This window comes from Sorangium sp. So ce321 (assembly GCF_051530195.1).
Taxonomy (GTDB): Bacteria; Myxococcota_A; Polyangia; order Polyangiales; family Polyangiaceae; genus Sorangium.
This window is the reverse complement of record NZ_CP150329.1, coordinates 2874116-3104801: the sequence shown is the minus strand read 5'-3', so window position 1 is coordinate 3104801 and position 230686 is coordinate 2874116. Positions and strand designations below refer to the sequence as shown.

General features: G+C 72.4%; 170 protein-coding genes and 1 tRNA gene (2 of these 171 cut by a window edge). 63 read left to right on the top strand and 108 right to left on the bottom strand.

What is annotated here, in order from left to right:
* The 3 genes in view from WME89_RS12045 to WME89_RS12035 are tightly spaced (each overlapping or abutting the next) and all read left to right on the top strand, a layout consistent with a single transcriptional unit that may run on beyond the window.
* Window positions 1-40, top strand: partial view of a hypothetical protein gene (locus tag WME89_RS12045; RefSeq protein WP_438009333.1) — the 3' portion only. Its footprint begins 2492 nt before the window's first position; the window shows 40 of its 2532 coding nt (coding positions 2493-2532); its start codon lies beyond the left edge, outside the window; it ends in the stop codon at window positions 38-40.
* Window positions 37-621 (top strand): hypothetical protein, encoded by a 585-nt coding sequence (locus WME89_RS12040; RefSeq protein WP_438009332.1) that lies wholly within the window; start codon window positions 37-39, stop codon window positions 619-621. Before WME89_RS12045 ends, WME89_RS12040 begins: the two co-directional genes overlap by 4 nt.
* Window positions 618-1535: an HTTM domain-containing protein gene (locus WME89_RS12035; RefSeq protein WP_437667432.1), complete on the top strand. Its 918-nt coding sequence runs from the start codon at window positions 618-620 to the stop codon at window positions 1533-1535. Before WME89_RS12040 ends, WME89_RS12035 begins: the two co-directional genes overlap by 4 nt.
* A gap of 129 nt (window positions 1536-1664) precedes the next feature.
* Here WME89_RS12035 and WME89_RS12030 read toward each other — a convergent pair whose 3' ends face one another.
* Both WME89_RS12030 and WME89_RS12025 read right to left on the bottom strand, forming a co-directional pair.
* Window positions 1665-2699, bottom strand: coding sequence for a sialate O-acetylesterase (locus WME89_RS12030; protein WP_438009331.1), 1035 nt, complete (start codon window positions 2697-2699; stop codon window positions 1665-1667).
* 936 nt (window positions 2700-3635) lie between these two features.
* Window positions 3636-3860 carry a hypothetical protein gene (locus tag WME89_RS12025; protein WP_438009330.1) on the bottom strand — a complete coding sequence of 75 codons (225 nt, stop codon included), beginning with the start codon at window positions 3858-3860 and terminating at the stop codon, window positions 3636-3638.
* Window positions 3861-4121: 261 nt separating this feature from the next.
* Between WME89_RS12025 and WME89_RS12020 the strand changes: the two genes are divergently transcribed.
* Entirely contained in the window at window positions 4122-4535 is a 414-nt protein-coding gene (locus tag WME89_RS12020) for a hypothetical protein (protein ID WP_438009329.1), read from the top strand.
* Between the two features lie 210 nt (window positions 4536-4745).
* On the opposite strand, the gene fbaA is transcribed toward WME89_RS12020, so the two are convergent.
* On the bottom strand, window positions 4746-5819 hold the full coding sequence (gene fbaA, locus WME89_RS12015; RefSeq protein WP_437667440.1) for a class II fructose-bisphosphate aldolase: 1074 nt from the start codon (window positions 5817-5819) through the stop codon (window positions 4746-4748).
* A gap of 594 nt (window positions 5820-6413) precedes the next feature.
* Between fbaA and WME89_RS12010 the strand changes: the two genes are divergently transcribed.
* The 3 genes from WME89_RS12010 to WME89_RS12000 are packed head-to-tail and all read left to right on the top strand — an operon-like array spanning window position 6414 to window position 10291.
* Window positions 6414-6647 (top strand): hypothetical protein, encoded by a 234-nt coding sequence (locus WME89_RS12010; RefSeq protein WP_438009328.1) that lies wholly within the window; start codon window positions 6414-6416, stop codon window positions 6645-6647.
* Window positions 6644-9829 (top strand): glycoside hydrolase family 97 catalytic domain-containing protein, encoded by a 3186-nt coding sequence (locus WME89_RS12005; RefSeq protein ID WP_438009327.1) that lies wholly within the window; start codon window positions 6644-6646, stop codon window positions 9827-9829. Before WME89_RS12010 ends, WME89_RS12005 begins: the two co-directional genes overlap by 4 nt.
* Before the next feature lie 51 nt (window positions 9830-9880).
* Window positions 9881-10291 carry a nuclease A inhibitor family protein gene (locus tag WME89_RS12000; protein ID WP_437625284.1) on the top strand — a complete coding sequence of 137 codons (411 nt, stop codon included), beginning with the start codon at window positions 9881-9883 and terminating at the stop codon, window positions 10289-10291.
* Window positions 10292-10310: 19 nt separating this feature from the next.
* Here WME89_RS12000 and WME89_RS11995 read toward each other — a convergent pair whose 3' ends face one another.
* A complete protein-coding gene (locus WME89_RS11995) occupies window positions 10311-11315 on the bottom strand; it encodes a DNA/RNA non-specific endonuclease (protein WP_438009326.1) in 1005 nt (334 codons plus the stop codon).
* Between the two features lie 429 nt (window positions 11316-11744).
* Between WME89_RS11995 and WME89_RS11990 the strand changes: the two genes are divergently transcribed.
* The 4 genes from WME89_RS11990 (at window position 11745) to WME89_RS11975 (ending at window position 17351) form a co-directional block, all read left to right on the top strand.
* The gene (locus tag WME89_RS11990; RefSeq protein WP_438009325.1) at window positions 11745-14054 is read left to right on the top strand and encodes a TonB-dependent receptor plug domain-containing protein; all 2310 of its coding nucleotides are present in this window, start codon (window positions 11745-11747) and stop codon (window positions 14052-14054) included.
* Window positions 14055-14827: 773 nt separating this feature from the next.
* Window positions 14828-15829: an alpha/beta hydrolase gene (locus WME89_RS11985; protein WP_438009324.1), complete on the top strand. Its 1002-nt coding sequence runs from the start codon at window positions 14828-14830 to the stop codon at window positions 15827-15829.
* Between the two features lie 294 nt (window positions 15830-16123).
* Window positions 16124-16420 carry a DUF2288 domain-containing protein gene (locus WME89_RS11980; RefSeq protein WP_437625280.1) on the top strand — a complete coding sequence of 99 codons (297 nt, stop codon included), beginning with the start codon at window positions 16124-16126 and terminating at the stop codon, window positions 16418-16420.
* Between the two features lie 85 nt (window positions 16421-16505).
* Window positions 16506-17351, top strand: coding sequence for a DUF6544 family protein (locus tag WME89_RS11975; protein ID WP_438009323.1), 846 nt, complete (start codon window positions 16506-16508; stop codon window positions 17349-17351).
* 90 nt (window positions 17352-17441) lie between these two features.
* Here WME89_RS11975 and WME89_RS11970 read toward each other — a convergent pair whose 3' ends face one another.
* Complete coding sequence (locus tag WME89_RS11970; protein WP_438009322.1) at window positions 17442-20132, bottom strand: hypothetical protein; 2691 nt, start codon at window positions 20130-20132, stop codon at window positions 17442-17444.
* The gene (locus WME89_RS11965) at window positions 20129-23998 is read right to left on the bottom strand and encodes an RHS repeat-associated core domain-containing protein (protein WP_438009321.1); all 3870 of its coding nucleotides are present in this window, start codon (window positions 23996-23998) and stop codon (window positions 20129-20131) included. Before WME89_RS11965 ends, WME89_RS11970 begins: the two co-directional genes overlap by 4 nt.
* A gap of 125 nt (window positions 23999-24123) precedes the next feature.
* Here WME89_RS11965 and WME89_RS11960 point away from each other — a divergent pair, with 125 nt between their 5' ends.
* The 5 genes from WME89_RS11960 to WME89_RS11940 all read left to right on the top strand — a co-directional run bounded on the left by WME89_RS11960 (window position 24124) and on the right by WME89_RS11940 (window position 38652).
* On the top strand, window positions 24124-25020 hold the full coding sequence (locus WME89_RS11960; RefSeq protein ID WP_438009320.1) for a WGR domain-containing protein: 897 nt from the start codon (window positions 24124-24126) through the stop codon (window positions 25018-25020).
* Window positions 25021-25281: 261 nt separating this feature from the next.
* On the top strand, window positions 25282-28077 hold the full coding sequence (locus tag WME89_RS11955; RefSeq protein ID WP_438009319.1) for a hypothetical protein: 2796 nt from the start codon (window positions 25282-25284) through the stop codon (window positions 28075-28077).
* Window positions 28074-34844 (top strand): HEAT repeat domain-containing protein, encoded by a 6771-nt coding sequence (locus WME89_RS11950; protein ID WP_438009318.1) that lies wholly within the window; start codon window positions 28074-28076, stop codon window positions 34842-34844. The genes WME89_RS11955 and WME89_RS11950 overlap by 4 nt, the downstream gene beginning before the upstream one ends.
* Window positions 34841-36757 (top strand): SWIM zinc finger family protein, encoded by a 1917-nt coding sequence (locus WME89_RS11945; protein ID WP_438009317.1) that lies wholly within the window; start codon window positions 34841-34843, stop codon window positions 36755-36757. Before WME89_RS11950 ends, WME89_RS11945 begins: the two co-directional genes overlap by 4 nt.
* A 404-nt stretch (window positions 36758-37161) precedes the next feature.
* Window positions 37162-38652 carry a reverse transcriptase family protein gene (locus WME89_RS11940; protein ID WP_438009316.1) on the top strand — a complete coding sequence of 497 codons (1491 nt, stop codon included), beginning with the start codon at window positions 37162-37164 and terminating at the stop codon, window positions 38650-38652.
* A gap of 814 nt (window positions 38653-39466) precedes the next feature.
* Here WME89_RS11940 and WME89_RS11935 read toward each other — a convergent pair.
* The 7 genes from WME89_RS11935 to WME89_RS11905 all read right to left on the bottom strand — a co-directional run bounded on the left by WME89_RS11935 (window position 39467) and on the right by WME89_RS11905 (window position 48485).
* A complete protein-coding gene (locus WME89_RS11935; protein ID WP_438009315.1) occupies window positions 39467-40666 on the bottom strand; it encodes a PAS domain-containing protein in 1200 nt (399 codons plus the stop codon).
* A gap of 401 nt (window positions 40667-41067) precedes the next feature.
* A complete protein-coding gene (locus tag WME89_RS11930; RefSeq protein ID WP_438009314.1) occupies window positions 41068-41217 on the bottom strand; it encodes a hypothetical protein in 150 nt (49 codons plus the stop codon).
* Between the two features lie 724 nt (window positions 41218-41941).
* On the bottom strand, window positions 41942-43336 hold the full coding sequence (locus tag WME89_RS11925) for a DUF2252 domain-containing protein (RefSeq protein WP_438009313.1): 1395 nt from the start codon (window positions 43334-43336) through the stop codon (window positions 41942-41944).
* Window positions 43337-43569: 233 nt separating this feature from the next.
* Entirely contained in the window at window positions 43570-44769 is a 1200-nt protein-coding gene (locus tag WME89_RS11920; protein WP_438009312.1) for an ARPP-2 domain-containing protein, read from the bottom strand.
* On the bottom strand, window positions 44769-46388 hold the full coding sequence (locus WME89_RS11915) for a hypothetical protein (protein WP_438009311.1): 1620 nt from the start codon (window positions 46386-46388) through the stop codon (window positions 44769-44771). The genes WME89_RS11920 and WME89_RS11915 overlap by 1 nt, the downstream gene beginning before the upstream one ends.
* Window positions 46389-46694: 306 nt before the next feature.
* Window positions 46695-47306, bottom strand: coding sequence for a hypothetical protein (locus WME89_RS11910; protein ID WP_438009310.1), 612 nt, complete (start codon window positions 47304-47306; stop codon window positions 46695-46697).
* Window positions 47307-47537: 231 nt separating this feature from the next.
* Window positions 47538-48485 carry an SDR family oxidoreductase gene (locus WME89_RS11905; protein WP_438009309.1) on the bottom strand — a complete coding sequence of 316 codons (948 nt, stop codon included), beginning with the start codon at window positions 48483-48485 and terminating at the stop codon, window positions 47538-47540.
* A 393-nt stretch (window positions 48486-48878) separates the two neighbouring features.
* On the opposite strand from WME89_RS11905, the gene WME89_RS11900 reads away from it, so the two are divergent.
* Entirely contained in the window at window positions 48879-49655 is a 777-nt protein-coding gene (locus WME89_RS11900) for a hypothetical protein (protein ID WP_438009308.1), read from the top strand.
* Between the two features lie 297 nt (window positions 49656-49952).
* Here the strand turns inward: WME89_RS11900 and WME89_RS11895 are convergent, their stop codons facing one another.
* The 5 genes from WME89_RS11895 to WME89_RS11875 form a co-directional block, all read right to left on the bottom strand.
* Entirely contained in the window at window positions 49953-50984 is a 1032-nt protein-coding gene (locus tag WME89_RS11895; protein WP_438009307.1) for a TauD/TfdA family dioxygenase, read from the bottom strand.
* Between the two features lie 341 nt (window positions 50985-51325).
* Entirely contained in the window at window positions 51326-52765 is a 1440-nt protein-coding gene (locus tag WME89_RS11890) for a hypothetical protein (RefSeq protein WP_438009306.1), read from the bottom strand.
* A complete protein-coding gene (locus tag WME89_RS11885) occupies window positions 52743-53810 on the bottom strand; it encodes a TIGR04222 domain-containing membrane protein (protein ID WP_438009305.1) in 1068 nt (355 codons plus the stop codon). Before WME89_RS11885 ends, WME89_RS11890 begins: the two co-directional genes overlap by 23 nt.
* Window positions 53807-54553 (bottom strand): nucleotidyltransferase domain-containing protein, encoded by a 747-nt coding sequence (locus tag WME89_RS11880; protein ID WP_438009304.1) that lies wholly within the window; start codon window positions 54551-54553, stop codon window positions 53807-53809. The genes WME89_RS11885 and WME89_RS11880 overlap by 4 nt, the downstream gene beginning before the upstream one ends.
* A gap of 3 nt (window positions 54554-54556) precedes the next feature.
* On the bottom strand, window positions 54557-55957 hold the full coding sequence (locus tag WME89_RS11875; protein WP_438009303.1) for a DUF692 domain-containing protein: 1401 nt from the start codon (window positions 55955-55957) through the stop codon (window positions 54557-54559).
* Between the two features lie 339 nt (window positions 55958-56296).
* Here WME89_RS11875 and WME89_RS11870 point away from each other — a divergent pair, with 339 nt between their 5' ends.
* A complete protein-coding gene (locus WME89_RS11870; protein ID WP_438009302.1) occupies window positions 56297-57505 on the top strand; it encodes a glycosyltransferase in 1209 nt (402 codons plus the stop codon).
* A gap of 3 nt (window positions 57506-57508) precedes the next feature.
* On the opposite strand, the gene WME89_RS11865 is transcribed toward WME89_RS11870, so the two are convergent.
* The 8 genes from WME89_RS11865 to WME89_RS11830 all read right to left on the bottom strand — a co-directional run bounded on the left by WME89_RS11865 (window position 57509) and on the right by WME89_RS11830 (window position 67927).
* Window positions 57509-58225 (bottom strand): NTP transferase domain-containing protein, encoded by a 717-nt coding sequence (locus WME89_RS11865; RefSeq protein WP_438009301.1) that lies wholly within the window; start codon window positions 58223-58225, stop codon window positions 57509-57511.
* Between the two features lie 11 nt (window positions 58226-58236).
* Entirely contained in the window at window positions 58237-59850 is a 1614-nt protein-coding gene (locus WME89_RS11860) for a YcaO-like family protein (RefSeq protein ID WP_438009300.1), read from the bottom strand.
* Between the two features lie 3 nt (window positions 59851-59853).
* A complete protein-coding gene (locus tag WME89_RS11855) occupies window positions 59854-61986 on the bottom strand; it encodes a S8 family serine peptidase (protein ID WP_438009299.1) in 2133 nt (710 codons plus the stop codon).
* Window positions 61964-63517, bottom strand: coding sequence for a radical SAM protein (locus WME89_RS11850; RefSeq protein ID WP_438009298.1), 1554 nt, complete (start codon window positions 63515-63517; stop codon window positions 61964-61966). Before WME89_RS11850 ends, WME89_RS11855 begins: the two co-directional genes overlap by 23 nt.
* Before the next feature lie 7 nt (window positions 63518-63524).
* Window positions 63525-65351, bottom strand: a complete 1827-nt coding sequence (locus WME89_RS11845) for a RiPP maturation radical SAM C-methyltransferase (RefSeq protein WP_438009297.1) — start codon at window positions 65349-65351, stop codon at window positions 63525-63527.
* 189 nt (window positions 65352-65540) lie between these two features.
* Window positions 65541-65849 (bottom strand): hypothetical protein, encoded by a 309-nt coding sequence (locus WME89_RS11840; RefSeq protein WP_438009296.1) that lies wholly within the window; start codon window positions 65847-65849, stop codon window positions 65541-65543.
* Window positions 65850-66591: 742 nt separating this feature from the next.
* On the bottom strand, window positions 66592-67515 hold the full coding sequence (locus WME89_RS11835; protein WP_438009295.1) for a Rieske 2Fe-2S domain-containing protein: 924 nt from the start codon (window positions 67513-67515) through the stop codon (window positions 66592-66594).
* 211 nt (window positions 67516-67726) lie between these two features.
* Window positions 67727-67927, bottom strand: coding sequence for a hypothetical protein (locus tag WME89_RS11830; RefSeq protein WP_438009294.1), 201 nt, complete (start codon window positions 67925-67927; stop codon window positions 67727-67729).
* Window positions 67928-68372: 445 nt separating this feature from the next.
* On the opposite strand from WME89_RS11830, the gene WME89_RS11825 reads away from it, so the two are divergent.
* Entirely contained in the window at window positions 68373-69062 is a 690-nt protein-coding gene (locus WME89_RS11825; protein ID WP_438009293.1) for an SGNH/GDSL hydrolase family protein, read from the top strand.
* Window positions 69063-69145: 83 nt separating this feature from the next.
* Here the strand turns inward: WME89_RS11825 and WME89_RS11820 are convergent, their stop codons facing one another.
* From WME89_RS11820 to WME89_RS11810, 3 genes are all read right to left on the bottom strand, one after another.
* Window positions 69146-70060: an alpha/beta fold hydrolase gene (locus tag WME89_RS11820; protein ID WP_438009292.1), complete on the bottom strand. Its 915-nt coding sequence runs from the start codon at window positions 70058-70060 to the stop codon at window positions 69146-69148.
* A 580-nt stretch (window positions 70061-70640) separates the two neighbouring features.
* On the bottom strand, window positions 70641-71747 hold the full coding sequence (locus WME89_RS11815; RefSeq protein ID WP_438009291.1) for a WD40/YVTN/BNR-like repeat-containing protein: 1107 nt from the start codon (window positions 71745-71747) through the stop codon (window positions 70641-70643).
* 9 nt (window positions 71748-71756) lie between these two features.
* Window positions 71757-72026 carry a MoaD/ThiS family protein gene (locus tag WME89_RS11810; RefSeq protein ID WP_437667474.1) on the bottom strand — a complete coding sequence of 90 codons (270 nt, stop codon included), beginning with the start codon at window positions 72024-72026 and terminating at the stop codon, window positions 71757-71759.
* Between the two features lie 856 nt (window positions 72027-72882).
* Between WME89_RS11810 and WME89_RS11805 the strand changes: the two genes are divergently transcribed.
* The 3 genes from WME89_RS11805 to WME89_RS11795 all read left to right on the top strand — a co-directional run bounded on the left by WME89_RS11805 (window position 72883) and on the right by WME89_RS11795 (window position 76223).
* Complete coding sequence (locus tag WME89_RS11805) at window positions 72883-73875, top strand: hypothetical protein (protein ID WP_438009290.1); 993 nt, start codon at window positions 72883-72885, stop codon at window positions 73873-73875.
* 133 nt (window positions 73876-74008) lie between these two features.
* Complete coding sequence (locus tag WME89_RS11800; RefSeq protein ID WP_438009289.1) at window positions 74009-74854, top strand: GFA family protein; 846 nt, start codon at window positions 74009-74011, stop codon at window positions 74852-74854.
* A 175-nt stretch (window positions 74855-75029) separates the two neighbouring features.
* Window positions 75030-76223: a PAS domain-containing protein gene (locus WME89_RS11795; protein ID WP_438009288.1), complete on the top strand. Its 1194-nt coding sequence runs from the start codon at window positions 75030-75032 to the stop codon at window positions 76221-76223.
* Between the two features lie 91 nt (window positions 76224-76314).
* On the opposite strand, the gene WME89_RS11790 is transcribed toward WME89_RS11795, so the two are convergent.
* A complete protein-coding gene (locus tag WME89_RS11790; RefSeq protein WP_438009287.1) occupies window positions 76315-77727 on the bottom strand; it encodes an L-serine ammonia-lyase in 1413 nt (470 codons plus the stop codon).
* Window positions 77728-78250: 523 nt separating this feature from the next.
* Between WME89_RS11790 and WME89_RS11785 the strand changes: the two genes are divergently transcribed.
* From WME89_RS11785 to WME89_RS11755, 7 genes are all read left to right on the top strand, one after another.
* Window positions 78251-79048: an OmpA family protein gene (locus WME89_RS11785; protein WP_438009286.1), complete on the top strand. Its 798-nt coding sequence runs from the start codon at window positions 78251-78253 to the stop codon at window positions 79046-79048.
* Between the two features lie 15 nt (window positions 79049-79063).
* On the top strand, window positions 79064-80338 hold the full coding sequence (locus WME89_RS11780) for a glycosyltransferase (RefSeq protein WP_438009285.1): 1275 nt from the start codon (window positions 79064-79066) through the stop codon (window positions 80336-80338).
* 217 nt (window positions 80339-80555) lie between these two features.
* Window positions 80556-81959: a cytochrome P450 gene (locus WME89_RS11775; RefSeq protein ID WP_438009284.1), complete on the top strand. Its 1404-nt coding sequence runs from the start codon at window positions 80556-80558 to the stop codon at window positions 81957-81959.
* Between the two features lie 55 nt (window positions 81960-82014).
* Window positions 82015-82557, top strand: a complete 543-nt coding sequence (locus WME89_RS11770) for a 2'-5' RNA ligase family protein (protein ID WP_438009283.1) — start codon at window positions 82015-82017, stop codon at window positions 82555-82557.
* 168 nt (window positions 82558-82725) lie between these two features.
* Complete coding sequence (locus WME89_RS11765; protein WP_438009282.1) at window positions 82726-84321, top strand: serine/threonine-protein kinase; 1596 nt, start codon at window positions 82726-82728, stop codon at window positions 84319-84321.
* A gap of 80 nt (window positions 84322-84401) precedes the next feature.
* On the top strand, window positions 84402-85454 hold the full coding sequence (locus WME89_RS11760) for a hypothetical protein (protein ID WP_438009281.1): 1053 nt from the start codon (window positions 84402-84404) through the stop codon (window positions 85452-85454).
* A complete protein-coding gene (locus WME89_RS11755) occupies window positions 85451-86599 on the top strand; it encodes a hypothetical protein (RefSeq protein WP_438009280.1) in 1149 nt (382 codons plus the stop codon). The genes WME89_RS11760 and WME89_RS11755 overlap by 4 nt, the downstream gene beginning before the upstream one ends.
* 36 nt (window positions 86600-86635) lie before the next feature.
* Here WME89_RS11755 and WME89_RS11750 read toward each other — a convergent pair whose 3' ends face one another.
* The 13 genes from WME89_RS11750 to WME89_RS11690 all read right to left on the bottom strand — a co-directional run bounded on the left by WME89_RS11750 (window position 86636) and on the right by WME89_RS11690 (window position 105359).
* A complete protein-coding gene (locus WME89_RS11750; protein WP_438009279.1) occupies window positions 86636-89995 on the bottom strand; it encodes a HEAT repeat domain-containing protein in 3360 nt (1119 codons plus the stop codon).
* A gap of 154 nt (window positions 89996-90149) precedes the next feature.
* Window positions 90150-92567, bottom strand: a complete 2418-nt coding sequence (locus tag WME89_RS11745; protein WP_438009278.1) for an ATP-binding cassette domain-containing protein — start codon at window positions 92565-92567, stop codon at window positions 90150-90152.
* A 57-nt stretch (window positions 92568-92624) separates the two neighbouring features.
* Window positions 92625-92954: an ArsR/SmtB family transcription factor gene (locus tag WME89_RS11740; protein WP_438009277.1), complete on the bottom strand. Its 330-nt coding sequence runs from the start codon at window positions 92952-92954 to the stop codon at window positions 92625-92627.
* Window positions 92955-93113: 159 nt separating this feature from the next.
* On the bottom strand, window positions 93114-93614 hold the full coding sequence (locus WME89_RS11735) for a hypothetical protein (protein WP_438009276.1): 501 nt from the start codon (window positions 93612-93614) through the stop codon (window positions 93114-93116).
* Window positions 93615-93707: 93 nt separating this feature from the next.
* Entirely contained in the window at window positions 93708-94691 is a 984-nt protein-coding gene (locus tag WME89_RS11730) for a hypothetical protein (protein WP_438009275.1), read from the bottom strand.
* A gap of 151 nt (window positions 94692-94842) precedes the next feature.
* Window positions 94843-95910, bottom strand: coding sequence for a hypothetical protein (locus WME89_RS11725; protein WP_438009274.1), 1068 nt, complete (start codon window positions 95908-95910; stop codon window positions 94843-94845).
* On the bottom strand, window positions 95907-96620 hold the full coding sequence (locus WME89_RS11720; protein ID WP_438009273.1) for a hypothetical protein: 714 nt from the start codon (window positions 96618-96620) through the stop codon (window positions 95907-95909). Before WME89_RS11720 ends, WME89_RS11725 begins: the two co-directional genes overlap by 4 nt.
* Window positions 96621-96825: 205 nt before the next feature.
* On the bottom strand, window positions 96826-98214 hold the full coding sequence (locus tag WME89_RS11715; protein ID WP_438009272.1) for a DUF5050 domain-containing protein: 1389 nt from the start codon (window positions 98212-98214) through the stop codon (window positions 96826-96828).
* Between the two features lie 389 nt (window positions 98215-98603).
* A complete protein-coding gene (purK, locus tag WME89_RS11710) occupies window positions 98604-99800 on the bottom strand; it encodes a 5-(carboxyamino)imidazole ribonucleotide synthase (protein WP_438009271.1) in 1197 nt (398 codons plus the stop codon).
* 10 nt (window positions 99801-99810) lie between these two features.
* Window positions 99811-100272 (bottom strand): 5-(carboxyamino)imidazole ribonucleotide mutase, encoded by a 462-nt coding sequence (gene purE, locus WME89_RS11705; RefSeq protein WP_437627996.1) that lies wholly within the window; start codon window positions 100270-100272, stop codon window positions 99811-99813.
* A 142-nt stretch (window positions 100273-100414) separates the two neighbouring features.
* Window positions 100415-100702 carry a TerB family tellurite resistance protein gene (locus tag WME89_RS11700; protein WP_437309208.1) on the bottom strand — a complete coding sequence of 96 codons (288 nt, stop codon included), beginning with the start codon at window positions 100700-100702 and terminating at the stop codon, window positions 100415-100417.
* Between the two features lie 253 nt (window positions 100703-100955).
* Window positions 100956-102713 (bottom strand): hypothetical protein, encoded by a 1758-nt coding sequence (locus WME89_RS11695; protein WP_438009270.1) that lies wholly within the window; start codon window positions 102711-102713, stop codon window positions 100956-100958.
* A 24-nt stretch (window positions 102714-102737) separates the two neighbouring features.
* Complete coding sequence (locus tag WME89_RS11690) at window positions 102738-105359, bottom strand: HEAT repeat domain-containing protein (RefSeq protein ID WP_438009269.1); 2622 nt, start codon at window positions 105357-105359, stop codon at window positions 102738-102740.
* A 189-nt stretch (window positions 105360-105548) separates the two neighbouring features.
* Here WME89_RS11690 and WME89_RS11685 point away from each other — a divergent pair, with 189 nt between their 5' ends.
* The 3 genes from WME89_RS11685 (at window position 105549) to WME89_RS11675 (ending at window position 108548) form a co-directional block, all read left to right on the top strand.
* Complete coding sequence (locus WME89_RS11685; RefSeq protein WP_438009268.1) at window positions 105549-106550, top strand: LLM class flavin-dependent oxidoreductase; 1002 nt, start codon at window positions 105549-105551, stop codon at window positions 106548-106550.
* A 129-nt stretch (window positions 106551-106679) separates the two neighbouring features.
* Window positions 106680-107570, top strand: a complete 891-nt coding sequence (locus WME89_RS11680; RefSeq protein ID WP_438009267.1) for an AraC family transcriptional regulator — start codon at window positions 106680-106682, stop codon at window positions 107568-107570.
* 54 nt (window positions 107571-107624) lie between these two features.
* Window positions 107625-108548: an alpha/beta hydrolase family protein gene (locus WME89_RS11675; RefSeq protein WP_438009266.1), complete on the top strand. Its 924-nt coding sequence runs from the start codon at window positions 107625-107627 to the stop codon at window positions 108546-108548.
* Window positions 108549-108582: 34 nt separating this feature from the next.
* Here the strand turns inward: WME89_RS11675 and WME89_RS11670 are convergent, their stop codons facing one another.
* Both WME89_RS11670 and WME89_RS11665 read right to left on the bottom strand, forming a co-directional pair.
* Window positions 108583-109371 carry an SDR family NAD(P)-dependent oxidoreductase gene (locus tag WME89_RS11670; RefSeq protein ID WP_438009265.1) on the bottom strand — a complete coding sequence of 263 codons (789 nt, stop codon included), beginning with the start codon at window positions 109369-109371 and terminating at the stop codon, window positions 108583-108585.
* Window positions 109372-109559: 188 nt separating this feature from the next.
* The gene (locus WME89_RS11665) at window positions 109560-110813 is read right to left on the bottom strand and encodes a PQQ-dependent sugar dehydrogenase (RefSeq protein WP_438009264.1); all 1254 of its coding nucleotides are present in this window, start codon (window positions 110811-110813) and stop codon (window positions 109560-109562) included.
* 54 nt (window positions 110814-110867) lie between these two features.
* Between WME89_RS11665 and WME89_RS11660 the strand changes: the two genes are divergently transcribed.
* Entirely contained in the window at window positions 110868-112169 is a 1302-nt protein-coding gene (locus WME89_RS11660) for a hypothetical protein (protein WP_438009263.1), read from the top strand.
* A gap of 348 nt (window positions 112170-112517) precedes the next feature.
* Window positions 112518-113831 (top strand): inositol-3-phosphate synthase, encoded by a 1314-nt coding sequence (locus WME89_RS11655; RefSeq protein ID WP_438009262.1) that lies wholly within the window; start codon window positions 112518-112520, stop codon window positions 113829-113831.
* A 49-nt stretch (window positions 113832-113880) separates the two neighbouring features.
* Here WME89_RS11655 and WME89_RS11650 read toward each other — a convergent pair whose 3' ends face one another.
* The 5 genes from WME89_RS11650 to WME89_RS11630 form a co-directional block, all read right to left on the bottom strand.
* The gene (locus WME89_RS11650) at window positions 113881-114885 is read right to left on the bottom strand and encodes a Na/Pi cotransporter family protein (protein ID WP_438009261.1); all 1005 of its coding nucleotides are present in this window, start codon (window positions 114883-114885) and stop codon (window positions 113881-113883) included.
* A 249-nt stretch (window positions 114886-115134) separates the two neighbouring features.
* Window positions 115135-116994: a DUF4215 domain-containing protein gene (locus WME89_RS11645; protein WP_438009260.1), complete on the bottom strand. Its 1860-nt coding sequence runs from the start codon at window positions 116992-116994 to the stop codon at window positions 115135-115137.
* Window positions 116995-117360: 366 nt separating this feature from the next.
* Entirely contained in the window at window positions 117361-118149 is a 789-nt protein-coding gene (locus WME89_RS11640) for a calcium-binding protein (RefSeq protein WP_438009259.1), read from the bottom strand.
* 247 nt (window positions 118150-118396) lie between these two features.
* The gene (locus WME89_RS11635; RefSeq protein WP_438009258.1) at window positions 118397-120853 is read right to left on the bottom strand and encodes a vWA domain-containing protein; all 2457 of its coding nucleotides are present in this window, start codon (window positions 120851-120853) and stop codon (window positions 118397-118399) included.
* Between the two features lie 95 nt (window positions 120854-120948).
* Entirely contained in the window at window positions 120949-121950 is a 1002-nt protein-coding gene (locus WME89_RS11630) for a diacylglycerol/lipid kinase family protein (RefSeq protein WP_438009257.1), read from the bottom strand.
* Window positions 121951-122556: 606 nt separating this feature from the next.
* On the opposite strand from WME89_RS11630, the gene WME89_RS11625 reads away from it, so the two are divergent.
* Window positions 122557-123243 (top strand): hypothetical protein, encoded by a 687-nt coding sequence (locus WME89_RS11625; protein ID WP_437309194.1) that lies wholly within the window; start codon window positions 122557-122559, stop codon window positions 123241-123243.
* Between the two features lie 37 nt (window positions 123244-123280).
* On the opposite strand, the gene WME89_RS11620 is transcribed toward WME89_RS11625, so the two are convergent.
* The gene (locus WME89_RS11620) at window positions 123281-124795 is read right to left on the bottom strand and encodes an ATP-binding protein (RefSeq protein WP_438009256.1); all 1515 of its coding nucleotides are present in this window, start codon (window positions 124793-124795) and stop codon (window positions 123281-123283) included.
* Between the two features lie 99 nt (window positions 124796-124894).
* Here WME89_RS11620 and obgE point away from each other — a divergent pair, with 99 nt between their 5' ends.
* Window positions 124895-125917 (top strand): GTPase ObgE, encoded by a 1023-nt coding sequence (gene obgE / locus WME89_RS11615; protein WP_438009255.1) that lies wholly within the window; start codon window positions 124895-124897, stop codon window positions 125915-125917.
* A gap of 401 nt (window positions 125918-126318) precedes the next feature.
* Complete coding sequence (locus WME89_RS11610; protein ID WP_438009254.1) at window positions 126319-128004, top strand: hypothetical protein; 1686 nt, start codon at window positions 126319-126321, stop codon at window positions 128002-128004.
* Here WME89_RS11610 and WME89_RS11605 read toward each other — a convergent pair.
* On the bottom strand, window positions 127996-130050 hold the full coding sequence (locus WME89_RS11605) for a CotH kinase family protein (protein ID WP_438009253.1): 2055 nt from the start codon (window positions 130048-130050) through the stop codon (window positions 127996-127998). The genes WME89_RS11610 and WME89_RS11605 overlap by 9 nt on opposite strands.
* Before the next feature lie 193 nt (window positions 130051-130243).
* Between WME89_RS11605 and WME89_RS11600 the strand changes: the two genes are divergently transcribed.
* Complete coding sequence (locus WME89_RS11600; RefSeq protein WP_438009252.1) at window positions 130244-130657, top strand: hypothetical protein; 414 nt, start codon at window positions 130244-130246, stop codon at window positions 130655-130657.
* Between the two features lie 42 nt (window positions 130658-130699).
* Here WME89_RS11600 and WME89_RS11595 read toward each other — a convergent pair whose 3' ends face one another.
* Together WME89_RS11595 and WME89_RS11590 are read right to left on the bottom strand one after the other, a co-directional pair.
* Window positions 130700-131386, bottom strand: coding sequence for a MerR family transcriptional regulator (locus tag WME89_RS11595; RefSeq protein ID WP_438009251.1), 687 nt, complete (start codon window positions 131384-131386; stop codon window positions 130700-130702).
* A 94-nt stretch (window positions 131387-131480) separates the two neighbouring features.
* Window positions 131481-132362, bottom strand: coding sequence for an NAD-dependent epimerase/dehydratase family protein (locus tag WME89_RS11590; protein ID WP_438009250.1), 882 nt, complete (start codon window positions 132360-132362; stop codon window positions 131481-131483).
* A gap of 260 nt (window positions 132363-132622) precedes the next feature.
* On the opposite strand from WME89_RS11590, the gene WME89_RS11585 reads away from it, so the two are divergent.
* Both WME89_RS11585 and WME89_RS11580 read left to right on the top strand, forming a co-directional pair.
* Window positions 132623-133321, top strand: coding sequence for a hypothetical protein (locus WME89_RS11585; protein ID WP_438009249.1), 699 nt, complete (start codon window positions 132623-132625; stop codon window positions 133319-133321).
* Between the two features lie 157 nt (window positions 133322-133478).
* On the top strand, window positions 133479-135251 hold the full coding sequence (locus WME89_RS11580; RefSeq protein WP_438009248.1) for a serine/threonine-protein kinase: 1773 nt from the start codon (window positions 133479-133481) through the stop codon (window positions 135249-135251).
* Here the strand turns inward: WME89_RS11580 and WME89_RS11575 are convergent.
* Both WME89_RS11575 and WME89_RS11570 read right to left on the bottom strand, forming a co-directional pair.
* Window positions 135133-136641: a phenylacetate--CoA ligase family protein gene (locus tag WME89_RS11575; protein ID WP_438009247.1), complete on the bottom strand. Its 1509-nt coding sequence runs from the start codon at window positions 136639-136641 to the stop codon at window positions 135133-135135. The genes WME89_RS11580 and WME89_RS11575 overlap by 119 nt on opposite strands.
* Before the next feature lie 94 nt (window positions 136642-136735).
* Window positions 136736-137779 carry an NAD-dependent epimerase/dehydratase family protein gene (locus WME89_RS11570; protein ID WP_438009246.1) on the bottom strand — a complete coding sequence of 348 codons (1044 nt, stop codon included), beginning with the start codon at window positions 137777-137779 and terminating at the stop codon, window positions 136736-136738.
* A gap of 134 nt (window positions 137780-137913) precedes the next feature.
* Here WME89_RS11570 and WME89_RS11565 point away from each other — a divergent pair, with 134 nt between their 5' ends.
* Window positions 137914-138909: an ATP-binding protein gene (locus tag WME89_RS11565; RefSeq protein ID WP_438009245.1), complete on the top strand. Its 996-nt coding sequence runs from the start codon at window positions 137914-137916 to the stop codon at window positions 138907-138909.
* Window positions 138910-139023: 114 nt separating this feature from the next.
* On the opposite strand, the gene WME89_RS11560 is transcribed toward WME89_RS11565, so the two are convergent.
* Window positions 139024-139626 carry a hypothetical protein gene (locus WME89_RS11560; RefSeq protein WP_438009244.1) on the bottom strand — a complete coding sequence of 201 codons (603 nt, stop codon included), beginning with the start codon at window positions 139624-139626 and terminating at the stop codon, window positions 139024-139026.
* Window positions 139623-140339 (bottom strand): thiamine phosphate synthase, encoded by a 717-nt coding sequence (locus WME89_RS11555; RefSeq protein ID WP_438009243.1) that lies wholly within the window; start codon window positions 140337-140339, stop codon window positions 139623-139625. The genes WME89_RS11560 and WME89_RS11555 overlap by 4 nt, the downstream gene beginning before the upstream one ends.
* Before the next feature lie 122 nt (window positions 140340-140461).
* On the opposite strand from WME89_RS11555, the gene WME89_RS11550 reads away from it, so the two are divergent.
* Window positions 140462-142015 (top strand): hypothetical protein, encoded by a 1554-nt coding sequence (locus WME89_RS11550; RefSeq protein ID WP_438009242.1) that lies wholly within the window; start codon window positions 140462-140464, stop codon window positions 142013-142015.
* 120 nt (window positions 142016-142135) lie between these two features.
* On the opposite strand, the gene WME89_RS11545 is transcribed toward WME89_RS11550, so the two are convergent.
* The 15 genes from WME89_RS11545 to WME89_RS11475 form a co-directional block, all read right to left on the bottom strand.
* Complete coding sequence (locus WME89_RS11545; protein WP_438011921.1) at window positions 142136-143698, bottom strand: acyl-CoA carboxylase subunit beta; 1563 nt, start codon at window positions 143696-143698, stop codon at window positions 142136-142138.
* A 158-nt stretch (window positions 143699-143856) separates the two neighbouring features.
* Window positions 143857-144645 (bottom strand): enoyl-CoA hydratase/isomerase family protein, encoded by a 789-nt coding sequence (locus WME89_RS11540; protein WP_438009241.1) that lies wholly within the window; start codon window positions 144643-144645, stop codon window positions 143857-143859.
* The gene (locus tag WME89_RS11535) at window positions 144642-145580 is read right to left on the bottom strand and encodes a 3-keto-5-aminohexanoate cleavage protein (RefSeq protein ID WP_438009240.1); all 939 of its coding nucleotides are present in this window, start codon (window positions 145578-145580) and stop codon (window positions 144642-144644) included. Before WME89_RS11535 ends, WME89_RS11540 begins: the two co-directional genes overlap by 4 nt.
* A gap of 17 nt (window positions 145581-145597) precedes the next feature.
* Entirely contained in the window at window positions 145598-146092 is a 495-nt protein-coding gene (locus WME89_RS11530) for a MarR family winged helix-turn-helix transcriptional regulator (RefSeq protein ID WP_437625194.1), read from the bottom strand.
* A 387-nt stretch (window positions 146093-146479) separates the two neighbouring features.
* A complete protein-coding gene (locus tag WME89_RS11525) occupies window positions 146480-147850 on the bottom strand; it encodes an STAS domain-containing protein (protein ID WP_438009239.1) in 1371 nt (456 codons plus the stop codon).
* 33 nt (window positions 147851-147883) lie between these two features.
* Entirely contained in the window at window positions 147884-148294 is a 411-nt protein-coding gene (locus WME89_RS11520) for a hypothetical protein (RefSeq protein WP_020734190.1), read from the bottom strand.
* A 34-nt stretch (window positions 148295-148328) separates the two neighbouring features.
* Window positions 148329-148820, bottom strand: coding sequence for an ATP-binding protein (locus tag WME89_RS11515; protein ID WP_233561296.1), 492 nt, complete (start codon window positions 148818-148820; stop codon window positions 148329-148331).
* Window positions 148820-149809 (bottom strand): PP2C family protein-serine/threonine phosphatase, encoded by a 990-nt coding sequence (locus WME89_RS11510; protein ID WP_438009238.1) that lies wholly within the window; start codon window positions 149807-149809, stop codon window positions 148820-148822. Before WME89_RS11510 ends, WME89_RS11515 begins: the two co-directional genes overlap by 1 nt.
* A 48-nt stretch (window positions 149810-149857) precedes the next feature.
* On the bottom strand, window positions 149858-150724 hold the full coding sequence (locus WME89_RS11505; protein WP_437679591.1) for a slr1658 superfamily regulator: 867 nt from the start codon (window positions 150722-150724) through the stop codon (window positions 149858-149860).
* Window positions 150725-150799: 75 nt separating this feature from the next.
* The gene (locus WME89_RS11500) at window positions 150800-153196 is read right to left on the bottom strand and encodes a SpoIIE family protein phosphatase (RefSeq protein WP_438009237.1); all 2397 of its coding nucleotides are present in this window, start codon (window positions 153194-153196) and stop codon (window positions 150800-150802) included.
* Window positions 153193-154479 carry a methyltransferase domain-containing protein gene (locus tag WME89_RS11495; protein WP_438009236.1) on the bottom strand — a complete coding sequence of 429 codons (1287 nt, stop codon included), beginning with the start codon at window positions 154477-154479 and terminating at the stop codon, window positions 153193-153195. Before WME89_RS11495 ends, WME89_RS11500 begins: the two co-directional genes overlap by 4 nt.
* A gap of 17 nt (window positions 154480-154496) precedes the next feature.
* Window positions 154497-155063, bottom strand: a complete 567-nt coding sequence (locus WME89_RS11490) for a hypothetical protein (protein WP_437511874.1) — start codon at window positions 155061-155063, stop codon at window positions 154497-154499.
* Between the two features lie 1350 nt (window positions 155064-156413).
* Window positions 156414-157613, bottom strand: a complete 1200-nt coding sequence (locus tag WME89_RS11485) for a tetratricopeptide repeat protein (RefSeq protein ID WP_438009235.1) — start codon at window positions 157611-157613, stop codon at window positions 156414-156416.
* A complete protein-coding gene (locus WME89_RS11480; protein WP_437652180.1) occupies window positions 157610-159172 on the bottom strand; it encodes a SpoVR family protein in 1563 nt (520 codons plus the stop codon). The genes WME89_RS11485 and WME89_RS11480 overlap by 4 nt, the downstream gene beginning before the upstream one ends.
* A 6-nt stretch (window positions 159173-159178) precedes the next feature.
* Window positions 159179-160288, bottom strand: a complete 1110-nt coding sequence (locus WME89_RS11475; RefSeq protein ID WP_437625185.1) for a DUF444 family protein — start codon at window positions 160286-160288, stop codon at window positions 159179-159181.
* 130 nt (window positions 160289-160418) lie between these two features.
* Between WME89_RS11475 and WME89_RS11470 the strand changes: the two genes are divergently transcribed.
* The 3 genes from WME89_RS11470 to WME89_RS11460 all read left to right on the top strand — a co-directional run bounded on the left by WME89_RS11470 (window position 160419) and on the right by WME89_RS11460 (window position 163501).
* Window positions 160419-161678, top strand: coding sequence for a hypothetical protein (locus tag WME89_RS11470; protein ID WP_438009234.1), 1260 nt, complete (start codon window positions 160419-160421; stop codon window positions 161676-161678).
* 32 nt (window positions 161679-161710) lie between these two features.
* Window positions 161711-162694: a hypothetical protein gene (locus tag WME89_RS11465; RefSeq protein ID WP_438009233.1), complete on the top strand. Its 984-nt coding sequence runs from the start codon at window positions 161711-161713 to the stop codon at window positions 162692-162694.
* 198 nt (window positions 162695-162892) lie between these two features.
* Window positions 162893-163501 carry a hypothetical protein gene (locus tag WME89_RS11460; RefSeq protein ID WP_438009232.1) on the top strand — a complete coding sequence of 203 codons (609 nt, stop codon included), beginning with the start codon at window positions 162893-162895 and terminating at the stop codon, window positions 163499-163501.
* 424 nt (window positions 163502-163925) lie between these two features.
* On the opposite strand, the gene WME89_RS11455 is transcribed toward WME89_RS11460, so the two are convergent.
* The 4 genes from WME89_RS11455 to glnE form a co-directional block, all read right to left on the bottom strand.
* Window positions 163926-164189, bottom strand: coding sequence for a hypothetical protein (locus WME89_RS11455; RefSeq protein ID WP_438009231.1), 264 nt, complete (start codon window positions 164187-164189; stop codon window positions 163926-163928).
* Window positions 164190-164850: 661 nt separating this feature from the next.
* Window positions 164851-166305, bottom strand: a complete 1455-nt coding sequence (locus tag WME89_RS11450) for a carboxypeptidase-like regulatory domain-containing protein (protein ID WP_438009230.1) — start codon at window positions 166303-166305, stop codon at window positions 164851-164853.
* A gap of 421 nt (window positions 166306-166726) precedes the next feature.
* Window positions 166727-167266 carry a hypothetical protein gene (locus WME89_RS11445; protein WP_438009229.1) on the bottom strand — a complete coding sequence of 180 codons (540 nt, stop codon included), beginning with the start codon at window positions 167264-167266 and terminating at the stop codon, window positions 166727-166729.
* A 102-nt stretch (window positions 167267-167368) separates the two neighbouring features.
* On the bottom strand, window positions 167369-170533 hold the full coding sequence (glnE, locus tag WME89_RS11440) for a bifunctional [glutamate--ammonia ligase]-adenylyl-L-tyrosine phosphorylase/[glutamate--ammonia-ligase] adenylyltransferase (RefSeq protein WP_438009228.1): 3165 nt from the start codon (window positions 170531-170533) through the stop codon (window positions 167369-167371).
* 125 nt (window positions 170534-170658) lie between these two features.
* On the opposite strand from glnE, the gene WME89_RS11435 reads away from it, so the two are divergent.
* A complete protein-coding gene (locus WME89_RS11435) occupies window positions 170659-171444 on the top strand; it encodes a metallophosphoesterase family protein (protein ID WP_438009227.1) in 786 nt (261 codons plus the stop codon).
* Between the two features lie 159 nt (window positions 171445-171603).
* Window positions 171604-172536, top strand: coding sequence for a diguanylate cyclase (locus WME89_RS11430; RefSeq protein ID WP_438009226.1), 933 nt, complete (start codon window positions 171604-171606; stop codon window positions 172534-172536).
* A 133-nt stretch (window positions 172537-172669) separates the two neighbouring features.
* Here WME89_RS11430 and WME89_RS11425 read toward each other — a convergent pair whose 3' ends face one another.
* The 3 genes from WME89_RS11425 to fni form a co-directional block, all read right to left on the bottom strand.
* Window positions 172670-173047: a response regulator gene (locus WME89_RS11425; RefSeq protein WP_438009225.1), complete on the bottom strand. Its 378-nt coding sequence runs from the start codon at window positions 173045-173047 to the stop codon at window positions 172670-172672.
* 2 nt (window positions 173048-173049) lie between these two features.
* Complete coding sequence (locus WME89_RS11420) at window positions 173050-173895, bottom strand: GAF domain-containing protein (RefSeq protein WP_438009224.1); 846 nt, start codon at window positions 173893-173895, stop codon at window positions 173050-173052.
* Window positions 173896-174124: 229 nt separating this feature from the next.
* Window positions 174125-175204, bottom strand: coding sequence for a type 2 isopentenyl-diphosphate Delta-isomerase (fni, locus tag WME89_RS11415; RefSeq protein WP_438009223.1), 1080 nt, complete (start codon window positions 175202-175204; stop codon window positions 174125-174127).
* Window positions 175205-175389: 185 nt separating this feature from the next.
* On the opposite strand from fni, the gene WME89_RS11410 reads away from it, so the two are divergent.
* Window positions 175390-176349: a hypothetical protein gene (locus tag WME89_RS11410; protein WP_438009222.1), complete on the top strand. Its 960-nt coding sequence runs from the start codon at window positions 175390-175392 to the stop codon at window positions 176347-176349.
* 18 nt (window positions 176350-176367) lie between these two features.
* Window positions 176368-177660 carry an argininosuccinate lyase gene (gene argH / locus WME89_RS11405; protein WP_438009221.1) on the top strand — a complete coding sequence of 431 codons (1293 nt, stop codon included), beginning with the start codon at window positions 176368-176370 and terminating at the stop codon, window positions 177658-177660.
* An 84-nt stretch (window positions 177661-177744) separates the two neighbouring features.
* On the opposite strand, the gene rpiA is transcribed toward argH, so the two are convergent.
* From rpiA to WME89_RS11370, 7 genes are all read right to left on the bottom strand, one after another.
* Complete coding sequence (rpiA, locus tag WME89_RS11400) at window positions 177745-178443, bottom strand: ribose-5-phosphate isomerase RpiA (protein WP_438009220.1); 699 nt, start codon at window positions 178441-178443, stop codon at window positions 177745-177747.
* Between the two features lie 7 nt (window positions 178444-178450).
* On the bottom strand, window positions 178451-179110 hold the full coding sequence (locus WME89_RS11395) for a phospholipase D family protein (protein WP_438009219.1): 660 nt from the start codon (window positions 179108-179110) through the stop codon (window positions 178451-178453).
* The gene (locus tag WME89_RS11390; RefSeq protein ID WP_438009218.1) at window positions 179107-179550 is read right to left on the bottom strand and encodes an acyl-CoA thioesterase; all 444 of its coding nucleotides are present in this window, start codon (window positions 179548-179550) and stop codon (window positions 179107-179109) included. Before WME89_RS11390 ends, WME89_RS11395 begins: the two co-directional genes overlap by 4 nt.
* 5 nt (window positions 179551-179555) lie before the next feature.
* Window positions 179556-180131, bottom strand: coding sequence for a DUF3501 family protein (locus WME89_RS11385; RefSeq protein ID WP_437652196.1), 576 nt, complete (start codon window positions 180129-180131; stop codon window positions 179556-179558).
* Between the two features lie 29 nt (window positions 180132-180160).
* Window positions 180161-181537 (bottom strand): hypothetical protein, encoded by a 1377-nt coding sequence (locus tag WME89_RS11380; protein WP_438009217.1) that lies wholly within the window; start codon window positions 181535-181537, stop codon window positions 180161-180163.
* A gap of 177 nt (window positions 181538-181714) precedes the next feature.
* The gene (locus WME89_RS11375) at window positions 181715-182143 is read right to left on the bottom strand and encodes a rubrerythrin family protein (RefSeq protein WP_436626570.1); all 429 of its coding nucleotides are present in this window, start codon (window positions 182141-182143) and stop codon (window positions 181715-181717) included.
* Window positions 182144-182225: 82 nt separating this feature from the next.
* Complete coding sequence (locus tag WME89_RS11370; protein ID WP_438009216.1) at window positions 182226-182903, bottom strand: Fur family transcriptional regulator; 678 nt, start codon at window positions 182901-182903, stop codon at window positions 182226-182228.
* Between the two features lie 404 nt (window positions 182904-183307).
* On the opposite strand from WME89_RS11370, the gene rpsU reads away from it, so the two are divergent.
* The 3 genes from rpsU to WME89_RS11355 all read left to right on the top strand — a co-directional run bounded on the left by rpsU (window position 183308) and on the right by WME89_RS11355 (window position 185113).
* The gene (gene rpsU / locus WME89_RS11365; RefSeq protein WP_012234386.1) at window positions 183308-183532 is read left to right on the top strand and encodes a 30S ribosomal protein S21; all 225 of its coding nucleotides are present in this window, start codon (window positions 183308-183310) and stop codon (window positions 183530-183532) included.
* 194 nt (window positions 183533-183726) lie between these two features.
* Window positions 183727-184848 carry a glycosyltransferase family 4 protein gene (locus WME89_RS11360; RefSeq protein WP_438009215.1) on the top strand — a complete coding sequence of 374 codons (1122 nt, stop codon included), beginning with the start codon at window positions 183727-183729 and terminating at the stop codon, window positions 184846-184848.
* Window positions 184849-185038: 190 nt separating this feature from the next.
* Window positions 185039-185113, top strand: a tRNA-Pro gene (locus WME89_RS11355).
* Window positions 185114-185281: 168 nt separating this feature from the next.
* Here the strand turns inward: WME89_RS11355 and WME89_RS11350 are convergent.
* Window positions 185282-186874: an amidase family protein gene (locus tag WME89_RS11350; protein WP_438009214.1), complete on the bottom strand. Its 1593-nt coding sequence runs from the start codon at window positions 186872-186874 to the stop codon at window positions 185282-185284.
* Window positions 186875-186961: 87 nt separating this feature from the next.
* On the opposite strand from WME89_RS11350, the gene WME89_RS11345 reads away from it, so the two are divergent.
* Complete coding sequence (locus WME89_RS11345) at window positions 186962-189685, top strand: ATP-dependent RNA helicase (protein WP_438009213.1); 2724 nt, start codon at window positions 186962-186964, stop codon at window positions 189683-189685.
* 1 nt (window position 189686) lies between these two features.
* Here the strand turns inward: WME89_RS11345 and WME89_RS11340 are convergent, their stop codons facing one another.
* From WME89_RS11340 to WME89_RS11330, 3 genes are all read right to left on the bottom strand, one after another.
* Window positions 189687-190724: a hypothetical protein gene (locus WME89_RS11340; protein WP_438009212.1), complete on the bottom strand. Its 1038-nt coding sequence runs from the start codon at window positions 190722-190724 to the stop codon at window positions 189687-189689.
* On the bottom strand, window positions 190724-191818 hold the full coding sequence (locus WME89_RS11335; RefSeq protein WP_438009211.1) for a bifunctional chorismate mutase/prephenate dehydratase: 1095 nt from the start codon (window positions 191816-191818) through the stop codon (window positions 190724-190726). Before WME89_RS11335 ends, WME89_RS11340 begins: the two co-directional genes overlap by 1 nt.
* Window positions 191819-191962: 144 nt before the next feature.
* A complete protein-coding gene (locus tag WME89_RS11330) occupies window positions 191963-192301 on the bottom strand; it encodes an FmdB family zinc ribbon protein (RefSeq protein WP_438009210.1) in 339 nt (112 codons plus the stop codon).
* Between the two features lie 275 nt (window positions 192302-192576).
* Between WME89_RS11330 and smc the strand changes: the two genes are divergently transcribed.
* The 3 genes from smc to WME89_RS11315 all read left to right on the top strand — a co-directional run bounded on the left by smc (window position 192577) and on the right by WME89_RS11315 (window position 198558).
* Window positions 192577-196182 carry a chromosome segregation protein SMC gene (smc, locus tag WME89_RS11325; protein WP_438009209.1) on the top strand — a complete coding sequence of 1202 codons (3606 nt, stop codon included), beginning with the start codon at window positions 192577-192579 and terminating at the stop codon, window positions 196180-196182.
* Entirely contained in the window at window positions 196179-196751 is a 573-nt protein-coding gene (locus WME89_RS11320; RefSeq protein ID WP_438009208.1) for a hypothetical protein, read from the top strand. The genes smc and WME89_RS11320 overlap by 4 nt, the downstream gene beginning before the upstream one ends.
* A 157-nt stretch (window positions 196752-196908) precedes the next feature.
* Window positions 196909-198558, top strand: coding sequence for an ATP-binding protein (locus WME89_RS11315; protein ID WP_438009207.1), 1650 nt, complete (start codon window positions 196909-196911; stop codon window positions 198556-198558).
* A gap of 64 nt (window positions 198559-198622) precedes the next feature.
* On the opposite strand, the gene dnaE is transcribed toward WME89_RS11315, so the two are convergent.
* From dnaE to WME89_RS11295, 4 genes are all read right to left on the bottom strand, one after another.
* Window positions 198623-201982, bottom strand: coding sequence for a DNA polymerase III subunit alpha (gene dnaE / locus WME89_RS11310; RefSeq protein ID WP_438009206.1), 3360 nt, complete (start codon window positions 201980-201982; stop codon window positions 198623-198625).
* Complete coding sequence (locus WME89_RS11305; RefSeq protein ID WP_438009205.1) at window positions 201979-203859, bottom strand: DinB/UmuC family translesion DNA polymerase; 1881 nt, start codon at window positions 203857-203859, stop codon at window positions 201979-201981. Before WME89_RS11305 ends, dnaE begins: the two co-directional genes overlap by 4 nt.
* 13 nt (window positions 203860-203872) lie before the next feature.
* A complete protein-coding gene (locus tag WME89_RS11300) occupies window positions 203873-204670 on the bottom strand; it encodes a recombinase A (RefSeq protein ID WP_438009204.1) in 798 nt (265 codons plus the stop codon).
* Between the two features lie 354 nt (window positions 204671-205024).
* A complete protein-coding gene (locus WME89_RS11295; RefSeq protein WP_438011920.1) occupies window positions 205025-206221 on the bottom strand; it encodes a citrate synthase in 1197 nt (398 codons plus the stop codon).
* Window positions 206222-206503: 282 nt separating this feature from the next.
* Between WME89_RS11295 and WME89_RS11290 the strand changes: the two genes are divergently transcribed.
* Window positions 206504-207793, top strand: coding sequence for a citrate synthase family protein (locus WME89_RS11290; RefSeq protein WP_437625156.1), 1290 nt, complete (start codon window positions 206504-206506; stop codon window positions 207791-207793).
* An 18-nt stretch (window positions 207794-207811) separates the two neighbouring features.
* Here WME89_RS11290 and WME89_RS11285 read toward each other — a convergent pair whose 3' ends face one another.
* The gene (locus tag WME89_RS11285; protein WP_438009203.1) at window positions 207812-209749 is read right to left on the bottom strand and encodes a potassium transporter Kup; all 1938 of its coding nucleotides are present in this window, start codon (window positions 209747-209749) and stop codon (window positions 207812-207814) included.
* A 68-nt stretch (window positions 209750-209817) separates the two neighbouring features.
* Window positions 209818-210606 carry a UdgX family uracil-DNA binding protein gene (locus tag WME89_RS11280; protein ID WP_438009202.1) on the bottom strand — a complete coding sequence of 263 codons (789 nt, stop codon included), beginning with the start codon at window positions 210604-210606 and terminating at the stop codon, window positions 209818-209820.
* 38 nt (window positions 210607-210644) lie between these two features.
* On the opposite strand from WME89_RS11280, the gene WME89_RS11275 reads away from it, so the two are divergent.
* The 4 genes from WME89_RS11275 to WME89_RS11260 all read left to right on the top strand — a co-directional run bounded on the left by WME89_RS11275 (window position 210645) and on the right by WME89_RS11260 (window position 216307).
* A complete protein-coding gene (locus WME89_RS11275; protein ID WP_438009201.1) occupies window positions 210645-211370 on the top strand; it encodes a TetR/AcrR family transcriptional regulator in 726 nt (241 codons plus the stop codon).
* Window positions 211371-211766: 396 nt separating this feature from the next.
* The gene (locus tag WME89_RS11270) at window positions 211767-212150 is read left to right on the top strand and encodes a hypothetical protein (protein WP_438009200.1); all 384 of its coding nucleotides are present in this window, start codon (window positions 211767-211769) and stop codon (window positions 212148-212150) included.
* Between the two features lie 181 nt (window positions 212151-212331).
* Entirely contained in the window at window positions 212332-213006 is a 675-nt protein-coding gene (locus WME89_RS11265) for a hypothetical protein (protein WP_438009199.1), read from the top strand.
* Window positions 213007-213232: 226 nt separating this feature from the next.
* A complete protein-coding gene (locus WME89_RS11260) occupies window positions 213233-216307 on the top strand; it encodes a CheR family methyltransferase (RefSeq protein ID WP_438009198.1) in 3075 nt (1024 codons plus the stop codon).
* Window positions 216308-216312: 5 nt separating this feature from the next.
* Here WME89_RS11260 and WME89_RS11255 read toward each other — a convergent pair whose 3' ends face one another.
* From WME89_RS11255 to WME89_RS11245, 3 genes are all read right to left on the bottom strand, one after another.
* Window positions 216313-216666 carry a gamma-glutamylcyclotransferase family protein gene (locus tag WME89_RS11255; protein ID WP_437625149.1) on the bottom strand — a complete coding sequence of 118 codons (354 nt, stop codon included), beginning with the start codon at window positions 216664-216666 and terminating at the stop codon, window positions 216313-216315.
* 6 nt (window positions 216667-216672) lie between these two features.
* Complete coding sequence (locus WME89_RS11250; protein ID WP_438009197.1) at window positions 216673-217029, bottom strand: response regulator; 357 nt, start codon at window positions 217027-217029, stop codon at window positions 216673-216675.
* Window positions 217030-217563: 534 nt separating this feature from the next.
* Window positions 217564-217950, bottom strand: a complete 387-nt coding sequence (locus tag WME89_RS11245) for a response regulator (RefSeq protein WP_437625147.1) — start codon at window positions 217948-217950, stop codon at window positions 217564-217566.
* Between the two features lie 529 nt (window positions 217951-218479).
* Here WME89_RS11245 and WME89_RS11240 point away from each other — a divergent pair.
* The gene (locus WME89_RS11240; RefSeq protein ID WP_438009196.1) at window positions 218480-220132 is read left to right on the top strand and encodes a B12-binding domain-containing radical SAM protein; all 1653 of its coding nucleotides are present in this window, start codon (window positions 218480-218482) and stop codon (window positions 220130-220132) included.
* A 186-nt stretch (window positions 220133-220318) separates the two neighbouring features.
* On the opposite strand, the gene WME89_RS11235 is transcribed toward WME89_RS11240, so the two are convergent.
* The 4 genes from WME89_RS11235 to WME89_RS11220 all read right to left on the bottom strand — a co-directional run bounded on the left by WME89_RS11235 (window position 220319) and on the right by WME89_RS11220 (window position 225212).
* Window positions 220319-221758 carry an adenylate/guanylate cyclase domain-containing protein gene (locus tag WME89_RS11235; protein ID WP_437652218.1) on the bottom strand — a complete coding sequence of 480 codons (1440 nt, stop codon included), beginning with the start codon at window positions 221756-221758 and terminating at the stop codon, window positions 220319-220321.
* On the bottom strand, window positions 221755-223764 hold the full coding sequence (locus WME89_RS11230; protein WP_438009195.1) for a hypothetical protein: 2010 nt from the start codon (window positions 223762-223764) through the stop codon (window positions 221755-221757). The genes WME89_RS11235 and WME89_RS11230 overlap by 4 nt, the downstream gene beginning before the upstream one ends.
* Window positions 223761-223982 carry a Franean1_4349 family RiPP gene (locus WME89_RS11225; protein ID WP_437625143.1) on the bottom strand — a complete coding sequence of 74 codons (222 nt, stop codon included), beginning with the start codon at window positions 223980-223982 and terminating at the stop codon, window positions 223761-223763. Before WME89_RS11225 ends, WME89_RS11230 begins: the two co-directional genes overlap by 4 nt.
* A gap of 120 nt (window positions 223983-224102) precedes the next feature.
* Window positions 224103-225212, bottom strand: a complete 1110-nt coding sequence (locus WME89_RS11220; protein WP_438009194.1) for a geranylgeranyl pyrophosphate synthase — start codon at window positions 225210-225212, stop codon at window positions 224103-224105.
* A 144-nt stretch (window positions 225213-225356) separates the two neighbouring features.
* Here WME89_RS11220 and WME89_RS11215 point away from each other — a divergent pair, with 144 nt between their 5' ends.
* The gene (locus WME89_RS11215) at window positions 225357-227360 is read left to right on the top strand and encodes a C1 family peptidase (protein ID WP_438009193.1); all 2004 of its coding nucleotides are present in this window, start codon (window positions 225357-225359) and stop codon (window positions 227358-227360) included.
* A 10-nt stretch (window positions 227361-227370) separates the two neighbouring features.
* Here WME89_RS11215 and WME89_RS11210 read toward each other — a convergent pair whose 3' ends face one another.
* The 4 genes from WME89_RS11210 to WME89_RS11195 all read right to left on the bottom strand — a co-directional run.
* Window positions 227371-228165, bottom strand: coding sequence for a TetR/AcrR family transcriptional regulator (locus WME89_RS11210; RefSeq protein ID WP_438009192.1), 795 nt, complete (start codon window positions 228163-228165; stop codon window positions 227371-227373).
* 152 nt (window positions 228166-228317) lie between these two features.
* Window positions 228318-228614, bottom strand: a complete 297-nt coding sequence (locus WME89_RS11205) for a hypothetical protein (protein WP_438009191.1) — start codon at window positions 228612-228614, stop codon at window positions 228318-228320.
* Window positions 228615-228789: 175 nt separating this feature from the next.
* Window positions 228790-229236: an NUDIX hydrolase gene (locus WME89_RS11200; protein WP_438009190.1), complete on the bottom strand. Its 447-nt coding sequence runs from the start codon at window positions 229234-229236 to the stop codon at window positions 228790-228792.
* Window positions 229233-230686 carry the 3' portion of a transglutaminase-like domain-containing protein gene (locus tag WME89_RS11195; RefSeq protein ID WP_438009189.1) on the bottom strand. It continues 157 nt past the right edge of the window, so 1454 of the gene's 1611 nt are visible here — the last part of the coding sequence; its start codon lies beyond the right edge, outside the window — the gene reads right to left on this strand; the stop codon is at window positions 229233-229235. The genes WME89_RS11200 and WME89_RS11195 overlap by 4 nt, the downstream gene beginning before the upstream one ends.

The window sequence follows — 230686 nt, the reverse complement described above, 5'->3', positions numbered from 1 at the left end:
CCTGCCCGGGCGGAGCGCCCCGCAGGCGGGGCCGCTGTGAGCGCGGGCGCAGGCGGCGAGGCGAGCCGGAGCGCGGGCGCAGGCGCAGGCGACAGGACGACGCCGGGTGCGAGCGGCGCGGTGAGCGCGGGCGCGGGCGGCGGCCCGGGACGGGGCGCGGGCGCTCGCTGGGCCGACCGCAGGGCGTACGCGTACGGCGTGACCGCGGGGCTCTTGCTCCTGATGCTCGCCCCGCTGTTCCGCCGTCCTCCCGTGGACAGCTTCCCGCTGTCGACCTACCCGATGTTCTCGTGGGGTCGCCACGACGCCCGCACCGCGGTGGAGCGCGCCGTCGGCGTGGACTCCCGGGGCGGCCGGCGGCCGATCCCGCCGCGGCTCGTCGGCAGCGAGGAGGTGCTGCAGGCCAAGGCCACGCTGGCGCAGAGCATCCGGCAGGGCGCCCGCGCGACGCGCGCGCTCTGCCGCGGCATCGCCGCGCGCGTCGCGGAGCAGTCCGGCCAGGCGGATCTCGTCTCGGTGGAGATCCGGACCGACACGTTCGACGCGGTGGCGTTCTTCGAGGGGCAGGAGGCCCCGATCGACTCGAAGCTCCACGCGACATGCAAGGTGGGCGCGCGATGAGGCGGCTGCTCGATCGCCTCGACCGCGCCTTCTTCGCCGAGGCGCCCGCCGAGCGGCTCGCGATCGTGCGCCTCCTGGTCGGCGGCTTCGCGCTCGTCTACCTCTGCGTCCGCGCGGTGCACCTCCAGCGGGTGGGCCACCTGCCCCCGGAGAGCTTCAGGCCGGTCGGCGTGATCTCGGTGCTCTCCGCGCCGCTCCCCCTCTGGGCGGTGCGCGGCCTCCTCGGCGCTGCGATCGCGGCCGGCGCGGCCTTCGTGGCCGGCTACAGGTTCCGCGTCGCCGGGCCGCTCTTCGGCGCGCTCCTGCTCTGGGTGCTGAGCTACCGCAACTCCTGGGGCATGGTGTTCCACACCGAGAACCTCCTCGTGCTCCACGTCATCGCGCTCAGCCTCGGCGCCGCGGCCGACGCGTACTCGCTCGACGCGCGCCGCGCGCGCCACGCCGGCGCCCTGTCGCCGCCGGCGCCGGACGGCCGCTACGGCTGGCCGCTCCGGCTGCTCTGCGCGATCACGGTGACCTCGTATTTCATCGCCGGGATCACCAAGCTCCGGAACAGCGGCCTCGACTGGGCGATGAGCGACATCCTCCGCAACTACGTCGCTTACGACAACGTGCGCAAGATCGCCCTCGGCGACACGCACTCTCCGCTCGGCGGCGCGCTCGTCCGGTATCGTTTCCTGTTCCCGCCGCTCGCGCTCGCCAGCCTGGCGATGGAGCTCGGCGCGCCGCTCGCCCTGTTCAGCCGGCGCGTCGCCGTCGTCTTCTGCAGCGCCGCCTGGCTCTTCCACCTCGGCGTGCTGCTGACGATGGCGATCCTGTTCCCCTACCCGCTGCTCGGCATCGCCTTCGCGGGGTTCTTCGAGCTGGAGAAGATGCGCGACCTGAGGCGCCCGCGCCGCGCGGAGCCTGCCTGAGGCGCCCGCGCCGCGCGGAGCCTGCCTGAGGCGCCCGCGCCGCGCGGGCCTACTTCGAGGGCTGGATGTCGTGAGAGGCTCTCGCCAGGGCGAGAGCCTCGCGGGGACGTCGCGTTCGTCCGGCCACGCTCAGTCGCCGAGCGCCTCGACCATCTTGTCGCCGTAGCGCTTCCCGAGCGTGCGCTGACCCGCAAGATCGAAGTGGTACTGATCCATGGCCGCGAGCCCGCTCGCGGAGATCACGAAGGAGTTGGGGATCCGGCCCGGGAGCTGGCTCACGACCGTGTTGTGGCCGCTGCAGCAGCCGCTGTAGAGGAGCTCTCCCGCGAGGAACGGAACCTCCCCCAGCCCGAGATCCGCGCGCAGGTCGGACACCATCCCGGCCACCTTGTCGAGCCACACCGCCTGGCCGCTGTCGGACTCGCCCTGGTGGAAGATGATGCCGCGGATGGTCCCCTTCTCCTGCCCGAGGTGAGCGCGCTCGATCACCCATTCGTAGGCGCCGTTCCAGTGGTTGTCGGGCGGGATGCGGAACTCGCCGCGCCGGCTCGAGCGGACGCCCTTCCGGAAGAAGTCGATGTCGACCCCGCTGATGGCGTTGGGCACGAGCCAGATGGTCGCGGTGGGGTATGCCTCCGCCAGCGTCTTGGCGAAGTAGTCGCCGGGGCCTACCCCCGCGTTGCAGCCGTGGAGCGGCGGAGACGCCGTGTACCACTCGTTGTACGTCCGCCCGAGCCCCGAGCAGTTGTCGTAAGCGAGCACCTTGACCCGGGGGTTCTCGGTCTTGTCCTGGGCCTCGGGCTTCGGCACGCCCTCCATGTTGGACTGGCCGATGAGGAGGAAGACCATGTTGTTGTCCTCGGCCGGGCCGCCGCCCGTCCCGCCGCCGCCGGTGCCCGTCGCTGCGCTGGAGCTGGTGGTGCTGCCCGCGCCGCTGCTGCTGCTGCTGACGGCGTCGCTGCCCCCCGTGCCAGTCGCGCTGCCGCTGCCGCTCGCCGACGTGGTGCTGCCCGTGGTGCTGCCCGTCGAGCCCGCGCCGCCGCTCCCCACGCTCGTCGTCGCCCCTCCCCCGCCCGTCGACGCAGACGCGTCGCCGTCGTCATCGGAGCAGCCCGAAGCGCAGAGGAACGCCGAGAGGACGAGGCCAAGATAAACAGACTTCATGCTGATGTACTCCGATGGAAGATTTGATGCCCTGATCCCCGCGGAGCGGGGCCCTGATGATCGCGGGCCCCCGTTGCCAGATCAAGCGCGCCCGCCGCGCGCTCGCGCTTCGCGCCCTCGAGCCGGGCCGAGTGTTACCGATCGTAGCGCGACATCACCGAGGTGTTACGAATCGTAGCGTGACGCGGCTGGACGAGGCCGCCCGCGCGCCGCCCGGCACCGACGGCGGGAAGCGCTGCCCTCCAGCGGGTCTCTCAGGGAGTCTCTTTGGTCGATCCCGAGTCCGATCCATGCAGCAACGAGCCGGACGCGCTCGCAGCCCCGCTCTCGCGCGGCCACGGCGCGCGTCGAGACCGTGTCATGCCCCGTCCGCCTGGCTCCGGGCGTCCGACCTGGTCTCGCTTGTGAAACATCCCGCCGAGAGATTCCGGGCGAGGAGCAGGCGGTCGGCACAAAGCTCAGCGGTTTCGGCACCTTACGGCCGTTTCGCCGCCGAGGGCGGCTCCGGTGTGGCCCAACTTCATGCCGGTCTGCCGCGGCGCGCCGCGCTGCCGGCAGCAGCGGCTTGTTGGGCGGGAGACAGAGAAAGAGAGAATACACAGGGAGGCGGGGAGGCGGGGAGACGAGAGAGAGCACGAACAAGGGTGGGAGGCGAGAGATGGGGACCATCGTTCGAGCTCGTTCGCATCGACGCAACCCGAAACAGCCGGCGCTGAGACTGCTGGTTCGAACGACTGATCCGGCTCTCGCCTCCCCGCCTCCCCGCCTCCCTGTGAATCTCTCCCTCTTTATCTTCCTCTCCGCTCAACGATCAGTCGACTGGTCAACCGAAGCCGCCGGACCAGGTCTGTCGAGGACGTCGCATTGTGACCTCCCAGCGGCGCAGAAGCCCGCGCCAACCACGTCCGGACTTCCGGCGGGCGGCCCCTCGAGTCGCTACACCGCCTCGTCCGCCGTGTCGGCGAACGGCTCGCACACGACATAGAACTTCTTCCCGCTCGGATGGATCGCCAGCGTCCCGAAGCGCTTGCAGGCAAAGCACTCGCGCGCGTCCGTCATGTCATCTTCTCTCCGCGGACAGCGCACCTTCCCCGGCGTGGCCCCATCGCCCTCGACCTCGAGCCACGACAACCTCTCCGGTGCATCCAGACGACGACACATGGCGCCCTCCTCCCGCGGCCTTCGGCCGATGACGGGCCTCATTGCAAGCCACGAGCCGGGCGAGGGCGCTCCGCGGCTCAGGCGCCGCCGGGGAGCGCCGCGCGAGCCCGCGCCACGGCGCTTCTCGGGAGAGCTGAAGGCGCACAGGCGCAGGACGCGCAAGGTGTGCGCCTCCGCGCAATCTGCGCATCTCACGGCGGGCCCGGCGGCCCCTCTCCGGGGAGCAGCGATGGCACATGGCATGCTCCCGTCCTCGACACCATGGCTTCTCCTGCCCAGAAGATGACCGCCCGCTCCTCTGGCAATCTGCCCATCGCGCTCGTCCTCCTCGGGAGCGGCGCCCTGCTCTGGCTCCGCGCCGCGCAGCGCCCCCCGGGCGCGCTGGCGCTGCTCCCGGCCGTCGACGGCTGCCTGGTCGTCGGGGTCGTCGGCGTGCTGCTCGCGCTGCTGCACGGCGTCCCCTACCGGACAGCGCTCCTGTCGGTCGCGGCCCCGATCGCCGGCGTGCAGCTCCTCGCCAGCGAGCTCGCGGGGTTCTCCTTCCTGCCCGTGCTCGGCATCGAGCTCACCGCCTTTGGTCTGCTCGGCCTGCCGCTCTCCCGCTTGCCCCGTCGCCGCCGCGCGGCGACTCACCCGGTCCGCTCGCTTCACACGGCGCACTCGTCGCCTTCATGAGCCACCGCGGCGGACGGCAAGGCTGCTCGCACAGTTGCCTCCCGCCCGGGAGCGGCGCGCGGATCGGGATCGACCGCGACGAGGACGGCACCCGGGACGGCGACGAGTGAGCGGCCGGCGCTCCCCGGCGCTCGGCTCCGCGTGAGCCCGCGTGAGATCGGGCCGCTCCGGCCGCGCGCAGGGGGGCGCGGCCGGAGCCGACGGCGCGGATCAGAACTCGAACTTGTCGAACGAGTTCAGGTCCTTGCACGCCTCGACGAGGCGCGCGGCCACGCCCTTCTCGCCGAGGTGGAGCCAGCCGCGCGGGTCGATGTACTTCTTGTTGGGCTTGTCCTCGCCCTCGGGGTTGCCGAGCTGCGACTTCAGGTACGCGCCCTTGTCGTCCATGTACTTCTTGATGGGCTGCGTGAAGGCCCACTGCGTGTCCGTGTCGATGTTCATCTTGATGACGCCGTAGGAGACCGCCTCGCGGATCTCCTCGCGCGACGAGCCGGAGCCGCCGTGGAACACGAAGTCGACCGGCTTCGCGCCCGTCTTGCGCTCCTTCTGGATCGCGTCCTGGGAGTTCTTCAGGATGGGCGGGCGGAGCTGCACGTTGCCCGGCTTGTAGACGCCGTGCGTGTTGCCGAACGACGCGGCGACCGTGAAGTTGCCGATCGGCTTGAGCGCGTCGTAGGCCGCGAGGACCTCCGACGGCTGGGTGTACAGCTTGGAGTTGTCGATGCCGCTGTTGTCGACGCCGTCCTCCTCGCCGCCGGTGACGCCGAGCTCGATCTCGAGCGTCATCTTGAGGGCCGCCATCTGCCGCAGGTACTTCTGGCAGATCTCGAGGTTCTCGTGGAGCGGCTCCTCGGACAGGTCGAGCATGTGGGAGGAGAACAGGGGCTCTCCGTTCTTCTCGAAGAACTGCTTGCCGTACGCCAGCAGGCCGTCGATCCACGGCAAGAGCTTCTTCGCCGCGTGGTCCGTGTGCAGGACGACCGGCACGCCGTAGGCCTCGGCCAGGTTCCGCACGTAGTGCGCGCCCGCGATCGCGCCCGCGATGGCGGCCTTCTCACCCTTGTTGTCCAGGAACTTGCCGGCGAAGAAGTGGGCGCCGCCGTTCGAGAACTGGATGATGATGGGGCTCTTGGCCTCTCTGGCCGCCTGGAGGGCGGCGGTCGTGCTGTGCGAGCCGATCACGTTCACCGCCGGCAGCGCGCACTCCACGCTCTTCATGTACTCGAACAGTTCCTGAAGAGCGGAACCAGTGATCACGCCGGGCTTGAGCTTCATCTTGGACATGGCTGGTTGAATCCTTGTTCGTTGCGCTGGTGTCCGCCGAGCATGCAACGCGGCAACGGAAAGCGGAAGGGTGGATCGGACCCCAGGGGCGGGCGCGTCCCGGTACCATCGCCCAAGCTCCGGGAGCAAGCGGATTCTCCCGTTCGGCACCAGCGCGGTTGAAGCGTCGCGTCACCGCCGCTGATGAGCAGCAGAAGAAGCAGCCCCGAAACGTCCCTGAGATGTCAAGCGCAACCTGTGCGGCGAGGCGACGTCAGCACAAAACATTCATGAATTCAACAGGTTAACATCACCTGGGCGGGCGGCTGGCGATTGACGCCGCCCGGGAGGTACGCCATGTCGCAGGACACCCCATGACCATCGAATCCGCAACGATCGCGAAAAGGGTTCGCTCTCGGGTCGCCTGGCTCGGCCTGCTTGCGTCGCTCCTCCCTCTGGCAGCCGGCTGCGGTGACGACGAGCCCAGTTCTCCCGGCGGCACCGGGAGTGGTCAGAGCGCCAGCGGAGGCGGCCTCGGCGGCGAAGGTGGCCTTGGCGGCGCAGGTGGCGCAGGCGGCCTTGGCGGCGCAGGCGGACTTGGCGGCGCAGGCGGACTTGGCGGCACAGGCGGCCAGGGCGGCGCAGGCGGCCAGGGCGGCGCAGGCGGCCAGGGCGGCGAAGGTGGGCCAGGTGGCGCAGGCGGCCTGGGTGGCGCAGGCGGCCTTGGCGGCGAAGGTGGGCCAGGTGGCGCAGGCGGCCTGGGCGGCGAAGGCGGCCTGGGCGGCGCAGGCGGCGGGGAGCCGGGCGAGGAGCAGCGGGTCACGTCTCCTGGCGGCGAGATCGTCGTGACGTTCGACGTTCAGGACGGCGTCCCTTCCTACTCGGTCGAGCGAGCGGGGAGAGCCATCCTTGCCGACTCGGCGCTCGGCCTCGACCTTGGCGACCTCGGGCCGCTCGGCCGCGGCGCGCGCGTCGCCGGCGCCGACCGGCGGACCGTGGACTCGACCTGGAACCCGGTCTGGGGCGCCGCCTCCACGATTCGTGAGCATTACAACGAGCTCACGGTCCACCTGGCGTCGGACGCCCCGGCGAGGCGCCTCGACGTCGTCTTCCGCGTCTTCGACGACGGCCTGGGCCTGCGGTACGTCATCCCCGAACAAGACGGCCTGAGCGAGCTCACGGTCACCTCCGAGGACACCGAGTTTCGCTTCGCCTCGGACGGCACCGCCTGGTGGACGCGCGCCGATTTCGAGGGCGACGAGTCGCTGTACAACCGGGGCGCGCTCAGCACCGTCGCGAACGCGAACACGCCCATGACGGTCCGGCTCGCCGACGACCTCTACGTGGCGCTGCACGAGGCCGATCTCGACGACTATGCCGCCATGACCCTCGAGGCGCTGCCGGGCGCGCCGCACGCGTTCCGGAGCGCCCTCGTGCCGGCGCAGAGCGGCCCGGAGAGCACCGCCGTCAAGGCGCGGGTCACCGTGCCGTTCGAGACGCCGTGGCGCACCCTCACCATCGGCACCCGCGCAGGGAGCCTCATGGAGTCGCACCTGATCCTCAACCTCAACGACCCATGCGCCATCTGCGATGGCGACCTGGCCTGGCTGCGGCCGGGCAAGTACATGGGCGTCTGGTGGGAGATCCACAAGGGCCTGTCGACCTGGGAGCCGGGCGAGCACGTCGGCGCCACGACCGAGAACACGCAGCGCTACATGGACTTCGCCGGCGAGCACGGCATCCCGTTCGTCCTCGCCGAGGGCTGGAACCAGGGCTGGGACGGCAGCTGGACCGACATGGATTACACCGCGTCGAACGACCGCTTCGACCTCGAGGAGGTCGTCGCGTACGGGGCGGCGCGCGGGGTCGGCTTCGTCGCCCACATGGAGACAGGCGCCAACGTCGATGGCTTCGAGGCCCAGCTGGACGAGGCGTTCGCGCTGTACGAGTCGCTCGGCATCCACGCCATCAAGACGGGGTATGTAGGGAACATCCCGGGTCATCACCATTACAGCCAGCGCATGGTGAACCATTACGCCGACGTGGCGAGGAGGGCCGCGGAGCACCAGATCATGGTCGACGCGCACGAGCCCATCAAGCCGACCGGCGAGGAGCGCACGTATCCCAACTTCATGAGCCGCGAGGGGCTGCGCGGCATGGAGTACGAGGCATGGAGCGACGGCAACCCCGCCTCGCACACGCTGACATTGCCGTTCACCCGCATGCTCGGGGGCCCGGTCGACTACAACCCGGGTATCTTCGAGGTCCTCTGGGCGCCAGAGAAGATCCCCGAGAGCCCCTTTGCCGGGAACCCGCCCGCGCGGGTGCACACGACGCGCGCCCACCAGCTCGCGCTCTACGTCATCCTGCTCAGCGGGCTCCAGATGGTGACCGACGTCCCCGAGCACTACGAGGGGCGCCCCGAGTTCGCCTTCATCGAGCAGGTGCCGGCGACATGGGACGAGACCCGCGTGCTCGACGCCGCGATCGGCGAGCACATGACCGTGGCGCGCCGGAGCGGGGACGCGTGGTACCTCGGGAGCGGCACGGACGGCACCGCCCGCGCGCTCCAGATCCCGCTCGACTTCCTCGGCGGCGGGACCTTCGTCGCCGAGACGTACACGGACGACGCCGAGGCCGACTACGACGCGCGCCCGGAGCTCGTCGCCCGCAGCCGGTTCCTCGTCACGGCCGGCGACACGCTCGTCGCGGCCATGGAGTCGAGCGGCGGCCAGGCTGTCCGCATCCGCCCGGCGACGGCCGAGGACACGGCGAGCCTCGAGGCCTACCGGCAGCCGAGCTACGCCGTGGAGAGCATCACGGTGCCGGAGGAGGTCGTGCAGGGTGACTTCGTCCTGGTGACGGCCGAGGTGACCAACACCGGGAACCTCGTCGGCGGCGAGACGATCGGCATCTCCGTGGACGGCGCCCTCGCCGACGCGCGCGTCGTCCGGATCAACGCCGACGCGACGGTGACGGTCGCCTTCGAGATCCAGATCTCGCAGCTCGGCGCGGTCAGCGTGGCCGTCGGCGACGCGGCGCCCGAGCTCGTGACGGTCGTCCCGCCGGACGCCGCGCCCGCCCCGCCGGACGACCTGCGCGTCACGGGCACGAGCGCCGACACGATCGCGCTGGCGTGGGAGCCCGCGCCGGAGGCGGTCGCCTACCGCGTCTACCGGCACCTCCCCGGCGGGCTGTACGGCGACGCCGCGCACGCGGAGGTGGACGGCGCCGTCACGACGTTCACGGACACCGGGCTGACCGCCCACCAGGCCTATTCCTACATCGTGCGGGCCGTCCACGCGGACGGCACCGAGTCGCCGGCGTCGAACGAGATCGTCCAGGCGGCGACCCCCCGCACGGTGGCCGTGACCTTCCGCGTCCAGGCGCCGCTGGAGACGCCGGCCCTGTCGGCGATCTACGTGCCCGGCAGCGTCGACGCGCTCGGCCCGTGGAACCCGGGGCTGGTCGCGATGACGCACACGGGCGGCGGGCTCTGGCAGACCACGGTCGACATCCCCGAGGGGACCGAGCTCCAGTACAAGTACGCCCGCGGCACCTGGGAGCGCGTGGAGTGGTGGGGCGGCATCACCGGCACGAACAACCGCGCCGTCTCGATCCCGATCGGCAGCAGCGGGCAGGTCGTCGACAACACCTCCACGGCGTGGGACGACGGCTCGGTCCCCGACACGCAGAAGGGGATCCGGTACTGGCGGGATCCGCTGGTGGCCGGCACCGCCCCGGCCGACGGGGCCGTCGTCCTGGCGGCGCCCGCGATCGAGATCGGCTTCTCGCGCGACGTCGATCCGCCCGACGCCGGCGGCTACGAGGGCGCGGTGCAGGTGGCGCGCGACGGCGAGCCGGTCGCGGGCGCCGTGGACGAGGCCGCGCCCGGCAGCCTGATCTTCACGCCGGCGGAGCCGCTCGCGCCGGGCGACTACGAGGTGACGGTCTCGAGCGTGAAGAGCGTGCTCGGCGTGGACGGCGTGCCCATGCAGACGCCGTATACCTTCGGCTTCACGGTGGAATGACCCCCCCACGGTAGACTCGGGCTCGTCCGCGCAGCCCGCCCGGAGATCCGCATGCAGGCCCAACCCGCGTCGCCTGAAGAGCTCCTCGCCTCCCTGGAGGAGGCCTCGCAGGACCTGCTGTTCCCCAGCGAGTCCGATCACCCGCTGCGCCCATCGCGGTGGGACGTCGACGCTTCCTCGCCGGCCGCGCTGCTCGCGGCAGAGGGCCTCGCCGCGGACACGGCGGTCGAGGTCACGACCGCGGGCGACTTCTTCGCGCCCGTGCTCGAGCCGCCCGAGGAGGCCGGCGAGGCGGCGCAGGCCGAGGCGGGGCGGTACCGGCGGCTCGTGGAGCTGCTGGAGCGCCACGTGACCGAGCTCCGCGTCTACCGCGTGGGGCGCGTCGCGATCGATGTCTACGTCCTCGGCCGCCACCCGTCGGGCGCGTGGATCGGCCTGAAGACGAAGGTCGTCGAGACGTGATCGACGGAGGGCGCGCCGCTCAGCGGCCGCGGGCGGGCCCGTCGTCGGTGCGCGCCTCGAGCGCCCGCTGCACCGCCTCGGGGACGGCGGTCAGGACGTCGTAGCCCGCGCGCCGCTCGATCTCGTCGACCGTCGTCCGGTACTGCCCCCAGCCCTCGTCCAGGATCCCCGTCTCGTTCGGCATCACCGCCGCGATGACCCGCGTCGACGGGCCGATGTCCTCCGGCCCCTGGCCCGGCTCGAGGACCACGGCGACCTTGAAGAACGCGCCCGGCACGGCGACGTCCTTGCCGATGGTGGGCGGGCGCCCGCGCTCGTCGAAGAGGCCGCCGGCGATCAGGAACAGCACCCGCCTCTCCTTCTGCGCGAGCTCCTGGCACGCCTCCTCGAGCCGGAGCCACGGACCGGCGTTGAGGTCGTGCCGCTGCGGCAGGATGTTGGTGAGGAGGAAGGTCGCCTTGTTGTCGTCGGGGGTCCGCGTCCGCTCCTCGGAGCGGACCATGTGGCCCCGATCGAAGCCGGAGCCGGTGTAGTCGTCGTGCTGCACGCGGTACCACCCGTCCGGCAGCGCGCTGTCGGCGAGGAACTTGCCGCGATGGCGGGGCGCGTCGCCGAACGACGCGGCGTCGAGCCGCCAGCTGACCCAGTTCGCGACGTTCCTGGACCGGTTGTACGAGAGGGCGTACTGGGGCTTGATCATCAGGTGATCGTCGGTCGCGGGCTCGGCGCGGGCGGCGCGGGCTCCGGTGCGGACCGGCACGCCGAGCTCGAGGTGGGGGCTGAGCGCAGGCGCGCGCGCGGTGGGCGCGCCCCTCGGCGGAGCGCCGTTTGGCGGCGAGGAGCTGCTGGGTCGGCCGGGCGAGGGAGACGGCCTCGAGGGGCGGTCCTCGCCTCGATCCAGGCCGAGCTCCTCGAGCCCGCGCTCGAGGCCGCACTTGACCCCCGCCGCGCTGAGCCCGGTCACGACGAGCGCGATGAGCGCCCGGGAACCCCAGGACTTCGGTTTTCGCCTCTTCGAGCCCACGTCAGCGCTTCCAGCCATCTACCTACGGCAGCGGCGGCACGAACGTCCAGCGCCACGCGCAGAGCGCCCCACGCGAGGAGCGCCGCGCGCCGCGCGGGCGACACGTTTCGCTTGAGCATGCAGCCGCGACTCTCCATGGTTTCAGGGAGCCTGATGGAGAAGCCGGTGGACAGGGCTCTGCGACGCCGGAGCGCATCGAGCGCCACGCCCACGGCGGCACCGCGCGCCCTCGCCGCGGCCGTGGTCGTCGGCGCGCGCCTCACCCTCGCCCCCGCGGAAGCCACGGCAGAGCCCGCTGCGGCCCAGGTACCCGCCGCTGCGCCTCAGCCACCCGCCGCTGCGCCTCAGCCACCCGCCGCTGCGCCTCAGTCACCCGCCGCTGCGCCTCAGCCACCCGCCGCTGCGGCCCAGGCCGCCCCGCAGATCACGATGCCATCGCCGCTAGGCCCCACGGACCCGCCCTACCCGCCCGGCGGCGTCGGCGATGCGACCGTGGTCCTCCGCATCACGGTGCACGCCGATGGAACGGTGAGCGTCGTCGAGGCCGAAGGCGAGGAGCCGTTCGTCAGCGCCGCGGTGGGCGCGGCGCCGTCCTGGCGCTTCGAGCCCGCCCGTCGCGACGGGCGCCCCATCAACGCGCGCATCCTCTTCCGCGTGGCGTTCCGCGCTCCTCCACCCGTCACGCCCGTCGCGCTCGCGGCGCCGGCCGAGCCCCCGGCCGCTGCGGCGGGCCCGGCGCCTCCCGGGCAGAGCGCCGCGCCGGCGCCGCCCTCGCGACAGGCGCCGCCGGAGGCCATCGACGTCGTGGTGGTGGGCGAGCGCGCGGCGCCGATGACGACCTCGATGACGCGCGAGGAGGTGCGCCAGATGCCCGGCGCCTTCGGCGACCCGTTCCGCGCGATCGAGGCCCTGCCGGGCGTCACGCCCATCGCCTCCGGCGTGCCGTACTTCTTCGTGCGCGGCGCCCCGCCGGGCAACGTCGGCTACTTCGTCGACGGCGTGCGCGTCCCGCTGCTCTACCACGTGGCGCTCGGCCCGAGCGTGATCCACCCGGCGCTCGTGGAGCGGGTCGACCTCTACTCCGGCGGCTTCCCGGCGCGCTTCGGGCGCTACATCGGCGGCGTCATCGCCGGCGAGACGAGGGAGCCGGCGCGCCTGTTCCACGGCGAGGGCAACATCCGCCTGTTCGACGCGGGCGCCCTGGTCGAGGCGCCGTGGGCCGATGGCCGCGGCACCGCGCTGGTGGGCGGGCGCTACGCGTACCCGGGCGCGCTCCTCTCGCTGTTCTCGCCCGGCGTCGAGCTCGGATACTGGGACTACCAGGCCCGCGCCACGTACGACCTCTCGCCGTACGACAGGGTCGGGCTCTTCGCCTTCGGGTCGCACGACTACCTCGCCCAGATCGAGGACGACGGGGAGACCGACGTCGTGCTCGCCGGCGACTTCCACCGGCTCGACCTCCGTTACGACAGGTTCTTCGCGAGGGGCGGTCGCCTCAGGCACGCGGTGACGCTCGGCTACGAGGAGAGCTCGAACCAGGACGGGGAGCGGGCCGGGCGCACGCGCCTCGTCGGCACGCGCACCGAGCTGTCCGCGCCCGTCTCGGAGCGGCTGACGGTGCGCGCCGGCGCCGACGCGCAGCTGGAGCGGTACGACATCGACATCCGCGAGAACGACGGCGACTTCCCGAGCCGGAACGACAGGGCGCTCGCGCGCCTGTTCACGAGCCGGGAGGACCTCGCCGCGGGGCTCTGGGCCGACATCGTCGTGCGCGCCACGCCCGCGCTCGAGGTCGTCCCGGGCCTGCGCGGCGACCTCGTCGCTTCCGAGGGCGCCGCCGACGCGACGGTGGATCCGCGGCTCGCGACGCGGCTGCAGGCGACGCCGAGCGTCGCCCTGCTGAGCGCCTTCGGCGTGACCCACCAGCCGCCGAGCTTCCTCGGGGCGGTGCCCGGCCTGCAGGTCGGCGGCCTGCGCGGGGGCACGCAGACGGGGCTGCTCGCGAGCGCCGGCGTCGAGCTCCGCCTGCCCGAGGGGTTCAGGGCGACGGTCACCGCGTTCCGGAGCGGCTTCTTCGACCTGAGCGACGCGCTCGGCAACCGGCCGCCGGGCACCGACGTCGGGCTCGCGCAGCGGGCAGAGCTGCGCGCTACGGGCAGCACCCACGGGCTGGAGATCCACGCGCACCGCAGCCTGTCGAAGCGGGTCGGAGGGTTCGTGTCCTACACCCTGTCGCGCTCGGTCCGCCACGTCGGCCGGGAGAGCTTCGACTCGGCCTTCGATCGCCGCCACGTGCTCAACGCGGCCGCCGCGGTCGACCTGGGCCGCGGGTGGAAGCTCGGCGGCAGGGGGGTGTTCTACAGCGGCATCCCGATGACGCTCGACTACGACATCTGGGGGGGCGACGGGAGCGGGCAGCGGCCCGATAACGACGACGAGGATCTCCCGGACACCGAAGAGGACATCCGGCGGCGGGAGCAGCTGCGCGAGCAGATCGCCCAGTACGTACGACGGCTGAGCCTGCCAGAGCGGCTGCCGGCGTTCTTCCGGCTCGACCTGCGGCTCGAGAAGCGGTGGGTCCTCCGGGAGGGCCGTTTGGTGTCGCTCACGGTCGAGGTGCTCAACGCGACGGCCGGGAAAGAGACGCTGCAATACGAATGCTCGATCCTGCGCGGGTGTGAGCCGGAGGAGCTCGGGCCCATCGTGATCCCGAGCCTCGGCGTCGAAGCGAGCTTCTGAGCGGCATCGCGCTTGCCTGGCCGTGAGAGGCGAGCGCGATGCCGCTGGCGAGCCGAGCAGTGCGCCGGCGGCGCGGTGGCGCTCGGCGCGCTCCGCTGCTGGGCCGCGCCGGTGCGTGGGCTCATGAAATGCAGCGTGACCACCAAAATCGCATACCATCACATGGGTCCGCGTCAGGGCGACGATGAAGGCTCCTGGCCATGATGGCGGCGAAGAGCCGTGAAGCACGGCGACAAATTATCACCGGCACAGCAATCGCGCCGAGGACGTTTGCTCCGGCATCTGCACGGAAACCCCGGCCCATACAGGCCTTCATCTACGCAAATCATTGCGGCACAACGCAATGATTCGCGGGGCGTTCACGCCACGCAACGGCCCGCGCGGATCCGGTGTTCACACGGAGGGCGGCCGGACAGCAGCGGACGGCAGCGGACCGCAACGGACCGCAACGGACCGCAACGGACCGCAACGGACCGCAACGGACGGCAGCGAACGGCAGCGAACGGCAGCGAACGGCACCGGACAGCAACGGACAGCAACGGACAGCAACGGACAGTAAGCGGGCAGCAAATCGACGGCTCAGGGCATTGTTAAATGTTGTTGAGCGGCAGCGCACAAGACGATCGTGCGCTACGTTAAGTGGTGCAGCTGCTTGCTGGTCCGATGTTTGCGAGCACTGCGAGGCGGTGATGGAGCGAAGACGCCACGGACATCGCACCGCGAGAGACGTTGCCTCACCTCCAAGCACCTACCGCAACCATGAGGGTCAAGTGATGAATTTGTATTCCCGCGCACTTAGCACGGTTCTCTTCTCGGCGACGCTCGCGGCCACCGCTCTCCCGGCGAACAAGGCCGAGGCGTCGTCGTCGAGCCAGGCCACCAAGGTCGAGCGGCTGGTCTTTCCGGTGACCCTCTCCGACGGCAACACGTACGAAGTCGTCGGCTACCTCTACTATCGCGGCCACACCAAGTACCGTCCCCTCCAGGTGCTTATCCACGGCCTCACCTACACCCACGAGTACTGGGACATCCCGTCGATCGGCGGACGCAAGTACTCTTATGCCGAGCACATGGCCAAGGAGGGGTATGCCGTCCTGGCGCTCGACATGCTCGGCGCCGGCGAGAGCAGCCGGCCGGACGGCGACTTCCTCGACCTCGCCGAGACCGCCGAGAGCGTGCATCAGGTCCTCACGGAGATGCGCACCAGCGGCGGGGTCTTCAAGACGCCTTTCCGGCGGATCGCCCTGGTCGGCCACTCGAACGGCGCCATCATCAGCACGTTCGTTCAGAGCACCTACAATGACGCGGACGTCCTCGTCAACACCGGCTTCGCCTTCACGCCCCACCCGATCCCGGTGCCCAACGAGGCGATCTCGGCGATGCTGCAGAGCCCCTACATCGCGATCCCGACGGAGATCCGCACCGACGTCTTCTACGACGCCGCGAACGCGGATCCCGCGGTCATCGACTTCGACAACGCGAACATCGCGGACACGTACACGCGCGGCCAGTTCCTGAGCCTGCTGGCCGTCTCGGGGAACCCGCTGCTCGCAGGCATCGACGGCGTGACGAGCCCGGTGCTCATCCAGTTCGGGGAGGCCGACGAGCTGCAGCCGGCGTCGTACGTGGACTCCGACGCGGCGCTCTATACCAGCGCCGAGCGCGTCACGACGGCGATCGTGCCGGACTCAGGCCACATCCTGAACGGCCATTTCGGCACGCCGGCCGGCTGGGAGCAGATCGACTGCTGGATTCACCACAACATGGGCTGGTAGCGCTCGAGCTGCTCCTCCGGCCGATCCCGAGCGTCCCGCGCTGCGCGCCTCGGGGGCGCGGCGCGTCACCCGCCAATCGACAACAAGATCTGCTCGGTAGCTCGGCGCGCGACAGGCACCTTCGACGCGGTGACGTGCTCTGGGCAGGATGGCCCGTCGTCCTGGCGAGATGGGCTCGGTCATGTGGCGCTCGACGACCGCCGGGACCGCCGAGGCCGGGCAGCCGCTGCCCTCGCCCGCTCGATCGGCACCTCGCCGTCTTGGCGTCCGCCGCCCGGGATCTATGCTGCTCGCATGCGCGAACGGCTCGCCAACACGCTCGGGGAGGTCTTCTGGACCGACCTCCGCGCCCACGCAGCGCGCGACGCGGTCATCCTCGTCGCCGCCGACCTCGACCTCCTGGACGTCGGCGAGGCCGTGGCCTCGAACGACGCGGCCGCGGTCCAGGCCTGGATCGCGTCCGGCAAGCTGACCAAGCCCACGGCCGAGGACCTCGCGCGCTGGCCGCTCCAGGCCGAGCTGCGGTTCCTGTCGCTCGTCGTCGCGCCGTTCGTGCTGGTGCGCCGGCCGCCCTCGCCGCCGCTCTCCTGAGGCCCGCAGAGCCCGCCGGGGGGCACCGCGCGGGCGGGCGGCTCGGCACGCGCGCTGCTCTGGCGTCGCCCCGATGAGGCGCTCCATGGATAACGACGGCACTTCGAGCATCCCTCCCGGCGCAGGGCTTGCGCCCTCGCGCAGCATGCGCGCCAGGTTCCTCCGCGAGGTCGCCGAGGCGGGCCTCCCGAGCGACCCCGGGCCGCTCGAGCCGGTCACCGAGGCCGACCTCGCGGAGCTCCCCGCGACGGCGCAGCGCTACCTGCGCTTCATGCGGGTCGTCGGCCGGCCGCGCGTGTGGTCCTTCCGCGCGCGCTGGACGGGCGTGTTCCGCCGGGGGCCCGACCAGCCCTGGAAGCCGTGCGAGGCGTGGCAGTACGACTCGCGCCTCGGGATCGCGCGCATCTTCCACATGCGGCTCCGCTACGGGTTCGTGATGCTGCTCGTGCGCGACACGTACGTGCGCGGGCAGGGGCGGATGCTCGGGCGGATGCTCGATACCTTCAGCGTGGTCGACGAGGCCAACGCCAAGATCGACACCGGCGAGCTCGTCACGTACCTGAACGACGCCATCCTGTTCGCGCCGTCGATGGTGCTCGGGCCGGAGACGACGTGGACAGCGGTCGATGAAGGAGCGTTCGACGTGGCGCTCACGGACCACGGAAGGACCGTCACGGCGCGCGTCTTCGTCGACGAGCGCGGCGGCGTCACCGACTTCAGCACGACGGACCGCTATGTCCAGGATCCCGGGAACCCGAAGGAGATGGTGCAGGCGCGCTGGTCGACGCCCGTCAAGGGGTTGAAGGTCGTCGACGGAAGGCCGGTGGCGTGCGGCGGGAAGGCCGTGTGGCACCTCCCGGGCGGGGACTTCGCGTATGCCGCCTTCACGCTGGCCGACGGAGGTATCGAGTTCGACGTCGCGCCCGGATGACGACCGCTGCGGCCCGGAGGGTCGCGGCGGTGGATGTCGAGGGCGCGCGGCGACGAAGGTGCAATGACGATCTCGGGCGCTGCCATCGCCTCAGCTGACGGCGGCCCGCACCTCGCCTGCGGCGGCGAGCAACGCCCCGTCGCCCCCCGCGCGCGCGAGGAGCGGCGCGAGCTGCGCGAGGCCGCCCCAGCCGCAGAGGACGCTGCTCAGGGTGCTCCGCGGCGCGACGTCTCCCAGGGTGGTGGCGACCATCCAGGCCGCTTCCGCGGGCGCCAGCCACGGGGCGAGGAGTACCATGTGCGCGAGCGCATCGCTGTCCGGATCGCCCCGGTAGAGCGCCGCGGCCCGTCGAGCCGCCTCGGGGCGCAGCGACTCCGGGAGGTGCGGTGCCACCGCCGCGAGCGCCGCGAGCGCCGCGTGAGCGCCGAACTCGTCGACGCCGGCGGCTGCGGACGCGACGGTCTCCTCGGCGCCGAGCACGGCCGCCGCTGCAGCCGGCTGCTCCCGTACCATCGCCGCCCGCTGATTGCCTGACAGCGCGCCGACGAGCGCCAGGAGCTCCGCCCGCAGGACGGGGCGCTTGCCCGGGGACGCCGCCGCGGCCACCCGCAGGAGCGCCGGCGCGCCGTAGGCAGGCGACTCCAGCCACTGCATGACCAGCGCCCGTGCTTGCTCGGTGTGGCCAAGCGTGGCGAGCCTCGCCGCGAGCGCCCCCGCAGGCCAGAGCGGCACGTCCTCCAGGAGCGCCAGGACCGCCGGCTCCGGCAGCCATGAGGTGAAGGCGTCCTGCGACGTGGGGTCGAGCGGCGGCGGCGCCCCCTCCGCGTCCGCCATCCACCGCTTCCAGCACGCGATCACCTCGGCGATGGCGGGCTCCCGCTCCTGCGCAGGGAGCCATGGAACCAGCCGCGCCATCAGGCCACAGCGCTCCTCGGGCGCGGCAGCGCCCAGGCTGCGGCGCAGCGTCAGCGCGATGTCCGGCGCCAGCCCCTCGTCGCCGACCAGCCGCGCGAGCGCGCTCGCCGGCTGATCTCCGCGCCGGGCCCGAGCCACGACCTCCTCGACCCATCCAGGCGCCCCCGAGCTCGGCAGCGCGGAGCCGAGCAGGGCCAGCTGGTCGCGGCGCAGCAGATCGGCATCGTCGCGCTGGGCAACGAGCTCTTGCCGGCGGAGCACCTCCAGCGTGGCGCGCGCGAGCTCCGGTCGCTCGCGGGCGGCGGCCTCCCGCGCGACCGGGACCAGCTCGCGCGCGGCGGCCGCCGGGCTCAAGGGCTGAGCCGCGCATACAACGCCGGCCGCGAGATCGAGCGCCTCCACGATGAGCCTGTCGCTCACCTCGGCGGAAGCGCGCTGCGCCAGGCAGCAGAGCGCCGCGGCGCGTGCCGCGTCGAAGCCCGCCAGCGCCCCGTCGTCCGTGAACAGCGGAGCCGGCGCCCAGCGCGCCTCCGCGACGCGCTCTTCCGTGGCCGCCATGGCCAGCGCGCAATGTGCGATCGCCCCGAGCGCCCTCGCCGTCCGGTCCGATGCTCCGTCCACGTCCCCGGGGTGCTCCACAGCGAGCTCCAGCGCCCGCCGCGCGCGGCGCAGATCCGCGAGCACCTCCGCTGCGCGCGACGCCGACGTCACGCTCGTCCACGCGGGATCGGCGAAGCGCCTCAGGTCTTCCGCGCCGGCGCCGGCGCGCGTCATGTGCGCGGCCGCGTGCTCGCGCAGGTAAGCTGGGGCGCCAGCTCCATCCTCGAGCGCCGCGCGCGAGAGATGGAGGAGGCGCGCCTCGATGAACGCCCCCTCCGCCGCCGTCTGCCGCTCCCACGCCGCCCGCAGCGCCTCCTGAGCGAACGTCGCGCGCCGCTCCGTCGAGATCCACCGCACCATGCCAGCGAGGTCTTCCCGCGCTGCGTGGAGCGCCCGGACGGCCCCCTCGCCGGCGACCTCGTCGAGCACCTCGGCCTCGGCGGGCCCGAGCAGCCGCGCGAGCGCCGCGAGCGCCGCCTCGACGCGCGCACCGTCGGGTCGGCGTCGCAGCGCGCTTCGCACCGCGGCGACGCGCGCCTCCGGCCCGCCCTCGTCCGCGGCCGCCCAGCGGGCTGCCAGCGCCACGCCCAGCGCCTCCGCCTCCGCGAGGGTCCACGCCTCGACCTCGACGAACTCGGTCTCCGCGGCCCTCCCCCCGAGCCGCGCGCACCACGACCGCGCGTCGTCGAGCCCGCCTGTCGCGGAGACCAGGACGCGCGTCCGCTCGCCCACGTGCTGCAGCACGTCGATGTCGGGCTCACCGGACGTGAGGACCACCTGGTCGAGCCCGTCGAGCACCACCAGCCAGGGCGGCTCGTCCTCGTCGCGCCCGCTCGCGAGCTCCTGCGCAACGGACTGGCGCAGGCGCGCCGTGTCGGCGGGCGCCGGCGGGCCCTCTTCTCCACGCATCAAGGCGTCGAGCAGCGCGAGCACCGGGTGGCTCAACCCGAGCCCCTGGGCGCGCCCGGCGGGCACGAACACCGGCGCATGCGCTTGCTGGCGCGCCTCGGCCGCGAGCGCGGCGCAGAGCAGCGTCTTGCCGGCGCCGGACGGGCCGTAGAGCACGCAGGGCCGCGCGTCCTCGTCGACCAGCCACGCCGCGAGCGACCGCCGCGCCCGCGCCTGGCCTGAGGACCACTGGACCGGCCAGGCGAGGGCGCTCAGAAGAGCGGCGAGCGCAGGCATGGGGGCGCCGAGCGCTGTCTCCGCGGCCTCCAGCAGCGCGGCGCAGGGGGCCATGGCGCTGGCGTCGCGCGCCGGGGTCATCTCCCCCTCTTCTTGCTGTACACGCCGTACTGCCCGCGCTTGCCCTTGGCGCCGACGACGGAGCCCGTGATGCCGAGCGCCTCGAACATCTTACCGCACCGCTCGCAGGGATCGACCCGCCCCTGGTTCCTGTCCGCGTCGTATTTGCTCTCGAACGTCTCGATGCTCAGCCCTTCGTCGTTGAATCTCTTCTTTATGCGCGCGTTGACCTCTTGATCGACCTGTTGAGGATTCATCCGCTCCTTCATGGGCGTCTTCTTCTGCTCGGCCGCCACCTCCGCCCGGATGGCGCTGGACATCTGCGTGAGCGCCTGCGCCTCGGCGCAGGGCTTGTCGCTGATGTGCCCGGGCGGGCTCACGTTGCCGCCCTCGCCCGGGTTGCGCCCGTCGTAGAGGACCTTGCCGCTCCCGTCGACGATCCGCGAATAGATGAGCCCCTCGGGATCGACCAGCGAGGTGGGCCGGTTCAACGCGTACCGGAACGGGTTGAGCCCGCCCTGGAGCTCGATCGGATCGGGCGAGATGTACCGTCCCGCATCCGGGTCGTAATAGCGATGCCAGTTGTAGTGGAGCCCCGTTTCCTCGTCCGCGTACTGGCCGAGGAGACGCAGCGGTGTCGTCGCCTCCAGAGAGGGCGCGGGCGTGGCCTGCCCCCATGGCGTCCGGCGGAGCGTCGCGGCCAGCCGGCCATCCCCCTGAACGAGGCGCTCGGGCGAGCCGGTGAGGTCGTTCAGGTAATGCATCCATGCGCCGGCGCGCGCTCCGTCCGAGCGCAGGTGCACGTCGCGGTGCGCGAGCGGTGCCCCCTCCCCGTCGAACACATAGGTCCGCTGGGATACTGCCGCGCCAACCTGCCGGATCTCGTGCACCAGCGCGGTGCCATCCCAGACGAAGTGGGTCGCCTCGGCGACCGATTGTCGCCCGTCCGGAGCCTGTAGCCACAGGGCCTTCTGGATCCGCCGGCTGAGTGGATCGTACGCAAAGCGCACCGCGGCCCCGTCAGGTCGGCGTACTTCCATGAGGAGGCCTCGCGGCGACCACGCGTAATAGGTGACCCGCTCACCACCTCCGGGCCCGGGCTCGCGCTTCTCCGCGAGGCGGCCTTGCTCGTCGTAGCGGTAACGCGCCCCCCCGCGCGCGATCAGCCGGTCGCCTTCGTACCGGCGCGCAGGGGCTTCCTCGCCCGCCTCGTACAGGTTACCTGTCTCGTCATAACCGAAGAGCGCCTGGCGGGCATGCTCCGGCACGGCCGCGAGGAGCTGGCCCAGCGCGTCGTACGCGAAGCTCGTGGCGCCGATCTCGGCATCCCACGCCGTCGCGAGCTCACCCGCGGGGGTGTACTCCCACCGCTGTTCAAGGAGCACCCCTGCGTCGCGGGGCCCGATCCAGTCGGGCTCCCCTGGCCGCACCGGGCGCCGCGCGCTCCCCGCGAGCAGCCGCCGCCCGACGAGCCGATCGAGCGCATCATGGTGAGACTGCAGCCGCGCGCCGCCCGAGAACAGCCGCTCCACTTCGAGCCCCGTGGCGCCGTACCGGATCGTGACGCGCTCGCCTCCGTCGAGATCGATGTCGGCGCGCTGCGCCGCTCGATCTCGCCGGCACGTCATCTCGTGGCCCAGCGACGTCGTGCGCTTCACGACGGCTCCGAGCAGGTCGTAGTCCGTCTCGACCTCGATCGACCGTCCGAACGCCGTCTGTACCTCGCGCGTCACCCAGCCGACCGCGTTTCGCTCGAAGGTGAACGTGCCGACGTCGCTCTCCGCGAGGACCAGCTCGCCCCGCCCGTTGTATTCGAATCGCTCCTCCCGCCCATCGGCGTCGGTGCGCTGGATGACCTGCCCGGCGAGGTCGCGCGCCACCTCGACGCGCGTGCTCGGCCCGCTCTCGATCGCCATGAGCCGGCCGCACGCGTCGTATTTCGAGCGGAGCTCGCGCCCGTCAAACGTGTGCTCCTGGACCGGCAAGCCGAATGCATCGTAAGCAATCGTGTGAAGCTCGCCACGGGTATTGCGGACCTCCACGAGCCGTTCGAGCCGGTCGTAACGAAGCCTGACCGTGCGACCGTCAGGTAAAACAGCCTCGGTGAGGACCCCCGTGCCGCCGCGTCTGAGCTCGGTGGCCCGCCCCAGCGCGTCGATGGTCCCGATGAGCGCACCGCGGCCATCGTAGCGCGCCCACTCCACCGTACCGTCGGGCGCTGCCACTCCGCTCAATCTGCCCGCCTGGGTCCACGTGAGCCGGGTGACGGCGCCCTTGGCGTCGGTCTCCGACGTGCGCCGGCCGAGATCGTCGTACGTCGCGCGAAAACGCGCCCCCTGCTCGCCCGCCACCTCGACCAGGTTCCCGTCGGGATCATGGCGGTAGCGCGTGCGGCGGCCGTCGGGGGCGACCGTCTCCTGCAGAAGACCCCGCGCGTCGTACCGAACCTCGAAGCTCGCCCCGATCGGATCGACCCACACGATGCTGCCGGGGCCGTAATTCACCTGCGTGATGCCGCCCTCGGGATCGGTGATCCTGCGGATATCGCCGCCGGGAAGCCGCTCTATCAGCGTCTCCCGGCCCAGCGGATCGACGATGCGCGTCTCGAACCCGAGGAGGTCGCGCTCCCAGCGCGTCGTGGCCCCTTCCGGATCCGTGAACGAGCGCAGCTGCCCGCGCTCGTCGTAGGCGCGCGTGAACACCCGACCCCCCAGCACCGCCTTCTCGGCCTTGCCGTGGGCCGTGCCCGTATAACGGTGCGACGTCACCGGGTCGATGACCTCGGTGTAGCCATCGTCGCCATACAGGAAGCGGTAATGGTGGATCCCACGGGCGGGTGTTCCGTCGTGGAGCACTTTCGTCACCGACGAGGCGAGGATCGTCTCCTCTCCGCCCGGGATCTCACCCCAGGTCTCGACACAACGGGCCGCGTCGTCGTAGCGGTAGAAGAAGGTGACCCCCGTCGGGGCCTCCTGCGCGCGGAGCAGATTGCGGTCGTCGTAAACATAACGGGTCGTATGGCCATCGGCGTCCGTCGCGGCGACGAGCCGCCCCACGTCATCGTAGGTATACCGGGCGAAGATGTACCGCTGGCGAGACGAGGTGATCACCTCGAGCGCAGCGATCTGCCCGCGCTCGCCGGGCCGGAGCGACACCGAGCGGCCCACGCTGTCGACCAGCGCCGCGAGCCTGCCGCGGTCCCACTGCAGTGCGATGCGGTTCCCGTGGCGATCCTCGACGGAGGCGAGCCGGAAACGCCGCTCGAGGCTGTCCGCGGGATCGCGCTCGAACCGGCGCCGGATCCCGTCGGGGGCATCGAGCACGAACCCATGATCTTCACGGTGGAGGAGCCAGCCGTCCGCTCCGAGCGCGGCGGCATCGGTCGGAATGGATCCAAACTCGATCTCGGCGCTGTCCGGTGTTTCAACGAGGCACCGCCGCGAGCGCAGCACGATTTCCCAGGAGAACGTGTGGCTCCACCCGAAGCCCAGCCCGCGGTCGCGATCGCGCGCCGTGCTCGAATACGCGCGCGCGAAAACGAACGGCAACGGGCCAGGAAGGTAGAGATCCGTCTCGGGGAGGGTGAAGACCCGTCCGGTGATCACATCCACAGGATCGCCCTGCGCCACCTTGCCGCTGTTCTTGCCGCCGTGATGGTTCGGGCATCCTCCGCCGTCCTGCCCCGGCAAGCCGCAGGACGAGGCGCTCTTGCCGCCGCCGCTCGCGCTGGAGCCGCCATTGCCTCCGCCCGCGCCCTGTCCCCCCGCGCCGCCGCCGCCACCCCGACCGCTGCCGCCGCCACCGCCACCGCCACCGCCCATGATGAAGACGCCAGGGTTCATCCCAGGGATGGCGGGGATGTTGGGGATGGGAGCGGTGCGGGCCATGGCCCGATGGTGTCCCCGCACGCCCCGGGAACGCAACGGCCGAGAGGTGCCGGCCCGCAGGCATCGGCTCGATCCCTGGTCATCGCTCCACACCGTGTTTGCGGTTCCCTGATATCCTCGCCCGCATGCGCCGGTTCGAGTTCGTGCAGGGGACGAGCGCCAAGTTCTGGATGGCCGACGTGGACGACACGACGTTCATCGTCGTCTATGGCCGGCTCGGCACCGCCGGGCAGCGCAAGGAGAAGGCGTTCCCCACCGCGGAAGCCGCGGCGCGCGAGCACGAGAAGAAGGTCGCCGAGAAGCTCCGGGAGGGCTACCAGGAGGTGGCCGCGGAGGGCGGCGCGCCCGCCGGCGGCGCCCCGGCGGCCAGCGCCGAAGAGGCCGCGCCCCCGCCGCCGAAGCTCGATCTGCCGCCGCGCGTGCGGCCCGGCGAGGCCACCGAGCCGCGACGGAAGGCCGCTGTCCACGCGCTCTCCGCGCTCGCGGCCGCGCGCGGCCGGCGGAGCTGGGCCCTCGGGCGCGCTGTCCGCCGCGCCCGGCGCGCGCTCGAGGCGCTGGGCGGGCTCGACCCCGCGACGGACGCGGCGCTCTCGGCCGCGCTCGACACGCTCATGGCCCGCGTCGTCGCGCCGAGCGCGCCGGATCGGCTGCCGCTCGTGCGCGCGATCGAGCTGCTCTCCGAGCTCGACGCCGCGGCGTTCGCGCGCGCGGTGCGCGACACATGGAAGGCGCCGCCCGCGACCTCGCCGGCCGCCGGAGCGCTCGCCGTCCTGAAGCGGCAGCTCGAGGAGCTCGGCGACCCGGAGCTCGGCCTCCGGCTCGGCGCGCTGCTGGTCGACCGGCCGCACCACGGCTCGATGAGCGCCGAGGCAGGGTGGGCGCTGCGATGGAAGGCGCTGGCGCCGCACCTCGAGGCGCACCTCGGCCGCACCGGGCGGTCGCTGAGGGACTACCTCGCGAGCATCGACGCGGGCAGCGACCCGCACGTCGCGCAGCGCCTCCAGCGGATGCGCGCGGCGTGAGCTGCGCGGTGGGCTCGCGCCCGCCGCGCCCGCAAGGCCGCCGCGCCCGCCGCGCCCGCAAGGCCGCCGCGCCAGCAAGCCCGCAAGGCCGCCGCGCCAGCAAGCCCGGCGCGCCGAGCACGCGCGCGGCGCGCGAGGCGGGGACGTAGGCGCATTCGCCACACGGAGGCGCGCGACACTTCCTTCATCGCCGGACCGACTCTGCTTGACCTGATCCGCGGGGATCGCGATTCTCTCAGGCCATCCGCAGCGGGAGGCGCCTTGGCGAGCTCACCGAACCCGATCGACATCGAGAACGTCAAGCAGCTCGCCGCAAGCGGCTCGCCCGCCCTGGCCGAGGTCCTCGAGGCCTACCTCGAGCAGCCGGAGCCCACCCCGGACGCGCCCCCCCGCGAGGGCGCGCTCACCTTCCAGGCGTTCCTGCAGCTGCTCGCGACCGCGCAGGGCATGCGCACCCCCGAGCAGCGGCGCGAGCGGGCGACCGACGCGTGGAAGCGCTTCCTCGCGCAGGTCGATCCCGCCCCGCCGCCGCGGCTGGAGCTCGCCGACCTGCTCGTGCGCATCTACGAGGAGGGCACGGACGCAGGCCGCAGCGCGCTCTGCGACCTCGCCCGGAGCGCGCCGCTGGTCTTCGGCGCGTGGGGCGGGCTCAAGCGCATCTACAAGCTGGCCGAGGCGCGGCTCGACGCGGAGCTCTTCGGCACGCTCGCCTTCCGCTTCGACACCGAGGTGGCGCGCGGGGGGCGGCGCGAGGTCTCCCGCGGGACGCTGATCTACATGCGGCGCCGCGCGTGGCGCTTCCTGCGCGAGCTCGGCCGGAGCGTGCCGGAGCTCTACCCGCAGTTCGCTGTCGAGGTGCTCCGCCACTACCCGCCGGACACGAGGTTCGGCGACCTCTGGGTCGCGAACCACGTCTGGGCGCACGGCACGGGCAAGTACGACGGGCGCTCGTTCCACGGCGGCGTCCCGCCGAGCGACATGGTGAAGCACCGCGCCTTCGGCGATGCGTGGAAGCGATCGCCCGACCCGCTGATGCTCCTGCTCTCGACCTGCCAGGCCGATCCGCCGGCCAGGTTCGCGATCCAGGGGCTCAGGAAGGACTTCCCCGAGGCGCTGCGGAGCGTCACGCCCGCGTGGCTCGCGCGCCTCGCCTACCGGCCGCTCGCGAGCGCGCACGACTTCCTGATCGAGACGCTGCTCGGCTCGCCGGAGCTCCACCAGAGCAAGCTGCGGGGCCTCGGGCTCCACGACGCCGCGCTCGCGCTGCTCGACTCGCCGAGCGCCAAGGCGCGCGCGTTCGCGATCGAGTACGCCCGCGCGCACGCCGCGGATCTCGACGCGGAGCGCCTCGCCGCGCTGCTCGCCTCGGCGCACAAGGAGACGCGCGCGTTCGCGGCGTCGGCGCTGCAGGGCAGGGGCCCGCGCGCGCTCGGCCACGCGTTCCTGGGGCGGCTGCTCCGGCACGGCGAGACCGAGGCCTGGGCCGCCAAGGCGCTGAGCGAGAGCTTCGACCGCGCGGAGCTGCCCGAGGGCTTCCTCGTCGACATGATCTACGGCGAGCCGGCGCAGAAGCGGTGGGCCGCCGCGTACTTCAAGGCCAAGTACCGGCCCGGCGAGCCCGGGACCGGCTTCTGGGTGCGCGTGCTCGACGACCCGCGCCACGAGGACGACGACCAGGCGACGAGCACCGCGCTCGACGCGCTCGGCAAGTACCCGATCGCGGCGATCGGGACGCCGTGGCTGCTCACCGCGCTCACGCGCAAGCGCCTCGGGGACACCGTGGCGACCTGGCTCCGGAAGGCCGACGCGCTGCCCGATCTGACCGCCGAGGGCGTGGAGCGCCTCAAGGGGCTCGTCTTCAGCGCCGAGACGCGCGCGGTCGCGCTGGAGGTGCTCGGCAACCCGAAGATCGTCACGCCGCGGCAGCTCACCCTGCCCTGGCTGCTCGCGCTCGCGCGGCGCGCCGACCCGGCGCTGAACGGCTTCGCGCGCAGGTACCTCCTCGCGCACATGAAGCCGCAGGACTTCGATCCGGGGCAGGACGCGAGCGGCCGCGGCGACCGCGAGGCGGGCACCGCGAAGCTGTTCGCGCTCGCGCTCGGCGAGAAGGAGCCCGAGCCGATGCGCGCGTTCGCGCAGACCTACCTGCGCTGCCACCACCCGGCGCTCGGGCCCGAGCAGGGCGAGGCGAAGGAGCTCGAGCTGAAGCCGGCGCTGAAGCGCTCGGCGTTCACCGCCGAGCGGATCTGGCCCGCGCTCTTCGACAAGCGGGAGGACGTGCGGCGGTTCGCGGCGCTCGTCACGCGCGCGGAGCTCCGGGCGTGGGGCTACCAGACGCGCGTCTACGAGCTCGCCCACAGCGACGCGAGGGAGGTGCGCAACATCGCCTTCGACGCGCTCCGCAAGGCGGGCGACCCGTCGGCCGATCCGGCGATGACGCTCGCGCTGGAGGAGCTCGATCCGGCGCAGGTCTTCGCGCTCACCGAGAGCCTGAAGAAGAGCGCGCGCGAGCTCGGCCTGTCGCTCATCCTGAAGCACTACGCGCGCATCGGCGGCCCGGAGCGCCTCGGATGGCTGATGCAGAGCGCCGACCGCGAGGTGCGCCTCTTCGCGGTGCGGATGCTCTGGGAGAAGCACCGGCCCCGCGACCTGCCGCCGGGCTGGCAGCCGCGCGCCGCGCGCGGGGACGCGGACGCTCCGGCGGAGCCCCCGGAGGATGCGGGGAGGTTCGCCGACGTCGAGGCGCTCCGGCGCTTCCTTCGGTACGTGCTGTCCGGCATCCCCGCGGGGCGGTCGCCCGAGCCGGGCGACGACGCGGGCCCGCGGCGGCGCCTCTCCGCGAGCGAGGCCAAGCGGCACGTGATCGAGATCGTGCGCGATCTCGCGGTCGAGGACGCGGCGTTCGCGGCGCTCGTCGCGCCCGTGATCGCCGAGTTCACCGGCTCGGTCGCGAAGGGCGAGTGGCAGGCGTGCCTGGCGGCGCTCATGCGCCTCAGGCGCGCGCACCCGGGGCTCGAGATCGAGGGCCTCGGCAGCGTCGGACAGGAGAGCGCATGAGCCACGCGATCGGCCACTTCGAGAAGGTCCGCGCGCTCGCGATCGGCCCGCGGCTCCTCGCCGTCGGCGGGGTGCGCGCGCCGGCGCCGGTCGGGGCGGGCGGGACGTCGACCGCGCGATCGCCCGCCGGCGCGAGCCAGGTGACGCTCTTCGATCACGTGACGAACAAACCGGCGCGCTCGATCGACGTGCCGGCGCACGTGCTGGGCCTCGCGTTCGCGGGCGACGTGCTCGCGGCGGCGTGCTCCGACGGCGCGCTGCGCGTCTTTCGCGTCGGCGCGGGCGCCGGGGGCGAGGTGCTGGCGCTCGACGCGCACCCGGGCGGCGTCACGGCCGTCGCGGCGGCGCCAGGCGGCGCGCGCCTCGCGACCGTCGGCGCCGACGGCGCGCTGCGCGTCTTTCGCGTCGGCGCGGGCGCCGGGTCCCCTGCCCCACCGCCCGGGAGCGCGGCCGAGATCGCGTCGTTCGCGCTCGCGGCGGCGCCGCTCCGCGCCGTCGCCTTCGACCCCGCCGGCGAGCTCGTCGCGGCCGCGGGCGACGACGGGATCGTCCGCGTCGTCACGCTGTCGACGGGCGCCGTCCGCGCCATGCCCGGGCACGAGGGGCCGGTCGCGGCGCTCGTGTTCACGCCGCGCGACGGGCGGCTCGCGTCGGGCGGCGACGACGGCACCGTGCGCCTCTGGTACCTGGTCGGCGACGTCGAGTGCGAGATCCGCGGCGCCGACGGGAGCGGTCACGCGGGCGGGGTCCGCGCGCTCCTGTGCCTGCCCACCCCGCCGCCGCAGGAAGACGGCAAGGAGAGCGGCGACCGCCTGGTGTCCGCGGGGGCGGACGGCGCGATCCGCATCCACCGGCTCGAGGACCGGCGCAAGCCGCGCACCCTGGAGACGAGCGCGATGCCGCTCCACGCGCTCGCGCTCACGCCGCCCGCCGAGGGCGGCTCCGGGCGCCGAGGGTCGCGAGCGCAGGCCGGCCGCGGCGCGGCGGACGCGAAGGAGGCGCTCGGCGCCCTGTTCGCCGCGGGGGACCGGCGCACCGTGTGGCGCTTCCCGATCGAGGCGGCCGGCGCGCCCGCCGACGGCGCCACCGAGCTCGCGCACGGCTTCGATGTCCTGGCGCAGGCGCTCTCGGGGGCGCGGCCGGGCCGCGAGGGCGCCGTCAAGACGCTCGCGGCGCTCGACGAGCCCGAGGCGCTCGAGGCCGCGCTGCGCGCGCTCCGGTCGGACCGCGACGCCGAGGTGCGCGCGCTCGCCGCCCGCGAGCTCGGGAAGCACGGGCGCCGCGGCGCGCGCGCGAAGCTCCGCGAGGCCCTCGACGACGAGCACGCGACCGTGCGCCTCGCTGCGCTCGAGGCGCTGCGCGCGACCGACCGCGACGCGCCGCTGACCCCGCTCCGGGCAGGGCTCGAGGCGCGCGCCGCGGACGTGCAGCGCCGCGCGCTCGTCGAGGTCGCGAAGCTCCACGGCAGCTCGCCGCTCATCCCGGGGCTCATCGCCGAGAAGCTCGCCGGGCGCGACGCGTCGGTGCGGCTGACGGCGCTCGACCAGCTCCAGAAGCTCCACCCGGACGGCCCGGAGCCGCTCCGCGCCGCCTTCGAGCGCGGCCCGGCCGACCTGCGGGTCGAGGCGCTCATCCGCGCCGCGCTCAAGGGCTGGCTCTCGGCGCCGGCGTTCGCGCCGGTCGCGGCGCGCGCGCTCGACGACGAGGACGCCGAGGTGCGCCGGATCGCGTTCGCGGCGAAGGTGCTGGAGCGGCGGGCGCTCGCCCACGCGCTCGAGGCGCGCGACGAGGACCTCGGCCGCGCGGCGCTCGACATCGCGCGGCGCGCCGCCGAGGTGCTGCGGCGCGCGAGCGCCGGCGGCGACGAGCAGCCAGCGCCCGACGCGAAGTCGAAGACCAAGGCGGCGGACGAGGCAGCCATCGCGGCAGCGCGCGCGCAGATCCCCGGCGTGGGGAGCCCGGGCGCCGAGCCCGCCGAGGCCGACCTCGAGCCGCTGCTCACCGCCCTGGCGTGCCGCACGCCGGACACCGCGGTGCGGGGGGCGCGCGGGCTCGCGCAGCTCGGCGACACGCGCGCGCTCGGCGCGCTGCTGCAGCTCACGCGCGAGCAAGACCCGTCGCTGCGCCGGCAGGCGGCGACGGCGCTCGCCGAGCTCCGCGACACGCGCGCCGAGAAGCGGCTCATCTGGATGCTCGACGACGCCGATGGGGCGGTCCGCGCCGCGGCGCTCGACGCCTATGCGCGGCTCGAGTCGTCGGCCCCGCTCGCCGTGGCCGAGGCGTCGCTCCGCTCCTCGCAGGAGGACATCCGCGTCCGCGGGCTCGACCGGCTGGTGGCGCTCGCCGGCGAGGGCAAGGGCCCGAAGCCCCCCGAGGCCGAGGCGCTGCTCGCCGATGCGATCGAGGACGAGTCGCCCAAGGTCCGCGGCGAGGCGTTCCGGACGCTCTGGTCGTGGCACGCGTCGGACCCGCAGACGGCGCTCGACCGCGCCCAGCTCGCGCGCTTCCCCGACCTGCGCCTGCGCGCCGTCGAGGAGCTCAAGGCGCACGGCGAGCAGCCGTGGGCCGCGGAGCGGCTGCACGGGGCGATCGGCGACCGCGACGCGAGCGTGGCCCAGGCCGCGTACGAGGCGGTCGTGAAGCTGCGCGGCAAGGCCGCCGCGGAGCCGCACCTCGCCGCCATGGCGTCGATCCACCCCTCGGTCCGGGAGAGCGGCGCGCGCGGGGCCGCGCACGCGCCGGGGAGCGACGCCGCGCGCAGCGCCCTCATCCGGCTGCTCGAGGACGATCACGCCGGGCCGCGCACGGCCGCGATCGAGGCGCTCGACAGGCTCCTGCCCGGCGAGGCGGGGCCGCTCCACATCGGGCTCCAGTCGAGCCACCTCGACCTCCGGGTGCGCGCGGCCGAGCTCTGCGCCGCGCGGCGCGACGAGCAGCTGCTCAACCCGATGCGGGCGCTGCTCGCCGACAAGTCTCTCTTCAAGGAGCTGCCGATCCAGGTCCTCGGCCCGCTCCGCGCCCGCGCCGCGACGGCGCTGGCGACGCTCGGCTCGCCGCGCCTCGTCAAGTACTTCGCCGCAGAGCTGCTCAAGGACGACTACCCCGACGTGCGCGAGCAGGCGGCGCGCGGGCTCGCGATGGCGGCCCGGCGCGGCGAGGAGGGCTACCTGCTCGACGCCATGGGCCACGTCGACGTCGCGGTGCGGTCGTGGGCCGCCGACGGGCTGGCGCGGCTCGGCGACGTGCGGGCGCTGCCGGTGCTCACGGGCACGCTGCGCCACGAGCACCCGCCCATCCGCGTCGCGACCATCATGTCGTTCGCGGCGCTCGGGCCCGAGGGCTACGGGGGCATGCTGCAGGGCCTCGAGGACAGCGCGCGCGAGGTCCAGGAGATCGTCTTCGCGATCGTGCTCGCGCGCGACCTCAGGGCCTTCCGCCGCGGCGATCCGCCGGATCTGCTGACGAGCGCGCTCTCGTCGCAGCGCTCCGACGTGCGCTTCGCCGCGGCGCGCGCCCTGGAGCTCCGCGCCGAGCCGGAGGCGTACCTCGCGCACCTCATCGAGGTGCTCATGCCCGCGCGCCCCGACGCCGCGGCGCAGCCGGACCGGGACCGCGCGGCCGACGGCGAGAAGCCCTCCGGCATGAAGGACTGGCCGCCCGAGGTCGCGCGCGGCCGCATCCTCGTCGGCCTCGCCGAGGCGCTGGCCAGCGACAACCCGGAGCAGCGCTACGCGGCCGCGCAGGTGCTGCGCCTCCGGCGCAAGCCGGTCGAGTACTTCCGCGAGGCGAAGCGGGTGGCCGCGCTGCGCCCCGCGGGGGCGCCCGTCGTGGCGGACACGACGCCGCGCGCCGCCGAGGAGACCGACACGACGCCCAAGAAGGGGTGGCTCCGCCGCCTCTTCGCGTTCGCGCAGCCCGGGCAGAAGCAGGGCAGCAAGCAGGACATCGCCGCGGTCCCCGAGGGCGAGCAGCGGCGGCTGCGCTGGCTCGCGTTCGGCGCGTACATGGGCCTCCTCAGGCAGGTCGCGCCCGGCGACGACGAGGCGCACCGCACCCGCCGGGACGCCATCGACCGGATCGTCGACGTCTGCGCCAGGGGGCACGTCAGCACCACGGCGGCGGTCCCGCCGCTCGTGCGGGCGCTCGACGACCCGCACCACCTCGTCCGCAGGGCGGCCTTCGCGGGGCTCAAGGCGCTCTTCCCCGCAGGGGCGCGCGAGCCGCTCGCGCTCGGGCTCGCGTCGGCGTCGGCCGACGTGGCGCGGGCCGCGCTCGACGAGATCGCGGCGCGCGGCGACGACGCCCGCCCCGAGATCGTGCGCGCGCTCAGCTCGCCGCTCGCCGACGTGCGCCGCTACGCCTTCGAGCTCCTCGAGCGGCTCTGCCCGAAGGGGAGCCTCGATCCGCTGCTCGCGGCGCTCGGCAGCGAGCACGCCGATCTGCGGCTCGGCGTGCTCGAGCGCCTCGCGTCGTCGAGCGACGCCCGCATCGTGCCGGCCCTGTGCCGCGCGATGGAGAGCGACCACGACGACCTCCGCCTGCGCGCGGCCGAGCTCCTCGCCCGCCGCCGCGACGACCGCGCCGTCGACGTGCTCGCGGCGTTCCTGCGCGACGGCGCGGCCGCGACGTCGGCGCGCGCCCGCGAGGCGCTCGTCGCGCTCGCGAGCGGCGCGGCGGTGCGGGCGCTCGCGGCGCGCATGGAAGAGGCCGAAGCGCCGGCCGACCGCGCCGCGCTGGCGCGCGCCCTCGGGAGCACGCGCAACCCCGAGGCCACGGGGCCGCTCGCCGCGCGCTTCGACGACGACGCCGCCGAGGTCCGGGGCGCGGCGCTCAAGGCGTGCCTCGAGATCGTCGACAGGGGGCGCGAGCGCGAGAAGCGCGACACGGCGCGCGCGCTCGGGTTCCTCGCCGCCGCCGCGCGCGCGAAGGACCCGGCGCTCCGCCTCGCCGCGGCGCGCGAGCTCGATCTCGGCGACGACCCCGCGCAGAACGACCTGCTCGCGGCGCTCTTCTCGGACCGCGATCTCCCGACGCGCGTCGCCGCCGTGACGTCGTACGCGACGCGCGTGAAGGACAAGGGAGCGCCCTCGGGGCCGCTGGAGGCGGTGCTGCGGGCGGGCGCGCGCGAGCTCGTGCTGCCGGCCGCGGAGGGGGTGGCCGCGCGGGGCCTCGCGGCGGCGCTCCGGCCGCTCCTGCTCGTCGTGCGCGCGGGCGAGCCCGGGGAGCGGGAGCGGGCGCTGCTCGCGCTCGGCACGCTCGGCGACGCCCGCGCGCTGGACGAGCTCGAGGCAGTGGCCTCCGGCGGCACCAAGGACGCGCCCGTGGAGATGAGCATGCAGGCCGCCGCCACGGAGGCGCTCGGCCGCATCGCCCCGAAGCTCGAGAGCGCCGATCTCCGCCGGCGCGTCGCGGAGCGCGTCGAGCAGGCGCTCCACGCCGACGCGATCGACCTCCGCGAGTCGGCGGCGCGCGGCGCGCGGTGGATCGGCGGCGAGCGCGCCCGCGTGCTGCTCGAGGAGCTCGTGCGCGCCGGCGACACGCCCGATCGGCTCCGCGCCGTCGCGGTGAACGAGCTCGGCCTGCTCGGCGACGCCGCGGCCGAGCAGGCCCTCGCCCGCGCGCTCGACGCGCGGAGCGCCGAGGTCCGCAAGGGCGCGCGCAAGGCGCTGGAGAAGCTCTTCCCGGGCCAGCGGACCCGCGTCGAGCTGCTCGCGGTCGGCAGCGAGCACGACGACATCGCCAGCCCGGCGGCGACCTACCTCGCCGCGGAGGCCGATCCCGCCGAGCTCCTGCCGCGGCTCGCGTCGCTCAAGGACGAGGAGCTCCGGCAGCGCCTCGCCATGGGCCTGCTCCGCCGCGGTCCCCTGCCCGCGGCGGCGCTCGAGCGCATGCTCGCGGACGAGCGCGCCCCGGCGCGGCAGGAGGCGGCGCGGCTCATCGCCGCCGGGACCGTCGACGGCGATCGCCGGGCCCTCGCCGGGGCGCTCGCCGCCGCGGCGCAGCGCACCGCCGAGCGCTGGGCGGCCGCCCACGGCGACGCGCGCGACGAGGAGGCCGCGGCGTGGCGCGAGCTGATCTGGGCGGCGGCGCGCGCCGGCGCGGCCGCGATGGCGCCCGCGCTGCGCGCGCTGCTCCTCTCCGCCAGCGCTCCGGGCGACGTCCGCCGCGAGGCGGCGCGCGCGCTCGGGACGCTCGCCGCGCTCGGGTCGGCCGAGGGGGCCGCCGCAGGCGGCGCGCGGTCGCGGGACACCGTGGAGGCGCTCACGACCGCCCTCAAGGACATGGACGCCGGCGTCCGGACCTCGGCCGCGGCCGCGCTCGCCGCGCTCGCGCCGGGCGGCTCGGCCGCGAGCGCGGCGGCGGTGCGGCCTTTCGATCCGGTGGGCTTCGAGGCGACCGCGCGCGCCGCCTCGCCCGAGGCGCTCTCGGCGCTCGCCGCGAGCGAGCCGGGCCGGCGCCTCGCCCTGCCGTCGCTGCTCGCGCGCGGCGCACTCGCCCCGCTGATCTCGCTCGCGCAGGGCGCGGGCGGCGACGCCGGGGCCCGCCTCGACGCGATCGCGGCGCTCGGCCGCGCCGGCGGCGATCGCGCGCTCGAGGCGCTGGCCGCGCTCGCGTTCGACAAGGGGGCGACCGACGTCGCCGCTCGCAAGGCCGCGTACCGGGCTTACCGCCGCGCGAAGCGCAGGGCGGCGTCCGATCGCAAGCGGCGGCTGACGATCGCGGGCGCCCCCGCGCAACCCGAGAACCCCGACGGAGTCAACGCATGACGGCGGCCCTCGCACGCCCGATCCACCTCCGGTACGCCGCGCCGAGCGAGCTCGCCGCCGCCCCGCTCCACTCCAGCGTGCGCCTCTCGCTCGACAGCGCCCGCGGTCCGGTCGGCGTGCGCGGCACCCTCCGCGACGCGGCGCTCTTCCGCGACGCCATGGCCGCGCTGGCGGCCATCTTGGAGAGCGACCTCCGGTACAAGGGCAGGGACCGGACCGCGTACCTCGCCTACCTGATGAAGAAGGGCAAGAAGGCGACGGCGGCCATCTGGGAGGCGCAGAAGGCCTTCCTGGAGAGCGCCTACGGCGACGACGCCGCGAGCGCGAAGCAGGGCGACGGCGCCCCCTCGCCCGGGAAGTCCGCCGGCGCGCTCGACCCGGTGCTCACCGTGCACCCGGACGAGGTCTCGATCGAGGTCTTCTCGCGCGACGAGAGCGCCTACGCCCGGCTCGCCTTCTCCAGCGACCTCTTCGAGGGCCGCGAGGCGGCCCACGGCACCGCCTTCGTCGATCTCTCGCCGCGCATCGTCGAGCAGATCGACCGCCTGCGCGTCTACACGCGGGTGGAGCTCGACGCCGGCGCGTCCCGCGCCGGCGAGGCGGCGGCGTCGGGCGCCGCGGCCTCAGGGTCGGGCGCCGCGGCCTCAACGTTGGTCGAGCGCTCGCTCGAGGTGCCCGCGACCTGGCTCCGCGGCTTCCTCCAGGTGCAGTCGGCGGCGACGCTCCCCGCGGTCTCCTGCGAGCTCGCCCCGATCGACCTCTACAACGCGCTCTTCGTGCTCCGCACCCGCAAGGCGAAGAAGCCGCCGCGCGGCCTGCGCTTCGAGCTCGTCCCCGGCAAGCCGCCGCGCCTCATCCTGGAGCCCTGGGAGACCCTCCTCGAGAGCCACGGTCCGCCGTACGAGGGCCCGCCGCGCGTCGTCCGGACCTTCGGCCGGCAGCGGCTGCTCGCGCTGTCGCGCCTCCTGCCGCACGTGCGGAGCGCGCGCGCCGAGCTCCGTGGCCCCGGGCTGCCGGTCTTCTGGGTGCTCGATCTCGGCCGCGCGACGCTGACCGTCGCGCTCACGGGCTGGACCGACAGCAGCTGGGCGAGCGCCGCCTCGTTCGACGCCCTGATGCCGCGGGGCGAGGCGCGCGCCGCGCTCGACGCGCTCGCCGGGCGGCAGCTCGCCCTGCTCCGCGAGCGCGGGCCGCTCCCGCTCGCCGCCCTCGCGGCCGGCGGCAGCGCCGAGGATGCCCGCGCGGCGCTCCAGCTCGAGTGCCTGCGCGGCCGCGTGCTCTACGACGTCGCGCGCCGCGTCTACCGCCCGCGCGAGCTGTTCGCCGAGCCGGTCGACGAGCGCGAGATCCGCTACAGCTCGCCGCGCGAGGCCGCGGCCCACCGCCTGCTCGCCGCCCCCGGCGCGGTGAGGCCGACCAAGGTGCACGAGATCGCCGGCGAGGGCACCGAGATCCACGGGGAGGTCGCGGACCGCGAGGCGCACCGCGACTTCTCGCCCCGCTTCACGATGGACCTCGAGGGCCGCGTCTCGGACGCGTGGTGCAGCTGCCCCACGTTCCGGCGCAGCGGCCTCCGGGAGGGGCCGTGCGAGCACATGATCGCGCTCCGCGTCGCCTACGCCCGCGAGCGCGCCGAGAAGGACGCCCTGCGCCAGACGGCCGAGGGCCGGGCGCTCATCCGCGCCGAGACGCGCACGTACGTGCGCCGCGAGGCCTCGGGCGCGGAGGTGGTCTATCGTGTCTCCCTGGACGACCGTGTCGTGCACCTCTCGTGGGGCACGCGCGGCAAGGAGGATCCTCGCCACCAGCGCATTTGGTTTGACACGGACGTCGAAGCGCGCGACGCGTATTTCAAGCGCCTGGATGCGTTAACATCGTCCGGCTTCGTCGACGCCGACGCGTCGTCTGCGTGAAGAAGGGAGAGGAGGTCAAGGCTCAACTGCTCGTCGTGTTGCCAGGAGAGGTTCTGAACGCACCAGCCTCCGCGCCTCGAGCGTAGGAGCGGCGTCGCGCCGCTCTGGAGGAACCGCCAGTCACTCTCCGCAAGGTAGCCTGTTCTTGGTTCTCTTCGGCTAGACCAGCGCTACGGCGCGGGGAGAGCTGAGACAACCTCGCGAACGCCGTTTCTCCCCGCGCCGTAGCGCTGGTCTAGCCGGAGAACCGGTGAGGCTACCGTGCCCCATGGAAGAAGGTGATGCGCTCGGGGCCTCTCTTGGCGACATGAGATCGCGATCCGCGAAAGCCGTTCCTGCCGCTCTTGCCACGCCGGCGGACCGGCCGCGCTCGTCGTGATTCCCAACCACGCTCCCACAGAGACATGACCGCGAAGATCGACGCGACCGTTCAAGCCCGAGCCCCCGTCGTTCTCCCCCTCCCGACGTCGCCCGCGGCCGGCGCGGCGGCCGGCGGCGACGGTCACGTCGACGTCGAGGCGCGCCGGCTCGCCCACGAAGCGCGCGTCGCCCGCTGGAAGGCGATCGCCGAGGCGGGCGGGATCGACGCGTGGGTGAGCGCGGAGCTCACGGCCCGCGGCGCCGTCGCGACGGGCGATCCCAAGGCGATGTCGGACCGGGAGCGCGCCCAGTGGAAGGAGCGCAAGAAGGTCGAGGCCAGGGAGCGCCGGTCGCTGCGCCGCCTCGCCTGGGAGGCCTACCTCGCCACGCACATCAACCACCTCGGCGCGGGCGTGCACTGGGCAGATCGCCCCGGGCCGGACAGGCTCGATGTCCCCGGCTTGAGCGAGCGCGCGCGGTCGCACGGCCTCCCCGAGCTGCCGGGCGCGGGCGAGCTCGCGAGCGCGCTCGGGCTGACGATCCCGCGGCTCCGCTGGCTCGCCTACCACCGCGAGGTCGACACGGGCACCCATTACCGCCGGTGGCTCATCCCGAAGCGCGACGGCAGCGCGCGCACCATCTCGTCTCCGAAGCGGGAGCTGAAGCGCGCGCAGCGCTGGGCGCTCCGCAACCTGTTCGAGAAGCTCCCGGTCCACGCCGCGGCGCACGGCTTCCTGGCGAGCCGCTCCATCGTCACGAACGCCGCGGCGCACGCGGGCGCGGACACGATCGTCAAGGTGGATATCAAGGACTTCTTCCCGACGATCACGTGGCGCCGGGTGCGCGGGCTGCTCCGCAAGGCGGGCGTGGCCGAGGGGCCGGCGACGCTCGTGGCGCTCCTCTCGACGGAGGCGCCGCGCGAGCTCGTGCAGTTCCGCGGAAAGACGCTCCACGTGGCCACCGGCCCGCGCGTGCTGCCGCAGGGCGCGCCCACCTCCCCGGCGATCACGAACGCCATCTGCCTGCGCCTCGACCGGCGCGTCTCCGGGCTCGCGCGCAAGCTGGGGTTTCGCTACACGCGGTACGCGGACGATCTCACGCTCTCCTGGCGCGCGCCCGAGGCGTCCGAGCTCGCCGCGACGCCGGGCGCGCCGCGCGCGGGCGCGCCGCGGGCGCCGGTGGGCGCGCTCCTCCGCGGGGTTCGGGAGATCCTGAGCGCGGAGGGGTTCCGGCTCCACCCGAGCAAGACCGTGGTGATGCGCAAGGGCAGCCGGCAGAAGGTGACAGGCCTCGTCGTCAACCGCGCGAGCGAGGCTGTCCCGGCGGCGCGGGTCCCGCGCGAGCGGCTGCGCGCGCTGCGCGCGGCGATCCGCAACCGGGAGCTCGGGAGGCCCGGGAAGGGCGAGACGCTGGCGCAGCTGAAGGGGCTAGCGGCCTTCGTGTACATGACCGATCCGGTCAGGGGGCGCGCGTTCCTCGAGCGGATCGAGGCGCTCGAGCGGAACCAGCCCGCGCCGGCGGCAGAGCCGGGCTGACGCCGGGCCGCGTGCGCGCTGCGCGCTGCGCGCTGGCGCAGGGCTACTGTCGTTCCATCCTGAGCAGCGTGACGTCCCCCGGGTCCCGGCTGATCGCCGTCCCCCGCTGCCCCTTGGCCGTGAGCACCCAGTCGAAGACGCTGACGCCTCCGGCCGAGTCGACCGTGGTGAACGTGCCCGTGCCGCCCTCGTCGAGCGTCCATGTGCCCGTGAAGGTGTCCGTGAATACTCGCCCTCGAGGCTCCCCGACTCCGTGGCGGTCAGCGTCCCATCCCGGTTGAACACGATCACCCCGTTCGCCACGAAGTTGCCGAGCCCCACGAGCGAGCCGGTGGCGTCCCAGCCGTACCTTCCATGGAAATCTCCGCGCCTCGGCGCGGGCTCCGAGGCCTCCTCGGCGTGAGCGATCCCGGCGCCGCCTCGATCGGCGTCGACGAAGCACGCGACCGTCATCAGACCAACGACAGCAAGCCTTCCAAGCGTCTTCTTCATGGCACTCCTCCACTTCAACGGCCGCGGCTCGCGCAGCGCGGCGCCGATGGAGAGCCATGGGCCCTGTCGGTCAAGCCGCCTGCGTCGCCGCGCCTGCAACGCGCCCGGGGACCGTGACAGTGCCGATGCCTCGCGCATCGCAGGCTAGGGCGTCTATATCCGATTCATTTTACAGGCGCATCAACAACGCTGTCAACACGGCACCCCCACAGCGATATCGGGTCCTTGCCGTCTGGCGCGCGACGCGGGTATCCGGCCATCTGGTTGATGGCAGCTGGCTGCTGGCAGCCCGGGCAGCCCGGGTTGCCAGACAGGCTGGGCCTCAGGCCCTCGCCGAGAAGAGGCGAATCGCGTCCTTCGGGGTGCGCGTCGTGACGATGCTTGAAAGATCGATCCCGAGGGAGGTCATGGTCTGCGCGACCGCGGGCTGGATCCCGGTGACAGCGGCGCGCGCGCCGAGCAGGCCGATCGCGCGGACGATGCTGATCAGCCGGTCGGCCGTGCGCGTGTCGATCAGCTCGAGGGCCGAGAGGTCGAGCACCACGCTCCGCACCTGCCGCGTCGCGATGATGTCGAGCAGGCGCTCGGTCAGCGTGGCGGTCCGCTCCTCGTCCATGGCGCCGATGAGCGGCACGCCGACGATGCCGTCGGCGACCTCCAGGATCGGCGCGGAGAGCGCCTGGATCTGCTGGTGCTGCGCCTGGATGACGGCGAGCCGCCGGTCGAGCTCCGCGGCGAGGGCCGACTTCTCGTCCGCCTCGCGCCGGGCCGCCGCGGCCATGTCCTGGAGCTCGCGCGCCGAGCGCTCGAGCGCCTCCTGCGCGCGCTGGCGCGCGGTGACATCGACGCTGAAGCAGGCGACCTGCACCTCGCCGCTCCGGCGGACGATCGGCGTCTTGACCGTCTCGTACCAGTGCACCTCGCCGTTCGGCCGCGTCTCCTTCTCCGCGATGACCACCGGCTGCCTCGTGTCGATGACCTGCCGGTCCGCGCTGGTGAAGCCAGCGGCCTCTTCCGCGCTCGAGGTGAGCTCGTGCTGGGACGCGCTGACGACCTGCTCCGGGGTCACCCCGTAACAGGCCGCGAGGGCGGTGTTCGCCAGGACGTAACGGCTGCACCGGTCCTTGATGAACATGAGGTTGGGCGCGAGGTTGATGAAGGTGCGCAGGAGCTCCACCTCCTCGGCGAGCTCGTCCTCGCGCCGGCGCTGCGCGGTGGCGTCATCCAGGCGCGCCGTCCACGTGCGCGCGTGGACGAACACGAGCGGCTCGCCCTCGGACCGCGCGCAGCGCAGGAACGTCCAGCGCTGCGGGCTGGCGCTGTCGCCCGGCGCGGCGTCGATCTCCAGCTCCAGCCGGCTGCGCGCTCCCCCGAGCACCTCGCGCGCGGCCTCCTCGACCTCGGGCGCGAGGCGCGCCGCCTCCCCGAACGCGTCGCGCCACGCCACGTTGGCCTCCCGCAGCTGGAGGCTCGAGTCGAGCACCGCGAGCGGCTCAGGAAAGGCGTCCAAGTCTGCGTGCATTCCTACCTCCATGACGCCCCACGTGACCCAGCGAACGCACCCGCAACACAGGACAATGCCTGCGAAGCTGTCCGTTGTCCACGGTCCATACCAGTGCCCGCCGGGACTGCCACTGTTTCTGTCCCGGACCTCCCGTGAGGTGAGAGAGGTGAGTAGCGCCTGTCGCATCGTATATCGAATGAGAGAGACAGGCCTTGATCACGTCGCGGCCTGCCCGTTCGTCCTCGACGTCCCATCGGCGGGCTGGACAGCACCTGGCCTGGCGAGAACGAGAAGAGGACGACCGTGGGGGCGCATTTCCGCTTCTTGCCTGGCGGAGAGCTGCGAGCGACGCCGCGATCCTGGCGCAGCTATCGACACGTCCTTTGTGGGGAAAGGGGTGTGCGGCGCGCTCGCCTCGCTCATCGGCTGTTCCTCCCCGCCTCCGCGAGCGCTCCGAGCCAGTCGACGACGTCCTCTCCGCTGGCCGCGACAACCCCCACCCCGGCTCTCCCCGGCAGGCTCACGCCCTTTTCCCAGAGCTCCCGCTCGGTGTCGTCCGGCTCGATCAAGGCCAGGCTCCCTCGCGGCGCCGGCCGCCGACCGAAGAGGCGGTGCAGCAGTATCCGGGTCGCCGCCGGACGCCCGCCGGAGCACCAGCGTGCTCTCCTCGTCGGGCTGGATCACGTGGATCGTCCTCTCCGGCTGCTGCTCCGCGAGCGCGATCTCCAGGAGCGGGCTGCGCAGCAGCGTCGCGTGCACCCCGGGGCCGAGGGCGCGCGCCAGCGCCTTGATCACTTCGGCGCCTCCGCGCCGGCGCGGAACGCCCCCCTGCGGACGCTCTCGAGTGCGGTCCGGAGGGGGTCCGGACCACCTTTCTGGCACAAGGAACAGCGCTTCCAGGAGGTCGGTGGCACATAACTGCGAAGTTCGGAGCGGTATTTGGCACAATTCGGCTCCAGGAGGCGCTCCGCAGAACGACTGCGAGGGGTCCGGACCCCGGTGTGTCGCAATGCATTGCGTTTGTGCCGGTCCCGGACCCCCTCACCTGGCACAGAATGAGGCCGAGACGGCACAGCTCCCGGGCGTCGCTCGCTCCGGAACCCCGGTGGCGCATGCGTCTCAGTAGCGTTGGCCTCCTCCGTCGGCGCACGACGCACCGGCCGGCGCAGGGTCCTCGTCCGGCCGGTGCGCGACGGGCAATCGCACGTCCCGGGGTCGGCGCTCGACGCGGGTCGGCGCTCGACGCGGGTCGGCGCGCAACCCGGGTCGGCGCTCGACGCGGGGGACGGGCGGTCAGAAATTCGCGCAGAAGCTCGCGTAGTCCAGCGCGACCTGGTCGGCGTAATCGAGGGCGACCGAGCGCACCTTGGCGCGGAAGCCCTCGTGATCCCCGTCGGTGAGCGCGTCGATCTCCCCGTCGACCGAGCCCGGGAACACCGCAGCATCCCAGTCCTCGTCGGCGCGCGCGTGCTGCGTCGCCAGGAGCTCGCCCCACTGCTCTGCGAGGTTGGTGAAGCGGGTCATCGTCGTGAGGCTCGCTGTGTCGAACGTGTCCTTGTAGGGCGACCGCTCGCGCACGCTGTAGCTCTGGCCGTCGGAGAGCGTCATCCAGCCGAGCAGATCGTCGACCCTGTAGCCAAGCGCCTTGTACGCGAGCACGGTCCGGTAAGCCTGGTTGTCGCCGCTCGCCGCGTTGGTCTGCGACACGGCGGCAGCGGCGAGCCCCACGAACGCGCTCGGCGCGCCCTGGGCCTTGACGTCGAGGAGGCGGTCGTCGTCCTGACCGGAGGTCGGCCCCTCGATCAGCACGTAATACCGCGTCACGCCGAGCGAGCCGATGCCGCTGTGCAGGCGCTGGGCCACGCTCTTCACCGTGAAGTAGGCGGCCGGCAGCCCGGCGCCGCCGCCGCTCAGGGTCGCGCGGTAGGCCAACATGTGGCCGCGCACGTCGGCGTCGACGGCGGCGGTCACCGCGGCGAGATCCGGATTTCCCCCCGTGTCGAGCCGGCGCACGCCGCCGACCTTGATCGTGAAATCGTCGAGCATCTCGACCCGGCTGTTCGAGTCCTCGACGTCGGCGAGGAAATCGTCGAGCAGGCCATGGGTGTTGCTCGCCGTGAGCTTCCGCGTGGTCTCCTGGCTATTCCCGGCGTAGCCCGCGATCGCGTCGAGGTACGCCTCGGTGAACGCGTCGAGGAGCGAGCCCTGGTCGGCGAGGCTGTAGCCGCCGTTCTCGCGCGCGACCAGCGCGAGGCTCGTGGCGAGCCGCCAGACGTCGAGCTGGTAGTCGCCGATGACCGCCTCGTCGAAATCGTTGATCGCAAACACGATGTCGCCCTGGTCATCATCGAAGGAGCCCGTGTTGTCGACGTGCATGTCGCCGCCGAGCCACGTCCGGGTGCCGCTCGCGCCGCCGTACGTGGAGAGCTGGGACGAGCTCCCGAGATCCTTCCAGCAGAGGTGGTTCGAGCCGCGGAAGAACGCGAACGCGGAAGCCTCCATTTGCGCGTACTTCTCGGCCCGAGCGCTCGATGGCAGGCTCGCATTGGCGTTCGTGATCTCGGCGACGACATGGCTCGTGCGGCTCGAGGCCGCCGAGCCGGGCGCGGCGGCCAAGGTGACGGCGGAGAAGGCGGCGATCAAACAGCAGCGGGGCGCGACGAGCACTGGAATCGGCGGATCGGACATGGTCTTGCTCCTGGGGCGAGGATGGGTTGGTACGTCGAGCGCCGCTCGCGCAGCAAGGAGCTCACGCCGGCTGACGCACCCCCGTCGAGCGCTCGTTGCACGCGCGTCGCGCAACGGACGCAGCGGCCCCGCGACAGGGCGCCTGCTCGAGCCGATCTGCGCGGCTCAGCGTCGCTGCACCGAGCGCTCGCCCCTTGCAGGAGGCGAAGATCGCCGCCAGGCGCCGAGGGACCTCAGCGAGCGCGCTCGCGCGTCCGCTTCAGCGCCGCCTTGAGGACGTGCTCCGCGATCAGGTACCCGAACCCCTCGCCGTCGATGCGCCGGAGCAGCTGGTCGCGCGCGATCCGGAGCGCGGCCGCGGTGGCGTCCAGGTTCCACCCGTGCGCGGCGAGCTGCTGGAGGAGCCGCGCGCGCCGCACCTGCCCCGCCGAGAGCCGGTAAGTCTTCGCGTACTCGAGCGTGCCGTCGTCGCGCACGATCGCCTCGCCGATGTGGTTGTCCAGCGCCGGATCGAGCTCGGTCATGAACCGCTGCAGCGAGAAAGGCCCTGCCCTGTACACGCGCTCCGCCGCGATCGGCCGGCCGAGCAGGCCCGCGGCCGTGTCCACGTGCAGCGCGCCGGCCTCGGCCCGCGCCCGGCCGAGCGCGGCCCGCAGATCGTCGAGCGAGCCGACCTGCGCGGCGTCGAAGGTGTGCGCGAAGGCCTGGCTGTCGCCGTTGTGGCGGGCCGCGTGGAGCAGCGTCTGCTCGTAGGAGTCCTCGATGAGCGTGCGGTGCAGCGCGCGGTAGTCGTCGGGGTGCGACACGACGAACACCGACGCGAGCAGCTCGCCGACGAAGAGCAGGAGCCCGCACTGGCCCTCGTGGATCTCGAAGACCCGCAGCGCGTCCTCCAGGCTCGGGATCGCCCGGCCGGAGAGCGACATCTCCGTGCGCGGGTCGAGGCCGCGGGAGATCGCCCGCCGCGAGTACTCGGACCAGGCGATCTCCGGCGCGTTGAAGTGCTGGGCGAGGAAGCCCTCCATCGCGAGGTGCTGCGGCAGGAGGCGCAGGCGGTTCCGCTTGGCCGGGTCCTCGCCGCGCGCCTCGCGCCGGACCATGCGGTGGAGCAGCTGGACGCCGCGGCACTGCTTGCAGAAGGCGCGGCCGTCGGCCGGGCCCGCGAGCGCCGCGCCGTAGGAAGCGACGGGGGAGCCGTCGTCGGTCCACCCGACCACGAGCGCGTGCGGCACGTAGGTCGAGCAGTAGGCCGTACCGTCGCCTAGCTCGACCACCGACACGGTGTCCTCGTACGCGCGGCGGGCGATGCGCAGGTCGCCCCGCGGCGCGGCCCGGAGCAGCGGGACGAGGCGCACGCCCGCGAAGACCTGGGCGTGCGTCGCCGAGAGGCCCCGGAGCGCGAGCGACTGGAGCAGGGCCGGCGCCTTCGCCATCAGGGCGCCCCGGGCGACGCGGCGGGCGCCTCTGCGGGCTCGGTGGCGCCCGATGCGTCGGGCATCCCTTCCAGCGCCACGGCGCCCGATGCGGCGGGCGTCCCTTCCAGCGCCGCGGCGCCCGCTGCGGCCGGCGCCGCCGCCGTCTCCGCAGCGCCGGCGCCCCGCGCGTGCCGGGAGAGCAGGGCCGCCGCGCGCTGCGCGAGGTAGCGCTCGAGGTCCGCCAGCGGCGCCGTGCCCTCGGCGAAGCGGGCGAAGCCGAGGACCGTGGGCAGGTCCTCCGCGTCGCGCAGGCCCACGGTCGGGATCGACGGGCCGAGCCCGCGCGGCGCGTAGCGCTCGCTGTCGAACACCGGGTTGATGTGGACGATGGAGGTGCGCTGCCCCGGGTCGAGCCGCGCGCGGAAGCAGCGGGCCACCTCGGCGGCGGCGCCCGGCGGGTCGTTCTCGAAGCCGTCCGAGAGGACGACCACGACGTCGGGGCGGAAGGCGAGCGCGTCGAGCAGCGGCGTGGCGAGGTCGGTCTGGCCGCGCGCGTCGACGAGGAGCTCGTCGGGCGTCGGCGCGGTCCAGAAGGCGCGGTACTCGCGGGCGGCGGCGCGGAGCAGGTAGCTCACGCCGAGCGCGACGGCGAGCGGGCGGCGGCGCTTCTCGCTGGAGCCGGACGCGGAGTAGCTCCGATCGAGCACGGCGGCCACGCGCCCGAGCGCGGCGGGGCTCCTGCGCAGCGCCCGGGCGGCGGCGCGCTCGAGCGCCGCGTGGAGCTCGTCGCGGCGCTCGCGCCGGACCTTCTCGGGCAGGGAGAGGGCGTAGAGGGCGACGCGGGTGAGGGGCGCCCGGCCGAGGTCGACGGCGAGCTCCACGTCGTCGCGCCCGGCGGCGCGCTGGAGCCGCAGGCGCTCGCCCTCGGTCATGCGCGGGGCGGCGCGGCGCAGGAGCTCGTCGCGCGAGACGCCGCGGGCGGCGGCGAGCCCCTCGGCGACGGTCAGCGGCATGTCGAAGATCGCCTCCTTCGCGTAGCGGGCCTGCCGCGCGCGCTCGAGGAGCGGCGCCTCGAACGGCGCGCGGCGCCCGGGCTCGAACAGGAACGGCCCGAGCTCGCCGGGGAGCCGGAGGTGCGCATGCACGGCGAGCGCGCGGACGTGGGCGCGGTACTTCACGGCGTCGAAGGCCGGATCCGGCCGGCCGGCGAGGTAGTCGCGGGCGACGGCGCGCGCGCGGCGGTTGTTGACGCGCCGCTCCCGCAGCGCGCGGAGCGCCCGGAGCGCGCGCTGCGGCGGGAGCTCCCGGAGCGCCGCCGCGATGAGCAGCCCCTCCTCGCGCCGATCGGCGGCCGGGGTCTCGGCGCCTGTCGCGAGGAGGTTCACGGCGATGAGCGCCTGGTTGAAGTGGTTGATGCCGGCCGCGAGCGTGCGCGCGTAGAGGCGGCGGTAGTTGCCGAGGATGTACTCGTGGAGGAACTCGACGGAGACGACCTGTCCGCCGGAGGAGCCGTAGAACTCGGCCTGCCCGGTGCACGCGAAGCAGGCGTTGATGAACATGACGAGATCCTCGCGCTCGACGCGCTCGGTATGGAAACGTGCGGGGAGCGCGGGGAGCGCGGCGGACGCGGGGGGCATGGCGAAGAGCCGCCCGGGGAATGGTGGGGCGAGTTACCTAAACAGTTACCAGACTGGGCTCGGAAATCGCCCCGGAGTCCCACGGGCGGCAGGGAGCAGCGTACCTCGGGAGCGGCGCCGCGCAGAACAGGGGAAGCAGGTTTGCTTCACCGGCGTGGTGCGGAGGCGCAGGCGCAGCGGCACGGGCGCTGCGCGCGCACCCCGTCGTACCGGTGCTCGGCAGCGCGCTGACACAGGCGCGTCCCGCCGAGCGGGGCAGCATCATGGGGTCGCCGGAGCGCGTGCTCCGGGGTCTCCAGCGCGCCTCTACTCTGGCCAGACCTCGATCCAGACGAACAGCACCTGCCCCGCGGCCTGGTTGTCGACGGCCACCGGATGGACCGTGCGCGCCCGGAGCGCCGCGACGAGGTGACCGTGGTTGATCGCGAACCGCCCGATGAAATCGTCGTTGATGAGGTCCCGATCGAGGAGCTCACCGCTCAGGTGGACATCCGGCGTGAGCGGCACGCTGTACCAGGTCGGCGGGCCCTTCCATCCAGGCGTGCAGGTGTCGCGCTGCCCCGACCGATCGAGCGCGCGCCTCCCGAGCGACCGCGCGCCCACGAACAGCTCCGCCGAGCCGAAGGGCTCCGGCGGCTCGGTCCCCGCCCCCGCCGCCTCCGCGGCGAACCCGGCCACGCTGGCGGCGGCCGCCGCCGGGTGCTCCGTGCGGAGCAGGCCGCCGATCGCGGTGAGCGCCCCCGGCGCGACGACGCCCATGCCGTCCCACTGACGCCCGTCCGCCTTGGCCGGGCTGATGACGGCGCCGTCGATGGAGATGCGGACACGGGCCGGCAGCGGCGCCGCCGCCGGCTGGCACGCGGCGCAGGCCAGGGCGATCCCGCACCGCGAAGCCGCTTTGAGAGCGCGTGGCGTCATGTAACGAGACCATATCCCGAGAGCCGCGGCGCACCAACGCGGAAGCAGCGCGCTCGGCGTGTCGCGCGGCAGAGCCCGCAGCGCGATCAGGGCGGCGCGCGCCGCGTCTCCGGCGTCCAGGGCCTCGCGCGCGTCCGGGCCCACGGCTGCACGGGGCCTCCGTGACTCGACCCCAGGCGGCGCCCCCTGTGGTGACGAGATCACCGGAGCCCCGTACAACCGCGATGGACGCTACCGGTAGTCGCTCGGATCGACGTCCTCGCCGCCGTCCTCGACGGTCTGACTGTATCGCCACACGTCGGGGCGTGAGCCGTCAAGGTCCGTGAAGCCGTACTCGACCGCCAGCTGCGCCGATGTCATTGACCGCTGGTTCCATCGCTCGCGCCTGGGGTCGGTCGCGAGCGCGACGACCGCGCGTCCCACGTAGCGAGGCGACTCTGATACCGCGAACCCGGGCGGAGCAGCCGCGGCGCGCCAGTTGTCCTCGGTGACCTTGTAGTTCTCGAGCATCATCTCCGAGCGGAGCCATCCGGGGCTGATCGCCACCGCCGTGGCCCCGTGTGGCGCGAGCTCGTGGCCCTGCGAGAACGCCAGCCGATTCACCGCGACCTTGGCCAGGTCGTAGAACACCGAGAGGCGGTATCGCGACGCGTTGTAGTCGGTGGTGCCGTCGGTCACCTCGACCAGGAGGCCCCCGGGGCGGTCGATCAGGAGCGGCAGGAGGTGGTGGGAGGTTATCAGGTGCGTATCGATGGCGAGGCGGAGGATCCGGAGTCCCTTCTGGAGGTCAAGCTGCCATAGGGGCGTGTTCCATTCGGCCGGTCCGCCCTTGAGCTGCTCCGCGCCCCAGATGTCGTTGACCAGGATGTCGATGTGGCCGTGCGCATCTCGGATCTGGTCCGCCAGACGCTTGACCTGGGCGGCGTCGAGATGGTCGACGACCACGGGGATGCCGTGGCCGCCCAGCGATGTGACGAGCTCGGCGGTCTCCTCGACCGTCTCGGGGCGGTCGTAGTCGGACTGCAGGGAGCGACCGCGGCTGCTGCGGCCGCTGCAGATCACCGTGGCTCCGGCCTCGCCCAGGGCCGCCGCGATACCACGGCCGGCCCCCCGCGTGGCCCCGGCGACGACCGCGACGCGGCCGCGCAAGGCGTCCGGATCCAGACACCAGCTCGTCATTTCGTTCCTCCCAGCATCGGTGCGCTGGCCGAGGGGCGGAGCCCCTCACGCCGGCCAACATGGCAGTGTGCCGCCGGCGCGCAGCGCCCGTCAACATCAGTGCCTGTCTGGACAACCATCATCGTTCCGGGTCTCAAGCGCCCGCCCCGGTCATCGTGGGTCGGTAGCGTAGCCGACGCATGACCGATCTTGTCAAGCACTCCACGAGATCGGGCTCGCGCGTCGGTGGGGGACCGATCCATGAAATACCAGCCCGGGGCGCGGGTGGAAGTTGAACGCCGTGGTGCTGGACGGTATCGCGCACGGCTCAGACGTTCAGGAGCACCCGCTCGACGGGTAGCCGCGCGCGCCACGCTCGAGCCCAGGCGAGGTCTGAGGTAGGCTGACCCGCTCATGAGCGTTTTGCTCTCGATGACCGCTTGCCCCAACTGCGGGGCGCCGCTCTCCGTCGAGCCGGGGCGGCGCAACGTCATCTGCATCTTCTGCAACACGAGCCTCTTCGTCGAGCGGCCCGCCACCGACGCCGCCGTCGCGCAAATCAGGGCCCAGAGCGTCTCGAAGGACGACATCGAGCGCGTCAAGCAGCTGCTCGTCGACGGCAAGCGCGACGAGGCCATTGCCCACTATGCGCGGGCAGCGTCCGTGCCCAGAGACGAAGCCGAGCGGGCCGTGGCGAACGTGTTCCTCTCGGCCTACTGGACGCTCGTCCGTAACTTGCCGATCAACGCCTTCGGCTTCTTCCTCCACGCGGTCTTCGTCTTCGGGGGCGCCGGGCTCGCCGCCTGGGCCGCGACACAGGCAGCCGAGTCGCCGGCGTACCTGGCGCTCGTCGCGGCGGGGGGCCTCTTCGCGATTCTACAGCTCGCGCGGTTCCTGCGGCACCTCGCCTCGACCCTGGTCGCATCGTTCGGCGCCATCGGCCGCGGGCGCGTCCTCCGCTGCTCGGTGGTGCGGGAGTTCGTGAAGCAAAATGGCTTCCTCGTCGTGGTCCTCTTCGAGGTCGTCCCCGACGACGGCCGTCCGGCCTTCGTCGACCAGGAGACCCTCTTCGTCGGCGAGGAGTCTCTCCGGAAGCTCTCGCCGGGCAACGTCATCCGCGTGCGCTTCGATGGCGCTCGCAAGCGCGTCTTCCCGGCCACCCCCGTCACCGTGCTGGCGACGGGGGTCTGACGCGGGACGATCGCCGAAGAGCCGCGCGGGGTACGGGCGCGGCCTGCTGCCCGCCTGTCAGCTCGAGCGCGGAAGGTCGCCGCTGAACGACCGCTGTACCGGTATCCCCTGTAACCGAACGAATCGGCCACCTTGTAGCCCACGGCTCAGATGTTCATGAGCACGCGGTCGTCGGGTACGTCGGTCAGAAACAACCGAGGTGTCCCGGTGCAGGTGCAGATCGGGCTCGGGTGATGCCGGTTCGATCTCCTTCACAGCGCCGCCAACGCTCGAGATCTCCCCGTCTCTGCAAGCCGCTCACCCCCGGCTCATCCGCGCGATCGCCTCGGCCAGCGCGCCGTCCTCCGCGCCCTCCGCGTCGCCCGCGAGCGCCTCCTCGGCGGCGGCGAGCGCCGCGTCGCGGAGGCGGTAGAGCTGCGGCTCGGGGATGCGCTCGCGGGCAGCGAGGACGCCCGGCGGGACGCCGCGCAGCATCTCCAGGACGAGCCCGAGGCGGCGGCGGGCCTCGGGCGGCGGCGGCGCGCCGAGGCCGAGCCGCCGCCGCGTGGCCGGCGGCGCGGCGGCCACGCGGCGCGCGGCTGCCTCGGCGACCTGGGCGGCGAGCGCGCGGTACGCAGGCGGCGACGGGAGCTGCGCCTCCGTCCAGACGAGCAGCCGGACGAACTCGCGCGCCCCGCCCTCGAAAGCCCGCCGCCCGTGGAGCATGCGCCGGTTGTCGACGACCAGGATGTCCGCCGCGCCGAGCGAGAGCTCGATCATCTCGCGCCGCGATGCCTCGATGAACCCCGCGAGGTGCGCGGCGATCGCGTCCCCCGGCGGCACGACCGGCGCGTGGGTGAACGAGAGCGCGCCGCCGCGGAGCGACACCGTGGGCCCGAAGAAGTCGCCGAAGACGAACGGAATGCGCCGGTACACCGTGAAGAGCGCATGGAAGAGCTCGGGATCGGCGCGCTCGATCGTCGAGAGCAGCGCCCAGCCGTCGAGCAGGAGGCAGCCGCCGCCGCGCTCCGCGGGCCTGACGCAGGCCATGATCTGCACCGCCGGCGGCGCGCCCGCGAAGCACTGGCTGTCGGTGTGGAGCGGCGCCGCCACGGAGCTCGCGGCGAACGACCTGCCCCCCGGCACCGCCTTGATCGGCTGCCGCTCGACCAGGAGCGGCCTCGCCCCGAGCAGCCGCTCGGCGAAGCTCCACGGCGCCCGCGCGGCCTCCTCCGGGGCCAGCGCGGCGGCGCCATCGCCGCGGAGGACCGAGAAGCCGCGCGCCGCGAGCTCGTCCAGCAGCCGCATCGGACCGAGCTCCGCCCCGGGCCAGATCCACCGTTCCTTCATGGACGAGCTGCGCTCAAGCGTTCAGAACGACAAGTATCCATCAAAATCAACCACATACAAACTCACCCACGGCGCCTTCACCGCTCTCTTCTCTCCCCCTCTGTGCCCTCTGTGTCTCTGTGGTTCAAAACCTCTCTTCTCCTCTCCTTTCCTTCTCGGGCCTGCTCGAGCCGTCCTCCCTCATGCCCGGCTCACCTGAGGCATTCCCTCAAATTCTTCAGAAAATTCACAGGGAGGCGGGGAGACGGGGAGGAAAATCTTCAAAATCTCCCCGTCTCCCCGCCTCCCTGTTCAATTTCTCCGCTGAAAAGGGCTACAAATGAGGAGATTCCTCTGCCGGCTCACCCGTCGAGGAAGCGGGCCTCCCGGAAGCCGGCGCGGAGCAGGTCGCGCGGGATCGGCAGGACCCGGAGCAGCGGCGCGCCCTCGGGCACCTCGATCGGCGCGCCGATGCGGCGCACGTGGAACACCGCCGGGGTCGCGAAGAAGGCGTCGGTCGCGACAACCCCGCGCATCACGTCGTAGCCGTCGCCGTGGACGCCCTCGAGCAGGCTCGACCAGCCCGGCGGCGTCCGGGTGAACGCCCACGGCTTCACGAAGAAGTGCGGCTCGCCCGGCGGGTGGGGCGTGAAGTACTTCGTCAGGTACCAGAGCGCCCCGCGGTTCGCGGCGAGGAAATCGTCGCCGTAGACCTGGGCGAACGTGCGCTCCACCGCGGCCGCCCCCTCGGCCAGGCGCGGCGCCTCCGGCGCGACGGCGAGCGTGTGCCCGTCGAACGTCGCGCGGAATGCGACGGCGTTCCGCACCACGACGGACGCGAGCCGAGCACCACCGCGCCAGGGGACCGGATCCGGCCCGGCCGCGGTCGTGACCTCGGTGACCGCGTCGATCTCGGGCGCCCCCGGGCCGGCCACGACGAGCCGCGCGCGCGCCGCGCTCGCGCCCCCGGTGCTACCTGCGCCGCCCGCACCGCCCGCGGTTCCGACGCCGCCCGCACCGCCCGTGGTTCCCGCGCTCCCCTCCCCCGCTCTCGCCCTGTCCGCCCTCGCCTTGTCCCCCACCAGGCGCCGGTACTTGCGCGTCACCTCCCCCTTCTTCACCGCGAAGTAGCGCGCGTCGTAGAACTCGGCGTGCGCCCGCCCCACCTCGGGGGCGTCCGCGAGCGTGCAGGCCTCGATCTCCACGTCGGGCCGCACCGGCGCGATGCAGCCGATCTCGCCCTCGAGCCGCAGGCTCCGGGGCGCCTCGTCGCGGAGGCGCAGCTCGACCACCAGCGGGACGAAGGCGCTGTCGTCGGCGAGGTACGCCTCGCTCACCTCGATCAGCACGTTCCGGCGGTTGGCGGCGCCCGCGACGCGCAGCCAGACGCCCGGGTCCGGGCGCACCAGCAGCCCGGTCCACAGCCGCAGGCGCGGCGGCCCGAGCCCCGTCCGGCACGCCCACGCGAGGCCGCCGCGCAGCGCCCGGTGCCACGCCCCCTCCGGCGCCAGGAAGCCCTGCGAGACGAGCCGGGGCAGCGCGGCGCGGTGGGCGCGGAGGAGCGCCTCGCCGCCCTCACCCGCCGGCTCGGCGCGCAGCGACCCGAGCCGCCGCTGCACCTCGATCGGCCGCGCCAGCGCGATCTGCAGCCCGAACGCGTTGCCCTCCAGGAGCGGCACGCACGCCTTGGCCACGCGGAGCGGCACCGCGCCGTCGAGGTCGCCGGTGCGCCGGGTCAGCCGGCAGAGGCCGAGCGCGTCGAGCACCTCGAAGCAGGCTTCACCCGCCGCAGCCACCGCCACCGCCGCAGCCGCCGCCGCCGCCGCAGCCACCACCGCCGCCGCAGCTCGACGAGCTGCAGCTCGATCCGCCGGACGAGTCGCCGCTCCTCGAGACGACGACGGGCGGGGTGATCGCGTAGACCATCGGCCCGAAGAGCGGCGACAGCGCGAGCGACGCCGTGCCGGCCGCGGCCACCGTCAACCCGATGTCCACCGCTTCGCGGCGGCGGCCGCCCGCGACGTCGGCGCGGAGCGAGACCGTCGAGTCCTCGAGCCAGCGGAGATAGGCCGACTTCATGGAGCTGTAAGGGCTCGTGCGCCTCGCCACGATCCACGTGGCGAAGAGGAGCGCGATCATCTCGATCACGAGGAACGTGTGAGGCCGGTGGAGCTCCTCCGCGCGCAGCACGCGGATCAGCCCGATGCCGAGCAGGACGAGGCCGATCGCCCACACGACGGCCGAGAGGATCGCGATGGTCCCGCGCGGGCGGAGCATCCCGGCGGCGTCCAGCTCCTCGCGGAGCTCCCGCTCGACGTCGGACGCGACCCGGTCCGCGCACGCGCGCACCTGCTCCACCGAGAGCGTCGCGCCCGCGTCGCCGCCCGGGCGCAGCGCGCTGAGCAAGCCGAACAGCGCCGAGAGCACCCGGTCCCGCGGCGGCGCGCCGCCCACGACCTGGAACGCCTGCGGCGCCTCCTTCGCGTCCCCCGCGGCGACGAGCCACCCCGCGCCCATCGCGACGGCGATCAGCGTGGCGGCGACGCCCTTGTTGCCGTCCCGGAGGTACGCGATCGCCCAGTACTCGTCCGGCTGCGGGATCCAGCCCGCCGAGAGCCGCTGCCGCTGCGGCGGCTGCGCATGGAAGCGGTACGGCGTGCCCGCCGCGGCGGCCGCGGCCACCGCCTCGCCGCCAGGCAGCGTCGACCGATCGAGCGACACGCCGAGCGCCTGGCGGGCCATCGCGGCGAAGAAGAGGCCGGCCACCGAGAACGCGAAGTAGAAGAGCAGGAACGCCGGCCCCGACTCCATGTTGAACGGGAAGAAGTCGAAGATCTCGTGGATCATGGCGCCGCCTCCTCGTGCTCGAGCCGATCGACGTCGTCGACGGCGCGCGCGAGCAGCTCCGCCAGCGCCTCGTAGGCCGCGCCCGGCTCTTCGTGAACCCGCTGCAGCGGAGCGACGTCGGCGCCGAGGAGCTTGCCCGCGCCGGCGAGCACCGTCGCGAGATCGTCGTCCCCGTCGACCCCGCGCAGGCCGAGCAGGGCGTGCAGCGGGCCGCGGATCTGCTTCACCTTGCGGAGGACCGCGCCCCGCAGGGCGTCGTCCGAGCCCATCCCGTCCACCACCGCGCGCCGGAGCCGGATCTGCGCCTCGCGGAGCTCCTGCTCGACGCGCAGGCGGCGGTTCTTGCCGTCGATCACGAGCGCCGAGAACGGGTCGCGCCCGGAGAGGAGGACGTGGCACCGGCGGATGTCGTCGTAGAGCAGCGGGAACACGTCCGCGGCCCGCGGGATCTCGGCGGCCGTCAGGATCATCGCCTCGATCCGCGCCGCGTAGCGCGCCAGCTTGAGCGCGTTGGCGATCGCGTCGAGGCCGGCGCGCGAAGCCTGCCTGAGCACCACCATGAGGTCGACGTCGCTCTGCCCGTCGCGGTAGCCGCCGCGCGCCGCGCTGCCGTAGACGAGCAGGCACGCAAGCTCGTCGCCGAGCGTCCGCTCCAGGCTGTCCTTGAGCTCGACGAGCCGCGCCTGCACCGGCGCCGGCAGCCTGGAGACGGCGCTCCCGTTGGCGATGGTTCCTGTCTTCATCCGCTATCCTCGCGGCTCGATCAGCCGGACCTCGGCGCTCGAGCCGATCCCCTTGATCGCCCAGATTACCCGACCTCCGGGCAGCCGCTCTCGTCGAATGAACGGCAGGTGCCTCGGCCGCACGCTCCCGTCGCCCGCGGGCCCGACGAAGCGGGCGCGGAGGAGCAGGCGATCGACGATCGCCTCGGGCGCGAGCCGCGCGTCGGCCTCCGCCGCGGCGGCGATCCGGAGCGCGTCGGCGACGGCGGTCAGGCGCGGGACCCGCGGCGACGCCTCGACGCACCGGGCCGCCAGGCGCGCCGTGGCCTCGCGGTGCGACGAGAGCCGGGGCAGCAGCGGGAGCGCGTCGTCGACGCGCTTGCGCTGGAGGATGGCGCGCGACCGGGCGACATCCCCTGGATCCAGCGGTCGCACGGCGTCCGGCGGCGGCGCGAGCGGGGCCGTGAGCAGCTCGGCCACGCGCGCCTGCACCGCGGCGAGCGCGGGGGCCTCCGCGGGCGGCTCGGCGGTGGACGTGCGCAGCAGCGCCGCGCGGGGGGCAGGCGGCGCGGGGCGGGGCGGCGCGGACCGGGCGAGCTGCCGGGCGATCGTGAGCTCGGCCCCGAGGTCGGCGAAGGGCGGGAAGTCGCCGTCGCGCTCGAGGAGGATCGGGACCGGCCCGGTGCGCGCGAGCACGGCGGCGAGCAGGGCGAAGACAGGATCGGGGACGGGGTGGGCGTGCGTGTCGAAGTAGAAGCCGTGCTCGCGGGCGCCCCCGGCGACGTGGATCATCGCGACGCGCTCGAGCGGGTACGAGAGGGCGAGCGCGCCGGGATCGGCGCCGGCGTTGACGGCGTTCGCGTAGACGTTGCCGATGTCGAGGAGGAGATCGCAGCCGGTGCGGTCGACGACCTCGGCGTAGAAGCGCCCCTCCTCGAGGGCGTCGCCGGGGAAGCGCAGCGTGCACGCCGCGTTCTCGAGCAGGAGGGGGATGTCCGGGAGCGCGCGCCGCGCCGCGGCGACGTTCCGGGCGACGACGCGGGCCGCCTCGACCGTGTACGGCAGGGCGGTGAGGTGGCCGATCTCGTGGCCGCCGCCGCGCACGAAGGCCACGTGCTCGCTGACGACGGGGGCCGCGAGCTCCCGGCAGAGCGCCCCGAGGCGGCGGGCGCGATCGAGGTCGATGCCCGAGGCGCTGCCCAGCGAGAGCTTCACGCCGTGGGGCACCACCGGCCAGATGCGGGCGATGGCCGAGGCCTCGCGCCGCGCGGCCGGGCTGGCGAAGCAGGCCTCGGCCACGACCTCGACGAAGTCCACGGCGTCGGGCGCGGACAGCAGGTCGGCGGCGATCTCGGGGCGGAATCCGATACCGACGCCGACGAGGCCGACGCCGGAGAGGGGCGAGCTGGAGGGGCGATCGAGCACGCGAGGACCTCGCCCAGTTTGCCCCGGCCGAGGGGCTCGCGATAGGGGCGTGCGGCGCCGGCCGGGCCGCCCGTGGCCCGTCGGTTTGCCTAACCACCGCAACGTCGCCGCGCGTGGTGAGCACCTGTATGCAAGAAGCAGCGGCGACCGCCGCCGCGGGCCGCCGGCTCGGGCGATCGGCCCGGGGGATGTCCATCGCACCAGGGAAAGAAGACGTCGAATCGGACGTCATCACATCTCCGCTCACGGCCGTCTCCTCGCATGGACACACTATGTCCGCACAACCGCCTTGAGCGTTGCGCGCCACGGGGCCGCGCGCGAGGCTCGACGAGGTGCCGAATGAAGATCCTCGCCATCGCCCTCGCGCGTCATAGCCAGTTCTCAGGCATCCTCGAGGTGCTCCGCCGCGCTCACGAGATAACGCTCGTCGCGCCGGACGGCACCGGCGAGGCGCCCGGGCTCCTGTCGGTCCCCTTCACGCCGGTCCGCGTCGCCTCGGGGAGCCGGGCCGAGCGCGCGGTCGGGTCCTTCCTTGGCACGGCGCGCGCCGTCGCCGATGCGGTCGAGCCGCTCGGGCACGAGCGCTTCGATGTGGTCTTCGGACAGGCGAGCTTCGGCTGCACCCACGAGATCCGCCGCGTCACGGGCGCGCCCGTCGTCTCCCACGTCGAGCTGCCCGGGCGGGAGATGGCCACGGCGCGGCCGGAGTTCCCGCCCTCGCGCGAGGACGTCGAGGCCGGCGAGGCGCACCGCGCCCTCGTCGACCAGAGCCTGCGCGGGTCCGATCTCATCATCACGCCGTCCCGCCACGCCGCAGGGCTGCTCCCGCCGGACGTCGCGCCGCGCGTGCGCGTCAGCATGGAGGGGTTCCGCGTCGGGCCGCTCAGGGACGCCGCCGAGCGGAGGGCCCTCCGGCAGCGCCACGGGCTGCCCGCCGACGCGCCCCTGCTCGGCTATTTCGGGAGGACGCTCGAGGCCATGCGCGGCTTCGACGTCTTCGTCCAGACGGCGCGCGAGGTCCGGCGCGCCCTGCCGGGGGCGGCCTTCCTCGTCGTCGGCGAGCCGGTCACGCACTACGGCAGCGAGCAGGCCGCGCTCGGCGGCGAGAGCTTCAAGGACTTCGCCCTGCGGACCGCGGGCGTGGCCGAGCGCGAGCTGATGTTCCGCGGGCTGCAGCCGTTCCCCGTCTACCGCGAGCTCCTCGCCGCGGTGGACGCCGCGGTCTTTCCGATCTTCGAGAGCGCCGGGCACTGGAGCTTCTTCGACAGCCTCGCCGAGGGCACGCCCGCCGTCGCGGCGCGCCGCGCCTTCTTCCCCGAGGTGATCGCCGAGGGGCAGAACGGGTTCCTCCGCGACGTGCGCGACGTCGCGGGCTTCGCCGAGCGCTGCGTCGCCCTGCTCACCGATCCCGCGCTGCGGGCGCGGATCGGGCGCGCCGCGTGGGAGACCGCGCGCCGCGACTTCACCGAGGAGCGCGCGGCGGCGCGGTACGAGGCCGCCTTCGAGGAGGCCGCGCGCCGTCAGCGCCCCGCGCGCGCGCCGGCGTGAGCGTCAGCCGCGCGGCGCGGCGGCCGCGCCGTCGAGCGCGCGCGCGGCGTCGAGGTCGGCCGGGGTGTTGATGTTGATGTAGCGGCCCTCGAACCAGAGCGCCGAGAAGCGGACGCCCCGGCGCATCGCGAAGCGGAGGGCCTCGGTGATCTCCCGCTCGTTGCGGGACGGGTCGATCGGCGCGAGCGCGAACAGGTCGAGGACCTCGGGGGTGAGCAGGTAGAGCCCGAGCCCGCAGGCGAGATCGCCCGGATCCGGCGGCTTCTCCGCGAGCTCCTCCACGAGCTCGCCGCGCAGCCGGACGCCGTAGTTGCGCCGCACGCTCGCGGCGTCGCCCCCGGACCAGACCGCCAGCGCGGGCGGCGACGGCCACGGCTCCGCGAGGCGCCCGTCGAGCACCAGGTCGCCGAGGACGAAGAGCGCCGGACCGCGCACGAGGTGCCGCGCGCAGAGCATCGCGCTGGCGACGCCGTCCGGCGCGGCCTGGCGCACGATCGCCGCCCCGGGACACCGCGCGCGCGCGAAGCGCGCCACGTGCTCGTCGTCGCCCGCGACGACGAAGACGGGAGGCGCGCTCGCGGCGTGGTAGGGCAGGAGCTGGCGCATGAGCCGGCCGACGAGCGGCTCCGCGCCGAGCGCGATCATCGACTTGGGCACCCCGGACGGCTTGCGCTCGCCGAGCCGCGTGCCGCGTCCGCCGCAGATGAAGACAAGCTGCATGGCGTCCCCCTTCACCCGATCGGGTGCGGCGTCGGATCGCCGTCGAGGCGCGGCCTCAGCGCGTCGCAGTCGAGGGGCACGAGATCGGGCGTGATCACGCGCACGACCCGCAGCCCGGCCCGCGCTACCTCCGGGGTCGTGAGCTCGACGAAGCACGCGTCGGGGACACGCGCCGCGACCTGCCGCCAGCCGGGCGCCGGCGGGCGAGGTCGCGCGACGCCGTCGGGGCGCAGCCAGCGCTGCCGGCTCGCGATCAGGTCCGGCCGGATCGCGTGCGCGCGCGGGTGATCGCTCAGCGTCCGGGGAGGGTACGCGGGCGGCGGCTCGCCCCGGGCGAGCCACCCCCGCAGCCAGATGTCCACCACCACCGTCTCGAGCGTCGCGGCGCGCGCCGCTTCCTCGAGCGAGCGGCGCGCCGCGAAGCCGGTCGCGGCGTACGGCGGCTCGGGCCGCTCGAGCAGCGAGACGACGACCTCGAGGCCGCTCTCGCACGGCAGCCGGCAGAGGTGGAGCCCCTCGATCGGGACGGGGCGCACGTCGACGCGCTCGACGGGCAGATGGAAGCGCCACGCGCGCATGAGGCTGTCGCGCTCGATGCGCTCCTCGAGCGCGTGCTGGATCGCCTCGTCGAGCGTGCGGCCGAGCGCGAGGCCGCAGGTCGTCTGGACGCCGAGCGACGGCTCGCCCGGCGCGCGGTGGTACGGGAAATAGACGAACGCCGCGGGCACCCAGACCGGCCTGTCGTCCGCGAGCGACGTGGCGCGCGCCCAGCGCAGCGGCGCGCCTGCGTCGAACGGCTCGCCCGGCGCGAGGCGGCGCGGATCGAGCCACCGACCGTCGAGATCGCGGGCGCGCGAGAGCGGCAGGTCGTCGGGCGCGAACGCGGGGCAGTAGCGCTCGACGCTCTCTCCGCTCGCCCGGACGCGGGCCGACGCGATCGTCGTGTCGGCCGCGATGCCGTCGTTGAGCGCGCGCACCGCCTGCTTCCCCCCGAGCGGATCGGTGCAGCACCCGACGGCCAGGGCCGCCACGATGCCGGGAAAGCCGCTCGGGATCTCGTCCACGCGCGTCACGACGCCGAGCCGCTCGCTGACGAGCGCGTCGAGCCCCTTCGCGTCCGCGGGCGGACGCGCCGCGCCGCACCGCGGACACCCGGGGGCCGGGGCGAAGCCGTGCGTGCGCGCGCCGCCGTCGGGGAAGAGCTCGATCTGGGCCGCGCCGGTCGCGCCCTCGCCGTCGATCCACGGCCGCACCGCCGCGGCGACGCGCGCCGCCATCCCGCTGGCCGCCTCCTCCACCGGCCGGCAGCCCTTCGCTCCGTTCGACCGGCGGCGCGAGGTGAAGCAGGCGAAGCAGCCCGACCCGCCGGCGCCCAGCATCGGCCCGACCAGCACGCTCCCCTCCTCGCCGGCCTCGATCAGGATCCACGACAGCTGCGCCTGTTGCGCGTGCTGCGCGTGCTGCGCGTGCTGATCGAGCGCCCGCAGCGCGCCGAGGTCGTCCCAGTGGCACGCGACGATGACGCTCGCGACCGCCGCGCCGCTCGGGGCGCTCGCCCCGGAGAGCGCGCCCCGGAGCTCCCTCGCGAACGGCGTATGTCCCAGGATCTGGATCTCTCTTCCCATGGCTCATCCCCCCGCGCTCGACGACTGGAGACCGCCGGCAGGCTCCCGGCCGGAGGCGGCGCGCGCCGCGATCTGCGCGTAGATCTCGTCAGGCAAGCCCAGCGTCCCCCGGATCTGCTGCACATCCCGGATCGGGCGGTGCGCGACGAGGAGCCTCGCGGTCATGCGTGGGATACCGAAGCGCGCCGCCAGCTCGTCGGCGTCGCTCTCGTTCAGGGCGGCGAGCACACCGCCGTGGCGCTCGCCGCGGTCCGGCGCGGGGCGCGGCGCGGCCGGCCCCGCGTCGGGCTGCGCTGGCTGCGCGGGCTTCGCGGGCAGCACGCGCCCCGCGCGCGCCGCGGCCGCGCGCACGGCGGCGCAGCAGTCGATCAGGCCGGCGCCGAGCCCGGGATCCCGCGCGGGCGCCGCGGCCGCCGCCATGATCGCGCGCACCTCGGCGGGAGAGAGCGTGAGGTCCTGCGACAGGATCAGCGCCGCGACGCCGGCGACGTGCGGCGTCGCGAACGACGTCCCGAAATCGGATCGCGCTCCCCCGCCGACCGCCGCCGAGATGATGTTCTCGGCAGGATCGTTCGAGCCCGAGCCCCCCGGCGCCCCGAAATCGACCTCCTTGCCATAGAACGAATACCTGCCCCGGGCGCCGTCCGGCCCCACCGCGCCCACCGAGATCACGGACGGGTAATCGGACGGGTAATGCGGCTGGTCGACGCCGTCCGGCCAGTTGCCCGCGGAGCAGACGACGATCGCGCCGCGCTCCACGGCCGTCGCGATCGCGTCCCGGATGAGGCCGACATCGCCGCTGGTCTTCCAGCTCATGCTGATCACGAGGCGCTTGCCTGCCGGGATGCGGCTCAGCGCATAGAGGATGGCGTCGCGCCGCCGCGCATAGCTCGCCGTCTCGCCCGAGAGCGGCACCTTGAGCGGCAACAGCCGGCAACCGCGGCAGACCCCGTGAACGGACTCCGCGCCATTGCCCACCAGGATGCCGGCGATGAACGTCCCGTGCCCGACGTCATCGTCCGGGACCGGCGTCCCGTCGCTCGCGAAGTTCCAGTCGTCGTCGTCCCTCCGCGGCAGGATCGCGTCCTTCAGCGCCGGGTGCGCCGTGTCGACCCCGGAGTCGATCACCGCGATGATGACGTCGGGCGAGCCGTCACCCGAGCTCCACGCGTCGGGGGCGCGGAGGAGCGCCAGGTTCCACGCCGCCGCGGCCCCGCCGCCGCCCGCCGACTCGCCTGACGCGCCCGCGGCGCCGCCCTCGAGGTCGTCGAAGCCGATGAAGTTGGGCTCGGCGAACTTCACCTCTTTCTGGCGATTCAGCCCCTCGATCGCGCGCGTGAGCCGCGCCGGCTCCCGCTCTCCGCCGAGGAGGCGCAGGGTGATGAGCCCCGGGGTGCGGTGGCGCTCCGCGATCTCGAACCCCGCGGCGGCGACGATCTCCGCCTGCCGCGCCTCGGGGACGCCGTCCGCGAACTGCACGGCGCACAGCGCCGGATCCATGTACCGGCGGTTCGCCGACGGATCGCGGAACGCGGGTGTCACCTTCTCCACGTCCGGCGCCCGCCTCAGATCGGCCAGGATCTGCGGCGCCGACTCGGTCTCCGGGACCTTGAAGAGCCGGTGGCTCGCGCGCGGCCCCGGGCGCGCTTCCTCCCGCAGCCCCAGCGCCGCGGGGCTCGGCGCGCGCGCGGCGGCCTCGGTCTCGCGGAAGCTCACCACGACCTCGGAGGCGTCCGGCACCAGCTCGACGCGGCGCCCCGTGAGCTTGTCGCGGTAGGCGAGCTCGGGGACGTCGAAGATCGCCGCGAGCGCGTCGAACGCGGCGCCGTCGAGCCCCGGGACGCCGCGCAGCTCCGAGACGAAATAGAGCGGCCGCGCCGCGACCACCGCCCGGGCGGCGGCCGCCGGGATCCCCGCCTTGCGCGCGAGCTCCTCCTCGCTCGCGGCGTTGATGTCCAGCTTCGGGAGCTCGAACGCGCGCACCCCGCGCGCCACGCGGAACGGCAGCGCGCGGCGGAGCTCGCCGAGGGCCGCGAACGGGCGCGCTCGCACGAGCGCCTCGACCTCGTCCGGCCTCAGATCGAGCAGCGCGGCGAGCTGTTGCCTGGAAGCCTCATTGACGTGGACCGATCGCATGACTTGCCTCCTCCTCCAGCACCTGAAACAGCTCCGAGAGACCGCAGCACGAGGGGTCGTGCCCCGGGTCGTGGCGCTCGGCGACGTAGCGCTCGTGGGGGCACCACCCGCGGCAATACTTGAAATAGCGACACCCCTGCTGCTGCGCCTGCGCGGCGCGGTTGCCCGCCGCGAGCGCCTGCGCCCGCGGCCCCGCGCGCATCTCCTCGAAGCCCTGGGTCACTACATTGCCGATCGTGTAATCAGGGTCGCCGACGAACTTGTCGCAATGGCCGACGCTGCCGTCGGGCTCGATCGAGAAGAACGCCCCGACGCAATTGCCGAGCAGCTCGCAATGGCCCGCCACCTCCCCCCGCGCCGCGCGCGCGGCGCTGTCGAGCTCGCGCACGTGGATCCACGGCTCGGGCCGCGCCTTTCGCGCCCGGTCGAGGTCCAGCAGAAAGCGCACGTACGTCGCCCGGTCGACCCACTCCACGCCCGGCCGCGCCGCTCCGTTGCCGGGGCGGGTCGGGAGCACGCCGACGCGGGTGAGCCCCTCTTCCTGCAGAAACCGGATGATCCGCTCCGCGCCCGCGGCGAGCGTCGCGCCGCCGATCACGAGGTAGACGTGCTTGAGCAGATCGGCCTCGCGCAGGAGGCGCAGCCCGCGGCGCACCTCCGCGAACGTCGTCCGGCCGCTCACGTGCAGGCGCGTGCGGTCGTGGAGCTCGGGCGGCCCGTCGAGGCTGACCCCGACGTGCATCCGGTACCGCAGGAAGAACCGCACCCAGCCGTCGTCGATCGTGGTGGCGTTCGTCTGGATCCGATTGAAGATCTGCTGTCCGGGGCGCTGGAACCAGCGCTCCAGCGCGAGCGTCCGCAGGAACGCTCTCTGGCCGAGCAGCGTCGGCTCACCGCCGTGCCACACCACCTCGATCGTGCCGTGCTGCCCCGCCCCGATCAGCTCCTGGAAGAGCCGGGCCTGCACGGGAAAGGTCATGATCTGGTTCGTCTCTGCCCGCCAGTCGTGGCAGTACGTGCAGCGCAGGTTGCAGAGGCGGGTGATCTTGACGATGGCGCAGGCGTAGCCCGCATAGGCCATGTCCTGCCCCGGCGCCCAGCGGAGCCGCGTGGGCGTCGCGGGCGCCTGGCTCGGCCTGGCCGCCCTGAGCCACGCCGCCTCGTCGGCGGTGAACAGCGCCTCGAGCGGCCATGTCGCCAGCGCCTCGACAGGGTCGAGGGCGCGCCGGAGCAGGACGTCGAGCGCGGCGCGCCCTGCCTCGTCGAGCCCCTCGGCGGCCTCCCAGAGCGCCGCCGCGCGCGGCTCCGAGCCCAGCGCCAGGGCGGCGCTCGCCTGGCTCCGGAGCACGACGGGGCGGCCGGCCACCGCGACGTCCGCGGGCAGCTCCCCGAGCTCCGCCGGCGCCGCCAGCTCCAGGAGCTCGCGAAAGGCCCCGGCCTCGTCCTGCGCCTCGGCGAGGCCCGCGAGCGCGTCGCGGGCGCGCCCGAGCGCCTCCGGGGACAGCGTTTCTTCGACGTGCAGGCTACTCATCGGCTCCTCACCTCCCCGGGCTCGCCGGCAGCGCCAGCGCGAGGAACGACCTGCCCTCTCGCATCATCAGCCCCCTCGCGCAGAACTCGGCCAGCGCGGCCTCCACCTCGCCGGCCGGCGCGGAGATCCCGGCCTTCGCGGCGATGCTCTCGACCGCCAGCGGTCGCTCGCTCGCGGCGAGGTACAGCGACGCCAGCGGCTCCTCGAACGTGTACGTGCCGAAGCTCGCCGGATCGCGCAGGTCCTCGATCTGGAGCAGCTCCGGCGACGACCAGTAGGTGAGCGACGGCCGCGGCGTCCGCTTCCAGGCCTCGATCCAGGCGGTCACCGCCCTGGACAGCCCTGTATACGCGGACGCCTCCAGCGTGTCCTCGAGCTGGTAGTCGAAGAAGTAAGCGACCTTGTCGAGCTCGAGGTGCCGCGGATAGACATACGCGTAGCTCTTCTCCGGCCGCACGTAGGCGGCGGGGAACGACGCGCGATCCGCGTAGATCGGGCTGAACCGCTCCATCCAGATCGGGCCCGCGCCCCCGGGCGGCTCCAGGTGGGTGAGCCGCGCGATGAGCTCGGCCTGCTCCCGGTAGTCCTCCGCCGTCTCGCCGGGGAAACCCCAGATGAGGTTCCAGCCGACGCCGATTCCATAGTAGCGGGACCAGCGCATGGTGTTCACGTTCTGGATCCCGGTCACCCCCTTGCGCATCAGCTTGAGCACGTGGCTGCTCAGGGACTCGATCCCTGGCTGGATGCGCCGCACCCCCGCGTCGCCGAGCGTCTTCAGCTGCTCCCGGGTGAGGTTCGACTTCACCTCGTAGAAGAACTGGTAATCCGTCCGCTCCTCGGCGAGCCGGGTGAAGAGCGTCTTCAGGTACGACGTCGAGACGATGTTGTCGACCGCCTCGAACTGGAAGCTGCGGTGGCGGCGCGCGAGCTCGGCGAGCTCCTTCGCGACGCGCTCGGGCGACTTGGCGCGGAACGCCATCGTCGAGCCGTTCAGCCCGCAGAACGTGCAATGGTGCTTCTCGCCCCACCAGCAGCCCCTCGCGCTCTCGAACGGGATGTCGACGACGCGCCGGCCCGCGCTCGGCAGGAGCCCGAGCGCCTCGGCCCGCTCGAAGTACTCGCCGTAGTCGGGCACCGGCAGCTCGTCGAGCTGCTCGAGCGGCGGCCGCTGCCGCGGGCTCGCCACCTCGCCGCGCCGCCGGCACGCGACGCCCGGGATCCCGGCCGGATCGCGCCCCTCGTGCAGCGCGATGAGCAGCTCCGGGAAGGCCAGGTCGCCCTCGCCGCACACGGCGTAATCGATGCAATCGATGGATCGGCAGAGCTCGACCCCCATGTCGCCCTCGAAGTTCGAGCCTCCGAAGATCAGCGTCACGCCCGGGTGGCGCTCCTTGATGCGCCTCGCCAGGGCGAACGAGGCCGTGTTCTGCTGGAACGTCGACGTGAACCCGACCGCCCGGAAGTCCCCCCAGGCGATCGCGTCGATCAGGTGATCCAGATAGCGGGGCACCGCCTCGTGGCGGAGCGCCCGCAGCCGCTCGGGCGACTCGGGCGAGCCCGCGGGCGCGCCGCCCGCGCCGGGCGAGAGGTCCTCGAGGAAGCGGTCCTCGAGATCGGGCGCCCGGTCGCCGAAGGCCGCCAGGGAGAACAGCCATTCGCCGACCAGGCGCCCGCGATGCCGACAGAGGTGCTCGTACACGGTCGGGCTGACCTGGACCGCGAAGTCCAGGTTCAGGTGGTGGGTCGTCACCGGGAACCCGTGGGACTCCCCGATTGCCTTCAGGAGCCCGAGCTGGATCGAGGGTCTCGTCATCGACACGAACGGCATCGTCACGAGCGCGACCCGCCACGACGCGCGCGACCTCCGTGTCTCTGCGTCCAGCCTCGTCACGTCGCCCCGGACTCCCGGTGAGCCGGGCCGGGCCTCTCCCTGTCCCGGACCGGCCGCGTCGAGCAGCGACAGACGTCGCCTGATGGCAGGCGCCGGTTCGCTCGCGATTTTCCTGGGCGACGAGCTCATGGGCTAGTTAGTCCAGGTGACGGTGGCGCCGCCGACCGAGACCTCCTTGGCGGCGGCGGCCTCGCCCTCGAACTCGTACTTCGCCGCGGCGCCCGCCTTGAACGCCGACTTGAACGCGTCCGACAGCTTCGGCAGGCTCGTCGGCTCGGCCGGCTGCGCGGGCTGCGCCTTCGCCCTCGCCGCGATCGTCTGACCCGCGATGCTGATGATCGCGAGCAGGAGGCCGCGCTCGTTCTCGGTGAGCACCTCGGAGAGCTCATCCAGCTTGGTCGCGAGCTTGTCGATCTCTGCCTGTGTGGGCTTGATTTCCATCTGTTTTCACCTTCCGTGAATGGTTGACCGAAACCCGGCGGCGCCATGGTGGCCCGTCGGAGCTTGCGGGGCTCTCTGGCCGGCCGATGGCGCGCATGCGCGCACGCGCTCGCGCCTGCGGCCCGCGGCGTATCGAGCCCCTGAGGCATCCCTCGAATTCTTCGGAAATTGACAGGGAGGCGGGGAGACGGGGAGGAAAATCTTCAAGTTACTCCCTGTCTCCCCGCCTCCCTGTTCAATTTCTCCGTTGAAATGGCTACAAATGAGGGGATTCCTCAGATTGAGCCCCTGAGGTACGTTGCTTCTGTGGTGCGGACTCTATCGCTCTGCCGGCGCTCTGAACGCCAGGCGGTCACGCTGGAAGCACTCGACGGCCATAGAATGATTTCTGACTCACCTCTGGTCAAGGCAAGGGCCATGAGGCTGGCCTGCCATCCATGCCGGCGCGCCGGCGTGTCGACTCATCGGCTCGTCAGAGCCCCCTTTGACCCGACGCGCAATGGCGGCGCGCTCCGGACGCGGCGCGGCAAAACCCAGATGAAGTTGGATTGATGTTGGGTTGATGTCAGCTTGATGTCAGCTGCTGATGAACGCTGTCGCGCGCGCATGGCCGCGGCGACGCGTCGGCGCGCCTGTCGCCGGCTCTCGCGCGCGCCTCGCCGGGCGGCGCGCCGCGATGGCGCGACAGCGGGCCGCGACGGCGGGCCTCGTCGTTCGGAGCCCGGCCGTCGGGCTCAGCGGCTCAGAGGAACTGGCTGCTCCACTTGCGGAACGTCATGATGCCCTTCTCGCCGGCGCACAGGACGGGCTGAGGGCGATAGATCTTGTTCTCCCAGATCGGGATGTCCTCCTCGAGCTGCCGGCACACCTCCGCGGCGAGCGCCTGGGCGAGGCGCTGCGCGCCGTCGTTGCGCATCCAGAAGGCGAAGCGGACGTCGATGAGGTCCTCGTCGACCGGGGTGACCGTGTTCACGAAGAGGAGCTCCACGATGCCGGTGAAGCGGATCGTCCCGTAGCCCATGCCGTGGCCTTCCCAGGTGATGGTCCCGTCGACGACCCGCCCGCCCGGGCCCTTCTGCTTCACCGCCGACCGCGAGCGGATGACGTGGCCCTCGATCTCGAGCTCGGTCCGCGGCGGCTCCGGCATGCTGTGCACGGCCACGAAGTGCGCCGGATCCACGATGTTCTCGAGCGCCTCCTGCACGTGCGTCCGGATCCTCCAGCGCTTGCTCAGGGCCATGGACCACTCCGGCGAGCGCGCCTCCTCGAGCGGCGGGATCTCGAAGTCAGGGGGCTCGCCGGAGGGCGCGTGGTGGACCAGGATGAGGCCGTCGAGCTCCCGCACCGCCCAGCAGCGGACCCTCGCCTTCGGGGGGATCGTGTCCGCGTAGGGGATGTGCACGCACGCCCCCTCGCCGGAGATCACCCATCCGTGGAACGGGCACCGGATCCCGCGCTGCTCGACGCGGCCCCCCACCCCGAGGTGGGCGCCCATGTGCGGGCAATAGGCGTCGAGGACGCGCGCCTCGCCGTCCTGCGTCCGGAACAGCACCAGGTCCTGCCCGAAATAGCGGAGCGGGAGGGGGCCGCCCGCGGACAGCTCGTCCGAGGAGGCGACATGAAACCAGCCTTTCGGGAAAGGCGGAAGAGGGATTCGAGCGCTCACGTGGGTCTCCTTGGCTCCGCGCCTGTCGGGTCCGCCCAGACGCTCGTGCGGCGCCGGGGATGCGGGCAGCGTCGTGCCGGCGGTCGCGGCATGAGCTCACCATCTTACGAGACCCGGGCGCGCCGAGGTACTGCCAAGCTTGTCCTTGCGGCCCGGCGCGCCCGAGCGGGCGGCCGCGCTCCAGCGGAGCGCGCGGATGCGGGCGATGCGATCAGGCGGGGTGGAGCGTCCGCTCGAGGCCGCGGCGCGGCCGGAGGGTGGCCGCGGCCTGGGGCGACACCGGGTGACCGGGCGCGCGGCGCATGCGGAGCCGCCTCAGCAGGACGGCGAGGAGGACCTGCGCCTCGTTCTCCGCGCGGAGCTTGCGCTCGAGCTCGGGGTGCCTGTCGAGCACGTAGGAGAGCCAGGTCATCAGGTGCCGCAGTTTGTAGTGATAGCCGAATTCGACTCTCGCCCGAATTGTTCAGTCCACCAGCGTGAGCGTGACGTCTCCCATCGAGGCATAGGCGAGTCTGCCTATACCTCGATCCATCTGGCTCGGGTACGAAGTCGTGGCAGTCACCTGCATCGGGCGATGTGATGTGAGGACGGACGGCGTTCCTGGGACAGAGGGGCGAGTTCCTCGGCACCGAGCCGATACTGGAGGAAAAATGCGGTCAATACGTTGCCACGTTTCCACGAAGCTGAGCGTTCTCGGTCTCCTGAGCATCGGCGTCTGGGCCTGTGGTGAGGCGAATGACGGCGGTACGCCCTCGACCAGCGGAGACACCCCTGACGGGACCACCAGCGGCGCGGGGACCACGGTCACGGTCGGCGCGGGCGGCACGGGCCCTGGCGGCACCGGAGGCTCAGCTGCCGTGGGCACCTCGGGCAGCGGCGGCGCAGGCACCGGGCAGGCCAGCAGCGCGGCGAGCGGCGGAGAAACGAGCGTCACGAGCGGGGGCTCCGGCGAGTGCGTCACCGGTCAGACCAGGGGAGAACAGGTCGCGGTCATCGGCGAATCGTTCATCGCCGCGACCCACGGCATCACCCAACAGATCGAAAAGCAGGCCAAGGCCAGCGGCTCCCTCGCCGAGGACGAGCGCTATATCGACAACTCGGTCAGCGGCACGACGCTGGCCAACGATCAAATTCCCAGCCAGTACCGCAAGGCCGCCGAGAACGGCATGATCAAGTACGTGCTGATGGATGGGGGCGGGAACGACTGCTTGTTGAGAGGGGACGGCGACGCAGCGCTCGCGGCGGCGGAGTCGTTGTTCGAGACCATGGCGGAGGACAACGTCGAAAAAGTGGTCTACTTCTTCTATCCGGACCCCATCGGAAACCAGTTCGCGTCGCTCAAGACCTGCCTCGACGCGCTCCGACCGAAGATGAAGGAGCTGTGCGACGGGCTCACGGCGCCGAAGTGTTACTGGTTGGACCTTCGTCCGACCTGGGACGGACACAACGACTATACGCAAGACGGGATCCACCCCACCTCTGCCGGTAGCGTCGCCACCGGAGATGCAGTCTGGGAAACGATGAAGGCGAACTGCGTCGCGCAGTGACGGTGGTCATGCCGCCCCGCGCTCGCGCCGGGCGGAGAGGGCCGCCGCGCGCCCGCGAGACGGCCGCTCAGGGGCGGCGTGGATCAGCGGAGGAAGTCGAGGACATCCTCGTTGAACTTCTCGGGGTTCTCCAGCCACATGAAGTGGCTGCCGCCCTCTTCAGCGCTGAAGATGATGAGCTCGGCGCCGGGGATCTGGTCGGCGACCCACTGCTGGGAGACGGGGCTGAAGATGCTCGCCTCGCCTCCGACGACGAGCGTGGGCACGTCGATGCGCGGGACCACGTCCCGCCAGTCCTGCGAGGCCTGGTTCACGAGCAGCGTGGCGGCGTGCTCGCGCGGGAGCTTCAGGTTCTCCTCGATGACCGCGGCGAGCTTGTCTGCCGGGTAGCCAGGGCTGAAGAGGCTGGCCACGAGGCCCTGGGTCGTGGCGAGCCCGTCGGGCCCGCGCAGCGCGGCGGCCGTGTCGTAGAGCGATTGCGGGGTGAACAGCGCTCCGGCCTCGAGCGTCTCCTCCTCGGACCAGTCGGGCCAGGCCGTCATCGCGGGGCCCACGTCGACCAGGATCAGGCGGTCCAGGTAGCGTCCACCGTAGTTGTCCCAGTAGCTGTAGAGCACCCCGCACCCCATCGAGTGCCCGAGGGCCGTCACGTTCCTGAGCCGCATCCCGCGGATGAACTCGTAGAGATCCCTGCTGAAGCGCGCGATGCGGTAGCCGTGATCGACCTTCTCCGAGTCGCCGTGCCCGCGCCAGTCGAGCACGAACACATGGTAGTGCCGCGAGAAGGCGAGGATCTGCGCCCTGTACAGCGCCGCCGACTGGGACCACCCCGGCAGGAGGAGCAGCGGTCTGCCCCTCCCCGCCTCCAGGTAATTGAGCGCCACGCCGTCCTTCGTCGTGAACGTCCCGGAGCGGATGCGTGGCGAGGCGGACGCCTCTCCGCCGAGCAAGTGCGCGGCGGCCAGCCCCGCGCCGAGGCCCACTGCCTGCTTCAACACCTGGCGACGGGTACGGTCCGAGCTGGACGAAGGTGCTCCTTGCTTCTTGTCGGTCATGGCTCTTGATCTCCACTGCAGGCCGCGCGCGCACGAGGGTGCACCCCGGACACAGCACCGCCATTGCTGAAAGGAAGCGACTCGACACAACCGAACGGCCGTCGGAATTGACGACCATCGCGGGCGCGCCACCTGGCAGAATGCGCATGGATGAGCCATGGCGGCAAGACCGTAAACTCTCTTTACAAAAAAACGTATCCAAACCTCCGACATCAGCACTTGTTTCACTCGTCCGCTTCCCGGCATGTGCTTCTCGGCATGGAGTTGGCATCACGCTGGCATCACGATGCATGTCGTCACGCACGCATCCAGGCGTGCATGGACTGATGCACGCGCGGCTGCTGACGCGTTGCTGCGCGGCCGCGGCGTGGCCCGGAGCGCCGGAGCCCGCCGTGACGTGGTGGAAACAGGCCCGCTCGACGAGCGGCGTTCACGGTAAAAATGCGATGGTGCTGTGCGAGGTGGAGCTGAACGGCCGCGCCGGGGCGCGCGACAGGCGCCGCCGGGGTGGCGGCGCGCCGTGTCAGGCCATGAAACGAACGCAGTAGATGGGCGGGAGATGGGTGGAGATCGCCTGCCAGGAGTCCCCCTGATCCTCGGTGACCCAGAGCGAGCCAGTCGAGGAGCCGAAGGCGAGGCGATCGCCGGTGCCGTCGATGTCGAGGGCGTGGCGGAACGTGAGGTCGTAGGCGTGGCGCTGCGGGAGCCCGTTGCGGAGCACGTCCCAGGTCTCGCCGCCGTCGCGGGTGCGGGACACGACGACCTTGCCGCCGACGGGGACGCGCGTCTCGTCCTTCTGCGCGGGGACGAGCCAGGCGGTGTCGGGGTCGCGCGGGTGGACGGCGACGGCGAAGCCGAACTTCGAGGGGGCGGCGCTCGGGACGTCGTGCCACAGGGCGCCGCCGTTCGTGGAGCGGAACACGCCGTTGTGGTGCTGGGACCAGAGGTGGTCCGGCCGCGCGGGACAGGCGACGACCCGGTGTGGATCCTGGATGACGGGGTCTTCCCGGCGCTCGGGCGGCATGTACTCTGCGTACATGCCGGTGGCGCGCAGGTCCCAGGAAGCGCCGTCGTCGTCGGTCTGCCAGACGCCGCCGCTGGAGATGCCGATCGTCACGCGGCCGGCGCGCGAGGGGTCGACGCATATCGAGTGGATGCCCGGCAGATCGGCGCCGCCGCCGAACCACTCCTTGCGCTTCGGGTGGTCCCAGAGCGAGCGCACGAGCGTCCACGAAGCGCCGCTGTCGTCGGAGCGGAACAGGCCTCCCGGGATGGTGCCGCAGAAGAGCGTGGCGGGCTGGCTCGGGTGGGCCGCCTCGAGCGCCCAGATCTGCTGGAGGCGCCAGGGCCACGGCTGCCCGTCGGGCAGGGAGTCCGTCACGCCCTCGGGCTGCTGGGGATAGGCCGGCGTCTGGAGCTCTTCCCAGGTCTCGCCGCGGTCGCGCGAGCGCCGCAGCTTCACGCCGAAGTGGCCGAGCCCGAGCGCGGCGTAGATGGCGCCGTCGCGCGCGTCGGGCAGCACGATCGGGACGGCGTCTCCGAGGAACGACACCTGGGCGACGTCCCATCCGGCGCTGCTCCGATCGATCCGGAACAGGCCTTTTCGGGTCGCGACGAGCAACGAGTTCATGAGTTGTTTCTACCCTCCAGAGAGCGCCTGCATGACGTAAAGGCTCGTTCGTTCGCTCACCGGCTCGCTCAGGCCGGCGCGGTCCTTGAGCTGCTGTCCATCGACGAAGATCACGACGTGCTTGCGGAGCGCCCCCTGCTCATCGAGCACGTAGCCGCGCACGCGCGGGTGGAGCTCGAAGTAGCGCTCGAGCGCCTCGCGCACCGTCCCCCCGGCGACCTCGAGCGCGGGGCATTCCACGTGCCTCGTCAGGTTCTGTGTGAACGTGATCTGCGCCATCTCGCCTGCTCGCGCCGCGTATGCCGCGGCGCGCTCCCTGCTCCGACCGCATGGTCGATCTGGACGGGCGACGATGCAAGGCCTATGGCGGCCTCCGCTGGCTCGTGACGGGGATCACGGGGACGTCGCGCGGTCGCCGTCGCAGCCCGCGACGATCGCAGCGCATTACGCACACGAGGTGGAGATTGCCGCTGCTCTCCGCCAGAGCTGATATCGGATGAACGGCAGCGCGCCCTGGAGCATTCAGGGCAGCTCCTCGAGCGGCGGCGAGCTCTCCACCTGCGCCCAACCGCGGCGATGCCCTCGTGTTCGGGCTGTAGCCTCAGCGCTCCCATCCACGCGCTGAAGCGACCGGACCGCAGGTCGCCGCGCACTTCTCGGCTTCGGAGATGTTCAGGGATCGAGCGCCCCGGCCGGGCCCCAGGAGCGTTGTGCCAGTGTGCCAGTGTGCCAGTGTGCCAGTGTGCCAGTGCCATCACGCTACACCCCGTCCCCAGACGACGAGCGCGACGTCGCCCGCGCTCCGGCGAGAGATCGGGGACCGGTCAACGGACGACGACAGGCGCGCCGCGGCCTCACGCATGCGCTGCGGCGCCGTGGCCCGACCGTTGCTTCGCTATGAGGCGACGAGCCCTCCGCCAGCTCGGCGGCAGAGGGGCTCGGCATGCCAAACGCAAGGGCAGCTCTCGCGTCAGCAGCAGATCGAGAGCGTCGAACCAGATCTCCCTGACGGTCGAGGCGCATCATACCATCGCCGCGCAGGGCTCACCCGCTCTGGGCCTCTTCAGGAGAATTCATCATGCACCATCGCCGCTCGGTCGCGTTGACTCTCGCTCTCATGGGTGGTCTGGCCGCCATGGGCACGTCCAGCCCCAGCGAGGCATGTACCCCGAACATTCCGGCGCGGGGCGACTACCTGGCGTCCGTCGCACGGACCGTGCCGCTCGATGGGGTCGTCGTCGTCGGGGTCCGCTGCGACGTGGACTGTCCGGAGGGCACGCCTGCGCTCGCCTTGAAGGACAAGGGAACGGGAGAGGTCGTCGCCGGCACGCAGGAGCTGGTCGCCGACCTGCCAGCCGCCGGGCCGGAGAGGGTGCTGGTCTTCCGCCCAGCCGCCCCGCTCGCCGATGGTCACACGTACAGCGTCACCATCGAGGGGCAGGCTCCTTCCGACGCCAGAGAAGCGGAAGTCAGGGCGAGCGCCGACCTCGACCTGGAGGTGGGCGCCCACGCCATGGTCGCGAGCGTCAGGCTGGAGGATAGCTGGTACGACACGGCGAGCTGCTGCGAAACCACCATGAGCGCCTGCGGTCCGGAGCAGATCTGCGTGGCCAATGAAGTGGAGCGGTATGTCGTCTTCAGGCTCCACAACAGCGAGGCGGCGCTCGAAGGGGCGGGTCAGTACGTGCAGACAGTGACCTTCCTGAGCCCCGACGGGGCGGGGCTCGACGAGCAGACGGCCTGGGGCTGGGGCGGGTCTGTGGAACACAGGTACATGGACGCGGCTCCCGAGTACTGTTACCAGGTCACGTACAAGAGCCTCATCGACGGCGCGACGTTCGAGAAGGAGCGGACCTGCGTTCCGCACGGGGACGCGGGGGCGACAGGCGTCTTCCCGACCGACATGGAGGTCTTCGGCCCCAAGATCGGGAAGTGCTCTTCTCCGCCCGACGGCTTCGAGGAGGTCTGGTCCGCCGTGCGGCAGGAGTGGGCGACGGACATAAGGGAAGCGCACGAGAGCTGCTCGGTGAGCACAGGTCGCGGCGCGTCGTCCGGCTGGGCGCTGTCCGCCATCGGGCTCGCCCTCGCCCTCGCGCGCCGCGTGGGGCGGCGTCGCAACCGCCGGTGAGCAGGGCGGACGTGCCGCCAGGCTCCGCCGGGCGCGGCGGCGGCGCGCGGCCGCGCCTGGTGGCGCGGCGCGTTCTGGGCTAGACGCGTGGTGTCGAGGCTTCGAGCCGCGAACGACGACGGGAGGTACGACCATGACCAGGGGCGCGTGTCTATGCGGAACGGTCCGCTACGAGATCGACGGTCCGTTCCAGACCATGCTGAACTGTCACTGCTCGATGTGCCGTAAGTTCCACGGCGCGGCGTTCGCCACGGCCTTGGTCGCGCCGCTCTCGGGCTTTCGCTGGCTCGCCGGCGAGCAGGCCACCCGCACCTCGTGCGCGAGCCGCCATCGCTCCTTCTGCGCCACGTGCGGCTCGGCCACCCCGCTGCTCGTCCCCGAGAGGCAGCTCGCCCTGTTCCACGCCGGCAACCTCGAGGGCGATCTCGGCATCGAGCCACGGTTCCACCAGTTCGTCGGCTCCAGGGCGCCCTGGTACACGATCACGGGTTCGCTGCCGCAGTTCGAGGAATGGCCGCCCGAGCTCCAGGCGCCTGTCGTCTCGCGCCCCGTGGTCGAGCCCAGAGCTGGCGTCACCCAGGGGAGCTGCCTGTGCGGCGACGTCGCCTTCGAGTACGACGGCACGCCCATTCGCATGACGAACTGCCACTGCTCGCGCTGCCGCCGCGGGCGCAGCGCCGCGCACGCGACCAACGTCTTCGTCGCCCTCGACAAGCTCCGCTGGGTCCGCGGTGACGCGCAGGTCGCGAGCTACAAGGTGCCGGAGGCGCGGTTCTTCGCCGTGGCGTTCTGCACGCGCTGCGGCGGCGCGGCGCCGCGCCTGTCACCCGAGCGCGGCTTTGCCGTGGTGCCCGCGGGCACGCTCGACACCGATCCCGGCGTCCGCCCGGGAGCCCACATCTTCACCGCCTCCAAGGCGAGCTGGTTCCCGATCACGGACGACCTGCCGCAGTTCGCCGAGTTCCCGCCCCAGGCCTGAGGCAAGCCCGCTCGCCGCTCCTCGGCGAGGGCCGCTCCAGGGCAGAGCAGGGGGGCCAGTAGCTCACGAGCCGCTGACGTACCTCATCGTCCCACCCCTGGAACACGCTTCCCGGATGCGCTCCGCGCACCGTACACTGCCGTCTCTGCTCTCGATTCGAGGAGATACGCGCCTGATGACCCATGATTCGAACGTGTTGCTCGTGGAGTTCTTCGCCGGCTGTCCAGACCTGCTCTTCATCGCGTCGGCCGAAGGGGCGCTGCTCCACGCGAGCGACGCGCTGCGGGAGGCGCTCGGCCCGGCGGTCGATCAGGGCGAAAAGCTCGCTGAGCTCGCGCATCCCGACGACCGCGCGGCGGTCGCGGAGGCCTGGTCGACGCTCCTCGCTTCGGGTGAGCCCGTCTCCTTCCGCGTCCGCCTGCGCGACGGCAGCGGGGCGCACCGGCCGCTCTCGTGCAGCGCGAGGCGGTCGTCGGACCGCGGCGCCGTTTTTGGCACGCTGCGGGCCGCGCCCGAGGTGACAGCGGAGGAGCTCAAGACGCTCCGGTTGAAGGCGCGGATGATGGACGGCATCGCCGAGCACCTGGACGGCACCGCGCTCTGGGGGCTCGAGCGCAGTGGCAGATGCTTCTATCATGAGGGGAAGGGGCTCGCGAAGATTGGACTGAAGCCCGGGCACTTCGTCGGGGCGAACTGGTTCGACATCTTCGCAGAACCGGCGCTCAAGGCAGGCATCGACCTTCACGCGTGGTTCGACGGCAATGCGCGCCGCATTCGCAACGAATTCTTCGGCACCTTCTGGGATATCTCGGTTATTCCGCTCTGCGATGAACGCGGTGAGCCCGGGGCGGGCGTGCTCTGCTTCGGACTCGACATCACCGAAGCCAAGCTCGCCGAGCAGGAGCTGCGCACACAGCTACAGCAGATCGAGGCACAACAGAGGGTCATCCGCGACCTCTCCACGCCCATCATCGAGGTCTGGGACGGCGTCCTCACGCTCCCCATGGTGGGGACGGTCGACAGCGGCCGCACCGCCGACGTCATGGAGAGCCTGCTCTCGAAGATCGTCGAGAAACAAGCGAGCTACGCCATCCTCGATCTCACCGGCGTCGAGGTCGTCGACACCAAGGTGGCGAGCCACCTCATCGAGCTCGTCACCGCGATCCGGCTGCTCGGCGCCGACGGCATCGTCGCCGGTATCAAGCCGAACGTCGCCCAGACCATGGTCGCGCTCGGGCTCGATCTCTCGCAGCTCAACACGCAACGCAACCTCCGCGCCGCGCTCAACCACGCGATCCGGTCGATGACCCGCGCGCAGGGACAGCCTCTCGCCGGAAGCCCGGCGCCCGCCCCGAGGCAGCCCCGCTGAGCCGCGCTCCCCTCCGGCGGCCCCGGCCAGCCGCCCCGTCCGCTCGGCAGCATGCCGCTTCGAGGACCCGGAGGGCGCAGGGAGCGATGGACTAGCACTCCGGCAGGTGGACCCCGACCTCCAGCGGCACCTCGACCACGTTCACCGCCAGGCCGCCGCGCGCGGTTTCCTTGTACTTCGACTCCATGTCCGCCCCTGTGTCGCGCATCGTCTTGATCACCTTGTCGAGGCTCACGAAGTGCGCGCCGTCGCCGTGCAGCGCCATGCGCGCGGCGCTGATCGCCTTGATCGCCGCCATCGCGTTGCGCTCGATGCACGGCACCTGGACGAGGCCGCCCACCGGATCGCACGTCAGCCCGAGGTTGTGCTCCATCGCGATCTCGGCCGCGTTCTCCGCCTGCGCCGGCGTGCCGCCCAGCCCCTCGGCCAGCGCGCCCGCGGCCATCGAGCACGCGGAGCCCACCTCGCCCTGACACCCCACCTCCGCGCCGCTGATCGACGCGTTCTCCTTGTAAAGGATGCCTATCGCGCCCGCCGTCAGCAAGAACCGCACGACGCCCTCGTCCGTCGACGTCGGCACGAAGCGCCGGTAATAGTGCAGGACCGCCGGGATGATGCCCGCCGCGCCGTTCGTCGGCGCCGTCACCACGCGGCCCCCGGCGGCGTTCTCCTCGCTCACCGCGAGCGCGTAGAGGCTCACCCAGTCGATCGCCGTGAGCGGATCGCGCAGGCCCGCCTCGGGGCTCTCGATGAGCTTGCGATAGAGCGCCGGCGCGCGGCGCGTCACCTTGAGGCCGCCAGGCAGCACGCCATCGGTCCGGAAGCCGCGCTGCACGCACTCCTGCATCACCGCCCAGATCCGCAGGAGCCCCGCGCGGATCTCCGCCTCCGGACGGAAGACCTTCTCGTTCTCCAGCATGACCTGGCTGATCGAGAGGCCGTGCGCCGCGCACGCCGCGAGCAGCTCCGCGGCGCTGTGGAACGGATAGGGCAGCGGCGTCCTGTCCTCTTCAATCGGACTCTCGCCCTTCGCCGCGGCCTCGTTCACCACGAAGCCGCCGCCCACCGAGTAGTACACGCGCACGCGCAGCGGCTCGCCGCCCTCGTCGAGCGCCGTGAAGCGCATGCCGTTCGGGTGAAACGGCAGGCTCCGGTGCAGGAAGGCCAGATGTCCTTTCACCTCGAAGCCGATCTCGTGCCGGGCGAGCAGGGACAGGCGGCCGCTCCGACGCACGCCCTCGACGACCTCGCCCGCGCGCTCGACGTCCACGCCGTCCGGCGTCTCGCCCATCAGCCCGAGGATCACGGCCTTGTCGCTGCCATGGCCGCGTCCGGTGGCGCCGAGCGAGCCGAACAGCTCTACCCTGACCGCCGCGGCGCGGTCGAGCAGCCCCGCCTCCTGCAGATCCACCGCGAACATGCGCGCCGCGCGCATCGGCCCGACCGTGTGCGAGCTGCTCGGCCCGATGCCGATCTTGAAGAGGTCGAAAATAGTAACAGCCATGTGCCCTGGGGCGCCGTGGAGCTCTCGCCAGATGGCCTCCCGACGCCCGTGGACACTACGAGATCCCGCAGGCGCCCGCCACCACGGCGCCGGTCTGGCGTGGCGCAGCAGCGCGACGGCACACAGCGACAAGCCCTCATGCAGTGAGCTGCGCTGTCGCCAGAAGCGACGAGTCGCGCAGCACCTCCCCTGCCCTGTGTGCCCGTGAGCGCCTGCTGGAGATCGCTCGCCGCGAGGGCGCTCGCCGATCGCAGGCGGCGACGGGCACGCCCCCTGAGGCATCCCCTCGAATTCTTCGGAAAATTGAACAGGGAGGCGAGGAGACGGGGAGGGAAGTCTTCAAATACTCCCTGTCTCCCCGCCTCCCTGTTCAATTTTTCCGCTGAAAATGGCTGCGAAATGAGGGGATTCCTCAGGCACGCCCCCGACCCGTCACACCCACAACCGTGTGGCTCCGGCGATCCGGTGGTATGCTGGGCCCCGGCTTCCCTCACTTCCCTCACCCTCGGAGATGGTGACCCCCATGCGCCACACCCCGGCCCTGCTCCTCGCCGCCTCCCTGCTCGTCCCCGCCGCCGCGCGAGGCGACGGCCCCGCGCCCGCGCCCGCGCCCGCGCCCGCGCAAGGCGGCCAGGCCAGGCCGGCGGCGCTCGAGGTGACCATCGACAGGTCCAAGGTGGACCTCAAGGGCCGCCAGATCGAGGTCAAGCTGTCGCGCGCCGCCAGCAAGGTGCGCATCAAGGTCCTCGGCCAGTCGGGCGCCGTCCTGGCCGAGGACGAGAAGCCGTTCAACGGGGCCGCCGCCGGCACGCCGCTGGTCGTGACGTGGACGCCCTCCAGCGACGAGACGGTGGCGCGCATCGAGGTCTACGGCCACGACACGCAGGGCTACTGGGCAGGGATCGCGATCATCCCGTGGAACGTGAGCATCCCCCACGAGGAGGTGCAGTTCGAGACCAACTCCGATGTCATCCGCGCGCCCGAGGTGCCCAAGCTGGAGGCGAGCCTCCAGCGGATCTCGGAGGTCGTCGCGAAGACCACGGAGCTCGGCAAGATCACGCTGTTCATCGTCGGCCACACGGACACCGTCGGCAGCGAGGAGCACAACCTCACCCTCTCGCGCCGGCGCGCCCGCGCGATCGCCGCCTGGTTCAAGGGCCGCGGCCTGAAGCTCCCCGTCGCCTACGAGGGGCTCGGCGAGTCGGCGCCGCTCGTGAAGACAGCGGACCAGGTGGACGAGCCGAAGAACCGCCGCGTCGACTACATCCTCTCGGTCGAGCCGCCGCGGCTCTCGGGCAACGCGTCCTGGAAGGCGCTCTGAGGCGAGACGACCAGCATGAAGACGACCGTTCTCGCGATCGGCAGCCGGGGGGACGTCCAGCCCGCGATCGCGCTCGGCAAGGGGCTCGCGGCGCGCGGCCACGCGGTCCGCGTCCTCGCCGGCAAGAGCTTCCAGCGCTGGATCGAGGGGCACGGGCTCACGGCGATCCCGGCGAGCGTCGACTCGATCGACATCATGGAGAGCGACCTCGGCAAGGAGTGGGTGTCGCGCGGCACGAACCCCCTGGTCCAGTCGCGGATCCTGCAGAAGCTCATCGACCGCTTCGGCGCGGAGATGGTCCAGGACGCCGTGCGCGCCTGCGAGGGCGCCGAGCTCATCCTGAGCAGCTTCACCTCGGACACGTACGCCGCGTCGATCGCCGAGGCCTCCGGCGCGGTGCAGGTCAGCATGCCGCTCCAGCCCTCGATCGTGGCCACGCGGCACGGGCCGACGGCGCTCGCGGCCCCGGTCGCGCGCGGCGACAGCGTGCTCAACCTCCTCTTCGGCAAGCTCATGGTCGAGCCGACCGTGTGGCGCTGGTACGGCGGCGTCACGAACCGCGTGCGGAAGCAGCTCGGCCTGCCGCCGCAGGACCGGCGCGGGTACATGGCCGCGCTGCGCCGCATGCTCGTCGTCCACGGCTACAGCGCCCACGTCGTCCCGCACCCGCCGGACTGGCCGCCGAGCTTCCACACGACGGGCTACTGGTTCCTCGACGAGGGCGGCGAAGGCTACCGGCCGCCCGAGGCGCTCGAGCGGTTCCTCGCGGCGGGCGAGCCGCCGGTCGCCGTCGGGTTCGGCAGCATGACGTCCCACGATCCCGTCGCCACCACCCGGCTCCTCGTCGACGCCGTCGCGCGGAGCGGCCAGCGCGCGGTCCTGCTCTCCGGCTGGGCCGGGCTCGGCGACATGGCGCTGCCGGACTCGATCCTGCGGATCGACGCCGCGCCGCACGACTGGCTCTATCCGCGCGTCGCCGCGGCAGTGATCCACGGGGGCGCCGGCACCGTGGCCGCGTGCCTGCGCGCCGGGCGGCCCGCCGTGGTCGTCCCGCACCTCGCCGACCAGCTCTTCTGGGGGCGGCGCGTCGCGGAGCTCGGCGTCGGCCCGCGCGCCATCCCGCGGCCGCGCCTCAGCACCGAGGCGCTCGCGGACGCGATCCGGGACGCCGCGACCGACGCCGGCATGCGGCAGCGCGCCGAGGAGCTCGGCCGCAAGATCCGCGGCGAGGACGGCGTGGCGACGGCGCTCGGCCACATCGAGCGGCACCTCGCGGCGCGCGCGCGCTGACGCGCTGACTATCGCTCGCGCGCAGCTGCGGAGTGCCATGCTCCTTGTGCCGCACGCGGCCACACTGTGGGAGCGAGACGCGCCGCGCATCGATACGATCCCTGGCCATCTCTGGAAGTCCTCACCGAGGAGGCGGGCTCCTGTACCATCGCCCGTTCAACCCAGCGGGCGCTCCAGCCCCGAGCGGCTCGGACACGCCCCCTCGCCCGGACAAGCCATGACGCAGCCCGACCTCCTCACCAGCAGCCCTGCCCGCGGCGGTCGCCGCGCGGGCCTGCCGCCGCAGACGCGCGGCCTTCCGCTCGTCGGGGCGCTCCCGTACGTGCTCAAGGACCGGCTCGACTACCTCGTCTCGACCAGGGACGAGCTCGGCGATCTGTACACGATCGATCTCGGGGTCACGCGGCTCATCGCGCTGAATCACCCGCGCCACGCCCAGCACGTGCTGCGCGACAACGCGCGCAACTACAGCAAGGGAGGCCCGCTGTGGGAGGGCGCGCGCGGCCTCGTCGGCAATGGGCTGCCCACGAGCGAGGGCGACTTCTGGCTGCGGCAGCGGCGCATGATCCAGCCGGAGTTCCACCGCGACCGGCTCGCCGCCATGTGCGACCTCATGGTGCAGGCGATCGACGACGGGATGTCCGGGTTCAGCGCGGCCGCCGCCGCAGGGCGCCCGGTCAACGCCGAGCGGGAGCTCCCGCACATCACGATGAAGGTCATCCTCAACACGATGTTCGGCTCGGGGATCACGAAGGAGGAGACAGCGGCCGTCGGCCACGCGTTCCGCTACGCGAACGACTACATCCTCCTCGGGCTCCTGATCCGGTCGCTGCCGAGCTGGATGCCCGCCCCGGGGCGGCGACGCTTCGAGCAGGCGGTGAAGACGATCGATGACCACGTGTTCCGCTTCATCGCGCAGAGCCGCGCGCGGACGGGGCGAGGAGGCGACCTGCTCACGATCCTGCTCCACATGGTCGACGCGGAGACCGGCGAGCAGATGACCGACCAGCAGCTCCGGGACGAGGCGGTGGCGATGTTCATCGCCGGCTACGAGACGACCGCCGTCGCCGTCGCGTGGGCGCTCCACCTCCTCGTGAAGCACCCCGAGGCCCTGCGGGCGCTCGAGGCCGAGGTCGACGCCGCGCTCGGCGACAGGCGGCCCAGCTTCGCCGACGCCGCGAGGCTCCCGCTCACGCTCGCGGCCTTCCAGGAGGCGCTCCGGCTCTACCCGCCGGCCTACTGGGTACCTCGCACGGCGATCGCGGACGACGAGATCGACGGGTTCGACATCCCCGCCGGGTCCACCGTGGCCGTGATGAGCTATGTCCTCCATCGACACCCGGACCACTGGGAGAGCCCCGCGCGCTTCGATCCCGGCCGGTTCACGCCCGAGCGCGCGCGCGGCCGTCACCCGCTCTCGTTCATGCCGTTCGGGATCGGACAGCGGCAATGCGTCGGAAAGGAGTTCGCGCTCCTGGAAGGGCAGCTCATCCTCGCCCGCGTCCTCCAGCGCTTCCGGCTGAGCGCGGTGCCGGGACGGTCGCCGCGGATGGACGTCGCCGCCACGCTGCGGACCGCGGGCGGCGTGTGGCTGGGCCTGGAGCCGCGCCCGGGGAGGTGACCAGGCGCCGCGGCGGCTTGCCCGCGGGGGCCGGCGGCGCCAGAGGATGCCGGCGATGACGCAGGAGCAGGAGGAGAAGGCGTTCGCGCTGTGGCTCGTCCCCGGCGGCGCGCCCCTCGGGCGGCTCCAGCGGCTCATCGAGGCGCTCGCCCGGGAGACCGGAGGGCCGGCGTTCACGGCCCACCTCACCTTGCTCGGCGGGCTGCGCGGCGACGGCGGCGCGCTGGCCGCGAAGCTCGGCGACCTCGGCGACGCGCGCCGCCCCGTGGAGCTGCGCGCTCGCGGCCCCGCCACCGGCAGCGCGTACCACCAGTGCGTGCTCCTCGACGTCGCGCGGACCGAGCCGCTCGCGGCGCTGCGCAGCGCGGCCGAGGCGGCCTTCGGCGCGAGCGAGTCCCCCTTTCGCCCGCACGTGAGCCTCGTCTATGGCGATCTGCGCGATCTGCCAGCGCAGCGCCGCCGGGCGCTCGCCGCGGACCCGCGCGTGCTGGCGCTCGGGCAGGAGGTGTGGTGGGCGGAGCGGCTGGAGCTGTGGTCCGTCGCGGGAGAGACCGAACGCTGGCGCTGCGTCGCGGGCGTCGCGCTGGCGAGCCCCTGAGCACCTCGCCAGTGTCGCCGACAGACCGACCGCGCTGTGTCCGGCAATACAATTCTACCTCGACAGAAAATTCCACCCGGTTCTTGCGTCCAGATCGCAAGGCGCGGCTCTCCGAGGTATGTGCTCCCCCCGATCTCGGCTAGCCTGGGGACCATGGCGGTGGCTCCCGTGGCTGTGGGCGATGTGCTGGCGGGCAAATACCGCGTGGAGCAGATCGTTGGCGCGGGTGCGATGGGGATGATCGTCGCCGCGTGGCACCTGGAGCTCGATCAGCGCGTCGCGATGAAGTTCCTGCACTCGCACTCGCCCGGCGCCGACGGCGGCGACCCGACCGAGCGGTTCCGGCGCGAGGCGCGCGCGCTGGCCAGGATCAAGAGCGAGCACGTGGCGCGCGTCCTCGACGTCGGCTCGCTGCCGGGCGGGATGCCCTACATGGTGATGGAGTTCCTGGAGGGGAACAACCTCGCGGACGAGATCCGCGCGCGAGGCCCGCTGCCCGCGCTGGAGGCCATCGGCTACGTCCTCCAGGCCATCGAGGCGATCGCCGAGGCGCACGCCGCGGGGATCGTGCACCGCGATCTCAAGCCGGCGAACCTGTTCCTGGCGCGCCGGCCCGACGGCGGGCGGCTCCTCAAGGTCCTCGACTTCGGTATCTCCAAGTCGCTGCTCGGGATAACGCGCGACGAGCTGTCGTTGACCAAGACAGCGACCCTCCTCGGCTCGCCGCTCTACATGTCTCCGGAGCAGGTGCGCTCTGCCAGGGAGGTGGACGCGCGCGCGGACATCTGGTCTCTCGGCGTCATCATCTACGAGATGCTGACCGGGCGGACTCCCTACAACGGCGACTCCGTTCCTCAGCTCTTCTCCGCGCTGCTCTACGAGACGCCCCTCTCTGTCGCGCAGGTGCGCTCCGACATCCCGCGCGAGCTGGACGCGGCGGTGATGCACTGCCTCGCCAAGGAGCGCGATCAGCGGTGGAGGAACGTCGGCGATCTGGGGGTCGCGCTGGTCGGGTTCGGTCCGCCCGGCGGCCAGGTGCACGTGGAGCGGGCGCGCCGCGTACTCGGGCTCCCGGACGCCGGATTGCCGTCGCTCAGCCGGGTCAGCGTGCTCCCCAGCTCGACGAACGGGGGCGCGCAGTCCGCCGGAGGGCGCCTGTCCATGCCGTCCGTGCCCTCCTCCATGCCCTCCATGCCCTCGATGCCCTCCATACCGCAGGGCGCGTTCATGCCGCCCGGCGCGCCGTCCCCCGCGACGACGACAGCGGAGACGGGCCCCACGGTCAGCTCGTGGAGCAACACGGGGCTTCCGCCGCGGGCAGGGCGCAAGGGCGCGCTCATCGGCCTGGCCGTCGCCGCGGCCGCCACCCTGGCCGGGGTCTCGCTCGCCCTCGTGCTCTTCCTGCGCTCCGGGCCCACCCCCGGCGGCAGGCAGCCCCCGTCGCCCGCCGCGGCGCTGCCCCCCGCAGGCGCGGCGCAGGAGCCCGCGCGCGAGGCCGCTCCGGCCACCGCCAGCGCCGCCGCGCCCGAGGCGGCGGCCGCCAGCGCGCCCGCTGCGTCGAGCGCGCCCGCGACGCCCGCCGCGTCGAGCGCGCCCGCGACGCCGCCGCCCGCCGCGTCGAGCGCGCCCGCGCCGCTCGCCGTCCAGCCCGCCGCGCCGGCGAGCGCGGCGCCGCGTCCCGCCGGGCGCCCGCAGGCGGGCTCGGGAGCGCGCCAGCCGCCGAGCCAGGACAACCAGATCAGCGACTTCGGCGGGCGGCGCTGAGCGAGGCGCTCGCGCCGCGCGCCGCCGTTCGACGGCCCTCGGGCCGCCTCGTGGCCAGTTCGGAGGAGAGTACGGGACGAATGAAACGTCATCAGCGAAGCATCGCACGCAGCGTCGGCCTGGGCCTTTGCGCGGCGTTGATCTCCGGGGCGCTCCCCGCGCAGGCGGAGCCGAGCGCCGCCGAGAAGGCAGCTGCAGAGGCGCTCTTCGACGGGGCGCTCGACCTGATGAAGCAAGGGCGCAACGCGGAGGCGTGCCCGCGGCTGGAGCAGAGTTACCGCATCGATCCGGGGATCGGCACGCTGCTCTACCTGGCCGAGTGTTACGAGAAGACGGGGCGGACGGCGAGCGCCTGGGCCACGTTCCGTCAGGCCACGTCGGAGTCGAGGGCCGCGGGGCAGGCCGAGCGCTCGCGCAAGGCGCAGGCGAGGGCGGCCCGGCTCGAGCCGCTCCTGTCGAAGCTGAACGTCAGCGTCGCGGCGGAGACCGCGGCCATCGAGGGGTTCGCGGTGCGCGTCGACGGCAAGGCGCTCGAGCGCTCGCTGTTCGGCATCGCCATGCCGAGGGATCCGGGCGAGATCGCGATCGAAGCGAGCGCCCCGGGCCACGAGACGTGGACGACCACCGTGAAGCTGGGGGACGACAAGGCCGAGGCGAACGTCGAGGTGCCGCCGCTGAAGAAGCTCGCGGCGCCGCCGACCGCGCCTGCCGAGCCGCCGGGCTCCGCCGCGTCGCCCGCGGAGCCCTCCGCACCGCCGCGCGCCGCCGCGCCGCCGGCGGGGTCCGGGGGCGACACGACGCGCTTGATCGGCCTCATCGTGGGCGGCGCGGGCGTCGTCGGGCTCGGCGTCGGCACGTTCTTCGGCGTGAAGGCGATCTCGAAGAACGGCGACGCCGAGGGCTACTGCAAGGGCGGCAGCACGTGCGAGGACCGCCGCGGCGTCACGCTGACCGAGGAGGCCAGCAGCGCGGCCACGGTCTCGAACATCGCGTTCGGTGTCGGCGCCGCCGCGGCCGTCGGCGGCGCCGTGCTGTACTTCGTCGTCGCGCCCAGGCAGACCTCGCGCGTGCAGGTCGGGGCGATCGTGGACGCGCGCAACGTCGGGCTGCGCGTGGGAGGTACGTTCGAATGAGGCGCAAACCCGGGTTCCTGCCGCTCGTCCTGCTCGCCCCGCTGTCGATGGCGACGTGGCTCGGCTGCCACGCGATCGCGGGCATCGAGGACCGCACCTTCGTCGAGCCAGGAGGGGAGCCGGAGCCCTCCCCGGTGAGCGAGCAGTGCGCGTCGTACTGCGCCGCCGTGATGGAGAGCTGCACGGCCGAGTTCCAGGTCTACTCCACGGTGGAGACCTGCCACGGCGTGTGCGCGCTGCTCGATCCGGGCGATCCGCTCGAGCCCGTGGACAACACGGTCGCCTGCCGCGCCCGCCAGGCGGAGCTCGCGGGGATCACCGGCGAGCTCGCGGTGCACTGCCCGGCGGCGGGCCCGGGCGGCGCCGGGACCTGCGGGACCAACTGCGAGAGCTACTGCACGCTGCGCGCCAGCGCGTGCACGCCCGAGGTCGAGACGCACGAGGACTGCATCGCCATGTGCGCGGGGCTCACGGACACCGAGATGTTCGACGTGATCGAGAACCACGAGGGCGACACGCTGCAGTGCCGCCTCGTCCACGTGAGCTCCGCGACCGTGGACCCCGACGAGCACTGCAAGCACTCGAGCCTGATGCCGCTCGAGCCCTGCGCGGACCCGGAGGGGACCGCGCCGAGCTGCGAGAGCTTCTGCCAGGCCGTCATGACCTCCTGCACCGGCGACCGCTCGGTCTACGAGTCGCCGGAGCAGTGCCTCGCTGTCTGCGCGGCGCTCCCCCCGGGCGGCGTGGAGGACGAGACCGAGAACACCGTGGGCTGCCGCAAGTACCACGCGTACAGCGCCATGCTGGCCCCGGTCACGCACTGCCCGCACACCGGGCCGGGCGGCGACGGCCACTGCGGGTCCGACGCCGAGCCGAGCACGGGCAGCACGGGCAACTGCGAGTCGTACTGCACGCTGCTCGAGGCGGCCTGCAAGGAGTACTTCGACGAGACGTTCCCGGACCAGGCCGCGTGCGCGCTCGACTGCAGCGCGCTGCCCGGGGCGGCCCGCGACTCCGGCTACTCGGTCGCGAGCGCCGAGGAGGGCGCGCTCTCCTGCCGGTTGCTCCATGTCAGCCGCGCGCTCAGCGATCCGGCCGAGTGCGGCCCGGCGTTCGGCGACAGCGAGAGCCCCTGCGCCCCGTGAACACTCGAAAAGTCTGATCGCCCTCCGCCCGCCGCCTCACGGCGGCGTGACGAACGACGCCGGCCCCGCCACGGCGGGCGACGGGTCCTTCCGGTAGCGGTCGACCAGCAGCGCGCGCCGCTCCGCCGTCCACCCGTTCTTCGGCGACGCCGCCTGCACGAGCGCCTCCAGCGCGAGCCGGCGCAGCCGCGGATCCTTGCTCCCCCGCAGCTGCTCCTCGAGGAGCGACGGGTGCACGCAGGCCCGCACCGCGGACATCGCCGCGACCATCGCGTCGTGGTGCAGGAGGTCCCGCTCCCCGAGCTCGGCGAGCGCCTGCCCGAGCTCCCGCCACTGGAGCAGGCGCTCCGCGAGCCCGAGGTACTGCGGCACGGCCAGGGCGTCCGCCTTCAGCGCGGCGAGGAGCCCATCGCCCACGGCCACGTGGTGCCGCGCGGCGTAGGCGCCGAGCCGCGCGTGGAGCACGGGCAGGAACGCCACGAGGTGGCGGCGCCTCGGCGAGAGCTCCGTGAGCCGCCGGACGACGGCCGCGACCTCCCCCGGCTGCATCCTGGCGAGCACGGCGGCCAGCGCCTCGGCCGCCTCTTCCGGCGCTGCCGCTTCCATGTGCCCGAGCAGCCGCTGGAAGAGCGCGCGCTGCTCGTCGCGCAGCGGCAGGTGCGCGGCGCGCCGGAGCAGGTCCAGCCGCGCTTCCGGCTCCGGCCGCCCGAGGATGGCGGCGAGCAGGCCCACGACGCGCTGCTCGGCGTCGGTCGACAGCCTGCCGAGCGGGATGTCCGCGAGCTTCGAGGCGACGATCCAGTCGCGATCCTGGACGGCGCGGCCGAAGACGTCCCATGTCTCGGGCCGGCCCAGGTGGTCCCAGAGCGCCCGGAGCAGCGCGATCCGCACGTCGCGGTGGGTCTTCGGGCCGTCCAGCCGCAGGAGGTCCCGGTAGGCGTCGTCGCCGCCGAGCTCGCCGAGCAACCGTACGACCTCCTTGGCGACGGTCACCTTGGTGGTCGGCACCGCCCGGAGCTCCGCGAGCACCCGCTCCCGGGTCATCTCGGCGAACGCCTTCCGGAGCGCGTAGATCGCCCAGCGCGCGCGATCGTCGCCCAGGCACTCGATGAGGACCGGCACGCCCTGGCCGGCGTCGAGCCACGGCAGGCCCCGGACGGCCATCTCGCGCAGCGGCGGCCGCGGATCCGCGGCGAACGGGGTGATCGCCGACGCGTCGGCGTACGCGAGCCGGACCAGCGTGGCGATGGCGAACCGCAGCGTCGGGACGTCGCACGTCTCGTCCGCGAGCAGCGCGCGCAGGGCGGCCGCGTACTTCTCCTGCTGCCGCGCCGTCCAGCGGCCGTGGCCCGCGCCGAAGTCGATCACCCAGCGCGTCCGGCCCGTCGCGAACCTGCCGGTCATGGGCCGGCTCTCGAGCAGCGGATCGAGCAGATCCTGGCGCTTGAGGCTCACGTGCCGGGCGACGGCGCCGACGAGGATGAAGCTCGCGTCCTCGCGCAGGAGCGCGGGCACGAGCCGGGCGAACCGCGGCCGATCGTGGCGGCGCAGCAGGCCCAGCGCCGCGGCCGCGACGCCGGCGAAAGGGAGCTCGCGCGAGAGCCGCTCCAGCGCCTCCAGCAGCGGCGGCACCACCGCGAGGCGGACGCCGAGGCTCTGCGCGAGCAGGAGCACCGCCCCGGCCCGCTCCTTCGTGGACCACGCGTCCGCGAGCTGGGCGAGCGCCGGGGTGAGCCGCTCGGCCTCGGCCCTCGTCAGCCCGTCCCCGAGCCCCGCCGTCGAGACCGAGCCGCGCACGGCGAGGATCTTCGCGAGCCAGCGGGCGCCCCACGCGCCGTCGACGCGGAACAGCCGGACCACGAGGCGCTCCATGGCCGAGGCCGTGGCCTGGGAGAGATCCGCGGCGTCGAGCGCGTCCTGCGCGACGGCGCCCACCGCCTCCAGGTGCTCCGGCCCGAACCGGGCGATCGGCAGCGCGGCGAGCGCCGCGAGCATCGCGCGCCGCACCGGGTCCTGCTCGAACTTGCGGGCGCGCACGTTCGCGAGGGCGTCCGCGAGCGCCGCCCCGTCGTGCGCGACGGTCGCGAGGAGCAGGCCCTGCGCCTTCGCCCGCTCCTCGCCCTCCGGGTGACCGAGGAGCGGCGCGAGCACGTCCCTGGCCTCGGCGAACGAGAGGAGGCGCGCGTAGCTCATCCGCCGATCGGGCTTGGAGACGAGCGAGGGGCAGCTGAACAGGTGCCGCCGCGCCTCGCGCTCGCGCAGGTCGCGGGGCAGGACCTCGAGCACCTCGGGCGCGATCGTGCCGTCGGGGGCCTGGGCGGCGCAGGACCAGCGCTCGAAGGCCCGCGCCCGCATCGCCTGCTCCTCGGCCGAGTCGGCGCTCACGTAGCGGAACAGGAACGCGCCGAAGCCCCCGCGCCCGCCGAGGAGGAAGGCCCGCAGGACGGCCTTCTTGTCGTCGGAGCAGAGGCGCAGGAACCACCGCGGGCCCCGCTTGCCGTCGCTCAGCGCGCCCCAGGCGTGGCGGATGAGGAACTCGAGGCGCTCGGCGCCGAGGGCGGGCGCGCCCTTGTCGAAGCGCACGACGGCGAAGGCGCCGGGCGGCCGCGCGGGCCGGCCGCTCTCGTGGCAGGCCTTGAGGAGGTCGAACGTGGCGGCCGGGCGCGAGACGGCCAGCACGCGGAGGGGGCCCTGGAGGAACGAGGGCTCCTCGCCGAGCTCGAAGAGGGCGTGGAGCAGCCGCAGCGCGGCGTCGGGGGCGCGCCGGGCGAGCGGGACGAGCAGCGGCGCGAGGCGGTAGCGGTGGCGGACGTCGAGCGAGCGGGAGCGCGCGATCGCCTCCCCGAACCAGCGCGCCGCGAGCTCGGGGTGCTTGTCGCCGAGCCGCGCGAGGCAGAGCGGGCCGCCTGCCTCGTCGATGTCGCGCCGGTGCGCCGACAGGAGCGGCTCGGAGCCGAACGGGAGCAGGTCCACGAACCTCGGATCGCGCCCTTGCTTCAGGCGCGCGCCGAGGAAGGCGTCCACGACGCCCTGGCGCCGCCGGTCGGCGAGGTCGCCCACCGCGCGCCGGAGGGAGCGCCGCTCGATGATGACGCCGAGCGCCTCCAGCGCCTGCGCGTCGTCGCAGAAGCGGGCGACCATGCCGCACGCCCGCTGCCGCACGACGCGGGAGGGGTCCGAGAGGGCCGCCACGACGCGCGCGCCGTCTCCCGAGCCGTACACGCTCACGAGCGCGAGGAGGCGCTCGTACGGCTGCGCGCTGCCCGAGAGCGCGCCGAGGAGGGTCCCGGCGCCGCCGTCGCCGCGCGCGGCGGCGCGGCCCAGCTCCACGACGCGGCGGACGCGGTCGTGGTGCGTCTTCGGCTCGAGCTCGGCGAGGAAGGAAGCGGTGTCCATGGGGGCGATGATAACGCCCCGAGGCGTGAGCAGGGCAACGCCGGGCGCTTCGCCGCGCTGGAGCCGTGCTCGTTGAAGCCATCGCGTGCGCGTGAAGAACTGTGCCCACGGGGCGGCCGCGGGCGTGCTGCTCGCGGGCTCGCCAGCAGCGGCCTTACGGGGCGCGCAACGCCTCGGGGTGACGGGGACGGCTGTGCTTCCCGACGAACGCCGCCAGGTGCTCGCCTGTCAGCGTCGACCTCGCCGCCACCAGATCGGCCGGGGTGCCTTCGAAGACGATCCGCCCGCCGTCGTGGCCCGCGCCCGGCCCGAGGTCGATGATCCAGTCGGCGTGCGCCATCACCGACTGGTGGTGCTCGATCACGATGACCGACTTGCCGGCGTCGACCAGCCGGTCCAGCAGCCCGAGCAGCTGCTCGAGGTCGGCCAGGTGCAGCCCGGTGGTCGGCTCGTCGAGCACGTAGACGCCGCCGTCGGCGCCCATGTGCGTCGCGAGCTTGAGCCGCTGCCGCTCGCCACCCGACAGCGTGGTGAGCGGCTGGCCGAGCCGCAGGTAGCCTATCCCCACGTCGGCCATGCGCTGCAGGATCGCGTGCGCGGCCGGCGTACGCGCCTCGCCGGCGCCGAAGAAGCCGACCGCGTCGGCGACCGACAGGTCGAGCACCTCGGCGATGTTGAGCCCGCCGAGCCGGTAATTCAGCACCGACGCCTGGAAACGCCGGCCCTCGCAGTCCTCGCAGACCGTGGTGACGCCGGCCATCATCGCGAGGTCGGTGTAGATCACCCCGGCGCCGTTGCAGGTCGGACAGGCGCCCTCGGAGTTGGCGCTGAACAGGGCGGGCTTCACGCCGTTGGCCTTCGCGAACGCCTTGCGGATCGGCTCCAGCAGATCGGTGTACGTCGCCGGGTTGCTCCGCCGCGAGCCGCGGATCGGGGCCTGGTCGACCGACACCACCCCTTCCCGGCCAGACACCGAGCCGTGGATCAGCGAGCTCTTGCCCGACCCCGCCACGCCGGTCACCACCACCAGCACGCCGAGCGGGATGTCGACGTCGACGTTCTTCAGGTTGTGCGCGCGGGCGCCGCGCACCTTCATCACGCCCGACGGCTTCCGCACCGACCGCTTCAGGGAGGCCCTGTCGCTCAGGTGACGCCCGGTGAGCGTGCCGCTCGCCCGCAGCCCGTCGACGGTGCCCTGGAAGACCACCTCGCCGCCGGCGGTGCCGGCGCCGGGGCCGAGGTCGACGACGTGGTCGGCGATCGCGATCATCTCCGGCTTGTGCTCGACCACGAGGACGGTGTTGCCCTTGTCGCGCAGCCGCAGCAGCAGCTCGTTCATCCGCTGGATGTCGTGCGGGTGCAGCCCGACAGTCGGCTCGTCGAAGACGTAGGTCACGTCGGTGAGCGACGACCCGAGATGGCCGATCATCTTGGTGCGCTGCGCCTCGCCGCCCGACAGCGTGCCCGACGGCCGGTCGAGGCTGAGGTAGCCCAGCCCGATCTCCACGAACGAGTCGAGCGTGTGCCGCAGCGTCGCCAGCAGCGGCGCGACGGACGGCTCCTCCAGGCCGCGCACCCACTTGGCCAGGTCGTTGATCTGCATCGCGCAGGCTTCGGCGATGTTGATCCCCTTGATCTTGGAGGACCGGGCGGCCTCGTTGAGCCGGGTGCCGCCGCACTCGGGACAGGTGGTGAAGGTGACCGCGCGCTCCACGAACGCCCGGATGTGCGGCTGCATCGCGTCGACGTCCTTGGACAGCATCGACTTCTGGATCTTCGGGATCAGCCCTTCGTAGGTCAGGTTGATGCCATCGACCTTGATCTTGGTCGGCTCCTTGTGGAGCAGGTCGTGGAGCTCCTTCTTCGTGAACTTGCGGATCGGCTTGTCCGGGTCGAAGAAGCCGCAGCCGTTGAAGATGCGCCCGAACCAGCCATCCATCGAGTAGCCGGGGATCGTGATCGCTCCCTCGTTGAGCGACTTCTTGTCGTCGTACAGCTGCGACAGGTCGAAGTCGGAGACCGCTCCCATGCCCTCGCATCTCGGGCACATGCCCCCGTTGACGACGAACTCGCGCTTCTCGGTCTTCTTCCCGGCGCCCTTCTCGATCGAGATGGCCCCGACCCCGCGGACCGACGGGACGTTGAAGGAGAAGGCGTTGGACGAGCCGACGTGCGGCTTGCCGAGGCGACTCCACAGCACCCGCAGCATCGCGTTGGCGTCGGTGGCCGTGCCGACCGTCGAGCGGGAGTTCTGGCCCATCCGCTCCTGATCGACGATGATCGCGGTCGTCAGCCCTTCCAGCACGTCGACCTCGGGCCGGGACTGCGTCGGCATGAACCCCTGCACGAACGCGCTGTAGGTCTCGTTGATGAGCCGCTGCGACTCCGCCGCGATGGTGCCGAACACCAGCGACGACTTGCCCGATCCCGAGACGCCGGTGAACACGGTCAGCCGTCGCTTGGGGATCTCGACGCTGACGTCCTTCAGGTTGTTCTCCCGCGCGCCCTGGACGCGGATCAGGTCGTGGTTGTCTGCGGGGTGCTGGCTGGAGGAGGCCTTGTTCGCTTTCATGTCATCGACACCGAAGGTTCGTGAAGTGCACCGGGTAGCCGAGGCGCACGAACAGAGTCATGGGTCCATTTTGTCAAGCAGCTGTTCAAGGCGATCGACGTGCTCCGTCCAGAAGGCGCGGTAGTGCGCGATCCAGTCGATGAGCGGCTTCATCCCGCGCGGCTCCACCCGGTAGTAGACACAGCGCCCCTCGCGCCGGCCGTTCACCAGACCGGCGTCCTTCAACGTGGCGAGGTGCTGCGAGACCGCCGGCTGCGAGATGTCGAAGCGCGCCGTGAGGTCCTTCACCGCCGCTTCGCCGCGCGTCAGCGACTCGAAGATCGCCCGGCGGCTGGGGTCCGCCAGCGCCTGGAAGATCTTGTCTTCTACCGCGGCCGCGCTCCGCATCCACGATGCATAAGCGCATGCTTATTGATTGTCAAGCGCGCGGCTCGAGCCGCCTGGGGCCGGAACAGGGGCATGCTCCTCGGGAGCGATCGGTGGCGCGCCTCGATGGAGATCGACGTCCAGCCACCGCCTGGGCAGGGTCGAGCCGCGCCGCGCCTGCTACCACCGCTCGGAGAGGACGGCCCTCATCCTGTCGATCCGCAACGCGCGCTCGAGGGCCCGGCCCTCGAAGGCGCTGAGGAGGGCGGGGAGCGCCTGCCGGGCCAGCGCCAGGAGCGCGCGGCGGCGGACCTCGGGCTCGAGCCTGCCCTCGGTGACGATCTGGCCGAAGGCGAGGGCGAGGATCGCCTCGTCGCGGGTGAGCAGGCTGTACTCGTCGTCCTCGCCGAGCGCCTGGACCTCGGCCGCTTCCACGGCGTTCCAGTGGGCGTTCTCCACCTCCCAGCGGGCGAGGAGCGCGTCGAGGAGCTCGAGGGGGCTGCCCTTCGGGTGCTCGTCGCGGAAGTCGCGGAACGCGGTCAGGGTCTCGTGCGCTGTCTCGTTGCCGAAGGGGGCGGTCTCGTCGGTGAGCGACCAGAAGAACGGGTCGGTCAGCGCAGCGGCGGCCCTCGGGTGGCAGTCGTCGGGCGAGAGATCGGGGAGCTCGGGCGCTTCGGTCATGGGTGAACGCTTTCGGTCGGGTGGGGCGCTGGCGCGCAGCGCCGCTACCTTACCGCGCCGGAGCGCCACGTCAGATCGCGGCGCTCTCGTCCGTCACCACTTCCAGTGCCCCTTGCCCTTGTGCTTGTGCCTGTGCTTGTGCTTGTGGACGATGATGACCCGGCCGTCGTCGTCATCGTCGTCGTGCACGACCACGGTCGGGTTGACGTTGACCTTCACGGCCCACCCGGTGGCCACCAGGATGCCGATCACCGGCGCGCTCGGGCCAACGACGATCACCGAGCCCGGGCGGTAGCCGCAGAGGACCACGTCCGTGTGCCCGCCCTCCTTGACCACCACCGTGATCTTGGTCGGGTTGACCTTCACGTTCAGCTTGCCCGTGAAGTAGAGCCGGTCGGGCCCAGGGGCGAGCACGATGACGTCGGGGCCCGACGCCGTCTGGACGGCCAGCTTGATCTCGCGATCGCCGATCGGCGCCGGCTTGAGGTTGAGATCGAGCACGTACACGCGCAGATCGCCCGTCTCCTTGTCGGCGACGATCTCCACGATGTCGTCGCCCACGGGCTGGAGCACGCCCCCGTTCGGCCCCTTCATCCCGTCGAGCTTGTGCGCGTCGTTCTCCTTGGCCTTCTCCTGGAGCTCGCGGGTGCCGCCGCGCGGCACGTGCAGCACCCCCTTGAACGGCGCGCCCTTGACGTTGAACTCGTAGTTCACCTCCGTCAGGTCGTCCTCGAGCGGCGGGATCTTGGCGACCAGGACCCCCCCCGACTTCGGCTCCGGCACGAGCTCCGCCGTCACGGGGGCTGCCTCCTTGCCGGGCACCTTGACCTTGACGTTGCCCGACACGCCCTCCTCGATGGGCTTCCCGTCGCGGTCCTTGACGAGCACCGTCACCTGCCCGTCCTGGGCCACGGTCATGACGACCGAGCCGGGCTCGTGCTGCTCGGTCAGCGCCCAGTTGTCCTCGATGCTCTCCGCCGTGATCTGCGGCGACTTGCTACAGGCAGGCGAGACGAGCGCCGTCGAGGCGACCGCGAGCGCGACGAGCACGGAACGGAGACAACCCTGGATTCGCATACTTCCCTCTCTGGCAAAGCTTGTTCGCGAGCGTTCGAGCCACGGAGCCAACCCACGGCGCCCGGACGGTCCGGCCGCGCGGATCCTATCAGAGCGGCCGCGGCGCCCGTCGACCTGTCCCGATGTGTGCGCACCCCACATCCTGTGCGCCTCACACCTGCTTGCGGGTCACGGACCAGATGAAGCCGTCGTACCAGAAGTGCATCAGCGCCACGGTCTGCGTGATCGACCACAGCGCGCGGTCGTCGGCCGGCGCGAGCTCGGCCCAGACCCCGTAGGCGAGGACGCCCCCGAGGAAGGCGGCCGCGGCGAGCAGCTTCCCCGAGCGGAGCGCGTCGAGGCGCAGCCGCCGGCGGAGCCGGCCGCCCTCGGACCACCAGACGAGCGCGAGGTACTGCACGGCGTGGAACAGGTTCATGATGAAGAACGCCTGTCCCCAGGGGTTGAACCCCCACGTGGTGATGGAGCAGAGCCCCGTGCTCGCGAACAGCCACACCTTGGGGAACGACACCCGGTATCCCCGCCGGTACATCGCGCGATAGGCGAGCACATAGTAGAGGAGGAACAACGTGCCTCCAGCGACGACGGCCCAGGTGATGTAACGATGACCCGAGGTCATCAGCGCCGGGACCGCGGTGAAGAAGGCGGCGTCCACGTCCTCGAAGGCGTCGAAGCTCTGGAAGTGCAGGAGCATCGTCGCGCCGGCGAGGATCGGGCCGGCGTAGAGGAGCAGGTTGAGCCAGAGGTCCAGCCGCCGGCCGAGCGCCGGCGCGTTCCCCTGGCGCGCGTCGTAGATGCGGCCGAGGCCGAACGTCTGGAGCGCCGAGTGGTAGACGTCCCAGAACACGACGAGGACCGACACGACGGCGACGGCCCACATGGACAGCATCATCGCGGCGAACAGGGCGACCGGCGCCACGAGGAAGCGGAGCCGGTGCTGCCGGAAGATGTCGGTGTTGCCGTGGCTCCGGAGGAGCACCGCGCCGAGGTGGCCGTGGATGAGCGTGCCGATGCAGAGCGTCGCCCACGTGACCTTCTCGCCGTGGAGCCTGAACTTCGCCTCTGCGAACGGCGTCCCGGCGATCAGGGCGCCGGCGGCGAAAGAGAGGAGCGGCGGGAGCAGGAAGAAGGCCCAGTCGTACCCGCGGCTCACGATGTAAGCCGTCCTGTCCGCCGCGGCGAGGTGCGCAGGGGACGCTGGCTCGGCCCGTGCGTTCATGCAGGACGCTCGACCGCCGCGGGCCGCGGCGCCGGGGCTGCCTGCGAGAAGCCGATCGTCCACCCCTGCGCACAGAGATAGTCGACGAGGGAGAGCAGGAAGAGATTCACGCCGAGCATCTCCAGCGACTCCTCCACGAAGTCGATGAGCGCATAGACGAGGTTGTCGCTCCCGGCCCGCTCGGTCCAGTACCCGAGCGGCAGCTCCAGGACGAGGGCGCCGGCGACATAGATACAGCCCGAGAGGATAAATCGATTCCTTGTGTCGCGCGGGAGGTGCGAGAGGAACCTCAGGTACGCGAGCGCGAACGCCGCCACCACGACGGCGGCCGGGATCACCCAGCTGAAGTACAGGGCCCCGCCCAGCTCGAGCCAGGAGCTCGCCGCCTCGTGGAGCTCGACGACCTCGTCGAGCGAGATGTAGAGGAAGGCCGCGGCGAGCCCCCACCAGTGCCTCGCGAACGCGCCCATGCGACCGGCGCCGGTGGCGATCACCGCCAGGGTGAGCGAGCACACGAGCAGCAGGGACGACGTGTACCACGTGGGCACATTCTGCTCGTAGCTCAGCGAGAGCAGCGGGACGACGCCGCTGCTGCTCTTCAATCGCAGGATCGGCTTGAGCACCTCGACGGCGAGCCCGGCGCTCGCGACGGCCGCCATCACGGCGAACATCGCGACCCGCAGCCTGGCCCTCGGGAGGGTGATCTCCATCGAACATGAACAGATACGCGAGGACGTCGGACGCGGTCAATGCGGCCGGCGCTGGGTCACGGGGCGCGCCGTGGCGAGCGGCCTCGGGAGAGCTCGCCGCGCGCTCGAGGCCGCCCGGCGGCGGAACACGGTGAGAACGAACAGGCACCGTTCGTCGCGTTCGCCCCTGGTGTGGCGCTGCCCGCGGTCGACGCCGAGCGCGCGCTCAGGGCGCCTGGTAGGACACGATCTGGCCCTCGAACCGGTAGTCACCGCCGTTGACCCAGAACACGTCCTGACCTTCCGGGGCGATGACGCGCCAGGCGAAATGCTGGCCGAGCGCGAGCACGACGGTCGTGTTGCTCTCGAGATCGTGCGCGTTGACGCTGCGGTTACGGCTCATGTCCGTCGAGAACAGCGTCGAGCCCCTGATGGCCAGCCCCGCCATCGAGCCTCCCTGATGGATCAGGGTCTTCTCCCCTCCGGCGATCGGCGCCTTGAATACGCCGCCGTCGCCGGCGTTGCCCCAGTAAACGAACTTCGCATCGACCGCGATCCCGGTCGGCTCGGCCTCGTTCTCGGCGAGGACGGTCACCTCCCCGCCCGACTTCGCCACCTTGTAGACCTTGTTGGTCGCCTTGCCGCCGGTCCAGTAGACGTTCTCCGCGTCCTGCGCCAGGTGCTCGGGCTTGCCGGCGTCCGCCGCGAGGACGACGGGCTCGCCCCCGTCGCTGCCGTCGAGCGCCAGCTTGTAGATGTTGTGCCCGTCCCCGTCGCCGAAATAGATGGCCGACTCGTCGCCGATGAGGCTGAGCAGGTAGCCGACCTCGGCCAGCGTCTCCACCTCCAGGCTCGCCTTGTTGACGCGCCGGATCGCCGACGGGATGACCGGATCGTTGTCGCCGCCGCTCGCCCAGTACACGTCGGAGTCGTTGACCCACAGCGCCGTGGGGTCGGGATCCGCGGGGGTGATCGCCTCCGCCTCGGCGGTGCCTGTCTTGACGCGGTAGATGAAGCCGTCGTTCGAGTCCGCTGGCGCGTTCTCCTCGGTGCCGCCGCTCGCAAAGTAGATGTAGGCGTCGTCGGCGGCGATCGCCTTCGGAAAATAGTGCTGGTTCGCCAGCACCGTCGGCGAGACCATCCCCGCGTAAAAATTGGAGAAATGGGTGGTCTCCGTGACGAGACCGGCGGCGGTGACCTCGTGGCGCGAGAGCGGCGTGAAGTCTTCGGAGCCCTTCGGCGCAGTGAAGCCACGGGCGTCGAGGAAGGTGTTCTCCCCGAGCTCCGCCTCGAGCTCGACGAGGATCGGCAGCGTGAGCGTGACCGGCTTATCGAACGTCTGCCCCTCCGGGCCGAGGAGATACATCGGACCCACCGCGCCCTCGCGGGTGTCCTCGACGTGCTCGATGGTGAGATCCGTCGCCGCGCTGACCGCCCCCGGCGGCACCTCGATCTTGAAGCCATCCACCGCAGTGAAGACCCCACCCTGGGAGTCGACGGAGAACTGCGGGCTGGTCCCCGGCCCGTTGTCGCCGTCCGTGTCCGTCCCCCCGCACGACGCGCTGCCCAGCGCGGCCGCCGCACACGCCACCACCACGAATGAGGATCGATGCATCGCCTTGCTTCTCCGCGGGCGGTCGTCGCCGCCCTGTTCTTGCAGACCAATGGACTCTGCCGACATGGGCGCACGCGCGGCCGCGGCGTCGCCGTCGCAATCAGGCACTATCGAAGCGCCCGATACGGCGGCGGCGAGGCCGCGCCAGAGCACGCGAAAACACACGTGCTTACCCGGCAGGGTTCTCCCGAGCTCTAGTTGCCCCACGGTCCGCCCGCGGCTCATGAATCGACAAGACGGGTCGACCGGGCCGCGCGGGCGCTCCGATGCGCGTGCTGGCCAGGCGCATGCGCCGACGCGTCACGGGAGACGGAACATGCCTGACCGCTTCACGCCGCCTGTGGCGCCGAGAATGTCGAGGTGGTGACTCGGCCGGGCCCGGCGGAGCGTCAGCGCCCGGGGAGCGGCAGCCCGGCGTGCGCCGAGAGCCGGGCCATCGCGAGCTTCGCGGCGACGAGGGCCTCCTCCGGCGTGCGGCCCGTGGCCGAGAGGTGACCCATCTTGCGGCCAGGGCGAGCGACCCGCTTGCCGTAGAGGTGGAGCCGGACGCCCGGGACCTCCAGCGCGGCCTCGAAGGCCGGCGGCGCGCCATCGAGCCACGCGTCGCCGAGCAGGTTGACGATCGCGGCGGGGCGGACGACCTCGACCGAGCCGAGCGGGAGGTCGCACACGGCGCGCACCGCCTGCTCGAACTGGCTCGTCGCGCAGGCGACCTCGGACGCGTGGTAGCTGTTGTGCGGCCGCGGGGCGAGCTCGTTGATGAGCAGGCGGCCGTCCTTGAGCAGGAAGAGCTCGACGACGAGCAGGCCCTCGACGCGCAGGCCCACCGCGAGATCGAGCGCGATCTGCACCGCCTGCCCCGTCACCGCGGCGGTGACCGGGCCCGGCAGCAACGACCAGTCGAGGATCTGGTCGCGGTGGTGGTTCAGGGCCGGCGGGTACACCGCCAGCTTGCCGCTCGGGCTCCGCGCGACGAGCACCGACAGCTCGGCCTCGAGATCGAGCGCCTGCTCGACGACACAGCGCTGGCCGCCCAGCGACCCGAAGAGCACGGCGGCCTCCGCCCCGGCGTCGCCCGCGCCCTCCTTGCCCGGCGCCGCGCCCGCCGAGAGCCGCAGCTGCCCCCTGCCGTCGTACCCGCCGACGCACGACTTCACGAAGCACGCCCCGCCCATGGCGCGCGTCGCCTCGAGGAGCTGCTCGCTCGTCGCGACCTCGCGGAAGGGGCCCACAGGGAAGCCGTTGCGCGACAGCCAGGCCTTCTGCACGCCGCGGTCCTGCACCATGGCCAGCACGTCGGCCGACGGGCGCACCGGCGCGAAGCGGGCGGCCGCCGTGAGGCCCTCGGTGGAGATCTTCTCGATCTCGAGGGTCACGACGTCGCACTGGGACGCGAGCTCGACCGCCCTCTCCACGTCGTCGAACGACGCGACGATGCACTGATCGAGCACCGATCGGGCCGGGCAATCCGGGTCCGGGTCGAGCGCGTGGACCTTGTACCCGAGCGTGCGGGCGGCGAGCGCCGTCATGCGGCCAAGCTGGCCGCCGCCGAGAATACCGAGCGTGGAGCCGGGAGCGATGGGCATTGCAGGGGACCTATACGAGGATCGCGTCGCGGAGCACCGCCGCTTCCTGCGCGCTGCGGAAGGCGGCGAGGCGCTCGCGGAGCTCGGGGTGCTTGCCGGACAGGATCGCCGCGGCGAAGAGGGCGGCGTTCGCCGCGCCGGGCTTGCCGATCGCCATCGTGGCGACGGGGACGCCCTTCGGCATCTGGACGATCGAGAGCAGCGCGTCCATGCCGTTCAGCGCCGTGGCGGGGATGGGCACGCCGATGACCGGCAGCACCGTCTTCGCGGCGACCATGCCGGGCAGGTGCGCGGCGCCGCCGGCGGCGGCGATGATCACCTCGAGCCCGCGCCCCTCGGCCGAGCTCGCGTACTCGAACATCCGGTCCGGCGTGCGGTGCGCCGAGACGACGCGCACCTCGTGCGGGATGCCGAGCTGCGTGAGCAGCTCGCTGGTCACCGCGAGGTGCTCGTAGTCGCTCTTGCCGCCCATGATCACGCCGACCCAGGGCCTCTCGGTCGTGCTCGCTCCCGGTTCCGTGGGGGCCCGGCCCTCGCCTGCCCCTCCCTGCGCCATCGTGCTCATCGTTCCACCGATCCCGCGGTCATCCATCCATCGACTCGTCGCGGCCGTGTCAGCGCGTGAGCTGCTCGAGCAGGCTCAGGCTCTCGCGCTCCTCCTCGCCGATCTCGCCGTCCGACGAGATCATCTCGCGCGCGGCGGCCAGGAAGAGCTGCCGGTGCGCGCGGGGGATCTTCATCGGATCCAGGTCGTCGGCCGCGGGGGGCACGTCGAGCCAGCTGCGCACCTCCTTGGCCTCCTCCTCGTCCAGCTGGAGCCGCAGGATCATCTTGCGCACGAACTCGCGCTCCTGCTCGCGCACCTGGAGGTCGGCCCAGGCGAACGAACAGATGAACCGCATCAGCTGGAGGCGTTCTTGGCGAGAGAGCTTTTCGAGCATGGGAGGGGACTCTAGCCCGGATCAGGCGGCGTTTTGTGTGGAAATCATTGGTCGGCTCGGCGTAAGGAGATCCCGGAGGTTGTTGGTCGCCTGCTCGCGCTCCCGCGCTCGCGCTCCTGCGCCGCTCGCCTTCCGCCTCGCGCGCTCGCACGCCTTCCGCGACTCGCGGGTCTGTGGCTCCGGCGGTCCGCCCGCTGCGCCTGCCCGCCGCGGCTCAGCGGTACGGGCCGGCGACGCGCGGGCCGCGCAGGAGCGCCGCCACGTGCAGCTGCGCGCCGAGCAGGTCGCGCAGGGTCGCGGGGTCCTCGAGCGGCGCCGGCACGGTGACCACGATGGCGTGCGGGGCGATCCGGAGCGCGCGCGCGCGGGCCCGCAGGCGCTTGACCGCCTCGCGCGCGCCGGGCGAGGCGGCGCGCAGCTGCTCCGGGTCGTCCGGATCGAGCGGCGCGTCGAGGGGCGGATCGAGCACCAGCGTGACCTCGGAGCACTCGGGGTGCGGGCCACGCTCGAAGCAGGTGTCGATGTGGAACGTGGCGCCGTCGAGCTGCGCGTCCCGGATGCGCATGCGGCCCACCTCGAGGCGGCCGTGGAGCTCGGCCGCGAAGCGCTCCCAGGCCGGGCGCATGCCGGCCATCGGCGTCGGCGGCGGGATGCGCGCGGAAGCGGCCGTGATCTCGGCCGCCAGCGCGGCGAGGTGCTCGAGGAACGCGCCGAGCCAGGGCTGATCGTGGCCCGGCGTGCGGGACCGGACCGCCACGTGCTCGTCATCGAGCCGGACGTCATCGAAGGCGAGCAGCGCCCGGCGCAGCGGCCCCGCGATCACGGCGCGGACCTGGCCGGGGTCGCGCCCGCGCACGCGGTAGCGGCGGCCGAAGCCCTCGTCGTCCTCGGACGAGAGCGCGAGCAGGAAGCGCTTCACGCCGACGTCCAGGTCGAGCCCCCACGACGGCCAGCGCAGCTCGCCCATGAGCGCGCCGCTCGACGACGAGCCCGCGTCGATCCACACCGACGCCGCGCAGCCGGCGAGCGCGCCCGTGAGGCGCAGCTCCAGCGGGTCGAGCGACAGGCCGTGACGCGCGCCGACAGCGTCCCAGACACCGCGCCACCTCCCCGAGCCGATCTGCCGGCGCATCGAGCCGAGGCCGGGCGGCCTGTCGAAGACGCCGAGGGTGAGCGGCGTCGTGTGGACGATGCCGTCGCCGCGCGCGAGCTCGACGCGCACCTCGAGCCCCCAGACGAGGGCGACCCAGCCGGCGTCGAACGAGGGCGCGACCGAGCGCGGGATCCGGAACCGGAACGGCAGCTCGCGCCCCTCGTCGCGGCTGTCGGCGCGGCGGAAGGCGGTGAACCGGTGCGCCTCGGTCGCGCGGTTCGACGCGCCGGGGTCGGCGCTGAGGAGGCGCTCGACGCCGACGAGCGAGATCTCGATCCCGCGCACGCTGCGGCCCTGCACGTTGCCGAGGGCCACCGCCCCGGAGATCTCGTCGCCCGGCGCGAAGACCTGATCGTCGAGCGAGACCTCGACGAAGGGGCTGTCGCCGCGGGCCGTGGTCCCCGCGACCGGCGCCCGGACGGGGCGCGTGACCGGGCGCGGCGAGACGAGCACCTCGTACGACTCCTGGACGTCGAGCCACCACGGGATCGCGATGGAGAGCGTGATGCCGTAGCGGATCTCGGCGCGCGTGCCGAGGTACGAGCAGGGCGCGTCCGGCGGGAGCGGGAAGCTCGCGCGGTAGCGCTGCTCGCCGTCCGGGAGCGTCGTCTCGCCGGCGACGCGCGCGACGAGCGAGAGGAAATGGGGGGGCACGAGGACGCGCTCCTCGACGCGGGCGACCTGCATGCCCTCGAGGTGGAGCTCGATCGATTCGACCGGCGTCCTGCCGCGGCTGCGGAGCACGAGCTCGACCAGGACGACGTCGCCCGGGTGGACGGTCCTGGACATCCGGAGCTCGATGTCGGGTCGGCTTCGCATGGCGTCCGGCTCAGCGGCGCGGGCTCACTTCACGAGCGGCGCCGGGACGGCGAGGCGCAGCGGCCCGCGGGGGGCGCCGCGCTCGAAGAGCTCGCCGCGACGGTCCGCGACGCCGAGGCGCATGAGCCCGTCCGCGCGCACGAGCGCGAACGGGGCGCGCGGGACGGGCGCGTCGCGGGCCGAGTCGCCGCGGCCGGCGTCGAACGGGACGACGAAGACAACGACGTCCTCGGCGCCGGAGGGGGGCGCCGCGGGGCTCGCGCAGCGCGCCGCGACGGTCGCGTTCCTGTCCTCGCTGGCGCAGCGGGCGAGCGCGCGCCGGTCCAGGTCGGCGCCGCCCTGCGCGAGGTGGTCGGCGGCGGCGAGGCGCACCGCCTCGGCGGGGTCGCGCGCGAGCAGGTCCCTCGCCGCGGCGCCGTCGCAGCGCGCCCGGGCGACGGTGAGGCCCGCGAGCGCGTTGGCGCGCACGTACGGGCGCGCGTCGGACAGCGCCCCGCAGAGCGCCGCGGACGCGCGCGCAGGCAAGCCGGCGCGGCCCGCGATGCGCCCGATCGCGCCCGCCGCGTTGCCCGCCACGGCGGCGTCGGGATCCCTGAGCAGCGGCGGGAGCAGCGGCAGCGCGTCCGCGGCGCCCACCGCGCCCAGCGACCAGATCGCGCTGGCGCGCACGCCCGGATCCGGATCGCCCGCGAGCTTGCGGAGCGCCGCGGCGGCCTCCGGGTGCCCCGCGAGCGCCTCGGCGATCTTGCGGCGGTCGTCGATGGGCGCTGTCGCGGCCATCCGGGCGAGCGCGGCGCCCGCGGCCTGCCCCGGCATGCGGCCGAGCCCCTCGAGCAGCGCGTCGCGCGCGGCGTCCGGCGCGCTCGCGACAGCGGCCGCTACATCGCGGACGAGGTCCGGGCCGCTCGGGTCCTTCGCGTCGCTCGCGTCCGTCGCGCCCGTCGCACTTTCGCCGGCGCGGGAGAGCGCGCCCGAGAGGGCGATGCCGAGCGCGCCCCGGTCCTGCTCGGCGGCGACGGTGAGGCGCTGGAGCAGCGCGCGCGCGCTCCCCGGGCCGGCGACGCGGGAGAGCGACACCGCCGCGCGGAGGCGCACGTCGGCCGACTCGTCGTCGAGCGCCTCGAGCAGCGCGGCGTCGACGGCGGCGCCGAGCTTCCCGGCGGCGCGCGCGGCCCCGAGCGCCTCGATCACCGCGAGGCGGAGCGGGGCGGAGCGCGCCTTCGCGAGCGGCAGCAGGACCGCCTGCGCGCGCGGCGAGCCGGTGCGCCCGAGCAGCTGGACGAGGGAGAGCTTCTCGTCGGGCGGCGTGGCCGGGTCGACCAGCAGGGCGCGCGCGGGGTCGACCGCGCGCCCGTCGGGCCGCGCCGGATCGAGCAGCGCCGTCGCGGTGCGGATCGCCTCGCGGCGGACCGAGGGGTCGGCGTCGCCGAGCAGCTCGAGCACGCTGGGCAGCGCCGCGGGGTCGCCGAGCGCCCCGAGCGCGCGGAGCCCGTGCCGGAGCGGGACGACGCCGCGCTGCATCCCCCGGACGAGCGCGGGGAGCCCTTCCCTCGCCTTGAGCTCACCGAGCACGAGGGCAGCGCCCGCCGCGGTGTTGCCTGACGGCGCGGCCGAGAGCGCGGCGATGAGCGCCGGGATGACCGCCTTCCCGGCGCTGACGAGGGCGTCGCGGACCGCGGACCGCGGCGCCGCGGGGTCGTCCTTCGCGAGCGCCGCGAGCAGCACCTTCACCGCCGCGTCGGAGCCGACGCGGCCGAGCGCCCGGAGCGCCGCCTCCCGCACGTCGTTGCTCGACGCGCTGCTGTCGGCCGGGCGCGCGCCGGCGAACGCGCCCCCGGCCCCCGGCGACGCCGCGACGAGATCGGCGATCGCCGACGTCGCCTCGTCCGAGCGCAGCCGGCCGAGGGCGGTCACCGCCTCGACGCGGACGTCCTGGGACGCGTCCTGCAGGGCGAGGATCAGCGCGCTGACGGCCCTCGCGTCGCCGAGCTCCCCGAGCGCCCGCGACGTGGCCCTGCGGACCTCCGGCACCGAGTCCTGCACCTTGCCGATGAGCGGCACGACGGCGCGCGCGTCGCCGATCCGGCCGAGCGCGCGCGCGACCTCCGCGCGCACCTCGGGCGCCGTGTCGTCGAGGTGGCCGAGCAGCGGCGATACGGCGTCCGGGAGCCCCGCCGCGCCCATCGCGGCCGCGGCGGCGAGGCGGACGTGCGGGTCGGGATCGCCGAGCACCCGCCCGAGCGCGACGACGGAGCGGTCCGTGGGCGCCGCGCGGATCACGTCGCAGGCCGCGAGCCGCAGGCGCGCGTCGCCCTCGCCGAGCCACTCGATCACGAGGTCTCCCGCGCGAGGCATCCGGAAGCGCACGGCCGCGCCCGCGAGGTGCAGGCGCACCTCGACGTCCGGATCGCTCATGCCCTTCTGGATGAGCCCGATCGCCGTCTCCGGGGCGAGCTCGCCGACGCGGGTCGCGGCGAGCCGGCGCTCCGACACGTCGCCCGAGGTGAGCGCGCGCGCGATCTGCTCCGGCACGTTGGGCCAGAGGAAGGCGGCCGCGTCCCCGGGCGGCGCGAGCGCGGCGGCCGAGGCGGCGACGACGAGCAGGACCTGCGGGAGGCGGCGCAGCGGCGATACAGGACGGCGCACGCCCGGAGCGTAGTACAGCGGGCGCGGCCGCGTCATGGCCGTTCCAGGTGGCTCGACCGCCGCGCGCCCGGGCGCCGGGCGGACGCGAGCGCCCCAGAGACGGGCGCCTCCGCCGGCCGCGGCGAGGACCTTTTCCCTGGCGCTCCCGCGACCGTCCCCGGCGTGCAACAGTCGGGCGAGGTGCCTGACATGATCCCCTTCTCCGTTCTCGACCTTTCTCCGATTGTCCAGGGCGGAGACGCCGCCCTGGCCCTGCGCAATACCCTCGACCTGGCGCGGCACGCCGAGCGGCTCGGCTATCACCGTTACTGGCTGGCCGAGCACCACAACATGGGCGGCGTGGCCAGCGCCGCGACCTCGGTCGTGATCGCGCACGTGGCTGGCGGCACCTCGACGATCCGCGTCGGCGCGGGCGGGATCATGCTCCCGAACCACGCGCCCCTCGTGATCGCCGAGCAGTTCGGCACGCTGGCGTCGCTCTTCCCCGGGCGCATCGACCTGGGCCTCGGTCGCGCGCCCGGCTCGGATCAGATCACCGCCCGCGCGCTGCGGCGCAACCTCGCCGGCGACGTGGACGGCTTCCCTCAGGATGTCCTCGAGCTGATGGGCTACTTCCGCCCTGCGGAGCCTGGCCAGCCCGTGCGCGCCGTGCCCGGCGCTGGCCTGGACGTGCCGATCTGGATCCTCGGCTCCAGCCTCTTCGGCGCGCAGCTCGCCGCGGCGCTGGGCCTGCCCTACGCCTTCGCGTCGCACTTCGCGCCGGGCCAGCTGATGCAGGCGATCGCGCTGTACCGCCGGGAGTTCCGCCCCTCGGCGCAGCTCGCGCAGCCCCGCCTGATGCTCGGCTTCAACGTGTTCGCCGCCGACAGCGACGAGGAGGCCCGCCTGCTCTGGAGCTCTCTCCAGCAGGCCTTCATCAACCTGCGCCGCGGCCGGCCGGGGCCCCTGCCGCCGCCGGTCGAGGGCTTCGAGCGCGAGCTGGGCCCGATGGAGCGAGCCGGCCTCGAGCAGGCGCTCTCCTGCTCGGCCGTGGGCTCGCCGGAGACGGTGCGGCGCGGCCTGGAGGCGTTCATCGAGCGCACCCGCGCCGACGAGCTCATGGTGACGTCCCAGATCTTCGACCACGCCGCGCGCGTGCGCTCGTTCGAGATCACGGCGCAGGTGCGCGACGAGCTCGCCCGCGCCGGGTGAGGCGCCTCGTCCGGCCACCTCCGGCGTCGCCGGGCGGCCGGTTGCCCTGAACTTCAGCAATTTCGGTCAGGCACGGCGGGCGGCCGCTCGTTACCCTGCGCCCTGCCTCACGCCGAGGAGGGCACCGCGTTGACCGAAGCCGCCGAGAACGCCTACATCGCCAGGTTCCGCAGGGTGCTCGAGCACATCGACGCGCACCTGGAAGAGGACTTGACGCTCGAGCGGCTGAGCGGCGTCGCCGCGTTCTCGAAGTACCACTTTCAGCGGCAGTTCTCCGAGCTGTTCGGGATGGGCGTCCACGAGTACGTGAAGCTCGTCCGCCTGCGGCGCGCGTCGTACCGGCTCGCCCTGCCGGCGCGGGAGCAGGCCCGGATCATCGATATCGCGATGGCGAGCGGCTACGAGAGCCCCGAAGCGTTCTCTCGCGCCTTCAAGAAGGCCTTCGGGCAGACGCCGTCCGAGTTCCGGGAGCAGCCCCGGTGGGACCCCTGGCACGCGACCCATGAGCGCCTGAGAGAGACAAGGACCCTCCCCATGCAGTCCGTTCATCGCGCCGAGGACGTGAAGATCGTGGAGCTCGAGGCGACGCGCGTCGCCGCCGTCGAGCACCGGGGCGACCCGAAGCGGATCCTTGAATCGGTGCGCAGGCTCATCGCGTGGCGCCAGGAGAACAGGCTCCCGCCGCGGGTGAGCGCGACGTTCAACGTCCTGTACGACAACCCGGCCGAGACCCCGCCGGAGGCCTACCGCGCTGACCTCTGCGCGGCCACCCATCGCCCCGTGCCGGAGAACCCGTTCGGCGTCGTCGAGAAGACGATCCCTGGCGGCCGCTGCGCCGTCCTGCGGCACATCGGGGGCGACGACACGCTCTACGGCGCGGTGAAGTACCTCTACGCGACGTGGCTCCCCGCGAGCGGCGAGGATCTGCGGGATTTCCCGCTCTTTCTGCAGCGGGTGCGCTTCTTCCCCGAGGTCCCCGATCACGAAGCCGTCACCGACATCTTCCTCCCGGTCCAGTAGACGACCGGCTCTCGTGGTTTTCCCTTCCTGAAGACGCCTTCCGGAGAAATGAGCATGAGTCCATTCGTGGGCGCCCGCAGCCTGATCGTGCGGGACGAGAGGAAGAGCCTCTCGTTTCCTGTCTTGATGATGTACCCGACGCACGTCCCCTCCGGCGTCGTCGCGATGGGGCCTTATTCGCTCGAGGTCGCCTGGAATGCCCCCGCTCAGGGGGGGCCTTTCCCCCTCGTGGTGCTCTCGCACGGCGGCGGCGGGACGCCCCTCGCGTACCGAACGCTCGCGTCCCACCTCGCGCAGAGTGGCTATGTCGTCGCGATGCCGGAGCACCCCGGGGACAACCGCAACGATCGCTCCCTGAGCGAGGCGGTCGAGAACCTCGAGAATCGCCCCCGGCACGTCCGGCTGACGATGGATGCGGTCTGCTCCGATGCGGAGCTCGGGCCTCGCCTGCAATGCGACAACGTCGCGATGATCGGGCACTCGATGGGCGGCTACACAGCGCTCGCCGTCGCGGGGGGGCAGCCCTGGACAGGCCCGGGGCAACGGGTCGAGGTCACGAAGGACCCGCGCGTCAAGGCGCTGGTCTTGATGGCCCCCGCGGCGTGCTGGTTCGTCCCCAACGACGCCTTGCAGCACGCCAGCGTGCCCATCCTCTTGCTCGTGGCGGAGCACGACCGCATCGCACCGCGATGGCAAGGGCAGCTCGTCCTCGATCTCGTCCCCGACCGGGCTCGGGTCACCTACAAGATCGTCGAGAACGCGGGCCATTTCTCGTTCCTGAGCCCGTTTCCTCCTCCCCTGCGCACCCCGGGCTTCCTGCCCGCCACCGACCCCCCCGGCTTCGATCGCGAGGCGTTTCAGCGCCAGCTCCAGGAGGACGTGCGCGGCTTTCTCGATGCGTCGCTGCGGTGGAGCGCGTCTCCGTTGCCATGTCCGTCAGGCGGCTCGCCCGTCGCCGATCCAGGGTCGGCCATCTAGCGACGGCGCGCGGCGCAGCCCGGGCCTGCGCGGCTCAGCCCCCTCCCCCGGGAGTCGCGGGCCACACCTGTGCCAGGAAGCCGCCGTCGACCGGGATGTCCTGGCCGGTGATGAACGAGGCTTTATCGCTCAGGAGGAAGGCGACGAGCGTGGCGACCTCCTCGGGCGCGCCGACGCGGTTCATGGCGTGCAGCGACGCGGCGAAGGCGGCGCCCGCGGGCGTCTCGAGGCGCCAGCCCGCGGTGGCCATCTCCGACGTGACGATGCCTGGGCTCACCGAGTTGACGCGGATGCCCTTTTGCGCGTACTCGACGGCGGCGCCGCGCGTGAGCGCGATGAGGCCCGCCTTGGAGGCGCCGTACAGCGTGACCCCGAGCGCGGCGCGCGATGCGCCCACCGAGGCGCAGTTGACGATGGATCCGCCGCCGCCCGAGAGCATCGCCTTGATCTCGTACTTCATGCACCAGAAGGCGCCGCGGAGGTTCGTCTCCATGAGCGCGTCGTAGTCTTCGTTGGTCATCTCGGCGAGCGGCCCCATCGCGCCGAATCCGGCGTTGTTGAAGGCGCCGTCGAGCCGGCCGTAGGTGGAGCGCGCCGCGTCCACGAGCGCCACGACGTCGCGCTCGACCCGCATGTCGGCCGTCACCCAGGTGATCTCCCCGCCGCGGCGCTTGATCTCCTCGACCAGCGCGCGCCCCTGCGCCTCGCGCCGCGCGCTGGCGACCACGCTGGCGCCCTCGGCCGCGAGCGCAGCCGCCGCTGCCCTGCCGATACCCGAGCTCGCGCCCGTGACGATGATGACCTTGCCGTCCAGGATTCCCATAGACACATCTCCATTCAAGAGGGGACCATCCGAGTACACCGGGCCCGCGCGCGCGTCGTCGGCAGTCTTCGTCGCCTGCCGACCGACGAGGTCTGGCTACTGGCGCGCCGCTCTGTCTCGAAGCAGTCGGAAGTGGCCTACCGCCTGTCCAACGCCGGAGCCGACTCGCCCCTGGCAACGCCCGCGCCTCACCCCGGGTCGATCCGGTAGACCCGCCCCGTGTTGAACATCACCACGTAGATCTCCCCGGCGGCGTCCTCGCCGAAGGACGCCGGGAGGCCGTTCGGGCTCAAGGCGGAGGTGAGCTCGGCGCGGTCGGTCGCGGCCTTGCCGTCCCATACGAAGGAGAAGAAGCGGCCTGTCACGTAATCGGCGTAGACGTAGCGGCCGCGCAGGCACGGGATCTTCGCCCCGCGGTAGACATAGCCGCCGACGATCGAGCCCGCCTCGCTGCGCGGGTGCTCGACCGCGGGCGGGACGCCGCGCGGCTTGCACGCGGAGCCCGGAGGATAGCAGTGGGTGCCCTCCATCGCCTCCCAGCCGTAATCGTTCCTGCCCTGGCCGGGGCGCTCCACCAGGATCTCCTCCCAGCTCTTCTGGCCGACGTCACCGATGTAGAGGTCCCCGGTGAGCCGGTCGAAGCTGAACCGCCACGGGTTCCGGAGGCCGTAGTCCCAGATCATCGAATCGCCGCTCGTCATGTTGCCCGCCGGCGACCGCGACGGCTCATCGACGTTGATGCGGAGGATCTTGCCGAGCTTCGAGGTGAGGTCGGCCGCGGGGCTCGGCGATCGCGCGGAGTCGCCGATCGCGGCGTAGAGGTAGCCGTCCTTGCCGAAGGCCAGCATGCCGCCGACGTGGTTCCAGGCGCCGTGCTTCACGTCGACGAGGGAGCGGACCGGCTCGGGGTGGGCAGCGTCGCCGCCCTGCGCCGCGCGCTTCCACTCGTCGATCACGACATTGCCGCGCGGGGCCGACGAGTAATGGAGCCAGAAGCGCCCGTTCTTCGCGTAGTCCGGGTGGAAGGCGAGCCCGAGCAGGCCGCCCTCCGCGTTCGGCGCCGGGAAGAAGACGCGCGAGCGGAGGTCGAGGAAGGGCGCCGGCTGGACGGCGCCGTCCTTGATGAGCCGGATGATCCCAGGCTTCTCGAGCACCACGAGGCGCGCCGGATCGCCCGGCGGCGCGGCGACGTACGTCGGCTGGTCGAGCCCGCTCGCGATGAGGGTGAGCTTCAGCGGCGGAACGCCGCCGCCGCACGTCGCCGGGCGAGCGAGCTCCGCGGCGCTCGCCGGCGGGGTCGCAGGCGCGCCCTCCGCCGCAGGTGCGCCTTCCGGCGCGGCGGGCGCCGCGCCGGCCTTCGCCGGCGGGGCCCCGTTCCCTGCCGCGGCCGGTGCGATGGCGCTGCCCTCGCGAGGCCCCTCGGGCGGCCCGGCGACCTGCACACGCTTGTCGCACGCGGCTACACTGCCCGCGAGCAGGAGGCAGCAGGCGGCCCGATGGAACGCGCACGCTCTCGTCACGCAGGCAGCGCGCCCGACGGCGCGCCGGGGGCTCGGTCTCTCGATCAAGCGGTCACCTCCACCTCTTCCTCCATCACGAGCGGCCGGCTCTGGCAAGCCGCCACCGCGTCGCTGCTGCTCGCGACCGGCGCCGGCGCGGGCTGCAGCGCGAAGGAGACGCCCCGGACCGAGCCCCTCCCGGCGCCGGACCGGCTCGCCGCCGCCGCCGTCCCTTCCGCGCGCCGCGCCCCCCCGGACGAGCGGGCCGGCGCTGGCCCGCCCGCGGTCGCCCGGGATCTGCCGCCGTGCAAGGAGGGCGACGAAGATCCTCCCGATCTCCGCTGCACGGGCCTCTACGGCGACTTCGGCGCGCGCACGATCGCGGCGGGGGTCCGCGAGTTCAAGCCGGCGTTCGAGCTCTGGAGCGACGGCGCCGAGAAGACGCGCTGGATCTACCTCCCTCCGGGCTCGACCATCGATGTCTCCCGGATGAACGACTGGAGCTTCCCCGTCGGCACCAGGCTGTGGAAGGAGTTCCGGATGCCCGTCGCCGGCGCGAGCCGCCGCCTCGAGACGAGGCTCCTCTGGAAGACCGCGGAGGATCGCTGGACGCGCGCCACCTACGTCTGGTCCGAGGACGGCGCCACCGCGCTGCAGGTGAAATCCGGCGTCCCCCGCGTGCCGGGCGTGGAAGGCTACGCGATCCCGGCGCAGGTCGACTGCATCCGCTGCCACGCAGGCAAGACGGACAACCCGCTCGGCTTCGAGGCCGTCCAGCTCGCCGCGCCGGAGGCCAGCGGCCTGACCTACGCCGAGCTGGTCCAGCGCGGCCTCCTCTCGACGACCTCCGGCGCCGCGCTCCCCGGCGCGGCCGCCCTCGCGGTGCCCGGGAGCGCCACCGAGCGGAGCGCCCTCGGCCTGCTCCACGCCAACTGCGGCGTCTCGTGCCATCACCCGCTCGGCGTCGCGACGCATTTCGAGATGCGCCTCGACATCGATGCTGCCGGTCAGGTGGGCGACGTGCGCGGCACGCGCGTCTACCAGACGGCGATCAACCAGCCAGCGAAGCTCCGCCCGCCGGGGGCGCCGCCGGAGGCGCGCTATTACCGGATAAGGCCTCTCGATCCGGATCGCAGCACGGTGGTCCGCGCCATGTCCCGGCGCGACGCGCCCGGCGCGCCGCCCGAGCAGATGCCGCCGCTCGCGACCCACCGCGTCGACGAGGCCTCCGTCGCCGCGGTCCGCGCCTGGATCGCCGCGATGACCCCCGCCGCCGGCTACCCGCCCGCCGCGCCCTGACGGCCAGCTCGCCGGCCCGCGACGACGACGGACACCGACGGACGATCCCGCGCGAGCGCCCACCCGCCGCTGCAAAGCCCCTGTCGCGCCCTGCGCCTGCCGCCCTACCGCTGCCGTCCGAGGCGCCGGGCTGAAGGGCGCGCTGGAAGCCGGCGAAGGGCGCGCGCGGGAAACGCCCTCGCGCGCGCGCCGCGACGTGGTGATCGCGCGCGCCGGGCTTCATGCTCCCGGCGATCGCAGCGCCGCGCGGCCGCGGCCGGCGTCGCGCGCGCCGGGCGCACGGCACCGGCGGACGCCCCGCCCTTGCCCGACGAGCGCCCACGACCACGGCCGGGGGGAACACTTCACGTGAAGCAGCCGAAAGAGATCAAGAAGGCGGACGGCAAGCTCGGGGTCCTGCTGCCGGGGCTCGGCGCCGTCTCGACGACGACCATCGCGGGCGCCCTGCTCGCGCGGCGTGGGCTCGCCGCGCCGATCGGTTCGCTCACGCAGCTCGGCACGATCCGGCTCGGCCGGCGGACCGAGGGGCGCGCGCCCAGGATCAAGGATTTCCTGCCGCTCGCGGCGCTCGATCAGCTCGTGTTCGGCGCGTGGGACATCTTCCCTGACAACGCCTACGAGTCGGCGCGGCACGCGGACGTGCTCGAGCGCCGCCACCTCGATGCCGTCCGCGAGGAGCTCGAGCGCATCCGGCCGATGACCGGGGTGTTCTACCCGCAGTACGTGCGGCGCCTCCACGGCAACCACGTGAAGAAGGGCGCGAGCAAGGCGGACATGGTCGAGCAGGTCCGGGAGGATCTCCGCGCCTTCCTCCGCGACAGCGGCGCGGCCCGCGCCGTCGCCGTCTGGTGCGGCTCGACCGAGGTGTACATCGCGCCCGCGGAGGTCCACGCGTCGGTCGCGCGCTTCGAGGCGGGGCTCGCCGAGGACCACCCGGCGATCTCGAGCTCCCAGATCTACGCCTGGGCCTGCCTGAAGGAGCGCATCCCGTTCGCGAACGGCGCCCCGAACCTGACCGTCGATTTCCCTGCCGCCTGGGAGCTCGCGCGCAAGCAGGAGGTGCCCATCGCCGGCAAGGACTTCAAGACCGGCCAGACCCTGATGAAGACGGTGATCGCCCCCGGGCTCAAGGCGAGGATGCTCGGCGTCACCGGGTGGTTCTCGACGAACATCCTCGGCAACCGCGACGGCGAGGTGCTCGACGACCCGGAGTCGTTCAAGTCCAAGGAGGTCTCCAAGCTCGGCGTGCTCGAGCACATCCTCCAGCCGCACGCCCACGGCGAGCTCTATGGCAAGCTCTTCCACAAGGTGCGGATCGAGTATTACCCTCCTCGGGGCGACGCCAAGGAGGGGTGGGACAACATCGATCTCGTCGGGTGGCTCGGCTACCCGATGCAGATGAAGATCAACTTCCTCTGCCGCGACTCGATCCTGGCTGCGCCCATCGTGCTCGACCTGGCGCTCCTGCTCGACCTCGCGCAGCGCGCCGGGCTGCGCGGCACGCAGGAGTGGCTGAGCTTCTACTGGAAGAGCCCGATGACGGCGCCGGACCTGTACCCCGAGCACGACCTCTTCATCCAGTCGATGAAGCTCAAGAACACCATGCGCTGGCTCATGGGGGAGGACCTGATCACCCACCTGGGCAACGAGTACTACGACTGATCGCGAGGAGGGCGAGGACGAAGAGAAGCGAAGCGCCCGGGCGGCGGCGCTACGTGTCGCTCAACCTCAACGCCGCTGCGCCGCCCGGCGCCTCCCGCCGCGGCCGATCGGGGATGAGCCGCTCGAGGAGCCGGGCGATCCACGGCGTGAACGGCAGGAAGAGCAGCGCTCCGGCCGTGTTGAAGAGGATGTGCGCGTTGGCGATCTGCCGGCCGACGTCGCCGGAGGTCGCCTCGACGAGCCGGCCCAGGAGCCCGATCAGCGGGAGCCCGAGGGCCACGGTGATCACGTTGAGCAGCAGCTGGAACATCCCCGTGCGCAGCGCCGCCCGCTCCCGGCCGATCGACGCGACCATCACGTCCGCGCACGTGCCGACCTCGGCCCCGAGCATGATGGCGATCCCGGCCCCGAGCGGCATGATCCCCTCCTTCGCCATCTTGACCGCGATCCCGACCGTGGCCGACGAGGACTGGATGATCGCCGTGATCGCTGCCCCGACGACCACGCCGCTCGCCGACGACTGCCCGACCAGCCAGTCGCGCAGAGGCCGGTAGTCCCCGAGCGGCTTCATCGTGTCGCCGATGAAGTTCAGGCTGAAGAAGACGAGCCCGAGGCTCAGGGCCACGCCGCCATACCCCTTCCACCGCTCCCCTCGGCCGAGCACGTGGAGGAGGAAGCCCGCGAGGAGCAGCGCGGGGGCGTAGTACTTCATCGCATCGAACGCGTAGATCTGGCTGCTCACCGTCGTGCCGATGTTCGACCCGAGGATCACCCCCAGCGCCTGCGGGAAGGAGATCTGTCCCGCTCGAACGAGGCTGATCACGATGATGATCGTCGCCGACGAGGAGTCGAGCAGCGTCGTGGCCACGAGGCCGACGAGCAGCCCCAGCAGCCGGTTGTCGGTCGCCGCGGCGATCGACCGCTTCATCCGCTCGCCGGCCACTTCCTGCAGGCTTTGACCCAGGTGTCTCAGCCCGAACAGGAACAGGGCCAGCCCGGCGAGGACGCTGGGCACGAGCTCATCCCAGGGCGGTGCGGTGGAATCGGAAGGCATCGATGCGTCCTCTTGGTCGGGAGAAATGAGCAACGGACCCTCGTGAAGCGTGTCGGACGCGAGAGACGCTCCGGTGAAGGGGCGATGAAGCTGGCGATGATCTCGCTGCGGATCCCGGAGGTTTCACCGGGTACAGGGAGGGAGATCCCTTAACGGGATCGTGGCCTGACGGACGGCTCGGCGATCATGAGGTGGCCGGAGCGCGCCGGAGCGCTGACCGGGGTGGGACGCCGGCGACGGCGCTGGCGCTCAGGGCTCGAACGACACGTCGAGCGTGTACGGGCCGGCGTCGCTCAGGAGCCAGAAGCCATCGACGAAGATGAACAGGGGAACGCCGCCGGTCACCTCGAGCTCGAGCACCTCGTCGACGCCGCCGGAGTGGCTATCCTCGCACGCGAGCTCGGAGGTCGCGTCCAGGCAGCTCGACCGCACGAAGATGGCCTGATCGGTGTCGGACGACAGCACCAGCGTGAGCGTGCCGTCGGCCGGTGGCGTGAACCAGTACACGTCCTCGCGCGTGTCCGGCAGGAGGCAGCCGCCCTTGAAGGAAGCGGTGCCGGTCTGCGTGTCGCCCGTGTTCACGCCGAGGACCGCCTCCCGCGCGCCCTCGCAGATCGCGGAGCAGTCGCTGGCGCAGCCGTTGGTCTCGTCGACCTGGTTGCACTGCTCGGGCCGGGTGAGGACGCCGTCGCCGCAGACGGCTTGCGTGAACGCGGAGCGCAGGGTGTACGGCCCCTCGTCGCCCGGCACAAACGCGTCGACGACGAGGCTCACCGACTCGCCGGCGCTCAGGGGAACCTCGAGCAACTCGGGGACCCAGGCCTCGGAGCTGTCGGCGCAGGCGAGCTCGGAGTCGGGGTCCGCGCACGCGGAGCGCGCGTAGACCCCGTGGTCGGTGTCCGACTCGAGCACGACCGAGAGCGTGCCCGACTGCCCCTCGGGCGGCGTGAACAGGTACACGTCCTCGCGGCCTTCGCCCGTGCCTTCGCCCAGGCCTTCGCCCAGGCAAACGCCCTCGAACGCGTTTGTGCCGACCGAGGTGTCGCCCGAGACCTCCGGCAGCAGGGGCAGCGCGGCCGCGCAGGCCGCCGTGGCGAGCGCGGCGCAGGCTTCCTCGCAATCGTCGTCGCGGCAGTCGACGGCCGCGTCGTCGTCGTTGTCCTCGGCGTCGTCGCAGGTCGCCTCGTAGATCCTGCACTGGCCGGTGCTCACGTTGCACCTGCCGCGCGCCGGGCACTGCGCGTCCTCGGTGCACGCGGGCCGGCAGCTCAGCGTCCCGTCCGCGGCGGGGAGGCACGCGTAGCCGGGGCGGCAGTCGCTCGCCGTGGCGCACGCCCCGTAGCAGAGGTGCCCGTTGCCGACAGAATCGATGCAGACACCATCGCCGGGGCAGGTGCCGCCGGTGTGCTCGCACGAGCTGATGCAATATCCGCCGGGCCATCCGTCGAGGGTTTCCCGGTTGCAGAAGCTTCCTGCGCACTCGGCGTCCTCGGTGCAGGCCGCGCCGTCGGGCAGGTCGGTACTTCCGCCCGCGCCCCCGGCGCCGCCTGTGCCAGCTGCGCCCCCTGTGCCGCCCGCGCCTCCTGAAGCATCGAGGCCGCCAGAGCCACCAGCACCGCCAACGCCAGCGGCGCCGCCCGCGCCACCAACGCCAGCGGCGCCGCCCGCGCCACCAACGCCAGCGGCGCCGCCTGCGCCACCAACGCCAGCGGCGCCGCCCGCGCCAGCTGCGCCGCCTGCGCCCCCCGTACCGTCTGAGCCGCCCGTGCCACTGGCGCCGCCGACGCCCGCTGCGCCACCTGCGCCGCCTGCGCCACCTGTGCCGCCTGCGCCACCTGTGCCGCCTGCGCCACCGGCAGCCCCTGAGCCGCCCGTGCCGCCTGAGCCGCCAGCACCTCCAGTGCCGCCTACGCCCCCTGTGCCGCCAGCACCGCCGTCGCCGCCCTGGCCCCCGCCCCCGGTCGAACCCGTGCCGCCAGCGCCGCCCTGCCCTCCCCCGGTCGCGCCAGCGCCGCCATCGCCACCGATGCCGCCGGCGCCGCCGGATCCCGTGCTCGTGGCGTCCTCATCGTCTCCGCACGCCGCGGCGCTCACTGTCAGCCCCAGCATGAGAAGGCACGTCGTCCATCGTCGATTCATCCGTCGCTCCAGGGAAAAGGGGGGCTCGATTGCCGAGGACGCCGAATGGCTGCCCAGCCGCGCGGCGCCATATTCGGTGCAATAGCGTCTCGTGTGAACCCCCCACGAGCGCCATTTCCGAGCTCCGTCGGAGCTTTGCGCGGCGCCCGGCGCGGCGACGATGAGCGCCCACGCCCGCGAAAAGCGCCGGCGCGGCTGGGTTGATCGGAATCCGTGACGGCAGTGTCACGTCGTGCTCGGAGACAGCGCCCGCCGCGTCCTGTCGCGACGAAAGCGCGCCACCTCTACCAGGCAGGTGGACGTCGAATTGCGCGGGATCGCCCCCGGGCGGCGGCGTCACTGCCAGCGCAGGTGGACGTCGATGACCGCGCCGGTCCGCGTCGTGGCGCCGTCCGCGAACGTGAACGCGGCGCGCTCGACCTCGCAGTTGCCGCGCCCGTCGCAGCGCCGCTCGCGCCCGTACGAGAGCTCGATCGCCACGAGCCCGCGCGACGCGAGCGGCTCGAGCTCGCCCGCGCTCGAGGCGCGGTTCGCGTCGCGGTCGCTCCACAGCACGAGCCGCGACCACGCCTCGTCCCGCGCCGTGATCCGGCCGTCGCCGTCGGTGTCGAGCTCGCGCAGCGCGGTGAACCCGTTGTCCGCGCGGGCGCCGCTCGACAGCACCGTGGCCGAGCCGAACAGCTCCTCGCCGCCGTCGATCGCGCCATTACCGTTTCGATCGAAAGCGAGCCACGGTGTCGCCGCGGTGGGCCAGTCGGTGGCGACCGTGGCCCCGAGGCCGCTCAGATCGAAAGCGCCCGTCATCGCGGTCAGGTACTCGACCGGCCGCTGGTCGAACGAGAGCACGAGCGGCGTGCTGACGGCGCTGCCGCTCGCCTGGCACCCGGTCCAGGTCGCCACCCCCTCGATGTCCTCGCACTGCTCGAAGCCCTCCGTCCCGTTGGTGGTGCAGTTCCGGGACTCGCCGATCTCACACGCCGCCTCGTCCTCCTCGCCTTCGAGCGCGCTCTCGTCGCTCCCCTCGCCATCGGTGGAGGTCACCTTGCTGACGCACCCGACACCGAGCGACGCGGCCGCGAGGAGGAGCGACAGGGAGAGAGACCCCACGGAACCAGAACGGATCATCGAGAATGGCTTGTTCATGGCACAGCTCTGGAGCAAGCCATGCGCCAGCCCCGCTCCGCCTGTGCCGATCGTCAGTTTCCCCTGCAATTCGTGGGGATAATGAGCTCCCCGCTCCCAGGTTTGCCAGGGTGTGCCGGATCGGAAGGGAGCGTATTGTGCCAGAATGGTCACCCCTCGATCTGCGGCGCATCCGCGCGGGGTGGGCCAGCTGGCGCGCGGGGTGGGCCAGCTGGCGCGGGAGCGCGGCTCAGGGCGCCAGCAGGTCGTAGCGCTCGATCAGCCCCTTGTACTCGTCGAACAGGGGAGCGCTGTACCTCGGCGGGTACGTGTCCAGGATCGCGCCGACCTCGGGCGCTGTCATCCTCCCGCCGATGCGCTGGTTGAGCAGGAAGATGGCCTCCGCGGCCCGGAGGTTCTGCTCGTGCCGGCCCAGGAGGTCGCTCACGGTCGCCTCGATCTCCTCGGAGCGCGGCTCGCGGGTCACCGGGTCCTTGTAGGAGATCGTGAGCGTGAATCGCTCGTCGCTCAACGAGGCCGCGGCGGGCGCCCTGAACATCTCGTAGAAATATTGCCTGGTATTGAACGAGAAGTTCGTGGGCTGGACGTCCTCCGGGTCGGTGGACGACTCCTCGCTGGCGGTGGCCGCGCGCGCCAGCAAGCGCGGGTAGCTGAGCTTGAAGCGGACATCCCGGGCGGCCACCGCCAGCAGCGCCATGAACCGCTGATCGAAGGCGCGCGCCGCGTCGGCCATCGTCACGAGCGAGAAATAGGCCCCCTTGCCCTCGTCGGTGAGCACGTTGAGGAACTGCTCGTTGAAGTCCTCGCCGACCCCGAGCCCGGAGAAGTAGATCCCCTCGTCATCGCCGATCACGACGTTGTCCGCGATCAAGCCCGGATCGACCTCACCCACGTTGGCGTAGGCGTCGGTGAGGATCACGATCCGGTTCATCTTGCTCGGATCGTGGTGCCGCCGGGCGACCTGGTACGCGAGCGAGATGCCCTCGGCGAGCGCCGTGGCCCCGGTGGGCACCACGCTGTCGATCGCGCGGCGCACCTCGGCGACGTTGGACCTCGCGGGCTCGATCACGGAGCCTTCCAGCTCGATCTGCGCCGTCGAGTTGAAGCTGACGATGTTGACCAGATCGCCCGGCTTGAGCGCCCTGAGGAGCCCCTGCAACCCGTGCTTGACCATGTCCATCCTGTTGACGTTCGTGCCGTCGACGGACACGGCCGACTCCAACATGGATCCGGAGTTGTCGATGAGCAGCGTCAGCGCCATGTTGCTGCGCTGCTGCTTGCCGAGGAAGGGCGCGGCAACGTAGGCCCCGAGCAGGAGCTCGCTCTGCCTGGCGTCGCTCGCCGAGGTCCGCTGCAGCAGCCCCATGGACACATCGAACAGACCCAGGTTGTGCGGGCACGACGGCGCGAAGCGCTCGTAGCTCAGGAACTCCCATGGCCGCGACAGGCTCGGCGACGGGATCTCGCCCTCGCGCAGCCTGTGCTTGACGAGCTCCACGGCGGCGGTGCTGGCCGAGTCGTCGTAGGTGAAATAGAAGAACGGGTCCCTCCCGGAGGCGAGCTCTCCCTGCGCCTCATCGAGCTCGCTCTCTTCTTCCTCTTCCTCCTCCTCTTCTTCTTCCTCCTCCTCACCCCAGAGGGAGCACACGGCGTCGGGGGTGACGACGATCTGGCGCTCGACCTGCTTCCCGCGCGCCGTGACGCGCAGGGTCGCGGTCCCGACCTGGTCCGAGGTGATCGCGAGCGCTTCCACGAACCCGTCGCCATCCGTGATCAGCTCCGCGCTCACGCTCGCGGGATCCGTGGAGGTCACCACGTCGTCCGCCGTTATCCAGAGACGTTCCCCGTCCGGAGAGAGGAACTTGATGGGTATCTGGTCGGAGCAATCCGGAGGCACCTCGAGAGGTCCCGGGGCGATATCGATGGTTCCGATCGGCTGCGGCGACACGGTGACGACGATCTCGTCCCGGGCGCTGCCGGCCGCCACGGTCACGGTGGCCGTCCCCGCGCCGCGCGCGGTGACGTGGATCCGGCCGTCGCCGAGCGCAGGCGACTGCCGGGACGCGGGGACCACAAGGGGATCGCTGGAGGTCACCTCGACGCTGGGCGCGTGGAGCAACATCCCTTGCCGGTGATAGAAGAACGCCGCCACCGAGCCCCGCTGCCCTTCCTTGAGCGCGAGGCTCTTCGTCGGCAGCGACACGGTCGAGGCCACATCGTCGAGCACGGTCACGCGGATGTCGCGGCGCTCTCCGCCGCGCGACACCGAGATCGTCGCCGTGCCCGGGGAGCCGGCGATCACACCGAGGTAGGCCACGCGGTCGAGCTCCTCGTTCATCACGAGCGACCCGCTCGCGACCGCGGCGCTCGACGTGGTGAGGCCGACCTCGTCCGGCAGCACGGCGAGCGGCCTGTCCTGGTCGTCGAAGAAGCCGAGCCGCAGGCTCTCGCGGCTCCCGGCGACGGTCACGAGGTCGGTCGTGGCCACGCTGATGCCCGGCAGATCCGCGGCGGGCTCCGCCGGCTCGGGCTCGGGCGCCGCCTCGTCCTGCTCGTACCCGATCGAGCTCGAGCACTCGTCGCCTGCGCTCCCCGAGCCGTCGCGCTCGGTGATGAGGGTGCAGGCCGAGGAGAGCGCGGACAGGACGATCGCACATCCGATCGCAGAGAATGCGTCACGGTACATCGACACCTCCCGAGGGGGTTGGGACCGATCAAGCGGCAGTCCCCCCGGCATGCAATGAGATGGCGGGCCGGCTCGGGTTGCAAGCCAGGCGGGCGCTACCCCCGCGGCGGCGCGTAGAAATCCACGATCCGTATCGGCTCGGTCAGCCGCACCCGGACGCGCGAGCGCTCCCCGCGGACGTCGCCGCCGATCTGGAAGCTCGTCGCCGGGTCCATCTCGATCGTGACCTCGTCGACGAAATAGTCGAAGACCGTCTCCAGATCGTCGAACTCCCCGTTCCAGATGCTGGAGAAGTTCCGCACGAACGTGAGCGGCGAGATCATCGACACGCGCAGCTGCATCCGGTCCTGGCGGTCGTCCGCGTAGGGGAACATCCGGAAGCCGAAGCCGTAATACGGGATCGTCGACAGCGCCGCGATCTTCGCCGGCCCCTCGTAGATGACGCCGCCCTTCTTGATGGGCGCCCCGAAGATCGTCCCCTTCTCGCCGACGCGGATCGCGTCGTTGCCCTCGTTGATGATGCGGCAGTGCGGCGTGCGCCGCACCAGGTAGCTCGGGATGGTCCGCGTCGTCGCGGCGACGGCGTACGCCACCGGCCCCGGCGCGAGCCGCTTCAGCGGACCCCGCCCGAGCGCCGCCTTCACCGCGTTGTAGTCGCGGAGCATCACCGCATCGATCCCGAAGCCGCAGAACGGCGACAGGATGTCCTCGGCCTCGACCAGCCGCAGCTTCCGGCTGCCGGCCTCGGCGCGCAGCCGCTGGAGGTCCACCGCGAGCCCGGGCTTCGCGCCCGCGCCCGCGGACGCGCCGAGCACCCACGCCAGCGAGTTGCCCGTCCCGAGGCGCAGCAGCCCGAACCGCGGCAGCGGCAGCCCGCGCCGCTTCGCCTCGTTCACCACCGCCGTCACCACGACCGTGAACGTCCCGTCGCCGCCGCCGGTGAGGATCGTGCCGTAGCCCCGGTCGACCAGGATCCGCGCGATGCCCTCGCTCTCCTCCACCCGCCGCGAGACGAACAGGTCCCCCGTGTCAAGGATCTGGTCGAGCGTCTCGATCACCTCTGCCGTCACGCTCTTGGCGTTGCCGTTCACAACCACGGCAATCCGGCTGCTCGCCAGGCCTCGAGGGATCTCGCTCGCACGACGCGGCGCATCAGCGGCTGCGGCCTGGGGTACGTCATTGGGGCCGCGGCCGTCGGTCGGAGAGGTCATGGACCGCGATCTACCACGACCCACCCCTGCGCTTGGAGCGCGCGGGCCCCCCGTGCGCCTGGAGCGCGCGGGCCAGAGAAGAGGCAGATGATGCGATGCGCGCGCTGGCGCTCGAGCCCGGCGCACGCGGGCCCGGGGGCGGCGCGGGACCGTGGCGTCGGGCCGTCAGCCCCCCGGCCCCGCGCGCTCCAGGCGCAGGGGTGGGCAAACGTGACCAGCGCACCGCCCGCCTGACGACCCGCTTTTCGAGAGACCCCTTGGCGTGCGATGCTCGCCGGTTTTGGCTCTCGGGCCGATCTTGAGTCATGCTGGCATCGGGAAAGCGAGAGCCTCCCCGAAACTTAGTGGACGGGGTGGCCGATTTTTTGGTAAGGCGACGACCTGTCGAGCCAATTGGGCTTGACAGCCGTGCGGGTCTTTCCCCCGCGCGGGCGGCGCGCGCTTGAGGCGAAGGGCCGCGACGATCTCGTACCCAGCGGGGGACGCAGCGACATGCCGAAGATCACAAAGCAGGGCAGCTCCGAGAAGGCGACGGGCACGAAGAAGAAGTCCTCTTCGAGCGCCAAGGGGGGCGCAGAAGCTCAGCTTGCGAAACCCGTGAACCCGGTAATCAAGGAAGACTCGAAATCTTCGTCGAGCGCTTCCAAGCGTAAGCTCGGTCTCCGTGGCGCCGCGCCCTGGGCTGCCCGGCACGCCGCGAAGCACGCCGCCGAGGCCCGGGCTCGGGCCGCCGAGCCGGCGCCCCCCGGCAGCGCTCGGGCGACGATCCGCGTGCCGAGCGGCGCCGAGGAGATCAAGGCGAAGATCGCCGAGCTCCACAACCAGACCCAGAAGATCCGCACCCTGCGCAAGCGCCTCGACAAGGGGTTCTTCGATATCGGGGTGGTGCTCGCCGAGATCCAGCAGCAGGAGCTGTATCAGGCGAAGGGGTACGGCTCGTTCGAGGCGTTCCTCGAGCGCGAGATCGACCTGGGCAAGCAGACCTCGCTGCGCCTCATCAAGGTCGCCCACGTCTTCCAGCGTGAGGTGGCCCTTGATTACGGCATGGACCGGCTCTTCGTGGCGCTCGCCGCCCTCGAGGGCGACGCCGCGCCGAAGCCGGCCCCCTCGGCGATCCCGTCGGCCCCTGGCTCCAAGCCCCCGCTGCCGCTGAAGCCCCCGATGCGCATCGTGGGCTGAGCGGCGCTCGCCCGCTTCCCTATCCTCCCGACCTCCGTCAGATCCCGGCGCCGCGGGGCGGGGACGAGGTCGGGGAGCGCGGGACGGACTCGGGGGTGAAACGGGGGAGACGCACGCGAACCGTCGTCCCCCTCTCCGCATGCGTGTCGACATCCACTCGGCCGGCGTGCTGATCCACAATCTTCCGCACAATCGCAAGGCCGAGCCCGGTGCCCGCCGCCTTCGTGGTGAAGAACGGGTCGAAAATCTCGGCCAAGATCGTCGGCGCAATCCCCGGACCCGTGTCCCCGATCGAGAGCCACACCTCGGTCGCATCCCCCGACGCACACGCACGCAACGTCCCACCTTCGGGCATTACGTCCAAGGCGTTCACGACGAGGTTCAGGACCACCTGCTTGAGCTTCTCCACGTCGCCGAGCGCGAAGCAGTCGTCCGAGAGGTCGCGGACGACCTCGACGCTGTGGCTCGCGAGCGCCTCCTCTTCGAGATCGAGCACGTCGCGAACGACGCGGGCCAGGTCGACAGGCTCGCGGTGGGGCGCGCGCGGGCGGGCGAGCTCGAGGAACTCGCCGAGGAGCCGGCCCAGGCGGGCGATCTCCGCCTCGACGATGCTGACGCGCCGCTTCATGGGCTCGCGGATCGCCTCGTCGGAGAGGCGATCGATGCCGCGGCTGAGCAGGTGCAGCTCCAGGACCGCGGCGTTCAGGGGGTTCCTGATCTCGTGGGCGAGCCCGAGGGCGAGCGGGGCCATGGCGTTCAGCGCCTCGGCGTCGGCGGCGCGGCGCTCGAGGGCGCGCCGCTCGGTCACGTCGATGCCGATGCCGTACACGAGGTCGGTCCTGCCACCGCGCCCGCCGCTGCGGACGCCGGACAGGTGCCAGCGCACCCGGCGAATCGCGCCCACCGCGTCGCGGACGCCGACCTCGACCTCGGCCGCGGCGTCGCCGTCGACCACGCCCACGAACGACTGGTTGAACCGGCGCTGGTCGGGCTCGTCGACGAGCGTCTCGCAGAACGGCATGCCGATCGCAGGGTCGCCGGCCACGCCGGTCAGCGCCGAGAGGCGCGGGTTGAAGAGGGCGACGCTGCCGTCGGCGTTCAGGCCCAGGATGAGCACGTCGGCCGCGTCCACGATCGCCCGGTACCGCCGCTCGAGCTCCGCCCGCTCCCTCTTCAGCGAGATCTTCTCGATCGCCTGGGCCACCGTGGAGATGAGCTCCTCGGGGCGGAACGACTTGAGGATGAAGGCGAAGGCGCCGGCGCGGAGCGCGGCCATCGCCGTGTCGACGGTCGCGAAGCCGGTCACGAGGACGATCTCGCCGTGGGGGGAGGCGGCGCGGAGGGGGGCGATCAGCTCGAGGCCGCTCGCGTCCGGGAGCTTGACGTCGACGACCGCGACGTCGAAGCCGTCGCGGCGGGCGGCCGCGAGCCCCTGCTTGCCGTTCTGCGCGAGGGCGACCTCCACGTCGAGCTCGCGCGCCCCCTCGAGGACCTCGCGCAGATTTCCGGCCAGGCTCGTGTTGTCGTCCACGATCAGGATTCGAGCGCGCACCTGGGATCTCCTGGTCGAGCGGTCCGGCGGGCGACCCGAAGCGCGGGACCGCCTTCCGCTTTGAGGTGTTTCCTGAGTTTTATGCTATGAGCCGCCACCATGCGGTTTGTCGATCGGTGCCGTCTCAAGGTCATCGCCGGGGATGGCGGCAATGGAGCGATCGCATTCCGGCGCGAGAAGTACATCCCGTTCGGCGGCCCCGCGGGCGGCGACGGCGGCCGCGGCGGGGACGTCGTCTTCCTGGGCGACGAAGGCCTGTCCACGCTACTCGACTTCACGTACGCGCGCACGCTCGAGGCCGACCGCGGCGAGCACGGGATGGGGAGCGACTGCCACGGGCGCGCCGGCGCCGACCGGGTCGAGAAGATCCCCGTGGGCACGCAGATCTTCGATGCGGAGAGCGGCGAGATGATCGCCGACGTGACCGCGCACGGCCAGCGGATCGTGGTCGCCAGCGGCGGCAAGGGGGGCCGCGGCAACCTGCACTTCAAGTCGCCGCACGACCGGGCGCCCCGGCGCGCGGAGCCGGGCGAGCCGGGGGAGGTCCGCGAGCTCCGGCTCGAGCTGAAGATCCTCGCCGACGTCGGCCTGCTCGGCTTCCCCAACGCCGGCAAGAGCACGTTCGTCGCCGCCGTCTCCGCGGCCCGGCCGAAGATCGGCGACTACCCGTTCACGACGCTCACCCCGACCCTCGGCATGGTCGAGGTCGGGGGCGGAGGCCGGTCCGGCGGGTCGAGCTTCGTCATCGCGGACATCCCGGGGCTCATCCCCGGCGCGAGCGAGGGGGTCGGGCTCGGCATCCAGTTCCTGAAACACGTGGAGCGGACGCGGGCGCTCCTCCACCTCGTGACGCTCGATCCCGGCGAGGGCCGCGAGCCGCTCGCCGACTACCGGGCGCTCCGCAAGGAGCTCAAGAAGTTCAGCCCGGCGATCGCGGAGCGCCCCGAGATCGTCGCCCTGACCAAGGCCGACCTGACCGACGTGCGCGAGGCCTACCCGAAGCTCAAGGCGCGGTTCGCGAAGGCGAAGGTGAAGCTCCACCTCGTCAGCGCCGCGACGGGCGAAGGGGTCCCCGAGCTCATCAATGAGCTCGCGGCGCTCGTGCGCAAGCGCGAGGACTGACCGCCGCCGCCGCCGCCGGGGGGCGGCGTCCTCTTCTCGACTGCCGCGCTCGCTCGCTCGTCGTGTGTCGACGCGCCGGCGTGTGAAGGTGCCAGTCCGTTTTCAGGCGAGCATCGCGGCCCGGACCGGCGACGCAGCGCGCGAGTCCAGCGTCCGCCGCACCCTCTCCCACATTCGACGATGTGCTCTCCGCACGTGATCCTTGCCGACAGGCAACAGGGTGATCTCACGTGGACTGGCTATCCACATCGGTGCCGCCGTGACGTCGAGCGAGCGCGCGTCGCCTGGACAAGCGAGGAAAGTTCGCGTCCACTTTTCACTTTGGATTGACGCGTCTTGCCAGGAGATGAAGCCCGATGCGCTGGTTGACCTTCAGCAAACCATCTGCTCTGACGTGGTGTGTGTCCCTCCTGGCGGTGCTCGGCGCGAGCGCTACAGCGCGCGCCGACGTCGTACAGCCGAACGGCACCACCGTCCCGGTGGTCCGCGAGCGGCTGGGCGACTTGCTCAACGGATCGGCGAACAACGACGACATCAACGAGATGATCGACGTCGTGGCCGACGCCGCGGTGGAGCCGCAGGTGTTCTCGCCGCTCTGCGAGTTCAGCGGCAAGTACATCGCCAAGGGGGGCGGCGCCAATTTCGCCGTCGGCTGGTACAACGTCGATGAGAGCCGCGACAGCGACGACCCGCCGCTGTACGTCCCGGAGAACACCGGAGCCGGCCTCAACACGCCGGCGGCGGGCAGCGATATCCAGATCCTCTTTCCCTTCTCGTCCTCCCTGCCGCCCGCGGCGATGCGCGAGCTGACGGCCGTCTCGGTCCGGGAGAACCCCGCGTACGCAGGCGGCCTGATCGGCTTCGTGCTGATCCCGAACCCGAACGGCACCGGCAGCGGGAACGCCACGCAGTACCATTACACCGAGCACCGGTTCAACGTGGAGTGCACGGCGTGCGAGACGCCGGGGCCCTGGTACTCGGACCTCATCTACAGGTCGAACGAGCTCCTCAACACGTTCTACCTGGGCTTCGAGGATCTCGATTTCATGAACGCGGCCGGCGCCGCGGGCGTCAACGGCAACGACCTCGATTACGAGGACTTCCTCTTCCGCTTCTCCGGCATCACCTGTCCCGAGGCCGGCCAGCCGTGCGAGGTCGAGGAGAACATCGGCGCCTGTCGCGTGGGGATCTCCGATTGCGACGCGCAGGGACAGGTGATCTGCACGCCGTTCGTGCAGCCTGGCAGCCAGGCCGAGCAGTGCGACGGCGTCGACAACGATTGCGACGACGTCATCGACGAGGAGGCGCCCTGCCCGGACGACAAGGTGTGCAGCCGCGGCCAGTGCGTGGACCGCTGCGGATCTGCGGAGTTCCCGTGCGAGGCGGGGTTCATTTGCAACGAGGGCCTGTGCGTCGAGCAGTCGTGCGTGGACGTCGTGTGCGAGACGGGCGAGGTGTGCCATGACGGCGAGTGCCGCGCCCCCTGCGACGGCGTCGTGTGCCCGCACGACCAGGTCTGTCGCGCCGGGCGCTGCATCGACCCGTGCCAGGACGTCGTGTGCAACGACGGCCAGGCGTGCGAAGGCGGCGTGTGCGTGCTCAAGTGCAACTGCCGCGGGTGTCCGACGAACGAGCAGTGCGCCATGGACACCGGCCGGTGCGTCGAGGCCGCGTGCGCCGACGTGGCGTGCGAGGCGGGCACGTATTGCCGGGAGGGGACGTGCGTCGACGTCTGCGACGGCGTCGCGTGCCCCGTGGGCGAGCGGTGCGAGGCCGGCGCGTGCGTCGCTGAGCCGCCGCCGCCCACCACCACCACGTCGATCGGCGCGGGGCTCGACACGGTGACGTCGTCCGGCGCGGGCGACGCTACGTCGGGCTCGGGCGGCGCCGACGCGACCGGCTCGGGCGGGGCCCCGTCCACCGGCTCTGGCGCTGGCGGCGGCGGGAGCGGCGAGTCGTCGGGCTGCAGCTGCCGCCTCGGCGCCGACACGCCCTCCGCGGGCGGGATCGCCGCCCTGCTCCTCGCCGCGAGCCTCGGGCTCCGCCGCCAGGTCCGCCGGCGGCCTGCGCGCCGCCGCTCACGGTGAACCGGACGCCGGGCCGAAGAGCTCGACATCGTCGATCTCGATGGCGCCCGAGTCGACCTCGCCCCGGCCAAGGAAGCCGTTCGCGCCGACGCCGTTCATCTGCGGGCCGAGAGAGAGGCCGGTAACCGACCTGAGCACGTCGTTCACGTCGTCTCCGGGGTCGCGCCCGTCGTCGATGGCCCAGCCTGGAAGCGCGATGTCGGCGAACCTGAGCTCGACGAGCTCCGGCTCGGCGCTGAGCTGCACGTCCCACCCGTGGCGGACGCCAGAGATCCCCTCGCTCTGCGCGGGGCTCTCCACGTCGAAGCGCAGCCAGCGCGCCCCGTCGGCGCGCGCCCGGAAGCGGACGCCCTCGAGCGCCGTCACGTCGACCGGGGCCTCGGCGAGGGGCACCGCGAAATACACGTACTGCCCCCAGGCGTAGTCCTCGTCGCGGAAATCGAAGCTGAGGAGCAGGCTCTGCGCGCCGCTCAGCGGAGCCTCCTGCGTCAGGCCCGGCACGGCGCCGGACGCGTTGTTGGTGGCGAGCAGCGTCCCGACGTACAGCCCGAGCGTGTCCGCGGCCTCGAAGTCGTTGATCCCGGTCGCGGTGAACGAGAACGGCACGACCGGCGTGTTGCTGACGAAGCGCGCGAGGCGCTCTCGCAGGATCGGCACTTCCTTCTTGAGGCGCTCGACCGCCGGCTCCCAGCCGGCGAGCCCGGGCCCGGACGGGTCCTCCTCGACGGCAGTCCGGATCAGCGCCGCGTACGTGTCGACCTGCTCCTCGATCCGCCCCTCGCTGAACGGCCCGGCGAGCAGCGCCTCCAGCGCGGCCTGGTACCCCGCTGTGTCCTGGCCCAGGGCGCTGAACAGCGCGTCGCAGCCCGGCAGGCGCACGTGCTCGGCGCCCATGAACACCGGGACATCCCGGGGGCAGCTCGCCGGCGTCTCCGTCCAGCGCGGCACCTGGCCAAAGTAGGTGCTCGGAGCGAGGGTCTGGTCGAGATCCCACGGGATGAGGCGGAACTTGCCCGACGAGGGCTCGTCATAGATGTAGAAGTTGTGGTTGTTGGCGGAGCCCGCGCCGTCGACGTAGAAGGTCGTGACGCCGTCCCAGTTCACGATCGTCTCGTCGACGGCCATGTAGCGCTGCAGCTGCTCGATGTCCGCCCACTGCGACAGCGCAGCGAGGCGCTCCGCGCCCTCGGCAGACGCGAGGTCCGTCGCGAAGGCGACGAAGCGCTCGTGCGTGGCCTCGTCCTCGTTCGTCTCGAGGCGCTCTGCGTAGTAGCTGGCGTCGTCGGCGACCGGCCACGCCTCCTTGTAGAGATCACCGTCTGCGCCCTCGGGGAAGCGGCTCTCGAGGAAGGGGCCGTCCACCTCCTCGACCATCGAGAAGAGCCCCTGCGACTCGCCGTTCACGTGCAGCGTCGCCCAGGAGCTCCTCGGGGCCGGCACGCCCATCTCCCGGTACAGGCCATAGGCGATCCGCTCGTGGAGCCGCGTCGGATCCCACGTCATCGAGTGGAAGTTCAGGCGCTTCTGCTCGTAGAAGCGCTGCCCGTCGACGTACTCGTCGAACTTCACCTTCATGCTGAGCTTCGGGCAGGTGAGGTTCCCCTGCTCGTCGAAGCACATCTGCAGGGTGCCGTAGCCACCCTTGAAGCGCAGGCCCACAACGCCCAGGCTCTTGCCCTTGTAGCAGGCCTCGGCCTCCACGTACTCCTCGTCGCGCGCGTTGCTCTTGAGCTCCGCCCAGCGCTCCTCCGGAAGGTGGAAGTCGAAGCGCGGGACCTCGTCCGCCGCGTACAGCTCGTCCGCGTCGCGGTCGGCCAGCGCGGGGTCGGGCGGCTCGCACGGCGGCGTCGGGGCCTCCCCGCCAGCCCCGCCGCCGCCCGTTCCGCCTCCCCCTCCGGTGCTGGTCCCACTGGCGCTGGCCCCACCGGCGCCGGCCCCGCCCGCGCCCCCGGGCCCAGCACCGCCGCCGGCGCCCTCGTCATCCCCGCAGCCCGCGCCCACCGCCGCAGCCGCCAACGCAAGCAGAGTCCAATACTTAAGCTTCATGCAATGCTCCTTCACGAGCCTCGAGGGTAGTCGTGGCCCTCGGGCGCGTCGATGCCTGAATTTCACATCGCAGATGCCTCGACCTCGCCGTCCGTGAAGGGAGAAGCGAGAGTATCGCGGCGTCGCTTTCGTCGTGCGAGCTCTTGTCTGAGCTCAGCATCCGCTCGCGCAAGGCTGATGAGGAGGCGAAGCGATGAACCGTTCATTTGGACGAGCCCTGATGGCCCTGTCGATCCTGGCTTCCGGTTGCGGCGAGGCCTGGCCCGTCGACGAGGAGCAGCACGAGGGGCTGGGCGAGGCGCATGACGCGCTCGCGCTCTTCGCTTTCAATGCGAACACCACCAGCAACGCCACGGTGAACACCGCCAATTTCAACTTCAATATCAGCCCCAACCGGGCAACCTGTCGTGCAGCGGGACGGTCGCGGTTTACGCCGAGTAACACCGCGGTCCCTTTGGACGGCCCGCGCGCGGCCGGCGGCAGGACGGGAGACAGCGACGATGTCGTCGTCACCCGGCGAGCAGCAGACGTCCTGTCGCTCGCGGCGCGAGCGGCCCCCTGTCGTCGCTCGCGTGCGGCGGGCGCCCCTGGTCGCTCGGCCTGCTGAGACGCCAGGCGCGCCAGGGGTCGCGATTCACGCATGGGAAGTTCAAGAAGACCGCGGTGACGCCGGGCCGGCCGGCTCGGCGTGCGGCGGGAGCGCGCCGTACCGCGCGTGGATCTCGGCGGCGATCCGGCGCACGACGGCGGTCGCGTCGCTGCGCAAGTGCAGCTCGAGCCCCGGCAGGAGGGCGAGGCGATCCCACCGCTCCAGCCCTCCGGGCAGCGGGAGCGGGTCGCGCGCGCTGGCGCCGACCGGAGGCGGGAGCGGGTCGCTCGCGCTGGCGTCGCCGGGCAGCGGGAGCGGGTCGCGCGCGCTGGCGCCGACCGGAGGCGGGAGCGGCTTGCGCGCGCGGCCGGCGCGACGTGCCGGCGCAGCGGGCGAGGTCGCGACCTCCGGCGGCAGCGGACCGGCGAGGTCGGCGAGCGCGGCGGGCGAGAGCTTCGCCAGGCGCCGCTGGATGTCGACGAGCCGCAGCCCCTTCTCGGCGCGGAGCCGGGCGATGGCGCGCAGGCGCAGCAGGTGCTCCTGCCCGTAGCTGGTGCTCGTACCGCGGACGATCGGCGGCGGCAGGAGCTCCCGCGCGACATAGAGGCGGATCGTCCGCGGCGAGACTGCGCTCGCCTGCGCGAGCTCCGCGAGATCGTAGCTGACCCCGGCGCCGCCCGGGACTCCGGCAGCTCGCGCGCGCGGGCTGCGGTCGGACGGGGCGCGTCCACTGCGGTGCGCTTTCATGGGGCCATCGTGGCATCGTTCGAGCGGTCGCGACACTGAACGAGGGCCGCTCAGCGGGAGCGGCGGAGGCCGCAGCGCGAGCGGCTCCCGCCGATCAGCCGCGCTCTCGCGCGGCGCGCGGCGCCGCGACCAGGGCCGGCGCCGCGGCCTCGACGGCCATGCACGCCTCGAACCCCTCGCGGTAGCTCGGGTAGAGCAGCGCCATGCCGAGGTCTCGCTTGATCTTCGCGTTGTCCACGGCGCGGTCGTGGCGGAGCGTCTCGTGCAGATCTTCCCGCGGCGCGCCCGCCGGCAGCTCCAGGCCAAGCCGCGCGCACAGCCAGCGGACGACCTCGATCTGTGGCACGGGCGCGTCGTCCGCGACGAGGAAGGCCTCGCCGGGGGCGGCGCGCTCCAGGGCGGCGAGCGCGAGGCGCGCGAGGTCCTCGACGTGGATGCGCGAGACGACGTTCCTGCCCTGCTGGTCGCCCTCGCCCGCCATGCGGAAGTCGCCGCGCAAGAGCCGCTGGTGCAGGCCGCGGCCTGGGCCGTAGATGCCCGCCGCGCGCAGCACCACGGCGCCGCGCTCGCGGTACACGGCCTCGGCCGCGAGGCGCGCCGCGGCGCGAGGGTTCGCCGCCGACGTGGGCGTCGCCTCGTCGATGCGCCCTGTCGCGTCGCCGTAGACGGCGGTCGACGAGACGTACGCGATCGCGCGCGCCCGGCCGAGCGACGGCGCGATCGCGGCGTCCGTGGCGCCGTCGGGCGGGAAGGCGACGAGCACGTCCGCGCCGTCCGGCCCGAGCTCGGCGACGGCCTCGGCCGTGAGCGCCGGGAGGACGCGCACGTCGATGCCCGCCTGCGCGAGCTCGGCCGCGCGCTCGGAGGAGCGCGTCGTCGCGACCACGCGGCCGCCGGAGGCCGTCCGCAGGCCGGCGACCACCGCGCCGGTGAAGCCGCAGCCGAGGACGAGGAGCGGGGGAGATGCGTCGGGCATGGTCTGGGCATCCTTCTCACAGCAAGGGCGAGGAGACCAACAGCGCGAGCGCCGGGGACGCCTCCCGCGGCGCGAGGGCGCTGCCGGCCGCCGGGCTCGGGCTGCACCGAGGGGATCGCTACGTCGCGAGGATGTTTTCGTGCCGGTGGGTCGCTGGTCTGCTCACCGCCGCTAGGATGCCCGTGCTACGGCCGGCGGCCACGTTGCGACCGCGGGCGTGGCGGGGGAGCGCGCACGAAAGCGCGGGGAAGGACGGGGCGATGGGTCACAGGAAACGGACGAACAAGCTGCTGCTCGTGGTCGCGACGGCGGGGCTCACCGCGTGTGAGGACGACAGCCACACCAACCCTCCGTCTCCGCCGCTCGTGTGCGACGATATCGCCGGGGGCGAAGAGCTGTGGGCCACGCCGGAGATCCCTCAGGAGCCACCGGAAGGGCTGGACATCGAGCTGCATACCCGGAACAGCTGGAGCGGGAAGCCCGCCGTGACGGCGATATCCGGAATCACCATCATCACTGTCCACGATCCAGCCTACTTTAGCGGCGTGGTGGTCAATGCCGCCCTGGATGTGGGGGCCACGACCGCCCAGTTCGAGGTGCGCGGCAAGGTCACCGACGGCGCGACGACCTGCGACGTGCGCCGCACGTTCACCGTGACGGTCGCCGAGGATCAGAGCGTCGAGATCACGAGAAACGAGGAGCTGCCCCTCGCGCCCCGCCGTCACGCCACGATCGAGGTGCTGCGGCGTGACGGCGTCGAGGTCGAGCTGCGCGCGGCGGGCGCCGCCGGCGAGCGCGTCGCGTGGACGCCGACCGCTGGCAGCGTCGAGGAGGCGCCGGACGGGCGGGCGCGGTGGCGCTTGCCCGAGGAGCCGGGCATCTACCAGGTGCAGATGCAGATCGACCGCGGTGACGACGGGTTCACGCTGGACACGTTGACCCTCGAGGTCATGGGCTGACGCCAGCGCCCGCGGGACACATCCGCCGCCGCGCCTCCGGGCGGCGGGTGTGATCGCGATGGCCGGTCGAGCGCCGGCGCCGCGTCTGATAGCCTGGTCCGCGCGGAGCGGGCGGCGAGACGCATCGAGCTCGCCGCCGCAGCGACGCCCTCAGCGCATGGCGGTCAACGTCTTCATCTCCTACGCCCCCGAAGACCGGTCGTACGCCGAGGCGCTCGAGGCGCACCTCGCCGCCCTCAAGCGGCAGGGCCTCGTGAGCACGTGGCACCGCGGCCGCATCAGCGCCGGCGCGGCGCGCGACGAGGAGATCGCGGCGGCGCTCTCCGCGGCCGAGGTGGCGCTGCTGCTGGTGAGCGGGGCGTACCTCGCCTCCGACAGCTGCTACGAGCGGGAGCTCGGCCGCGCGCTGGAGCGGCATCGCAGCGGCGCAGCGCGCGTCGTGCCCACCCTCGTGCGCGCGTGCGATCTGGAGGGCACCGCCCTGGCGGGGCTCGAGGCGCTGCCGCGAGGTGGCAAGGCGGTGACGAGCTGGGCCGACCGGGATGAAGCCTGGAGGGACGTCGTCCGGGGCATCCGCGCCGCCGTGGAGGAGGTGGCCGAGAGCGCAGGGACGGCGGCGGCGCCGGCCGACGCCGCGCAGCTCGGCGCGCTCGCCGCCCCGCTGCGCGAGGCCGAGGCAGCGATCCGCGCGATCGACAGACAGATCGCCGCGGCGCAGAAGCGGCGGGTGAAGCTCCAGGCGGCCGGCGCGAGCACCGCGGAGGTGGAGGCAGAGCTCCTCGATCTCCGGCGCAAGCGCCGGGAAGGCGGCCAGCTGCACGCGGGTGAGGAGCTCGGTGAGGGCCGCTATCTCTTGCTGGAGCGGATCGGCCGCGGGGGGTTCGCGACCGTGTGGCGGGCGCTCGACGCGGCACGCGCAGAGCAGTCGGTGGCGATCAAGGTGCTACACCCGAACCTGGCGGGCGACGAGGGGCGGCGGGAGCGATTCTTCCGAGGGGCGCGTGCGATGGCGGCGCTCGATCATCGCGGCGTGGTGCGCATCCTGGAGCCGAAGTGCGAGGACAGCGGCTGGCACTACTTCGTGATGGAGCTCGTCCACGGCGAGGATGTGAACAGCGCGGTGGTCGGCAAGCGGCTCCCGGCAGAGCGGGTGATTCCCATGATCCTGCGCGCCGGAGAGGCGATCTCGTTCGCTCACGGGCGGGGCCTCGTGCACCGGGACGTGAAGCCGGCGAACATCCTGCTCGACGCGGAGGGCACGCCGCGGATCACTGATTTCGACCTGGTCTGGGCGCGCGACACCACGGGTGGCACGCGGAGCGGCGCGCTGGGGACGTTCCTCTATGCGGCGCCGGAGCTCATGCACCGCCCACAGGAGGCGGACGAGCGCGCGGACGTGTACGGGCTCGGCATGACGACGGTGTTCTGCCTGCACGGGGCGGAGCTGCCGCCGATCATGATGCGGTATCCGGGGCGGGTGCTCGAGCGGCTGGCGTGCAGCGACGCGGTGCGGAAGGTGCTGGAGCGGGCGATCGAGTTCGAGGCGGCGGAGCGGTTCCCGGATGTGGCGGCGTTCTGCGAGGCGCTGAAGGGCGCGGCGGCGGGCGAGGGTGGGACGCCGCGGGAGGGATCGATCGGCGCACGGGCGTTCCAGGGCGAGACAGGGCCGCAGGCGCATGAGGGCTCACAGCGGCTAACGGGCGGGCTCGTGGAGCCAGCGGGGCGACGTTTGAAAGAAGGCGGCCCGGTTAGCCGAGCGCTCCAACAGGAGGAGATCATGTATCGGCGCTCTAGCCCCAAGTCTCGGCCTCTCACCCCCCCGGCTTGCGCGTATATCGATGCTTCACCCCGAGCGGGAAGTACTCCGGATCCCCCGCCGCCCTCAGCGTCACCCGCGGAGCGCGCTTCCCCGCCGGGACGTAGCTCCTGAACTCGCTGTTCAGCCGGACGAGGTGCTCCTCGATCGACCGCGCCGCCTCCTCGCGCCGCGCCTCGCTCTCCCCCTCTCCCGGCGCGAGCTCGACGACCACCGACAGGTACGTGTCCCGATCCGCGCCCTCGCGGACCTCCAGCACGAACTTCCCTGTCACCCACTCCTTCACGCCGGGCTGCTCGATGCCGACGACGACGTTCTCCGGATAGATGTTGGCGCCGAAATACGACACAGTGAAATCCGAGCGCCCGAACACGTGGACGAACGGCAGCTCGCGGGCGCCGCGCTCCCCGTCGAGCTCCCGCCGCGGGTCGAAGCCGAAGCCGGAGAGCGCCGCCATCATCTCCGCGTGCGTGTGGACACCCCCGGTGTCGAGGATCGCGTAGCGGATGAGCGGGACGCCGTTGTCGCCCGTGAAGAGGAGCGTCCCGTCGCGCTGCTCGAAGTACCGCACCGCCGGGTCGTACTGCACCAGCGTCGGGAGCCGGTCCTGGCCGAAGAGGGCGCGCGCCGCGTCGGGCCTGCCGGCGAGGAACCTGCGGATCGCGACGCTGAGCGGCGTCTCGTTCCCCAGGACGCCCGCGTCCGCCGTCCCGTAGAGAGAGGCCGAGTCGTAGCAGGGCGCCGTGGACCCGACGCGCTCGCCGACAAGGCTCCTCCACTCCTCGCTGAACACCTCTCCGGCCATCACGAGCTTGATCCGCAGCGGCGCCCAGTCGATCCCCCGCGCCCGGCCCGTGTCGATCACGTCCTTCAGGAAGGGCGGGTAGCCGAGCAGGACGACCTGATCGAACGCCGGCCCCAGATCGAGGACGACACGGTAGATCTCCTCCTTGTTGTTGCCCGGCGTGACGACCGTGATCGGATACCCCTTCGCCGCGAGGTGACGGCAGCACGCGGCGGTGTACATCCCGCCGACCCACGAGCCGAGCGCGAAGCACACGACGGCGAGCGTGCGGCGCGCGTCGGCACGGAAGCTGTCGTGGAACACCTGCTCGAAGCGCCGGGCGACCGGGAGCTCGTCCGCGACAGCGCGAGGCCAGAACGTGGGCTTCCCTGTCGACCCCGACGAGACCGCGATCATGTCGCAGGACGCGACGCGCCCGCCGCGGCACAGGTCCGCGATCGGGTGCCGGAGCACGTAGTTCTGCTTCGTGATCACCGGGAGCGCGGCGAAGTCCGCCGGGGTCCTGACGGCCGCCGGATCGACGCCGTGCTCGTCGAGGAAGCGGCGGTACGCAGGGACCGTCGCGGCGACCTCGTGGAACAGCGACAGCGCGCCGGCCGCTGGATCGGCCTCGCGGTGCCGCGACAGCGCCGCGTCGAGCGGCGTGCTCAGGAAGGCGTCGATGGCCGCCAAGACCCGCCTGGGTTGCTCATCCTGCATCGCGAGATCTCCCCTCCTTCAGATGTTCCGCCGCGCGGCGTGAGGACGGCGCGACACACCGCCGCCGCGCCGCCTCGCCGCGGCTCAGGTTACCTCACGCCGGGCCGGCGTTCCCCGGGCCCGCCGCGCGCGCGTCGTCGAGCGACGCCGCGAGCGCGAGCTCCTCGGCGCGGCGCTCGTAGCCCGGCGGCGGCTCGGACGGCGGGTTCGCGAGCAGCGACGTGATCACCGTCTCCAGCCAGCGACGGAGCGGCGTGTGCTGGAAGCCGAGCTCCGCCCGCGCCTTCGCGGGATCCAGCATCGACATCCAGCGGTCGCTGAACGGCGACATCGCGACCGGATCGACGCCGCGGTCCCGGAGCGCGGCCGAGGTGACCGGCACGAGGCGCGCCGGAGCGCCGAGCAGCTCGGCGACGAGCGCGAGGAGCTCCGAGAGCGTCGGCGTCTCCTCCATGCAGAGGTTGTACGCCTGGCCGAACGTCGACGGCACGAGGAGCAGCCGCGCGATCGCCCGCACGACGTCGCCGCTGTACACGTGCCGCACCGGGAGCTCGCCGCCGTCCGGGACGAGCAGCGGGCCGCCGTCGAGCACGCGCGCGATGTAGCGCTCGAGGCGCCGGTGGGGATCGCGCTCCCCGTTCACCATCGGGATGCGCAGCACGGTCGCGGGGAAGCCGTGCTCGTGCCACGCGGCCGCGAGCACGTCCTCGCAGCCGCGCTTGTCCATGCCGTAGGCCCACGCCGCGCGATCTGCCTCGTCCGCGGGCTCCGGGAGCAGCGGGCCGTCGTAGTCGCGCTCGCGCGACGGCCGCGGGCACCCCTTGCGGACGAGGTACACCGATCCGGTGCTGATCATGAAGTAGTGGCCGACGCGCCCGCCGCCGAGCGCCCCGACCGCCGCGCGGCCGTCCGCGGCCGTGTATGCGGTGAAGTCCACGGCGACGTCGAACGTGCGGCCTCCGAGCGCCTGCTCGAGGCCGCCGGCCGCGCGGTCGCAGCGGACCCGCGCGACGCGGTCGCCGAACGCGTCCGGCGTCACGCCGCGGTTCAGGAGCGTGACCTGATGGCCCGCCGCGAGCAGGCGATAGACCAGGAAATGACCCATGAAGCGGCTGCCGCCGAGGACGAGGACGCGCATGCGCGGCAAGCTACCACCGCCGCGCGCAATGCGGACGACGAGGAAGCGGACGCGCGGCAGGCTGACGCCGCCGAGCGGCCTCGCGCGCTCGAGCCCGGACCAGGTCGCGCCGCGGTCGTGCTAGATAGCGGGCCGTGCCGTTCTCCCACATCCTCGGCCAGGACACCGCGGTCGGCACGCTCGTGCGGGCGCTCAAGACGGGCCGCGTTCACCACGCGTACCGGTTCGAGGGCCCGCCCGGCGTCGGCAAGGAGCTCGCGGCCGTCGCGCTCTCGCAGGCGCTCTTGTGCACCGCGGGCGACCCGCTCGGCTGCGGCCGCTGCGACGCCTGCCGGCGCGCGGCCGGGCGCTCCCCGGGGCGCCCCGCGTCGCCGCTCCACCCGGACGTGCAGATCGTCGCGAAGAACTTCTACCCCGCCGCCGTCATCGGCCGGAGCCGCGACGAGCTGACCGAGATCTCGGTCGACCAGGTCCGCGCCATCGTGCTCGCCCACGCCTCCTACCCGCCCCACGAGGGGCGCGCTCGCGTGTTCATCGTCCGCGACGCCGAGGACCTCAGCGTCGGCGCCGCGAACGCCTTCCTCAAGACGCTCGAGGAGCCGCGGTCCGGCACCCACTTCATCCTGCTCACCTCGCGCGGCGATCGCCTGCTCAACACGATCCGCTCGCGCACCCTGCCCGTGCGCTTCGCCCCGCTCTCGGAGCCCATCGTCCGCGGCGTCCTCCGCGCGCAAGGCGTGCCGGAGGAGCGGCACGACCTCGCCGTCGAGCTCGCCGCGGGCAGCGCCTCCACGGCGCTCGAGCTCGCGGACGAGGAGCAGACCGCCTCGCGCGACGCCTTCGTGAAGAGCATCCTCGCGGCCGCGGCCGCCCGGGATCTCGGGCCCGCCGTCGCTTTCGCGGAGTCGGTGGACCGCGACAAGGGCGCCCTCAAGGACGACCTGCGCGCGCTCAACGCCGCGCTCGCCCGCGAGGCCCGCGCCGCGGTGGAGGCCGATCCGCGCCGCGCCGGCCTCTCGGCCAAGCGCTACGCGGCGGTCTCCCGCGCCGTGGCGCACCTCGAGCGCAACGCCTCGCCGAGCCTGGCGATGGCGTCGCTCATCGCGGAGCTGCGCAGCGTCATCGGCTGACGGACGCCGCGAGCGCCCCGCGAGGCATGAGGGCCCGCGTCAGCCCTGGCCGTCGCCCACCCGCTCGCGGCCGCCATCGCCGCGCGAGCGCCCCGCGCGGCGTGGAGGCCAGCGTCAGCCCTCGCCGCCGCCGCCCAGCCGCTCGTAATCGCCTTCCTCGATGCGCCGCCCGGCCCAGGCGTGGATCCGCCCGTCGGTCGCGAGCACCACGGCCGCGTCGTACCCGCCGCCCTCGTACAGGGCGATGATCCCCGCGTCGCCCAGCGGAGGCGCGCCCTGTCCCAGGCGCGCGAGCGCCGCGGGCAGCCGCGCCCGCCGGCGCAGGGTCATGCCCGCGATCTCGAGCGTCGCCGGCGGCTCGTACGGTGAGTCGACCGCCACGGGCGCGAGCCACAGGATCTCGCGGCGCGGCGCGGGGAACGCCGCCACCGCCCCCTGCGCCGCCCCCTCGGGCGCGAGGAACACCGCGGCGACGAGCTCGCCGCGCTCGCGCGCGACGATCGCGCCCGTGAGCCAGCGCTCCTCGGTGCCGGCCAGCACGACGTCGCCGAGCGCGAACGGCAGCTCGTCCCAGAGCGCGTCGTCGGGGGAGCGCGCCGGCTCCTGCTCTTGCTCGCCGCCCTGCCCTGCCTGCTCCTCGCGCTCCCGGCGCGCCGCCATGTAGCCCACCGTCGCTGCCACCGCGGCGGCGGCCGCCGCGAGCAGCGTGAGGCTCATCGCGCGCCGCCTCCGGACGGCGTCGCCGGTGCGACGGCCTGCGCGAGGGCCTCCTTGAGCGCCCGCGCCCGCGCGCTCACCTCGTCGAGGGCGCGCGAGGCGGGCGTGTGCTGCTCGGGCAGCAGCGCGGCGATTATCGCCGCGGCGGAGCAGAGCGCGCCGACGTCTCGCGCCCTCTCCAGCGTGATGCCCCCGATCGCCACGAGCGGGAGCCCGGGCCGCGTCCGCTCGACCAGGGCGCGCAGCGACGCGAGCCCCTCGAGGCCGATCACGGCGTCCGGGCGCTCCTTGCTCGAGGTCGCGAAGATCGGCCCCACCGCGACGTAATCGAGCGGCGCGAGCGGGTCCTGCAGCGCGGCCTCGAGCTGCGCGGGCGTGTGGGTGGACAGCCCGACGAGCAGCGAGGCGCCAGCGCGCTGCGCGAGCGCACGCACCGCCGGCACCGGGAGATCGTCCTGCCCGACGTGCACGCCGTCGCAGCGCGCGAGCACCGCGAGATCGGCCCGGTCGTTCGCGAACAGCGGTACGCCCGCGCGCGCCGCGAGCGGCTGGATGGCGCGCAGGAGCGAGAGCATGCGGGCTGCTCCGCCCTGCTTGTCGCGCAGCTGGATGGCCGCGGGGCGCGCGTCGAGGACGGCCTCGGTGAACGCCGCCGGATCGAGCCCGCGGCGCGCGAGCGAGTCGGTGTCGACGATGGGGTACAGGCCGCGCATGACCACGCTTCGAGCGAGGGGAGAGCGCCCGGGCGCCCCGAAGGAGGCCAGGCGCGCTGGCTACGCTAAGGTTGACGCCCCCAGAAAGAAAGCGGAAGCGTTCGCTCCCGAACGGATCCTCCATGCGCACACGTCTCGTCCGGATCGCCAGTCTGTTCACGTCCGCCGCGTCGATCGCCGCGGCCGCGCTGGGGCTCGCGTCGACCCCTGCGTTCGCGGAAGAGAAGTCGAGCCCCGCGCAGCAGGAAGAGAAGGCGGGCTCCGCCGCGTCGGCAGAGAAGCCGAAGGCCGGCGCCGCCTCCCCGCCTGCCGGGGCCAGCGTCGCTGCGCCCGGGGCGAGCGCGGCCGCGCCGAAGGCGGGCGCCAAGAAGAAGCCGCCCGCGCCGCCGCCCTTGCCGCCCGCGCCGACGCGCGTCTGGCTCATCGCGCCGTCGCCGCAGGGGCCGTGGACGCTGCGGATCGACAATGTGGGGGAGCGCCCGATGCGCATCCCGGCGGACGTGCGGTTGCTGCGTCTGGAGATCGACACGCTGAACAAGCGCACGAAGAAGACGGTGCGCTGCGCGGCGCCTGCGGGGCTGAAGCCGAGCGGCTTCCCGGAGCGGCGCGCCCTCCTGCTCTCGCCCGGGCAGTCGTACATGGAGCATTTCGATCCGCGCCTGCTCTGCTTCGGCAAGGATGAAGCAGCGCTCGCCGGCGGCTCGGTGGTGAGGGCCTGGTACGGCTGGGGCCCGCCGCCCAGGTGGTCGAGAAAGGCGCCCGCGCCGCCGTTTGCCGCCGAATCGACGGACGATCCGCCGGCGTTCGCCCCGGAGACCGGCCTCGCGGCGCCGACGCTCGTGCTGAGCTACGGCCTGCCCGCGAGGAAGGAGTTTGCCGGGGATGAGGCTGGCGGCGCCGAGCCACCTTCGCCCCGGGACGACAAGCCAGCTCAGCCTTCGGCTGACAAGGCGGCTCAGCCTTCGACCGACAAGGCGGCTCAGCCTTCGACCGACAAGGCGGCTCAGCCTTCGACCGACAAGGCGGCTCAGCCTTCGACCGACAAGGCGGCTCAGCCTCCTGGCGACAAGCCAACTCAAGCGTCCGCGGACAGGCCTGCTGGCGCGGGCGCTGGGCAGCCTGCGTCGTCGGGCAAGGACCATGGCGCTGGCTCGCCGGGCGAGCCGGTCGTGGACGCGAATGCGCCTCGCCTGGAGCTCAGGAGCGAGCCCTGGTCCGACGCGGCGAGCCCGCGTTCGATCGTCGTCCGGGTGACCGCGAGGAACGCTGGCAAGCGCCCGATGACCGTCGCCATCCGTCCGCGGATGCTCGAGTTCCACGTCGCCGGTCCGAATGGCACGACGGTGTGCGAGGCGGCCCCGCCGACTGATGCGATCCCGCGCGACATGTACAGGACGTTGAAGGCGGGCGCGTCGGTTGACGTCTCGCTCCTTCTCCGGGAGGTTTGCCCGGCCGACACGTTTGCCCGCGAGGGCCTCTACGAGGTCACGGCCACGCTGCACGCGAACGAGCCTGGCACCGGCCTCGATCTGGACGCCTACACTGCCACGGTCACCGCCGCGAACGCGACGCTCCTCCGAGTGAAGAGCGCGCCGGAGCCGTTCTACGCAGCCGCCCCGCGGGCCGTGCAGACGCCGAAGCCCGAGGCTGAAAAGGAAGGCGAGGACGCCGACTGACTGGCGCGCTCGCGCCGTCGTCGCCCGTCCTCGCCCTGGGCTTCCACAGCGTCGTGCTCGGAGCACGGCGACGTCGATGAGGCATCACCGCCCTCTCCTCACGGAGCGGCACATCCCGTCCTAGACCGGGATGATCCCCCGCTTCTTCTCCGGCCGTTCCACCCGCTTCTTCCGCGCGAGCTCGAGCCCCCACGCGATCACCCTGCGCGTGTCCCGCGGATCGATGACATCGTCGATGAGCCCCCACCCGGCGACCTTCATCACGTCGATGTTCTTCTGGATCATGTCCACGATCCCCTGCTTCACCTCCGCCGTCGGCGGCGCGTCCCCGAACATCTTCTTCGCCGCGATCCCGAGCATCCCCTCCGGCCCCATCACGCTGATCTCCGCGGTCGGCCAGCCGACGATGAGGTCCGGCTCGTACGCGCGCCCGCACATCACGTAATACCCGGCCCCGTACGCCTTCCGCACGACCACCGTGATCTTGGGCACCGTGGCCGCGGCCATCACGTGCAGCATCTTCGCCCCGTGGCGGATGATCCCCTCGTGCTCGACCTTCGAGCCGATCATGAACCCTGGCACGTCCTGCAGGAACACGAGCGGGATGTTGAACGCGTCGCAGATCTGCATGAACCGCGCGGCCTTGTCGGAGGCGTCCACGTCGAGGATGCCCCCCATGTGGCTCGGCTGGTTCGCCACGACGCCGACCGGCTGGCCGCCGATGCGCGCGAGGCACGTGATGATCGAGCGCGCCCACCGCGGCTTCAGGTCGAGCCGCTCCCCGTGATCGACGATCGCGTCGATCAGCTTCAGCATGTCGTAGGCGCTCCGCGGGCTCTCCGGCAGGAGGTCGAGCAGCGACTCCTCCCGCCGCTCGACCGGATCGGTGACCGGCAGCCGCGGCGGATCGTCATCGCAGCTCGACGGGAAGAACGACAGGTACCGCTTCACCGCCGCGATGCACTCCGCGTCGCTCGCGTACTCCGCGTCGCCGACGCCGCTCTTCGTCGCGTGCACCTTGCTGCCGCCGAGCTCCTGCTCGGAGATGTCCTCGCCCGTCATCGCGCGCACGAGCGGAGGGCCGCCGAGCGCCAGCGAGCCGACGCCCTTGACCATCGGCACGAAATCCGCGAGCCCCGGGATGTACGCGGTCCCCGCGGCGCCCGGCCCCACCATCGCGGCGACCTGCGGCACCACGCCGCTCATGTGTACCTGCTCGCGGAACAGGTGCCCCGACCCTGCGAACAGCGAGATGCTGTCCGGGTGCATCGAGCCGGGATCGATGCGCGCCCCGCCCGAGTCGATGAACCACACCATCGGCCAGCGGCCGCGGAGCGCCATCTGCCGCAGCCGGGTCACCTTCTCCTCGCCCGTGTGCCCGATGCTGCCGCCCTTCACGGTGAAGTCGTACGCCGCCGCGCACACCATCCGCCCGTCGACCTTGCCGAACGCGCACACCACTGCGTCGGCTGGCGGCCGGTCCTTCCCCTCAGCCCCGGCCGCGAGCCCCATCTGCGTGCCGTGCATCCCGACCTCGAAGTGCACGCCGTCATCGAAGAACGCCGCGAGCCGCTCCCGCGCCGTCATCTTCCCGCGGGCGTGCTGCTTCGCCACCCGCTCCTCTCCGCCCATCCGCCGCACCTGCTCCCGGCGGGCCTCGAGGTCCTTCACGAGCTCTCGCATGTTCACGGGCCACCTCATCCTGCGCGCCTCGCCGCCGCCGCGCGCCTCGCCTCCGTGGCGCGCGGCGGCGAGCGGCGCGCCCTCAACCGAGAGCCAGCGAGCGCCGCGGACTGCGGCGCCCTCCCGTCCCCCGCAAAGCTCTCACGCGCCCCGCTCGCCTACTTGCCCGACCAGCGGGGCTGCCGCTTCTCGAGGAAGGCCATGAGCCCCTCGCGCGCGTCGTCCGTCGCCAGGCAGCCGGCGAGCCGCTCGCGCAGCAGCGGCAGCGCCGACTCGAGGTCGAGATCGTCCTGCGCCGCGAACGCCTCCAGCCCGAGCCGCACCGCGATCGGGCTCTTGCCCGCGATGGTCGAGGTCACCTCTCCGACGGCGGCGTCGAGCGCGTCCGGCTCCACCGCCTTGTTGAGCAGGCCGCACTGCACGGCCTCGTCGGCGTCGAGGCGCTGCCCGAGGAGCATCATCTCCAGCAGCTTGCGGCGGCTCACGTGCCGCTGCAGCACCGCCATGATCATCATCGGGAACAGGCCCACGTTGATCTCTGGCGTCCCGAGCTTCGCGCCGCGGGCGCCGATGGCGAAGTGCGACGCCGCGACGAGCCCGAGCCCGCCGCCCAGCGCGTGCCCGTTCACCCGCGCCACGACCGGCTTGCTCGAGTTCGCGAGGGCGAGCAGCAGGTCCGCGTAGTCGCCCTTCGCCTCCGGCTCCGGCGCCCCCTCTGCGGCGCCCGACATCTGCGCGAAGTCGCCGCCCGCGCAGAACGCGTCGCCCGCGCCGGTCAGCACCACGCAGCGCACCGCCTCGTCCGCCGCGCCGGCCTCGAGCGCGTGGAGCAGCTCGCCCACCATCACCGGCCCGATCGCGTTCTTGCGCCACGGGTTGTTCAGCGTGAGCCGGAGGACGCCTCCCCCGGACGCGGCCTGGACGACCGTGTACGCGCGCGCCGTCACGAGGCCGCCCCTCCCGCCGCGGCGGGCGCGTCGTCCCCTCGCAGCCCCAGGATCTGCCGCGCTTCCTCGACCGTCGCCGGCCTGCGCCCGACGTCGCGCACCATGCGCGCGGCCACCTCGCACAGCTCGCCGTTGCTGCGCGCCATCTCGCCGTTCGGCAGGTAGAAGTGGTCCTCGAGCCCGCACCGCACGTTGCCCCCGAGCACGAGCGCCGCGGCCAGCATGCGCCACTGCCCGTGGCTGATCCCGATCACCTCCCACTCCGAGCCTGGCGGCATGATCCGGGTCTGGAGCTGGAGCGACTCCACGTGCCCTGGGATGCCGCCGAGCACGTTGACGATGAACGAGAACTGCAGCGGCGGCTTGAGGAGCCCCATGTCGATGAGCGGCCACACGCCCTGGGTGTGCCCTGTGTCGAAGCACTCGAGCTCGGGCTTCACCGCGGCCTCGTTCATGGCGGCCAGGAGCTTTCCGATCTTCGCGTACGTGTTGGGAAACACCATGTCGAAGTCGAAGCTCTTCCGGGCCCGCGAGTACTTCGAGTAGTTCATCGTGCCCATGTTGAGGGCGGCGATCTCCGGGCGGCTCTCGCGGATGTACGTGCACTGCTCGCTGACGTCCTCGAGGATGGTGCCCGTCGAGAAGTTCAGGATCACCGGGCAGCGCCGGCGCACCTCTTCCTTGATCGTCGCGAAGACGGCGGGCGAGAACGTCGGCGAGCCGTCGTCGTTGCGCGCGTGGATGTGCACCGCCGCCGCCCCTGCCTCGTAGGCTCGCCGCGCCTCCTCGGCGATCTCGACCGGCGTGTACGGGATCGCGGGGCACTGCTTGCGGCTGGCGAGCACGCCTGACAGCGCGCAGGTCACGACGCAGATATCGGGATCTCGCCCGTCTGGATTCCTCGGTTCCCCGGTGAACGTCGGCTTCTCTCTCATCGCCCCTGCCTCCCTTTTCACGTCCCGTCGCCGTCGCTCTTCTTCGGCCCGCCCTGCCCTACCCGCGAGACCACTTGCCGCTGCAGCTTCGTCAGGATCCGGAGCAGGTCGCGCAGGTCGGTCGAGCTCAGGCTGAGCAGCGCGCTCCGGAAGATCTCCATCGGCTCGACCTGGATCTCGCGGGCGAGCCGCGCCCCCTTCTCGCTGAGCCGGATGTGCACGACGCGCCGATCGGCCTTCGAGCGCTCGCGCCGCACGAGCCCTTCTCGTTCCATCCGGTCGACGATCCCGGTCACCGTGCTGTTCTGCGCCCGGATCCGCTCCGAGAGCGTGGACAGGGAGAGGTCCTGAAAGGACTCGAGCAGCTTGAGGATGGTGAGCTGTGGTCCGGTGAGGCCGAACCCGCTCGCCATGCCCTTCGTGAGCCGGCGCGACTCTGTGTAGAGATAGATGATCATCTCCACGATCGCGTCGATCTCCGGCCTCTCCGGCGGCGGCAGGGTTGCAGTCACGATGCTTCGTGTACGAAATATTCGCTCCCGAAGGTCGCGTCAAGCTCCGCCGCATTTATACCGTGTGGACGCACTCAACCGCCGAGCGGCCCCGTTTCCCGCTCACCCCACGTCTGACTGACCGTCAGGCCCCCGGAGAGGGAGCTCGTCGCGCGGCGTGGGGACGGGCTGGCGCTCGACCTCTCACCGCCCCTCGACTGACCGTCAGGCCCCCGGAGAGGGAGCTCGTCGCGCGGCGCGGGGACGGGCTGATGTTTGAGCGCAATCGACGCCCTGTGTCCGGCGTGCGCAGCACGACGGGCACAGGGCGTCCCACGCGAGTTCTGCCCGTCCCCGCGCCGCGCGACGAGCTCCCTCTCCGGGGGCCGCCCAGCTCGGACCCCCGCCCTACCCCTGCTTATGCCGCTGCTTCCCCCGCCGCCCGTCCGCCCGGATCTCCCGGATGCACCACCGCAGCGCCTCCTGGAGGTCTCGGTGCACCTGCACTGACGAGAGATCGATCCCGAGGGACGACGCCGTCTGCGCCACCTGAGGCTGGACTCCCGCCACCACCCCCTGTGCCCCGAGCAGCTCGATCGTCTGCAGCATGCTGATGAGGTGCTGCGCCGTCGTCGAGTCGACCTGTTCGACCCCGGTCACCTCGACGATCGCGTACCGCGACTTCGTCTCGACGATCGTGTGCAGCAGCTTCTCCGTGATCTCGGTCGCCCGGTGTCGATCGATGCTCCCCACGAGCGGCAGCACGAGCACGCTGTTCCAGACCTGGATGATCGGCGTCGACAGCGTCTCGATCGCGGACTCCTGCCGCTCGATCACCGCGCGCAGCGACTCCTGCTGCTCGACCACCGCGCGCAGCGACTCCTCGGCGCGCATGCGCTCCAGCGTGATCGCGAACATCTCGCCGACGACCTGGAGCAGCGCCCGGACGCTCTTGTCCCAGACGCGCTTCGAGCGCACCGCGTCGATGCCCACCACGCCCACGAGCCGGCCCGCGTACGCCGCCGGCATCCGCACGAGCGACGCGATCCCGCGCTCCGTGAAGGCTGCCCGCTCGCTCGCGGCCTCCTCGGGCAGGTCGGCCACGCGCGGCACGTCGCACACCTCGAGGCGGAACAGCTTCTCGACGAGCCAGGGGTACACGTCCCTCGAGACGGCCGCCCGCTCCTCGAGCAGCGACGGGATCCCCTCAGCGCACCACTCGTGCGTGTTCAGGAACCGCCGACCGTCCTCCGAGAGCAGGAACAGGCTCGTCCTGTCGGCCCGCAGCGCCTTGCCGAGCTCCGCGAGCGCCGACCGAAAGCCCCGGTCGATGTCCGCGAGCTTCACGTTGATGAAGTGGGACGAGATCGACGCGACGAGCATCTTCGTCTCGATCCGCTGCATCAGCGCCCGCTCCACGCGCTTCTGCTTCCCCACGTTGCGCGCCCAGGCGTAGATGAGCCCCTCGCCCGGCACCGAGAGCATCGACCACGACAGCCACACGTAGAGGCCGCTCCTGCTCCTGCAGCGGTTCTCCAGCCCGAGCGTGATGGGCCCCTGCCGGAGCCGGTCCATCTGCTCCCGGGTCGCGGCGAGGTCGTCCGGATGCACGAAGTCGAGGAGATCTCGGCCGATCAGATCCTCGCTCCCCAGGCCGAGCGTGCTCTCCCAGGCGCCGCTCACGCGCAGGAACGACCCGTCGATCCGCAGAACGCAGAGCGGATCGGGGCATACAGCGAAGAACCTCTCCACGTCCGCTTGGTTCGCAGGTGCGCCCATGGCCGATCGTCTTCAGCAGCCCACACCCCACGGCTAAGGCTCTTTGACGTCCTCGAACGTCGTCCGCGCGGCCACGTGCTCCTCGTTCAGGTTGAGCAGGATCGGCAGGGTCTCGTGCTGCCAGTCGTCGTCGAGGATCCGCCGCACGGTCACCCGACCGGGCACCAGGTTGTACACGGCGTCCACGATGTCCATGATGACGTAGAAGCCGTTCGAGTTGCAGAACCGCATCTTCACGAAGTCCATCACGGTCGACGTGATCGGATGCTGCGGCAGGACTCGCGCCAGCTCGTCGAGGTAGCTGGACAGGTACCGGTACGGGTTGTCGATCCGGATAGCGCCCTCGAAGGTCAGGACGAGGCGGTTGTCGTCATCGAGCCGGGCGACCGACTGAAAGACGCTCAGCCCGCCATCCGTGATTTCTCCATAGCTGAGAGCCTTCATACGCGACCTTTCGTGGAAAACATACGCAGCCTTTTCAAGGGAAAGTAGCCTGGACGACGAGGATTCCATCGACGTACTGCGTCGAGAGATGGAATTTGTTCTCTGCAGTCAGCCGAATGAGGCCGAGGCCGCCCCTGCGCCGGTCGTTGCGCCGCTCGCGCACCGTCCTGGCGAAGAGCTCCCTCGGGTCCTCCGCGGCGAAGATCTCGTCGAATACCGCCTTGACGGTTCGGTACTCTTCCGGCGTAACGCGGTTCGAAACCTTGATGAGTAGCCGGTCCGGGTCGATGCTCAGGTCGAGCCGGACTTCGCTTTCGCGCTCTGTCCCGTGCTGGATCACGTTGGTGACCAGCTCGGTGACCACCACGTTGACCTTCTGGCAGATCCGTCTGGGATAGAACCTTACCAGCAGCGCATCCAAAAAGTTCGCAAGCAGGCCGGCCACGTCGCCCGTGATGTGATCGATCGGAGATATGTATATCGATGCACCGACCGACGTCTGCGAATGATTCTTCTCGGGCTTCATCAGGCGCACCTTCGCAGGATGATCAGTGTGATGTCGTCGGCGTCCGCCACTCGGAACCGCGTGTAGTCCTCGATGCACCGGTCGAGGATCACCTGCACCGGCTCCTCGCTGTGCTTGACGACGATTTCGTTGAGACGTTGCACGGAATATATCTCCCCGCTCGCGTCCTGCGCCTCGAACATCCCGTCTGTGTACAAGGCGAGGACGTCATCCTCCTCGAACGGCAGCTCGAACTCGTGAAACGGCTTGATGCGAAGACCGATGAAGTTGCTCACCCGATTGAACGAGCGAGGCGTGCCTCGACGGACCAGGAGTCCGTAGCCTCCGCCCGACACGTAGCGGAGGAATCGGTCCGTAAACATGACGAAGTTCACCGTCGCGTACCGGCGGACTTCCCGGAGGAACGAGTAGGCGCTCCGGTTCACCCAGTCCACGATCGCCCCCGGGCTGTCGAGCCGTTTGGTGGCGTGGGCGAACTGGGCTTTCAGAAACGCCATGATGAGCGCCGACGATACTCCGTGACCCGATATATCGTAAACCCCGATCGCGTGACGCTCGCCGGGAAGGTAGAAGAAGTCGTAGTAATCCCCTCCCACCTGCGCGAGCTGCTTGTGGAAGATGGCCATGTCGAACGCCGAGGCGATGGGGCCGGTCGCCTCTGGGAGCAGCGCGCGCTGCACCTGCCGCGCCACCGCCAGGTCGTCGTCGATGGCCCGGTTGTACCCTTCCAGCTCGTTCTCGATGCTGGTCGCGTGCTCCAGGATCGCCTCGTGCACCAGGGAGAGATCGTCGAAGTCGAGCTTCAGCTTATCGACGTACTCCAGGAGCGCGTTGCAGCGCTCCATGAAGTCTGTGAAGTTCCCCTCGTCGCGTAGCAGCGTGTTCCACGCCTGCCGCTCCTTCACGATGGCCCTGATGGCATCCAGATTGTTCTGCTTCTGTATGAAGCCTCTGGAGTGCATCGAGCTGAGGTCCTTGGGTGCAGTCATGGATCGACCTGGACGCGATTCGGGTTGGACGGACGCTCCCATCCGCTCTCAATCACAGAGTATCATCTCGAAGTTCTGGTTGAACTTCTTGAGGTTGGGCAGCGACTTGCCCTGCCACGGGATGGACTTCGACCCGCGGACGATCAGCTGGAGCTCGCCCTTCTTCCGGGTGGCGATCGCGAACTTGTAGAGGACGTTGATCCCCGAGCTGTTCAGGAAGTTCAGCGCCCTGACGTCGAGCGTGATGGTGGGAGGATTCGTGGCCAGGACCTTGTCGAGCAGCTCCTCGATGGGGGCGTACTCGGTGGTGCCGCCAAGACGAAGGATGCCTTCCAGGTACACCACCACCTCGGAGGGATCGTACCAAACCCGGTAGTTACCACCTTTGATTTCCATTCTCGACCTTTCGTTCAAAATAGGAATCCTGGCCATCGTCTTGATGCTGAAGCTGTTGACCGAGATCGGGTCGAGCTTCCATCCAAGACTGACACCATAATCGTTCATGATGATGAGATAGCCGAGCCCCGAGCCGGCGTTCTCCGCGTCCTCGGCGTTGGCCTCCGCCTGCCGCCGCAGGAGCTCCCCAGGGTCCTCCTGCGTGAGCTCGAGGAGCTTCTCGCGGAGCGAGGGGACAGCGGCGTTCGTGATCTGGTTGCTGACGAGGCACACCAGGTCCTCACGCCCGATGCCGACGGTCACGGTGATATCACCGTGCTGATTGAACTTGACGGCGTTCTCGACCAGCTCGTTCAGGACGTACCCGATGGCGCCTGAGACTTCGTCGCGGCTGATGAGCCTGTCTTCCCCGTCGATCTCCGGGAAGAGCTCGCCGAAGTACTCGGCCATGAAATTCGCCGTCAGGTTACAAAGGCTCCATCTCACCGCGAACGAGTCGGGGTACAACGTCAGCGACATATGCTCGCTGAACGAATCGTCTAAAGAGTAGACGCCGATGATTTCGCTCATGGTAATGCCCAGTCTCCCCCTTGCTCATACCCTCTTAATGACAAGTACCGTAATGTCATCATGGATCTTGTTGTAGCCAACGTGCGCCAAGACGTCCTCGATGATAGCGTCCTTGATCTCCTTGGAGTTTCTCTCGTGGTTCCGCGAGATCACCTGACACAGCCGGTCGATGCCGTACTGCTCCTCTGAAGAGTCCTCTGCCTCGGTGATGCCGTCGCTGAAGAGCGTCACCACGTCCCCGGCCTCCAGCGCCACCTCGATGCTGCCGATGAAATCGCTGATGTCCAGATCGATGCCGATCGGCAACCCGAGCCCCATGGTCTCGACGCGCTCGAGGGTCCCGTCCTTCCGGACGATGATCAGGTCCTCGTGCTGGCCCGTGAGCTGGAGCTTGCCGTCGCTGTAGTCGAGCAGGGTCAAGGACAGGTTCTTGTCCGAGCGGATGCGCTGGATGTTCTGGTAGATGACCTTGTTGACGATGCTCAGGAATTTCTTCGGATCCTTCTCGTTCGCCGCGAGCAGCGTCCGGACGGCCGTCTGGACCATCAGCATCAGAACGCCGCTCTCCAGCCCGTGGCCGGTGACGTCGTCGATGCCGATCTTGACGAGCCCGTCGCTCCGCAGCACGTCGTAGTAGTCCCCGCCGACCTCGTCGGCCGGGGCCATGTAGCCGGCGATGTCGAGGCCCGGGATCTCCTGGAGCTCGCTCGGCGCCGGGAGCACCATCAGCTGGAGCTGGCGCGCGACGTTCAGCTCGGCGCCGAGGCGGATGTTCTCCTGCGCGAGCTTCGCGTTCAGCTCGCTGATCTCCTCGTTCGCCTTCTCGAGCGCCCGCGTCCGTTCGCCGACGAGCTCCTCGAGGTTGTTCGTGTAGGCCTCGATCTCGCTCGCCATCTCGTTGAAGGCGACGCCGAGCTGCCCGATCTCGTCCGCGGAGTTCACCTCGATGCGGACCCCGTAGTCGCCCTCCCGCATCCGCGTGGCGCCGGACGACAGCGCGACCAGCGTGCCCGTCATCCGGCGCGACACGAGGTAGACGCCGACCATGAGCACGAGGAGCGACGCGATCGTCGCCACCACCTGCTGCGTGACGATGCTCGTCCGGCTCTGCTCGATCGCGCTCTGGGCCGCGACGAGCGACGCATAGAGCTCCTTCTTCGGCACGACGAACGCGAGCGTCCAGTTCTCGCGGGCGATGTCCGCGCCCGGCCCCTTCCACCCGTTCACGCCCGCGAGCTGCTGCAGCGCGATGATGTGGGACTCGCCGCCGATGCTGATCTCGTGGTAGTCGATGCTCTCGTTCTGCGGCAGCGACAGCGCGGCCACGGCGGGCTCCGAGCTGTCCCTGAGGTGCCGCTGGAGGGCGGCGACGCCCTCGGACTTCTGCCCCTGCCCGGAGGCCGACCGGAGGCGGAGCACGCCCGCGCCGGCCTCGTTGATGGCGAGCACGTTGCCGTCCGACTGCACGAGGAACGCGAAGCCCGACTGGGCGAGCCGCACGTCCTTGATCGACTCGATGAGCTGCCCGAGGGTCAGGTCGAGCGCGGTGGCGCCGGCGAACGCGGTGCGCTCCTTGTTCCACAGCGGGTGGAACGCGGTGATGACCATGCCGCCGCCCGCCGAGTCCTCGTACGGCGCGAGCACGGTGATCGTGGACTTGAGCTTCTTCAGCTGCTCGGGGTCGTTGATCCACTTCCCCCAGCTCTCGACGAGGTTCGGGAAGAAGAAGTCGTACCAGTTCTTCTCGTTGTGGCCCGGGTACAGCTTGTCGAAGCTCGACCCCATGTCGGCCCAGGGCGCGACGCGCACGTAGGGCGCCGTGTGGGGGCCAACGTAATAGACCTGCAGCTTGTCGGAGCCGTACTTCTTGAACGCCGGCAGGACGAGGTTGAGCAGCGAGGTGTCGTTGACCGAGCCCTGCACCTCGGGCAAGAGCGCGCCCTTGTTGCCCAGGTAGCCCCAGACGGCCACGCCGGTGGGCTCATCAGGCCGGTTCTGGTACCAGTTCCCCTCCGGGTTGTAGACCAGGTCGTCGTGGAAGAACGGCAGCGAGGCCGCCTTCTCGAAGAGCGGCTTCAGCTCATCTCCGCGGTCGATCATCGTCTGGGCGATGCCCGACAGGATCTCGAGGTCCGCGTAGGCCTGGCCGAGCACGAAGTTCGTGTGCTGCGCCTTGTCGGCCAGGTGGTTCGTGAGATATTCGCGGTTGGCCGCGTTCAGGCCCGACTCGATCTCGTACGCGGACTTCCCGCTCAGCGTGTGCATGCCCTGGCGGGCGATGACGACGTTCAGCAGCGCGCCGATCAGCACGCTGAAGCCCGTCACGAGCAGGAATTTCGTGTTGAACTTCTTGAATCTCGCGAACACGCCGGACAGCTCGGGGCCCTTGCGCGGGTCCTGCGGAGATTGGACGTCGCTCACCGAAACTCTCCTGTTCCGGAACCGTTCTCAGCGCCGCCGCGCCCCTTCGTGCGCTGGGCTGAGCGATCGGTATCGTACTTGTCGATGAGCGGCTTGCGGCCCGAGCCGGCGTAGATCGGCCACGACGCGTACCCCTTCGGGCTGTAGATCGCGTTGATGTGCGCCTTCAGGCCGGTCGTGATGTCCTGGTGGATGTGGGGCTCGGCGCGCGCGGTCTCGGCGACGTTCGCGGTCGAGACCATCCAGCTCTCGACCACCTTCGCGAAGTCGCCCCGATCCGTGTTCATGTTGTCGATCGCGATGAGGCTCCCCTTCGTGTCCTCCAGCCCGGCCTCCTCGAGGATCTCCATCGTCCGCACGCCGATGTCGAAGTCCATACCGACCATGCGGCTCAGCTCGAGGAACCGGCTGTAGCCCATGCGGACCACGTCCTGCTCAGGGTAGCCGGTCGTGCATGACATCATCTCGTTGGTGATGTAGATCCGCCCCCCGGGCTTGCAGATGCGGACGAGCTCCTGCATGATCTGCTCGGGCATGTGGAAGACCTGGAGAGCCAGCCTGCATGACACGAAATCGAACGAGTTGTCGGGCAGGAGGAGGGCCGCCGCGTCGCCGTACTGGTACTCGACGTTGTCGAGCCTGAGGCTCTTCGCGACCGACTGGGCGTAGCGCAGGAACGCCCGGGAGTGGTCGATGCCGAGCACGTACTCCACCTTGAACTCGTCGCTGAGCCGGATACCGAAGTCGCCCAGCCCGCACCCGATGTCCGCGACCCGCATCTCCGGGAGCAGCCCGTGCTTGGAGATGATCGACCGCTCGTGCTCCCAGACGATCTTCTCCTGGGTGCGCAGCACCTTGAGGAAGTCCTCGTCCTCGATCACCTGCTGGATGGGGTAGAGCGACTTGTCGTAGATGACGACGGAGACGTTCGGATACAGCTGCTCTATCACCTGGAACTTGCGGATGGCCCAGGGGATGACGCTGGAGATGATGAGCTTTATCTTGAGGTTGGGGCGCGCGTCGACAGCCCAGCGTACGAACCTGTTGATCTCCAGGAACGCGATGCTGTTCATGTACTTGAGGCGCTTGAAGTCGAGACACAGCTCTGCTCTGGCGTTCTTCGCCGCCGCTTCGAGCGTCGCCCGGATGGCCTTCATGTGGTCGCCGATGAACGGCCGCAGCATCCCGGCGAAGGCGACCTGCTGGTCGTCCTCGTCGACGCGGATGCTGAAGCTGACAGACGAGCGCCACGACGAGATTTCCCCGGAAGACGAGGGGGGCACTACGGACTCGTAAGAAGCTACAGCGCACATGTCTCATCTACCTCAGTGAATGGAAACTCGATCGACAGGTTCAACAAGTTTCCATTCGTGGGTTTATCGATATTGAGCCTGGATCCGTAGACGACCGCCAGCTCGAGCAGCCCCAGCAAGCATATCTCCTCCTGCGTCGCGTCGTGCTCGAGCCGCTCGCGATACCAGCCCATCGGATCCGGCTGATTGACGAGCTCGGCTGCATGCGTGTAGAACTGGAGGCTCTCGTCGTTGACGGGGACCTCCGCCTGAACCACGATGCGGTCCTGCTGGCGCTGGAAGGTGAGAGTGATGTCGCCTATACGCTCGTGGTTGCGGTAGATTGCCTCGATGAGCTCGTTGAAGAACGTAGAGAGCAGAGTCGCGTAACGCTCGGCGTCCCCTTCGTTTGCGCTCGCAAACCTGGCAAGATAGTTTGCGAGTTGATGGCAATGGCTCCAACGCTTGCTGAAACCGGATGCGGAGAAGTTCGCTGAGATGATCATTCCGGTTAGATTGGCAACCGGGGCCGGTCGCAGCGTCGGAGCCGTGTCGGCCTGCTTGGAAACGGACATCAGAGCCTCGACGATTGGGTCACAGGAGAGCCATAGGGAGACTACCCGGATCGAGGGCGCCCCGTCGAGTGGAACGCGCGGCCTCCTGCACGTTTCCCCCAACCTTGTTGCCGGCCGTACCGGGCCGAGCACAGCACCCCGGGCACCTCTCATGCCACGTTGCAGAGGATGGCTGTAACATGAATGACACTGGAAAAAAACACTACATGGACTTTCATGTATGCGCTTGTGTTCAGGCATCGGCCCGGGCCGGGGCGCGGCGGGCGGTGGGGCCAAGGATCCTCTGCATAATCCAGGGCATCCGAGCCGCGCGGCACCCCGGGCGCCTCCGGCGCGCGGCACGGTCAGTTTTCCAGAGCCCCCCCTCCTGACCTGCTGCTCAGGGTGTAATTCACATCACACCGTTGCCCCTGCCGTGGCGTCGGCGGTACGATCCCCCGCGCCGCCGCGCCCGGGAGCAAGGGATTATGAGCGACGAGGAAGAGTCGGGGCGGGCTCGCGTCTGTCAATCATTTCTCGTGACCGGACGCAAGGCGTGAATCCGCACTCCCGCTCCGGTGTGTAGTCGCGGACGGACGCGTGTTCGCGCCGCCTCACCGGCGGTCAGCGCAGCTGCGTTCGCTCGAAATTAGCAAGCAAGTACAATGGGTTGCTCGGTCGATCAGCGGTGGCGTCGCCGCTCGGGACGCGCGGGCTCCCGCGCGCTGGACGTGTCCGCTGCTCCGCAGGCGCTCGCCCCCTTGGTCACCTCTGCTCGCCGCGCCGGCCCACTCGATGGGTGAGCGGGCGACGCCGATACGCATGCTCCATCTCTCCGTCGTCGAGCGCGCCCAGGCGCCACGGGAGGATCGCGGCCGCGAGGCGCCGCTGCCGCGACGCTCCGCGGTGCGCGCCGGCGCCGGGCCTGACCGGCGGGGCGCCCGCCTGGACGCCGCCTGCCAGCGCGCTCGGCCGCCAGCGAGCGTGCCCTCGGCCGCCAGCGGCCTTGCCCTCGGCCGCTGTATCGAGCGGACCGGGCCGCGCGCGGCCCCCGCGAGCCGCGGTGTGCGCAGGCGTCGTGTAGGGCAGGGGACTGCGCCGATCGAGGCGCGTCTCCAGGCCTCACGAACCGCTGGAGTCGGCCCCGCGAGATCGTGCTTGACACGCAACCTCGGCGTGCGCTGGGCTCGCCGGCGACTCCGGCCGCGGCGCCGCCCGGCGATGGCTCGAGTCGTCGCGCGCCAGCGAGAGGCCTCGTGCCCTGCGCAGGGCTCGGCGACCTGCGTTGGCCCGCGGGGCTGCGCGCGGGCGGCCGCGCGCCGCGTGGCTGGCTGCGGCGCGCGCGGTCAGCGCGGCTGTTTCACGCCGGCTTCACGGCGGCGCGGCGCCGCGCCGCTCGATCGCGTCGAGCTCGTCCATCACCGCCTTCACGCGCGGATCGGTGGGGTCGACGGCGCGCGCCTTCTCGTAGGCTGCGCGCGCGTCCTTGAGCTGGCCCGACTGCGCCAGCGCGTTGCCCAGGTTGATCCAGGCGCTGCCGAGCCGGTCATCGAGCTTCAGCGCCTCGCGGTAGAGCGCGATCGCCTTCTGCAGGTCGCCGCGGAGGTGGTGCGCATAGCCGAGGTTCGAGCGGTACGTGGCGCGCGTCGGGTCGCGCGCCACGGCCGCCTCGAGGTACGGGACCGCGCGCGCAGGATCGTTCGCGGCGAGCAGCGCCGTCCCGAGATCGTTTTGCAGGCGCGCGTCGGCCGGCGAGAGCTTCGCGGCGCGCTCGTACGCGCGGATCGCGTCGGCGGTCCTCCCCGCGGCGAGCAGCGCTGTCCCGAGGTTCGCCTGCCGCTCGGCGTCGCCGGGCGCGAGCTCCGCCGAGCGCGCGAGCTCGCGGACGGCGTCCTGCAGGTCGCCGAGCGCGAGGTGCGCGACGCCGAGCGCGGACCGGGCCTCGGCGTCGCTCGGGGCGAGCTCGGCGGCCCGCGCGAGCTCGCCGAGCGCCGCGTCGGCGCGGCCGAGGACGAGGTGCGCGCGGCCGAGCTCGAGGTGCGCGGGCGCGTAGCCCGGATCGAGCTTCACCGCGCGCTTCAGCTCCGGGATCGCGGCGAGAAGCGTCCTGTCCCCCGGAGCTCCGTTGTACTCCGCCGACACGCCGGCCCTCGCGATCGCCGCGCGCTGGGTGCCCACGATCGCCGCGGCGTCCCTCCTGTCGAGCAGCGCGGCCGCGCGATAGGCCCTCTCCGCGGCGGCGAAATCTCCTGTCGCGTACGCGGCGTCGCCCTCCTCGAGCTTCCTGTCCGCCGCCGTGCCGGTCCCGCGCGCGACGCGCGGAGGCGGGCTCGCCGCGGCGGCCTCGCTCGTGGACGGCGCGTCGAGCGGGACGCCCGAGCCGGCCTGCGCCTCCGGCGCTGCCGCAGCGCCGCCGGTGGGGGGCGGGGCAGCGCCGGACGCGGCGCTCGGCGCGGCGGTCGCCGCGGGCCGCGGATCGAGCGGGGCAGACGGCGGGGGCGCCGGCGCGGCCGCGCAGCCGGCGAGCGCGAACACGAGCGCGAGCCGCCCGATCGATCCGCTGGAGCTCACAATTTGTACGGGGTCATCGCGTGCTCCTTGCCGTCGTACCGGAGCAGCACAGGCTTGTTATCCATCCTCGTCGCGACGCCGACCGGGCGCTTCCAGCACCGCACGAGCGCGACGAGCGTCTCGCGCGCGTAGTCCGCGCGCAGGTCGAAGCCGCCGTGCACGTGCTCGAGCAGGAGCTCTCCGCGGTTGCCGTAGTTGGCGTCGACCACGCGGATGTAGGGATCGCCGAAGTTCGTGAGCTGGAAGAGGAGCTTCTCCTTCACCTCCTTGAACTCGCGGCTCTCGATCTCGAACCTGTCGTTCCGCCCGGAGAAGCCGAACGTGTACATCTTCTGATCGATGATGAACTCCGGCGTGAGGAACTCGTCGATGAAGGTCACGTCGTTGTAGAGCGCGCGCACCTGGAAGATCTTCTCGCGGCCGAGGCCGAGCCGCATGTCCCAGGTGCGCTTCGCGTCGAGGTCGGTGCACTCCTCCCACTCGCGGCCGAAGCGGCCCTTGTTCCACCGGTCCTCGATGTAGCGGTAGAGCTCCACGCCGACCTTGTACGGGTTGAAGCGCCCCGGCGCGGTCGCCATGACACCGGCGTTGTTCTCGGCGTAGTCGATGATCTCCGACGCATCGAGGACCTTCTCGGTCATCATCTTCGAGTGCCAGTACGAGGCCCAGCCCTCGTTCATGATCTTCGTCTGCCGCTGGGGCACGAAGTAGTAGGTCTCCTCGCGGATGATCTCGAGCACGTCGCGCTCCCACCGGTCGAGCGGCGCGTGATCGAGCAGGAACTTGAGCACGTCCCGCTCGGGGCGCTCCGGCACCTTGCGCTCCGGCTTCCTCTGCTCCTGCCGCTTCTTGCGCTGCGCCTCGAGGATCTCCTCCGGGTTGATGAAGGAATCCATGTATTCCTTCGCCCGGAGCTTGTAGGTGTCCATCGGCTCTTCCGTGGGCTCCTCCTCCTCCCTGGGCGCGGGGCGGCCGGTGAAGGGGGCCCATGGGTCGATCAGGTTCTCGAGCGACAGGCAGTGGTCGATGAACGCCTCGACCTTGTTGATGCCGTGGCGCTCGATGTGGCGCGCCACGCGCGCGCCGTGGTTCGCCATCTTGTCGATCCACTTGCGGTCGGGATCGTAGGCGTCGCTCCGGCGCACGGGGTCGACGATCGGGCCGCGGTGGTCGAGGTCGGTGGACCGGAAGCAGAAGTTGTTCTTGAAGAAGTCGACGTGCCCGAACACGTGCGCCATCACGAGCTTCTGGTCGGTCAGCGAGTTGCCCTCGAGCAGGTAGGCGTACGAGGGGTTGTTGTTGATGACCATCTCGTAGATCTTGGAGAGGCCATACTCGTAGCTCTTCGAGAGCTGCTCGTACTCCATGCCGAACCGCCAGTGCGGGTAGCGGCTCGGGAAGCCGCCGTACGCGGCGATCTCGTTCATCTGGTCGTACGTCAGCATCTCGAAGATGACCGGGAAGAAATCGAGCCCGTAGCCCTGGGCGATCTTCTCGATGCGCTCCTTCTCGGTGCGCAGGTAGCGGGGGAGCGCGGTGTTCAGCGCGAACTTGCTCATACCGCTCTACTTCCCCTTCCCCAGGAAATCTTTGATGCTGCCCACGATGGCGTCCTTGTCCCTGATCTCGCTGACCACGACCCGCTCGTCCTGAGAGAAGTGCTCTTTCAGGTCCTTGATGAACTGACCCGAGCCGTACGGGCTCTCGACCTGGCCGTAGGCGAACATGTTGACCCGCGGCAGGATCTGGGTCTTCAGCACGTCCACGCAGGAGAGCGTGTCGTCCATCGACCAGTTGTCGCCGTCCGAGAAGTGGAACGGGTAGATGTTCCACTCTGCCGGTGGGTAGTCGTTGTCGATGATCTGCGAGCAGAGCTTGTACGCGCTCGAGATCATCGTGCCGCCGGACTCGCGCGTGTGGAAGAACGTGTCCCGGTCGACCTCGCGGGCGATAGCGTCGTGGATGATGAAGCGCGACTCGAGGCCCTTGTACTGGCGGGTCAGCCACGCATCGAGCCAGAACGACTCGATGCGCACGATCTCCTTCTGCTCGTCGCCCATCGAGCCGGAGACGTCCATCATGTAGATGATGACCGCGTTCGCGACGGGCTCGGTGATCGTCTTCCAGGAGCGGTAGCGCTTGTCGTCCGGGATGGGGACGACGACCGGCGCCGTCGGGCGGAACGTCCCGCTCGAGATCATGCGCTTCAGCGCCTCGCGGTACGTCCGCTTGAAGTGGCGCAGCGACTCCGGGCCGACCCGGCGGATGCCCGAGTAGCGGTCGTGGGCGTTCGAGATCTTGCTCTTGCCCTTGTCCTGGATGTCCGGCAGCTCGAGCTCCTCGCCGAGGATGCTGGCGAGCTCCTCGAGCGTGACGTCGACCTCGAGGAGGTGGTCCCCCTCGCCGCTGCCCGCCTGCCCCTGCCCGGGCTGCTTGTCGTCCGAGCCCCCCACGGGATCGCCGGGGTTGCCGTCGCCCTGCCCTACGCCCCCGCGCTGCTTGTCGCCGAAGCGGAAGCGCGGGATGTCGATCTGCGGAATGGGAATCGAGACGAGGTCCTTCCCCTTTCGCCCGATGAGCTCGCCTTGCGAGATGTACTTGCGGAGGTTCTCGCGGATGCGGCCGCGAACGATCTGACGGAAGCGCCCGTGATCCTGGTCGATCTTCAACGACACGCTGGCGAGTGTAGCATCGGAAGCGGCCTCCGGTCCGCACGTTCGGCGGACCGCCGGGGCCAGCGCGTCGTCCCCTGCCCCACCATCACGCCCGCCCGTCGTGAACTGAGCCCATGGTAGCCTCCGGGACGTGCTTCCCCGCGCGGCGGCTCTCCTCCTTGTGTTCCTCGCGGTCCTCGCGGCCCCCCTCCTCGGCTGCGGCTCCCGCGAGCAGCTCGTCGGGCTGCCCGAGCTCGCGGGCGCGGGGGGCGCCCCGGACGCGCCTGTGTGCCGGGAGGACGGGCTCCCTTGCCAGAGCGCGGCGGACTGCTGCAGCGCCGCGTGCGCGCAGGGGATCTGCGGCGGCGGGAGCTGCGCGCGGGATGGGGCGCCGTGCGCCGCCTCGGGCGACTGCTGTACCGGCCTGTGCGCCGAGGGGATCTGCGGGCAGGGCTGCTTCCCCGACGGCGCGCCCTGCGAGGGCGGGGCGCAGTGCTGCGCCGGGGTCTGCGCGGGAGGGGCCTGCGGGGAGCGGTGCTCCCCCGACGGGAGCGCGTGCAGCTCCCCGGAGCAGTGCTGCTCGCTCAGCTGCGTGGACGGCGCGTGCGCCGCGGCCTGCATCCCGAACGGCGCTCTCTGCATCGGGGCCCCGTGCTGCAGCGGCATGTGCGTCAAGGGCATCTGCCTCGATCCGTGCGCGCCGGACGGCTCCGCCTGCAGCGCCGGCGCGGACTGCTGCGGCCAGCGCTGCAACGCGGGCGTCTGCGGCGGGTGCGGCCCCGACGGGGACGCCTGCGGCTCGGCCGACGCGTGCTGCTCCGGCGTCTGCGAGCAGGGCGTCTGCGGCGGCGTGACCTGCTCGCACGCGGTCTGCGCGAGCGGCGCGCCGCTCGCTGCAGGCTGCGGCGACTGCGCGGCGGAGATCTGCCGGTTCGACCCGCTCTGCTGCAGCGTCGCGTGGGACGAGGCCTGCGTCGGCGCGGTGCCCTTGCTCTGCGGGCTGACCTGCGGCGCGTGCGCCGAGGACGGCGACGCGTGCGCGTCCGGCGCGGAGTGCTGCAGCGGCGCGTGCGAGGACGGCGTCTGCCGGACCCCGTGCACCCCGAACGGCGGCGCCTGCGCGGCGGATCGGGAGTGCTGCGACGGGAGCTGCGAGAGCGGCGTCTGCGGCGGCCCCGCGTGCCCGTCCGACGGGACGGCGTGCGGCGGGTGCGTGGCCGAGAGCTGCTGCGGGGAGCTCAGCCAGTGCCTCGTCAGCCCCGCGTGCGCCGAGGACGTGGCGTGCTTCTTCGGCTGCCTCGACGAGGGGAACGGCCCCGCCGTCTGCGGGTTCGACTGCATCAACAGCCCGGAGACGGTCCAGCTGCTGCGCTGCGTGGGCAGGAGCTGCGGCGGCGGCACCTGCTTCTGACAGGGGAGCGAGGCGCGATCGTGCGAGGCTCGATGCACAAGGGATTGGCGCTGGCGTGGGGCGCGCTCGCGGCGGTCCTCATCGCGACCGCGGCGACGGCCGCCGGGGCCTCGCCGCCGCCGGCGCTGCCCGAGGGCTCGCCGCCGCGGGATCTCGCGGTCGTGGGCCTGCTCGTCGATCTCGAGAAGATGATCGAGGTGCAGCAGTCGCTCGGCTGGACGATCGATCGGTACGAGCTCGACGAGATCATGTCGCCGGCGCTGATGAGCGTGTGCTCGGCGACCCCGGAGACGCGCGCCGCCGCGCTCGCCGCGCTCGACAGGAAGATCGTCGAGCTCGGCGGCCCCGTGGAGGAGGCGTTCCAGCGCCGCGGGGGCGACCTGGTCGAGGTCGAGGGTCTCCTCTTCGCGACCCGGGTGCGCGCGCTCCTCGACGAGGCGATGCGCCGCGCGGGCGACACGCGCGGCGCGTCGACCGAGTGTCCGTTCTGGCTCCGCCCCTCGCCGGCCTTCCGCGGGCGCGAGACCGACGCCTACCGGACCACGCTCAACGTGGAAGGGGGCGGCATCGCGGTCCTCGAAGGAGCTGCAGGCCGGGTCCTCCCCGGCGCCGGCGGCTCGGGGCGGCTGCTCCTCGGCCGCGGGCTCGACGAGCGCTGGACGTTCCTGGCCGGGGGCGAGTTCGGCGGCACGGCGCAGTTCGAGCAGACGGAGACCAAGACCCGCTTCCCGATCAGCTTCACCGTCGCGCTGCCGATGGTGCTGCGGTACAACGCCCGCACCTGGCATTACGAAGGCGAGCTCGCGTCGCTCGCGTACTTCACCCAGGACGACCTCCGCGTGAGCCCAGGGCTGCGCGCCGGCGCGCTGGTCGGCGTCTCCGCCCTGCGGGTGCGCGGCGTCATGCCGTGGGCCGGCCTCGGGATCGCTGTCGAGCACGTGCTGGAGACCTACCGGCGACCTGCCCAGTGGAACCTCAAGACCGGCGTTCGCGTCGGCTTCGACTGGGATTTCTGAGCGATCCGGCGCGGGTCTGCCGAGTTGATCTGCCGCGCGCCTGACGCGCAATAGGCGCTTACGCCTGGGTGGGCTACAGCGGTTCCTGATTTCGATTCCGGTACTTCCCGCCGACTTTCCGACCGGGAAAGAGGGAACGCTGTGGCACCATGAGTCCACGAGCGAGCTCATGTCGAGAGAGCTCGGGGGGAGGGCTCAATGCCGAGAGGCGAGACAGCGAAGGATACGTCCAAGCAGAGGAAGCGGGTCGGGAGCGGCGAGCGCGAGCAGGCTGCGCCCGCGACGTCCCAGGGCGAGGCCGGTCGGACGGCTGCGGGCCGGCGGACCAGGGCTGCGGCCGGGGGCGCGAGGAAGACCGCGGGCCCGACCCGGGGGGCGACCCAGGCCAAGAAGGGAGCGCGCAAGGCAGGAGCAGGCGCTGCGGCGCGGCCGGGCACAGCGCGGAGCACCAAGGCGCCGGCGAAGAAGGCGGGCAGCACGGCGAGGAAGGCGGCCGCTGGGCAGACGAGCCGGCAGCGGAGCGCCGCCGCGAAGAAGGCGGCGACGACGAGGAAGCGGACCGCCGCCGGCGGGGCGGCGGGGCGCGGCCGGAGCACGACGGGGTCGACCGCCACGGCGGGGCGGAAGACGGCGCGCAAGGCGGGCGCGAAGCGGGCGGCGCCGCAGCGCGCGGGGGCGACGAAGCCGCGGGCGGCCGGCGGGCGCGCCGGGCGCGGTGGAGCGCAGCGGACGAGGGCGGCGCAGCCGGGCGCGCAGCGGGCGGGCCAGAAGCGCGCGACCGCCGGAAGGCGATCGGCGGCCAGCTGAGCCGCGGCGCCGGGCGCGCCGCTCGCCGCGGAGCGCCCACCTCGTTCATCCTTTCCCATCTCCCACCCCGGGGAGCTTCAGCCGTTCCCCGGCTGCCGGTCCTCCCGCGGGTGCCCACCTTCGGTGCAGCAGCCCGAGCTCCATCGCAGCAAGGCGGAGCGGCGCCAGGCGCCGGGGGCGCCCGTGCTGCTGCGGTGACGGCGAGCCAGCGCGGCGCGCGGCGCTCGTGCGAAGGAGCCTCCGTGCTTCAGGCGCCCTCGCGCCCCCGCTCTTCAGGGCGACGACCTGAGGAATCCTCTCAATTTGCAGCCAGTTTCAGCGGGGAAATTGAACAGGGAGGCGGGGAGACGGGGAGGATTTTGAAGATTTCCCTCCCCGTCTCCCCGCCTCCCTGTGAACTTTCCGAAGAATTCGAGGGGATGCCTCAGGGCGACGACGGCAAGGGCTCGCCGACCATGAGGATCACCCACGTGGCGGTCAGAAAGTGGTACGACGTCCCTCCGAGGCCCGCGGCCGTGGACCGCGCGCGCCGCGCGCAGAGCGGGCAGCCCGCGTCGCCGCGCCGGCCGACCAGGTACCGGCGCGAGGACTGCGGAGGTGGCGCAGGACCGATCTGGACTTCATCGCCCTCCATCACTCCGCACATCCCCTCCATCCTGCTCTGCAGCGGAAGCGCCTCCGTGCGCATGGTGCCCTGCAACGCTCCGGGCGGCCGGAGCGCACGCCCGTCCTCCCGAGGCCAGCGCTCGAGAGCCCGACATACGGCCGCTGACGTAAGGGAATGCTGGACCATCGTAGGCATGCTCCTTCGGACGAGCCGAGAGCCAACGACCCAGGCGCCGCACTGCGGCCTGGGTCCATCCTAGCAGGATCCCCGCACCACGCATGGATGACATTCCGTATCCGCGTGGTGCTTCCCACCGCGACAGCCTCCTGTCTTTGCTGTCGTTTTTCCTTGTCCTTTTCTCTACTTCCTCTGCTCAACCGATGTTGGCCGAGGCGCGCCGGAGCAGAGTGGCAGGTGCGTTGGCACCGTGAATTTGCAGCCGAAGGAGAGCAATGGCGAGAGCCAACGTTCCGCGGCTCACGTGCCCCTCGCGGCCTGGCGCGGCGGAGCGCAGCGGGACCTTCCGTAGATCATTTACGCCAATCCCGAGGCGCCCCGGCCGTCCCGCGGCGCGAGCGAGGGGACTTGCCGTGCGGCCTGTCCCCGGGCACCGCCTCCAGGGCAACTCGGGAAGAAGATGACTGCGTTCAGGAGAACACTGATGCTCGTCGCGCTGCCGCGACACGGCCCCGGAGCTGGCGCACCGGCGCCAGCTGCCGGGGGCCGCGACGCCCGCGGGGCGTCACTGCGGGACGGGGGTCGGGATCGGCGGCGGCTCGTCGTCGGGCACGATGCAGGACGACAGGTCGAACAGCATGAAGAGCAGCGCTTTCTCCTGAGCGGTCAGCTCCGCCGTGGAGCAGCCCTCCGGGAAGGCCGGGCCGGTGACGTCCCCCGCCGAGACATGGATGTCCGTGAACACGAGGCGGCCGCACTGCTGGTCTTCCTCGACGTCGATGGGCGTGTTGAACGTGAAATACTGGATCCCGGCCGGCTCGGGCTGATCGTAATAGATCCACCGGGTCGAGATCTCGTCGTTCACGTCGTTCACCGTGTGCTGTGCGCCGTTGATCACGATCTGGCCGTGCACGTCCGACGCCCCGACGTTGACGAGCCAGTCCGCCAGGGCCTGCCCCTTCGGACGCGTGGTGTCCACGAGCGCCGTGAGCGGGCTCTCCGGGTCCTCGTTGAAGTTGTCCCAGACCGCCGTGTCCGGGAACGGCGCCGGCCCGCGCTTCAGCCAGACGTTGTGCCAGTGAGACGCGAACACGCGCCCGCCGAGCGAGGTGTAATCGAACATCGCCTGACGCGCGGTCTCTGGCTTGTCCTCGGCGTGGGGGTCGCCCTCGCAGGCCAGGATCACCATGTCGTACTGGCGAAGGCTGTCCACGGTCCCCCAGAGGCTCGTGGCCGGCGTGAACTCCACGCCTTGATTCAGGCCGTCCGAGTACCGCGTGGTGACGGGGTGCCCCGCGTCGCCGCGGCCCGCAAACAGGTTGATCCGGCCGGTCCCGGTCTCCGGCGTGAACTCGCTCTCCGAGATCCCGAGCTTGCGCAGCAAGCACTCGAGCGGATCGGCGCCGCCCGTCGTCAGGGCGATCTTCGGGATGTGCCCCTCCTCCTGATTGCGCGGCAGCCGGATGGTCCCGGCGTCCGTCGCGGTGTCCTTGCACTTCTCGACCGCCGGGAGGACGACCTCGCGCCGCCACTTGCCCACCTGGATCACGAGCGGGATGTCCTCGCCGACCGGCACGTCCTCCAGGACGAAGCTTCCCTTGGTGTCGGTCAGCGCCGTCACGATCGGCTTGCCCGAGAGCGTCGCGCTGCACTGGTCGCAGGTCGCGCCGTCCGTGATCGGATCGAGCGGCGCATTCGGGACGTAGACAATCGCGTTATAGAGGGGCAGCTTGCCCGAGGGGTCGTAGACCGTGCCGCTCACGGTGGTCTTCGCCCCGTTCTCGCACTGGACCTGCTGGCACTCGAGGCCCTGGCACGCCCCTTCGCCGCCCGCGCCGCCGCTCCCGACGTTCGCCAGGATGCCGCCGCCGCCAGCGAAGATGCCGCCTGTTCCGTTTCCGCCGCTGCCGCTGCCGCTGCCGCCAGGCCCAGCGCCGCCGGACGCCGGGGGCGCCGTGCCCCCCGTATCGCCGCAGGAGCAGCCAGCGATCATGCCTGGCGCCACAGCGATCGCCGCCATCAAGACTCCCGCCTTGCCCGACCAAGTCAACATTTCGAGCCTCCCGGACGACGCGGGCAAAGGTGCCCTGCTGCCGCCCAGTCTCTATCGTAGGACAGAGCGTAGAAATCGGGAAGTATGTCCGACAAAGAGCAGGAACGGAGCGATGATGAAATAGGGCCTGACCTGATACCCGTGACTACCGCCTCCGCGCAGGATACGCGCGCTCCGGCGCCCGACAGCCCGCATAGCGGATCTCCGCGCCTGCGACATGGTATGCGGCACGATCACACAGGGATGGACGCGTCGACGATGCGTGAGGGAGGAGTCGAGCGAGAGCCGCGCCGAGCGCAAAGGCGCTGCGAGCGGAGCGGAGCGGAGCGGAGCGGCCCAGCGCCGGCCGCGGCCGACGGAGATCTGCGAGCCTTCGTACCGAGCCGGACTACTGCGGGCCCACGCGCGTCAGCCCGAACCAGAGCAAGGCGTGCCACCGCTCTTGCCATCTCAGCAGCACGGGCCCGATCGCGATCCCGGGGCCGATGGCCCGCAGCTCGTCCTTGACGGCGCTCACGGGCCAGAGATTGCCGAACGCCTTCTCGCCATAGGTCAGCGCGAGCGTCGGCGCGCCGTCGAGCTCCGAGGGCAGGAGCTGCGCCTTGAAGCGACACACCTTGCTACCGAGGACCACGTTCATGCCGGAGTTTCCCCCGTGGTCGAACTCATTCCCTTTCCAGGGCATCCAGCGCGACGCGAGCGCCGCTATCAGCGGGCGCGTCGCCATGTGAACCCCGGCCGTCGGCTGCAGAGCGAGCAGGCGCCCTCGCGGGGCGTCGCCGAGCTCCGCCGGATCCGCCGGCCTGCCCGCCTCGTAGAACTGCCGCAGCGCATCCGGGTGCGCGCCGACGAGGTCATCGAGGGAGGTCATCTGGTGAGTGCGGCGCGCGACCGCCGGCTCCGCGTGCTGCTCGCTCTGGGTGGTCATCGTCTCGCGCTGGCATTCCACCGCGCCTCGCGAGGGTCAACGGCAACCGTCAGCGCGCCGCTCCGCCGCGCGGCGCGCTCGGCTCCCCGTCAGCCGGCGCGATCAGCTCGCCGCTCCGCCGCGCGGCGCGCTCGGCTCCCCGTCAGCCGGCGCGCTCGGCGCCACCCCGCGCGCGACGATCGCCTCGTAGGCCGCCCGGACGCGCTCGGTGATCTCGACGTAGCGCGCGAGCAGCTCCCTCGCCGCCTCGGCCGCGGTGCGCCCCCGGATGCCCGTCCGCCGGGCGAGGAGCGGCACCCCGGGCGCGTTCTCCTCGAGCAGCTGCGAGGCGTCCGCGTGCACGATGCGGATCCGCTGCTCCAGCTTGCGCAGGAACGCATGGCCGTCACGGAAGGCCTCGGCGTGCTTGGCCGACAGGTACCCGGCCGAGGCGAGCGCGTCGATCGCCGAGAGCGTCTCGGTGGTCCTGACGCGCGGATCGGCGCCGTGGCGGATCTGCAGGAGCTGCACCGCGAACTCGATGTCCGCGAGGCCGCCCCGCCCCAGCTTGAGGTCGCGCCGGCCGCGGCGCTCGTTCGAGAGCTCGCGCTCCATGCGGAGCCGGAGCCGGTGGATCTCCTCGGCGATCCGATCGAAGTCGTCCGCCTGGAGGTACGCGGCCTCGTGCGCGATCGAGATCGCCTCGGCCCCGAGCTCGGGATCGCCCGCCGCCGCGCGGGCCCGGATCAGCGCGAGGCGCTCCCAGATCGCGGCGCGGATGTGCCGCACCCCGCGCGACGAGTCCGGCCCCGCGGACGCCGAGGCCGCCTCGCCCGCGCGGCGAATGCCGTGATAGCGGGCGAACGACTCGACCGACGTGACGAGCAGCCCCTGGCTGCCGGACGGGCGCAGGCGCGTGTCGAGCTCGTAGCCGGGCCCCGCCGCGTGCGACATGGAGATGAGCCGGATGATCTGCCGGGCGCGCCGCGCGTAGTACGTGCCGGGATCCGAGCCGGGCCCCTGATCGCCGGACGGCGCGCACGCCGGGTCGAACAGGAAGAAGACGTCGAGATCGGAGCCGTAGCCGATCTCGCGGCCGCCGAGCTTGCCCATGGCGATCACGGCGAGCCCCCGCACCGGCTCCCCCGCCGGCGTCCCCAGCGCGAAGCGCGTCGCGGCCTCGAGCGACGCGTCGGCGAGGTCCGAGAGCGCGAGCGTCGCCTCGCGCGTGCCGACCTCGCCGCCCAGGTCGGCGAGGCCGACCTCGATGGTGACCCGCGCCTTCGCGCGCCGGAGCGCGGCGATGAGCGCCTCCTCGGGATCGTCGTCCGGCGCGGCCTCGCTGAGGCTCTCCTCGATGGTGTGCCTGATGACGTCGGGGCCGGGCGCGCCGCGCGCGAACAGGACGACGTCGACGAGCTCGGGGTACCTCACCATGGCGTCGCCGATGAACGCGCTCGACCCGAGCGCCTCGACGAGCCTGCGGAGCGCGCGCGGATCGTCGCCGAGCATGCGCGCGTAGACCGAGGAGTGCCGGATGCGGGAGAAGCACAGCCGCAGAAAGCGCGCGGCTTGCTCCGGATCGGCGGCGTCGACGACCGCGGCGAGCAGCGTCTCGGCGAGCGGCGAGGACGCCTCGCGGCTGCGCGCGCCGAGCAGGCCGTCGGGGTGCCGCGAGAGCTCGAAGAGGTCGTCCGCGACGTCGCGGAAGCGCGCGACGAGCGAGGCGTTCGCGCCGGGCTCCGGCGGCGCGGCGCCCGGCGCGGCGAGCTCGGCCGCGGCGCCCGTGTCCGCAGCGGCGCCCTCCGGCTCGCCCGCCCTGCCGAGGACGAGCACGGCGTGCTTCGCGAGCGCCTCGGCGAAGGTGTCGCGGTCGCCGTGATCGAGCGCGGCCACCGCCTCGACCCACCGCGACGGCCGGGAGCTCCCCTTCGGCAGGAGCGACAGGAGCCGGGCCTTGATCTGCCTCTGGCGCTGCGCCGTATCGGCGAGGAACGCCGCGGCGTCCTTGAAGCGCAGCGTCCGGGCGAGGCGCTCCATCGCGGCCTCGCTGTCGGGGAGCAGGTGCGTCTGCACGCCGGTCGCGGACTGGACCGCGTGCTCCGCGCGCCGGAGCGCGAGGTAGCCCTCCACGAGCTCTCGCCCCTCCCGGTCGGTCACGTACCCGAGCGCGCGCAGGCGCCGCAGGCCGTCGAGCATGCTCTGCGCGCGCGCCCGCGGCTCGCGCCCGCCCCAGATGAGCTGCAGCGCCTGCACGAAGAACTCCGCCTCGCGGATGCCTCCGGGCCCGAGCTTCAGGTCGCGTGAGGCTTCGTGCGAGAGCTCCGCGCGCGCGCGCTCGACGAGCTCGATCATGTCGCCGGCGAGCTGCGGATCGACCCGGCGCCGCCAGACGAACGGGGCGAGCACCCCGAGCGCCTCGGCGCCGAAGTCGAGATCACCGGCGATCTCGCGGGCGCGGAGCAGCGCGGCGCGCTCCCAGAGGCGGCCGAACGACTCGTAGTAGCGCTCGGCGGCGGCCAGGGAGTTGACGAGCGGGCCGCTCCGCCCCTCGGGGCGGAGCCGGAGGTCCACCCGCCAGACGAAGCCGTCCTCCGTGACCTCCTCGAGCGTCGACGTGAGGCGGCGCGCGACGCGGGCCCAGAAGTCGTGCAGGGTGACCGAGACGGCGCGATCGCCGGAGGGGCCTACCTGCCCTTCGTCGGTGTCGTAGAGGTAGATGAGGTCGACGTCGGAGCCCGCGTTCAGCTCGTCGCCGCCGAGCTTGCCCATCCCGAGGACGACGAACTTCGATCGCGCGCCCGTCGCGGTGCGCGGCTCTCCGAACCTCGCGGTCACGGCCGAGACGGCCTCCGCGAGCGCGACCTCGACCGTGGCCTCGGCGAGCGCGGTGAGCTCGCGCGCGGTGACGTCGACGTCCGCGCCGCCCGCCGAGGGCGGGAGCAGCTCGCGCAGGGCGACGCGGATCCGCTCGTCGCGCGCCATGCGCCGCAGCTCCCGGCGGACGCGGTCGGCGTCCGAGACGTCGCCGACGCGGGCCCGGAGCCGCGACAGGTACGTGGCGCGGTCGCGGGCCGTCTGGTGGCCCTCCGCCGCGAGCCGCTCCGCGATGTCCGGATTTGCCTCGATGACCGCGCCGATCGCGGGGTAGGCGGCCGTGAGGAGCGCCGCGATGGCGAAGGCCATCGTCCCGGGGCGCAGGCGAGGCGACAGCCGCGCCGCGCGGTCCTTCACGCGTTGCTCATCGATCGCGTTCGCGATCTCCAGGAGCCTCGAGACCTGTTGCATGGCGCGAGGCTAGCAAGACCGTGGGGCCGCGAACGCCGGTTCCGCAGCGCCCGACCGCCAGTTTATCGTGCCCGGCCCTCACCTCGCGCCTTGGCGGAGCCCCTCTCCGATCCTATGCTCGCCGGGTGCGATTGCTCTGCGTCTCGGATATCCATGGCCACGCCGACGCGCTCGCGGCGGTCCTGGCCACCGCCGAACGCCGAGGCTACACCCAGCTCCTGGTCGCCGGAGATCTCTGCTTTCCCGGCCCGAAGCCCCTCGAGACGTGGCGCCGGCTCACCCAGGCCAAGGCGGTGTGCGTACAGGGCGTATCGGATCGCGCCCTGGCGACGCTGGACATCCACAACGTCAGGCCGCGGAGCGAGCACGAGCGGGCGCGGCTCGATCGCCTCGCCCAGACCCGCACCGAGCTCGGCGAGCTGATCCTCGCGCGGCTGGCGCGGCTCGCCCCGACCCACCGCCTGCCGCTCGAGGACGGCGGCGAGCTGGTGCTGGTCCACGGCTCCCCTGCGGATCCGCTGGAGCCGATCACGCACGACATGACGGACGAGGAGGTGCTCTCGCTCCTCGGCGACGACCCGGCCGACGTCGTGATCTGTGGCGGCTCCCACGTCCCGTTCGACCGCATGGTGGGCGGTGTCCGCATCATCAACGTCGGCTCGGTGGGGGAAGCGCCCTGCTCGATCCGGGGCGACGTGCGGGACGTGCGAGACGTGCGAGACGTGCGAGACGTGCGAGACGTGCGAGACGTCGATCGCATGCGCGGCGGCGCGCGCCCTTCCGCCGAGCTGGTGCGGAGCGGGCCCGTCACCACCTATGGCACGGCTCACGCCGACGCGACGTTCGTCGAGCTCCGGGCGGGCGAGCTCTGGGTCGAGCAGGTCGTGGTGCCGCTCGGCAGAGCCGCGTGAGGGCGAAAGCCCGCGGGAGCGCCGAGGCGGGGACGACCTCCGCGGCGCGCGTGATGCGCACAGGCGCGCGCCACGCATCCTACCCGACAACGAACATCGCCGGCGCCGCGCCCTCGCGCTTGAACCTGTTTCAAGGATTGACGATCATCCTCAGGGAGCATGGGCAGCTACCCCCCCGACGATGATTTCGAGGCCACGCGGGTGGCCAACGTTGGGGAGCTCCAGAAGGAGGTCCCGGCGCGCTCGCCGAAGGACCGCGCCTACCTCATCGTGCTCGCCGGCTCGAACGTCGGCGAGATGTACCGGGTCGAGGGCGCCGAGATCGTGATCGGCCGGGCGTCGGGGGCGACCATCCGGCTGAACGACGACGGCATCTCGCGGCGCCACGCCCGCCTGCTCCAGCTGGACAGCCAGGTGCTGATCGAGGATCTCAACAGCTCCAACGGGACGCTGGTGAACGGCGAGCCCGTGACGCGCGTCCGCCTGCACGACGGCGACAAGATCCGCCTCGGCTCGACGACCGTCCTCAAGTTCACGTACCACGACTACCTCGATGAGTCGTTTCAGCAGCAGATGTACGATGCCGCGCTGCGCGACGCCCTCACGAAGGCCTTCAACAAGAAGTACTTCCTGGACCGGCTCGAGGCCGAGGTGTCCTATGCGCGGCGGCACAGCGCTCCGCTGTCGCTGCTCATGTTCGACGTCGATCATTTCAAGAGGATCAACGACACGTTCGGGCACCTGGCCGGCGACTACGTCCTCGCGCGGATCGCGAAGATCGCGAGCAACACGGTGCGCACGGAGGACGTGTTCGCGCGCTACGGCGGCGAGGAGTTCGGCATCCTGTGCCGCGGCGTCGCGCTCGAGAACGCGGGCATCCTCGGCGAGCGGCTGCGGCTCCTCATCGAGGGGTCGGTCTTCGAGCACGAGGGCGTCCGCGTGCCGACGACGATCAGCATCGGCGTCGCGGCGCACCCCGACATCCCGGTGCAGAGCGGCCTGGAGCTGATCGCCGCGGCCGACGAGGCGCTCTACGAGGCGAAGCGCACCGGCCGCAACCGCGTCCTCCTGAAGTTCGGCCCGAGGCCGTAGGCCTGCGCCAGGCGGCGCGGGCGAGCGGCGCGCCGAGGCCCGCGGTCCGAGCAGGCCGCCCACGGGCCTGCCCGAAGCGCCGCGCCGGCCAGCGCCGCCCGCGCGCCTCCGCCGGTGCGGCGCGGCGGGCGCCTCAGTCGATCTTGAGGAGCTCCTTGACCTTGGCGATGACCTGGGGAGCCTGGATCGGCTTCGTGATGTACGCGTTCGCGCCGAGCTGCAGCGCGCGCTGGCGATCCTCCTGAGACCCCTCGGTGGTGATGATGATGATCGGGGTGTCCTTGTGGACCGGATCCGTGCGCACGCGCTTGACGAGCTTGAGCCCGTCCATGATCGGCATGTTGATATCCGTGATGATCACGTCGTACTTGGTCGAGGCGAGCTTGCGGAGACCGTCGACGCCATCATCCGCCTCGGTGACGCGGAGGTTCTTCACGCGCGCGAGCGCGAAGACCAAGAGCTGCCGCATCCTGGGCGAGTCTTCAACGATCAGACACGAGTACTCGGCCATGATCAGTCCTCCAGGTCCAGGAATGCCTGGACGCCGGGCACCTTCCGGCCGGCGTCGGTGAAGAGCCGCGCGTTGATGAGGGCGGGGGCGGCCTGGGCCCCGAGGAGCTTGAAGAGCTCGGTGTCCACGTTCACGAACTCCGTCTTTTGCGGGAGCGTGCTGAAGATCGCGATGACACCCACGGTGCGCCCGTTGAAGTCGAGCGGGATCACCGCAGCGGGATCCTCGATGCCCCCCTTGGAGACGTCCTTGGTCTCGTCGAAGAAGATTTCCCCCTTCGAGAATGCCTCGCCGACGGCCCCTTCGGTCACCGGCATGCGCACGATCTCCTCCACGGCGACGCCTTCGCTCGCGATCGAGACGAGCTCCTTACCATCGGGCGACGCCAGGTACACGGAGAAGGCGCCCGCCCCGAGGAACTGCGCGAGGAGCTCCTTCAGGTTGCGGAGGACATGGCGCACGTTGCGCGCCGCGTGCAGCTGCGACAGCGCGACGTACAGGTTCGCCAGGTTCGCGAGCTCCCCCTCCGCCTCCGAGTAGCGGCTGTTGAAGCGGTCCGAGGCCGCCACCATCCGCACCGATTGCGTCACGAGGTCGCGCTTCTCCTGCTCGAGCTCCTCGATCTTGCGGAGCAGATCGCGGATGGCCGAGTCGCTCGCAAGGTGCGCGCGGAGCTTGCCGTTCTCCGACTCGAGCTCGGTGATCTTGTCACGAAGGCGCTCGTTCTCGCGGAGGAGCTCCTCGGTCAGCTGCGCCCCCTTGCGGAAGAACTGCTGAATGAAGGCATCGCGCTCCTTCTTCAGGTCCTCGGGGGGACGATCGCTCGGACGCCCTTTTTTCTCCGTCATTTTATCCCGGGGTTCTCCAGAGCTTCGGACCGTATCATGCGGGGCTGACCGGACGGAAGCGTCGAGCGCGGGCCGCAGCCGCGCCCGGACCCCCCTGCCGAAGGGGCGAGCGTCCAGCGTCCCGCGCGCCCCGCCCCGCCGTCGTCACAGACGCTGGGCTGGGCCCGCTGGCCCTGCCCCGGGGGCGGGTCCCCCGCCTGCCCGGCCCGCCTCCCCCCTTCTCCACCGCTTACGCCTTCTCCATCTGCTTCAGCAGCTTGGCCCACTGGCGCAGCTCTCGGCCGAGCAGCACCGGCGTCTTCCGGAGCGACGCGACGTCGCGCGCCCCGACGAGCAGCATGACCGCCCGGAGCTCCGCCTCGATGTTCTCGAGGTACCGCACCGCGGCGTCCCGCCCCCCCGAGACGAAGGCCTGCAGCACCGGTCGCGCGATGCCGGCCGCATGCGCGCCGAGGGCGAGCGCCCGGGCGATGTCAAGGCCGCTCGTGATGCCCCCGGTCGCGATCACGGTCTTGAAGCGGGGACGGATGGTGCGGGCGATGAGCACCGACGCGGCGGTCGGCACCCCCCACTCGCGCAGGGCCTCGCCGAGGGAGCGGGCGGCGCCGCCGGCGCGCTCCGTCTCGACCGCGACCCAGGACGTGCCTCCGGCGCCGGAGACGTCGAGGTTGCGGACGCCCGCCCGGACCAGGCGGTACGCCGTCCCCGGGCCGATCCCGCAGCCGGTCTCCTTCGCGACGACGGGGACGCTGAGGCCGTTCGCCAGCCGGCTGATCGCCTCCAGCGCGCCGGTGAAGTCGCGGTCGCCGCCCGGCTGGACCAGCTCCATCGCGGGGTTCAGGTGGACGCACAGCGCGTCGGCGCCGACCTGGGCCACGAGCTCGGCGACCGCCTCCGTGGACAGCGACCGCGCCTGCACGGCGCCGATGTTCCCGAGCAGCAGGGCGGTCGGCGCGTGCTGGCGGACCTCGTACGTCGCCGAGGCATCGCCGTTCAGCATCGCCCGCTGGCTGCCCAGCCCGAAGCCATACCCGCGCTCCTCGGCGATCTGCGAGAGCTCCCGGTTGATCACCTGCGCGCGCTCGGTCCCGCCGGTCATCGCCGCGATCAGGAGCGGCGCGCGGAGCCGCTTGCCGAGCAGCAGCACCGAGGTGTCGATCGCGTCCACGGAGAGCTCCGGCAGCGCGTCGTGGATCAGCTCGACCTGTTCCAGAAGCGTGGTCTTGGCCCGGAATCCGACGTCACCCGTCGCGCAGAGCTCGATGTGGTCGGCTTTCCTCTCGGAGATGTCCTTCGCCTCTTCGGTCATGGGGGCACAACTTTACGCGGTCGCTGACCGCCGTCGAAAAGGAAGTGCCATGGACGAAAAATCGACAAAAAAGGATCGACCAGGAGTCGAGCCAGGGCCTGACAGGGGGCCGGCCTTGGCCTCGGGCGCCCCCGCTGCCGAAGCTACTGCGCGACCGGCGCGCGGCCGTGGCATAAAGTAGACCCATGGACCTACCGGAAGAATCGCAGATCCGCTGGATCCTTCGGACGACTGCCGCCCTCCTCCAGCACGGCGCCGAGCCGGTCCGAGGGCTCGTGCAGCCGACGGCCGAGTTCTTCCCCGATCCGTTTGACGGCTCGCCGAAGACCGTGGCCGCGCTGATGCTGCGGGTGCAGGAGCACGCCGGGCTCCAGGATGTCCCGGTGGAGCTCGCGGTGGTCACCCCGGAGGGGCAGGCCAGCACCGTGAGCTGCTCGAGCGGCGCGTGCGGCGGGGTGGCGCTGGACACGAAGCTTGAGCGCGTCGCGCGGCGCGACGACGGCGGCTACAGGGTCGCCATCTCGGCGGGCGAGCTCCGCAACCCCACGGTGCTCACGACGGCGTTCGTGCGCGCTGTGTCGTTCATGTTCCTGAGCGAGGCCGCCGCCTTCGACTCCCTCGTGCCGCCGGATCGCGAGCCCGCCATGGATCTCGCCGCCGTGCTGCTCGGCTTCGGCGTCCTCGCGACGAACGGATCGTACCTGTACGCGAAGGGGTGCGGCGGCGTGCAGGTGCACTCGGCGACGAAGATGCCTGTCGACGAGCTCGCGCTCGCGCTCGCCGTCTACTGCCGGCTGCACGACGTGCCCGACCGGACCGCCGCGCGGCACCTCGACGTGACGCCGCGCGCCCACTTCGACGAGTCCGCCGTCTGGGCCAGCTCCAACGTGGCGCTCGTGCGCATGCTGCGCAGCGCCCCGGACCGGATCGCCGCGGACGACTTCTCGATCGGCGAGTCGAGGAGCTGGCTGGCCCGCGCGCTCGGCCTCGGCAAGCGCCGGCCGGCGCGGACGGCGGATGACGAGCTGCGAGAGCTCGAGCGAGAGCTCGCGTCCGGCGCGGCGAAGCGGCGATCGCTGGATGAGGGCAAGGCGAAGAAGCTCGCCGAGATCCGCGCTCTCGTGGACGAGAGCCTGGAGAGCTGAGAGAGCAGAGAGAGCTGAATGAGCGTACGACTCTGGGATAAAGGGGGCGCGACCGACGCCCAAATGCTCCGTTACACCTCGCGCGACGACTGGCAGCTCGACCAGCGCCTCCTCGCGTACGACCTGCGGGCCACGATCGCGCACGTCCGCGGCCTCGCGCGGATCGGCGTGCTCAGCGAGGAGGAGCGGGACGCGCTCGTCCGCGAGCTCGAGGTGCTCGCGAAGCAGAACGAGGCCGGCGAGCTGCGGCTCACCGAGGACGACGAGGACGGCCACAGCGCGATCGAGGCCGCGCTGGTCGCCCGCATCGGCGACGCGGGCAAGAAGGTGCACACCGGCCGGAGCCGGAACGACCAGGTGCTCGTCGCGATGCGCCTCTACGAGCGCGACGCCCTGGACGAGCTCGCCGAGCACGCCACGGCCGGCGCCCGCGCCCTGCTCGATCTCGCGCGGCGCGAGGCGGAGACGCCGATGCCCGGCTACACGCACCTGCAGCGGGCGGTGCCGTCGTCGGTCGGCTACTGGGCCGCCTCGTTCGTCGAGGGGTTCGCCGACGCGGTCGACGTCGTCCGCGCGACGCGGTCGCTCGTCGATCGCTCCCCGCTCGGCGGCGCCGCCGGCTTCGGCGTGAACCTGCCGCTCGATCGCGTCGGCGTCGCGCGCGAGCTCGGGTTCGCCGGCGTTGCCCTGAACCCGCTGGCCTCCCAGACGTCGCGCGGCATCATCGAGGCGCAGATCCTCGCGGCCGCGTGGCAGGTCGTCGCGGTGAGCCGCCGGCTCGCGTGGGATCTCAGCCTGTTCGCGATGAGCGAGCTCGCGTTCATCCGGCTCCCGGACGCGTTCACCACCGGCTCCTCGATCATGCCGCAGAAGCGCAACCCCGACGTCGTCGAGCTCATGCGCGCGGCCTGCTCCGTGGTCCAGGGGGCGCTCGCCGAGGTGCAGTCCCTCGTGGCGCTCCCGTCTGGTTACCACCGCGATCTCCAGCTCACGAAGGGCCCCACCATGCGGGGCCTCGACGAGGCGCTCGCGACCTCGCGCCTCCTGCCGCGGCTCGTCGAGGGGCTCGCGTTCGACAGCGAGCGCATGGCCCAGGCGATCACGCCGGAGTGCTTCGCGACGGATCGCGCCGTCGAGCTCGCCGTGCAGGGCGTCCCCTTCCGCGAGGCCTACCGCAAGGTGGCGGCCGAGATCGCGGCGCTCCCCGCCGGCGACGCCGCGGCGAGCCTGCGCGCGCGCGTGTCGCTCGGCGCGCCGGGCAACCTCGCGCTCGACGAGCTGGCCCAGAGGCTGGAGCGGAACGCGCGCTAGCGCCGCGTCTCCATCGCGAGCTCGGCCTGGCGGTGCGCGGGCGGCGTTGCCGGCTGCCCGGCGCTGCCAGTGGAGGATGGCGGGTTAGCGCTGGCGGTGGAGCTCGCGGACTGCGCCCGGCTCGGCCACCAGCACGAGGGTCGCCATGTCGAGGAAGAGGCCCGTGTCCATGACGCCCGGGATCTTGCGGATGCGGGCGTCGAGCTCCGCCGGGGCGTCCATCGGGCCGAACGCTGTGTCGAGGATCCAGTTGTGGTTGTCGGTCTGGAAGGGGTACCCGTCCGCGTTCTTGCGGACCGCCGGCTTGCCCCCGAGCGCGGCCAGGTGACGCGCGGCCGACGCGCTGGCGAAGGGCACCACCTCGATCGGGATGGGGACGCGTGAGCCGAGCTTCTCGACGAGCTTCTCGGGGGTCACGAGGATGATGAAGCGCGCGGCCTCGTAGGCCACCACGCGCTCGCGGAGGAGCGCGCCGCCGAGGCCCTTGATGAGGCCCAGATCGGGCGCAACCTCGTCGGCGCCGTCGACGGCGACGTCGAGGCGCTCGACCTCCTCGAACGGCAAGATCGGGATGTTCTCGCGGCGGGCGAGCGCCGCCGAGCGCTCCGACGTGGCGACGCCCTGGATCTGGAGGCCGCCGCGGACGCGCTCCCCGAGGCGCCGGATGAAGGCCTCGGCCGTGCGCCCGGAGCCGAGCCCGAGCAGCATCCCGCTGTCGATGCGCGCCAGCGCAGCGACGGCGACACGATCCAGGTCGGCGGGGTCAAGTGCCGCGGTGCTCATGCGCTGCTCATCGGCCATCGCGGCCGCCAGCGCAACGGGATTTTTCGACCTGATCGAGCGGCGCGGGGCAAAGCGGCCGGAGCCGGCAGCCCTTGCACTCGGCGCCCGTCCAGATGGCGTCGAACGTCGCCTGCATCTCGTCGAGCAACAGGTCGTCGTCGGTGAGCACGCCCGCCTCGAAGTTGCGCCGCCCCTCGCCCTTCGCCCCGAGCCCGGCGCCGGTGAGGTTCGCGGAGCCGAGGTACAGGAGCGAGCCGTCGACGGCGATCATCTTCAGGTGGACCCGCGGGCAGCGCCGCATCTCGATCGGCGGCCGCGGGCGGCGGCGGAGCTCCGCGCGGAAGGCGCGCGACGGCACGCCGGCGTGCAGCAAGCGCAGCTCGACCCCGCGGGCGGCGAGCGCGTCGAGCAGGTCGAGGAACGACATGTACCGGCCGCGCGCCCGCGCCCTCGACCCGATGGGCGCCTCGACGCGCAGCTCCTTCACGTTGGCCGTCGCGATCCACACGGAGACGCGCGCGTTCGCGACGGCGCCCATGACGAGCGTGTCGTAGTGGGCCCTGTCGCGGAGGAGCGTCAGGTCGACCCGCCGCTCGAGCTGGGAGCGCGGCCTCGCCCCGTCGGCGGCGCGCGCGCGCGGGCGCGACGGTCGCGGCCGCGCGCTCACACCCGGCGACCGGCGCTGGCAGGCGCCTGCTCGGGCTCCAGGTGGGCGCTGAGCAGCGCGCGGACGTCCTCCGGCATCGGGGTCGACGCGAGCTGCTCGAGATCGGTGGTCACCACCGTGTGCCGGAGCTCGGCCGACAGCACGCCGTCGTGGGTGCGGACCATGCGGTACCTGAACGTGGCGCTCCGCCTGCCGAGGTGGACGACCGACGTCTCGATCCGCAGCGTCTCGCCATAGCGCACCGGCGCCGCGTACTCGGCCTCGACCCGCACCGCCGGCAGCCCGATCCGCCGCCCGAGGATGAGCGCGGCGTAGCCGCCCTCGAGCGGCGCGAAGAACCGCTCCATCGCCTCGTGCGCGTAGTTGAGGAAGCGCGCGAAGAAGACGATGCTCGCGGCGTCGACGTCCTCGAACTTGATCGGGCGCTCGAGGGAGACCATCGCGCCTAGAGGAGATCCTCGGCGAGCTTCTCCAGGGTCGCTCTCCCGAGCGGCACCTTCACGGCGTAGCGCGGGTGCGCGACGACGAGCGACACCGCCGCCTTCTTCGCCTTGATCGCGGCCTGCGCCTCCGCCGGGAGAGCCACCTTGAGGTAGTGCACCGCCGTGGTGCGGTCCTCCATCGCCCCCTCGCGCTTGCCGAGCGCCCGCGCGGCCACGCCGTCGACGTCGAGCGACACGGTGTCCTCGAGCCCGACGAGGTCGACGAGCATCTTGTCGCGGAGCGCTCGGTCGGGGATCTCGACGAAGAGCGTCAGGCTGAGCTGCCCCTCCCCCGGGACGAGATCGTTGTACGTCTCGATCTCGTGGAGGATGCCGCTCTCGCTCGTGATCCGCTCGGTGCGGAGCATCTCCTGGATCTGGAACAGCACCGAGTCGCGGTTCTCGAACACCGCGGTCAGGTGGTCCCCGATCCGGACGCGGCGGGGCCGCTTCTCCTCGATGACGCGGTTGCGGAATCGCTCGCGGATCGCCTCGTATTCGCCGATCCCGAGCACCTCGTTGCGATCGATGGGACGCATGACGGCTCCTCTCCTTCAACCAACGTCGGTCACGACTTCGGACCGAGATACGAGGTCGGGCCGAGCCCGTACGCGTGGGCGAGCGCCTCGACCGGGTGCAGCACCTTCGCGCCGTTCTCCTTGACCATCCGGAGGCCGGCGAGGGTGCAGTCGCTGACGATGACGTCCGCGTCGGCGACGCCGCGCACGAGCTTCGACGCGTACTTGCGGCCGGTCTCGTAGTGGGCCGCCTTCATCCCCCACGTGCCGTCCACGGCCGAGCACTGCTCGACGACGCGCACCTCGGTGTCGGGGATGACGCCGAGCACCCTGGCGCCGGGGAAGCCGATCTTCTGCGCGCGCAGGTGGCACGCGGCGTGGTACGCGATCGTGCCGAGCCCCTTCTTGAACTCGCGGTTGAGCTTCTTCTCGCGCCCGAGCTGGACGAGGAACTCCATCATGTCGACCGTCGCGGCCGCGACCTCGCGCGCCTCCGGCGTCTGCAGGTACTCGGGCCACTCCTTCTTCATCGTGTAGCCGCACGTCGGGCCGATCACGACGATCTTCCTCCCCATGCGCACGTGCGGGAGCAGGAGCGCGACGTTCTGCTTCACCTTCGCCATGAAGGCGTCGAGATCGCCGCCGTCGAGGTTCGGCATCCCGCAGCACGTCAGCGCGCCGGCCGGGGCGTCCTCTGGCTCGTCCGCGGCGGGGCAGCCGGGCACGTGCACCGCGTAGCCGTTGTGCTCGATGACGCGCACCGCCGCCTCGGGGACCCCGGGCGTGTTGTACTCGCCGTAGCAGGTCGCGAAGAGCACCACGGAGCCCTGCTTGCCGGCGTCCTCCGCGGCGCTGTGCTCCACGAACCACGACGAGAACGGCTTGCGCGCCATCTCCGGGAGCGGGAACTCCGACGAGATCCCGGTCACCTTCTCCTGCACCTTGCGCAGCAGGCGGCTCGCCTGCACGAGGTTCGAGAGCGGCGCGACGGCGCCCGAGCCCAGCTCGCCGATGAGCTGCGGCTCGCCGAGGATCCTGTCCACGAGCGGGATGCCCTCCCGCTGGGCGCGCACCGCGCGCTCGCGCGCCATCACGCGCGGGTAATCCAGGAGCTCGTACGCGTGCTCATCGGCCGTGTACGGGCACTTGATGTAACAGATCTTGCACTGCCAGCACTCGTCGCCGATCGCCTTGAAATCGTCGTAGGTGAGCGCCTCGGCCCCCTCGGCGACGCCGCCCTCGATGTCCCTGTCGACGCGGGCGAAGAGCTCCGGGAACGAGCCGCAGTACCCGACGCACATGCGGCACTCGTGGCAGATCTGGAACGTCCGCCGCAGCTCTGCCTCGAGGTCGCGGGGGTCGAGATATCGCTCGTCGTTCGGCGATGTCGCCGGTGGACGGTCTGGTGCACGCCGGATGACGCTCACTGGTCGGTTCCTCTCAACATCACCTGGGTTCGTGGCGGTTCGTGGAGAATGGGCGGCTCACCGCCGCCCGGCGCCGGACGGCGGCTCAGGATCGGGAACGACGGCGCAGGCGCCCCGGGTCGAGCCGCCGGCGGCTCGGCGCGATCCGGGGCGCTCGCGCTCCCTGCTCGGGCAAGCTCAGAAATCGAGCGACTGCAGGGCCTTCTGGAAGCGCCCCGCGTGGGACTTCTCGGCCTTGGCGAGCGTCTCGAACCACTCGGCGATGTCGTCGAAGCCCTCGTCGCGGGCCTCCTTGGCGAACCCCGGGTACATCGTCTCATACTCGTGGGTCTCGCCGGCGACGGCGGCCTTCAGGTTCTTCTCCGTGCTGCCGATCGGCAGCCCGGTCGCCGGATCGCCCGCCTGCTTGAGGTAGTCGAGGTGGCCGTGCGCGTGGCCCGTCTCGCCGTCGGCCGTGTCCTTGAAGAGGCCCGCGACATCGGGGCGACCTTCCACGTCGGCGACCTTTGCGAAGTACAGGTAGCGGCGGTTTGCCTGCGACTCGCCGGCGAACGCGTCCTTCAGGTTCTGGTGCGTCTTGGTGCCCGTAAGCTGCTTGGTTGCCATGTTGATCGCTCTCCTTGGTTGAACGGCTGGGACGATGGATCCCTGGTGCCGCGCAGGTCGACTCGGTGGCTCGGCGGCTCCGCTAGACACGTTCGGGGCGCCGCGCCCCTCGAGCCCCTGCAGGGCGTAGTCGATTGCTCGCCACCGCGCGCCCGGCGTCTCGCGCCTTCGCCTGCGCGGTGGCGTCTCGCTGGCTGTCCTTCGCGCATGCAGCGCAGATCCCCCGGTAGATCCGCTCGACGGCGCGGATCTCGAAGCCAGGCGCGGCCGCGAGCGGCGCGGGGGCGGTCTCCTCCGGACGCTCGGCGAACGGCTCGCACGGCACGTCGCGGACGAGCCCGCAGCGGTCGCAGACCGCGTGATGGTGCGGCGCCATGTTCGGATCGAAGCGCGACGCGCCGGGGGACAGCGACAGCGCGACGCAGAGCCCCGCGGACGCCAGCGCGTCCAGCGTGTTGTACACGGTGGCGAAGCTCATGGTCGGCAGCGCCGGCCGGAGCCGCTCGAACAGCTCCTGCGCCGTCGGATGGGTCGGGTCGGCCGCGAGCTCGCGCACGATCGCCAGGCGCTGGGGCGTGAGCTTGAGCCCGGAGGACCTCACGCAGGCCAGCATCGAAGCGACCCGGGCGTCCTCGGCGAGCCCCTCGCCGCCGAAGCCGGGCGCACGCCCCCGCGGAGGGCGGGATGCGGAACCCTTGGCGACAGGTGTTCGCGGGGCGGCCACGGCGAGATCGATACTTAGAAAGTTTCTCAGTTGCAAGTCCTAACAATCAGGACCCGCGCGATGAATCGCGCGCGGCCACGGACCGACGGGCCGAGCCGCGACGGGCCAAGCGGCAGGCGACGGGCCAAGCGGCAACTGAGCGGCAACTGATGACCGGCGGCGACATACGAAGGGCTACGGGTCGAGAGGAGCGACGGGCCGAGAGGGGCGACGGGCCGATGAGGCAAGCCACGGCAGACCGGGAAACCAGGCGAATCAGGCGAGGCGCGCGGGACGGAGGGCGCCGCGTCCGCGCCCTCCGTCCCGCGGGGATGCCTCTTGCTAGGCTCGGGGGGCTCTGCCATAGTGCGCGCCCCGCGCTGCCGGCCCCCCGCCGGCTTGCATTTCCGCCCGCCAACTGGGCCAGTTTTTTCCCCAGCAACAAGAGGACGCTTCGAGACATGCCGACAGATGCCATTCAGTGCAAACCGCTCGAGGTCGCCGTGGGCGACAAGGGCATCGAGCGCGCCATCAAACACCTCAAGAGGAAGATGGCCGCCGAGGGGATCCTCCGCGAGCTGAAGCGGCGTCGGCATTACATGAAGCCGTCCGTGAAGCGACGGAAGAAGGCCTCCGAGGCTGCTCGCCGCCGCCGGAAGCGGTCGAAGATGGACATGGTCGCCTAGAACGACCGTCCCTCCGCGAAGAGGAACGGCCAAGACGCAGAAGACGCGCGGGGACGCTGGATCAAGCGTCCGCGGCGTGCTCTGCGTCTTGTCATTTTGTTTCATCGGTCCGGACGGCGTGACGTGACCCTGGCCGCGCATCCGAGCGACGCGGACGCGGCGCACATGCCGCGCCCCGATCCCTGAGGCCCCCGATGCGCGCCGTCGTGGTCACGACGTCCTATCCGGTCAGCGACGAGGATCCGTCGGGCCATTTCGTGCGGTCGTCGGCGCAAGCGCTCGCGCGCAGCGGGGCCGAGGTCCACGTGATCGCCGCCGGTGGCTCGGTCCTCGATTCGCCCTCGCAGGACGGCGGGCTCGTCGTGCATCGCGCGGGCGGGGGCGCGCTCTTCGCGTGGCCGGGCGCCGTGGCGCGCGCGCGCGAGTCGCCGCGCCGGCTGCTCTCTGCGGGCCCGTTCGCGCTCTCGGTGCTCGCCCGGCTCCGCGAGATCGGTCCGGTCGACCGCGCGGTGGCGCACTGGATCGTCCCCTGCGCGTGGCCGCTCCTGCTCGCCGCGCCCCGCGCGCGGCTCGAGGTGCGCGCGCACGGCGCCGACGTGCGGCTGCTGCTCGGCGCGCCCCGCGCGGCGCGCGCGGCGGTCGTGGGCGCGCTCCTCCGGCGCGACGCGCGCTTCGTCTTCGCCGCGCGCGCTCTCCTCGATGTCCTCGCGGGCGCGCTCGCCCCGGAGCAGGCGCGCGCGCTCGTCGACGCCTCGCGCGTCGAGCCACCCGCGTTCGATCTTCCGCCCGTCGCCGAGCGCGCGCGCGCGCTCCGGGGCGACCTCGCGCAGCGCCCGGGCGAGCGCCTCGCCGTCGTGGTGTGCCGGCTGATCCCGACGAAGCGGGTCGAGCTCGCGATCGAGGCGGCGCGCGCGGCGGGCCCCAGGCTGCGGCTCGTCGTGATCGGCGACGGCCCGGAGCGCGCCGCGCTCGAGCGACGCGCGGGCTGCGGCGATGGCGCCGCGGCGAGCGCAGGCGACGCGGGCTGCGGCGCGGTGCGCTTCACGGGCGCGCTGCCGCGCCGCGAGGCGCTCGCGTGGATCGCGGCGGCGGACGTGCTGCTGCACCCCTCGTCGCACGAGGCTGCGCCCACGGTGATCCGCGAGGCGCGCGCGCTCGGCGTGCCCGTCATCGCGTGCGACGCGGGCGATGTGATCGCATGGGCCAAGGACGACGGCGGGATCCTCGTCGCGGAGGGCACCGCAGCGAGCCTCGCCGCCGCGCTGCGCACCGTCGCGTCGCGCCGCTCGGATCGCGCGCCCGCGTCGCTCCCGTGAAATTTCCCCGAGGGCAGCGACGTTCTTGCGAAGCGGCCTGCGGGCCGACCTGTGGCGCGCGCCCTGACTTCCGCCGACGCGGGCGCCCCGTCCGGAGCGGTCCTCGATGGGTGACGCGAAACCCTTGCAATTCGTGAGGCTTCGACTACGGTGCGCCTCGCTCCGCACCGAACGAGGCGGCGGAGTGGCTCGGGGCGTAGCGCAGCCTGGTTAGCGCACTTGACTGGGGGTCAAGGGGTCGGTGGTTCGAATCCACTCGCCCCGACTGGTCCGGCGGAGAAGGTTCTCCGGCGGACCTTTCGGCTTTGTGGGCCTTCTGTGGTGATCGACTGTGGGCGCGCCGGGCAACGGCGGCGCGGCCCGGTGCCCGCTGGGTGCCCGCTGATTGAGTCGCGGTGGCGCGCGCATCATCGAGCGCCCGGCCTTCGCCGCGTCAGCCTGCGAGCGCGGGCGGCGCGACCGGTGTGATGGGCCGATCCGGCTCGCCGGCGAGCTCGTCCTCGATGGCGATCATGGCGGCCAGCACCACGTGATCGCTGAAGGGGAAGCCGACCACCTGCACGCCGACGGGCAGCCCCTCGCTCCTCGCATCGACCTCGGCAGCCCGCTTCTCCAGCCGGTCGCGCGGCCGCTCGCGGCGCGCCTCGTCGGCCCGCACGCGGGTCACGGGGACGACGCCGGCCGGGAACTGGACGAGGTTCCAGAGCATCGCGGGGCTGCCCGCGAGGACGAAGTCGCGCGACGCCGTGTGCGGCAGGGCAGGCGTGGCATACGGCGGGCAGAGCAGCACGTCGAGCGCCTCGGCGCGCATCGCCGACGCGATCGCGGCGCGCGCCTCGCGCAGGGCGTGCGTGACGCGCCAGAACTCGGAGACGGACTTCGGCCCGGTGACATCGAGGAGCCGCTGGAGCCGCCGCTCGCCGGCGAGCCCGGCGACGCGCGCGGCGAGGCGGCGCGCGACCGGCGGGAGCGTGGCCATGGCGCGGAGCGAGCGGAGCGAGACGTCGACCTCGGCCCCCTCGGCGCCCTCCGTGAGCGCCAGCGCCGTCGCGCCGCCGTCCGCCGACAGCGCCGCGAAGTACCCGTAGACCGCGTCGGGGATGCCAGGCGGCGTGAACGGCACGACCGTCGCGCCCCGCGCGCGCAGGGCCGACGCCGCCTTCACCACGGCGCGGGCGACGGCGGTCGATGAGGGGACCAGGCCGTCGTCGCAGTAGAACCCCACGCGCAGCCGGTTCACCTCGACGCTCGCCGGCTCGGCCATTGGGAAGGGCGGCACGCGCACGTCGAGCTCGGCCATGGTCGCGGGATCGAGCTCGGACACGACGAGCGCGAGGTCGCGGGCGCTCCTGGCCATGGGGCCGATCTGCGAGCGGATCGCCTCCTGCCCGAGCAGCGCCGAGTTGCTCCCCTGGTTGGTCCAGCGATCGAGCGTGGGCTTCAGGCCGGCGATCCCGCAGCAGTGCGCGGGGACGCGGATGCTGCCGCCGACGTCCGTGCCGATGCCGAGCGGCGACATGCCCGCCGCGATCGCGGCGGCCTCGCCGCCGGACGAGCCGCCGGGGCTGTGCTCGAGGCTCCACGGGTTCGCCGTCTGGCCGAAGAGCGGGTTGCGCGCCTCGTTGTAGAGGAGCAGCTGCGAGACGTTCGTGCGCCCGAGGATCACGGCCCCCGCGCGGCGGAGCAGCGCCGTGACGGCCGCGTCGCTGGCCGCCCGGTGGCCTCTGCGGGACGCGACGCCCAGCGTCGAGGCCATGCCGGCCATGTCGAGCGACTCCTTCACGGTGACCGGCAGGCCGTGGAGCGGGCCGCGGACGTCCCCGCGGCGACGCTCGTCGTCGAGGCCGCGGGCGGCCGCGAGCGCCTCGTCGTGGAGCACCTGGGTGAACGCCCTGATCCGCGGCTCGAGCGCGTCGATGCGCGCGAGGTGCGCCCGCGTGACCTCCTCGGAGCTGACCTCGCGCGCGGCCAGGAGCGCGGCGAGCACTGTCGCGGAAAGATGGGTCGGATCGGTCGAGACGCTCACGGTATTCGACGAGTATCACAGGTCCGCGGACGCCAAGGATTGCTAGGCTCCGGGGCCGCGCTCCCTCCGCGGAGGAGCACCGAAGCCATGCAGCCGCTGCCGATCGATCCGATCCTCCCCGACCTCTGCGCCACCCTGCGCGCGCGCTCTAGCGTGGTGCTCGAGGCGCCGCCCGGGGCGGGCAAGACGACGCGCGTGCCGCGCGCGATGCTCGACGCCGGCTTCGCGGAGCGCGGCGAGATCCTGGTGCTCGAGCCGCGGCGGCTCGCGGCGCGCCTGTCCGCGCGCCGCGTGGCCGAGGAGCTCGGCGAGCGCGTCGGCGAGACCGTGGGCTACACGATGCGCTTCGAGGAGGCCGCCGGCCCGGCCACGCGGATCCGGTTCGTGACCGAGGGCGTGCTGACGCGGCGGCTCCTCGTCGATCGCGAGCTCCGCGGCGTGAGCGCCGTGGTGCTCGACGAGTTCCACGAGCGGCACCTCGCGGGCGACGTGGCGCTCGCGCTGCTCCGGCGCCTGCAGCGCGGCGCGCGACCCGATCTCCGCGTCGTCGTGATGTCCGCGACGCTCGACGCCGGGCCGATCGCGGCGTTCCTCGGCGGGCCGGCGCCGCAGCCCGCCCCGGCGACCGACGCCGGAGTCGACCACGGCGCGCCGGGGATCGGGGCCTCGCCGGCGCCGGTCCTGCGCGCCGAGGGGCGGATGTTCGACGTCGCGATCGAGTACCTGCCGGCCGCTCGCGTGAGCGCGCAGGCCCACGGCCCTGGCGACCGCCGCGCTCCGCCGCACTGGGGCGACCGGACGCTCGAGAGCCTGGTCGCCTCGTCGGTGCGGCAGCTGATCGAGGAGGGGCTCGACGGCGACGTGCTCGTGTTCCTGCCTGGCTCCGCGGAGATCCGGCGGTCGATGGAGGCGTGCGCGGCCCTCGCGAAGAGCGAGGACCTCCTGCTCCTGCCGCTCCACGGCTCGCTGTCGGCAGCGGAGCAGGATCGCGCGGTGCGCCCCGGGGATCGGCGCAAGGTCATCCTCTCGACCAACGTGGCAGAGACCTCCGTCACCATCGACGGCGTGGTGGCCGTCGTCGACAGCGGCCTCGCGCGCGTGGCCTCGCACGCGCCCTGGTCGGGGCTGCCGACGCTCCGCGTCGCGCCGGTCGCCCGCTCGGCTGCGGCGCAACGGGCGGGCCGCGCGGGCCGCACGCGCCCCGGCCGCTGCCTCCGGCTCTACACGCGCGGGGACCTCGCCGCGCGGCCGGAGCACGAGGCGCCCGAGATCCGCCGGCTCGACCTCGCCGAGACGGTGCTCGAGCTCTGCGCCGCGGGCGTCACGGATCTCGAGGGCTTCGGGTGGCTCGAGGCGCCGCCTGCTGCCGGGCTCGCCGCGGCCGAGGCGCTGCTCGTGCGGCTCGGCGCGCTCGACGAGGGGCGGCGCGTGACGCCGACCGGGCGGCGGATGCTGCGCTTCCCTGCGCACCCGCGGCAGGCGCGGATGATCGTCGAGGCCGAGCGGCGCGGCGTCGCGGACGACGGGTGCTCCCTCGCGGCGCTCGTCGCGGAGCGCGATCTCGGCGCGCCCGCGGGCCCGCGGGAGGGCCACGGGCGCCGCAGCGACGCGCGGCACAGCTCCGACCTGCTCGCGGCGCTGCAGGCCTTCGAGGAGGCCGACCGCGCGCGGTTCGCCGTGGACCGGCTGCGGTGGCTGGGCATCGACCCGGCGCGCGCGCTCGCGGTGGAGCGCACGCGCAAGCAGCTCTCTCGGCTCGCCGACCACCGGAGCGCGGCGCCGCCGGAGACCGCGGAGGCGCGCGAGATCGCCCAGCGCATCGCGATCCTCGCGGGCTACCCCGACCGGGTGGGGCGCCTCCGCCGCCCGGCCAACGCCTCGGGCAGGAGCGGACGGGAGGTCGTGCTCGCCGCCGGCGGGACGGCCGCGCTGTCCGAGGCGAGCGTGATCGAGGAGGTCGATCTCGTGGTCGCGGTCGACATCGAGGAGCGCAGCGAGGGGCGCTCCGCGCGCACGATCGTCCGGGCGGCGAGCGCGATCGAGGCCGACTGGCTGCTCGACCTCTTCACGGACGCGATCCGGGACACGACGGAGGCGACGTGGAACGCCGCCGCGGAGCGCGTCGAGGTCGTGCGCCGGCTCTCGTACGACGCCCTCGTGCTCGACGAGTCGCGGCCCGCCGTGGGCGCGAGCGGCCCGCTGTCCGAGGCGGCGGCGCGGGAACTCGCCGCGCAAGCCAGGGCGAAGGGGTGGCGGGCGTTCGTGAAGGGCGACGCGCTCGAGGGATGGCTGCTGCGGGTCGCGTTCGTGCGCGCGCACTGCCCCGACGCCGGGCTGCCCGACCTCGGCGAGGACGCGGTGCTCGCCGCGCTCGAGGCGCTCTGCGCCGGGCGGAGGAGCTTCGCCGAGCTCCGCGACGCGGATCTGGCGGGCGCCGTGCACGCGTCGCTGCCCCCCGCGAAGGCGCGCGCGGTCGCCGAGCTCGCCCCCGAGTCGATCGTCCTGCCCGGCGGGCGGCGGGCGCGGCTCGAGTACGCGGCGGGCGCGCCGCCGTCGCTCGCGTCCCGGCTGCAGGACTTCTTCGGCATGGCGGAGGGGCCGCGCGTCGCCGGCGGGCGGGTGCCCGTGGTGCTGCACCTGTGCGCGCCGAACCAGCGCCCCGTCCAGGTCACGACCGACCTGTCCGGGTTCTGGGCGCGCCATTACCCGGCCATCGCCAGGGAGCTCCGCCGCCGGTACCCGAAGCACGCGTGGCCGGACGATCCGGCCCACGCCGCGCCGCCCACGCGCGCGCCGCACCGCAAGGGATGAGTCAGCGCACGAGCGCCACGCTCCTCGCCGTCTCGGCGGCGGTGCGGAGGAGCATGCGCACGATCCCCTCGCCGAGCGGCAGCGTGAACGCGACGTCGCTCTCGCGCTGCGCGACCTGCATCGGAGGGACAGAGCCGTAGCCGAAGCCCCACGACGACAGCAGGCTCGCGATCCTGGCGACCTGCTCGAGGTTGCGGAGCGCGACGGCGCCGTTCGCCGCGCTCTGCGGGTCCGTGTACGTGAGGGCGCCGGCGAAGTTAACCCCGGGCGGCTGGAAGTTGCCGATCACGCGCACGTACTGGAGGCCCGCGACGAACGGGAGCTGCCCTGCCGCGGACGCGACCGCGGGCTGGCTCGTGACGTCGCCGGCCATGGCGAACGACGCGTTCTTCGTGCTCAGGAGCTCGACCATCCACGACGGCACGGAGCGCTGCAGCTTGCTGAAGCGGAGCCGGTCGAGCGCCCGCCGCATGCCGGTCTCGTTGCCGGTGAGGATCGTGTGCGGCGTGAGCACGACGAAGCCGACGTTGCCGGCCGTGAAGAGGTCGTTGTCGGCGTAGCGCGTCTTCACGAGCGGCGCGCCGATGACCGTGACCGTCCTGGCGTCGGCGGCGCGACGGATGGCGTCGACGTCGAAGTTGCCTTGCATGACGGCGCAGAAGTCCGCGCCCTGCATCGCGTACAGGCCGCCATAGACCTTCGCGATGTCGCGCGCCGGCACGAAGTTCGACTCCGGGCCGAGCGGGAGCAGGCTCGCGATGATCTGGCTCACCTCCCCCCCGAGGCCGGAGGCGAACAGCGCCGCCGCGTCGAGGTAGCCGACCATCACCGCGCCGCTCGGCAGGACCGCCAGCGGATCGCGATCGATCGCCGTCGCGTCGATCTTCTCTCCGCCGACCAGCACCAGGCTGTCGTCCGCGCCGCCGCAGCCGGCGAGCGCCGGGGCGGCGAGCGCCGCGATCGCGAGCGCGCCCGCGGCGCGGCGCAGGGCGGCGGCGCATCGAGAACGCAGCAGCATCCGCATCACCGGGCTCGCCATCAGGCGCGCTCGTGCGGCGGGTCGGGGCGCTCCAGGGGGAAGGAGCCGATGATCTTCAGCATCTTGGTCTCGCGCTTCACGCCCTCGAGCGCCGCGACGAGCGCGCGGTCGGTCGTGTGGCCGCTGACCTCGACATAGAAGACATAGTCCCAGCCCTCGCCGGGGACGGGCCGGGAGTGGACGCGCCGGAGATTGCAGCTGCGCTCCTTGAAGTGCTGGAGGATGTCGTGGAGCGCGCCGGGCCGATCGTGGACGCTGAAGAGGAGCGCCGTGGCGTCGTGGCCCGAGCGCGACGCGGGGAGGCGCGAGAGCACCGCGTAGCGGATCCGGACCTCGCCCTCGTCGCCGACGTTCTCGCGCGCGATCCGGAGCTCCTGCCCGCCGTCGAAGCCGCGGGGGACGATGGCCGCGCTGCCCTCGTTCTCGGCCGCGAGGTCCCAGGCGACCTGCGGGCACCGCACGTCGAGCACCAGCGCGCGCGGGTGCTGGAGCTCGAGGTAGTTCACGCACGCCACGTGGTCCTGCGGCGAGCAGTAGACCCGCTCGACGTCGGCGAGGTTGCCGCTCCGGTTCACGAGGTCGAGCGCCTGCGCGAGCTGCCGCTCGCCGACCACCTTGAGATCGGCGCCGCCGATCGCCTGGATCGTCGGGAAGATCGGCCCTTCCTTGAACGACTCGTACGGGACGACGGCGAAGTCCGCGCGCGAGCGCGCGACCTCCTCGATGGCGGCGGCGGGGCTGTCCGCGCGGACGAACTCGCCGCCGACCCCGAAGTGATCGTGCGCCGCGGTCCAGCCGAAGTCGCCCTCGGCGCCCAGGTACGCGACCCGGGGCGCGACCTCGAAGGCGCGCGAGGCCGCGTCGATGGCGACGAAGATCGGCCGGACGGCGCGCTGCGGGAACGGCGGCGTGACGGCGCGCTCGAGCGTCTGTATGTGGGCGGCATCGGCCGTGGGGGCGAACCGGGCCGTGCCCGTCCTCAGCTTGGCCAGGTCGTGGGCGATGCGAGCCCGGCGCTCGATGCCGCGTAGGATTTCTTGATCCAGCTCCGTGAGCTGCCGGCGGAGCTCCTCAAGTCGCTTTCTCTCATCCATTCCGGCCACCCTAGCACCGCCCCCGGCGCAGGTGGGCTCGCAGCACGACAAGCGCCTGGACAGGCCGCACCCCGCACGGCGCCCCGCCGCGCAGGGATGGCTACACCCCCCGTCGTCGATGGGCGCGACGGCGGCGCGGCGGCGTCAGGCCGCCGCGGGGGCGGACGACGCGCCGGAGTCGCTCTTGGTGCTGCCGCTCGTCGAGGGGGAGCTGCTCGATCCGGCGTCGGAGCTCGTTCCCGTCGACCCGGAGGAGCTGCCCGACCCGCCTTCCGATTTCGCGGGCGGCTTGTTCGAGCCCGAGGCGTAGAGATCGGAGTACCAGCCACCCCCCTTGAGGATGAAGCCCGTGCCGCGCGAGATCTGCCGCCGGGCCGTCGCGTTGTGACACGACGGGCACTCCGTCAGCGGAGCCTCCTTGATGGACTGCTCGGCCTCCCATTCATTCGCGCAGGATGTGCAGGCGTACTCGTAAGTAGGCATGGCGTTTCTACTCCTCGAAACAACGCGAGGGATATGGCCACGTTAGCCACCTGTCAAGGCGGCTGCCAGGAGCGGCCGTTTCGTTTTGGACGCCGCTCCGGCCGCGCGCGCCGCCGCCGGATGCGCAAGACCTGGTCCTCGATGCACGCGTGAGAGACGGGTTTCCGGTCTTGCCGCGCGACGCCAGCGCACGTAGACCCGGGGATGCCAGATGTGACGGTACGTGGCGTGCTGTGACCATACGTTAAGCCCGCCTGACCGGTCCCGGGGACTTCATGCGCATTCGAAAGCTCGAGATCAGCGGGTTCAAGTCGTTCGTCGACCGGACGGTGGTCCATTTCGACACGGACGTGGTGGGCATCGTCGGTCCGAACGGCTGCGGCAAGTCGAACATCGTCGACGCCATCCGGTGGGCCATCGGCGAGCAGAGCGCGAAGCACCTGCGCGGTAAGTCGATGTCGGACGTCATCTTCAACGGCTCCGAGACCCGCGCCCAGCACGGGATGGCCGAGGTGACGCTCACCTTCGACAACAGCGAGCCCACGGCGGCGTCGCAGCTCCCGCTCGAGTACCGCGACTACGCCGAGATCGCGGTGACGCGCCGGCTCTTCCGCGACGGGACGAGCGAATACCTCATCAACAAGACCCAGGTCCGGCTCAAGGACGTGACCGACCTCTTCCTCGGCACCGGCGTGGGCACGAAGGCCTACTCGATCGTCGAGCAGGGCAAGATCGGGCTCATCGTCTCGGCGCGGCCGGAGGACCGGCGGATGCTCATCGAGGAGGCCGCCGGCATCACGAAGTACAAGGCCAGGAAGAAGCAGGCCGAGCAGAAGATGGACCAGACGCGGCAGAACCTGCTCCGCGTGGGGGACATCGTCTCCGAGATCCAGCGCAACCTCGCGTCCCTGAAGCGCCAGGCGGCGAAGGCCGAGCGGTACGTCAACTACCGCAAGGAGCTCGAGGACCTCGTGCTCCACGAGGCGTCGCACAAGCTCCTCGAGATCACGGTGCTCACCCAGCGCGAGTCGTTCGGCAGGGCCGAGCACGCCGAGCGCGCGCAGGTGGCGCGGACGGCGCTCGCCGCGCGCGAGGCCGAGATCGAGGTCACCCGGCTCGAGGCCCTCGCGTGCGAGGAGCGGGCCGAGAAGGCGCAGAACGAGGCGTTCGCGGCCGACAACCAGGTGCGCACCCACGAGGCGGAGATCGCGCGGGCGCGCGACAGGCTGCGCCACCTGGAGGAGCGGCTCGTCACCGCGGCCAAGGAGCAGGGCGAGCTCGAGAAGACGGTCGAGGAGCTCACGACCGAGAAGGCGCAGCTCGAGGCGCAGCTCGCCGGGGTCGAGGAAGAAGAGGCGCGGGAGAGCGAGCTCGCGCTCGAGCAGCACGAGCGGCTTGAGGAGCTGCGGCACGGCGAGCGCACCGCCGAGCACGAGGTCGCCGCGCTGCGCCGGCGGGCCGCCGAGGCCACCGCGGCGGTCGCGGCCGCCGAGGCGTCGCTCGCCGGGTTCGACCGGCGCATGACGGAGATGAGCCAGCGGCGGGCGAAGCTCGAGGACGAGGTCGGGCGGCTCATGTACGAGTCGGAGGAGCTCGAGCGACGGCGCTCGTCGCTGACGCGGAACGTGGCGGAGCTCGCGGAGGGCAAGCGCATCTCCGCGGAAGAGCGGTCGCGGCTCGATGTTGAGATGAAGGCGCTGCGGGAGCAGGCGGTCGCGAGCGATCGCGCCGTGGAGCACGCGAAGAACGAGCTCGGGCAGCGGCGCAACCGGCTCCGCGCGCTGGAGGAGCTGCACGCCCGGCTGGAGGGCGTCGGCGCCGGGGTGAAGAACCTCCTCAAGAGCAAGGACCCGGCGCTGCTCGGGCTCGTGGCCGACCGGATCGAGGCGCCGGCCGAGCTGACCGCGGCCTTCGCGGGGCTGCTCGGGGACCGGCTGCAGTGCGCGGTCGTGAGCGACGTCGAGCGCGGGATCGCGCTGCTCGCGGATCTGTCGAAGAACAACCGCGGGCGGGCCAGCGTGATCGCGGCGCGGCCGGCGTTCGTGGCCGGCGCGTCGCGGCGGCCGCCGCGCGGCGAGGGCGTGCTCGGGCCGCTCGTGGACCGGCTCGTCTTCGCGCCCGCGGACGAGGCGCTGGCGCGGGCGCTCGTGGGCGACGCGGTGGTCGTGGCGTCCGCCGAGGTCGCGGCGCGGCTCGCGGCGGAGGGCGTGGGGTGCACGCTCGTGGCGCTCGACGGCACGGTCGTCCGCGAGGACGGCGTGGTGAGCGGCGGCTCGGGCGACGCGGTCGCGGCCGGCATGATCGAGCAGAAGCGGGAGATGCGCGCGCTGCACGAGTTCGTCGCGACCAAGTCGGAGGAGGTGACGGCGCTGCTCGACGCGCAGCAGAAGCTCCGCCTGCGGATCACCGAGGTGGGGACGGCGCTGGAGCGGGCGCGCAGCGAGGCGCACGAGGGGGAGCTCGCGCTCGTGACGGCCGAGAAGGACCTGCGCCGCGCGGAGGAGCAGCTCGCCGCGGCGCAGAAGCGCGAGGGCGTGGTGCGATCCGAGCTCGAGGACCTGGCCGACAACCTCGACGCCGGCGGGAGCGAGCAGCAGGCCGCGCGGGACAAGCTCGCGTCCGGCCGCGCGGCGCGCGAGGCGGCGGCGGCCGGCCTCGATCACGCCGAGCAGGTCGCGGCCGAGTGGCGCGAGCGGGTGCTCGGGCAGCAGTCGGTCGTGACCGAGCGCAAGGTGAAGCTCGCGCGCGTGCGCGAGCGCGCGGCGGCGGCGCGGGGTACGGTCGAGCGGCTCACGCGGTCGTGCAACGAGCTCAGCGGCCGGATCACGCGGCTCGACCAGGAGCGGACGGAGAGCGCGATCGGCGCGGGGAAGGCCGCGGCGACGATCGTGATCGCGCGCGAGGCGCTGGTCCGCGCCGTCGCCGAGGCGCACGCCGCGCAGGCGGCGCTGACCGAGGCGCGGCGCGCGCTCGACGAGGCGCGCCAGGCGCACGCGGGGCGCGAGGCCGACCTGCGCGGGCTGCGGCAGGAGCTCGCCGACGTGTCGGCGCAGCTCAGCAAGCACGAGCTCGCGCTGGAGCGGCTGCGCGTCGAGCACAACCACCTCATCGAGGGGGTGCGCGAGCGCTTCCGCGGGCTGGAGCTCGCCCGCGTGGTCGGCGACTACCACAAGCGGCCGCCGGTCGACGCCTCGCACCGCGCGCGCATCCAGGAGCTGACGGAGCTGCTCGACCGCATGGGCCCCGTCAACCTCGACGCCGTGCGCGAGCACGCCGAGGCCGAGGAGCGGTACACGTACTACTCGGGCCAGAAGGCCGACCTCGAGAAGGCGCTCGACGACCTCGAGAAGGCGATCGCCCAGATGAACCGCGAGTCGAAGCGGCTCTTCAAGACGACGTTCGACGGCATCAACACGCGCTTCAAAACGCTGTTCCCGAAGATGTTTCGCGGCGGGCAGGCTGAGCTCAGGCTGACGAACCCCGACGACATGCTGGAGACGGGGATCGAGATCCTGGCGCAGCCGCCGGGCAAGAAGCTCGGGAACATCGAGCTCATGAGCGGCGGCGAGAAGGCGCTCACCGCGGTGTCGCTGATCTTCGCGATCTTCCAGTTCAAGCCGTCGCCCTTCTGCATCCTCGACGAGGTCGACGCGCCGCTCGATGAGGCGAACGTGGCTCGCTACAACGAGGGCATCCGGAGCATGACGAGCCACTCGCAGTTCATCCTGATCACGCACATCAAGCGCACGATGCAGTCGGTCGACGTGCTCTACGGCGTGACGATGCAGGAGCCCGGCGTGTCGAAGCTGGTCAGCGTGAGGATCAACGAGACGGCGAAGCGCCCGGAGCGCGAGGCCGCGCCGGCGGCGGCGGTGGCGTGAGCGCCGGCTCGGCGGCGGAGGCGGCGGCCGCGCGGCGCCTGTCGCGCGGCGCCTCGGGGCTGCGCCACCTCCGCTGGGCCCGCGAGGTGCTGGCCACGCTCGAGGCGCACGTCGAGCACAACCCGGCGCTCGACGGCGCCGAGCGCGAGGCGCTCCGGGGCGAGGCGCGCGCGCTCGCGGGGGCGGTGCAGGCGCTCAGCGGGGCCGTGAAGCCGTACCGGGACTTCCTCGAGCGGACGCGGGTGCGCTACCGCGGGCGCGTGCGCCTCGCCGAGCACCTGGTGCGGGAGGCTGACGCAGGCCACGCGGACGAGGGGGCGCGCGCTCGCCTCGAGGAGTCCCTGACCGAGCTCGCCGGGATGGAGGCGACGCAGCGAGGGCCGCTCAAGGCAGCGCTGTCGGCGGAGATCGACCGGCTCCGCGAGGCGATGGCGCGGATGGACGCGCGCCTCGAGGAGCGGCTCTCCGCGGCGTTCGTCGAGAGCCTCTACCCGCCGCTCACGGACGGCGCGACGCGGGTCGCCGACGACGGCGATCCCGACGACGACGCGGCGGCGAGCCCTCGCTAGCGCCGCGCGACCGGCGAGCCGCCGTCGCGCGAGCGGCTCGAACGAGGGCCGGCGGCGCGGCGCGGCGCGTGGGCGGGCGGAGGGGACGGATCACCTGCCTGCACGCCGGGGTCGAGATGCGGTAAAGGGGCTGCGAACACACGCTGAGAGGACGTCGATGGGCTGCGCGGAATCGGCCGCTATCCTGCTCCTCCGCGGGCGCGCCGCGGTGAGCGAGCGATTCGAAGCGCTGATCCGACGCCACGTGCCGGACGCCGGCGTCACCTCCGATCCCGAGCGCGCGCTCGAGCGATGCCTGCGCGAGCCGCCGCCGGTGCTCGCCGTCGACTGGAGCGACCCGGCCGGGGCCGCGGCGTTCTGCGGCCGCGTGCGCTCGCACCCTGGCGGCGAGGCGGTGCTCCTCCTCGCGCTCACCGAGCGCGACGCGGACGTGGACGGCATCCTCGCGGCGGGCGCGAGCGACTTCGTGATCGTGGGCGATGAGCGCGAGGACGCGGGCGCCCGGGCGCGGCTCGCCGTCGCCCGCGAGCGCGCCGCGCGCGAGGCCGTAACGCGCCACGCGCTCGCGCAGACGCAGGCCCGCCTCGTCCTCGCCGGCCGCATGGCGAGCGTCGGCACGCTGGCCGCAGGCGTCGCCCACGAGATCAACAACCCCCTCGCCTTCGTCATCACGAACGTCGACGCCGCCATCCGGCGCATCGGCGCGATCGAGCGGCGGAGCTACCCTGCGCGCAGCGGCGCGTGGGGTCGCGCTCAGGGCGACGGCCGCGGGCCGTCGAGCGAGCTCTCCGAGGTGCTGAGCCTCCTCGAGGACGCCCGCGAGGGCGCGGAGCGGGTGCGGCTCATCGTGCGCGACCTCCACACGTTCTCGCGCGCCGAGGAAGACCGCCGCGGGCCGGTCGACGTCCGGCGGGTGCTCGACTCCTGCGTCCACATGGCGATGAACGAGATCCGGCACCGCGCCCGCGTCGTCCGGAGCTTCCAGGAGGTGCCGCCGGTCGAGGCGAACGAGCCACGGCTCGCGCAGGTCTTCTTGAACCTCATCGTGAACGCCGCGCAGGCCATCCCCGAGGGGCTCGCCGAGCAGAACTTGATCGAGCTCTCGACGCGCCGCGACGCCGCCGGGTGGGTCGTCGTCGAGGTACGCGACACGGGCTCCGGCATCGCGCCCGAGTCGCTCGGGCGGATCTTCGACCCGTTCTACACGAGCAAGGAAGCGGGCGAAGGGCTGGGCCTGGGGCTCGCGATCTGCCACGCCATCGTCACGGCCCTGGGGGGGCGGATCGAGGTGGAGAGCTCCCCCGGCGAGGGGAGCACGTTTCGCGTCGTCCTCCCCGCGGCCAGCGAGGCGCGCGCCCCGGCTGCGCCCGGCGCCGGCGCGTCGCGCTCGCCGCACGAGAACGGCAGGCTCGCCGCGTCCGAGCCGCAGGCCGCGCCGCGGCGGCGGGTCCTCATCATCGACGACGAGCCGCTGCTCACGCGGGCCATCGCGGGGACGCTCGAGCCGCGGCACGAGACGACTGCGACGGCGAGCGCCCGCGACGCGCTCGCCCGGATCCGCGGCGGAGAGCGCTACGACGCCATCCTGTGCGACCTCATGATGCCCGACATGACGGGGATGGATTTCTACGCGTCGCTCGCCGAGCACGCGCCCGAGCAGCAGCGCCGGGTCGTCTTCCTGACCGGCGGCGCCTTCACGGAGCGAAGCAAGGCGTTCCTGCAGCAGGTCAACGCCCGGCTGCTCCTGAAGCCGTTCGACGCGGCGACGCTGCTCTCGCTGGTCGACGAGGTGGTCGCCTCGCGCTGACGCGCGCGAGGCGCTTCGATCGCCGCGTCGCCGACCCGCCCTGCGCCTCCGCCGCCGCGCGCGCTCAGTGGTAGTCGCGCGACTTGAGCGCGACATCTTCCCCGCTCGGCAGCTCCAGCCGCTCGAGCTCGCGCGCGACCACGTGGATCACCTCGCCCTGACGCTCGACCCGACCGGCGACGAGCAGGAGCGCGGCGTGCCGCGCCACCTGGTAGTGATCCGCGAAGACCTGCTTCTGGACGATGACGTTGACCACGCCGGTCTCGTCCTCGAGCGTCACGAACGTCACGCCGCTCGCGGTCGCCGGCCGCTGGCGCCCGACCACCATCCCGGCGACCCGAACGGTCTCCCCGTTGCGCGCCGCCTTGATCTCCTCGGCCGTCCGCACGCGCCCGGCCCCGCGGCGCTGCTTGAGCGCCGGCCGCACGTGCCGCATCGGGTGATCGTGCAGCGACAGGCCCACGCGGCCGTAATCCAGCGCGAGCTGCTCCAGCGGCCTGAGCGGAGGGAGCCCCACGTCCCTGTCCTTCTCGATGGGCACGCCCTCGAACAGCCCCTCCACGCGCGGCGCGCGCGCCCGCCAGAGCGCCTCTCTCCGGGCGGGCACCATCGCGGCGAGCGCTCCCGCCTCGGCGAGCGCTTCCACCTCGTTCTTCTTCAGCTCCGCCCGCCGTACGAGATCCGGGAGGCTCTTGAACGGCGCGTCCTCGCGCGCCGCCATGATCGAGGCCACGGCCGCCTCGCCGAGCCCCTTCACGAGGCGCATGCCGAGCCGCAGCGCCGGGCCCGTCGCGGGCTCGGCGCCAGGCTCGAGGGTCGTGTCCCACGCGCTGCGCACGACGCACACCGGCCGCACCTCCACGCCGTGCCGCTGGGCGTCCTGCACCAGCGCCGACGGGCTGTAGAACCCCATCGGCTGCGCGTTGAGCAGCGCGCAGGTGAACGCCGCCTGGTGGTGGACCTTGAGCCAGGCCGACGCGTACACGAGCAGCGCGAAGCTCGCCGCGTGCGACTCCGGGAAGCCGTACTCCCCGAAGCCCTGGATCTGCTGGTAGAGCATCTCCCCGAACTTCGCCGAGATCCCCCGCTCGGCGAAGCCCTGGATGAGCCGCCCGCGGTGCCGCTCCAGGCGACCGTGCTTCTTCCACGCCGCCATGTCGCGGCGCAGCTGATCGGCCTCGCCCGGCGTGTATCCCGCGCCGACCATCGCGATCTGCATCACCTGCTCCTGGAAGAGCGGCACGCCGAGCGTGCGCTCCAGGATCGGATCCAGGCACGGGTGCGGGGACACCGGCGGCTCCTGCCCCGTCCGCCGGCGCAGGTAGGGGTGCACCATCCCGCCCTGGATCGGCCCGGGCCGCACGATGGCCACCTCGATCACCAGATCGTAGAACCTGCTCGGCTTGAGCCGCGGGAGCATCGCCATCTGCGCGCGGCTCTCGATCTGGAACACCCCGACCGTGTCGGCCCGGCCGATCGCCTCGTAGACCGCCGGATCCTCCGGCGGGATCTGCGCGAGCGCCGCGATCGGATCGAACGCGGCGCCCCGGCCTGCATGGCCCCAGGGCGCCGCGGGCGCGAGGGCCCGCTCCGCACCGACCGAGGCCCCCTCCTCGGGCGCGGCGCCCCGCCCCGCGTCGACCGCGGCCGGCTCGGGCGCGGCGTCCCGCGCCGCGCGCTGCGCGTGGGCCGCGGGCCTCGCGAGCTCGGCGTAGCGATCCGCGTGGATCAGCGCGAGCGCCTTGCGGATCGCCGTCAGCATGCCGAGGGCCAGGACGTCGATCTTGAAGAAGCCGAGATCGTCGAGGTCGTCCTTGTCCCAGGGGATCACCGTGCGGCCCTCCATCCGCGCGGGCTCGACCGGGGCGACCCTGTGCAGCGGCTCCGACGACAGCACGAAGCCGCCGACGTGGATCGAGAGGTGGCGCGGAAAGCCCTCCAGCGCGCTCGCCATGAGGACCGCTTGCCGGACGCGCACGTCGTCCGGATCGAGGCCCGCCTCGCTCACCCGCTGCTCGGTGATGTCCGCCTCGTGGTGCACCACGAGGCCGCTCAGCCTGTCGACCTGGTCCGGCGAGAAGCCGAACGCCTTGCCCACCTCGCGCAGCGCGCTCTTGCCGCGGTAGGCGATCACCTCCGAGACCATCGCCGCGCGATCGCGGCCGTACATCTCGTAGATCGCCTGGATCACCTCCTCCCGCCGCTCGTGCTCGAAGTCGACGTCGATGTCCGGCGGCTCGTTGCGCTCCTCCGAAAGGAAGCGCTCGAAGAGCAGGTTGGACCGGGCCGGATCCACGGCCGTCACGCCGAGCACGAAGCACACCGCGCTGTTCGCCGCGCTCCCGCGGCCCTGGCAGAGGATCTGCCGCGCGCGGGCGATCTTCACGACCTGCTGCACGCTGAGGAAGTACGGGGCCACGCCGAGCTTCGCGATGAGCGCGAGCTCCTTCTCGATCTGCGCTCGCACCTGCGACGGCGTCCCCTCGGGGTAGCGGTCGCGGCAGCCCTCGTCGGTGAGGCGGCGGAGCGCCTGGTCCGACGTCTCCCCCGGCTTGCACAGCGCGTCGCTCGGGAAGCTGTAGCGGAGCTCGGAGAGCGAGAAGCGGCAGCGGGACGCGACCTCCACCGTGCGCGCGACCCAGGCCGGGTGATCGCGGAACAGCGCCGCCATCTGCGCGCCGGACCGCACGTACGCCTCCGCGTTCGGCGCGATCCGCGTGCCGGCCTGATCGAGCGTGGTCTTGGTCCGGATGCACGTGAGCACGTCGGCGAGCGGCTTGCGCGAAGGGTGGTGGTAGAAGGGGCGCGCGGTCGCCACAACGCAGGGGCCGTAGCGCCGCTCCGCCGCGAGGGCCGCCGCGACGCGCTCGCCGTCCCGGCGGTCGAGGTGCTTCCAGGTCGCGACGAGCGCGCGCTCGCCGAACGCGTCGCGCAGCGCGCCGATGAGCGCGCCGGAGACGTCCGCGGGCACGAGCGGATCGAGCGGCACGATCGCGGTGAGGCCCCGCTGCGCCGCCGCGATCGCCTCCGCCGAGATGCTCGCCGTCCCCTTCTCGCAATCGGCGTGCGCGATCGTGAGCAGGCGGCAGAGGTTCGCGTACCCCTCGCTGTCCTCGACCAGGAGGACCACCGACGGCTGCACCTCCGGCGCGCGATCGGCGCGCTGCGCGGCGCGATCGGCGGCAGCGCGCGGCGTGCCGATCGTCAGCTCGGCGCCGACGATCACCCGCTGCTCGATCTTCTTCGCCGCCGTGTGCGCGCGGACGCTGCCGTAGATCCCGTCGCGATCGCAGAGCGCGAGCCCCTCGAGGCCGAGCTCCTTCGCGCGGTGCACGAGCTCCTCGGGGTGGGAGGCGCCCTCGAGGAACGAGAAGCAGGAGCGGCCGCAGAGCTCCACGAACGGCACCGAGGCGCCGGCGCTCACTCGCACCACCCCTGCAAGAAGGCCTCGCCCGTCGCGCGGTCGACGTAGATCCACGCCTCGCCGCAGGAGCTCGCGCTCGCGCCGTCACGCGAGGAGCGCAGCTCGCCGAGCCGCGGGGCGGCCCTGCCGGAGGGAGCGCCGGAGACCAGCCAGGCGCGCGCGTAGTCGCGCGAGGCCGGCGTGGGCGTCCACCACTCCACCGCGTCGATCCGCATCACGAAGGAGAGCCGCTCGATCGCGTAGAGGTGCCGATCGACGGCCACGATCGCCCCCCGCCCCACGCGGCCGAGCGGGATCGGCTGCGCGAGGAGCCGCGCGGGCTCCGGCGCCGGCTGCTCCGCCCCCTCCGCGCCCGCGCCCTGCTCCGCCGCGGCCCGCTCCGCCGCCGCGCGCGCGCGGGCGGCGGCGGACGAGCGCGCCGTGGCCGCCTCGTCCGCGACCGGCACGAGCCGCGAGCGCGCCTCGGGGCGGTGCGCGTCCGCGATCTCCAGGACGCCCACCCGCTCGGCGCCGATCTCGGCCGAGAGCTCGGCCAGGAGCGCCGGCAGGCTATCGGGATCGACCGAGCGGTCGCGCGACAGGTCGAGCTGCACCTGGCGGGCGCGCGCGATCCGGGAGGCGATGAGGTGGACCCCGACCGCGGGCGCCGCGAGCTCGATCCGCTCCAGCTTCGCCTTGATCGGGCGCAGCAGATCGCCCGCGTCCGAGAGGGGCACCGGCATGTCGACGTGGAAGCGCAGCGAGGGGCCGCGCTCCTCGTCCTCCAGGAGAAGCGCGGCGTCGTCATCGCGATCGCCGAGCCGGAGCCGCGCGATCGAGCGATCGTAGGCGATCGCCACGTTGAGCCGCCCGCACGCCTCGCCGCGCGCGGAGAGCCGTGACGCGATCCGCGACGTCATGCCGCGCAGCACGAACAGGAGCGACTCGGCGTTCTCGACAGGCTCGTCGAAGAGCACCTCCTCCTCGATGAGCCGGGGCACCTCGAACGGCAGGAGCGGCACGGGATCGCGGCCGGCGAGGAGCTCCATCACCTCGGTCGTCCGCGGGCCCAGCCGCGCCGCCACCTGCGCCCGCGGCAGGCGCGCGAGGTCCTCGACGCGGAGCACGCCGAGCCGGACGAGGAAGCTCGCCACCTCGCGCTCGACCGGCAGCGCCTGCACCGGCAGCGGCCCGATCGCCTGCGCGCCCTTGCCGGGCGGCGCGATCAGGGCATCGGCCCCTCGCCCGCCATCCAGCGCGCCGAACCGCGCGAGCGCCTGCGCGAGCCGCGGCCCGTCGGCGATCGCGAGCCGCGCCCGGTGGCCGAGCGCCGCCACGCGCTCGCCGAGCTCGTCGAGCAGCGCCTCCTCGCCGCCGACGAGGTGCGACGCCCCGGTGATGTCGAGCCACACCGTGTCGTACGGGCCGTCGCCCCAGGGGCTCCGCGCCTCGCTCGCCGCGCGCTCTCCGGCGCGGCTCGCCCGCGACGCCCCCGAGCGCGGCGCGCCGGCGCGCGAGCCGCCCTGCTCGCCGAGCTGGATCGCCGCCGTCGCCCCGAGCCCGAGCGCCACCTCGGCGACCCGGCCGAGCGCCGCGTCGATCTCGGCGAACGTCACCCGGTGGATCGCCAGATGCGCGACCAGCGCCGCCGCCTCGACGACCTTCTGCCCCGGCCTCACCCCGTACCGCCTCGCCTCGTCATCGACAACGTCGATCACCGCCGCGGGCGCCTGCGGCTCGCGCTCGGCCCCCGCCGCGAGCGCCGTCCGGCGCTCCTCGTCGCCGCCGACGATCACGGCGAGCGGCGCCTTCCCGCTCGGCGAGACCGGTCCACGCTGCTTCACCAGCTCGCACGCGAGCTGCGGGAGCACGATCGCCACAATGCGCCTCACCGCCATCGCTCCTCCTCCCTCACACCCTCGACAGCGCGGGCCGCGGCTCGCTGCTGACCGCCGCCCGCTCCGCCTTCGATCGCTGCCCCAGCACCACCGGTGTCGGCGAAGTCACGCGCCCGCGGCGATCCTTGGCGACGCGGACCATCAGCCGATCTTCGGCGACCTGCTCGAGCTCCAGCCGCATCGCGACAGGCAAAGGCATCGGCCGTGCCGCCTGGCGGTCGGTGAGGAGCAGGATCGTCCCGTCGCTCCCCTCGGTCGCCAGGGCGAGCTTGCGCACCACGTTGACCCAGCGCGCGAGGTCCTCCTCGCGGCGCCCCGCCGCGGGCGCGCTCCGCTCCCCCTTCACCGCCCCCTGACCGAAGGCCCCCGGGACCCCGGCCACGTCGATCACCAGCACCGCGAACGCCCGGCTCATCGCCATCCGGACCGCGACCTTCGCGAGCATCTCTGCGGGGGGCCGCGCCACGAGCAGGCGGCTCAGGTCGACCCCCGCCCGCGCGACCGCCGGCGCGAAGAGCGAGCCGCTCGGGTCGATCCACGCGCACCAGGCGCCCGCCGTCGCGCTCGTCCCGCGCAGCCGCGCCTCCGCCTGCGCCGAGGCGCACGCGGAGAGGGCGATCGAGGTGGAACGCCCCAGCCCCCGAGGCGCAGCGAGCTCGACCACTCCTCCGCGCGGCAGACCCCCTTCCGGGAGCGCGTCATTAATTTCCTGTATGCCGAGCGGGAGCGTCTTGGCGCGCGCTTCAAACTCGGGGAGGGTGTGACGAAGGAGGTCCCGGGCGAGAGGAGCGGCAAGAGCGACGGGCGACATACTGAACATGGTAACAGTGCCCCCGCGAAGCTGCCAACTTTGCTGGACGAACAACGTCCTACCCGTGCTCGGCGCGTCCGCCTTTCGCCTTTCCTGGGCGGCGGGATGACCTGGCCGGCGATCTACGGTCGGCAGGGATGACAGGACGACGGGGATGAGGGGAATGCCCGTCCTGGATCTTTAAATAAGTCCGGTCCGCGGCGTGTCGACCCGGGGGAACCGGCGCCCCTCCGGCGCTGGGCGCTGAAGCCCGGCCAGGACAGCGAGGGCCCCGGCCAGGAAGGCGAGGCCCCTGGGTCGGGGTGTCTACGAGCTCTGCGGCGTCAAGGACGCGAGACCCCTGGGTCAGGGTGTCTACGAGCTCTGCGGCGTCAGCGCGGCGGAGCGGACGCCCGCCGCTCCGGGGACGCCCCCGATGTAGCGGGAGCTCGGCCGGATGAGCCGCCCGGCGCGCCGTTGCTCATCGATGTGCGCGCACCAGCCGGCGACCCTGCCCACCGCGAAGGTCGGCGAGAACAGCGCGCGCGGCAGCCCGAGCGCGTCGAGCAGCACCGCCGTGTAGAACTCGACGTTCGCGCGCAGCGGCCGGTCCGGGTGCCGCGCGCGGAGCGCCGCCTCCGCCGCCCGCTCGACCGCGCGCGCCAGCGCGAGCCGGGCGCCCCGCGCCCCGCCAGAGGTCCGCCCGAGCCGCTCGATCGCCCGCTCGAGCACCGCCGCCCGCGGATCCCTCACCCGGTAGATCCGGTGCCCCATGCCCATGATCCGCCGCCCCGCCCCGAGCTCCGCCTGGACCCAGCGCTCGGCGCTGCCGGCCGGCGGCGCGCCGCCCTCGCCCGTGGCCGCCCCGATCGCGTCCAGCATGTCGAGGACCGGCCCCGGCGCGCCGCCGTGGAGCGGCCCCTTCAGCGCGCCGATCGCCGCGACGACGGCCGAGATCGCGTCCGACCCCGTCGAGGTGACCACGCGCGCGGCGAAGGTCGACGCGTTCATGCCATGGTCCGAGACGGTCACGAGGTACGTGTCGAGCTCGCGCGCCTCGGCCTCGCTCGCCGCCGACCCCCGCACCATCCGCAGGTAGTCGGCCGAGAGCCGGAGCGCCGGATCCGGCGCGACCGGAGCCTCGCCCGCGCGGCGCCGCGACCACGCCGCCGCGAACGTCGCCACCGCCCCGGCGATCGCCGCCGGCGGCGCGTCGCTCCCGAGGTGCGCGACCGCGGCGCGGAGCGCATCCATGCCGTCGCCAGCCTGGAGCGCGTCCCCGAGCCGGCCCTGGAGCGCGAACGCCCGCGCCCGCCCCTCGGCGATCGCCCCCCGGATCGCCTCCCGCTCCGCCGAGGCGGGCAACGCGCCGCCCCAGAGCAGCCCGCACACGTCCTCGAAGGTCGCCCCGCCGTCGCCGGCGAGCTCCTCGACGTCGTGGCCGGCGAGGGTGAGCTTCCCCCGCTCTCCGTCCACCTCCGAGAGCCGCGTCTCCGCCACCACAACGCCTTCCAGGCCGCTCGCGAGCGGCGCCGCCACATCCTTCATCCCGATCACCTCCGCCATGGACATGTTGGGCATCGCATGGAGTTGATCAACCTTGATTGTACAATCAACCATGCACGCTATCGAGGTGCGTCGAGGGTGCCGCCAGCGCGCGCGGTCGAGGTGCCGCCCCGCCCTGACCCGAGAGGCGGAGCGCGCGCCGCGAGAAGACGGCGCGCGCCCGCCACATGAAGAATCCCGAGTTGGACCGAGAGTCGCGGTGCTAGGAGGGACAGAGGACGTCCAGCGGTTCTCGGCGCCGCGCCTCATGAGGGGTGGACGGGATGGATCGAACGTTGATGGGCTCTCATGGTTGATCTACCTGGCTCGGAGCAGCGGGCCTCGGCGTACGTGACCGGCGCCGAGGCCGCGGCGCTGCTCGGCGTGAAGCGGGAGACGCTCTACGCGTACGCGAGCCGCGGCGTGCTCCGGGGCGTGCCAGGCGGGCGAGGGCGCGCGCGGCTCTACCTCAGGGCGGACATCGAGCGGCTCAAGGCGCGGCACGACGCGCGCGCAGGCCACGGCCCGGTCGCCGCCGAGGCGCTCCGGTGGGGCGAGCCGGTGCTCGAGTCGGCGCTCACCGCGATCGGGCCGCGCGGCCCCGTCTACCGGGGCAAGGAGGCGGTCGCGCTGGCGCTCGAGGACGTGCCCTTTGAGGCGGTCGCCGAGCTCCTGTGGACCGGCGAGCTGCCCGCGGAGGGCGCGCCGGCCGCGCGGCCGGCCCGGCTGAGCGTCCGCCCGGCGAAGCTCGCGGCGCTCCTGCCGGAGAGCGCGCCGCCGCTCACCGCGCTCACGCTCGCGGTGCCAGCGCTCGGCGCGCACGACGCGACCCGCCACGTGGGCGCGCCCTCGGGCGACGGGCGCATCCCCACGAGCGACGCGGAGCGGGCCCGGGCGCGCGCGCTCGTGCGATCGCTCGCGGCGCTCGTCGGCCTCGGACGGGACGCGCGCGGGGCGACCGACGCCCTCGAGGCCGAGGGGACGGCGCGGCGCCTGCTCATCGCCCTCGGCGCGAACCCCACGAAGAAGGCCGAGCGCGCCGTGAACCGGGCGCTCCTCGTCTCGGCCGATCACGAGCTGAACGCCTCGGCGTTCGCGGTCCGGGTGGCCGCCTCCACCGGAGCCGACCTCTACGCGTGCGTCAGCGCGGGGCTCGCGGCGCTCTCCGGCCCGCGGCACGGCGGCGCCGCCGACAGGGTCGAAGCCCTGGTCGCCGAGGCGGGCAGGCCCGAGCGCGCAGCCGCCGCGGTCCACGAGCGGCTGCGCCGCGGCGAGCCCATCGCCGGCTTCGGGCACCGGCTCTACCCGGACGGCGACCCCCGCGCCCAGGCGCTGCTCGACACGGCGCGCGCGCTCGCGCCGCAGAGCGCGGCGCTGCGCACGGTGCTCGCGCTCGTCGACGCGCTGCGCGACGCCGGCCACGATCCGCCGTCGCTCGACATGGGCCTCGTGGCGATCGCGGCCGCGCTCGGCTTGCCGGCCGGCTCGGCGGCGGCGCTCTTCGCGGTGGGGCGCGCCGCGGGGTGGATCGCCCACGCGTTCGAGCAGCGGGAGGCGGGGTACATGCTGCGGCCGCGGGCCCGGTACACCGGGCCCTGATCGCCGCGCTGTCGCGCCCTAGAAATTGACCTGCATGCCGAGCTCGACCACCCGGTTCGGCGGCAGCCCGAAGTACGCCGTCGCGGGCCGCGCGTTCCGCGAGATGAAAGCGAACAGCGCCTTTCGCCACCGGGACATCTTCGAGCTCCCCGTCGTCAGCAGCGTCTCCCTGCCGAGGTAGTAGCTCGTCCTCCCGAGGTCGATGTTGAGCGCGTGCCGCTTGCACCCCTCCAGCACCGACGGGGCGTTCGGCGTCTGCATGAAGCCGTAACACGCCGTGACCTGGTAGATGCCCTCCCCCCGCGGGATCACCGTCGTGCGCCGATCCGCGGGCACCTCCGGCACGTTCAGCACCTGGATCGAGAGCAGCACGACCTGCTCGTGCAGCACCTGGTTGTGCTTCACGTGATGCAGCAAGATCGGCGGCGTACCCTCCGGGCTCGACGCCATGAAGACCGCCGTCCCGCGCACCCGGTGCGGCTTCGTGCGCTTCACGTCCTCGAGGAACATGTCGAGCGGCAGGATCGCCGACTTGATCGCCGCCGCGAGGTGCTTGCGCCCCGTCTTCCAGGTCGTCATCACCGTGAACGTCGCCGCGCCCATCACGATGGGCACCCAGCCCCCATGGAAGAACTTGGCGCTGTTCGCCGCGAAGAACGCGAGATCGATCACCAGGAAGAGCCCGGCCAGCGGGAGCGACTTCCACACCGGCCAGCCCCACGTCTTCCGGGTGACCACGTAGTAGACAACCGTCGTGATCCCCATCGTCCCCGTGACGGCGATGCCGTAGGCGGCCGCGAGCGCGCTCGCGTTCTTGAAGGTGAGCACCAGGACGATGCACGAGATCATGAGCCCGCTGTTCACCTCGGGAATGTAGATCTGCCCCGCCTCGTCCTTCGAGGTGTGGACCACCGTGACGCGCGGGAAGTACCCGAGCTGCACCGCCTGCTGCGTCAGCGAGAAGGCCCCGGAGATGAGCGCCTGCGACGCGACGACGGTCGCCGCTGTCGCGATCGCCACCGTGGGGTAGAGCGCCCACGACGGGACGAGCGCGTAGAACGGGTTCGCCGCGGCGGAAGGGTCCTCGAGGAGCTTGGCGCCCTGGCCGAAGTAGTTGATGAGCAGCCCCGGCCAGACGATCGTGTACCAGGTGTACTTGATGGGCTCGCGGCCGAAATGGCCCATGTCGGCGTAGAGCGCCTCGCCGCCGGTGATGCAGAGGACGACCGCGCCGAGGATCAGGAAGCCGTGCACCTTGTTCGCGATGAAGAAGCTCACCGCGTACTCCGGTGAGACGGCCCGGAGCACGCCCGGGCTGTGGAGGATCTCCTTCGCTCCGAGCAGCGTGAGCACGAGGAACCACACGAGCGTCACCGGCCCGAAGACCGTCCCGATCCCGGCCGTGCCGCGCTTCTGCACGAGGAACAGGGCCAGCAGCACGGCGCACGTGATCGGCACGACCGCGGGCTTCAGCGTCGACGTCGCGACCTCGAGGCCCTCCACCGCCGACAGCACCGAGATCGCGGGCGTGATCACGCCGTCGCCGTAGAGGAGCGCCGCGCCGAAGAGGACGAGGAGCACGAGGAGGCCGCGGCCGTCGCCCTTGCGCTCGTTGTTCGGGACGAGCGCGAGGAGCGCGAGGATGCCGCCCGCCCCCTCGTTGTCGGCCCGCGTGATGAACGTCACGTACTTGATGGTCACCACCAGCATCAGCGCCCAGAACATCAGCGAGAGCACGCCCAGCACGTTGGCCGGCGTCGGATCGACGCGATGCGGGCTCGCGGGGCTGAAGCACTCCTTCATCGCGTAGAGGGGGCTCGTCCCGATGTCGCCGTAGACGACCCCGAGCGCCGCGAGCATCAGCGGCCACATCTTCTTCGAGCCGTGCGGGTGCTCGGCCGACGGAGTCGGCGCGGGGTGCGCTGCACCCGGGACCGGTTGTGGGCTTGTGGTCATCGGGGCGAATCCTACTCCATCGCGAGCGCGCGCCGCGAGAACGCGGCGCGCGCCGCCGCGGCGGCGGCTCAGCCGAGCGCGCGCGCCACCGCGGTGAGATCCTCGATGAAACGGGAGAGCTCGGCTTGCCTGGAGTCCTCGTCCGGCATGCGGAGGATCGACGCGGGGTGCACCGTCGCGAGCGTGCGCGGCGCGAGCGGCGACTCGAGGATCCGGCCGCGATCGCGCGTGACCCGGAACGAGCTGCCGAGCAGCGCCTGCGCCGCCGTCGCGCCGAGGCATACCACGATCTCCGGCTGCACCACCGCGATCTCCGCGGCGAGCCAGGGGAGACACGCGCGGATCTCGCGCGCGTCGGGCTTCTTGTGGATGCGCCGCTTGCCGCGCGGCTCCCACTTGAAGTGCTTGACCACGTTGGTCACGTACGCCCGGCCTCGATCGATCCCCGCCGCCTCGAGCGCGCGATCGAGCAGCTGCCCCGCCGGGCCCACGAACGGCTTGCCGGCCAGGTCCTCCCTGTCGCCCGGCTGCTCGCCGAGGAGCAGCACGTCCGATCGCGCCGCGCCTTCGCCGAACACGGTCTGCGTACCCCGCTCCCAGAGCGGGCACGCCCGGCAGCCCGCGGCGGCCTCGCGCAGGCTCGGCAGCGAAGGATGGCTGGGGACCAGGCCCGCCGCCGTCGATTCCCCGGCCCTGGCGTCGCGCCCTGCTGCATTTCGTCTCGCCACCGTCACCATGGTTTTCCGGGCAGCATCGCTCGTGCCAGCACCGGCGGGAGGTGCCCGGACGCGTTGCGTCGCGAGCGTCGCGACGTGGCGCGGCCGAGCCGGCTTGACGGCCTCTGGTGACCTTCCCATAGTGGCCGAGTCCCGCAGACTTTGACCGACCAGTCAGAATGCCCCGCCTCGCCGATCGCCGCGCCAGGATCGAGTTGCTCCGGGCCGCCGAGGCGGCGTTCACCGAGCGTGGCCTCGCGGCCGCGAAGGTCGAGGACATCACCGAGCGGGCGGGCGTCTCGAAGGGCGCCTTCTACCTGCACTTCCAGAGCAAGGACGACTGCTTCAAGCAGATCGTCGAGACGTTCATCGCGCGCCTCGCGGGCTGCGTGGAGCCGCCGCCCATCGTCTTCGAGAGCGAGCGAGCGTCGATCAACGAGTACCTGAAGCGCGTGCTCGCCCACGACATCGAGGTGCTCGAGTTCTGCTGGCAGAACCGCGCGCTGCTCAAGATGATGCTGGCGGGCGGCGGCGGGGCGCCCTACGCCTACCTCATCGACGAGTTCGCTCAGCGCGTCGCGCGCCAGGTGGAGAGCCGCGTCCGGTACGCGATCGACATCGGCCTCTACCGGCGCGATCTCGATCCCAGCGTCATCGCCGCGCTCATCTCCGGCGCCTTCGATCGGCTGGTGCGCAAGCTCATCGGCGCGCCGTCCCGGCCCGACATCGGGGCCTGGTGTTCGCAGGTGCTCCAGCTCTTCACGCACGGCCTGCTCGCCCCGGAGGTGCGCGCCGTCGCTGACCCGTCGGTCACGGAAGCGCCCCCGCACAGCGCGCCGCAAGCCGCTGGCTCTGCCCCGGCGCCGGGCGTCGAGCGCAGGCGCTCGAAGACCAGGGCGACCTGAGGCGCGCGCGCCTGCCCCGCGGTGACCGGAGCCCGGGGTGGTGAGACGAGGTCTGGCGCAGCACCTGGGCCATAGGGAACTTCCCGAACACAGGTCTTCGGCAGGCCAGCGACAGCGTACAGGCGATCCCTGATGCCTGATTCCTCATCGCCCTAGCGTCGGTCAGGCAAAAGCTGAGATACAACGAACTGTCAACGAGGACATTGGCCTCGGGACAGTGAGGGGGTGGGTCGGGGAGCCGGAGGGGAGCCGATCGGAGGACCCGGAGGAGCGCGATCTTGGGGAGCGGTCCTGATTGTTCAGACACGCCACGTCGACCGTCGCGCGCTCTGGCCGGCAGCGTGCCCTTCCCCGGACGGTCCTCCGCCGGAGGACGGCAGCTGTCGAGGGGGCTGTATGAGCACACAGTGGGGTCGTGACAGACGGTTGATCCAGGAGCTGCTCCGGCAGACATGCCGCTCGATCCAGTGGCGTGCCGGCGTCGAGGCGCCGATCGCGGACAGGATCGAGGTCGCCCTCGCCGAGCATGCGCTCCACGTCTCCACCCCGGACGTCGACCTGCGTGTCCAGCTGACCAGGGACTTCGCGCTCGCCATCGCGATCCGCGTGCTCTCCTTCGGCGACGACGCCGAGGAGTCCCTGTGCAAGGCCCTCTGCCAGGACAGGTCGCTGATCGCGGAGCTCGTGAAAGCAGAGTGGCAGCTCGTGCGCACCGCGTGCAGGACCGCCGAGCGAACCGCCGGGAGCCTGGTGCTGCTGACGACGGTACCCGAAGCGTGAGACCGGAGGAGAGGCGCGCGCCGGGAGCTCGCGCGAAGGCTCGCCGCGAGGCCCCGCGGAGACGTGGCGGGCCGGGCAACCGCCCGTTCAACCCGGCTCCCTGGCGAGATGAGACTGAGAGTTGATATCCAGAAGACGGATGAACCCAACATGACGCGATCGGGCCTACGAGGCGAAGCAAATGGCGCCCCAGACCAGCTACAGCATCTACGTTCGCTTCCGGGGCAGGCGGCTCGCGCTCATGAAGCACATCCGCTCACTCGAGACGGCGTGCTCCGCGTTGAGGGCATTGCGAGCAGAGCGGTTCCACGACGCGGATCAGGTGTTTCTCGTCAACGACGCGACCAAGCAGATCGTCGACGAAGACAGATGGGAGGACGCCCGGGAGCCCGGTGCGAGCCGGGAGATCAGGGTCAGCATCTTCACCCAGTCCGATGAGCAGCGCAGGAAGCGGAAGCACCGCGCGGGGAACGAGGCGGCGCGAGCGCTGCGGGGAGGCACGGTGCCCGCGCTGCTCGAGTCGCACGAGGCCGCCTCGGCGGTCGCGGCGCCCGCCGAGCGGTCGGCGCGGGCCGACGACGGGGCGTGGCGCGATCAGCCGGAGAGGAGGTGGTCCAGGGTCGAGAGCCTCGAGCCCCCGCGCACGCGTCTGCGCCGCGCGATGGCGGCAGCGCACGTCGCCCGAGCGCGCCACGGCGCCGCGCTGGAAGCCCTGGCCAGGCTCCAGCCCAGCGGGATGCTCGACGAGGCGACGCTGTTCAGGCTCAGGGATTCCGCCCGCGCGGTGGCCATTCAGTCCACGCACGTCCTGGAGCAGCTCGAGCAGCTGCTCGCTCGCCTGGAAGGCGCGCGCTGACGGGCTCGATGGTGGGCCGCAGCTCCACGCTCACCGCTCTTGGGCGCTCCTGATCTCATAAAAGGATGGATTGCGGACGTCAGACACAGTGTCCAGCGCTCAACTGACACGATGGAACCTGACGGTAGGGTCGTTGACGGTTCGCACACCGCAACCATAGCTTGGTCGTCTTCAGGCCCCCGCGGCAGCGAGGTGCCGGAGGGGGCGACCAACCGTTCAAGCCACAATGCCTGAACACAAGAAGACACGCCGGACGCAATTCAGGGCAACGGGCCAGAGCGACTCCGCGCGCCCGCCCGGCGGGGGGGCTGCGTCGAGGCGCGAGATCGATCCGTCTCCGGGCGCTGGCGGGTCCTCCGCGGCGGGCGAGCCGTATTCCGGGGGCGACCTGCGCTGTCTCGTCGTCTGCGTCGTCGCGGCGGCCGGCGGGCGCAGCGCTGTCGCCGAGCTCCTCCGGCGCCTGCCGAGCAGGGATACCTGCCTCTCCCTCGTGCTGATCTACAGCGAAGATCCGTGGGAGACCCCGCTCCTCGAGCTCGCGACGCAGAGCAGCCCGCTCCCGGTGAGCGAGCTTCGACAAGGGACGAGGCTCATGCCGGGTCACGTCCAGGTCCTGCCGCCCAATACACGCGCGACGCTGGCCGCCGGGTTGAGCGTCGAGCTCGCGCCGCGCGGTGAGGGCGGCGCGAGCCCCGCCGACGTCTTCCTGCGCTCGCTCGCGAGCGAGCTGGGGTCGAGAGCGATCGCCGTCGCGCTCTCCGGCGGCGGGAGCGACGGTGCCCTCGGGCTGAAGGACGTGAAGGCGGAGGGCGGGGTCACGTTCGCGGAGGATCCGCGCAGCGCCGACAGGTCGGCGCTCCCGCGCAGCGCCATCGCCGCCGGGGGCGTCGACTTCACCCTTCGCGTCGAGGAGATCGCGGCGGAGCTCGTGCGGATGGGCCGCCCCGGAAACGCGCTCGCTCCCTGGCCCGCGCACGGGGTCGACCCCGCCCTCGGCAAGCTCTTCGGGCTGCTCCACGCCGCGGTGGGCGTGGACTTCAGCCACTACAAGAAGACCACGCTGAAGCGCCGCATCCAGCGGAGAATGACGCTCCACGGGATCGCCAGCCTCCAGAAATACCTGGATCACCTGCAAGCGCATCCCGGCGAGATCGAGGAGCTCTACCAGGACCTCCTGATCAAGATCACGACGTTCTTCCGCGACCCGGGCACCTTCGCCGCGCTGAAGACGCACGTGTTCCCGGTGCTCATGCACAACAGGCCGCGCGACTGCCCTGTCCGCATCTGGGTGCCGGGCTGCTCGACGGGCGAGGAGGTCTACTCTCTCGCGATCTCGCTGCTCGAGGTCCTCGAGGCCGACGCGAGCGACCACGCCATCCAGATCTTCGGCACCGACCTGAGCGAGGCCGCAATCCAGCAGGCGCGGGCCGGGATCTACGCCGAGAGCCTCGCGAGCGACGTAGATCCCGGCCGGCTGCGCCGCTTCTTCGTCCGCGTGCAGGGCGGCGTCCAGGTCAACAAGTCGCTCCGGGATCTCTGCATCTTCTCGCGCCACAACGCCGCGGCCGACCCGCCGCTCTCGAAGCTCGATCTCATCAGCTGCCGCAACCTGATGATCTACATGGAGCCGAGCTTGCAACGCCGGCTGCTGCACACCTTCCACCAGGCCCTCAAGCCCACGGGCTTCCTGCTCCTCGGGTCGTCCGAGGGCACCGGCGCGATGCCCGACCTGTTCGGGATCGTGGACAGGACCCACAGGATCTTCTGCAAGCGCGCCGCGTCCGACGCGTCCCTCGGGCTCGCCGCGCCCGCTCCGCCGAGCGTGGCCGCGCCGGCGGCGGACAGGCAGAGGAGCCCCGAGGGGCCCAGCATGGACGCGGTGCGCAAGGAGGCCGACGCCATCGTCATGGCGCACCACGCCCCGGCTGGCGTGGTGGTGGACGAGGAGATGCAGATCCTCCAGTTCCGGGGCAAGACAGGGCCCTACCTCGAGCCGGCGCCGGGCGACGCGAGCCTGCACCTCTTCAAGATGGCGCGAGAGGGGCTCCTGCTCGACCTGCGGGGCGCCATCGACGCGTCGATGAGCTCCTGGGCGATGGCCCGCCGGGAGCATGTCAAGGTCAGGCAGGGAGAGAAGCTCCGGTACGTCGACATCGAGGTGTGGCCGCTCAAGGTGCGGCTCCCGCAGGGACGCTGCTTCCTCGTCCTCTTCTCCGAGTCCCGCGCGGCCGGGCTGGACGCGGGCGGCGAGCCGACCCAGAGCGCCCCCCAGAGGGACATGGAGCTCGTCCAGCTCCGCAGGGAGCTCGTCGCCACGAGGGAGTACCTCCAGTCGATCATCGACGAGCTCGAGGCGACGAACGAGGAGCTCCTCTGCGCGAACGAGGAGCTCCTCGCGAGCAACGACGAGCTGCACAGGATGAACGACGAGCTCGAGTCCTCCCACGAAGAGCTCCAGTCGTTGAACCAGGAGCTCACGACCGTCAACGAGGAGCTCCACAGCAGCAACGTCGCGCTCGGGCTCGCCAACGACGAGCTGCAGGACGTCCTCGCCAGCACCAACGTCCCCGTCGTGTTGCTCGACGCCGACCTCCGGATCCGCCGCGTCACCGGCGCGGCGGACAGGCTGCTCGGCCTCGCCGCTGGCGACGTGGGCAGGTCGATCCTCGACGTGAAGCCGAGGAGCTGGGCCGACATCGCGCCGGTCGTCGCCGAGGCGCTCGACACGAGGAGCACCGTCGAGCGGCAGGTCGAGGAGCGCGACGGGCGCTCCTACGTCATGCGGGTCCGCCCTTCCCGGACCTCCGAGGCCGAGGTCGACGGCGCGGTGATCTGCTGGCTGGAGAGCGACGCGCCGAGGCGCGCCGGGCGCGAGCTCGCGGGCACGCGCGAGCGCATCTCCGCCGTGTTCGAGGTCCTGCGCCACCCCTTCCTCCTGCTCGACGGCGAGCTCCGGATCCGGGCGGCCACGCGGCGCTACTGCGAGCTGTTCATGGTCGCGCTCGGCGACATCGAGGGACGGCCGCTCTCGGCCATCGACGCTGGCTGGAACACCCCGGAGCTGGAGCAGCGGCTCCGGGACGTGCTTCAACGCAGCGCCTCCCTGGTCGACCTCCGCGTCGACGCCGTGCTCGCGCGCGCCGGGCGCAAGACGCTGTCGCTCTCCGCCTTCCGCCTCCAGGCCGACGAGGGCGAGCTCCCGGCCCTGCTCCTCGTGGTCGAGGACAGGACCGGCGGCGAGGAGAAGGACGAGGGCGCCCCACCCGGGCTGCGCTCAGCGCGCCGCGCCGGCCCCGACTGACGCGCTCATCGCTGCCGCGCCCGCCAGTCCCCCGACGCGATCCGGGGACGCCCCAGCGCCTGGCCCGCGGGCATCAGGTACGCCTCGCAGCGCGCGCCCCCCTCCAGCGCGATCGCCTCGCGCTGGAAGAGGTCCGGGCAGCCCTCGTAGAGGTCGAGCGAGGCGAGCGTCTCCCGGTCAGGCTCGTAGAGCTCGCCGAGGACCGCGACAGAGCCCCCGCGCACGAGCGCCGGGTAGGCGCCGAAGTCGGCGAGCTCGAACGACCGGGGTGTGCGAGCGGGCCCGAGGTAACGCGCGCCCCCGAGCAGCGCGTGCGAGCGCTCGCCGCGCATCAACGTGCCATAGACGAACAGCGGCACTGCGCCTCACCGGCAGTGCTGTTCGACCGCGGCGAGCAGCTGTTCGAGGTTGATCGGCTTCTTCAGGAACTGCGCCGCGCCGAGCGAGGACACGAACTCGTCGCGCCCGGTCGCCGAGATGATCACCACCGGGATCGAGGCGAGCTCCGGGTCCTTCTTCTGCTCTGCCCTGAACTGCCACCCATCCATGATGGGCATCATGAGGTCGAGCAGGATGAGACCGGGTCTCGGGTCCGTTCGGAGCGCGCTGAGGGCCTCGCCGCCATGCGCCGCCGAGGAGACGGAGTACCCCTCCTCTTGCAGGAGCTCGGCAAGGGTCTCTCGAATATCCGGATCGTCATCGACAACGAGGATCCTCTTCAAGGGAGTGGCAGGCACGGTGCATCAACCACTATGCGAAAGCCTGACGTCGCCGCGAAACAGGGAAAGCCCTGAATCCCTGCTCGGGGTCTGCATGACGAAGATTGTTCTGCGAGGAAGGAGGCGCATGAAGGTCTCTCTGCGGCAGTTGGTGACGCGGTGACGCGGTGACGCGCTGCTGCGAAGTCGCCGCGATGCGGAGCTCGCCCGCGCGGTCACGGTGAAGCCCTGGCGCCGCGCGGGCGGACGGGGCTTGCTCCGGACAGCTCTGGCGGGAGGGTTCAGGCGTGCGCATCGCGGATGTTCGCGGGCATCGAGCGTCGTCGTCCGTCGTCGTCGAGCCGCATGTTACAGCACGGGAGCGCTCCGGCGAAGCCGCTGTGTGGCCGGATCTGCGGCCAGCCAGGGTGAGCATCCGCGCGGCGGGTCGCGCTCCACGCACGTCGCGCGCGGATCGTACCACCGGCGCGATGGAGCGCAGCAGCACGCCGCCCGCCGGAGCGGCGTCCCGGGCGTCTGCGGCGCGGGTGGGCAACGTCAACCACCCTCGCGCGAGGAGCCGAGCACCACCTGCGAGAGGGCGCTCAGCAGCACATCGATGTCCACCGGCTTCGGGATGAGCGCGGCCGCATTCAGCCGCTCGGCGATCGCCCGCATCTCGTGCGGCAGGCGCGCCGAGAAAATCATGAGGGGAGAGGGCGTCCCCAGCCCGGCGACCTCGGCGACGAACCGGTCGGTCGTCATGCCCGGCATCGACAGGTCGAGGAGGACCGCGTGGAAGCGCCGCTCCGCGAGCGCCTCGAGCGCCGCGCGCGCGGTCGCGGTCATCTCGACCTCGTACCCTTCCAGCGTCAGGAGCTCCTCCAGCATCGCCGCGGTGTCGACGTCGTCCTCTGCAACCAGGATCACGTGCTTGCCACGCATGGCTCCCCTCGGCTTTCCTCGGCAGCGGGGGCCGCTCGCCGGGCGGCATGTCCCTGTCTCCTGCTGGCTGGAGCGACGCTCGAGCGGCGCGGGCCCCCACTTCCCAGCAGCCGGCGAGGCGCGGGCAACCGCGATGAAACGCCGGCGCGACGGCGACCGTCGCGAAACGATCTACGCGCGTCGGCTCACGCGCTCCCGAGCGCTCGCTGCGCCGCGCCACGCCGACGACGCCGCGCGCACGCAACCAGACAGACCGCCGCTCCCGCCGGTCCGGTACGCTCCTTTACCCCTCTCCCGCCCTGGGCAGTATGAAAGCCCGACGGCGCTCCGGATGCAAGGAGGGCGGACGGGAAGCCGGCCAGCGCCTGGCAAACAGAGAGCGCGAACGGACTCCCGACAGGGGAGACACCCTGGTAGACTCCCATGGATGCCTGGCGAACGCCGCGTCGCGCTACTCGCGATGGAGCCAACCATGCCGGACGGTGGGGGAGCGCCGTCCAGCCATGGAATCCGTCGTGTCGAAGCCTCTTTGCTCGCCGATCCGGAGCTCGCGGGCGTGCCGATCCACGTGGTCGACGCGCAGACGAGGGATCTCGACGCGTGGGTCGCCGAGGTCGAGGCCGTCGACGCGGACGTGGTCGGCCTCGCCGCGCACGTCTGGTCCTTTCCCACGTTCATCGAGCTCGCGCGCCACCTGAAGCGCAACCGGCCAGGGCGCACGATCGTCCTCTGCGGTCCCCTCGCGCGCCCCGCGATGTTCGCGCTCGCGCCCTGGCGCGACGCCGCCGCCAGCATCGACGCCCTCGTGCACGGCAACGAGCTCACGTTCCGGAACATCGTCCGCCTGAGCGAGCGCTCGCCCGAGGCGCTGCGCACGGTGCCGGGGCTGCACATCTCCACGGCGGACGGCTGGGTCTCCACGGGGGAAGGGCCCTACGTCGCGCCCGACGAGCTCCCCTCGCCGATCCGCATGAAGCTGCTCCCGACCGACCGCATCGTCCCGCTCGAGATCAGCCGCGGCGGGGTCATGAGCTGCCCGACCTGCGGCATCTCGACGGGCGACGCGGCCGCCGGGGTCTTCTCGGAGGCCTACCTCGTCGAGGAGCTGAGCGCGCTCCTCGCGGCGGGCGCCCCAGGCGTGCAGATCGTGGACGCCCCGCTCAACCTGAACACGGAGGCGTTCAGGAACCTCGTGGCGGCGGAGAGGCGGGTCGGCTTCTTCAAGCAGGCGACGCTGATGGCGTCGCTCGATCCGGAGCACGTCCATGACGAGCACCTCGAGTTCCTCCGCGGCGCCGCGCGCGTGTCCCTCGAGGCGCGGCTGCCGCCGCTCACCAAGGACACCGGCGACGGCACGCAGCGCCCGTTCCGGGAGTCGAAGTTCGCGAAGGTGATCGAGGAGCTCTCGGCGTTCACGGACGTCGAGGTCGACATCCTCCTCGGCCTGCCGGGCGACGGGCCGATCACGTTCCGGCGCACGCTCGAGCGCGCGCGCGAGCTCCCGTGCAAGGTCCGCATCTTCCACAGCCTCGTCCTTCCGGACGACCTCATGACCCGCGCGCCCGCGTCATTCGAGCTCCGCTTCGACCCCTTCACGCTGATGATGCGCTCTTGCCTCGGCTGGTCCGAGGACGCGCTCTCTCGCGAGCGCAGCCGCCTCATCGAGATGGCGTACCGCGAGGGCGGAGAGATCACGCCGGACATGTGGTCGTTCCCCGGGCCTCGCGAGATGCGGCGGCCCGCGATGCCGCTGGGCAGCGGCGTGGTGCCGCCGGGCGGGGAGATCCGGGTGGAGGGCGCGACGACGCTGGCGCCGGCGGGGCAGGACCTGCAGCGCGTGCTCGAGCTCGGGATCAAGGAGGCGACGTCCGGCGGGTGGACCTTCGTCGAGGCCTCGGCGCGCCCGGGCGAGATCGTCGTCATCATGAAGACGCGCGACGGCGCGCTGGTCGTCGAGATGCGCCCCGCCTCGCCCACGGAGAATGCCTACAAGGTCGTGGATGGCGTCGCGTTCGGCTACCGCTCGCCGCGCGGCGCGAAGATGAGCGACGGCGCGCTCCGCCTGCTCGATCGCGTCCTCCAGCGCCTCCACGCGCCTGCGCGCACGGCGCTAGGCCTGTCGACGCAGGACGGCGGCCCCGGCTCGGCGCGGGTGCGGCGCTTCCGCGCAACCCCCTCGTGACGCCCTGGCGCAGCCCGCACAGCGCCTGACGCCGGGCGCTGCGCGCGCCTGATCTCGGCCCGTCACGACCTGGCCTTCACGGTCCGGATCGCGCGCGCGTCGCCGTCCGGAGGGCTCAGCGTGAGGGCCCGCTCCGCTGGCCCGCGGCATCGATCCGCCGACGCCGCGGACAGGGACGTCCCTGCGTCATTGCGCTCCTTCACGATCCGTGCTGCGCCACGCGGCCGGCGCGCGCGCGACGTCGGGCCGCGGCGGCATCGACTCGATGCGGCGGGGCGCCTGGAGCAGCTCTCGCCGGAGCTCCTCGAGGCGCTCCGGCGGGAGGTCCTGGTGGTCCACGATGTAGGGGTGCACCTGGCGGCTCTTGCCGCGGATGCTCAGGGCGCCGGTCGGCTGCGCCGGGATGCAGTCGTCGAGGGTCGCGTACGTCGCCTGGCAGATGATGATCTTGGAGCCGAGCTCCTTGTTGAACTGCTCGAGGCGCGAGGCCGTGTTCACCGTATCCCCGATGCAGGTGTACTCCATGCGCTGGAGCGAGCCGATGTTGCCGGAGATGACGGTGCCGGTCGCGATCCCGACGCCCATCTTGATCTCCCCGCAGCCGAGGAGCTTCCGCTGGTTCATGCGCTCGAGGGCCTGCACCATCTCGATCGCCGCGATCACGGCGCGCTTCGGCGCGTCCTCGACCGAGAGCGGGGCGCCGAAGACCGCCATGAGGCCGTCGCCGATGTACTTGTCGAGCGTGCCGCCGTAGCGGAACACGATGGCGACCATCTCCGTGAAGTACTCGTTCAGGAACGAGACCACGACCTCCGGCTCGACCGACTCGGTGAGCGGGGTGAAGTTGCGGATGTCGGTGAACATCACCGAGACGTGCCGGCGCGTGCCGCCCAGCTTGAGCCGCCCCGGGTCGGAGAGGACGAAGTCGACGAGGTCCTTCGAGAGGTAGCGGCCGAGCTCCTGCTTCTCGCGCTCGAGCCGGAGGCGGGCCATGGACTCCACCTCGGCGCGCAGGAGCAGGTTGCGCGAGATGCGGGCGATGATGCCGGCGACGACGGCCGGGAGCGCGATGAACAGGATCTGCTGGCACTGGTCCGCGATGTTGATCGCGTTCTGGCCGTAGACGGACACCGCGCTGATCGGGATCGCGCCGGTCCAGACCGTGGCCGCGAGCACGACCGCGTTGAAGAGGGCCGACAGCCCCGCCGAGTACAGGCACGCCGCGAGGCTGTAGCGGAAGCCCGACATCAGGTTCCAGAGCACGTAGACCGTCGCCAGGTAGCTCGAGAAGTACTCGATCATCCCGGAGTGATTCCTCGCGTTCGCCAGCGCCGTGAGCGTCAAGAGCGCGAGGTCGACGAAGATGCTCACGTACTTGAGCCAGCCCACATGGGCGCCGGGGCGCAGGCGGAAGAACGCGTAGAGCAGGAGCGAGAAGGCGAGGTAGCCGCCGATCTGGATCGCGAAGATCTGGTTCGCGGCCGGCGTGTTGACCGTCCACACGTGCGTGAACGTGTAGACGGCGAGCAGCGCGAACACGAACCGGATGTGGTTCACGATCTGCTCTCCGCGCATCTCCTGGGCCTGGATGATCCGCACGATCTCCGGCGACTTCTCGTTGCTCATGCGCGCCGCTCTCCTCCGCGCCGCAGCCGGGACAGCGCCGCGGCGAACCCGCGCGCGCAGAGCGCGGTCGTCAGCGCCCTGCCCTCGTGGTGCCCCTCGCGGCCGTGCTTCATCGGCGCTCGGTAGAGCGGCTCGGCCGGCCAGGAGCCGTCCACGAGCTGGCGCTCGCCGAGGTAGCGCAGCCCCCGCTCGATCAGCAGCGGATCCGGCGCGTCGGCCATCGCCGCGGCCTCGAGGCACGCGGCCGTGCGGAGCGGGGTCCCGAAGCCGCCGTCGAGCCGCTGCGACCCGAGCATCCGCGCGAGGACCGCGGCCTCGACCGCGGCGATCTCTGCCGCGCGCGGCGCGTCCCCTGCCCTCCGCCGGTACAGGCGCGCGAAGCGGAGGAACGCGAGATCCGTGTACGCGCCGTCGTAGAAGCAGGCGCCGCCGATGGCGTCCTCCGACGCGGCGTCGAGCGCGCGCCGCGCGTTGGCGTCGATGAGCCACGCGAAGCGCGCCGCGTCGAACGAGAGCAGGCCCGCGAGCAGGTTCAACCTGACCGCCGTGCAGTCGTCGCCGGCCCACGTCGCGCCCGGCGTGGTCGGCCCCGCGGGACCGCGGTAGAACCAGGTCGGGACCACGCCGTCGTCGCCCACGTTGGCCAGCATGACCTCGATCCACGTCTCCGCCCGCTCCCTGGCGGCGCCTGTCTCGGCGGCCAGCTGGAGCATGATCGCCAGGTCGTCCGCGTCCGGCGGGAGGTCGCGGAAGTCGCCGAAGTAGCGGAGCTCTCCGGCCGGGATCTCGTCGAGCAGCGCCGCGGCGTCGGCGCGCACGTCGCGCCCGACCTCCCCGATCTCGATCAGGGCCATCAGGATCGTCGCCCGCACGAACCAGTGCCCGACCGGCTGCTCGCGCGATCCGAGCACGCCGAAGCGCTGCACCTCCCAGGACTCCGGCCACGGCGCCGACTCCAGGAGCGACGCGACCGCCGCCCGCAGATCGGCGCGCACGACGTCGGGCAGCGACAGGTCGCCCTGCGCGCGCGGCGGCCCGAGCGCCGCGCCGGCCCCGAGGACGTCGCGGAACGACATCAGCCCCTCGAAGAAGCGGAGCCGCCCTGCGAGCGCGTCGAGGAACTCGCCCTGCGCCTCGGCGAGGCCCCGCTCCGTCGGGCGCGACCGAGGAGCGCCCGCCACGACCTCGCGCGCCGCCGCGAGCGCGCCCCGCACGCTCGCGGCGAGCGCGGCCCGGTACGGGCGGGTCGCGAGCAGGCCGTGGATCTCGCGGCGGCGCACGGGCGACGCGCGCTCGCCCGCGAGGGCGAGGAGCAGCGGAGGAGCGAGCTCCGCGCCGCCCAGCCAGAGCGCGAGGAGCGGCGTGAGCGTCGGCGCCGCGAGGTCCGGCGCGGCCGGATCGAGCCAGAGGCGCACGAGACCGTCCAGCAGCCAGAGCGGCGCCGTCACCGCCTCTCCGAAGCGGCGTGCGGGCGCGAGCTCGTCGCCGGCCAGGAGCGCCGGCGCCGTCCAGAGGGCGACCACCTCGCGCGCGCCGACGGCGGCCGCGTCCGCGACCAGGGCGCCCGCCGCGGCGCTCGCGGCCCTCGGGTTGCGCTGCCACGAGGCCTCCGCGAGCCCGGCCAGGCCGAGCAGCCAGCGGTGCGCGCACGCCTCGTCCACGTGCTGCGCCAGGAGGCGCCCGGCGAGCGCGCCCCGCGCGAGCGCGTCAGGAGCGCCCTCGATGCCGCCGGCGGCCACCACGGCGACGGCAACGGCGGCATCACCGGCCGCGGCGGGCGCGCCGACGCGCCCGCAGAGCCGCAGGGCCCAGCTGGCCCAGGGGATGCTGCGCCCCGCCGGCGCGCCAACGCCGCGCTCGATGGCGAGCGCGCCCCACGCCGCGTCGCCGCGCTGGAGCGCTCCCGCGAGCAGCAACGCCGACCAGGAGCGCTCGCACACCGCCTTGTCGTCCGGGTCGAGCCATGGCCAGGCGGCGGCGGCTCCCGAGGCAGCGGCCAGCGTCACATACCGACTCCACCCTCGCGCGCCGCGGTCGCGATGGCCGCGTCGACCGCCTCGGGCGTCGAGGTCGCGGCGTCCCGGATGCGCTGGAGCGTCTCCGGTCCGACGTCGTACCCCTCCGCCTCGATGGTGCGCTCAGGCGCCGCAAGGAGCTGCTGACGGAAGCTCGAATCCACAACGGCACGACCGATGAGCTCTGCCTCTGTTTTCTTCGAAGTCACGACTCCTCACTTTCTCGCTCGGGAGGCTAGGAGACCTCCAAACGGCTAGCAAGGGGAAGCGGGCGCTTCGCCGCGCCTTCATGTTCATGAGGGCGCCGCGACCGTGCGCGGCGCGGCGCCTCAGCGCGGCGCGCCAGCGTTTGCAGCGGGCTTGCCGGCGAGCGCGCTGAAGAAGGCGAGGAACACGCGCCGCTGGATCTCGGTCATGTACCGCGCGCGCGCCTTGCAGAAGCGCACGGCCTCCGGTAGCCCGAGCGCCCCGGCCGCAGCCTCGGCGCGAGCGAGCTCACAACGCGCCTCCTCCAGGATGGCGTCGAAGCCGCCGCGCGCGAACAGCTGCGCGCGCAGCGCCGTCGCGGCGCGCCCCTCCGGATCCCGGCGCGGCTCGTCGTCCGGGGGCGCAGCCCCGCTCGGCCGAAGCTGCCCAGCGTCCCTCGCCTCGACCTGAGCACCGAGCCGGGAGAGCACATACGTCGTGTTACCGAGCGCACGGTCTTTCTCGGCGTGCAGCAGGTCCACGAACAGCTGGTGCGCTGCGGCCAGGGCGGCGACGAACGCCTCGAGGTCGGGGAGGTGCTCTGGCCGCGACAGCGCGAACAGCGCCGCGGCCGCCGGAAGCACGAGCGGGCGCGTGCGGCCGAGCACCCGGCGGAACGCCTCGGCGTCGCGCGGGCCTCCGCCCTGGTGCAGCCGCCGCTCGAGGAGCATCGCCTCGCCGTACCCGAGCCATACCTCCTCGAAGAGGCCCCAGAAGGCGCTCCCGCGAGCGAGCGAGCGAGCGAGCAGCGCCTGGTGTCGGGCGAACAATGCCCCGGACAGCAGCAACGCCGCGCCGGGATCGCCGAGCCCCTCGTCGAGCAGGTCGTCTTCGATCCGGACGTGCAGGTACCCGACCGCGGCCGCCTCGGCGAGCTCCACGGCGAGCGGCGGGAGCCCTCGCGATCCCTCGTCCAGCGAGGGCCCCGGCGCGCCGAACCGCGTCGCGACCCAGAGCGGCAGCTCGAGCACCGGGAGCGCCGTCGGGTGCGAGAAGTAGCCCTCGCCCGGCGCGCCGTCGAGGAGCCTGAGGCGCGCGGCGAGCTCGTCGAACAGCGCGCCGAGCTCGCTCCCGAGCCGGCCGCGGAACGACGCGAGGCGCTGCAGCACCTCGGCCTCGAGCGACGCCTCGACGCCGCTCCGTGCGCCCTCTGCGCTCTCGCTCTCTCCCTCTACGCCGCCGCCTTCGCTCATCCCACCTCCAGCCCTCCACGGTCGGCGCGGGCGGCGCCGCCTCGGGCGACGCTAGCACGAGCAGACTCGACCGCGGGCGGGCGCCGCCGACTTTGCCCGGAGCGCTGCCCGTGCGACACTCGGCGACTTACGAGATCGGAAACCATGATCGATTCCGAGCGTTTCGCCGAGCGTTACGGGGAAATCACGACCGACGCCCGCGCTGACGTCCTCGATTTCCGGGACACCCTCTATCGCCCCACGATGGTGGAGGTGCCTCCGGTCATGCCGCCCGAGCGCTTCATGGACTTCGGCGTGCCCGTGCTCGACCAGGGCAGGAACAACGGCTGCACCGGCTTCACGGTCGCCACCATGGCGCACTACCTGCTGCGCAAGCGCAAGGTGTCCCCGGACTACGGCCTCGTGAGCCAGAACATGGTGTACACGATGGCGCGCCGTTACGACGAGTACCCGGGCGAGGACGACGCGAGGGGCTCCAGCCTGAGGGGCGCCATGAAGGGCTGGCACAAACACGGTATTTGCGCCTATGAGCAGTGGCCGTGGGACGCGAACGATCTCCACGGGACGCTCACGCCGGAGCGCGCGTCGGACGCGATGCTCCGGCCGCTCGGCCTGTATCAAAGGGTGAACCACAAGGACCTCCCGGCGATGCACAACGCCCTCGCCGAGGTCGGGGTCATCGCGGCCTCGGCGCTCATCCCGTTCAACGGCTGGTACTATGGGACCCAGAAGAACGGCGTCATCCTGCCGGTCGACAAGACGAACCCCTTCATCGCCCCCTGGGGCGGCCACGCCTTCGCGATCATCGGATATGACGCGGAGGGCTTCTGGCTCCAGAACTCCTGGGGTCTCGGCTGGGGCAAGAGCGGCTTCGGGCGGCTCTGTTACGACGACTGGCTCCAGTACGGCTTCGACGCGTGGGTCGGCCGGCTCGGCGTCCCCATCCGCCTGAGCCAGCCGCGCTCGCTGCGCCCGCTCACGTCCGCGAGCCGGACGTTCGCCAGCCTGCGGCCGCACCTCATCAGCGTCGACATGCACGGTCAGCTCCAGCAGCGCGGGGCTTACGGCACGTCCTCGGAGGACGTCCGCATCATCATGGAAGAGGACTTCCTGAGCGCGACCGAGAGCTGGCGGCGCCGCCGCCTCGTGCTCATCGCGGGCGGCGGCCTGCGCCGGCAGATCGACGCGATCAACCGGATGTCGCGCCTCCGGCCGAAGCTGCTCGGGCACGAGATCTACCCCATCGAGCTGCTCTGGGAGACCGATCACTACCCGCGCCTGCTCGAGATCCTCCACCGCGCCACGGAGGGACGCCGCCACGACGGCTACGATCCCAGGGCGTTCGGGTTCATGATCGATCGGCGCGACGACGCGCTCGAGCCGCTCGTCCGCCGCATGGGCGGCAAGGCCGAGTGGGATCGCATGAAGCTCGCCGCGGGCGACGCCACCATGGACGCCGACCACGGCGGCCTCCGCGAGATGATCGGCCGCCTCGCGTCGCTGATGGACAGGGATCCCAGGATCGAGCTGCACCTGGTCGCCCACTCGAGCGGCACGTTCCTGCTCGCGCCGCTGGTGCAGCTGGTCACCTCGGAGAAGGGCAAGCGCATCGAGGGGGGCCCGATGCGAGGCCAGCTCGGGCTCGGGCTCCCCATCGAGTCGCTCTCCCTGCTCGCTCCGGCGAGCGCCATCGACGCATTCCGCGACACGTACATGCCGTCGATCAAGAGCGGCATGGTCCGCCGCTTCGCCCTGTTCACGCTGACGGACGAGGCGGAGCTCCAGGACCACTGCGAGGTGTACGGCAGGTCGCTCCTCTACCTTGTCTCGAACGCGCTCGAGCGGCGCCCGCGGGTGCCCGGCACGAGCGGGGTCTCCCTGCTCGGCATGGAGGCGGGTCTCCTCGACCCGGAGAACGCCGACGTCCTCGCGCTCCTCACGGGGGAGGCGGAGGACCGGCCCATCGTGTTCCCGAGGGCGGAGTGGATCAAGGGGCCCAACACGCGGCCGCCGCCCCACGGCTCCGAGGCGCGGCGGCACGAGGACTTCGAGAACGACGCGACCACGTGGAAGTCCGTGATCGCCCGCATCCTCAACCAGCCGTTCGCGGATCACCTGCCGCCGATGTCGGCGCGCGATCCCTGGTGAACGCGCCCCCTCACCCCTCCGGGCGCCGCCGCTCCACCGGGCTCATCCCGTGGAGGACCGTGGCGCCGAGCCGCTCGGCGCCGAGCGGCGGCGCGAGCGCCCCGCTCAGGAGGATGGCAAACGAGGCCCGGAGCTCCTCGCCGAAATCGATCCGGAAGAGGCCCATTTCCGGCCGGCTGCGGATATCGCGGATCACGTCGCTGGGGTCGCAGACCTGCCGCAGCCCGATGAGCAGGGCGTACATGCGGATGAGGATCGGACCGCCGTGCCCGGGCGCGAGCGAGGGCACGCACCGCTCGAGCAGCGCCCCCGTACGCTCGACGTGCGCGAGCAGGGACAGCTTGAAGCGGAGTGCGGCCTCGTAGCTGACGTTTTGCTCGAGGACGCTGTGCAGGATGGAGAGCAAGCGCGTCATCGCGTCGCGCGCGGCGAGGGTCGTCGCCAGGATCGAGGCGACGCTGGCGACTGCGTCCTTCCCGGTCTCCCCGGCGCTGCGGCGCCCCCGCGGCGGCCGGGGGCGCGCCGCGCTCGGCTCGCCCTGGGAGGCGCCGAAATGCGCCAGGTGGCGATTCACATCATCGAACCATTTCGCGAGCTCCTGATCGACGACCGCGAGGAAGAGCTCCTCTTTGGTGGTGAAATACAGGTAGAGCGTGCCCTTTGCGAGCCTGGTGCGCTCGGCGACCTGAGCCATGGTGACCTCGGGATACGGGGTCTCCTGGAACAGCTGCCAGGCTGCGTCGATGATGAACCGCCGCCGCTCCTCCTTCTGCTCCTCCTTCCTCGCTCTTCGCGTCGAGCTCATAGATAGATCGGTCTACGACGTCTCCAGAAACGCCGCAATCCGGACGCCGCGTGAGTCACACCGCGCGAAGGTGAGTCGATCGGCGCGCGTTCGGCGCTCAGGCGTCGCGTTCGCTCATCCGGCCAGCCGCTATCGTGGGGTAGCCGCGCTCATCACATTTCACCGGACACGGTCACACCGATACCGTGCACGCCGAGGAACATCGGGGAAATCCCCGAGCGCACCACCCGCGCGACGGTCCTTGAGAGAGCGCGCGCGGCCCTCGCGGGGAACCAGCCTGAGCCCCCGGGCGCCCCGGACAGCACGGCATTCATCGAGCCGCGCGGCGCGGGCAACGCGAACAGGCCGGCGCCGTCCTGGCCGGGTCCAGCGAAGCAGAGAGGAGACGAGAGCAGGGTCGCCGCCACGACGACCGCCAGGCCCCTCACGATCGCCGGTACAGCGCTCATCGCGACACCCACGTGGAACCTAGCGTCGTCGCTGGCGGACGTCGCGAGCAGCAAGACAATAAAATAACGCCATCACTGCCAGCGCTTCAGGCTCAACGTGGAGAGTCGCTCCTCGCGCGACATCCCGCCTGGCCGAGCGCCACGCCGCGCCAGGTTCTCCCTGAACCGCGCTGTTTCAGCCTGTGCCCGCCATCGTCAGGGCCCGGTGGATCACGCGGACCGCGGCGTCGGTGAGGCCATAGGCCGGCAGCTCGGGGACAGGCACGAGGGTCGCCTCGGACGCGTCATCTCCTGGAGAGAGGGCACCACCGACCGGCTCGCACAGGTAATCGAGGATCACGTAATGATAGGGAGTCGTCACGATCTCCACGACCTCCACGAGCGGGCCGACGCGGATCTCCAGGCCCGTCTCCTCGCGGATCTCGCGAGCGACGGCGTCGACGAGCCGCTCTCCGGGCTCGACGCGGCCGCCGGGGAGCGACCAGGAGCCCTCGAGGGGGGGGCGAGCGCGCCGGACGAGGAGAACGCGCGGCGCGCCGGACGCGTCCGGGCGGCGCTCGATCACGACGGCGCCGACCGCCACGCGCGGGGGCTCCGGAGGGCGTCCCGGCGCGTCGTTCACGGAGCGGCCGTATCCGTACGGCCGGCCTTGCAGCGAGCGTCGCCCGGCGTGGCGACCACGAGGTCGTACTCGCCGAGCGCGACCTCGCGGGGGACGATGACGGCGTCGTCGTAGCGGCCCTGCGCGTCGGTCGACAGCGAGCCGACCGTCACGCCCTGCGGCGCCGCGTCGCCCGTCAGGATCACGTCGACGCGGACGTGCCCGCACGGCGCGCCGTTGCTGCTGACCTGCCCCTGGAGGTGGAGCGGGAAGCCGCGACGGATGTCCTTGTCCAGCGCGGTCACGACAACGTCGGTGCGCTCGGCCGCGCGCTCGTTCGGATCGTTCGCGGGGGTCGGCGCGGGCGGCGCCGAGGGCGGCGGCGCGGCGGGGCTGCTGCCGGAGCCGGCTGGGCCGGCGGGCCCCTGCTGCTGCGCCTGCTCGGCGCGGGTCCTCTCCGCGAGGTCCTGGCCCGAGTCGCGCTGCTCCGGCCAGCTGTAGGGATCCGGCGGCGGCACATAGGGCGGGCGGTTCGGATCGATCTCCTGGTCCATGTTGAGGGCGGCGCCCCCGAGGTCGATCCGGTGCCAGAGCGAGCCGTCGTGGACCTCGACCCAGGCGTGCGCCTCGTTGACGATCATCCGCGCGGGGATCCCGATGTGCAGGGCCGTGACGAGGAACGCGAAGGCGCGATGGCGGCAGACGCCTTTTCGCGAGAGCGCGAGATCGAGGTAGATGTCGCCGTGCCCCTTGGGCGGGTCGTCCGACGGGGCGAACGACCGGAAGTACTCGACCATCTTCTGCACGACGTCGCGCGGGCGCATCGCGGTCGAGATCCCGATCGCCTGCGCGACCTGCTTGAACGCCGCCTCGTGGGCGGCCTCCTGCGGCGCGCGGTAGCGCTCGAGCTTGCCCCAGTCGACGTCGGCGAACTCGCTGCCGAAGGTCGCGCGCGCGATCGCGAGCTGCACGACGAGCCGGACGCGCGCGCTCTTCGTGCCGCGCACGAACCAGTTGTCGGCGCCGTCGCGCAGCACGACGACCGGGGTATCGGGGTTCACGTGCATCCGCACGAGCCGCGTGTCCGGCCCGACGGTCGGGATACGGACCGGCTCGTTCGGCACGAGATCGACCGCGATGTCCCCGTAGAACGCCTCGTCGCCCCCGGAGACCGTGGCGTCGGCCTTGAGGGTCTTCAGGCTCCTGTCGCGGACGACGAGCGAGTAGTCCGCCCTCACGGCGTCGTAGGCTTGCAGCCGCTTGAACGGGGCGGTCGCGGGGGAGAACGGATCGTCGTAGCGCTCGACATTCGGCCGGCGGGTGTCTCGATCCGGCTCGTACGAGGCTTCAGGGCCCGCGTCGGATCCGACGTTGCTGTAGACCTGCTGCTGGGTCGACGGCGGGCGCTGCGGATCCGGGGCCGTGGCCAGGCCGCTCGGCGTCTGGATCGCGGCCGGGAGCCCTCCGTCCA

Bases quoted from the DNA above. Each gene is read 5' to 3' on its own strand.
- WME89_RS11450 (WP_438009230.1), bottom strand. From the start codon at position 166,305: ATGGCGGCGATCGCTGTGGCGCCAGGCATGATCGCTGGCTGCTCCTGC.
- WME89_RS11790 (WP_438009287.1), bottom strand. From the start codon at position 77,727: ATGGCTGTTACTATTTTCGACCTCTTCAAGATCGGCATCGGGCCGAGC.
- WME89_RS11280 (WP_438009202.1), bottom strand. From the start codon at position 210,606: ATGGGAAGGTCACCAGAGGCCGTCAAGCCGGCTCGGCCGCGCCACGTC.
- WME89_RS11740 (WP_438009277.1), bottom strand. From the start codon at position 92,954: ATGCGGAGCGCGGCCGCGGTAGAAGACAAGATCTTCCAGGCGCTGGCG.
- WME89_RS11855 (WP_438009299.1), bottom strand. From the start codon at position 61,986: ATGCGATCGGTCCACGTCAATGAGGCTTCCAGGCAACAGCTCGCCGCG.
- WME89_RS11870 (WP_438009302.1), top strand. From the start codon at position 56,297: ATGAAGATCCTCGCCATCGCCCTCGCGCGTCATAGCCAGTTCTCAGGC.
- WME89_RS11465 (WP_438009233.1), top strand. From the start codon at position 161,711: ATGCACAAGGGATTGGCGCTGGCGTGGGGCGCGCTCGCGGCGGTCCTC.
- WME89_RS11340 (WP_438009212.1), bottom strand. From the start codon at position 190,724: ATGGCGAGCCCGGTGATGCGGATGCTGCTGCGTTCTCGATGCGCCGCC.
- WME89_RS11945 (WP_438009317.1), top strand. From the start codon at position 34,841: ATGACGGCGGCCCTCGCACGCCCGATCCACCTCCGGTACGCCGCGCCG.
- WME89_RS11375 (WP_436626570.1), bottom strand. From the start codon at position 182,143: ATGGCAACCAAGCAGCTTACGGGCACCAAGACGCACCAGAACCTGAAG.
- WME89_RS11345 (WP_438009213.1), top strand. From the start codon at position 186,962: ATGCAGCCGCTGCCGATCGATCCGATCCTCCCCGACCTCTGCGCCACC.
- WME89_RS11840 (WP_438009296.1), bottom strand. From the start codon at position 65,849: ATGGAAATCAAGCCCACACAGGCAGAGATCGACAAGCTCGCGACCAAG.
- WME89_RS11410 (WP_438009222.1), top strand. From the start codon at position 175,390: ATGGACCTACCGGAAGAATCGCAGATCCGCTGGATCCTTCGGACGACT.
- WME89_RS11545 (WP_438011921.1), bottom strand. From the start codon at position 143,698: ATGCGAGAGCTCGTGAAGGACCTCGAGGCCCGCCGGGAGCAGGTGCGG.
- argH (WP_438009221.1), top strand. From the start codon at position 176,368: ATGAGCGTACGACTCTGGGATAAAGGGGGCGCGACCGACGCCCAAATG.
- WME89_RS11560 (WP_438009244.1), bottom strand. From the start codon at position 139,626: ATGAGCCTCACGCTGCTCGCGGCGGCCGCCGCCGCGGTGGCAGCGACG.
- WME89_RS12025 (WP_438009330.1), bottom strand. From the start codon at position 3,860: ATGTGTCGTCGTCTGGATGCACCGGAGAGGTTGTCGTGGCTCGAGGTC.
- WME89_RS11775 (WP_438009284.1), top strand. From the start codon at position 80,556: ATGACGCAGCCCGACCTCCTCACCAGCAGCCCTGCCCGCGGCGGTCGC.
- WME89_RS11650 (WP_438009261.1), bottom strand. From the start codon at position 114,885: ATGCCTTCCGATTCCACCGCACCGCCCTGGGATGAGCTCGTGCCCAGC.
- fni (WP_438009223.1), bottom strand. From the start codon at position 175,204: ATGACCGAAGAGGCGAAGGACATCTCCGAGAGGAAAGCCGACCACATC.
- smc (WP_438009209.1), top strand. From the start codon at position 192,577: ATGCGCATTCGAAAGCTCGAGATCAGCGGGTTCAAGTCGTTCGTCGAC.
- WME89_RS11215 (WP_438009193.1), top strand. From the start codon at position 225,357: ATGATCGATTCCGAGCGTTTCGCCGAGCGTTACGGGGAAATCACGACC.
- WME89_RS11970 (WP_438009322.1), bottom strand. From the start codon at position 20,132: ATGACCCCGGCGCGCGACGCCAGCGCCATGGCCCCCTGCGCCGCGCTG.
- WME89_RS11770 (WP_438009283.1), top strand. From the start codon at position 82,015: ATGACGCAGGAGCAGGAGGAGAAGGCGTTCGCGCTGTGGCTCGTCCCC.
- WME89_RS11715 (WP_438009272.1), bottom strand. From the start codon at position 98,214: ATGCATCGATCCTCATTCGTGGTGGTGGCGTGTGCGGCGGCCGCGCTG.
- WME89_RS11275 (WP_438009201.1), top strand. From the start codon at position 210,645: ATGCCCCGCCTCGCCGATCGCCGCGCCAGGATCGAGTTGCTCCGGGCC.
- WME89_RS11935 (WP_438009315.1), bottom strand. From the start codon at position 40,666: ATGCACGCAGACTTGGACGCCTTTCCTGAGCCGCTCGCGGTGCTCGAC.
- WME89_RS11315 (WP_438009207.1), top strand. From the start codon at position 196,909: ATGGGCTGCGCGGAATCGGCCGCTATCCTGCTCCTCCGCGGGCGCGCC.
- WME89_RS11420 (WP_438009224.1), bottom strand. From the start codon at position 173,895: ATGACGGAGAAAAAAGGGCGTCCGAGCGATCGTCCCCCCGAGGACCTG.
- WME89_RS11515 (WP_233561296.1), bottom strand. From the start codon at position 148,820: ATGAAGCCCGAGAAGAATCATTCGCAGACGTCGGTCGGTGCATCGATA.
- WME89_RS11235 (WP_437652218.1), bottom strand. From the start codon at position 221,758: ATGAGCAACGAGAAGTCGCCGGAGATCGTGCGGATCATCCAGGCCCAG.
- fbaA (WP_437667440.1), bottom strand. From the start codon at position 5,819: ATGTCCAAGATGAAGCTCAAGCCCGGCGTGATCACTGGTTCCGCTCTT.
- WME89_RS11645 (WP_438009260.1), bottom strand. From the start codon at position 116,994: ATGCTGGGGCTGACAGTGAGCGCCGCGGCGTGCGGAGACGATGAGGAC.
- glnE (WP_438009228.1), bottom strand. From the start codon at position 170,533: ATGCAACAGGTCTCGAGGCTCCTGGAGATCGCGAACGCGATCGATGAG.
- WME89_RS12000 (WP_437625284.1), top strand. From the start codon at position 9,881: ATGCAGGCCCAACCCGCGTCGCCTGAAGAGCTCCTCGCCTCCCTGGAG.
- WME89_RS11635 (WP_438009258.1), bottom strand. From the start codon at position 120,853: ATGTACCGTGACGCATTCTCTGCGATCGGATGTGCGATCGTCCTGTCC.
- WME89_RS11780 (WP_438009285.1), top strand. From the start codon at position 79,064: ATGAAGACGACCGTTCTCGCGATCGGCAGCCGGGGGGACGTCCAGCCC.
- WME89_RS11625 (WP_437309194.1), top strand. From the start codon at position 122,557: ATGCCGAAGATCACAAAGCAGGGCAGCTCCGAGAAGGCGACGGGCACG.
- WME89_RS11975 (WP_438009323.1), top strand. From the start codon at position 16,506: ATGGATAACGACGGCACTTCGAGCATCCCTCCCGGCGCAGGGCTTGCG.
- WME89_RS11445 (WP_438009229.1), bottom strand. From the start codon at position 167,266: ATGACCACCCAGAGCGAGCAGCACGCGGAGCCGGCGGTCGCGCGCCGC.
- purE (WP_437627996.1), bottom strand. From the start codon at position 100,272: ATGGGCGGCAAGAGCGACTACGAGCACCTCGCGGTGACCAGCGAGCTG.
- WME89_RS11725 (WP_438009274.1), bottom strand. From the start codon at position 95,910: ATGAACGCACGGGCCGAGCCAGCGTCCCCTGCGCACCTCGCCGCGGCG.
- WME89_RS11810 (WP_437667474.1), bottom strand. From the start codon at position 72,026: ATGGCGCAGATCACGTTCACACAGAACCTGACGAGGCACGTGGAATGC.
- WME89_RS11925 (WP_438009313.1), bottom strand. From the start codon at position 43,336: ATGTCCGATCCGCCGATTCCAGTGCTCGTCGCGCCCCGCTGCTGTTTG.
- WME89_RS11260 (WP_438009198.1), top strand. From the start codon at position 213,233: ATGCCTGAACACAAGAAGACACGCCGGACGCAATTCAGGGCAACGGGC.
- WME89_RS11960 (WP_438009320.1), top strand. From the start codon at position 24,124: ATGCGCCGGTTCGAGTTCGTGCAGGGGACGAGCGCCAAGTTCTGGATG.
- WME89_RS11505 (WP_437679591.1), bottom strand. From the start codon at position 150,724: ATGTCGCTGACGTTGTACCCCGACTCGTTCGCGGTGAGATGGAGCCTT.
- WME89_RS11585 (WP_438009249.1), top strand. From the start codon at position 132,623: ATGGGTCACAGGAAACGGACGAACAAGCTGCTGCTCGTGGTCGCGACG.
- WME89_RS11795 (WP_438009288.1), top strand. From the start codon at position 75,030: ATGACCCATGATTCGAACGTGTTGCTCGTGGAGTTCTTCGCCGGCTGT.
- WME89_RS11480 (WP_437652180.1), bottom strand. From the start codon at position 159,172: ATGAGCAAGTTCGCGCTGAACACCGCGCTCCCCCGCTACCTGCGCACC.
- WME89_RS11245 (WP_437625147.1), bottom strand. From the start codon at position 217,950: ATGCGTGGCAAGCACGTGATCCTGGTTGCAGAGGACGACGTCGACACC.
- WME89_RS11270 (WP_438009200.1), top strand. From the start codon at position 211,767: ATGAGCACACAGTGGGGTCGTGACAGACGGTTGATCCAGGAGCTGCTC.
- WME89_RS11520 (WP_020734190.1), bottom strand. From the start codon at position 148,294: ATGAAGGCTCTCAGCTATGGAGAAATCACGGATGGCGGGCTGAGCGTC.
- WME89_RS11720 (WP_438009273.1), bottom strand. From the start codon at position 96,620: ATGGAGATCACCCTCCCGAGGGCCAGGCTGCGGGTCGCGATGTTCGCC.
- WME89_RS12020 (WP_438009329.1), top strand. From the start codon at position 4,122: ATGGCTTCTCCTGCCCAGAAGATGACCGCCCGCTCCTCTGGCAATCTG.
- WME89_RS11830 (WP_438009294.1), bottom strand. From the start codon at position 67,927: ATGACCTGGCTCTCCTACGTGCTCGACAGGCACCCCGAGCTCGAGCGC.
- WME89_RS11425 (WP_438009225.1), bottom strand. From the start codon at position 173,047: ATGGCCGAGTACTCGTGTCTGATCGTTGAAGACTCGCCCAGGATGCGG.
- purK (WP_438009271.1), bottom strand. From the start codon at position 99,800: ATGCCCATCGCTCCCGGCTCCACGCTCGGTATTCTCGGCGGCGGCCAG.
- WME89_RS11800 (WP_438009289.1), top strand. From the start codon at position 74,009: ATGACCAGGGGCGCGTGTCTATGCGGAACGGTCCGCTACGAGATCGAC.
- WME89_RS11605 (WP_438009253.1), bottom strand. From the start codon at position 130,050: ATGAAGCTTAAGTATTGGACTCTGCTTGCGTTGGCGGCTGCGGCGGTG.
- WME89_RS11850 (WP_438009298.1), bottom strand. From the start codon at position 63,517: ATGAGTAGCCTGCACGTCGAAGAAACGCTGTCCCCGGAGGCGCTCGGG.
- WME89_RS11390 (WP_438009218.1), bottom strand. From the start codon at position 179,550: ATGGTCTCCCTCGAGCGCCCGATCAAGTTCGAGGACGTCGACGCCGCG.
- WME89_RS11990 (WP_438009325.1), top strand. From the start codon at position 11,745: ATGCCATCGCCGCTAGGCCCCACGGACCCGCCCTACCCGCCCGGCGGC.
- WME89_RS11980 (WP_437625280.1), top strand. From the start codon at position 16,124: ATGCGCGAACGGCTCGCCAACACGCTCGGGGAGGTCTTCTGGACCGAC.
- WME89_RS11940 (WP_438009316.1), top strand. From the start codon at position 37,162: ATGACCGCGAAGATCGACGCGACCGTTCAAGCCCGAGCCCCCGTCGTT.
- WME89_RS11305 (WP_438009205.1), bottom strand. From the start codon at position 203,859: ATGGCGGTGAGGCGCATTGTGGCGATCGTGCTCCCGCAGCTCGCGTGC.
- rpsU (WP_012234386.1), top strand. From the start codon at position 183,308: ATGCCGACAGATGCCATTCAGTGCAAACCGCTCGAGGTCGCCGTGGGC.
- WME89_RS11865 (WP_438009301.1), bottom strand. From the start codon at position 58,225: ATGCAGCTTGTCTTCATCTGCGGCGGACGCGGCACGCGGCTCGGCGAG.
- WME89_RS12035 (WP_437667432.1), top strand. From the start codon at position 618: ATGAGGCGGCTGCTCGATCGCCTCGACCGCGCCTTCTTCGCCGAGGCG.
- WME89_RS11745 (WP_438009278.1), bottom strand. From the start codon at position 92,567: ATGAAAGCGAACAAGGCCTCCTCCAGCCAGCACCCCGCAGACAACCAC.
- obgE (WP_438009255.1), top strand. From the start codon at position 124,895: ATGCGGTTTGTCGATCGGTGCCGTCTCAAGGTCATCGCCGGGGATGGC.
- WME89_RS11220 (WP_438009194.1), bottom strand. From the start codon at position 225,212: ATGAGCGAAGGCGGCGGCGTAGAGGGAGAGAGCGAGAGCGCAGAGGGC.
- WME89_RS11905 (WP_438009309.1), bottom strand. From the start codon at position 48,485: ATGACGAGCTGGTGTCTGGATCCGGACGCCTTGCGCGGCCGCGTCGCG.
- WME89_RS11880 (WP_438009304.1), bottom strand. From the start codon at position 54,553: ATGAAGACAGGAACCATCGCCAACGGGAGCGCCGTCTCCAGGCTGCCG.
- WME89_RS11550 (WP_438009242.1), top strand. From the start codon at position 140,462: ATGCGCACACGTCTCGTCCGGATCGCCAGTCTGTTCACGTCCGCCGCG.
- WME89_RS11735 (WP_438009276.1), bottom strand. From the start codon at position 93,614: ATGACCGAAGCGCCCGAGCTCCCCGATCTCTCGCCCGACGACTGCCAC.
- WME89_RS11330 (WP_438009210.1), bottom strand. From the start codon at position 192,301: ATGCCTACTTACGAGTACGCCTGCACATCCTGCGCGAATGAATGGGAG.
- WME89_RS11785 (WP_438009286.1), top strand. From the start codon at position 78,251: ATGCGCCACACCCCGGCCCTGCTCCTCGCCGCCTCCCTGCTCGTCCCC.
- WME89_RS11685 (WP_438009268.1), top strand. From the start codon at position 105,549: ATGATCCCCTTCTCCGTTCTCGACCTTTCTCCGATTGTCCAGGGCGGA.
- rpiA (WP_438009220.1), bottom strand. From the start codon at position 178,443: ATGAGCACCGCGGCACTTGACCCCGCCGACCTGGATCGTGTCGCCGTC.
- WME89_RS11755 (WP_438009280.1), top strand. From the start codon at position 85,451: ATGAGGCGCAAACCCGGGTTCCTGCCGCTCGTCCTGCTCGCCCCGCTG.
- WME89_RS11590 (WP_438009250.1), bottom strand. From the start codon at position 132,362: ATGCCCGACGCATCTCCCCCGCTCCTCGTCCTCGGCTGCGGCTTCACC.
- WME89_RS11860 (WP_438009300.1), bottom strand. From the start codon at position 59,850: ATGGGAAGAGAGATCCAGATCCTGGGACATACGCCGTTCGCGAGGGAG.
- WME89_RS11895 (WP_438009307.1), bottom strand. From the start codon at position 50,984: ATGAAGGAACGGTGGATCTGGCCCGGGGCGGAGCTCGGTCCGATGCGG.
- WME89_RS11750 (WP_438009279.1), bottom strand. From the start codon at position 89,995: ATGGACACCGCTTCCTTCCTCGCCGAGCTCGAGCCGAAGACGCACCAC.
- WME89_RS11900 (WP_438009308.1), top strand. From the start codon at position 48,879: ATGAGCGTTTTGCTCTCGATGACCGCTTGCCCCAACTGCGGGGCGCCG.
- WME89_RS11555 (WP_438009243.1), bottom strand. From the start codon at position 140,339: ATGCGCGGCCTGTACCCCATCGTCGACACCGACTCGCTCGCGCGCCGC.
- WME89_RS11295 (WP_438011920.1), bottom strand. From the start codon at position 206,221: ATGTCCATGGCGGAGGTGATCGGGATGAAGGATGTGGCGGCGCCGCTC.
- WME89_RS11950 (WP_438009318.1), top strand. From the start codon at position 28,074: ATGAGCCACGCGATCGGCCACTTCGAGAAGGTCCGCGCGCTCGCGATC.
- WME89_RS11915 (WP_438009311.1), bottom strand. From the start codon at position 46,388: ATGCCCCCCGCGTCCGCCGCGCTCCCCGCGCTCCCCGCACGTTTCCAT.
- WME89_RS11335 (WP_438009211.1), bottom strand. From the start codon at position 191,818: ATGGATGAGAGAAAGCGACTTGAGGAGCTCCGCCGGCAGCTCACGGAG.
- WME89_RS11910 (WP_438009310.1), bottom strand. From the start codon at position 47,306: ATGACGCCACGCGCTCTCAAAGCGGCTTCGCGGTGCGGGATCGCCCTG.
- WME89_RS11660 (WP_438009263.1), top strand. From the start codon at position 110,868: ATGGAACGCGCACGCTCTCGTCACGCAGGCAGCGCGCCCGACGGCGCG.
- WME89_RS11885 (WP_438009305.1), bottom strand. From the start codon at position 53,810: ATGATCCACGAGATCTTCGACTTCTTCCCGTTCAACATGGAGTCGGGG.
- WME89_RS11265 (WP_438009199.1), top strand. From the start codon at position 212,332: ATGGCGCCCCAGACCAGCTACAGCATCTACGTTCGCTTCCGGGGCAGG.
- WME89_RS11760 (WP_438009281.1), top strand. From the start codon at position 84,402: ATGAAACGTCATCAGCGAAGCATCGCACGCAGCGTCGGCCTGGGCCTT.
- WME89_RS11510 (WP_438009238.1), bottom strand. From the start codon at position 149,809: ATGACTGCACCCAAGGACCTCAGCTCGATGCACTCCAGAGGCTTCATA.
- WME89_RS11580 (WP_438009248.1), top strand. From the start codon at position 133,479: ATGGCGGTCAACGTCTTCATCTCCTACGCCCCCGAAGACCGGTCGTAC.
- WME89_RS11920 (WP_438009312.1), bottom strand. From the start codon at position 44,769: ATGGCGAAGGCGCCGGCCCTGCTCCAGTCGCTCGCGCTCCGGGGCCTC.
- WME89_RS11575 (WP_438009247.1), bottom strand. From the start codon at position 136,641: ATGCAGGATGAGCAACCCAGGCGGGTCTTGGCGGCCATCGACGCCTTC.
- WME89_RS11965 (WP_438009321.1), bottom strand. From the start codon at position 23,998: ATGGCCCGCACCGCTCCCATCCCCAACATCCCCGCCATCCCTGGGATG.
- WME89_RS11285 (WP_438009203.1), bottom strand. From the start codon at position 209,749: ATGACCACAAGCCCACAACCGGTCCCGGGTGCAGCGCACCCCGCGCCG.
- WME89_RS11490 (WP_437511874.1), bottom strand. From the start codon at position 155,063: ATGTCCGTTTCCAAGCAGGCCGACACGGCTCCGACGCTGCGACCGGCC.
- WME89_RS11600 (WP_438009252.1), top strand. From the start codon at position 130,244: ATGAACCGTTCATTTGGACGAGCCCTGATGGCCCTGTCGATCCTGGCT.
- WME89_RS11815 (WP_438009291.1), bottom strand. From the start codon at position 71,747: ATGAACTCGTTGCTCGTCGCGACCCGAAAAGGCCTGTTCCGGATCGAT.
- WME89_RS11695 (WP_438009270.1), bottom strand. From the start codon at position 102,713: ATGCGAAGCCGACCCGACATCGAGCTCCGGATGTCCAGGACCGTCCAC.
- WME89_RS11385 (WP_437652196.1), bottom strand. From the start codon at position 180,131: ATGCGTCCCATCGATCGCAACGAGGTGCTCGGGATCGGCGAATACGAG.
- WME89_RS11455 (WP_438009231.1), bottom strand. From the start codon at position 164,189: ATGCGCACGGAGGCGCTTCCGCTGCAGAGCAGGATGGAGGGGATGTGC.
- WME89_RS11460 (WP_438009232.1), top strand. From the start codon at position 162,893: ATGCCGAGAGGCGAGACAGCGAAGGATACGTCCAAGCAGAGGAAGCGG.
- WME89_RS11525 (WP_438009239.1), bottom strand. From the start codon at position 147,850: ATGGGCGCACCTGCGAACCAAGCGGACGTGGAGAGGTTCTTCGCTGTA.
- WME89_RS11640 (WP_438009259.1), bottom strand. From the start codon at position 118,149: ATGATCCGTTCTGGTTCCGTGGGGTCTCTCTCCCTGTCGCTCCTCCTC.
- WME89_RS11430 (WP_438009226.1), top strand. From the start codon at position 171,604: ATGGGCAGCTACCCCCCCGACGATGATTTCGAGGCCACGCGGGTGGCC.
- WME89_RS11805 (WP_438009290.1), top strand. From the start codon at position 72,883: ATGGGCACGTCCAGCCCCAGCGAGGCATGTACCCCGAACATTCCGGCG.
- WME89_RS11675 (WP_438009266.1), top strand. From the start codon at position 107,625: ATGAGTCCATTCGTGGGCGCCCGCAGCCTGATCGTGCGGGACGAGAGG.
- WME89_RS11210 (WP_438009192.1), bottom strand. From the start codon at position 228,165: ATGAGCTCGACGCGAAGAGCGAGGAAGGAGGAGCAGAAGGAGGAGCGG.
- WME89_RS12030 (WP_438009331.1), bottom strand. From the start codon at position 2,699: ATGAAGTCTGTTTATCTTGGCCTCGTCCTCTCGGCGTTCCTCTGCGCT.
- WME89_RS11535 (WP_438009240.1), bottom strand. From the start codon at position 145,580: ATGAGAGAGAAGCCGACGTTCACCGGGGAACCGAGGAATCCAGACGGG.
- WME89_RS11300 (WP_438009204.1), bottom strand. From the start codon at position 204,670: ATGTCGCCCGTCGCTCTTGCCGCTCCTCTCGCCCGGGACCTCCTTCGT.
- WME89_RS11730 (WP_438009275.1), bottom strand. From the start codon at position 94,691: ATGCGAATCCAGGGTTGTCTCCGTTCCGTGCTCGTCGCGCTCGCGGTC.
- WME89_RS11205 (WP_438009191.1), bottom strand. From the start codon at position 228,614: ATGAGCGCTGTACCGGCGATCGTGAGGGGCCTGGCGGTCGTCGTGGCG.
- WME89_RS11360 (WP_438009215.1), top strand. From the start codon at position 183,727: ATGCGCGCCGTCGTGGTCACGACGTCCTATCCGGTCAGCGACGAGGAT.
- WME89_RS11595 (WP_438009251.1), bottom strand. From the start codon at position 131,386: ATGAAAGCGCACCGCAGTGGACGCGCCCCGTCCGACCGCAGCCCGCGC.
- WME89_RS11700 (WP_437309208.1), bottom strand. From the start codon at position 100,702: ATGCGGTTCATCTGTTCGTTCGCCTGGGCCGACCTCCAGGTGCGCGAG.
- WME89_RS11290 (WP_437625156.1), top strand. From the start codon at position 206,504: ATGGTTGATCTACCTGGCTCGGAGCAGCGGGCCTCGGCGTACGTGACC.
- WME89_RS11670 (WP_438009265.1), bottom strand. From the start codon at position 109,371: ATGGGAATCCTGGACGGCAAGGTCATCATCGTCACGGGCGCGAGCTCG.
- WME89_RS11570 (WP_438009246.1), bottom strand. From the start codon at position 137,779: ATGCGCGTCCTCGTCCTCGGCGGCAGCCGCTTCATGGGTCATTTCCTG.
- WME89_RS11985 (WP_438009324.1), top strand. From the start codon at position 14,828: ATGAATTTGTATTCCCGCGCACTTAGCACGGTTCTCTTCTCGGCGACG.